The sequence below is a fragment of the Pantoea cypripedii genome, assembly GCF_011395035.1.
Classification (GTDB): domain Bacteria; phylum Pseudomonadota; class Gammaproteobacteria; order Enterobacterales; family Enterobacteriaceae; genus Pantoea; species Pantoea cypripedii_A.
Genome location: NZ_CP024768.1, coordinates 3,323,865 through 3,554,550, shown reverse-complemented (window position 1 = coordinate 3,554,550; position 230,686 = coordinate 3,323,865). Strand labels below are relative to the sequence as shown.

Below are 230,686 nucleotides of genomic sequence, written 5' to 3'. Positions count from 1 at the left end.
GTTTACGACCCCAGCGGTCCACCAGGCCGATAGCGATAAAGGTGGCCAGTACGTTCACCAGGCCAACAATTACCGTGCCCCACATTTGCTGTGTGGTGTTGGCAAAGCCAGCGATTTCAAAGATTTTCGGCGCGTAGTACATGATGACGTTCATGCCGGTGAATTGCTGCATCACCTGCAACAGTACGCCGAGGAACACTGCACGACGGAAGTTGCTATTGCTCTGGAACAGCTGCCAGCCTGACTGTTTGATCTTCAGACTTTCACGGATTTCATCCAGCTCACGTTTCGCCTGCTCACTGGTGTCACGCAGACGATCCAGTACGCGCTGTGCATCGCGGAAGTTACCTTTTGCCGCCAGCCAACGTGGGCTGTTGGGCAGGAACACCACACCGACCAGCAACAGGATCGCCGGAATGGTGATCACACCCAGCATCCAGCGCCATGCGCCAGCATCACTGAACGCGGTATCGGACAGGTAAGCCGCCAGAATACCGATGGTGATCATCAGCTGATACAGTGAAATCATGCTGCCACGGATTTTTTCCGGTGCTATTTCAGAGAGATACAACGGCGCGGTGTAAGATGCGACACCGACCGCCAGGCCGAGAACCACACGGGCGGCAATCAGCATTTCCGGGTTCGGCGCCATAGCCGACCACAGCGAACCAATAACGAACAGGATGGCACCGGCCATCAGGCTCTTTTTACGGCCCAGATGCGAAGACATCCAGCCGCTCCCAATGGCACCCACTGCGGCACCAAACATCATGGAACTGACGATCCACTCCTGTTGGTGAGCAGTCACGTTAAAATCTTTTGCGATAAAGGGCAGGGCACCCGCGATGACACCGATATCGAGACCGAACAGCAGGCCGGCCAGAGCCGCGAGAAAGCAGACAAACAAGGTCATCGCCTTATTTGAGGTTCTGCTTTTGTGAGTATTGCCAGGCATATTGCCTCCAAATTTATCTATCGTTGTTTTTATCAATGTTAAGGAACCTGCTTCCGGGAAAAAGTGAGGGCGATCACATGAATGTAATCGGTTACACACACTGAAACCCTGTAATTCAGCATTTTTCGCCCAAAATGGTTCAGTAACCAGTAAGGTATCGTACCTGTTAAGTTTCTGACATCATTCTAAATATCGGCTATCAGACGACGCTGAAAATAACGCATTTTTACCGGAATGACTACGCTGCAAAATTCCTAAATCACAGATATTTAAAGCGTTTCAAAATGTAATCGTTAACATTTTGTTGTAAGCAAGACTTTGTAAGTGTAGACGGTGAGATAAGCATGGCTGTAGCGGCGCGATTTGTCGCGCGCTTTTGGCTTCAGGTACATTAAAAAGACGCGCGACAAATCGCGCCGCTACGGAAATGAATCAGGGAGGCCAAAGGCCTCCCTGATTTTTCGCTGATGGGCTAAAACTTACAGGCCGGCAGCTTCACGCAGCTGTGCGGCTTTGTCGGTTTTTTCCCACGGGAAGTGTTCGCGACCAAAGTGACCGTAAGCCGCGGTCTCTTTGTAGATCGGTTTCAGCAGATCCATCATCTGAATCAGGCCGTAAGGACGCAGGTCGAAGAACTCGCGTACCAGCAGGGTCAGCTGTTCGGTTGCCACTTTCTCGGTACCGAAGGTTTCCACCATGATGGAAGTCGGCTCGGCCACGCCAATTGCGTAGGAAACCTGGATCTCACAACGGTCTGCCAGACCGGCCGCAACGATGTTTTTCGCCACATAACGCGCAGCGTAAGCCGCAGAACGGTCAACTTTTGATGGATCTTTACCGGAGAATGCACCGCCACCGTGACGAGCCATGCCGCCGTAGGTATCAACGATGATTTTACGACCGGTCAGACCGCAGTCACCCATCGGGCCACCGATAACGAAACGGCCAGTCGGGTTAATATGGTATTTGGTGCTGGCGTTGATCCACTCAGTCGGCAGAACCGGCTTGATGATTTCTTCCATCACCGCTTCACGCAGGTCAGCCTGAGAAATCTCTTCAGCATGCTGCGTTGACAGCACTACCGCATCGATACCGACAATTTTGCCGCCATCGTACTGGAAAGTGATCTGGCTTTTCGCGTCCGGACGCAGCCACGGCAGGGTGCCATTTTTACGCACTTCAGCCTGACGCTGTACCAGACGGTGCGCGTAGGTGACCGGCGCAGGCATCAGCACATCAGTTTCGTTGGTGGCGTAGCCAAACATCAGACCCTGGTCACCGGCTCCCTGCTCCAGCGGATCGGTACGGTCAACGCCCTGGTTGATGTCCGGAGACTGTTTACCGATGGCGCTCAGTACCGCGCAGGAATTGGCATCAAAGCCCATATCGGAATGAACATAGCCGATTTCACGAACGGTATTACGGGTGATCTCTTCGATATCAACCCAGGCGCTGGTGGTGATTTCACCGCCAACCAGTACCATACCGGTTTTCACGTATGTTTCGCAGGCCACGCGTGCTTTCGGATCCTGTTCAAGGATGGCGTCCAGCACGGCGTCAGAAATTTGGTCAGCGATTTTATCAGGATGTCCTTCTGATACGGACTCAGACGTAAAAAGGTGTTTAGCCATTCTGTTCTTTACCTTACAAATGGTTTGAATTCGACTGCATAGCGTAAGCAAGGCCAACCAGGCCAGACTCGACGCCCCTTCAGGCAAAGCCGCGAGCAGTAAGAAGTGAATGCGCAATGCGCCTGCACAGCCTGGATGTTAACCAGTTTAGATGGATGACCATCTGGACGGCTATTCTAGGTTACTCACTGAGCGAATTACCAGCCCTTTTTCTGTTTCCGCATTTTACGCAACAGCGAAACTGGCAAATTTTCCTGACACGGATGCCCGCTATCCTTAGGGTATCGGCCGCTTACATGAAAGCTTTTGCAATTTTACGCGTCAGGCTGTATAAATCGCCGCTGCTGTCGACCACAGCCCAAAAGGATGACGCCGCCGTGCGTCGCGCTCGTCAGATATGCCTATATCTGGTTTTCACCCAGGCCGTTTCCCGCATGTTTTCCCCATGCGTTGGAGGTGATAAAAGTAATGAACCAATCTTTCTCTTTATGCGGTTCACTGCGTTCAGCGTGCGCGCTGGCAATCCTTCCCGTTTCCATTTCTGTTTTACTCTCCAGTCGAAGTTTTGTTCGTTGCGGTAATTATCCCGACACGAGCGCCGGCTAATCTGTCCCCCACAATTCTGTTGATGTTTTTCACGCTCCCGCAGCGCGGGAAATGTCAGGCGATTTCTGGCCCGGTTGTACGCATCCCGGCCCGGTGTTTTACACTTACAAAGAGCACCTGATGAGGGAGTTTGCGCAGGATGGGGCATTTTTTTCCCGACGTAACAACGACAAAAACCGGCAACTATTTCTTATTTCAACGGAAAATTGAGGTTCGCGATGTCTGACGACATGAAGAATATCAAGGGTTCGTCAGCAGGCGAACAGGGTGTACTCCGCTCCATGCAGGAGGTGGCGATGAACGACCAGGAAGCGAGCAGAATGCTACGCACCTACAATATTGCCTGGTGGGGCAATAACTATTACGACGTGAACGAATTGGGTCACATCAGCGTGTGCCCGGATCCGGACATGCCGGAAGTTCGCGTCGATCTCGCTAAGCTGGTGAAAGAGCGTGAAGCGGATGGTCAGCGTCTGCCCGCGCTGTTCTGCTTTCCGCAGATTCTGCAACACCGCCTGCGTTCGATTAACGGTGCCTTTAAACGCGCCCGTGAATCTTATGGCTATAAAGGCGACTACTTCCTCGTTTATCCCATCAAGGTTAATCAGCACAAGCGCGTGATTGAATCGCTGGTTAACTCCGGCGAACCGCTGGGTCTGGAAGCGGGTTCCAAAGCGGAGCTGATGGCGGTGCTGGCACACGCCGGTAAGACGCGCACGGTAATTGTCTGCAACGGCTATAAAGACCGCGAATATATTCGCCTGGCGTTGATTGGTGAGAAGCTCGGTCACAAAGTGTATCTGGTGATCGAAAAGATGACCGAGGTGCGAATGGTACTGGAAGAGGCCGAACGCCTCAACGTGGTGCCGCGTCTGGGTATCCGTGCACGCCTGGCGTCGCAGGGGTCAGGCAAATGGCAGTCAAGCGGTGGTGAGAAATCTAAGTTTGGTCTGGCGGCTTCGCAGGTCTTGCAGCTGGTTGAGATCATGCGGAAGGCTGATCGTATCGAAAGCCTGCAACTGCTGCATTTTCATCTCGGTTCGCAGATGGCCAACATTCGCGATATCGCCACCGGTGTACGCGAATCGGCTCGCTTCTATGTGGAGCTGGCGAAACTTGGCGTCAACATTAAATGCTTCGATGTGGGCGGCGGTCTCGGTGTCGATTATGAAGGTACGCGCTCGCAGTCGGATTGCTCGGTTAACTATGGCCTGAATGAATACGCCAATAATGTTATCTGGGCGATTGGTGATGCCTGTGACGAACACGGGCTGGAACATCCGACAGTCATTACCGAATCCGGACGTGCGGTGACCGCGCACCATACCGTGCTGGTTTCCAACATTATCGGGGTGGAACGTAACGAATTCAGCACGCCAGTCGCGCCGGATGTTGATGCGCCGCGTCCTATCCAGAGTCTGTGGGACACCTGGCAGGAGATGCATGAGCCGAACGTGCGTCGTTCGCTGCGTGAGTGGCTGCACGATAGCCAGATGGACCTGTTCGACATCCATACCGGTTATTCGTCGGGTACTTATGATCTGCGCCAGCGCGCCTGGGCGGAGCAGTTGTATCTCAGCATCTGTCATTACATTCAGCAGCATCTGGATCCGAGCAATCGCGCGCATCGCCCGATTATCGATGAGTTGCAGGAGCGTATGGCGGACAAGATTTACGTCAACTTCTCATTGTTCCAGTCGATGCCGGATGCCTGGGGTATTGATCAGCTCTTCCCGGTATTGCCGCTGGAAGGGCTGAACAAAATGCCGCAGCGTCGCGCGGTGCTGCTCGACATCACCTGTGACTCCGATGGCACCATCGATCACTACGTGGATGGCGATGGGATTGCCACCACCATGCCGATGCCGGAATACGATATCGACAACCCGCCGATGCTGGGCTTCTTTATGGTTGGCGCTTATCAGGAAATCCTTGGCAACATGCATAACCTGTTTGGTGATACCGAAGCCGTGGATGTGTTTGCCTTCCCGGATGGTAGCGTCGAAGTTCAGCTGTCAGATGAAGGCGATACCGTCGCTGATATGCTGCAATATGTTCAGCTGAACCCGGCTGAGCTGATGACACTGTTCCGCGATCAGGTGAAGCAGACCGATATCGATGAAGAACTGCGTGCGCAATTCCTTGAAGAATTCGAGAGTGGCTTATATGGCTACACCTACCTTGAAGACGAATAATTAATCATCTGTTCACCGAGCCACATCCGTGGCTCGGTGCATTTCCCACTTCATTATTATCTCCGCTGCTATCCCTCTAATTAAATTTGCGATCGCGATCACCCTGTTAATTAACGTGATAGTCACCTTGAAAAAATGAATTCGCTGCTGAATATCTATCTTATTCATTTATTTAAAAAAGCGCAGCCGCAGCCTGACTGCTCTGCTTGATTGTCGTTGCGATGATCGTGGCAACCCGCCGTTACTAAGCAGCTTTTCTGTTATGTTTTTTTTGTACGCATAATAAAAATTTGATCATTGGTCACATAATAGTACCTGTTAGTTACTATTTTATTTCTGGAAACTTTAGGAAATGACTGATCTCAGGCCGGTCAACGGATGTTGGGTGTCAAATAAGTACTTTCCTGGTTTGTTTTTAATTTTATCTTTAAATTCAATTGATTATTTTTAGAATTATTTGCCACTACAATTTTTGTGGACATTGATATCTAAGACTTATCTGAATTTTTGGTTAATGTCTAAACAGGGCCGAAAGTTAATCAATTTGAGAATTCTATTAAACGAAGCGGATGATTAGGCCTTGCCTATTTCTCAAACTGTAAGTTATACGTTAACCTTCAGTAAAGGAGTTAAGATTTAGCGATGTTTTCCTTACTTTTTACATGAGGGATTCTGACATTTAGATCCTGTCGGATCGTGGCGAAAGGGAGCGTTAGTGGCATGCAACAGCAATACGTCTTCATATTGGAACCGGTTTACGGTTTATCAGGCAATTTAATTGCCTGGGAATTGCTGACGCGTTTTGCCGACGATACCGATATTAACCACGAGCATCATTCAGCCAGGGAATCAGGCTTTTTCAGTCAGTTATCGACGGAAGAGAAATGGCAGATATTCCTGTTACAGCTTGAACATCTGGAACAACTTTATCGCAAAGGTTTCCAGCAGATCATTAGCGTAAACATTAACAGGGATATCGTTACCAGCATCTTTACGGACGGAGAAGTCCAGCAAAAACTGGAACTGTTGCCTTTTTTCCGTTTCGAGATATCGGCATTCTTCATTGCCCGTTATACCCGGGCAGATTTGTTAATTTTAAAAGGCTTAGCAAAAATCGCGCCTTTATGGCTCGATGATTTTGGTCCGGGATATTCCAATCTGACCATGATGAGTAGCGGAATATTTGAATGCGTCAAGATCGATAAAGCCTTTTTCTGGAAATATGGCGAAAATCACATATTTGACATTCTGTTAGGCCATCTCAACGATTTATGCAATGGCGTCATTGTTGAGGGGGTTGAAACCCAACGCCATGTTGAACTGCTGGCAAATAAAGCCATATACGGCATGCAGGGACACCTCTGGAATGATTCTTATCTTAATGATTTTATTGATAAGTCATGGGGAGGTTCTGGCGCGGTAAACCTTTCTGGAAAACAGATATGCCAAAAAAAGAGTTTAAGGAGTTTCATGTAGTTCGCATTTTGCCAATCAATAAAAAAGACATTTTCCCCGTTGTAATTTTAAGAAATAAAACGTCCCCATTACCAGGATGGCGGCTTAACAAGGCTCAGTACGATTTCATCATCAGCATGATTGAGGTCGTCAATAGAGAGAAGTGAATAACCTAAGCGTATTCACTGTGAAACCGGGATCTGCGGATTTCGGGCGTTTTTATGGATTCTGATAACCTTCGGTGGAATATAGAGAAATGAATAATATCTCAGTCACGCCTAAAGGAGGCACCATCGCGTCGGTGCTGAATGGCAACAATATCACGTTGACCTCTCCGAGTGTGGTTCAGCTCAAACTTGAAAAGTCAGATATTAAATCCTACACACGCAACGGTAATGATCTTATTGTCACCACGAAATCGGGTGATGTTCTTGTTATTCATAATTTTTACGGCCCAAATGGCGCGAGTGATTTGGTGTTGGAAGACCACAATGGCGCATTGTGGTGGGTAGAGCACCCGGGGGAGCCAGGGTTCGAGTATCTCAATATCGACAGTACCGAGGGGCTGCTTGCGGAAAACACTACACATGATGGCGCGATTGCCGCCTTTGGTCTGGGTGGTGCCGCTCTGGCTGGGATTGCCGCGATGTTTGCCGGTTCCAGCAGCGGTGGAGGCGGCGGTGGCAGCAATACTGGCGGCGACACTGGCGGCGGTGGTGATAATGGTGGCGGCAACAACGGTGGTGGTGGCGGTAACAACGGCGGTGGCGGTGGTGATACCACGGCACCGGGTGTTGCCACTAACCTGGTTCTGACAGATACCGCTGGCTCTATTCAGGGGGCGATTAGCAACGGATCGAGCACCGACGACACCACACCAACCTTAACCGGTACTGCGGAAGCGGGCAGCACGGTCAGCATTTACGACGGCAGTACCCTGTTGGGTACCGTGACTGTCGGCTCTGACGGCACCTGGAGCTACACCACGCCCACGCTGGGGGAGGGTTCGCACAGCCTGACCACCACTGTGACCGACCCAGCGGGTAACACCAGCGCCGCGTCGGATCCTATTAACTTCACCGTCGATACCATCCCCCCGGCAGTTGCAAGCGACCTGGTGGTGACTGACAACGTCGGTGGTACGCAAGGGCCGCTGACGTCTGGTAGTTCTACCGATGACAACACGCCAACGTTAAGCGGTAAGGCCGAGGCGGGTTCCACGGTCAGCATTTACGATGGCACCACGCTGTTAGGCACGGTTACCGTCGGAGCCAACGGCGACTGGAGTTTTACCACCCCGGCGCTGAGTAACGGCAGTCACAGCCTGAGTGTGACGGTCACCGATGCTGCGGGTAACGTCAGTGCAGCAACGCCAGCCTTCGACCTGACCGTTGACGCGCTGGCTCCGGCCACCACCAGCTTGCAGGTCACCGATGACAGTGGTAACACGCCAAGGCAACTGGGTGATGGTGCCAGCACGCATGACAATACCCCGATACTGAGTGGCCTGACGACGGCGAACGCGGTGATCACCCTGTATGACGGTAATACGCTGTTGGGCAGCGTAGTGGCAGGCAGTGACGGTCAATGGGTGTTTACGCCGACCACACTGGCTGATGGACAGCATAGCTTCCATGCCACCATTATCGATGCTAACGGCAATCAGACTGTCTCCAACACCATCATTATCAATATCGATACGGTGGCACCGGAAGCAGCCGGTGACTTGAATCTCAGCAACAACGACGGCAGCACGGTGATTCCGGTGCCTGCGGGCAGTTCGACCAACGATACGACCCCGTTGCTGACGGGTACGGCTGAACCGGGCAGTACCGTCACCGTTTCGGATGGCACCACGGTACTCGGTACGGTGGTGGTTGGCAGTGACGGTAACTGGAGTTTCACTACGCCGACATTAGGTGAGGGCCAGCATAGCCTGACCACCACGGTCACCGATCCGGCAGGCAATACCAGCCCGGCGTCCGATCCCCTCAACTTCACCGTCGATACCACACCGCCTGCGGCAGCCAGCGGACTGACGGTAACGGATAACGTCGGGGATAGTCAGGGACCGATCACCTCGGGTGCCTCTACCGATGACAACACGCCAACCCTGAGCGGCCAGGCGGAACCGAACAGCCTGATCAGCATTTATGACGGCACGACGCTGTTGGGCAATACAACCACTGATGTCAACGGTAACTGGAGCTTTACCACTCCAGCCCTGACCAATGGCAGCCATAGTCTGACGGTGACGGTAACGGATACTGCCGGTAATGTCAGCGCAGCAACGCCTGCGTTTGATGCGGTCATCGCGGCAGACCTGCCTCCCGCCACCACCTCGTTGCAGGTGACTGACGATAGCGGCAATACGCTGATCTCGTTGGCCGATGGGGCCAGTACTCAGGACAGCACGCCAGTGCTGAGCGGTCTGGCGGGCGCTAACAATCTGATTACGCTGTATGACGGTACTACGTTGCTCGGCAGCGTGGTGGCCGGCGATAACGGACAGTGGAGCTTTACCCCAACTACATTGGCGGATGGTTCACACGACTTTCATGCCACCATCACCGATAGCAACAGCAACGTCACCGACTCCGTCACCATTAACATCACCATTGATACCCAGGCACCGGCAGCGGCGGGTGACTTGCAGCTCAGCAACAATGACGGTAGCACGGTGGTGCCGATCACTGCGGGGGGCGCAACCAATGACAGCTCACCGTTACTGAGCGGCACGGCGGAACCCGGCACCACCGTGACCATCTCCGATGGCACGACGGTGCTGGGCACAGTCACGGTCAACCCTGATGGTAGCTGGAGCTACACCACCCCTCAGTTGACCGATGGCAACCACAGCCTGACCACTACCGTGACCGATGCAGCGGGCAATACCAGCCCGGCCTCTGCGCCGATCGCCTTTACCGTGGACACCACGCCACCAGCCGCGGTCAGCGGTCTGGTGGTGACGGATAACGTTGGCGACAGCCAGGGACCACTGACCTCCGGTGGTTTCAGTGATGACAACACACCCACCCTGAGTGGTCAGGCTGAGGCGAATAGCGTCGTCAGCGTTTATGACGGCGATACCCTGCTGGGTACCGTGACGGTGGGCAGTGACGGCAACTGGAGCTTCACGCCAGAGGCGCTGACCAATGGCAGCCACAGCCTGACTGCCACCGTGACCGATGCGGCAGGAAATGTCAGCCCGGCAACCACGCCGTTCAACGTGACCATCAATGCCGATCTGCCGCCTGCCACCAGTTCGTTGCAGGTGACGGACGACACGGGCAACACCCTGGTTCAGCTGAGTGATGGTGACTTTACCCACGACAGCACGCCAGTGCTGAGTGGTCTGGCGACGGCCAACAGCCTCATCACCCTGTATGACGGCACTACGGTGCTTGGCAGCGTAACCGCAGACGGTAATGGTCAGTGGGTCTTCACACCCACGGCACTGGCTGATGGTGCGCACGCGTTCCAGGCCAGCATCACCGATATCAACGGCAATGTGACCGAATCCGCCACCATCAATATCACCATTGATACGGTGGCCACGGGGGCCACAGGCGGGTTGCAGCTCAGCAATGACGAAAGCGGTACGCTGGTTCCGATCGAGCCGGGCAGCGCCACCAATGATAACACCCCAGTGTTGAGTGGTAGCGCCGAACCGAATGCCATCGTATCGATCCTCGATGGTGATACTTTGCTGGGCACCACCACTGCCGATACCGATGGCAACTGGAGCTTTACGTTACCTACCCTGACTGAGGGTGATCATAGTCTGACCACGACGGTAACTGACCAGGCGGGTAATACCAGCGATCCATCCAGTCCCTTCGTGTTCACTGTGGATACCACCCCGCCAGCGGCTGCTGACAATGTACAACTGAGCAACGACTCAAGTGGCACCTCCGTACCGATCACCTCTGGCGCCACCAACGACACCACACCGGTGTTGAGTGGTACAGCAGAGCCAGGCACCACGGTCACTGTCTCAGATGGTGGCACGGTGCTGGGTACCACGACGGTGGACAGTGACGGTAACTGGAGCTTTACCACACCAACATTGGATGAAGGCGACCATAGCCTGACCACCACCGTCACCGATCCTGCGGGTAACACCGGACCGGCTTCCAGCCCTGTCATCGTTAACGTGGACACCACCGCACCGGATGCGGCTGGCGGACTGCAACTCAGCAATGATTTGACTGGCACACCGGAGCCGATTGCAGATGGCGGTGTCACCAACGACACCACGCCAGTATTGAATGGCACGGCAGAGCCGGGCAGCACCGTGACGGTTTCTGACGGTAGCACCGTGCTGGGGACGGCAACGGCAGACAACAACGGCAACTGGAGCTTTACCACCACACCATTGGGTGAGGGTGACCACAGCCTGACAGCTACTGTCACCGATCCGGCGGGGAACACCAGTGCTGTTTCGGATCCGGTCACCGTCACCATCGATACTACCGCCCCGGCGGTGGCGGGCGATGTGCTGCTGAGCAATGACGAAACTACGCCTTCAGCGCCGATTGCCGCAGGTGGCGCGACCAATGACACCACGCCGGTGCTCAGTGGCACCGCCGATCCGGGCAGCACGGTAACCGTGTCTGATAATGGTTCGGTGTTGGGTACGGCCGCGGTTGATAACGATGGTAACTGGAGCTTCACCACGCCGGAACTGGGTGAGGGTGCGCATAGCCTGACGGCCACCGTGACCGATCCGGCAGGCAACACCAGTCCGCCAACGACGGCGATTGATTTCACCGTCGATACGACGGCTCCTGCGGCGGCGACAGGCTTGCAGCTCAGTAACGACGAAAGTGGCACATCCGTTCCGATTGCCGCAGGTGGCACCACCAACGACACCACGCCGGTGTTGAGTGGCAGTGCTGAACCGGGCAGTACCGTCACGGTTTCCGATGGCACTAACGTGCTGGGTACGGCAACGGTGGATGGCAACGGCAACTGGAGCTTTACCACCCCCGCGCTGGATGAGGGCGCTCACAGCCTGACCACGACCGTGACCGATGCGGCCGGTAACACCGGTGTAGCCTCGGATCCGGTTGCGGTCATCATTGATACCACTGCTCCGGCAGCAGCAGCGGACCTGTTACTCAGCAACGATTCCAGCGGCACGTCAGTCCCTGTCACTTCAGGTTCCACCAACGACATCACGCCGGTGTTGAGTGGTACCGCTGAGGCGGGCAGCACCGTCACTGTCTCCGACGGCAGCGTGGTGCTGGGTACAGCAACTGTGGATGGCGACGGTAACTGGAGCTTCACTACGCCGGAACTGAGTGAAGGCTCGCATAGCCTGACCACCACCGTGACCGATCCGGCAGGTAACACCAGCACTGCTTCCGATCCGGTGGCGTTTACGGTGGATACTCAGCCACCAGCGGCCGCAGCGGGTCTGCAACTCAGTAATGATTCCAGTGGTACCCCGGTGCCGATTGCCGCAGGTGGCGCGACCAACGACACCACGCCGGTACTCAGCGGCACCGCCGAGCCGGGCAGCACCGTCACAGTTTCTGATGGCACGAATGTGCTGGGTACGGCAGCAGTGGATGGCGATGGTAACTGGAGCTTCACCACCCCAGCATTGGATGAAGGCGCTCACAGCCTGACCGCTACCGTGACCGATGCGGCGGGTAACGCGGGCCCGGCATCGGATCCGATCGCCGTCACCATCGATACCACCGCCCCGGCAGCCGCCGATAATTTACAACTCAGCAACGACAACAGCGGAGCGCTGGTGCCGATCACCACGGGTGCCACCAACGATACCACCCCGGTATTGAGCGGCACCGCCGAAGCCGGTAGTACGGTGACAGTTTCCGATGGCACTACCGTGCTGGGCACCGCCATCGTCGATACTGACGGCAACTGGAGCTTTACCTCACCGACGCTGGATCCAGGCGCTCACAGCCTGACCACCACCGTGACCGATCCGGCGGGGAATACCGGTATCGCGTCCGATCCGATCCTGTTGACCGTGGATACTTCGGCTCCGGATCCGGTAACCAATCTGACGGCGACCAATGACGATGGCGATACGCTGAACGGCCTGACTAATGACAGCACCCCAACGCTGAGCGGGACGGCTGAAGCGGGCAGTATCATCAGTATTTATGACAACATGGCGCTGATCGGTACGGTTCTGGCGGATGCGACCACCGGTAGCTGGAGCGTCACGCTGCAAACGTTGACCGATGGTGATCACAACCTGATGGTCACCGAGACTGATGCGGCTGGCAATATTAGTGCGCCGAGTAACATGGTGGCGTTGACGGTGGATACCACCGCACCGGACGTCGCGGACTTTGCGCTCAACAACAACAACGGCAGCACGGAAATCCCGATTGCCAATGGCGGCATCACCAATGACAACTCACCGGTATTAAGTGGTACCACCGAACCCAATAGCCTGATCACCATTTACGATGGCACCGATGCGATTGGCAGCGTGACCACCGATGGCAGCGGTAACTGGAGCTTTATTACCACGCCATTGCTTGATGGCAGCCATGCGCTAAGCATCACCGTGACCGATGCGGCAGGCAACACCGGCCCATCCTCAGCGGCGCTGAATTTCGACATCGACACCACAGCGCCGGATCCGGTGACTGACCTGGTGGTGAACAACAACGAAGGCAGTACGCTGGTGCCGATCACCGATGGCAACCTCACCAATGATGCCACACCGGAACTGTCCGGGACGGCAGAAGCGGGCAGTATTGTCAGCGTTTATGATGGCACCACCCTGCTCGGCACCACGTCCGCCGGGGCGGATGGCAGCTGGACTTTCACCACCTCTGACCTGGGCCAGGGGCCGCACAGCCTGAGTGTCACCGTCAGCGATGCCGCGGGTAACACCAGCGCCAACTCGACCACGGTGGATTTCACCGTTGACAGTGAAGCGCCAGCCGCAGCGGATAATCTGCTGCTGACCAATGACCAGAACGATACGCCGATTGCAGCAGGAGGCTCGACTAACGACAACACGCCGGTGTTGAGCGGCACTGCGGAAGCGAACAGTATCGTGACCGTGTCGGATGGCAGCAACGTGCTGGGCACCGCCATCACCGATGCTGACGGCAACTGGAGTTTCACCACCCCGATACTGAACGATGGCGCGCACAGCCTGAGTGTCACCGTTGCCGATGTGGCCGGTAACGTCAGCGATCCGAGCGCGCCGATCGCGTTGACCGTGGATACCGTGGCACCGTCTGCGGTGGCGGATCTGGTGCTGACCAATGATGCTGGCACCGATCCGGTGGATATCCCGAATGGTGGGCTGACCAACGATAACACGCCAGTGCTGAGCGGTTCAGCAGAGGCGGGGAGCATTATCGTTATCTCTGATGAGAACGGCGTGCTGGGTTCTGTTACCGTCGGGGACGGCGGTAGCTGGAACTTTACCCCCAGTGCGCTGGCGGATGGCTCCCATACCCTGAGCGTGACGGCAACCGATGCTGCTGGAAACGCCAGTGTCCCGGCCACCATCAGCCTGGAGGTTGATGCCACTGCGCCTGACGCAGCGGCAGGCATCACGCTGAGCAATGACAACGGCACCACGCCAACCACCATCACCAACGGCAGCACCACCGGTGACAGCACGCCATTGCTGGCCGGTACGGCTGAGGTGGGCAGCACCGTGACCATTCTGGATGGTACGACGGTGATTGGTACGGTGCTGGTGGACAGCAACGGGCAGTGGAGTTTCAGCACCCCGACGCTGAGCGACGCCTCCCACAGCCTGAGCGTGACCGTCACCGATGCGGCGGGGAACACCAGCGCGGCCTCGACGCCGATCACCTTCACGGTGGATACCGCCCAACCAGACGCCACCAGTCTGGTGGTGAGCAATGATAACGGCACCACACCGGTTCCGCTGGTTGATGGAGCAACCACCAATGACAACACGCCACTGCTGACCGGCACGGCAGAAGCCAACAGCATCATCACGGTCTACGATGGCACGGTGGTGATTGGTTCCGCCGCGGCCGATGGCTCCGGTAACTGGAGCTTTAGCGCACCGACGTTGACGGATGGTACCCATACCCTGAGCGCTACGGTCACCGATACGCTCGGTAACGTCAGTACCGCGTCCACCACGATCACGGTAGCAGTGGATGCGACAGCACCGGAACCGGTCGGCGATCTTGTGCTGCAAAACAATGACAGCACACCGTCCGTGGTGATCGCGGATGGCGGCACCACCAATGACGATACCCCGGAACTCAGCGGTACGGCCGAAGCGAACAGCATCATCACCGTTTACGATGGTACAACGCTGCTGGGCACCACCACGTCAGACGGTGATGGCAACTGGAGCTACACCACGTCTTCTCTGTCGAATGCGACCCATACGTTAAATGTCACCGTCACTGACGAGGCAGGAAACGTCAGTTCGACCACTTCCATCACCGTCACGGTTGACAACCAGGTGCCTGATCCGGTCAGTAACTTCGCGATCTATGACAACGACGGCACCACGCCGGTGCTGATCGCGAATAATGGCTCAACCAACGATGACACGCCTGTGCTGCGCGGTAACGCGGCGGCCGGGAATACCATCAATATCTTCCAGGATGGCAGCTTAATCGGCATTGCAACGGTGGCGGATAACGGCACCTGGCGCTTTGAAACCACTGCGTTGACTGATGGCCCGTACACTTACACGGTATCGGTAACCGATGCTGCGGGTAACACCAGCGCCGTGTCTGCCGACTACACCGTGACCATCGATACCGTCGCACCGGATGCTGTGAGCGATCTGGTGGTCACGGACGATGCCGGGGCGCAGATCGGGGAGCTGACCAGTGGCGACACCACGGATGACAATACGCCGACGTTAAGTGGCAGTGCAGTGACCGGCGAGGTGATTTCCATCTACGATGGCACCACGTTGCTTGGCACCGTCACGGCGGCGGCAGGGGCATGGAGCTTCACGCCAGCCGCGCTGAGTAATGGCAGCCATAGCTTCACCGTCACCGTGACGGATGCGGCAGGGAACGTCAGTGCGGCATCATCTCCTGCGTTTGATCTCACCATCAGTGCCGGGCAGCCGCCTGCTACCAGTACGCTGGAAATTACCGATGATAGCGGCAGTACCCTGGTTCAGCTGTCTGATGGTGCCGATACCAAAGACAATACGCCAGTTCTGAGCGGCGTGGCCGCAGAGGACGATGTCATCACCATCCATGATGGGGCGACGGTGCTGGGATCGGTGCTGGTTGACGCCAGCGGTCAGTGGACATTCACGCCAGCACCGGCGCTGGCTGATGGTGGCCATGCGCTCTACATCACAACGGTCGATGGCCTGGGCAACCCAGGTGTAACGTCAGATACCATTAATATCACGGTAGATACTGCGGTTCCGGCTACCGTGGCTGATTTGGTGGTCAGCAATGACAGCAGCGGTACGCCAGTGGTCATCGCTGACGGCAGTTCAACCAATGACAGCACGCCACTGCTGACCGGCACCGCAGAAGCCAATGCGGTGATCACCATTTACGATGGCACCAGCGTGGTAGGTTCCACCAGCGCGAATGCCTCGGGTATCTGGAGCTACAACACCCCAACCCTGAGCAACGGTTCGCATACCCTGAGCGTGACGGCAACTGACGCGGCGGGTAATGCCAGCCCCAACTCTGCATCGGTGACCTTCACCGTAGATACCCATGCGCCAGCTGCTGCAACGCTGGTGGTGACTAACGATGTCACCAGCACCGTGGTGCCGAATGGCGGTTCAACTAACGACAGCACGCCAACCCTGAGCGGTACGGCAGAAGCGAACAGCGTGGTCACTATCTACGATGGCACCACGGTGCTGGGTTCCGCTACGGCGAGTGCAGGCGGCATCTGGAGCTTCACCACCGCCGCCCTCGCCGAGGGTAGCCATGCGCTGAGCGTCAGGGCGACCGATGCGGCGGGTAACGTCAGTGTGGCATCCAGCACGGCAACGGTGGTGATTGACACCGTGGCACCGGCTGCGGTAACGCTGGCGGCCAGCAACAATAACGGCACCACGGCGATTCCGATTGCCAACAACGGTACCACCAACGACAACACCCCGGCCCTGAGCGGTACGGCGGAAGCGGGCAGCAAAATCACCATTTCGGATGGTACCACCGTACTGGGCACGGTGACCGCAGGCAGCAACGGCGCGTGGAGCTTTACCACCTCGACGCTGGCCGATGGCACCCATACCCTGAACGTCACCGCCACCGATGCAGCGGGTAACGTCAGCCCGAACGCCGCCGTGACGCTGACGGTGGATACCGGCGTACCGACAGCGTCAACGCTGACGGTCACCGCCGATAACGTCACACCAAACGTGACCATCCCGAGCGGCGGTTCCACCAACGACAACACGCCAACCCTGAGCGGCACGGCGGAAGCAGGCGCAGTGGTCACCATCTCTGATGGCTCTACGGTGCTGGGTTCCGTAACCGCAGGTGCGGGCGGCGCATGGAGCTTCACCACGGCGGCGCTTGCCAACGGTTCCCATCCGCTGAGCGTGACGGTGAAAGATGCGGCGGGTAACGTCAGCCCGGCCACGTCGGCGACGGTGATTGTCGATACCGTGGCACCGACGGCGTCAACGCTGGTGGTGACCAACGATGTCACCAGCACGGTGGTCCCGAACGGCGGCTCGACCAATGACAACACGCCAACCCTGAGCGGTACAGCGGAAGTCGGCAGCAGAGTCACCATCTCTGACGGCACCACGGTGCTGGGTTCCGTGACGGTCGGCGCGGGGGGCACCTGGAGCTTTATCCCCACCGCCTTGCTCGATGGAACTCACCCACTGAGTGTCACGGTAACGGACGCAGCAGGCAACGTCAGCGGCACCACCTCGGCGACGGTAATTATCGATACCGTGGCACCGGTGGCGGTGACCCTGGCAGCCAGCAACAACAACGGCAGTACGCCGGTAGCGATTGCCAACAATGGCACCACCAACGACAGCACGCCGGGGCTGAGCGGTACGGCGGAAGCGGGCAGCAAAATTACCATTTCGGATGGTACCACCGTGCTGGGTACGGTAACCGCAGGCAGCAACGGCGCGTGGAGCTTTACCACCTCGACGCTGGCTGATGGCACCCATACCCTGAACGTCACCGCCACCGATGCGGCAGGCAACGTCAGCCCGAATGCGTCGGTGACGCTGACGGTGGATACCGGCGTACCAACCGCTTCGACGCTGACGGTCACCGCCGATAACGTCACGCCGAACGTGACCATCCCAAGCGGCGGTTATACCAACGACAACACGCCAACCCTGAGCGGCACGGCGGAAGCAGGCGCGGTGGTCACCATCTCTGATGGCTCTACGGTGCTGGGTTCCGTGACGGCAGGTGCGGGCGGTGCATGGACGTTCACCACGGCGGCGCTTGCCAACGGTTCCCATCCGCTGAGCGTGACGGTGAAAGATGCGGCGGGTAACGTCAGCCCGGCCACGTCGGCGACGGTGATTGTCGATACCGTGGCCCCGACGGCTTCAACGCTGGTTATTACCAACGATGCGGCGGGTGTGGTGGTACCGAGTGGGGGTTCCACCAATGACAGCACGCCAGTGCTGAGCGGCACGGCAGAAGTCGGCAGCAAAGTCACCATCTCTGACGGCAGCACGGTGCTGGGTACGGTAACGGTTGGCGCGGGCGGTACCTGGAGCTTCACCACCGCCACCCTCAGCAACGGCACGCACCCGCTGAGCGTCACGGTGACAGATTTGGCGGGTAACGTCAGCGGCACCACATCAGCCAGCGTGATCATCGATACGGTGGCACCGGCGGCAGTAACCGGCCTGGCCGCCAGCAACAACAACGGCAGTACGCCGGTAGCGATCCCCAACAACGGCAGTACCAATGACAACACCCCGGCCCTGAACGGCACGGCGGAAGCGGGCAGCAAAGTCGCCATTTATGATGGATCGACCCTGCTGGGTACGGTGACCGCAGGCAGCAACGGCGCGTGGAGCTTTACCACCTCGACGCTGGCCGATGGCACCCATACCCTGAACGTCACCGCGACGGATGCGGCAGGCAACGTCAGCCCGAATGCGTCGGTGACGCTGACGGTGGATACCGGCGTACCAACCGCTTCGACGCTGACGGTCACCGCCGATAACGTCACGCCGAACGTGACGATACCGAGCGGCGGCTACACCAACGACAACACGCCAACCCTGAGCGGCACGGCGGAAGCAGGCGCAGTGGTCACCATCTCCGATGGCTCTACGGTGCTGGGTTCCGTAACCGCAGGTGCGGGCGGCGCATGGAGCTTCACCACGGCGGCGCTTGCCAACGGCACCCATCCGCTGAGCGTGACGGTGAAAGATGCGGCGGGTAACGTCAGCCCGGCTACTGCGGCGACGGTGATTGTCGATACTGTGGCCCCGACGGCTTCAACGCTGGTTATTACCAACGATGCGGCGGGTGTGGTGGTACCGAGTGGGGGTTCCACCAACGACAGCACGCCAGTGCTGAGCGGTACGGCAGAAGTCGGCAGCAAAGTCACCATCTATGATGGCAGCACGGTGCTGGGTACGCTGACCGTAGGAGGAAGCGGCACCTGGAGCTTTACCACTGCAACACTCAGCAACGGCACGCACCCGCTGAGCGTCACGGTGACGGATTTGGCAGGTAACGTCAGCGGCACCACCTCCGCCAGCGTGATTATCGATACCGTGGCACCAGCAGCGGTGACCGGCCTGGCGGCCAGCAACAACAATGGCGGTTCGGCGGTGACCATACCCAATAACGGCACCACCAACGACAACACGCCGCTGCTCAGTGGTACGGCGGAAGCCGGAGCGAAGATCACCATCTACGATGGTGCGACACTGCTCGGCACCACCACGGCGGCCAGCAGCGGGGCGTGGAGCTTTACCACTTCCACCCTGACTGAAGGCACCCATACCCTGAACGTCACCGCCACCGATGCGGCGGGCAACGTCAGCCCGAATGCGTCGGTTACGCTGACAGTGGATAGCGTTGCACCGGGTAACTCAACCTTGACCGTCACCAATGACTCGGTGACACCAAACGTGACAGTACCAAGTGGTGGTTATACCCGAGACACCACGCCGGTGCTGAGCGGTACGGCAGAGGTGGGCAGTCGCGTCACCATTTATGATGGTGCGACCATCATCGGATCTGTCACGGTTGGAGCCAGTGGGACATGGAGTTTCACCACGGCGGTGCTGGCTGATGGTTCTCATTCGATAAGCGTGACGGCAACGGATGCCGCAGGCAACGTCAGTGGCATCACGTCGTCAACGGTGATTGTGGATACCGTGGCACCGACCGCCGCCACTGCGCTGGCGGTGAACACGGCGGGTACCACCCTGACCGGTACCGGCGAGGCGGGCACCACGGTGACGGTGAAAGATGCCGGGGGGAACACCATCGGTACCGGTACTGTGGGCGTCACCGGCAGCTTCTCGGTCACACTGACGACCGCGCAGACCACCGGGGCAACGCTGTCTGTCTCACTGACTGATGCGGCAGGTAATACCTCACCCACCGCCACGGTGCTGGGGGCCATCAAAATCATCGCCGTTAATGACGCGGCGGAGGTGGATTACTCTACTACCACCACCACGGTCAATAACGGTACGACCAGCGTTTCTCATACTTCGTTGTTAAGTGCCAACCTGGGAAGTTTGCTGGGCGTCAATGTGTTATCGAATGGCAACGCTTATCTGTTTAGCGTGGGGAATGATGACACCCGCACTGTCACCCTGAACGGTGCCACCACCACCCTGGTAGGTCTGATCGGTAACTACACGCTGTATCTGTATCAACAGCAGACAGACGGTACCTGGGCATTGAAGTCCAGTACGGCGAACTACATTACGACGCTTCTGACCATAGGCACTCAGACCGGGGCCAACGTGACCTATTCCAACCTTGGAACAGGGACATATGCAGTGGTATTGGGGGCCAGCACCGGTATTTCGGTATTGCCAACCACCACCATCACCACGGTGACGGATACTACCGTGATGGCGGTGACGGTGGCGGCGACCGTCACCGGCAATCTGCTGACCAACGACACCAGCTCGGTAGCGGGCACGGTGCCAGCGGGTACCGCAGTGACCTCGGTGTCTGGTCATACGGTGGGAACCAGCACCTCGTTCAGCACCACCTACGGCACGCTGACCATCGACTCGCACGGTAACTACACCTATACGCTGAAGGCCGGTGTGGATATCGACACCCTGCCAGCCGCCGACACCTTCAGTTATTCGGTGACGGATGCCCAGGGCGTCGTGACCACCGCCACGCTGTCGGTTTCCCTGGTACACGCGACTGGCACGGCATCGTTGCTGACCGCCAACAGCCTGTTTGTGGAATCGGTCAGCACCACGGATAGCGACCATTCGGTCAGCGGCAGCATCTGGGCCGACAGCAGTACCAGCCACACCGGTACGCTGACGATCACCAATGAACACGGTGATAGCACCACGGTGCTGAGCAGTGGCCACACGGTAGTGGCGGGGGACTACGGTAGCCTGAGCATTGCTGCCGATGGTAGCTACACCTATGCGCTGAGTGCTGAGATTAACGCGCAAAGCATCACGCATAAGGAAGTCTTTAGCTACACCCTGGCGTCAACCGACGGCACCCTTACCAGCAACTCGTTCACCATTGAGCTGCATCCCACCATCACCGGCACGGCGGCGGCAGATACGCTGACCAGTAGCGCCTATGACGACACCATCACCTCGGGTGCCGGAACAGACACGCTGGTTTACCACCTGCTGAACAGCGCCGATGCCACCGGCGGCAACGGGCACGATACCTGGACTGATTTCTCGGTCACAAATGGCGACAAGATCGATGTCAGTAACCTGCTTATCGGCTGGAATGACGACACAAGTAACATTAATGATTTTGTGAAAGTGGATCATACCGCTGATGGCAGCACCGTGCTCTCGATTGACCGTGATGGCACCGGTACGGCGTACAGCAGTACCCAGCTGGTGACGCTGGAAGGCACTAACGCATCACTGGAGGAGTTGCTGCAACAACCGCATCAAACCCATACGGCGTAAGCGCTGTGGGGCAGGCAGGGATGAACCGGGGCACAAGGATGTGCCTGTTTCTCTCAATCACGGGTGGACTATCGATGGACCTGATGCAATCAAGCGCACTATCTCGCCGTTCCTGGAAGCTCAGCGTTTTCTGTGCTGGCATTGCCTTTCTCTCTCATTCACAAGCAAGCGCGGCTGATACTGCCCTGACCAGGGCCGGTCGCATTACCACTCAGGGTCTGTCGCAACCGCAGGATCTGCCCTCATTAGCCGGTGAAGTGGCGGAACCCGCACTCAACCACGTCCCTGACACCCTGACGCTCAATCAGGCGGTACAGCGGGCGGTGCACTGGCATCCGGATATTGCCGAAGCGGTGGGAAAGCTGCTGGAACAGGCCGATCAGGTCGATGTGGCTAAGGCCAAATACTATCCACAAATCAGCGCCGGGATGAATAACGGCTACTCCAATAGCTATACGGAAAAGGGCTACAGCCCCTCTTTTGTGCTTTCGATATCCCAGATGTTGTATGACTTTGGCAAGGTCAGTAGTTCAGTGCGATCCGCCGAAGCGGGTGTGGCGCAGGAGCAGGCCAACGTGCTGGTCAGCATCGACACCGTGGCACATGACACGGCGGCGGCATTGATTGAAGTACAGGGTTATCAGCAACTGGTGGTGATTGCCCGACAGCAGCTGGCAGCGCTGAGTAAAATTGGTGATTTAGCGCGCCAGCGTAACGATGAAGGGGCGGCGTCACTCTCTGATGCCACGCAAACCGATGCGCGTATTGAAGGGGCGCGTACTACTCTGACGCAATATCAGGCCAATCTGGATCGCTGGCGTGCCACGCTGGCTACCTATCTCGGCTGGCCCACGGTGAACAGAGTCAGTGATGATTTTCCCGCGAAGCTGATGCGTTCCTGCCAGTCATCCCAGGCGGAAGATCGGCTGATTCCGGCGGTGCTTGCAGCCTGGGCGGCAGCCAATCAGGCGCAGGCCAAGCTGGATAACGCTAACGCGCAAATGCTGCCGACCATCTCACTCGAACCGGAAGTGACCCATTATCTCAATGACCACTATGCCAGCAGCGAAACGCTGGATCGCACCCAGTATTCAGCGTGGGTCAAAGTGGAGATGCCGATTTATCAGGGCGGTGGGATGACCGCCAGTCGCGATGCGGCCGCCAACGCACTCAGTTCTGCCAACGCGGCGGTCAATTCGGCACGCCTGAAGGCGCGGCAGCAGCTGAGTGAATCGCAGAATGAATCACAAAGCCTTGCCCTCAGTCTCAACATTCTGGGACGACAACAACAGCTGAGCGAGAAAACTCAGCAACTCTACCAGGACCAGTATCTGCAACTGGGTACCCGCCCGCTGCTTGATGTATTGAATGCCGAGCAGGAGGTGTACCAGACACGGTTTACGCTTCAGCAAACCATCAGCCAGTTACGCTCGCTGCAGCTCGATTGCCTCTATAGCACCGGGCATATGCGGTCGGCGTTTGCTTTGAATAATCAGCGGATCCAGTCCGTGGAGATCCAGCCATGACGCAACTGCAAATACCCGACGCCCCTGGCGGAAACCCCGATCAGGCTGAAGGAGGAATCCCCTTACACGGATGGGCTACGGCGATCATCCAGATCGCCACGCATTATCGCTTACCCTGTTCTCCGGGGATGATCCTTGCCTCCAGCGAATGGCAGGGCAAACAGACGCGCGACAAGGCGCTGCGCCATCTGGCGCGTCAGGCCGGTTTATCGTTGCAGCTCTATGAGGACGACAAATGGCAGCTGACCCACTGGCGTCTGCCGTTGGCTGTTGAGCTGGTGGATGGTCAGGTGGGGGTGATCACTGCCTTCGATGGCGAAGACGACGTGCGTGTGCACTTCGCCGGTGATGAACAGCCGACGCCCGTTTCGCTGCTGGCGCTGCTGCCGGATATCTGTTTTGCCGCCGCGCTGCGCCCGCTGGCCCCGGCGAAAGATAGCGGGGTGGATCGCTATCTCGAAGCCATGAAACCAGACTGGCTACGCCGCCTGGTGCTGAAGGATCTGCGTCCTTACGGTTATGTGATGCTGGGGTCGTTTCTCATCAACCTGCTGGCGCTGGTGGGGATCATCTTCTCGATGCAGGTCTACGACCGGGTGATCCCGGCGCAATCCTATCCCACGCTGTATGTGCTGTATATCGGGGTGATTATCTCGGTGGTGTTCACTTATATCCTGCGCGTCGGGCGCGATCATGTCACCGATCTGCTTGGTAAACGGGCGGATATGCGTGTCTCGGACCGGGTATTTGGCCATGCGCTGCGCCTGCGCAACAGCGCGGTGCCGCGTTCCACCGGTACCTTTATCTCGCAGCTGCGCGAACTGGAGGCGATCCGCGAAATGGTCACCTCCACCACGGTGACCGCGATTGTCGATATGCCGTTTTTCCTGCTGTTTCTGCTGGTGATGGCGATCATCGCGCCGCAGCTGGCGTGGGTCGCGCCGGTGGCAGTGATTCTGATGGTGCTGCCGGGTGTGTTTATGCAGAAAAAACTGTCGAAGCTGGCGCAGCAGGCCCTGAAAGAATCGACCTTACGCAATGCGGTGCTGGTGGAGAGCGTGCAGGGGCTGGAGGATATCAAGCTGATGCAGGCGGAAGACCGCTTTCTGCAACAATGGAACAGCTATATCCGCATCACCGCGCAGTCCGGTGTGGAGACGCGTAAAGCGATGCACTCGCTGATGAGCTGGGGCGTCACCATTCAGGGCATGGTTTACGCCACGGTGATCGTGATTGGCGCGCCGATGGTGATCGACGGCGATATCACCACCGGGGCCATTGTGGCGGCGTCGCTATTGTCATCACGCATGATCGCACCAATGGCGACGCTGTGCGGCGTGCTGGCCCGCTGGCAGCAGGTCAAAGCTGCGAAAACCAGCCTCGATGGTCTGATGGCGCTGCCGGTGGAGAACAGCACTGACGAAACCCGCATTCATTGCCCGGTGCTGTTTGGTAACTATCAGTTTAACGACGCGATGTTCCGTTATTACAGCGACACGCTTACCGTGGCGCTGCGCATTAACCGCCTGACGATCAAACAGGGCGAACGCATTGCGGTGCTGGGGCGTAACGGGGCCGGTAAATCGACCATGTTGCAGGCGATGATAGGCGGCGTGGAGCTGATCGGTGGCGAGCTGTTGCTGGATAACCTCAGCCTGCCGCATATCGATCTGGCGGATGTGCGGCGCAACGTGGGGCTGATGACGCAAAACGCGCGCCTGTTCCACGGCACATTGCGGGAAAACCTGACGATGGGCGCGGCACACGCCACCGATGACGCGATCTTTGCCGCGCTGGTGGTGAGCGGCGGCGCTGATTTTATCCACCGTTTGCCACTTGGCCTCGATCATCCGGTGATGGAAGGTGGCGTGGGGCTATCGGGCGGGCAGCGTCAGTCGGTGCTGCTGGCGCGCATGCTGCTGCGCGATCCCAATATCGTGCTGCTGGATGAACCCACGGCATCGCTGGACGATCACACCGAGAAAGAGTTTATTGAGCGGCTCGGGCAGTGGCTGAATGGCCGCACCCTGATCGTCGCCACCCACCGGGCGGCCATTCTGGCGCTGGTGGATCGCATCCTGGTATTAAAAGAAGGACAACTGGTGATGGACAGCCCGAAAGAGAATGCGTTACCACCACCACGCGCATCGAATCCTCGTCCGGAGGGCAACCCATGAAACACTTACCGGCAAAACTGCGGCTGGTGGCGGCGGAAGGTGACAGCGCTGACGACCTGGCGGGCGATCTGCAATCGGAAACGCATTATTCAGGTGCGGTACGTTTGATCATCATCAGCTTCTTTTTATTGTTGGTCAGCTGCATCTGGGCATGGTTTGGCGTGCTGGATGAAGTCTCTACCGGTACCGGTAAAGTGATCCCCAGCTCCCATGATCAGGTGCTGCAATCGCTGGAAGGGGGCATCCTTGATGATATTTATGTGCACGAGGGCAGCCATGTCGAGGCTGGACAAATCGTGGCGAAACTGGACCCGATTCGCTCGGAATCCAGCGTGGGGGAGAGTGCCGCCCGTTACCGTGCTGCGCTGGCGGCCAGTGCGCGCCTGAATGCCGAGGTCAACGACCTGCCGCTGACGTTTCCGGCCGCGCTGAATAAATTTCCCGACCTGATCGCCTCCGAAACCCGGCTGTACAACACCCGTCGCGCACAGTTAAAGGATTCAACCGCGCAAATCCAGCAGTCGCTCAATCTGGCGAACCGCGAGCTGGCGATTACCCAGCGTCTGGCAAAAACCGGGGCTGCCAGTAGCGTCGAGGTACTGCGTCTGCAGCGTGATAAGTCGGATCTTGAACTGAAGATGACGGATGTGCGTTCACAATATTATGTGCAGGCGCGTGAGGATCTGGCGAAAGCCACGGCGGAAGCCGATAGCCTGTTGCAGACGGTCAGAGGGCGCGAAGATACGGTCAGCCGCCTGACGATCCGCGCACCGATGCGCGGCGTGGTGAAAGATATCAAGGTCACCACCGTGGGTGGCGTAATCCCGCCGAATGGCGAGCTGATGAATATCGTGCCGATGGATGATCATCTGCTGATTGAAGCGCGCCTCTCTCCGCGTGATATCGCGTTTATTCACCCGGATCAGAAAGCGCTGGTGAAGATCTCCGCCTATGACTATTCCATTTATGGCGGCCTTGATGGCGTGGTGGAGAGCATCTCGCCGGATACCATTCAGGATGAAGTGAAACCGGAGATTTATTACTACCGCGTCTATATTCGCACCGACCATGATTTTGTGCAGAACAAAGCCGGTAAGCGTTTCTCGATCAGCCCCGGCATGGTGGCGACGGTGGATATCAAAACCGGCGAGAAGACGGTGATGGATTATCTGATTAAACCGTTTAACCGCGCCAAAGAAGCGCTGCGCGAACGTTAATTGCAGGCGGAGCCAATCTTCGCGATAATCAGCCCCATCAAATCCCTTCCTCGTCGGGTTTAACGACGCGGAAGGGATTTTTTTTGGTCATATTTCACCTATAACTTAATACGCTGATTCAGGATCTAAAGAGGACGATGTATGTATAACACCCTGGGTAATCAATACGATAACTCCCTGGTTTCGAACGCCTTTGGTTTCATGCGTTTTCCGGTTAACTTCCAGCCCTACGACAGCGACGCCGAGTGGGTGATCACCGGCGTTCCTTTCGATGCGGCAACATCAGGCCGTCCGGGCAGCCGTTTAGGGCCGGGAGCGATCCGTCAGATCTCCACCAACCTGGCGTGGGAAGGCTGCCGCTGGCCGTGGGAGTTTGATCTGCGCCAGCGTCTCAACGTGGTGGATTGTGGCGACCTGGTTTACGCCTTCGGCGATTCGCAGGATCTGTCTGATAAATTGCAGGCGCACGCCGAGAAATTGCTGGCGAATGGCAAGCGCATGCTGACCTTCGGCGGCGACCATTACGTGACGCTGCCACTGCTGCGCGCCCATGCGAAGCACTTCGGCAAAATGGCGCTGGTACATTTCGATGCGCATACCGATACCTACTCCAACGGCCCGACCTTCGACCACGGCACCATGTTCTTCACTGCGCCGAAAGAGGGTCTGATTGATCCGCACCACTCGGTGCAGATCGGTATCCGCACCGAGTTTGATAAGAGCCTCGGCTTTAACGTGCTGGACGCAGCGCAGGTGAACGATCGCAGCGTTGATGACATCCTGGCGGAAGTGAAACGCACGGTGGGCGATCTGCCGGTGTATCTGACCTTTGATATCGACTGCCTCGATCCGGCCCATGCGCCTGGTACCGGCACGCCGGTGATTGGCGGCCTGACCACCGATAAAGCCACCAAGCTGATTCGTGGTTTGCAGGGCATGAATATTGTCGGGATGGACCTGGTAGAAGTGGCACCGGGCTACGATCACGCCGATCTTACCTCGCTGGCAGCAGCCACGCTGGCGCTGGACATGCTCCACGTGCAGGCGGCCAATAAAGGCTAAACTTACTGACGGTCAATTAATCTTCGGAGGTCATGATGGGCTTACTGGATGATTTAGTCGGATCGTTGGACGGTAGTCCTGGGCAGGGTAATCAGCTGGGGCAGTTGCAGGCCATCTGGCACTGGGTGCAGGAGCAGGGCGGTGTTGAAGTGCTGCTGCATAAGTTCCAGCAGGGCGGATTAGGCGACGTACTGGGTTCGTGGATTGGCACCGGCAATAACCAGCCGGTGGACAGTGGCGATATCCAGTCGGCGTTTGGTCAGTCGGATTTGCAGTCGCTGGCGGATAAGCTGGGCACCGACGTGCCGGGCGCGTCCGGCACGCTGGCGCTGCTGCTGCCGCAACTGATCGATAAGATGTCACCGCAGGGCCAGCTGGATGAGCAGAGTTTGCATGATAACCAGCTGGATTTAGGCTCGATGGTGGATCAGCTGTTTAAGCGTTGATAAACCTTGTAGCGGCGCGATTTATCGCGCGTTGCTGTTCAACGACGCGCGATAAATCGCGCCGCTACAATTCGTATTTGCCTTCACCTTTTATTTACGTCAAAACAACCACCTGTCACATTCCCTCGCTTCGTTTATCTCTCCGGGCTAGCAGACTGCAGCTAAATTGCAACCGCAGGCCACCAGATTTAGCATCTCGTAACATGTACTTTTGCCCCGATTTTCATGTACATTGATGTGCGACTTTTTCCTTGCTTCGCCTGATAGCTGATTAATTACAATAAGTTAGGAGTGGCGAAGTATTAATCCGACCTGGAGTAGAAAATGCCCTCTCGTAAAGAGCTTGCCAACGCCATTCGTGCGTTAAGTATGGATGCAGTACAGAAAGCCAAATCGGGACACCCGGGTGCACCGATGGGTATGGCGGACATCGCCGAAGTGCTGTGGCGTGACTTCCTGAATCACAACCCAACCAATCCACAATGGGCCGCGCGCGACCGCTTTGTGCTGTCTAACGGCCACGGCTCGATGCTGATTTACAGCCTGCTGCACCTCACCGGCTACGATCTGCCGATGAGCGAGCTGCAGAACTTCCGTCAGCTGCATTCCAAAACTCCAGGTCACCCGGAATACGGCTACACCGTCGGCGTTGAAACCACCACCGGCCCGCTGGGCCAGGGCATCGCCAATGCCGTCGGTTTCGCTATCGCTGAACGCACCCTGGCGGCGCAGTTCAACCGTCCGGGCCACGACATCGTCGACCATAACACTTACGTGTTTATGGGCGACGGCTGCATGATGGAAGGTATCTCGCACGAGGTCTGCTCCATCGCCGGTACGCTGAAGCTGGGCAAACTGGTTGCCTTCTACGATGACAACGGCATCTCTATCGACGGTCACGTGGATGGCTGGTTCACCGACGACACCGCAAAACGCTTTGAAGCCTACGGCTGGCATGTGGTGCGCGGCGTGGATGGTCACGACGCTGACGCCATCAAAGAAGCGGTGGAAGAAGCCAAAGCGGTGTCAGACAAGCCTTCTCTGCTGATGTGCAAAACCATCATCGGTTTCGGTTCCCCGAACAAAGCCGGTACCCATGATTCCCACGGCGCACCGCTGGGCGACGCGGAAGTGGCGCTGACCCGCAAACAGCTGGGCTGGGACTACGCACCGTTTGAAATCCCGGCAGACATCTATGCTGAGTGGGACGCGAAAGAAGCCGGTCAGGCGAAAGAAGCGGCATGGGATAAGAAATTTGCGGCTTATGCTGCGGCGCACCCGGAACTGGCGGCTGAATTCAAACGTCGTATGAACAACGAACTGCCGGCCAACTGGGCAGAAGAGTCACAGAAATTCGTTGAGCAGCTGCAGGCGAATCCGGCGAAAATCGCCAGCCGTAAAGCGTCGCAGAATGCCATCGAAGCCTTCGGTAAAATCCTGCCGGAATACCTCGGCGGTTCAGCTGACCTGGCCCCGAGTAACCTGACCATGTGGTCCGGCTCTAAGCCGATCAACGAAGATGCCGCCGGTAACTACATCCATTACGGCGTGCGCGAATTCGGCATGACCGCTATCGCCAACGGTATCGCGCTGCACGGTGGTTTCCTGCCGTACACCGCCACCTTCCTGATGTTCGTGGAATATGCGCGTAATGCGGCACGTATGGCAGCACTGATGAAGATCCGTCAGGTAATGGTTTACACCCACGACTCCATCGGTCTGGGCGAAGACGGCCCGACGCATCAGCCGATTGAACAGATGGCAAGCCTGCGCACCACCCCGAACATGAGCCTGTGGCGTCCGTGTGACCAGGTGGAGTCTGCGGTGGCGTGGAAATACGCGATCGAGCGCAAAGATGGCCCGAGCGCGCTGATCTTCTCCCGTCAGAACCTGGCGCAGCAGGACCGTACCGCTGAGCAGCTGGCGAACGTGGCGCGCGGCGGTTATGTGCTGAAGGACTGTGCCGGACAGCCGGAACTGATCCTGATCGCCACCGGTTCAGAAGTGGAACTGGCGGTGGGTGCTTACGACCAGCTGACCACCGAAGGCCACAAAGTACGCGTGGTTTCCATGCCGTCGACCGATGCGTTCGATAAGCAGGATGCGGCCTACCGCGAATCGGTGCTGCCGAAAGCGGTGGCGGCGCGTGTGGCAATCGAAGCGGGCATCGCGGATTACTGGTTCAAGTACACCGGCCTGAACGGTGCGATCGTCGGCATGACCACCTTCGGTGAGTCGGCTCCGGCAGAACTGCTGTTCAAAGAGTTCGGTTTCACCGTCGAAAATGTGGTTGCGACCGCGAAATCCATTCTGTAAGACCCACGGGCGGCCTGTGTGCCGCCCGATTAGGTTACCGTAGCGGCGCGATTTATCGCGCGGGGTTTTCCGGTAACACCTGTGGAATTGCGCGATAAATCGCGCCGCTACGAATTTGTGCAAAGATCATCCAATTATTCCTCCAGTAATAATCCTGAATTGGCTGATTTTGTGACGTAGATCCAATAATCAGCAGCGCACTTGATCGCAATCATTCCTGTTATTCCTTCCTTGCTTTATTCTGGCTGAACCGTTTCAGTTGTAGCGATGTGATCGTTTTCCTCCGGTACTGGCCAGCAAGAATTCCCTGTACAAAACAGGTTGAAACGCTCAGGCTAACGGCACGTTTTTTCAGGTGTTGTTGAAGGTAGAGATGACCGTTCGCATAGCTATAAATGGTTTTGGTCGTATCGGGCGTAATGTGCTGCGCGCGCTGTATGAAACGGGCCGCAGGGCGGAAATCACCGTGGTGGCGATCAATGAGCTGGCTGAAGCCGTCGGGATGGCGCATCTGCTGAAGTATGACACCAGCCATGGCCGTTTTGCCTTTGATGTACGCCAGGAACGCGACCTGATGTTTGTTGGTGACGATACCATCCGCATCCTGCATCAGGCCGATATCGCCACCCTGCCGTGGCAGGAACTGAATGTTGATATCGTGCTGGACTGCACCGGCGTTTTTGGCAGCCGTGCTGATGGCGAAGCCCATTTGCAGGCAGGCGCGAAAAAAGTGTTGTTCTCGCATCCGGGCGGCAACGATCTGGATGCCACGGTAGTGTTCGGCGTGAACGAACAGGCTCTTAAACAAACTGACCGCATTGTCTCCAACGCATCCTGCACCACCAATTGTATTATTCCGGTGATAAAGTTGCTGGATGACGCTTTTGGCATTGAGTCGGGCACCGTCACCACCATTCATTCGGCGATGCACGATCAGCAGGTGATTGACGCCTATCACAGCGATCTGCGGCGTACCCGTGCTGCCAGCCAATCGATCATTCCGGTGGATACGCGTCTGGCGGCGGGCATTACGCGCATTTTTCCGAAATTTAACGATCGCTTTGAAGCTATCGCGGTGCGTGTGCCAACCATCAACGTGACAGCCATTGATTTAAGCGTTTCGGTACGTCAGGCGGTGAAGGCTTGTGAGGTCAACGCCTTGCTGCAAAACGCATCAGAAGGGGCATTTCGTGGTATAGTTGACTATACGGAATTACCGTTAGTCTCAGTCGATTTTAACCATGATCCGCACAGTGCCATTGTGGACGGCACCCAAACGCGGGTCAGTGGTCACCACCTAATCAAAACCCTGGTTTGGTGTGACAACGAATGGGGCTTTGCTAACCGCATGCTCGACACAACGTTAGCAATGGCCGCAAGCGGTTTCAGGTAAGACGCGGTCTGCGTCTGGCAAAACTTATGAGAATCAACGAGAGGGTTCACCATGTCTGTAATTAAGATGACCGATCTGGATCTTGCTGGAAAACGTGTGCTGATCCGTGCCGATCTCAACGTACCAGTGAAGGATGGGAAAGTGACGTCTGATGCACGTATCCGTGCTTCTCTGCCCACCATCGAAGCGGCGTTGAAACAGGGCGCGAAAGTGATGGTTACCTCTCACCTGGGTCGTCCGACCGAAGGTGAATACAACGAAGAGTTCTCCCTGTTACCGGTTGTTAACTATCTGAAAGACAAGCTGAACGGCACCAATGTTACCCTGGCAAAAGATTACCTCGACGGCGTTGAAGTTGCTGCGGGTGAGCTGGTTGTGCTGGAAAACGTTCGTTTTAACAAAGGCGAGAAGAAAGACGACGAAGCGCTGTCGAAAAAATACGCTGCGCTGTGCGACGTATTTGTGATGGACGCTTTTGGTACTGCGCACCGCGCACAAGCCTCTACCCACGGTGTCGGCAAATTCGCCCCGATCGCCTGTGCAGGCCCGCTGCTGTCTGCCGAGCTGGAAGCGCTGGGTAAAGTGATGAGCAACCCGCAGCGTCCGCTGGTGGCTGTGGTCGGTGGTTCTAAAGTTTCCACCAAATTCGACGTGTTGCAGTCACTGGTCAAAATCGCTGACACCGTGATCGTCGGTGGCGGTATCGCCAACACCTTCGTCGCTATCGACAACAACGTCGGTAAATCCCTGTACGAGCCGGACTTTGTCGAAGCGGCAAAAGGTCTGCGTGATCAGTACGGTATCCCGGTTCCAACCGATTCCCGCGTGGGCACAGAATTCTCTGAAACCGCCCCGGCAACCGTGAAAAAGGTTTCCGAAGTGGCGGATAACGAAGAAATTATGGACTTCGGTGACGAAACCGCACTGGCGATGGCGAAACTGCTAAAAGACGCCAAAACCATTATGTGGAACGGCCCGGTTGGCGTGTTCGAATTCCCGAACTTCCGCAAAGGCACCGAAATCATTGCTAACGCTATCGCTGATAGCGAAGCGTTCTCCGTAGCAGGCGGTGGTGACACCCTGGCAGCGATTGATCTGTTCGGTATCGAAGACAAGATCTCTTATATCTCTACCGGCGGCGGTGCATTCCTCGAATTCGTGGAAGGCAAAAAACTGCCTGCTGTTGCCATGCTGGAAGAACGCGCGAAGCAGTAATCATTTGGGGGCGGCGCTCTGACGTCGCCTGAAGGCTTGCCCTGACGCGTTGGGGCATAAAATCCAGTCCCCCTTGATTCGGGGATGAACGGTAAACGAAACAGGACACAACCATGTCTAAAATTTTTGATTTCGTAAAACCCGGCGTTGTCACTGGTGACGACGTTCAGAAAATCTTCAAAGTGGCGAAAGAGAACAAATTCGCCCTGCCAGCAGTGAACTGCGTCGGCACGGATTCCATCAACGCAGTACTGGAAGCGGCAGCGAAAGTGAAATCGCCGGTCATCGTTCAGTTCTCCAATGGTGGTGCTGCCTTCATCGCCGGTAAAGGTTACAAAACCGACAAACCGCAGGGCGCGGCAATTGCCGGTGCTATCGCCGGTGCGCATCACGTGCATCTGATGGCTGAACTGTATGGCGTGCCGGTTATCCTGCACACTGACCACTGCGCGAAAAAACTGCTGCCGTGGATCGACGGTCTGCTGGACGCGGGTGAAGCACACTTCGCCAAAACCGGTAAACCGCTGTTCTCTTCTCACATGATCGACCTGTCTGAAGAGTCACTGCATGAAAACATCGAGATCTCCAGCAAATACCTGACCCGCATGGCGAAACTGGGTATGACCCTGGAAATCGAACTGGGCTGCACCGGTGGCGAAGAAGATGGTGTGGACAACAGCCACATGGACGCTTCTGCCCTGTACACCCAGCCGGAAGATGTGGATTACGCCTACACCGAGCTGAGCAAAATCAGCCCGCGTTTCACCATCGCAGCGTCCTTCGGTAACGTACACGGCGTGTACAAACCGGGTAACGTGAAACTGACCCCGACCATCCTGCGTGATTCTCAGAAATACGTCAGCGAAAAACACGGCCTGCCGCATAACGCGCTGGATTTCGTGTTCCACGGTGGTTCAGGTTCTTCTGCTGCGGAAATCGAAGAATCTATCAGCTACGGCGTGATCAAGATGAACATCGATACCGACACCCAATGGGCAACCTGGGACGGTATCCTGCAGTACTACAAAAAGAACGAAGACTATCTGCAAGGCCAGCTGGGTAACCCGAACGGCGTAGATAGCCCGAACAAGAAATACTACGATCCGCGTGTATGGCTGCGCTCTGCTCAGGCTTCCATGGTGGTTCGTCTGGAACAGGCTTTCAAAGAGCTGAACGCTATCGACGTGCTGTAATTTTTACTTACAGTACAAAAAAGGCCCGAAAGGGCCTTTTTTTATGCATTATTTTCGGAATATTCAGTAAATTCAGACCATCTTTGGCGCTCATCCCCATTATTGTTTACCCTTGTACACGGGAGTGTCGGATTCATTCTGGCAGTTTTTGTTCTTTCCTGCGGGAAACTCAACAACAGGGCTAACAAATGGAAGATTTAAATGTCGTTGACGGCATTAACAAGGCGGGTGGCTGGCTGGTACGTAATCAGGAGCTGCTCCTGAGCTATGCCGTGAATATTGTGGCGGCGATTGCCATCATCATCATCGGGATGATTGTGGCACGTATCATTTCAAATGCGATTAACCGGGTACTGGTCGCGCGTCATATTGATGCGACCGTGGCGGATTTCCTGTCGGCGCTGGTGCGCTACGGCATTATCGCTTTCACCATTATCGCGGCACTGGGGCGCGTCGGTGTGCAGACGGCTTCGGTTATCGCCGTACTGGGTGCCGCCGGTCTGGCCGTAGGTCTGGCGTTACAGGGTTCGCTGTCTAACCTCGCCGCAGGCGTTTTGCTGGTCACCTTCCGTCCGTTCCGTACCGGTGAGTTTGTTGATCTCGGCGGCGTGACGGGAACGGTACAAAACGTGCAGATCTTCTCCACCACCATGAAAAGCGCCGACGGCAAAATCGTCGTGGTACCCAACGGTAAGATCATCGCCGGTAACATCGTCAACTATTCCCGTGAACCGATTCGCCGTAACGAGTTTATTATCGGCGTGGCTTACGATGCCGATGTGGACCAGGTGATTGCGCTGCTGAAAGAGGTGACGGAAGCAGACGAGCGCGTGCTGAAGGATATGGGGATTCAGATCGGCCTGAATGAGCTGGCGGCTTCCTCGCTCAACTTTGTGGTGCGTTGCTGGAGTAAAAGCAGCGACCTGCAAAACGTCTACTGGGATCTGCTGAAAAACTACAAGCGTACGCTTGATGCGCATGGTATCGGCATCCCTTATCCGCAGATGGATGTGCATTTCCATCAGGTGAAAAGTGAAGCGCAACCCGAAGCGCGCACGGAATAAAACAGCGGCACCTGCGTAGCGGCGCGATAAATCGCGCCGCTATGCCAGGGTCATTATCAACGTTGCTAATGACCTATTAAATCTTTCCATTTCCTCTAATAACCCCCTCTCTCTATACTTCACGTCATCGCCACTGTTGATGGGAAAAATTACGTGTTATCTGTTTATTTACAAGGGCTTGCTCTTGGGGCGTCGCTTATTCTGCCGTTAGGCCCGCAAAACGCATTCGTGATGAATCAGGGCATCAAGCGTCATTATCATCTGATGACGGCGGCCCTCTGTACCCTGAGCGATATCGCGCTGATTTGCGGCGGGATTTTTGGTGGCAGCGCGTTGCTCAACCAGTCGCCTTTATTGCTGATGCTCATCACCTGGACCGGCGTTGCCTTCCTGACGTGGTATGGCTGGGGTGCGCTGCGCAATGCCTGGCAGGGTGATGTGTCGCTGGCATCAACAGAGGTCATGAAACAGGGACGCTGGCGCATTATCGCCACCATGCTGGCGGTCACCTGGCTCAATCCGCATGTTTATATCGATACCTTTGTGGTGCTGGGCAGCCTGGGTGGGCAGCTACCGTCCGAAGCGGCGCGGCGCTGGTTTGCGTTGGGCAGTGTCAGTGCTTCGGTTATCTGGTTTTTTGGCCTGGCGCTGCTGGCGTCGTGGCTTTCCCCACGGCTGCGCACCGTGCGGGTGCAGCGTATCATCAACCTGCTGGTGGGGGCGGTGATGTGGGTGATTGCCTTCCAGCTGGCGCGTCAGGGCATTGCCAGCTGGTGATGCAGATGCAAACCGTAGAGCGCGGGTACCGCACCGGCGCTGGCAAGCAACTCAAGGCGTATCTGCCGGAAACTCACCCCCGGCGGTAGCGCGTGATGGCAGAGGGAATGATGGTTGTCCCTGACCTCTGCCAGCAACATTTCATCCAGCCACAGACGATAATGGGTGGTGCAGTGCGGCGTCACCGCCTGCGCGTGGCCCATCTGTACCGTCTCCATCGCGTGGTCAAAATCGTTATCAAACAGCAGAGTTAACTGGCTGGCCTGCTGGGGTTGGCCCCATTGCCAGCTAACCGCAGGCGCGGCATCGTCCAGCGCGGGAACCCAGCCGTTGGTGTGGCTTTCCGGCCGCAGCTTGCCGTTCAGCAGATAGTCGCGATGCCACAGTTGCAGCGGTGCCTCAAGGCTAAACGCGAAAAGTATCTGCTGCGGCGCGCGGCGCGGCAGCCAGAAATCAAACTCATCGACACCATAATCGCCATCATTAATCTGGCGCGTCCGCTTCGCCACGCGCGGGTTCAGGCTGTTGAACACCATCATCACCCCCGGGAGCTGCACACGCGTCAGTGCGACCTCAATCGCCGGGTTTTCCGCGAAGGCGATCATCAGATAACGATCGCAATCGGCACGGTAAGCAAAATTCAGCTGATACTCGCCCTGATCGTTGACCAACAGGGTCTGACTGGCCAGTTGCCGATCGCCGCAGGTATTGGCCGGGTTTTCACTGGTTAACAACGACACCTGCAATGCCTGTTTCTGTGGCGCACGTAAATGAACCGTCAGCGCGGGTAAGCACTCACCGGCTTTCAGCGGCAGCAGCAGCGCACAGCGTGATTTCAAGGCATGCCACCCGCCGTCAGCGGGCAGGGCAGTGAGCTGGAGGGTGCTGCTGACCGTGATTTTTGCGGCACCTGCCGGGCTGAGCAACTGCTGGCGTGGAATATAAGCCCCCTGACGCAGCAATAGTTGTTGCAACTGCCCGATACGCCCCGGCGCGGCCAGCTGTGCCGGGGTGAGTTGCTGCTGCTGACAAAGTGCGGCGGCGTGGCCTGCCACTTCCCCGAGCACGCCACAGGTACACATCACGCGGGCGCTGCCGAACGCCACGTGAGTAGCCGAGATCAGACGGCCGGTCAGCAGCAGATTGTCCAGTGACTGGCTATAAAGCGCACGAAACGGAATGGTGTAGGTGCCCTTGCTGTGGAACTGACGACAGCCGTCGTGCTCACTGTAGACGCCATCGGCGGGGTGCAAATCAATCGACCAGCCGCCATAAGCCACCGCATCATAATGATCCCGCTGTTCGATAATATCCTGCTGGCATAGCAAGGTATCGCCGAGAAAGCGGCGACTTTCACGTTTGCCGGGGATTAAGCCGACCCACTCGATGGTCAGGGTAGAGGCATCGGGAAATTCACCGGAGTTTTTGATGTAGTCCCACACCCCCCAGACGATTTTCCACAGTTCCCATTTGATGGTTTCGCTTTCGTGTACGGTATCAAGCCGCCCACCCCATTCCAGCCACCACAGATCGCAGCCATTCAGTTCGGAGGTCAGGCGTCTGTAGCGCGGAATCGCCTGGATATCCTGCAAGGCGAAGCTGGGGGCAACAAAGCGCACCGGCTGTGTGGTGCGTTTGGTGTAGAAATAAATCGAGTGGCCGAGTTTATGACCGAAATGTTCGCCGGGAGCCATCTTCTCGCCGAATTCTTCCACCGACTCGGCACCGACGCGATGCGCCGCTCCGGCCAGATAGCCAAGCACACCGTCACCGCTGGCATCGATAAACTGCCGGGCAGTGACCAGGTAGCGCGTCTGATTGATGGCGTTGAAGGCGTGCACTGCCTGGATCTGCCGCCCTGAGGTTGCTATCTCGCTGACCGTGGTGTTGAGCAGCAACGTCAGGCCGGACTGTGCCTGCGCCAAATCCAGCAGCACCATATCGAACAGCACTGGATTGCCTTCTTTATTACGCCACAGGTTCTCCTCCATGATCTCGCCCATGATGCCGCCTTCACGTGCCCAGCGGTTATTATTTCCCATGTGTGAGGTCGCGCCATTGGCCCACAGACGGACTTCACTGGAGGCATTACCGCCCAGTACCGGGCGATCCTGGATCAGCACCACCTGCATACCATCACGCGCAGCCGCCAGCGCCGCACAGACGCCTGCCAGGCCCCCGCCAGCAATCAATACATCGGCCTGCAACTTCTGCTGAGGAAACTCACGGGCAGGCTGGGAGGAGAAAATTTGCATCATTTCATTCCTGTAACTCTGAAGCTAAGATTAAATTTTTGACCGCCACAGGGTGACTTATGTCTTCGCAACCCAATCAAAGCCTGATTGACGGTATTCGCTGTCTGCAATATCTGGTCTCCAGTGGTAAAGCCGTTGGCTGTCGCGAGCTGGCGCGTCAGATGGGGATGAACAGCACCCGGGTGAACCGCCTGCTGATGACCATGGCCTCGATTGGTCTGACGATGCAGGATGAGCATCGCCGCTACCTGCCAGGGCCGGGTGTGCACGCGCTGGCGGCGCAGGCGATTCGCGGGTCGTCGCTCTTTGCCCAGGCGCTGCCACAACTGGAAGCTAATGCACCACGCGATATCGTGGTGGCGCTGGGGGTGCTGTGGGAGGATCAGGTGATCTATATCTGGCACTCGGAGCCGGGTGAACGCACCAGCACCAGCCAGGCACTGGCGGGCTACCATATGTTGCCTGCCTGGCAGTCGGTCATTGGGGTCTCGCTGCTGGCGGCGGAGAGCGATGAAGCGCTGCGACCGCGCTTCAGTGATGAGCAATGGACGCAGCTGGCCCCGTTGCTGGCACGTAAACGGTCGCAGGATTACCTCATCTGGCATCGTGATGATGGCGAAGTCAGCATGGCGCAGCCGATTAACAACAACCGTGCGGCACTGGCGTTCGCCAAAATCTGGCAGACGGATGAAGCGCATCTCAGCCAGCGGCTGGCGCAGTTGCAGGCGCTGGCCCAGCGCATGATCAGCGCGCGCTGACATGGTCAATTTTCCCGACAATAAACAGATAGCTGGCGATACCCATGGCCGCCAGCACGGCGATAAAGGCCAGTGCCGGGGCAAAGTTATCGCCATCAATTAACGCGCCAATGGCAATCGGCACCACAATCGAGGAGAGCGCGCCGGTAAAGTTGAACACCCCTCCGGCGAGACCGATCAAATGGCGGGGTGCCAGCGCGGTGACAAAGACCCAGGTGATGGTTGCCAGCCCATTGCCAAAGAAGGCGACCGACATAAACAGCATGATCAGGGTCGCGTTATCGGTGTAATTGGCCCCAAGGATAAACAGCGTCAGAAACAGCCCGAGGATCACCGGCAGTTTACGCGCCACGCTGGCTGAAACGCCGCGCCGCATCATGCGGTCAGAGGCGAACCCTGCCAGCAACACGCCGCAAAAGGCGGCAAAGTAGGGCACCGCCGTCACGTAGCCGCTCTTAATAAACCCCATATGGCGATACTCCACCAGGTAAGTAGGGAACCAGGTGAGAAAGAACCAGAAGGTGGCGGAGATGGTGAACTGGCCGATATAAATGCCCACCAGTTTGCGGCTGCGGAACATCTGCGCCAGATCCTGCCAGCGGGCGCGTGGCTGGCTGGCGTGTTGACGGTTTTCCAGCAGCGCGCCATTGCTGCGCAGATAATTCAGCTCGGCATCTGAAACGCCTTTATGTTCTGTCGGTTCACGATAGAGCAGGTACCACACCAGCGCCCAAATCATGCCTGCGACGCCGGTTGCCACAAACAAACCGCGCCAGCCAAAGATATCCTGCACATGGAACAGCAGTGGCGTCATACAGGCGAGGCCGACAAACTGCGCCGAAGAATAAATGCCAATGGCGCTGGCGCGCTCCTGCTCCGGGAACCAGCTGGAAATCACCCGGTTATTGGCGGGCATCACCGGTGCTTCAAACGCACCGACGCCCAGACGCAAACCAAACAGCGCGAGGAAACTACCGGCAAAGGCGTGTAGCGTCGTCACCAGTGACCAGACAAATAGCCCGACGCCGTATACCAGCCGTGCGCCGAGACGATCAATCAGAAAACCGCCGGGGATCTGCAACGCGGCGTAAATCCAGCCAAAGGCAGAGAAGATTAGTCCCATTTCCAGCGGGGTGAAACGCAGTTCACCCGCCATCGCCGTGGCGGCGACCGACAAATTGGTGCGATCCATGTAATTGATGATGATGTTGATAAACACCAGGCCCAGCATCAGAAAGCGGGTACGTCCGGCGCGGATGCCAGCGGTAGATTGGGCTATCGGCTGCTCTGTCATCGTGAAACTCTCCCGGAGGTCAGAGTGTTTCTTTAATAGAAACACTTGTGCAGAAATTCAGCGAATAAACATCGGTGATTTTGTGATCGCGGAGACGATAAAACAGCAGAGTGCCCGAACTTTTAGCAGAATCAAAACTCAGACCATCACGCATGGTAATGTGTAGCGGGCTTCGCCATAGTGGCGACCTTAGAATTGACCCTTCAAGGAGGACTTCCGTGAAACTGAAAGCACTGGCGCTGGCCGCCGTAATGAGCGCAGGCGCATTGCCTGGTATGGTTCTGGCAGATGAATTGCCGAACGGGCCGCATGTGGTCACCTCAGGACAGGCTAGCGTGGAGGCCCGTCCGGATATCGCTACCCTTTCGATTGTGGTGAATGTTTCATCGAAAGATGCGGCAGATGCGAAAAAACAAGCCGACAGCCGTGTCGCGCAATATTTTGATTTCCTGCAAAAAAATGGCATCGAAAAGAAAGATATTGATGCGGCCAATCTGAGCACCCAGCCTGAGTACGATTACACCAAAGAAGGTAAATCGGTGCTGAAAGGTTATCGCGCGGTGCGCCAGGTGCAGGTAACGCTACGTCAGCTGGAGAAGCTGAATGAATTGCTGGATGGGGCGCTGAAATCCGGTCTGAACGAAATCCGTGCCGTGGATCTTGGCGTGGCACACCCGGAAACCTATAAAGATCAGGCGCGTAAAGCGGCAATCGCCAATGCGACGCAACAGGCTGCGGCGCTGGCAGAAGGCTTTAACGCCAAACTGGGTCCGGTGTATAGCATCCGTTATCACGTGGCGAACTACCAGCCGATGCCGATGGCACGCATGTTTAAAGCCTCAGCCGCAGAAGCGGATACCTCAGCGCAGCAGACGTATGAGCAGCAGAGCATTCACTTTGACGATCAGGTGGATGTGGTATTCGATATCAAACCGAATACACCGTAATTCCGGTCAGTTTGACACCTGGCGTAACAGCGCGATTTATCGCGCTGTTTTGCATTGCGCGATAAATCGCGCCGCGACAACGTTATGCCGCCAGGTCGTCCTGGCGCAGTACGCGATGTCCATGCGCAATCAGCGCGTCGGTCACACGACGCATCAGACGGCTTTCCGGCGCGAAACGGTGCCAGTACAGCATACGGCGCTGGTACAAACCGGGCGTCAAATCAACCAGATCACCGCTTGCCAGCTCACGCTCAATCTGCAGATGCGGGATCATACAGCAGGTCGAACCCTGGCGTGCCAGCTGTACAAAGGCTTCGGACGAGTTAACGATATGGCAGGGTACGCTGCCCGGCGAGAGGTCGAAATTCTGCTGCAGAAAAGCCTGATGCATATCATCCAGATGGTCAAAGGCGATAGCCGGTGCTTTCAGCAGCGCGGAGCGGGTCACGCCGTTGGGAAAATAGCGGTCAGCAAATTCAGGTGAGGCAACGAACAGGTAATCAAGCGCGCCCAGCTGATCGACCAGGCAGCTCGGCAGCGGCTGCGGCTGAATACTCACTGCGCCTACCACTTCGCCACGACGTAAACGTTCCTGAGTGCGGGTTTCATCCTCAACCTGGATATTCAGGCGCACAGGCGAATCCGCCAGCACGTCCTTCAGCGCGGGCAGCAACCAGGTTGCCAGACTGTCGGCGTTCACCGCCAGCGACAGCAGCAACGGTGTGGTGCCACCATTTTCATCACCCAGCCATTCTTCTTCCAGCAGCTCCACCTGATGCAATAACGCCAGCAGCTTCTGTCCCTGTTCAGTCGGACGCGGCGGCACGGTACGCACCAGCAGCGGCTGGCCGAATAAATTTTCCAGCTGTTTAATACGCTGCGATACCGCAGACTGTGTAATGCAAAGTTTCTGCGCGGCGCGCTCAAAGCCGCGCTCACGAATCACAGCATCCAGCGCCTGAAGCGTTCGATAGTCCGGGCGTTTCATTCTTGTTCTCTCTCGTTCAGGGTGGAGGTTACTATGCCACAAAAACACAAAAGATGGTTTTTGTGGACTGAGTTACAAAGCCTTTAACGGCCGCGCTTTTTTATGCCGCCTTGTTTTATACTACGCGCACCTCGTTGTCGCACAGGTTTTAAACATACCATGACCCAGGATGAACTGAAAAAAGCGGTAGGTTGGGCAGCACTGCAATATGTGCAGCCGGGCACCATTGTTGGCGTTGGCACCGGTTCAACCGCCGCCCACTTTATTGATGCTTTAGGCTCGATTAAGCATCAAATTGAGGGCGCGGTTTCCAGTTCGGAAGCCTCAACGCAGAAGCTGAAATCCCTTGGCATTCACGTATTTGATCTGAATGAAGTGGACTCGCTGTCGGTTTACGTTGATGGCGCTGATGAGATCAATCCACAGATGCAGATGATCAAAGGCGGTGGTGCAGCGCTGACGCGTGAGAAAATTGTCTCGGCGGTGGCTGAGAAATTTATCTGCATTGCTGATGCGTCCAAAGAAGTGGATGTGCTGGGCCACTTCCCGCTGCCCGTAGAAGTCATTCCTATGGCGCGTTCATATGTGGCGCGTGAACTGGTGAAGCTGGGTGGCTTGCCGGAATACCGTCAGAACGTGCTGACCGATAACGGCAACATTATTCTCGACGTGCATAATCTTCGCATTCTTGACCCCATCGCGCTGGAAAAAGCCATCAACGCGTTACCTGGCGTGGTTACCGTCGGGTTATTTGCGGCACGTGGTGCGGATATCGCCCTGATCGGCACGGCCGATGGCGTAAAAACCATCAAGAAATGATCTGTCCGGCGCTGTTACAGCGCCGCTTATTTCCGTACGCAAAACATCTTTTCTTCGTATGCTGAAATTCGGTGACTTATGTCACAAAACAGTCATCGACAGCAGGTTCATTCTTCGCTCCGGGCGCATATCCCGATTTTGTACGGCAATGTGCTGCCCCAGCACTGGCGCGTGCTGAGGCGGAGGCAATCGATTGTCTTGCTGCAATCGAATTTTTTGATATTTTGACAGAAGGCTGGCTTATGGCAGCCCTCGTTGAATTCTGAATAGGGTCGGGAAATGGCAGAGTTATCACTGGAAAAAGACAAGATTAAGTTCCTGCTGGTGGAAGGTGTCCATCAGAGCGCGCTGGACAATCTGCGCGCCGCAGGTTACACCAACATCGAATTCCACAAAGGTGCACTGGATGCGGAGACGCTCAAGTCCTCCATCCGCGATGCGCACTTCATTGGTATCCGTTCCCGTACCCAACTGACCGAAGAGATTTTCGCTGCGGCTGAGAAACTGGTCGCGGTAGGCTGCTTCTGTATCGGCACCAATCAGGTTAACCTGGATTCGGCAGCCAAACGCGGCGTGCCCGTGTTCAACGCTCCGTTCTCTAACACCCGTTCGGTGGCTGAGCTGGTGATTGGCGAAATGCTGCTGATGCTGCGTGGCATCCCGGAAGCGAACGCCAAAGCACACCGCGGTATCTGGAATAAAATTGCGTCGGGTTCGTACGAAGCGCGTGGCAAAAAGCTGGGCATCATTGGCTATGGCCACATCGGCATGCAGCTGGGCGTGCTGGCTGAGAGCCTCGGCATGCACGTGTTCTTCTACGATATCGAGAGCAAGCTGCCATTGGGTAATGCGACTCAGGTACGTCATCTGTCTGACCTGCTCAATATGAGCGATGTGGTCAGCCTGCATGTGCCGGAAACGCCATCCACACAGAACATGATCAGCGCTGCCGAACTGGCAATGATGAAGCCGGGTGCGCTGCTGATTAACGCCGCACGCGGTACGGTGATTGATATTCCGGCGCTGTGTGATGCTTTATCGAACAAACATCTGGCGGGCGCGGCCATTGACGTGTTCCCGACTGAGCCAGCGACGAACAGCGATCCGTTTAACTCACCGCTGTGTGAATTCGATAACGTGATTCTGACGCCGCATATCGGTGGTTCGACTCAGGAAGCACAGGAAAACATCGGCCTGGAAGTGTCTGGCAAGCTGGCGAAGTATTCGGACAACGGTTCTACGCTGTCGGCGGTGAATTTCCCGGAAGTCTCGCTGCCGATGCATGCTGCCAGCGCCAGCCGTCTGCTGCACATCCACGAAAATCGTCCGGGCGTGCTGACCGCCATCAACCAGATTTTTGCTGAGCAGGGCATCAACATTGCCGCCCAGTATCTGCAAACGTCTCCGCTGATGGGTTATGTGGTTATCGATATCGACGCTCAGCAGGATGTGGCGGACAAAGCGCTGCAACTGATGAAGGCGATTCCAGGTACCATCCGCGCACGTCTGCTGTACTGATTTAACACTGCGTCGCTACGGATTTGTAGCGGCGCGATTTATCGCGCAAATCACCACTGCCACAGCTTTGACGGTGTGATCACCGCAGGCAATGGTACATCCCATGCCGCTACCGGCAACGCTTCCACGCGCTGGCAATCATGCGCTATCCCGATGGGCAGAACACCATGCTGCTGCCAGTTTTGCAGGGTGCGATCGTAAAACCCCTTACCCATACCCAGACGCTGGCCGTTATGGTCGAACGCCACTAACGGCACCATGATCACGTCCAGTTGATCGAGCGTTGCCATGCGGGTGATATCCAGTGGCGGCTCGGGGATACGTAATTTATTCGGGCTGAGTGGGGTGTCTGGCGTATAGCGCAGGAAGATCAGGTTACCGGGGGCAAAAGGGTGCAGCACGGGGAGATACACCTGTTTTTTCTGTTGCCAGAGTTTTGCGATGAGCGGACGGGTATTTAGTTCGCCATCCACAGAAAGGAACAGCGCGATGCGTTCGGCATTGGCAATCGGGGCAAAATTGATGGCATGTTCAGCCAGCAAATCGGCTGCCTGTTCCTGCTGTTCTGCCGTGAGATTACGACGCAAATGGCGCACGTGTTGACGAATGTCTTGTCGGTCGCGTAGTGAGGGTTCAGACATGATATCCCCGGCAATGTCGGCTGTTGCCAGCCACTATATCATGCGTACCGGGGGATTACAGATGTGGAACTGAATGGAGATCTCCGAGATGCCGCCGCAGGCTGTAACCCTTGAACCCTTGGTTCAAGGTGAATGTGTCGTCGCAACTATCAGGCTTCTCGGACGGACCGAGCATGCTCACAAGTTACGGAGCGCCACATTCTGTGGTAATGAAATATCGGCTCAGGGGACTGGCCCACATGCAAACATCTCAGAGAAAATTTACTTCACCGTTACTGTATCACGATAACCATGAAGTGTTATTCAAACTTTGTGCCCTGGCGATCAGTTATGCGACCTTGCTCAACTAATGCTTGTTCAATGGTCTGTTGCAGCATGCGAATACGTTGTTCCATATTGGCTGCATAGTCGCGCGTTTTACCTTTCTCTTGTGCCAGCTCGTGGCAAATGTTTAACGCGGCGATGAACACCAGTTGCTCTGTATTTGTGACTCTAGTGCGAACTTTTAAATCTTGCAACCGTTGATTGAGGTCCTCAGCTGCCAGATTCAGCGCATCTTGCTGTTCAGGCGGACAATTCACTCTCAATGAACGACCAAAAATCTGAATATCTACTGGTTGTGCAGACATGCCACCTTCCTGACTGATTACTTCGCCCGCATCTCCCTTAGCAGTCAATGGCTTGGGAGGTGCGCAACTATATAGACCCGCGTGATAAGTTACAACCCCTTTTCTGGAAACCCTGAGGCACCTGGTGGTAGCATAACACGAACTTATTCTGCCAACGACGATGAAAGCTTATGTCTTTACAGAACGCAACGCCCACTTACAACGCGCTGGCTACGGCGCTTTCCCAGCAGGGCGTGGGAATGACCCCGGCCGAAATGCACGGCCTGATTTGCGGCATCCTGTGTGGCGGCAACCAGGATAACAGCTGGAAGACGCTGGTGCACGATCTCACCAACGAAGGCATGGCCTTTTCGCAAAGCCTGTCACAGCCGTTACAGGCGCTGCATGAAAGCCTGGCCAATACGCTGGATGAAGAGGGCTTCCTGTTTCAGCTGATGCTACCTGACGATGATGACATTACGGTGTTTGATCGCGCCGATGCGCTGGCTGGATGGGTTAACCATTTCCTGCTCGGCCTGGGTGTGACGCAACCGAAACTGGATAAAGTCACAGGCGAAACCGGTGAAGCGATTGATGATCTGCGCACCATTGCCCAACTGGGCTACGACGAAGATGAAGATCAGGAAGAGCTTGAGCAATCACTTGAAGAGGTGATTGAGTATGTGCGTGTCGCCGCCTTGCTGTGCCACGACACCTTCAACCAGCCGCAGCCACCTACTGCACCTGAAGTGAAGAAGCCAACGCTACACTAAGCGCGTCATTCCGGGTACTACCGTGCCCGCTTTTCAACAGGGAGTGCAAACATGATTACACTGGAAACTTTCCAGCAACGTCGTCAGGCGCTGATTGCCCGTATGGCGCCCGGTAGTGCCGCATTGATCTTTGCCGCGCCTGAAGTGACGCGCAGCAACGACAGCGAGTATTCCTTCCGTCAGAACAGTGATTTCTGGTATTTCACCGGTTTTAACGAGCCGCAGGCGTTGCTGGTGCTGATCAAAAGTGACGACACCCACAACCACAGCGTGCTGTTCAACCGCGTGCGCGACCTCACCGCAGAAATCTGGTTTGGCCGCCGCCTGGGGCAGGACGCTGCACCAGCGAAGCTTGGCGTTGATCGTGCATTGCCGTGGGATGACATCGGCGAGCAGCTGTACCAACTGTTGAATGGCCTGGATGTGGTGTATCACGCGCAGGGGCTGTATCCCGAGGCGGACTCGCTGGTATTCAGCGCGCTGGAGAAACTGCGTCGCGGCTTCCGTCAGAATCTGAGCGCGCCTGCTACCGTCACTGACTGGCGTCCGTGGGTGCATGACATGCGTCTGTTTAAAGGGCCGGAAGAGATTGCCATCCTGCGCCGCGCCGGTGAAATCAGCGCGCTGGCGCATACCCGGGCGATGCAGACCTGCCGTCCGGGGATGTTTGAATATCATCTGGAAGGCGAAATTCACCACGAATTCAATCGCCATGGCGCGCGTTTCCCTTCCTATAACACCATCGTCGGTTCCGGTGAAAACGGCTGCATCCTGCATTACACCGAAAACGAGTGTGAGATGCGTGAGGGTGATTTGGTGCTGATCGATGCGGGCTGTGAGTTTCACGGTTACGCGGGGGATATCACCCGTACCTTCCCGGTGAACGGCAAATTCAGCGAACCGCAGCGTGCCATTTACGACATCGTGCTGGCCTCGCTGTACAAGGCGCTGGAATTGTTCCGCCCCGGCATCAGCATCCATGACGTGAACGAAGAGGTGGTACGCATCATGGTGACCGGCCTGGTTGAGCTGGGCGTGATGGCAGGTGAAGTGGACGCACTGATTGCTGAGCAGGCGCATCGCCAGTTCTTTATGCATGGTCTGAGCCACTGGCTGGGTTTGGATGTGCATGACGTCGGCCATTATGGCACCCCGAGCCGCGATCGTATCCTGGAACCCGGTATGGTGCTGACTATCGAACCCGGTCTGTATATCGCGCCGGATGCTAACGTTCCGGCACAGTATCGTGGTATCGGCATCCGTATTGAGGATGACATCGTGATTACTGCGGAAGGCAACGAGAATCTCACCGACAGCGTGGTGAAAGATGCTGATGCGATTGAAGCCTTGATGGCGGCGGCGCGTCAGGTATGACTATTCTGATTGCAGGCGGTGGCATGACCGGTGCCACCCTGGCGCTGGCGATATCCCATCTGACGCAGGGAAAGCTGCCGGTGACGCTGATTGAACGCAGCCAACCGGACAGCCGTGCTCACCCCGGATATGACGGGCGCGCTATCGCGCTGGCGGCAGGGACCTGCCAGCAGCTGGCGGAGATTGATCTGTGGCGCTCGTTGCAGGATTGCGCCACGCCGATCACCCACGTTCATGTTTCCGACCGTGGTCATACCGGGTTTGTCTCGATGCAGGCGGCGGATTATCAGCTACCGGCGCTGGGCCAGGTGGTGGAGCTGTTCGATGTCGGGCAACGCCTGTTTCAGCGGCTGAAAAGCGCGCCAGGCGTGACGTTACGTTGCCCGGCGCATGTCACGGCGGTGTCACGCAGCGCTGATAGCGTGCAGGTGACACTGGACAGCGGCGAACAGCTGGATGGTGCGCTATTGGTGGCGGCAGACGGCTCCCGTTCCCCGCTGGCGGCTTCCTGCGGCATCAGCTGGCAGCGAGAGGATTACCAGCAGCTGGCGGTGATTGCCAATGTCACCACGCAGCTGCCGCATCAGGGACGTGCCTTCGAACGCTTCACCGAACACGGTCCGCTGGCGTTGTTACCGATGTCGGGCAACCGTATGTCGCTGGTGTGGTGTCATCCGCTGGACGAGAAAGACCCACTGGCGCAGTGGGATGACGCGACTTTTCTGCGTGAACTGCAACAGGCATTCGGCTGGCGGCTGGGGCGTTTCACGCACACCGGCCAGCGCGAGATTTACCCGCTGGCGTTACAAACCGCCGAGCGGCAGGTGGCGCACCGACTGGCACTGGTGGGCAATGCGGCGCAGACGCTGCATCCCATCGCCGGGCAGGGTTTTAACCTCGGCCTGCGTGATGTGATGTCGCTGGCAGAAACGCTGGCGAGTGCCTGGCGTCACCAGCAGGACCCCGGTAGTTATGCGGTGCTCCATCATTTTGCCGCACGACGTCAGCCGGATCGTGCGGCGACCATTGGCGTGACCGATGGTCTGGTACGATTATTTGCTAACCGTTATGCCACGCTGGTGGCAGGACGAAATCTTGGGCTGGTGGCAATGGACCATCTGCCGTGGCTGCGAAACCCCCTTGCCGCGCGGACGCTCGGCTGGGTAAAACGTTAAGCATGAATTAAGGGGCAGCAATGCAAACTTTTGATGTGGCTATCGCTGGCGGTGGCATGGTCGGACTGGCCGTTGCCTGCGGGCTGCAAGGCAGTGGATTGCGCGTTGCAGTGCTGGAGAAGGCGGCAGAGCCGCGTTTTGATCTGCAAGCTGCGCCATCGATCCGTGTATCGGCGATCAATGCGGCCAGTGAACGCCTGCTGCAAAAGCTCGATGTCTGGTCAACGATTCTGGCATTGCGCGCCAGCGCGTATCACGGCATGGAAGTGTGGGATCAGGACAGTTTTGGCAGCATCAGTTTCGATGATGAGCAGCAGGGTTTAGCTCACCTCGGCCATATCATTGAAAATCCGGTGATTCATAGCGCGTTGTGGCAGCGCGCCAGCCAGTGCAGCGATATTACGTTGCTGGCTCCGGCGCAGTTGCAGCAGGTGGCTTTTGGCGACAACGAAGCCTTTATCACTCTGCAGGATGGCAGCATGATGAGCGCCCGCCTGTTGATTGCTGCCGACGGTGCCAACTCCTGGCTGCGCGACAAAGCCGATATCCCGATCACGTTCTGGGATTACGACCACCACGCGCTGGTGGCGAATATCCGCACTGACCTGCCGCACGACGCAGTGGCGCGTCAGGTGTTTCACGGTGACGGCATTCTGGCATTTTTGCCGATGCAGGACCCACATCTGAGTTCGATTGTCTGGTCGTTGTCTCCCCAGGAAGCCACGCGTTTGCAGGATATGCCGGAAGCGCTGTTCAATCAGCAGCTTTCGGTGGCTTTCGATATGCGCCTTGGTCTGTGCCAGGTGGAGAGCGAACGCAAAACCTTCCCGCTGATGGCACGCTATGCGCGTAATTTTGCTGCCCACCGGCTGGCGCTGGTGGGCGATGCGGCCCATACCATCCATCCGCTGGCCGGGCAGGGGGTTAACCTCGGCTTTATGGATGCCGCCGAACTGATCGGTGAAATCCGCCGCCTGCACAGTCAGGGCAAGGATATCGGGCAGCACCTCTACCTGCGACGTTATGAACGCAGCCGCAAACACAGTGCGGCGCTGATGCTGGCGGGTATGCAGGGTTTCCGTGAGCTTTTTGCCGGGAGCAATCCCGCGAAAAAATTCCTGCGTGACGTCGGCCTGAAACTGGCGGATACCCTGCCAGGGGTCAAACCGATGATGCTGAAGCAGGCCATGGGGCTGAATGATATCCCCGGCTGGCTGCGCTAACCTTCTCTGAATCTGCACCCATTCCGTAGCGGCGCGATTTATCGCGCTGGCTTATCCTGGCGCGGCTGCCAAAGGCGCGCGATAAATCGCGCCGCTACGTTCAACGCTTAACGACATCATTAATCCCCCTTTGCACCATCATGAGGCAAGGTCGCCCTCTTTTTGCGCCTCGTTTGATTTATTCTAATTTTACGCCGAAATTCGCATTATATTTTCTCATGTCAAAGCGGTTTTTTTCTGGGAGTATTTGTCCATGCGTGGCGCTGGATTCCATTATTTTGCTGTATAAAAGTTATGTTGTTGTATTTTGTGCGTGTTTAATCACATAAAACCAGTGGATTATCCTGCATTCTGTGCGGCGCTTCGCAGACGGCAGGCTTTGTTTCGCCCTCGTTTTCCTTATGGTTAATTCAGGCGTTCGGTGGTAACGTCAGCGCAAAGAGAACGTTTGCGTCAGCCATCATGGCTGCGCAGGCGCGTCACCTTCACTTGTTTTCTACAGGATGGTTATGACTCAGCAAACGCCTCTATTCGAACAGCATCAGGCCAGCGGTGCCCGCATGGTAGATTTCCACGGCTGGATGATGCCTCTGCATTACGGCTCACAAATGGATGAGCACCACGCGGTACGCACTGATGCCGGCATGTTTGATGTTTCCCACATGACCATTGTCGACCTGCGCGGGGCGAGCACCCGTGAATTTCTGCGTTATCTGCTGGCAAATGATGTCGCCAAACTGACTCAGCCAGGCAAAGCGCTCTACACCGGCATGTTGAATGCTTCCGGTGGCGTCATTGATGATTTGATTGTTTACTTTATGACCGAGGACTTTTTCCGTCTGGTGGTGAACTCCGCTACGCGTGAAAAAGATCTGCAATGGATTGGTGAACACGCGAAGAAATACGGTGTGACCTTGACCGAGCGTGACGATCTGGCGCTGATTGCGGTGCAGGGACCTCAGGCTCAGCAAAAAGCGCAGTCGCTGTTTAGCGCGGCACAACGCGATGCTGTGGCGGGTATGAAGCCCTTCTTCGGTGTTCAGGCGGAAGAGTTGTTTATTGCCACCACCGGTTATACCGGCGAAGCGGGCTACGAGATTGCCTTGCCTGCGACCGAGGCTGCGGATTTCTGGCAGCGTCTGCTGGCGGCGGGTGTCAAACCTGCGGGTCTGGGCGCACGAGACACGTTGCGTCTGGAAGCGGGGATGAATCTGTATGGCAAGGAGATGGATGAGGGCGTTTCACCGCTGGCGGCCAATATGGGCTGGACCATCGTCTGGGAACCGACCGACCGTGATTTTATTGGCCGTGACGCCCTGGAAGCTCAGCGTGCCGCAGGCACAGAAAAACTGGTGGGTCTGGTAATGACCGAAAAAGGGGTGCTGCGTAACGGCTTGCCGGTACGTTTCACCGATGAACAGGGTCAGCCGCAGCAGGGTATTATTACCAGTGGTTCCTTCTCTCCAACGCTGGGTTACAGCATTGCGCTGGCACGTGTGCCAGCGGGTATTGGCGAGCAGGCGATTGTGGAAATCCGCAACCGTGAAATGCCGGTGAAGGTCACCAAACCGATTTTTGTTCGCGCCGGTAAGCCGGTCGCTCAGTAACTTTTTTCAGGAGATTTGGCGATGAGCAATGTACCAAAAGAATTGAAGTACAAAGATAGCCACGAGTGGGTACGTAAGGAAGCCGACGGTACCTTTACCGTGGGGATCACCGAGCATGCCCAGGAATTGTTAGGTGACATGGTGTTTGTTGACCTGCCAGAAGTGGGACGCGTTGTTGCAGCGGGTGAGGATTGTGCAGTAGCAGAATCCGTGAAAGCCGCTTCTGACATCTACGCACCACTGAGCGGCGAGATCATTGAGATAAACGAAGAACTGGAAGGCTCGCCTGAACTGATCAACAGCGATCCGTACAGCGATGGCTGGTTGTTCAAAATCAAAGCCAGCGATGAGTCTGAATTCGACGCCGACTCAATGCTGAATGCCGATGAGTACAAAGCCTCCATCGACGAATAAGTATGACTAACAGAAGGTGTCGCCTGGCGGCACCTTCGTTTTTTGTCTGTATTAATACCCAGCCCGATTCAGGATTTACTGCTAATGACTCAGACTCTCAACCAGCTTGAACATAACGGTGCGTTCATTGAGCGCCATATCGGTCCTACGCCGCAGCAACAGGCCACCATGCTGGAAGCGATTGGTGCCAGCTCGCTGGAAGCGTTGATCGGTTCCATCGTGCCTGCCGATATCCAGCTGCCGGGCCCTCCCGCAGTGGGTGATGCCGCCACCGAGCAGCAGGCGCTGGCGGAGCTGAAAGCCATTGCCAGTCAGAATCAGCGTTACAAATCCTGGATTGGAATGGGTTACACCGCGGTGATCACCCCGCCGGTGATCCTGCGTAACATGCTGGAAAATCCGGGCTGGTACACCGCTTACACGCCGTACCAGCCTGAAGTATCCCAGGGTCGTCTTGAAGCGTTGCTTAACTTCCAGACCCTGACGCTGGATCTGACCGGTCTCGACATCGCGTCAGCGTCATTGCTGGACGAAGCGACTGCCGCTGCGGAAGCGATGGCCATGGCAAAACGCGTCAGCAAGCTGAAAACGGCCAATAAATTCTTTATCGCCGACGATATCCATCCGCAGACGCTGGATGTGGTACGTACCCGTGCCGAAACCTTTGGTTTTGAACTGATTATCGACAGCGCGGAAAAAGCGCTCGATCATGACGACCTGTTCGGCGTGCTGCTGCAACAGGCAGGCACCACTGGCGAAGTGCATGATTACCGTTCACTGATTACCGAGCTGAAAAGCCGTAAAGTGGTGGTGAGCGTAGCCGCTGATTTTATGGCGCTGGTGCAGCTGGAAGCCCCAGGCAAGCAGGGTGCAGACATTGTGTTTGGCTCTGCGCAGCGCTTTGGCGTGCCGATGGGCTACGGCGGTCCGCATGCGGCCTTCTTTGCCAGCCGCGACGAACACAAACGCTCCATGCCGGGCCGTATCATCGGCGTCTCACGCGATGCGGCGGGCAACACTGCGCTGCGTATGGCGATGCAGACCCGCGAACAACATATCCGTCGCGAGAAAGCCAACTCCAACATCTGTACTTCTCAGGTGCTGCTGGCGAATATCGCCGGTTTCTACGCGGTCTATCACGGACCGGCTGGCCTGAAGCGTATCGCTTCACGTATCCATCGTCTGACCAGCATTCTGGCTGCCGGACTGAAAAACGGTGGCCTGAAACTGCGCCACAATAGCTGGTTCGATACTCTGACCGTAGAAGTGGCTGACAAAGCGGCGGTACTCAACCGTGCGCTGAGCTTTGGTGTCAACCTGCGCAGCGACATTCATAACGCGGTGGGTATCACCCTGGATGAAACCACCCGTCGTGAAGACGTGCAGGCGTTATTCGCTATTCTGCTGGGCGATGCCCACGGCCTGGATATTGATGCGCTGGATAGCGTCGTTGCCGCTGAGAACAGCGCGATTCCGACGGGCCAGCAGCGCCAAAGCGCCATCCTGGAGCATCCGGTGTTCAACCGCCATCACAGTGAAACTGAGATGATGCGTTATATGCACAGCCTGGAGAAAAAGGATCTGGCGCTGAACCAGGCGATGATCCCGCTGGGTTCCTGCACCATGAAACTCAATGCCGCAGCTGAAATGATCCCCATCACCTGGCCGGAATTCGCTGAACTGCATCCGTTCTGTCCGGCAGAGCAGGCTGCGGGTTATCTGCAAATGATCGGCCAGCTGTCGCAGTGGCTGGTACAGCTGACCGGTTATGACGCGCTGTGTATGCAGCCGAACTCGGGCGCGCAGGGAGAATATGCCGGTCTGCTGGCGATTCGTCGTTATCACGAGAGTCGCAATGAAGGCGACCGCCATATCTGCCTGATCCCCAGCTCAGCACACGGCACCAACCCGGCGTCGGCACAGATGGCGGGCATGTCAGTGGTGGTAGTCGCTTGTGACAAACAGGGCAACATCGACCTCGGTGATCTGCGTGAGAAAGCAGCACAGTCGGGCGATAAACTCTCCTGCATCATGGTGACGTATCCGTCCACCCACGGCGTGTACGAAGAAACGATCCGTGAAGTGTGCCAGATTGTGCATCAATACGGCGGCCAGGTTTATCTCGACGGCGCCAACATGAACGCGCAGGTGGGCATCACCACGCCAGGCTACATTGGTGCGGATGTTTCTCACCTTAACCTGCACAAAACCTTCTGCATTCCGCACGGCGGCGGTGGCCCAGGTATGGGGCCGATTGGCGTCAAAGCGCATCTGGCTCCCTTCGTTCCGGGCCACAGCGTGGTGCAAATTGATGGCGTATTGACCCAGCAGGGCGCGGTGTCCGCAGCGCCATTCGGCAGCGCCTCGATTCTGCCGATCAGCTGGATGTATATCCGTATGATGGGTGCTGAAGGTCTGAAACAGGCCAGTTCAGTGGCGATCCTTAATGCGAACTACATCGCCAGCCGTTTACAGTCGGCTTACCCGATTCTGTATACCGGACGCGATGGCCGTGTCGCGCATGAATGTATTCTGGATATTCGTCCGCTGAAAGAGCAAACCGGCATCAGTGAGCTGGACATCGCCAAGCGCCTGATTGACTACGGCTTCCATGCGCCGACCATGTCGTTCCCGGTTGCCGGTACGCTGATGGTGGAGCCGACGGAATCGGAGAGCAAAATCGAACTGGATCGCTTTATCGATGCCATGCTGGCTATTCGTATGGAGATCGATCGTGTGGCTGATGGTGAATGGCCGCTCGAAGATAACCCACTGGTCAATGCACCGCATACCCAGATGGAAATCGTCGGTGAGTGGACGCATCCGTACACCCGTGAGTTGGCTGTGTTCCCGGCAGGCAACGCCAATAAATACTGGCCGACGGTAAAACGTCTGGATGATGTCTTCGGCGATCGAAATCTTTTCTGTAGCTGTGTCCCGATGAGTGAGTACGCGTAAGCTACACTCTTTCCCATCACAGCAAAGGCCGGGTAACCGGCCTTTTTTTATGGAGGCAATATGGAACTGGCATTGGTCACGGGGGCGAGTCGTGGGATTGGTCGTGCGACCGCGTTATTACTGGCAAAAGCAGGCTATGGCGTAGCGGTAAATTATCGTCAGCGTGAGGCTGAGGCACAACAGGTGGTTGCGGAGATCGTGTCACAGGGTGGTCACGCGTTTGCGGTTCAGGCCGATATCGCCGACGAAGCGCAGGTGCTGAAGATGTTTCAGCAACTCGATGATCATGATGCTGAGCTGAAAGTGCTGGTGAACAACGCCGGTATCCTGTTTCAGCAGTGCCGGGTAGAGGATCTGGATGTGGAACGTATCCAGCGCGTGTTTGCCACCAATGTGACCGGCACTTTTCTTTGCTGCCGCGAAGCGGTTAAACGCATGGGGACGCATCACGGCGGCAGTGGGGGATCCATCATCAATGTGTCATCAGCCGCAGCCAGAATCGGTTCCCCTAACGAATATGTGGATTACGCTGCGTCCAAAGGCGCGATGGATACCCTGACCAAAGGTTTGTCGCTGGAAGTCGCCATGCAGGGAATTCGTGTCAATGGCGTGCGTCCGGGGCCGATCTATACCGAAATGCATGCCGACGGCGGCGAGCCTGGCCGGGTAGACCGGGTCGCGAGTGGTATCCCGATGGGGCGCGGTGGTCAGCCACAGGAAATCGCCGCCGCAATCGTCTGGCTGGCAAGCGATGCCGCTTCCTATATCACCGGCACCATCATTGATGCAGCCGGGGGGCGCTAGTTAAAACTTACGTATTCTCCGATCCGTCGCGGCGCGATTTATCGCGCCGCGACGTTATCGTGCATTTTTTCATCATCGCATTCCTGTCATCTTCCTGACATTTTCCTGCTGTCTGATCACTCAGGTTGAAACACCGATACACAGTTTAATTTTAGCGTACAGGTGTACACTGAAATTATTCCTGGTTACTCTGATGCACAGAAAAAGCACAGTCAGTTTCTTCGTTTTTCGGGACGCACGCTCATGGTACAGAACCGTCTTATCGCTCAGGGCTATTCGCTGGCAGAAGAGATCGCTAACAGCATCAGCCACGGTTTAGGCTGCCTGTTTGGCATTGTGGGTCTGGTGTTGTTATTGACTCAAGCCGTTGAAATGCAAGCCGATGTGACAGCAATTACCAGCTACAGTCTGTATGGTGGCAGTATGATTTTGCTGTTTCTGGCTTCCACGCTCTATCACGCAATTCCCCATCAGAAAGCCAAATACTGGCTGAAAAAATTTGACCACTGCGCCATCTATCTGCTGATCGCCGGGACTTATACGCCATTCCTGTTGGTGGGCTTGAAATCGTCGCTTGCTAAGGGGTTGATGATTGTCATCTGGAGCCTGGCGCTGGCGGGCATCATTTTTAAACTCACCATTGCTCACCGCTTTAAAGTGTTGTCGCTGGTAACCTATCTCAGCATGGGATGGTTATCGCTGGTGGTGATTTATCAGCTGGCGACCAAATTGTCAGCGGGCGGCGTCTGGCTGCTGGCGGCGGGAGGAATCGTGTATTCACTCGGCGTGATTTTCTATGTGGCGCGTCGTATTCCCTACAATCACGCGATCTGGCACGCCTTTGTGCTGGGTGGCAGCATTTGCCACTTCTGTGCGATTTACTTCTATGTGATGTGAAAAGAACAACCTGCACAAATTCGTAGCGGCGCAATTTATTGCGCGATTTTTGGCAATTGCGCCGCTACGTTGTCGTTGGCGGTTAATCTTCGAGAGAATAAGGCAGTGGCTGAATAGTCAGTTTGCCGCCTTCGTCACCTTCCACGCGTAGCACGCTATCCGGCTCCAGATCGTTATTCATCACCACCTGCACCCATACTTCACCGTCATCCAACTGAACCGCGGTGAGAACCGTGCCGGTACGACGCCACTTATCACCCATCTGCAATTCCAGCGAGCCGTCGACCTGCGGCAGATGGCTGGCATTACCCGCCAGCCAGTACAGGGCGCGTTTATTGGCACCACGGAATTTGGCGCGTGCCACCATCTCCTGCCCGGTGTAGCAACCTTTTTTAAAGCTGATGGCGTCGAGCGCCTGTAAGTTGGTGGCCTGCGGAATCAGCTGCGCGCTGGTGGCGCTGTCAATCACCGGAATGCCCGCTTCAATATCCAGTGCCAGCCACTGGGTGCTGTCATTGAGCTGCGCATCACCTTTCAGCTTATCCTTCAGGGCTTCGGCCTGGGGAAGCGTGGTCACCAGCAGGAAGCGCTCCGCCGGTTGTTCAAACCACAGCAGGGTGGTGTCGTCCTGCTGGACCACGGGCGTGGTTGCATCCGGCAGGACCGGAAACTGACTTGCCAGCGCGGTGCGCGCCTGGAAACCTGCCACGCCCAGCAGCACGGCATCGTCATCGGCAGCGATGGTCACTTTGGCAAACACCGCATACTTTTTCAGCTCGGTCAGTTGGGTATCGCGCAGATTGCGACGAACCAGATAGCCAAAACCTTCGCCACGATGGAACAGGCGCAGGCTGGTCCACATTTTCCCTTTGGCATCACAATGCGCCGCCGGGCGATGCTGGGTGGCATCCAGCGCGGCCACATCCAGCGTCAGCTGGCCTTGAAGATACGAGGTGCTGTCTTTGCCCTGCACCGCAACCAGCGCCCACTCATCGAGTGACATCAGGGTTAATGGCAGGCGAGACGATGCCGCGGGTTGGCGTGGCGGAAGGGTATAAATAGGCATGGGCTATTCCTGATTATTGGGTTCATCCGTAGATAATGATTCCATGTTAAAAGAGACGCGCGGCATTGCAACCTGTTTGCGGAATCCGACGCACAAATCGCGTGATAACCCTGCATTGTGTGGAAAGGTTTTGCGTATTGATGCACAGCAACCACAGCTGCGCCTGCAGCCACGGAAAAAAGCAGGTACACTGAGCGCCATTGTTTGCCGCAGTGGAAAAAGACACATGGATATTCATGACAAATCCCGCGTCCAATGGGCGTGCCGTCGTGGCATGCTGGAACTGGACATCGCCATCATGCCGTTTTTCAAATATGAGTATGATTCTCTCACCGACACCGACAAACAGGTGTTTATTGCCTTGCTGAAAAGCGACGATCCTGATTTGTTTAACTGGATGATGAACCACGGTGAGCCAGCTGATCCCGAGTTCAAACGCATGGTTAAACTGATTCAGCAGCGCAATCGTGAACGCGGTCCGGTGGCAATGTAACCTGCACCCGTCGCGCAGCGCATGTGCGTTGCAGACGCTGATGCTCGGTTGCTGTTGTCTGCTGATCGTGGGCTTGCCCTGGCCGGAGATGTGGCACTGGGGCAAAGTGCCGCTGCTGTTATTACTGCTGATGGAAGGCTGGCGCAACCAAAGGCTGCTACAGCAACGCCGTGGACGGCTGATATTAGATAAACAAGGTAACTGGCTGTGGGATGACCGCTGCTGGCACAATGCGCGCGCACCCGGCTGGTTGCCGATTGGCGTGTTACTGGTGTTGCGTAATCAGCAGGGGCAGTGCAGGCGGCTATGGCTGATGTATGACAACATGCCGCCTGGTTACTGGCGCGCGTTGCGAGCCAGCTGTTTTATGCATGCCAGCATTGAGCTGTAGCGGCGCGATTTATCGCGCGTCTTTTGGGCCGGGGCACCGGTTGTCAGAAAACCGCGCAATAAATTGCGCCGCTACAACCTGGTGCGGTATTGAGCCGTGATGTAAATCTCCGCACAAACCGTAGCAGCGCGATTTATCGCGCAGGCCTTAGCTACCCTGCTGATGATGCCTTAAAGCAGTGCCGCTGTTTCCGTCAGAATCTGTTCACACCACTGTTCGATACGTTCATCACTCAGTTCGAACTGGTTAACATCGTCAAGGGCCAGGCCGACAAATTGTTTACCGTCGGCGGTGAGGGGTTTCGGGCTGGTAAATTCATAGCCCTCCAGCGGCCAGTAGCCGACAAACTGCACGCCCATCGGTTGCAGCAGCTCATGCAGCATACCCAGCGCATCAAGAAACCATTCGCTGTAGCCAATCATGTCGCCCATGCCATACAGCGCGACAATTTTCCCGCGCAGATTCAGTGCCGGAATTTGTGGCCAAATCGCTTCCCAGTCTTCCTGCAATTCACCAAAATCCCAGGTGGGAATACCGAGGATCAGCAAATCGTACTGCTCCATCAGCGTCGGATCATCATCTTTCAGATTGTGCAGGGTGACCAATTCGCCACCAATAAAATCGCGGATCTTCTCTGCGGTCATTTCGGTGTAGCAGGTGCTTGAACCGTAAAACAGGCCGATATTCATGCAATTAATGCTCTGGCTGAAACTGACTTTGGCGCAATTGTACCAGAAGCAGGCGCTTTTCAGGCATAATGAGCACGATTTCACACGAGCTGGAGGGAGAGAGTGGAAGACCGTGACCTGATCGAACAGTTTCTGGATACGCTCTGGATTGAGCGCAATCTGGCACAAAATACCCTCGCATCGTATCGGCAGGATCTGCAAACCCTCACCGGCTGGCTGCATCATCATGAGCGCACCCTGCTGACGCTGGAGGCGCCCGATTTGCAGCAGTTTCTGGCAGAACGCGTGGAAGGCGGCTATAAAGCCACCAGTTCTGCGCGTACCCTGAGTGCCATCCGGCGGTTGTTTCAATACCTGTATCGTGAAAAGCTGCGCAGCGACGATCCCAGCGCACTGCTTTCCGCCCCGAAACTGCCACAGCGTCTGCCCAAGGATCTCAGCGAAAAGCAGGTGGAGAGCTTGTTACAGGCACCGTCGATTGAGATCCCGCTCGAACTGCGCGATAAAGCGATGCTGGAATTGCTCTACGCCACCGGGCTGCGTGTATCCGAGCTGGTGGGTTTAACCCTCAGTGATATCAGCCTGCGTCAGGGCGTGGTGCGGGTGATCGGTAAAGGCAACAAAGAACGCCTTGTGCCATTGGGTGAAGAAGCGATTTACTGGCTGGAGCATTATATGGAGCATGGCCGTCCGTGGTTGCTGAACGGGCAAACGCTGGATGTGGTGTTTCCCAGCAACCGTGCGCAACAGATGACGCGCCAGACGTTCTGGCATCGCATCAAGCATTACGCCATCCTGGCCGGGATCGACAGTGAAAAATTGTCGCCGCATGTGCTGCGCCACGCGTTTGCCACACATTTACTGAACCATGGGGCCGATTTGCGCGTCGTACAGATGTTGCTGGGGCATAGCGACCTCTCAACCACCCAGATTTATACGCACGTTGCCACTGAGCGCCTGCGACAGTTACATCAACAGCATCATCCGCGTGCCTGACACGCGGCAACAAGGAAATGAGATGAAAAAACAGTTAACGATGCTGGCTCTGCTGGTCAGCACTTTTTCCGGGCTGGTTCATGCCGATGACAGCGCCATCCAGCAGGCGCTGAAAAAACTCGGCCTGCAACAGACGGAAATTCAGCCGTCACCGTTGCCAGGCATCAAAACCGTGCTGACCGAAAGCGGCGTGCTGTACGTTACGGAAGATGGTAAGCACATGATTCAGGGCCCGCTGTACGATGTGAGCGGCGCTCAGCCGGTGAACGTGACTAACCAGTTGCTGGAGAAAAAAGTCACCGCGCTGGAACCGCAAATGATCGTGTACAAAGCGCCGAAAGAACAACACGTTATCACCGTGTTCACCGATATTACCTGTGGTTACTGCCGTAAGCTGCACGAGCAGATGGCGGACTACAACGCGCTGGGCATCACCGTGCGTTATCTGGCGTTCCCGCGTGAAGGTCTGCATGGCCAGGTGGAAAAAGCGATGAAAGCGGTCTGGTGCAGCGCCGATCGTAACAAAGCCTTTGATGAAGCGATGAAAGGCAACGTGCCACAGATGGATGCGCCCGCCACCTGCAAAATCGACCTCGATCAGCACTACAAACTCGGCATTCTGTTCGGTATTCAGGGCACTCCGGCCATCCTTACCGACAGCGGCATGATGATTCCGGGCTATCAGGGACCGCAGGAGCTGAAGCAGGTGCTCGATGGCCAGAAAAGTGGCGGTTAATCCACAGTGATCCATTCTGTTGAACTGCGTCGGCGTGAGTCCCATGTCGACGATGCCTTACCCGCCGATTTGCCGCCGTTGCTGCGTCGGCTCTACCTGCAACGTGGTGTACGTGATGCCGCAGAACTGGAGCGTGGCGCGAAACACCTGCTGCCGTGGCAAACGTTGGGCGGCATTGAGGCCGCTGTTACCTTGCTGCATCAGATGCTGCGCGACGGCCGTCGCATTGTGGTGGTCGGCGATTTTGATGCCGACGGGGCGACCAGCACGGCGCTGACGGTGCTGGCGTTGCGTAGTCTCGGCGGCAATATCGATTATCTGGTGCCAAACCGTTTCGAAGACGGCTACGGCCTCAGCCCGGAAGTGGTGGAGCAGGCGCGCGCACGCGGTGCCGAAATGATCCTCACGGTGGATAACGGTATCTCGTCACATGCAGGCGTCGATACCGCGCATCAGCACGGTATCCCGGTGCTGGTCACTGACCACCATCTGCCTGGCGAAACGCTCCCTGCCGCCGAAGCCATTGTTAACCCCAATCTGAGTGACAGCGATTTTCCCTCACGGTCACTGGCCGGGGTGGGGGTCGCCTTTTATCTGATGCTGGCGCTGCGCGCCTATTTGCGCACGCAAAACTGGTTTAGCGAGGGGCGCAGCGAACCCAATCTGGCGGAATGGCTCGATTTGGTGGCGCTTGGCACCGTGGCTGACGTGGTGCCGCTCGATGCCAATAACCGCATCCTGGTATGGCAGGGCCTGAGTCGCATTCGCGCCGGGAAGTGCCGTGTGGGCATCCGTGCCTTGCTGGAAATCGCCAATCGTGATGCGCGTCAGCTGGTTGCCAGCGACCTCGGTTTCGCCATCGGCCCACGCCTTAACGCTGCCGGGCGGCTGGATGATATGTCGGTGGGCGTAGCGTTGCTGCTTACCGAGGACATTACCGAAGCCCGCATGCTGGCGAACGAGCTGGATGCCCTCAATCAGACGCGTAAAGAGATTGAACAGGGCATGAAAAGTGAAGCGCTGGCGCTGTGTGATGCGCTGGAGCGGCAGAACACCGATTTACCGCTCGGCCTGGCGTTTTTCCATCCCGAATGGCATCAGGGGGTGGTGGGCATTCTGGCTTCCCGCCTGAAAGAACGTTTTCACCGTCCGGTGATCGCTTTTGCCCCGGCAGGTGATGGCACGTTGAAAGGCTCTGGTCGTTCGATTGCCGGTTTGCATCTGCGTGATGCGCTGGAGCGCCTCGATACCTTATTCCCCGGGCTGATGATCAAATTTGGCGGCCATGCCATGGCGGCGGGCTTGTCGCTGGAGGAAACGCGCTTTGAAGAGTTTCGCCAGCGTTTTGCCGCCCTGATCGATGAATGGCTGGCAGGCGAGGCATTGCAAGGAGTGATTTGGTCCGATGGTGAGCTGCGTGCGCAGGAGTTTTCGCTGCAAACCGCCGAGTTGCTGCGCGAAGCCGGTCCCTGGGGCCAGGCGTTCCCCGAGCCGGTATTTGATGGACGCTTTAAAGTGCTGCAACAAAAACTGGTGGGCGAACGTCATCTGAAAGTGATGGTGGAACCGGTAGGCGGGGGCCCGCTGCTGGATGGTATCGCGTTTAACGTCGATACTACCTTGTGGCCGGACAGCAGCGTGCGCCAGGTCGAACTGGCTTATAAGCTGGACATCAACGAATACCGGGGCAATCGCACGGTGCAACTGATTATCGACCATCTGTGGCCGCTGGCATAAGCGGTTACCAATGCTACAAAATAAACGCGCTTTCGGTTAAACTAGCGCGTTAGAATTTTCCCTTCTCACCGAATCGTCAAAAAAGACTGAAAAGCCATGTTTGAAATTAACCCGGTCAAAAACCGTATTCAGGACCTCACCGAGCGCAGCGACGTTCTTAGGGGGTATCTTTGACTACGATGCCAAGAAAGAACGCCTCGAAGAAGTAAACGCCGAGCTGGAACAACCTGACGTCTGGAACGAACCTGAGCGCGCACAAGCGCTGGGTAAAGAGCGTTCGTCGTTAGAAGTGATTGTTAATACCCTGAATCAGATGGCGCAGGGGCTGGAAGATGTGCAGGGTCTGCTGGATTTGGCGGTTGAAGCCGAAGACGAAGAGACCTTTAACGACGCCATTGCCGAGCTGGATGTACTGGAAGTGAAGCTCGGTGAGCTGGAATTCCGTCGTATGTTCTCCGGCGAATATGACAGCGCCGATTGCTATATCGATTTACAGGCCGGTTCCGGCGGCACTGAAGCGCAGGACTGGGCCAGCATGCTGATGCGTATGTATCTGCGCTGGGCAGAAGCCAAGGGCTTCAAAACCGAAATTATTGAAGAGTCAGAAGGTGAAGTGGCCGGTCTGAAATCCGCCACCATTCGCGTTTCTGGTGACTATGCCTTCGGCTGGCTGCGTACTGAAACCGGCGTTCATCGCCTGGTACGTAAGAGTCCATTTGACTCCGGCGGTCGTCGTCATACCTCCTTCAGCTCGGCCTTTATCTACCCGGAAGTGGATGACGATATTGATATCGAAATCAATCCGGCAGATCTGCGTATTGACGTTTACCGTGCTTCGGGCGCGGGTGGTCAGCACGTTAACCGGACGGAATCCGCGGTACGTATTACCCATATTCCAACCGGCACCGTGACGCAATGCCAGAACGATCGTTCGCAGCATAAGAACAAAGATCAGGCGATGAAGCAGATGAAAGCGAAGCTGTACGAGCTTGAGATGCAGAAGAAAAATGCTGAGAAACAGGCGGCAGAAGATAACAAATCTGACATCGGCTGGGGCAGCCAGATTCGTTCTTACGTGCTGGACGATTCACGCATCAAAGATCTGCGTACCGGCGTCGAAACCCGTAACACCCAGGCGGTGCTGGACGGCGACCTCGATCGTTTTATTGAAGCAAGTTTAAAAGCAGGGCTATAAGGAACCGACATGTCTGAACAACAACCGCAGAGCGCTGACGCCGCACTTGAGTTAAACAACGAACTGAAAACGCGTCGCGAAAAACTCAGCGCGCTGCGTGAAACCGGCGTGGCGTTTCCTAACGATTTCCGCCGTGACACCACCTCCGATAAGCTGCACGCCAGCTATGATGAGAAAAGCAACGAAGAGTTGGAAGATCTCGGCATTGAGGTGAGTGTGGCCGGTCGTATGATGACCCGCCGTATTATGGGCAAAGCCTCGTTTGTCACCTTACAGGACGTCGGTGGCCGCATTCAGCTGTATGTGGCGCGTGATGATCTGGCTGAAGGCATCTACAACGAGCAGTTCAAGAAGTGGGATCTCGGTGATATCCTCGGCGCGCGCGGTAAGCTGTTCAAAACCAAAACCGGTGAGCTGTCGATCCACTGTTCTGAACTGCGTCTGCTGACCAAAGCACTGCGTCCGCTGCCGGATAAATTCCACGGCCTGGCCGATCAGGAAACCCGTTATCGTCAGCGTTATCTCGACCTGATCGCCAACGACGAATCACGTCACACCTTCCAGGTTCGCTCCAAAATCATGGCCGGTATCCGCCAGTTCATGGTAGGCCGTGACTTTATGGAAGTGGAAACCCCGATGATGCAGGTGATTCCGGGTGGTGCTTCGGCACGTCCGTTTATCACCCATCACAACGCGCTGGACATTGATATGTACCTGCGTATTGCGCCGGAACTGTATCTGAAGCGTCTGGTGGTTGGTGGTTTTGATCGCGTCTTCGAGATCAACCGTAACTTCCGTAACGAAGGGATCTCGCCGCGTCATAACCCAGAGTTCACCATGATGGAACTCTACATGGCGTATGCGGATTACAAAGATCTGATCGAGCTGACCGAAAGCCTGTTCCGTACCCTGGCGCAGGACGTACTCGGCACCACGGAAGTGCCTTATGGTGAACACAGCTTCGATTTCGGTAAGCCGTTCGAAAAACTCACCATGCGTGAAGCGATCAAAAAATACCGTCCGGAAACCGATCTGGCCGATCTGGATAACTTCGACAAAGCGGTGGCCATTGCCCACTCTCTGCACATCAAAGTGGAGAAAAGCTGGGGTCTGGGCCGTGTTGTGACCGAGATCTTCGAAGAAACCGCCGAAGCCCATCTGATCCAGCCGACCTTCATCACCGAATATCCGGCTGAAGTGTCACCGCTGGCGCGCCGTAACGACGAGAACCCGGAAATCACCGATCGCTTTGAATTTTTCATCGGCGGCCGTGAAATCGGTAACGGCTTCTCTGAGCTGAACGATGCGGAAGACCAGGCGGAGCGTTTCCTGCAACAGGTGAATGCCAAAGATGCAGGCGATGACGAAGCGATGTTCTACGACGAAGATTACGTGACTGCGCTGGAACACGGCCTGCCGCCGACTGCGGGCCTCGGTATCGGTATCGACCGTATGGTGATGTTGTTTACCAACAGCCACACCATCCGCGACGTGATCCTGTTCCCGGCGCTGCGCCCGTCAGGTAAATAAGCGCATACCCTCGTAAGCAAAAATAGGTCGCCCTGCAAGGCGACCTTTTTTTTGCCATAAAAATCCTGATGACAACCCGGCACGCTCTGTGCAGGATGGTTTTTTTATTTGCAGGGAATAACCATGAGTGCAAAAGCGGCATCGTTAGAAGGCCGGATTCGTCAGCACTGGGATCAACTCTCCAGCCATGAACAGCGGCTGGCCGACGTATTGCTGGCTGCACCCGGTCAGCTGGCGATGAACACGGCCACGGAACTGGCGCACAGCGCTGGGGTGTCCAAAGCCACCACCACCCGTTTCTTCCGTCATCTCGGTTATGAAAGCTACGAAGCGGCACGCCGCCAGGCACGTGATATGCAAAGCAGCGGCTCGCCGCTCTATTTGCAGGTTGTCCCCAGCGCTTCACCGCTCGACAGCATTATGCAGCAGCATCTGGAAAAAGAGATCGCCAATCTGGTGAACAGCTATCGCACGCTGGAAAGCGCTCAGTTGCAGGAGGCGGTTACCGCCATCGCCCGTGCGCGACGCGTGGTGGTGATGGGCTGGCGTCACAGCCAGACTATCGCGCAGCTGATCTATCGCGATCTGATTCATGTCCACCCCGATGTGCGTTTGCTGCCCCGTCCCGGTGATTCGCTGGCGGAACATCTCGCCTCGCTGGGGGAGCAGGATGTGGCGATCTGTGTCGGCCTGCGCCGCCGTATGCCGGTGCTGGAGGCAGCAATGAATGCGCTGGCAGAACGCCAGGTGCCGATGTTGTATCTGGCCGATGTGTTGTCCGGCAAACCGGCACGCCACGCCCAATGGGTGGTACGTTGCCACACCGACAGCAGTCTGATTTTCGATAGCACCGCTGCACTTTCCGGTATCTGCAATCTGTTGTGCTCACTGGTCGCTCGCCAGATGGGTAAAGCCAGCAACGATTACCTCGCGCAGGTTGAAGCGCTGCACCAATCCCTCGACGAACTCGAATAACGCCCCATGCTGGCGCATTTTGCGCCAGTTTTTGCCCTGAACTGGTGCAATCATCGTTGCCCGGTTGGCGGTCGTTTCACACGATGTGAAATCATAGAAACTTAAAATAAAAATAAAGAAACAATCGTTTCTCAATGATTGCACAGGAAAAAGTCATTTTTCAGCCCCATGGTGCGATCGGTGTGTGAAAAATCTGGCACAAAATATGCTCAGTAGAAAAAGACATTTCACCAACACCAGGGAAACACCATAATGAAAAAAACAGCAATCCTCATTGCCGCACTTTTGTCTGTTGGCACTCTGGCGCAGGCGCAAGCCGACACGCTGGCCGACATCAAAAGCAGCGGCAAAATCACCGTCGGTATCGACCCGACATTTCCTCCGTATGAATACACCGACGACAGCGGTGCCATCACCGGCTACAGCGTGGCGATCATGCAGTCCTTCGCCAAAGACCTCGGTGTGAAACTGGAGTTTCAGAAAACCGCGTTCAGCGGCATTTTGCCGGGCCTGATTTCCGGCTCGTTTAACGCTGAAGGCTCCTCCCTGAACGTTACCGCCGAACGCGCGAAGAAAGTGCTGTTCACCGTGCCATACAGCAAAACCGTTAACGGGGTGCTGGTGCGCGAAGATGAGGCCAAAACCTTTAGCGGCAAAACTCTCAGCCCGGAAAGCCTGTCTGGCCTGCGTGGTGCGGTGAAAACTGCCAGCGTGCCGGAGCAGTTGCTGAAAGGGTTTAACGAGCAGCTGAAAAAAGCCGGTAAAAAACCGATCACCATCATCAGCGTCGATTCCCTTGATCAGACTGTCAGCACCCTGATGACCAAACGCGCTGATTTCGTTTACGACGATATCTCGGTACTGGCACCGGTGGTGAAGAAGTACCCGAGCAAAGTGGCGCAGGTGGGTGAAGTCGGCCCGTCACAGTGGATGGGCTGGGCAACGCGTAAAGAAGACGGCAGCCTGAACAAAGCCCTGAGTGACCATATCCTGGCGATGCAGAAAGATGGCGAACTGACCAAACTTCAACAGCAGTACCTCGGCACCACCTTTACTGTGCCGGCCAGCGATTTCATTCCCCAGGAGTAAGTATGTGCCAGTCAACCCTGACGGTCCCGGCGGGGCACGGCAAAACCTTCCGTGTGCGCAAAGGGCAATTTATTACCGTCATTGATAGTGAAGGGCAGCAGGCCGCGGATTTTGTCGCGGTCAATGCCGACGACCTGAACGAAAAGCTGTCACCGGTGCATACCCGCCAGCATCTGCGTTCGCTGTTCTTTAAACCTGGCGATGCGCTGTGGTCGAGTGAAAACCGCCCGCTGCTGCGCATTGTCGCGGACACCATCGGTATCCACGACGCCAACGTCCCGGCCTGTGACCGCACGCGTTTCAGCGTTGATTTCGGCGTTGAGGGGCATCGCAACTGCGTGGATAACCTGCTGGAAGGGATGAAAGCCTTCGGCGTGACCTACTTCACCCTGCCGGAACCGTTCAACCTGTTCCAGAACGGCCCGGTCACCGCCGATGGTCGTATGGAAGTCACCGACCCACACAGCAAGGCGGGCGACAGCATCACCTTTGAAGCGCTGTGCGACCTGATTTGCTCAGTATCGTCCTGCCCGCAGGACATCATTCCGGGGAATGGCTTGCAGGTGACACCTATCGATATTCGCGTCAGCGATCACGACCACACCGGGGAGATGCCGCATGCTGCTGATGCGTGAGAGTTATGAAGAGAGCGCGGAACGCACCCTGGCGGCACCGGTTGAGGTGGCTGCGGGTAGCGTGGCATCGATTCGCGTGCTGCGTGGTCAGTTGCTGCGTATCACCGCGTTGGGGGAGGGGGCGGTAGCCTCGCTGTTCGGTTTTAGTTTGCAGGACCCGGCGGTATGGCTGTCGGTGCACCATACGCGCGTCTTCAGCAACAGTTATCTGCTCGGCTCCGGTATGCGTTTGGTCAACAACCGTCGCCGTCCGATGATGGTGCTGGGTAAAGATAGCGTTAAACGTCATGACCTGCTGCTGCCGGGTTCCACCACGGCGTTTCTGGCGCAGCGTGGCTACGGCGGAGAGGGTTGCATTGAAGGGGTAAGCCGTGAGCTGGCGCGTCTCGGCATGACGGTGCCGAAAATGCCGGATCCGATCAATCTGTTTATGCACGTCAAACTGACGCGTGACGGTGACATTCTGCCGGAAACCAACCTCACCAAAGCCGGTGACAGCATTACCTGTCGCGTGGTGATGGATACGCGCTTTATCGTCTCTGCCTGTAACACCGGCATTGAGGGCAACGACAAGCCCGCGCCGTTGCGACTGGCGGTGGCGGAGAACCTGACGGACTTTAACGCGGAGTAAGCGATGGGGCTGGATCAACAGGTAGTGGCCGCGCTGCCGGAACTGGGGCACGGTCTGCTGATGACGCTGGTACTGACGGTGCTGGCATCATTGGTGAGCGTAGTAATGGGGCAGCTCGGCTGTTTCCTGCAACTGCGCCGGGCCTGGATCTGGCGCGCGATGGGTCGTCTCTACGTTAGTCTGATGCGCGGCACCCCGGCCATTGTTCAGCTGTTTGTGGTGTTTTTTACCTTGCCGCGTCTGGGGCTGGGTGGTCAGCCGATGCTTGCAGCTGTGGTGGCGATCGGTCTGAACAGTGGGGCTTACGTGGCGGAAATTCTGCGCGTTAACCGCAGTCTGGTGACGCGAGGGCAACTGGAAGCCGCCCGCACCCTGGGGTTAAGCCGCGCGCTCACCTGGTGGTATGTCATCAATCCCCAGGTGATGCGCGCCAGCCTGCCGATGCTGGTGAATGAGTTCACCATTTTGCTGAAAACCACCCCGCTGGCCTCAGTGGTGGCGCTGACAGAACTGACCTATGCCGGTCAGATTGTTATCGCCCGCACCTATGACGCCACCCAGGTGCTGCTATTGGTGGCCGCCGGTTATCTGCTGATTGCGCTGCCGTTGATCGGTGCCGCGCGGCGACTGGAAGCAAAACGGAGGCTGGCATAGTGGATTGGCAGGCAATTATGACCTCGCTGCCGTCGTTAGGTGATGGCCTGGTGGCAACCCTGCAATTGTGTGCGGTGGCGGCCTTGTGTTCGCTGCTGTGGGGGGCGCTGATGGCTGCCATGCTGATGCGTGCCTCACCGTTCTGGCAGCGATTGCTCAATATTTACAGCGGATTGACCCTGGCCCTGCCGCTGCTGGTGGTGATTTATCTGCTCTATTTTGTGTTGCCGGAGTACGACATCACCCTGTCTTCACCGGTGGTTGGCGTGCTGGCCCTGACGCTCTACTACGCACCTTACATCGCGCAGGTGATCCGCGCGGCGATTGCTGCGCTGCCGAAGGGGCAGTGGGAAGCGTGTCGGGTGCTGGGGCTGAGCCGCAGCGAGCAACTGCGTGATGTGGTGTTGCCGCAGACACTGCCGCAAATGCTGTCACCGCTGGTCGGGTTAACCATTGGTTTGATTAAAGACTCTGCGCTGCTGTCGGTGGTTTCGGTGCAGGAGTTTATGTACGCCGCCAAACAGGCAATTTCTGATACCTACGCGCCGCTGGAGATCTACCTGACAGTAGCGCTCTGCTACTGGCTGCTGAACAGTCTGATCGACTGGCTGGCGCGCTGTCTTGAATCCCGCATGACGCGCTATCGTCGCGGCATGCAGCACTAATCTGGAGAACAACATGTCGGCTGAATATCAGCATCGTGCAACCATAACCATTCCGGCGCGCTACGGCAAAGCGGTGCGTCTTAATAAGGGCGAGGCGGTGCAGGTGATTAACCTGCACGGTACGCAGGTGGTGGATTGCTGGGCTTACAACGCGGATGACGTCAGTGAATATATGTGTATGGAGGCGACACGCGTCTGGAATCAGCGCCTCAATCCAAAGGTGGGCGACAGTTTTATTACCAGCCAGCGCCACCCGATTCTGACGCTGGTAGCGGACACCTCACCTGGCGTGCACGACACCTTTATGGCGGCCTGTGATGCGCGCCGCTACGAGCTGCTGGGCTGCACCGAACCGCACCGCAACTGCCACGACAACCTGCATGAAGGGCTGGCGGAGCTGGGCGTGCAACTGCCGCACGGCAATCTGGCCTCGTTCAATATTTTTATGAACATCCAGGTGCAACCGGATGGCATCACCCTGAAGACATTGCCGGTGGTGACAAAACCGGGCGATTACATCGTGCTGCGCGCTGAGATGGACTGCTTTGTGGCGTTCTCGGCCTGTCCGCAGGACATCGTCAGCATCCAGGGGCAGGGCGATAACACCCCGCGCGATGCTGAGCTGCGTATTCTCACCGCTGGGTTCCCCCAGGTGACATTGCAGGGGCCGTGGGTGCCGGCCTGATTTGCACAACCCGCGCGATAAATCGCGCAAGGTTTTTGGGCGCATTACGATTTCATCACCCCATCCAGCCACTTCTGGAAGCGCGCATAAGGGATATACAGCGCCACATCCTTGTAAAGCGTTTTGCCGCTGTGGTTATCGTTAATCCGGCTGCTGTAGCCGACGATCACTCCGGCGAGGGTGTTATCGTCGGCGTTATACACCGCCCCACCGGACATACCCTTCACCACGCCTGCATTGGCGGCGACGACGACGCAGCTGGCTTTGTTCCAGTCATTCGCCAGCGTGGTATTGATCAGGTTCTGACCGGTGGAAGCCACCGGCATGGCGCTGATAAAGCTGTAGCCATAGAGATTGATGCTGTCACCAATCCGGCCATTGCGAAAATGCGGTGGCAGATCCGCCTCGCTGTTTTTGTGGTACACCACGGCAAGGTCACATTCGGGGTGCCAGGCCTTCACCCGATACATCGAGTATTTCGCCACGTGCGCAGCCGTCAGGCTGTACTCGGGGGTCAGGGGAATCACCGAACCGAGCGAGCCTACACCCAGCACGGTAGGAATGCCGGTGAAGGTCATATCGACGCGCTTTTGCGCTTCTTTACTGTATTCGTAGTGCCCGACCGAGCAGCCACTCAGACAGCCAATCGTTAAGGCCATGAGCCATCGCATACGCTCTCCCCTTTGAAGAATGACGAGACATTACCAGGCAATCCATTGGGGTATCGGCAACGCGGAAATTTCCTTTAAGGAATGATTCACCGGCGAAATGCGACGGTGATCACAACCAGTTTTAAAGGGTAGCGTGAAAAAAACGTTCTGTTTCAGGATTGGGAAAAGGACGAAGGCTCACAGATCCGCTGTCAGCGTGAGCGGTGAACGATTATTGCGGTAGCGGCAAAATAACCTTGCGGCATGCGGGGTGTATGGCGGAAAGTGGCTATGCTTTAATACGCGTTGTGACGCAGATCAAAAATTAATAAGCGTCTGCTATCACCGTTCCGCGTTCGTGGAACGGCCTGCCTGCAAAAATTATCGTTATTGGGAGAGTGAGTTATGCCTGTTGCATTACTGGCGCTGGCGCTGAGTGCGTTCGCCATCGGCACCACGGAATTTGTCATCATGGGATTACTGCCGGAAGTGGCGGGTGATCTGCAGGTGTCGATTCCTTCTGCGGGATGGCTGATCAGTGGCTATGCGTTGGGCGTCGCCATCGGTGCCCCGATTATGGCGCTGCTGACAGCAAAACTGCCGCGTAAACGTACCCTGGTGCTGCTGATGTGTATCTTTATCGTCGGCAACGTATTGTGTGCGCTGGCCTACAGCTACAATCTGCTGATGCTGGCGCGTATTGTCACCGCGCTGTGTCACGGTGCGTTTTTCGGCATCGGTTCCGTGGTGGCGGCCAGCCTGGTGGTACCGAGCCGTCAGGCGTCGGCAGTGGCGTTGATGTTCACCGGTCTGACGCTGGCTAACGTGCTCGGCGTACCGTTGGGCACCTGGTTTGGTCAGATGTTTGGCTGGCGAGCCACCTTCTGGGGTGTGGCGATTATCGGCATCTTCGCCTTTATCGCGTTGATCGTCAGCCTGCCCACCAACAAAGACGAAAAGCCGGTGCATCTGGCGAGCGAAGTCAGCGCGCTGGCGAATGGCAAACTGTGGCTGTCGCTGCTGATGACGGTGTTTTTTGCCGCGGCTATGTTTGCGCTGTTCAGCTATATCGCGCCGCTGCTGTTGCAGGTCACCGGGATCACCGATCGCGGCGTCAGCTGGACGCTGTTCCTGATTGGCGCGGGCCTGACGGTGGGTAACATCCTTGGCGGCAAACTGGCTGACTGGAAAGTCTCTTTCAGCCTGATCCTCAGCTTCTCACTGATTGCGGTGTTATCGCTGCTGTTCAGCTGGACCAGCCATGCGCTGTGGCTGGCAGAGATCACCCTGTTCCTGTGGGCGATGGCGACCTTCGCCACCGTACCGGGGCTGCAAATCAACGTGGTACGTCACGGTAAAGAAGCGCCAAACCTGGTATCGACCCTGAACATTTCTGCGTTTAACGTCGGCAATGCGCTGGGTGCCTGGGTCGGCGGCGCGGTGATCGACAAAGGCTACGGCCTGACCTCGGTGCCGGTGGCGGCGGCGGCGCTGGCGGTGGTTGGCCTGGTGGTCTGCCTGATTACCTTCCGTAAATCAGGCGGGCAGGGCGAGGCGGTGCGCGCTTAAGCCAGCCGCTCGGCAATGCGCTGGGGGAACGCGGCGACCTGCTGTTGCAGATGGTCGCAGAAGTGATCCACCAGCGCAGACGCCGGACGGTGTTGCGGGCGTACCAGGCTGATGGTAAACGGCACCGCAATGCTAAACCGGCGCATCACCACACCGCTGTCGGCGTAATCCAGCGCCGTCAGCGGGTTCACGATCGAAACCCCCACCCCGGCGCGCACCATCGCGCACACCGACGCGGCGCTGTGTGTCTCCAGCACCAGCCGTCGTTCCACCCCTTGCTCATGAAACAACGTATCCAGCAACTGGCGATAGCTGTCACTGCGCGACAGGCTGACGTAGTTTTGCCCGTGGAAATCCTGCGGCGTCAGCACCGCACGCTGGCACAACGGATGCTGCGGTGGCAGCACACAAACTTCATCGCAGGTCAGCAGCGCGACACGTTCGGTGCCTGCCGGGGCATGCTGGGTTTCCGTCAGACCCAGATCGTAACGCTGCGCCGACAGCCACTCCTCCAGCAGCGGTGACTCCTGCGGAATGATGTTCATGCTTACCTGTGGATAACGCTGCAAAAAGGGCTGGCACAACGGCGGCAGCAGCGATTGGGAAAACACCGGCAGGCAGGCGATGGAGAGCTCGCCCTGACGGAACTGACGTAAACCTTCGGCGGCATCCATGATGCGATCCAGCCCGTACCACGAGCGCTGGACTTCTTCGAACAGGCGCAGCCCCTGCACCGTGGGTTGTAAGCGGCCACGTACCCGTTCAAACAGTTGCAACCCGAGCTGCTGCTCCAGCCGCGCCAGTTCACGGCTGACGGTGGGCTGCGAGGTATGCAGCAGCGTGGCCGCCTGGGTCAGATTGCCGCTGGTCATCACCGCGTGGAAAATTTCGATATGTCGCCAGTTAATTTTTGCCATACAGCCTCCGTCGCAATCCATATCATATTTGCATAGCTGCCAGTAAAACAGATATTTTTCTGCATGGCTTTGCTGTGGCTAAATAACGTTAACGTCACAGGAGAATTGCTATGCCACGTCCATTGAATAACACCGCCACGGCGCTGACTGCCGCCAATTTGCTGCCACTGGCGCAGCGCTATGCCGGCCCGTTCTGGGCTTATGATGCCAGCGTCATCCAGCAGCGCATTGCGCAGCTGAGCCAGTTCGACGTGGTGCGCTTCGCCCAGAAAGCCTGCTCGAATATCCATATTCTGCGCCTGATGCGTGCGGCAGGAGTGAAGGTGGATTCCGTGTCGCTGGGAGAGATTGAGCGTGCGCTGGCTGCCGGTTATCAGCCGGGTGGCGAAGATATCGTGTTCACCGCGGACGTGTTCGATCAACCCACGCTGGCACGTATTGCCGAGCTGAAAGTGCCGGTGAACGCCGGTTCGGTGGATATGCTGCATCAACTCGGGGCGGTATCCAGCGGCCATGCGGTGTGGCTGCGCATTAACCCTGGCTTTGGTCATGGCCACAGCCAGAAAACCAACACCGGCGGCGAGAACAGCAAGCACGGTATCTGGCACAGCGATCTGCCGCAGGCGCTGGCGGCGATCCAGCAGCATGGTCTGCGCCTGGTGGGCCTGCATATGCATATCGGTTCTGGCGTCGATTACGGTCACCTGCAACAGGTGTGCGACGCGATGGTCGATCAGGTGGTAGCCTTTGGTCAGGATCTGGAGGCGATCTCTGCCGGTGGCGGTTTGTCGATCCCTTACCGCTTCGGTGAAGAAGCGATCGATACCGATCACTACTACGGCCTGTGGAACGGCGCGCGTGAACGTATCGCGGCGCACCTGGGACATGCGGTGAAACTGGAAATCGAACCGGGTCGTTTCCTGGTGGCGGAATCGGGTGTGCTGGTTTCACAGGTTCGTGCGGTGAAAGAGATGGGTAGCCGTCATTTCGTGCTGGTGGATGCGGGCTTCAGTGACCTGATGCGTCCGGCGATGTACGGCAGTTATCACCATATCTCACTGCTGCCTGCCGATGGCCGCGCGGTGGATGAAAACCAGACGGTAGCAAGCGTGGTGGCCGGTCCGCTGTGTGAATCGGGCGATGTCTTTACCCAGCTGGAAGGTGGCAAGGTGGAAACCCGTGCCTTACCGGTGGCCCAGGTCGGTGATTATCTGGTATTCCACGATACCGGCGCTTATGGCGCATCGATGTCATCCAACTACAACAGCCGCCCGCTGATCCCGGAAGTGTTGTTTGAAAATGGCAGCGCACGCGAAATTCGCCGCGCGCAGACCATCCAGGAGCTGCTGGCGCTGGAGCTGTAATCGTTTGGTCGTAGCGGCGCGATTTATCGCGCGATCCTGTTCGCGATGTGGGAAAAATCCGCGCAATAAATTGCGCCGCTACGATTCGTGTATTTCCTTACGCATTAATACTAATTCCTCCGCCAGATCGCGGCACAACATCGCGGTCATCAGATGATCCTGGGCATGCACCAGAATCAGCGTGACCGGCACTTTGCCGCAACCCTCATCGGCCCCAATCAACGCAGTCTGGATCTTATGTGCGGCTTTCGCCGCGTCGTCGGAAGCCCTTAATGCCGCCTCTGCGCCATCCCAGTCTTTTTTGCGTGACTGCTGGATCGCCATCATCGCCTGCGACCGGGCTTCACCGGCATTAATCAGCAGTTCCATCATCGTTTGTTCAAAATCCATACTCGCCTCGCTTATTGGTATGCCAAATTCACGTTTTTGATGCTATCGGAATACCAAAAAGACATTCCGCGAGCACGATCACAGAAAGAAACTGCAATGATCGTCATTTTGGTATGCCAAAACACACCGAGGGTTGACCCATGTCTCTACAGGACCGTCTTATCGATTCTCTGGGTAGCTTTGCCACGCGTTTCAATAGCTACCGCTACATCATGGCGATAAAAGCCTCCTTCATTACGCTGATGCCGGTGATCATCGTTGGCGCGTTTTCGGTGTTGATCTCCAATATGGTGCTCGATGCGAAAAATGGCCTCGCCAGCTTTCCGATGCTGGCGTTTCTCGCCGATCTGAAACCGATTACCAGCAGCATCAACTATGCCACGCTGAGTTTTCTCAACATTGGCGCGGTGTTTCTGATTGGTATCGAACTCGGGCGGATCAACGGCATCAAAACGCTGTTTCCCGGCCTGCTGGCGATCATCTGCTTTATCTCCGTTACGCCGACCACCTTGCAGATGCTGGTCGATGGTCAGATGCATCTGGTCACCGATGTGCTGGCTAAGCAGTTCTCCGATACCAAAAGCCTGTTTCTCGGCATGTTTATCGCCATCCTTGCGGTGGAGATTTACTGTCGGCTGGAGCAGGTCGAGCGGCTGAAAATCAAAATGCCGGACACCGTGCCGCCTAACGTTTCCGCCTCCTTCTCGGCGCTGATCCCGTCGATCATTACCGTGACGCTGGTTGCCACCTTCGGCTTTATCTTCCACCAGCTGACCGGCATGTACCTGTATGACGCGGTCTACAAAGTGGTGCAGCAGCCACTGGAATCGGTGGTGCAGAGCCTGTGGGGCATTCTGCTGCTGATGTTTGTCGCCCAGCTGTTCTGGGTGATCGGCATTCATGGCAATCAGATGGTGAAACCGATTCGCGAACCGCTGCTGCTGGGGGCGATTCTGGTGAATATGAACGCCTTTGAGCAGGGCAAAGAGGTGCCGAATATCATCACCATGCCGTTCTGGGATGTGTATATGAGCATTGGCGGTTCCGGGCTGACCATCGGCCTGCTGACCGCCGTGATGCTGGCCACCAAACGCAAAGAGATGCGCGAGATTGCCAAGTTATCCCTCGGCCCTGGGCTGTTTAACATCAATGAGCCGGTGATTTTTGGTATGCCGATTATGCTCAACCCGATCCTGGCCATCCCGTTCATCATCACCCCGCTGGTGACCGGTTCGATAGGCTATTTCGCCACGGTGATGGGCTTTGCCGGGAAAGCGGTGGTGATGGTGCCCTGGACCACGCCGCCGATTATCAACGCCTGGCTGTCCACTGCCGGTTCCATGGGCGCAGTGGTAACCCAAATCATCTGCATCGGCGTTTCAGTGCTGATCTACCTGCCGTTCGTCAAAGTGGCGGCTCGTCGTGCCGAAGCGGCAGAAGCAAAAAATCTGCAACCGGAACTGGCGCAAAACTAAGGAGCAAGCATGAGTACCCATCATATCCCGCTGCCGGACGGTTTTATTCTTGGTGCGGCAGCATCCGCCTGGCAAACCGAGGGCTGGAGCGGCAAAAAGCCGGGGCAGGATTCGTATCTGGACGCCTGGTATCACAACGACCGCGATGTGTGGCACAACGGCTACGGCCCGGCGGTGGCGACGGATTTTATTAACCGCTTCCGCGAAGATGTGGCGCTGATGAAAGCCGCGGGCCTGACGCACTATCGCACCTCAATCAATTGGTCGCGTTTTCTCACCGATTACGAAAACGCGGTGGTGGATGAGGAGTACGCGGCCTATTACGACCAGTTGATTGATGAGCTGCACCGCAACGGTATCGAGCTGATGCTGTGCCTCGAACATTATGAGTTGCCAGCGCAGTTGCTGGAACAATACGGCGGCTGGCAATCGAAGCATGTGGTGGAGCTGTTCACCCGCTATGCCGCGCAGGTTTTCGCGCGTTACGCCGCTAAAGTGACGCGCTGGTTTGTCTTCAACGAGCCGATTGTGGTGCAGACGCGCGTCTATCTGGATGCGCTGCGCTGGCCTTATGAGCAGAACACCCATAAGTGGATGCAGTGGAATCATCATAAAAATCTGGCGACGGCAAAGGTGGTGCAGCTGTTTCGTCAGCAGGGCTATGCCGGAACGGTAGGCACCATCCTTAATCCGGAAGTCACTTATCCCCGTTCAACCGCCGCGCATGATGTGAAAGCCGCAAAGATTTATGACCTGTTCTATAACCGGGTGTTTCTTGACCCGGCGATCAAAGGGGAATACCCCGCGGAACTGCTGCAACTGCTGGAAAAGCATCAGATAAGGTGGGAGGTGACGGCGGAAGAACTGGCGATTATCGCGGCCAATACCGTCGATGAAGTGGGGCTGAATCTTTACTACCCGCATCGGGTGAAAGCCCCGTCACGCGCCTGGCACCCGGAGACGCCGTTTCATCCGGCGTACTACTACGAACATTTTGACCTGCCAGGCCGACGTATGAATACCTCGCGGGGCTGGGAAATTCAGCCGCGTATCATCTACGACATGGCGCAACGCATGAAGCAGGAATACGGCAACCTGCCGTGGTTCGTGGCGGAAAGCGGTATGGGCATTGAAAACGAAGCGCGTTTTAAGGATGCGCAGGGGGTTATTCAGGACGATTACCGCATCGATTTTATTGCCGAACATCTGTATCAGGCGCTGCGTGCGCAGGCGGCAGGCTGCCATTGCCAGGGCTACATGCTGTGGGCCTTCACCGATAATGTCTCGCCGATGAATGCCTTCAAAAACCGCTACGGCTTAATTGAGATCGACCTGGATAACCATCGCCAGCGCCGGATGAAAAAGTCGGCGCATTGGTTTCGTCAGCTGCGCGATAGCCAGCAACTGACGCTAGATATTGATGATGAAGTGAAATAAGGACGCCAACATGAAACGAATCGTACTGGCCTGCGCGGCAGGCATGTCTACCTCAATGGTGGTCACCCGGATGGAAAAAGAGGCGGCGGCGCGTGGTCTTGAATACCAGATCTACGCGATCCCGGAGCAAAACCTGCGCGAAGAGTTACAAAATTACGGCCACGAGGTGGCGGTGGTGCTGCTGGGGCCGCAGGTGCGTTTCAAGCTGGAGGAAAACAAAAAGCTCACCGACAGTTATCAGCTGCCGATTGCGGTGATCGATACCCTGGCTTACGGCACGCTGAATGGTGCAAAGGTACTCGATCAGGCGCTGGCTTTGGTACACTAGCACCCAGATAGCAGACAGGTTCCGGCGCGCAATGGAAGCGGCTGGAACCTTGTGCGCCATGATGCATAAGGGTGACAGCGTGGAAAAAGCCGAAGCGCCACAAGAGAAAAAGCAGTATCAGGAAATTGGGCAGCATCTGCGCCAGCAAATCATTGATGGACACTACCCGGTTGGCTCACGCCTGCCGCCGGAGCGTCAACTGGCGGAAACCTGGGGCGTGAGTCGTACCATCGTGCGTGAAGCCTTACTGATGCTGGAGCTGGAAGGGACGGTCGATATTCGTCAAAGCTCTGGCGTTTACGTGATGCGTATCCCTTCGGACAGTGATGATGCGGAAGAGGCCTTTTTCCGCAGCGATGTTGGCCCTTTCGAAATGCTTCAGGCACGCCAGTTGCTGGAGAGCAACATTGCCGCTTTCGCCGCTAAAATGGCGACCAAAGCCGATATTGAAAACCTGCGCCGTACCCTGGAGCAGGAGCAACGCGCCATCGCGCTCAACGACAGCAGCCAGGATAACGATAAACTGTTTCATCTGCTGCTGGCGGGGGCGACGCAAAATCAGATGCTGCTGGATACTGTCACCAGCGTCTGGCGTCATCATGAAGCCAGCCCGCTGTGGCAGCAGCTGCGCCCGCAGTTTGAAACCCGTGCTTATCGTCTGAAGTGGTTGGGCGACCATCAAACCATCCTGGCGGCGCTGCGCCGTCGTGACGTGATGGGAGCCTGGCAGGCGATGTGGCAACATCTGGAAAATGTGAAGAATACCCTGCTCGAACTCTCTGATGCGGATGCGCCGGATTTTGACGGTTATCTGTTTGAATCGGTGCCGATTTTTCAGGGGAAATTAATGTAATGCAGATTTTGCCACTACAGGAAGTGCCTCATTTCGCCTCACAGATTACCGATTGGCTGTGGCGGGAATTTGGTGAGGGAACCCCGCGCGAGTTTTTTGCCAGCATTGTAACAAGCAGCCTGAAAGGGGCTGACTTTCCGGTGACCTTTGTGGCGCTGGATGGGGCCAGGCCGCTGGGAACGGTGGGATTCTGGCGCTGCGATTTGATCAGCCGCCAGGATCTCTATCCGTGGCTGGCGGCGTTGTTTATCGAAGAAGATGCGCGCGGGCAGGGCATTAGCCAGGCGCTGCAACAGCATGTCATCGACTATGCGCGCCAGCGTGGCTATGACCGGCTGTGGTTGTGGTCCACCTTCGCCGGTTATTACGAGCGTTTTGGCTGGCAGTTTACGGAGGAAGCGCTGGAGTACCCGGCGACGAAAGTCCGCGTATATCAGCGCGATCTGTAGCGGCACGATTTATCGTGCAATGCCGGGCACGGTGTCGGAAAAACCCGCGCAATAAATTGCGCCGCTACAGGGGAATTGTCAGGCGCGATGCAAACGAAACGCGCCTACCAGCCTTGAGACATGCTCAGCCTGTTCCTGCAACGACTGAGACGCCGCCGACGCCTGCTCCACCAGCGACGCATTCTGCTGCGTCACATCATCCATCTGATCAATCGCCCGATGCACCTGGTTAATCCCCTGGCTTTGTTCTGCGGCGGCGGTGGCGATTTCACTCACCAGGCTATTGACCTGCACAATCACTTCATTGACCGACTGAATGCTATCGCCCACCTGCGCCGCCTGCTGCGCACCGGACTCAATCAGATTGGTTGAGGCTTCAATCAGCGTTTTAATTTCCCGCGCGGCGGTGGTGGAACGATGGGAAAGATTGCGCACTTCCCCGGCGACCACGGCAAAACCTTTACCATGTTCCCCGGCACGCGCCGCTTCGACGGCGGCATTTAACGCCAGAATATTGGTTTGAAACGCAATGCCTTCAATCAGGCCGGTAATATCTTTAACTTTTAACGCACTTAAATGGATGTCGTTCATGGTGCTGAGCATGGTGTCCAGCGACGCGGTGCTCTGCCGGGAAAGCGTGCTGGCATTATCCGCCAGTCGGGTCGCATCGCGCGTATGATCGGCGGTCTGGCGCACGGTTTCGCTCAGTTCGGTCATGCTGGCGGCGGTTTGCTCCAGCGAGGCGGCCTGTTGTTCGGTACGCGCCGAGAGATCTTCATTACCGGCAGCAATTTGCGTTGAAGCGCTACTCACCGACCCGGCAGCGGTGTTCACTGCCGTCAGTGATTTTGAAATATGCCGCATCAGCTTATTAAAATAACCGGCCATTCTGCTCACCTCATCGTTGCGGCTTTCGTCAGCCGCCACCGTGAGATCAAGGTGCTCAGTCGCCTGCGCCATAATGGCGGCGATGTTGTTCAGGCTGCGGCGGATGTGCTTAATGGTCAGCAACGCGAATACCACAATCATCAGCACTGCGATGGTGATCCCCGCCACGGTTGCCCAACTCACAACATGAAAAATGGTGCGGTTGGTTTCACGCAGTTGGTCGCCAATCGCCATGTTGAGCGCCATTTGCTGGCGATAATCGGCAATCAGCGTCTGAATCGCGCCGCCAATGCCGCCTGCGTTGTCCAGCTGGCTCACCTCATTGGCTTTCACCGCCGCCAGAAAGGCGGGCAGACGGTCACTGATCAGCTTCAGCGTGTCATTGGCCTGCTGCGCCATCTCAGCGTCTTTATCACTGGCGATATGGTCGTTTTGATACGCAAGTTGCTGGTCGCGGATTTGCGCGATTTGTTGCGTTATCTGTGCTTCAGCGGCTGCCGTTTTGCTGGTTTGATATTGATATAACGTCAGATACAGCTGCTGACTGTGATCGGTGAGTTCGCTAAGGAGTTTAATCGAGGGAATGGCACGACTTTGCACGTTTTCGAAGCGGTCCTGAAAGCCGCTGATAAAAGCAATCGCCAGGGTTCCCTGCGCCACGATTACGGCAGTGATAAACGCTAATGCCAGAAGCAGACGTCGGGAAATACTCATAAGTCCTCCTTGATGTTCAATCGATCCTGGCTGGCACGGCCAGAAGAGTGTCCGGCAGGTATCGGCAGAGACGTTAAAGAGGTTTAATGTTTTTTACTTCTGTGTTCCAGATTTGTGACGAATATCCAGGGCGATTTGCATCGCCCTTACGGATAGCGACAAAATTTAACCAGGGCCGCTGACGGAATGGCGACGGACCAGCGTCGGGCTGAACATGTTGGTGACTTCCGGCATCGGCGTATCATTGGCCAGCGCTAAGGCCAGTTGCGCCGCCTGCTGCGCCATCGTCACGATGGGGTAACGTATTGTGGTCAGACGCGGACGGACATAGCGCGATACCAGCACATCATCGAAACCAATCAGCGACATCTCTTCCGGTACGCGGATACCATTGTCGCTCATCACCGCCAGTGCACCTGCGGCCATCGAATCGTTATAACAGGCCACCGCCGTGAACTGTTTGCCGCGCCCCAGCAGCTCGGTCATCGCCTGCTCGCCGCCCACTTCATCCGGTTCGCCCCAGGCAACCAGCCGGTCATTGCTTGGCAGGCCGTGTTCCTTCAGCGCATCGTAATAACCTTGCAGGCGGTCTTCGGCATCCGAAATGGTGTGGGTGGAACAGATAAAAGCGATTTGCGTGTGGCCTTGCTGGATCAGATGGCGTGTCGCCAGCCAGGCGCCATAGCGGTCGTCCAGCGCGATGCAGCGTGATTCAAATCCTCGCAGTAACCGGTTGAGCAGCACCATCCCCGGCACCTGCTTCATCAGCACTTCCAGATCCGCGTCCGGGATTTTTTTGGCATGCACCACCAGCGCATCGCAACGATGGCGCATCAGCTGTTCAATCGCCTGACGCTCTTTTTGCTCATTATGGTAACCGTTACCAATCAGCAAAAAGTTTCCGGTCTGACCCGCCACTTCATCCACTGCTTTGACCATCGCGCCGAAAAACGGGTCGGACACATCACCGACCACCAGCCCGAGGGTTTCGGTGGATTGCTGCGCCAGCGCGCGTGCATTGGCGTTCGGGTGATACTGCAACTGCTCCATTGCCATGGTGACGGCGAGGCGTGAGTTCTCGCTGGCCTTGGGGGAATTATTAATCACGCGGGATACGGTCGCGACCGAGACCCCAGCCATTCTGGCAACATCCTTAATGGTAGCCATTCGTTAACCTGCTTCCGGGAAAACGTTTACACATGCCACCAGTGTTACGGAAATCACCCAGCGTCGCAACCCGGCAGAATGTCAGCGCTGTCGCAAAAGTGCGGAAAATCAGACGCTCGCGGCCAGGCTTTAGCCCGATACGCCTGCATGTTATGCTGCCAGAACACACAACACCTGCCTGCCGGACCATAACCATGAAAACACGCGTGCCACACCTGGCGCACTGGGGCGCTTTCACTGCCGTGACGGAGCATGACCGTCTGACTGGCTGCGAACCCTTCTTCGCCGATGCCGATCCCTCGCCGATGCTGAATACCATTCCCGAGCTGGTTTATTCGGATAAACGTATTCGCCAGCCGATGGTGCGCCGTTCGTGGCTGAAATTACGCGAGAACAGCGATCGCACCCTGCGTGGCCGTGAAGATTTTGTCGCGGTGGACTGGGATACCGCGCTGGACCTGGTAGCGGAAGAAAATCGCCGGGTGCGCGAACGCTACGGTGCCTCCGGCATTTTTAACGGTTCTTATGGCTGGTCATCGGCCGGGCGGGTCAACCATGCACGTACCCTGATTCGTCGCTTCTATTTTCAGGGCGGCGGCGGGGTTGACCAGCAGGGCAACTACAGCTGGGGCGCGGCGCAGTTCTTTTTACCTTATGTGATTGGCACCTATATGCCGCTCACCGGTCGCGTCACCGACTGGCCGGACGTGGTCGAACATGCGGAGATCTTTGTCGCCTTTGGCGGGCTGGCGCTGAAAAATGCTCAGGTCGCCTCCGGTGGTGCCGGGCAGCATAGCCTGAAACCGGCGCTGGAACAGCTGACTGCCAAAGGTACGCCAATCATTAACATCAGCCCGATGCGTGATGACTGTCCGGCGTTCGTCAATGCGGAGTGGATTCCGATTCGGCCCAACACCGACGTGGCGCTGATGCTGGCGCTGGGGTTTGAAATCACCCGGCGTCAGGCGGTGGATGAGGCTTTCCTCGCCAGCCATTGTACCGGCTGGCCGCAGCTGCGTGCCTATCTGCTGGGCGAGGGCGACGGGGTGGCGAAAACCCCGCAGTGGGCCAGCCAGATTACCGGCATTCCGGCGGCGCGTATTGCGCTGCTGGCGCAACAGCTGATCGGCAAACGCAGCTTTATTACCTGTTCTTACTCGGTGCAGCGCGCCCATCGTGGCGAGCAGCCGTACTGGATGATGATTGCGCTGTCGTCGATGCTGGGCCAGCCTGGTTTGCCGGGGGGCGGTTTCTCATTTGGTCATGGATCGATGAACAGCGTCGGCAATCCACGTCAGGAAGGTCCGGCACCGCTGATGAGCACCGGCCCTAATCCGTCTGGCCTGTCGATTCCGGTGGCGCGTATCAGCGATATGCTGCTCAACCCAGGCCAGCCTTATCGCTTCCAGGGCGAGACGCTGCATTATCCGGATATCCATCTGGTGCACTGGGCCGGTGGTAACCCGTTCCATCATCATCAGCAACTGAATCGCCTGGTCGAAGGCTGGCAGCGTCCGGATACCGTGGTGGTGCAGGACATCGTCTGGACACCAGCGGCGCAGATGGCGGATATCGTGTTGCCGGCCACCACCACGCTGGAACGCAACGATATTGGCGGCTCCTCGCGTGACCGTTTTGTGCTGGCGATGCATCAGGCGATTAAACCGCAGCATCAGGCGCGTAATGACTTCGATATCTTTGCCGACCTCGCTGACCGCCTCGGCTACCGTGATGTCTTCACCGAAGGGCGCAACGAGATGCAGTGGATCGAGCATCTGTATCAGCAATGCGCAGTGGCCCATGCGCGCAAAGGGATTCACTTCCCGGAGTTCGGTGAATTCTGGCAGCGTGGTTTTGTGGAAATTCCGCAAGGGGGCGCACCTTACGTCTTTATGGACGAATTCCGCGCCAATCCGGTTACTCATCCGATTCAAACCGCCAGCGGTAAAATCGAACTGTTTTGCCAGACCATCGCCGATTATCAGCTGGATGATTTTGCCGGTCACCCGGAATGGCGCGAACCGCAGGAGTGGCTGGGGTCTGCGCTCAGTGAGCAGTTCCCGCTGCATATGATCTCAATTCAGCCATCCGATCGTCTGCATAGTCAGCTGGATGCCACCGCCACGGTGCAGAGCAACAAAACCGCCGGGCGTGAAACGCTGTATATGCACCCGCAGGATGCGGCGGCGCGTGAGATTGTCGATGGCGATGAGATCGAAGTGAATAACGCGCGTGGCCGGATGCTGGCCGGGGTACGTCTGACCGATGGCCTGACGCCGGGGGTGGTGATCATCTCCACCGGAGCCTGGTTTGACCCAGGTTTTGGCCGTGCCTGGCAGCCGTGGGATCGCGCGGGCAACCCCAATGTATTGACGCTGGATATCGGCACCTCGTCGTTAACTCAGGGTCCGAACGCCATGAGTTGCCTGGTGGAAATCAAAAAACATGAGGTTTGCACAATCCAGTAAGAATCTCATCGCTGGTTACATTTTGCGGGTAACTGTTGCGTTTGAGAGATGGAATCCCGTCTCTGCGCCTTGCTACAGTCAGGGTCCCAGAGGTATTGATGGGTGAACATCAAAAAGTTTTCTTGATTACACCGACCTGCGCAGATGCGCAGGTTTTTTTTGCCTGCGTCCCACGCTAACGAACTGAAACACAGTTTTCCTGTTATCCCGCCTCGCCTTTCTTTATAACTGCTGCGATAGCTCCCGTTTTACTTTTAATTGCAGTGGTAATGCCATGCCCCGAATAAAAAAACTTCTGGGAAAAGACCAGATTCAGGCCCCATTCAATCCGTTTCGTTTTCGCCTGATTTGTTTAGGTGTGTTCGGATGTATGGCTCTGCTCCTGGCACGCGTCGCTGATTTGCAGCTGATTAATCATCCGATGCTGGAACACGAAGCGGATCAGCGTTCGCTGCGTACCGTCACGTTGCCCACTAACCGCGGCACGCTGCTGGACCGTGACGGCGAAGCGCTGGCGCTCAGCGTACCGTCACGCGATATCATTGCTGATCCGATGCGGGTGCTGGAAAGTAACCCAGACTTTACCAGCGCCAAATGGGCCTATCTGGCTAACGCGTTGAATATGCGGCCGGATCAGCTGGCGCAGCAGATTGTCGCCAACCCGAAAAAACGCTTCCTTTACCTCGGGCGTAAAATTGAGTTAAGCATCGCCAAAGATATTGCGGCGCTGCGCCTGAAAGGCATCAGCTCGGTGTATGACGACAGCCGTTTCTACCCGATGAGTGAAGCCGCTGCGCCACTGATTGGTATCGTCGGTGCGGATAACATCGGGCTGAATGGCCTGGAAAAAGGTTTCGATCGCTTGTTGCAGGGCGAAGAGGGCAAAGAGGTTTATCGCCAGGACAAAAACGGCAACATCATCTCGATGATTGATTACCAGCCGCCGCAGCAGCCACCGACCGTGCAGCTCAGCATCGATAAATTTGACCAGTACACCCTGTACAGCAAACTGCGCGATGGCGTGCTGCTGAACAAAGCCGACTCCGGCGCGGCGGTAATGGTGAAAATCGATACCGGCGAAATTCTGGCGATGGCGTCTTACCCGTCATTCAACCCGAATAACTACGATGGTGCGACACCCGCGCAGATGCGCAACACGGCGATCAACGACAGCTACGAACCCGGCTCCACGGTGAAACCGCTGGTGGTGCTGGAAGGGCTGGAGCGCCATCTGGTGCGGCCGGATTCGGTGATCGATACCACGCCTTATTCGGTAAATGGTCACCTGATCCGCGACGTTGGTCACTGGCCACGCCTGACTATGACCGGCATTTTGCAGAAGTCGAGCGACATCGGGGTCTCCCATATCGCGCTGGCTATGCCTGCTGAGGCGCTGGTCAATACCTATCAGGCCTTTGGCCTTGGTAAGCCCACCGGGTTAGGGTTGACCGGCGAGAGCGTCGGTTACTTCCCGCTGCATCGTGAGCGTTGGGCGGATATCGAACGCGCCACCTTTGCTTTCGGGTATGGCCTGCGCGTCACGCCGCTGCAAATCGCCCGTGAATACGCCACGTTAGGGTCGTATGGTATCTATCGTCCGCTGTCGATCACCAAGGTGACGCCGCCGGTGCTGGGTAAACAGGTGGCCGATCCGCAAATCGTGCAAACCGTGGTGCATATGCTGGAGAGTGACGTGTTGCCCGGTGGTACCGGGGTGAAAGCGGCCGTGCCGGGCTACCGGCTGGCGACCAAAACCGGTACGGCAGAGAAGATGGGCAGCAGCGGCAAGTATGATGGTGGTTACGTCAACTACACCGCAGGCATCGCACCAGCCAGCCATCCGGAAGTGGCGCTGGTGGTGATGATCAACCATCCAACCGCCGGTGACCACTTTGGTGGTTCGGTGGCGGCCCCGATCTTCGGCAACATTATGGGACCGGTGCTGAAGCATATGAACATCGCGCCCGATGCCATCTACAGCAAACCAGCACCAGATAAATCTTAACAAAATCATGATGTAAACGAGGTGGTGAAGTTTTCACACCTCGTTGCATTTCCCCGAATTCCGTTGCGTTTTCCCGCTGTTGTCAGCACACCGTTGATGCGAGGATGAAAGTCCCAGAGGTATTGATGGGTGTGAAGAACGGCAGCACACGCTGCTCACCCTGTTCTGTTGCACCGACCCACGCAGATGCGTGGGTTTTTTTTTGCCTGTGATACTGAGGTAAACCGCTTGTTACCGTCCAGCTAACACGTTCATATAACTACATTTAGTAAAACTATAGAGCTTACGTCTCAGAACATAAACAACACGGGCGATTCAGCTATTTTGGTAATGTATCCCCAAAATGACTTCTGATTCCCCATCATAGTTCACACATCTGAATTCAATTTCTTCAGACACCGCAATTGCGTTATTACATATGAGGTGTGAAAAAGTTATCTCCGATATTTTTACTTTTAACTTAAAGTATGTCTTGTTTTTGAGGATATATTATTTAATGAATAAAAATATACCATGCTATACATATAAAATAGTCTAACTGGCTGCATGATTTAACTTGTTTTAGAATTTATTTTTGTGAAATGGATATTGATTTTTATTCTATTTTTTATTTTTCCATATTCTTTAGTGTGTTGTCGATCTGATTGAAATAAAGGGGGTTTTATAGAGCGTGCTTACAGTTCTACTTCTTTTTTGCTTTATCCAGACACCTGTCCTTAAGTGCAGAAAATAATGCAACAAAATGTAAATTATTTTATCAGATATTTCCTGTAATTAGATTTATTATATTGTTTTTTTGAGTAATATGATTGTTTTTATAAGTTTTGTCTCAAGTTTGATATTGATCTCTCCATCATGTTATTAATTTGTCCGCTGATTCACATTGTGAATGTGAATTGAAGCATTTTACTTAAATCATGGAGATAAAAATGAAACAATCAAAGATCAAACCTACCAAAAGCCTTAAAATCAAACGTGTGGATGTAAACAAGCTAAAAGATCAGCAGAAAAAAGTATTGGAGTGTGGAACTGTGTGTGGCGGAAATAACTAATCCGTTCTTTAAAGTGGCGATATTACTATCGCCACTTACCATTGCAATGGGATTGCGCTGATGATAATTGATGCACAAATAAAAAGGCTACTTCACGGCTGTGCGGGAATGAATGCGGTACGAATGATGACCGGTTCATTTCATGTTTTTTATCTCGTCTCTTTAGGTGTATCAGTCTCACAAATAGCTTTGTTACAAATGGTATTTAGTGTGGCAGTTTTTTTATTTGAACTTCCAACGGGAATATTAGGTGATAAATTAGGTGTAAAAAAAAATGTATTAATATCATGTTTTTTTTATGCAACATTTTTTCCACTTTGTACTTATGCGCCAAATATGACTTTACTCTTTCTAGCAGAGATCTGCTATGCGCTCGGTGCATGTTTCATTTCAGGAGCAGATAGTACCTGGATAAAAGGTTTGGTTGATGGTCTTCCGGAAAAAAATGATGGCTCCTATCATCATTATATTTCATATGTTAGAGAAGTTAATGCTTTACTAACTTCAATATCTGGAGTAATTGGTGTTTTAATTGTTATCATTCTTAATGACTTCACTAGTGTTTATTATCTATGTGGGATTTTATTTTTCATGTTAATGCTTGTTTTTAGTACTATAAATGGAGTGGATGATAAAGTTGATGTGGCGGTAATAAAAGAAAAGTTTAGCGCCTATAAACATATGAGTGAATCTATTCACCATCTTTTTTCCACAAGAGTGGGGTATTATTACATCATAGTGTGCGGTTTTATTGTCGGGGCCATACAGCCAGTTTTCCATTTTTGGCAACCATTTATTCTTGGACAAACTGAACTGCTGGATGATAAAAACCAAAAGGGCGAGATAATCATCTTAGGTATATGCTTTTTTTTATACTCTTTTACAAAGTATCTTTTTAACAGGTATCTACGGAAGGTTATATTTAAATACTATCAACCGATGACTATCATCCTCGCCACGACCATTCTAGCTGCATGTTCTATGCTCGCTCTCCTTATAGTCAAAGGTTCATGGACTCCAGTTGTTATATTTGCCTTATTCCACTCTTTTTTTTCTGTGCCTATGAGTCAGTTTGAGTCGGAGTATTTTAAATATCTTGACAAGAAAAACTCAAATACTGTTTTATCGATCATAAGTTTGATGGCAAGAATTTTTGGAATTATATCCTTGGGTATTATAGGCCTACTGTCTGATAATTTCGGGCTTACATCAGTTTTTGCTTTCTCTTTTGTTTGTATTGCTGGAATTGTGCCGATTACTATCATGTGGATGTCATATAATAGTAAGTTATCGCAAAGTGAAGAAATTGCACTTGAGGAAATAAAATGAAAATACAATTAAATAGATCTCTTCCTTTGAGATATGACACGATTAATAAAAAAATCGTTGCAGGACAGACTTTTCATGATCTAATTGAAATTGATGACTCACCAGCATTTCTTTGTGATTTATTAGATGATTTAAATATAGGGGAGGAGTTGGAGACTGTACTAGAAAAGTATAAAGGTGTAGCAGAAGAGGCTTCTTACGATATCAATGAGATTATAGAGAGGTTGTTTGAGGAAAAGATAATTACTAATGTCTGGCAACCAGACCGTTATGATCGACATCGTTTATTTTTTGAAATGTCAAATATCAACCATGAAAATGCGATGTTAGCTTTATCTAACGCAATAGTTGGCATTATGGGGGCTGGCGGGATTGGGTCTAATATAGCCATGTTACTTGCGGCTGCAGGGGTTGGTAACTTGATGATAAGCGATGGTGATCTGATTGAAGAATCTAATCTTACCCGTTCAACTATTTTTAATGAAGAACAAATTGGTTTGTTGAAAGTTGATGCACTTAAAAAAAACATCTCCGAGCGTAATTCATTATCTCATATTGAGACTCTGCCATTGTTATTAAGTGAGGAGAATATAAATGACTTTAATTCATTTTTTTCACGCTGTGACATTATAGTATTATCAGCAGACCCTGGTAATGTTTTTGAACTAATTAGTATGTTCCATGAATGTAATAACATTCCAGTTATAAATGCGGGATATTTAGGGAGGCTTGGCTTGGTGGGTCCGATGATGAATGCGACATCTAAGCCGGGATTTAAAGACTTATACATCAGAGATTGTGAGGAAAATAGAAATGGAAAAGTATGTTTAAATCGTAGATATCAAGCACCATCATATGGCCCTTTAAATTATCTTGTTGCATCAATCTGTTCTCATGAGGTTATTCGTTATCTTTCCACAGGGAGCAATTGCGTATGTAGTAAAAGATTATTAATAAACCCGGATAATTATGATGTGCTGTTTTATGATTATGAGAAAGCTATCGATAATGATAAGTTGTAATAAAATAAATATCACGGAGTAAGTTTAAAGCCTAAAAATACTGAGTTAATAGTTAAATGTAAGGAGTCCTAATTATGTTAGTGGAACAAACTATGAATATTAATATTAATGCAATGAGCTATCCGGACTTTCTGGGGTTTTTGGGTGTTGATAATACACCTCCTGGAGGCATTTTTACCCTGGATTACTGGATAGAAAAATCCAGCATAAATGCAGATTCACATTTGCTTGATTTGGCGTGCTCCACTGGTTTTTCTGCTAGAAATATAGTAAATAAAACAGGTTGCCATGCAACTGGAGTTGATATTTCTGCTAGATCAATCGAGGCTGCCTCTCAGATTTCCATACAAAATAATCTCTCTGAGCGTGTTAATTTTTTTTTAGGAAATGCTGAATCCTTATCATTAGCAGATGATTGTTTTTCTCATATCACAGCAGGATGTTGTTTTGGTTTTTTTTCTAACAAAAAAGCAGCACTTAGAGAAGCGAAGAGAGTATTAAAGAAAGATGGATATCTCTGTATTTCGTCATTCTATTATGATTCGAAGCCTGATGATGAAATTCTATCTCTTGTAGAAAAGTATATTGGCTTTAGGCCAGATGTTATATGGGATTATAATTATTGGGTTAATTTTTTCAGCGAGGAATTTCTTATTGTACATGAAGAATTGTTTGACCTTCCTGTCTACAGTGAGGATGAGATAGAAGAGAATGTTAACAGATCTGTCTGTGAAAGACCGGCATTTAAGTTTCTTAGTCAAGAACAGCAACAGGTAGCATTTGACCGTTACTTCGATACCAGGTTGATATTGAATGAACATGCTAAATATCAGTCAGTAGCTTTGTGGGTGATGAGAGTGAATAAATGACATTACCAGTGAGAAGCTTATATGAAATCAGTCAGGGTGAAGATTATATCTATATTTTAGACCTTGATGCCATGACTGTGTTTGTACGCTACTTCAAAAAGTTATGGGAGGATTTTTTTCCAAAAATAAACTTCGCCTACTCCTACAAAAGTAACAATATTTCCACAGTAACACAATTAATGCTGAGAGAGGGGTTTTCAGCAGAGGTTGTATCTTTTCATGAATTAAAACTTGCAATAAATGATGGTTTTATAGGTGGGGATATTTATTTCGATGGTCCAGTTAAAATGGATGATGAAATTGAGTTTTCTATAAAGAAAGGTGTGAATATTCAGTGTGATAACATACTTGAGCTGGAAAGGGTTTTGAATATTTCTGACGAGATTGGTTTGGTGCCTAATATTTCATTGCGTCTGAGTTGCGATTATAGGGGGCTGGGTCTTTCACGTTTCGGGTTTGATAAATATGAATGTAGAGAGGCAGTCGAATTACTCAATTCGTATAATATTTCATGTAATGGGATTCATATCCACTCAGGTTCTAATCTTGTTTTATGTCAAGGTGTTATTAACACACTTGAGTATTTTAAGGATGAGATAAACCTTATCAAGGACCATCTTAATTTTATTGATATAGGTGGAGGTTACCCTGCCTCAACTTGCGGTCATGATAATGTGGAACTGCTAAAAAATTATCCCATTAAAATAGCATCACTATTGCAGGAATTAGGCATTAATTCTGACGTGATCAGCCTTGTTCTTGAGCCAGGACGCGTATTAACAGAGGATTTTGGCTATCTGATTACGAACATGATATCTGTCAAGGACCGTTATTCCAGCAATTTGATCACTGCTGCCGTACCTGGTACAAACATAAGATCTTCTCAGTGTCATCATAACCGTAAAGTATTTATTATCCCTGAGCGTCTTGGTAATTGTGAGCACAGTTTTGCCGATGTTTACGGTTCGAACTGCTATGAAAATGATATCATTGCGAAAAATGTAGTCGTTCCATTTGATCTTACTCTTGATGATAAAATAGTCATTTCTTCCTGTGGTGCTTATGACATCATGAACTCCAGTAACTGGATTAGAAAACGGCCCTCTATAATGGTGATTTGTAAAGGAGTGGTTTGTTATGAAAATTACAGATTTGCCGAGTGAATATCTTCTTGGGAAAAAAATTAAACTTGTTGCTCCTGATGTTAATCGAAGCCATGAGATGTTTCGATTAATTTTGGATTTTTCAGCTGCACATCGAGAGTTTCTTGACTGGGTTGATAATTTCTGTAGTGATGAAACTGTCTTGGAAAATATGAATATCGCTAGTGAAGATTTCTCTGATGATCGTGGGGAATATAAATTTCTGATTATCAATAATACCTCTGACCAACTTGTGGGATGTGTTAGCTTATTTATTCGTCATTATGAGATACCCTATTTTGAAATAGGGTATTGGTTATCAACTAAAGCTATGGGGCGAGGTTATACTACGGAAGCCTGTATCCTGGTGAGAGATTTAGCTTACAATTTCCTGAATGCTAAACGTTTGGAGATCAGAATGGCGGGAAGAAATATCCGCAGCAGGAGGATAGCAGAACGTTGTGGGTTTCTTCGTGAAGCAGTTTTGAGAAATAATCGTATTGATGGTTTCGGAAATGTAGATGATACCTATATCTACACTTACCTTGGTTAATAATCGCATTGACCAGAAGAGCTGTATGACTTTGTCTTGAGTCTTTTGGGCTGAACGATGCGGGCTTTAATCTGCGATACGACGTCACACCTCTTATCTATCCCTTAACGTTGTGCCGCCAACAAAAAAATATCCCGTCGTGTAACGTATGCCACAACGCACCGCGATGTCGCATTCCATCAAGGTCCGCCAGCCCCTTACTGTGTTGGTAGCGCAGGTAAGGGGCGTATTGATTGCCATCCGTTGAGTGAAACCCTATGCCAAAACTCAAAGACCGAACGCCGAAAGGTGAGGGCCGCTCGGCGGCATTCCAGCTGCGTATCCATCCGGAATTGCATGATCAGTTACGTGCGCTGACCGATGATGACAACGTGACGCTTTCCTGCTGGCTGAAAGATCTGGCACGGCGTGAACTGCGCCGTCGCGGGATTGAGCCGAAGGGATAAGTCGGTAAAAAACGCGCGATAAATCGCGCCGCTACATGTGGGGTGCAAAGTTTAGCAGTGGCGCTAACCAACGCAGTTACCGTAGCGGCGCGATTTATCGCGCAATTGGGCAGTGGTCGCCATGAATGGCGACCCTACGGATGCGTTTGTAGGGTGCGCATTCATGCGCACCGTAGCGGCTTCACCCAGATCAAAACCCGCAAAAAGCTAAAAAACACAGCGATTTATCGCACGAAAGGTTTACCATTTTCGTTTCGAAAATATGTTTTACGCAACCTTAACAGCTGTGTATTTGCACCCTGCCTACAATGACTTTCCTTGAGAGTAATCATTCTCATTACTTTTACCCATCTTGTTGAGAAAAACTATGCGCCTGAAACTTCTTTCTGCCAGCGTCGTGTTTTTACTGGCAGCCTGTGATCAGGGCGGAGCTACACCCGCCGCGTCTGCGACGCCGCAAGTCGGCGTTGTTACCCTGAAAACCGAGCCTGTCACGCTGGTGACGCAACTGCCTGGCCGCACCACGGCGGTAAGAACCGCCCAGGTACGTCCGCAGGTCAGCGGTGTGATCCAAAAAATACTTTTCACCGAAGGGGGAGAAGTCAAAGAGGGTCAGCCGTTGTATCAAATCGACCCGGCCTCGTATAAAGCCGCTTATGACAAAGCCATGGCGACCTGGCAAAACGATGCCATGCTGACGAAACGCTATCAGCCACTGGCAGCGGCACACGCCATCAGCCAGCAAACCTATGATGATGCGGTGGCGGCCGAGCGCGAAGCGAAAGCCGATGTGGAAACCGCCAAAGTGAATCTCGACTACACCCTGGTGAAAGCGCCCATCTCCGGTCATATCAGCCGTTCGATTTACACCGCCGGTGCGCTGGTGACCAGCGGGCAAACTGACTATCTCGCCACCATTACCCAGCTGGATCCCATTTTTGTCGATGTGAATCAGTCATCAACCGATCTGCTGCACCTGCGCCGCGCGCTGGCGGACGGCAAGATCGCGAAGATCGACGATAACACCGCCGCCGTGGGCCTGACGCTGGAAGATGGCAGCCAATATGGCGCGCAGGGCAAGCTGGCCTTCTCGGAAGTGAATGTGGATACCGCCACCGGCACCGTGGTGCTGCGCGCCGTGTTCCCGAACCCGAAAGATGAGTTGCTGCCGGGTATGTATGTGCACGCCAGCTTCCCGCAGGGCGTTCAGCAGCAGGGCATCCTGGTGCCGCAGGAATCCATCATGCATGACACCAAAGGCCAGCCTTATGTCTACGTGGTGAAAAGCGATAACACCATTGAACAGCGCAGCATCAGCACCGGCGAGATGATCAAAGGGGAGTGGCTGGTGACCGGTGGCCTGAAAGAGGGCGAGAACGTGGTGGTGAACAATCTGCAAAGTGTGCGCAGCGGCGTCAAAGTGACCACTACTGCGGCCAATACCAATGACACGCCATCCGCTAATGCCGTCAGCCTCTCCATGACTGATGCCGCGGCACAATAAGGGGGCGTAATGTCTAAGTTTTTTATTGAACGCCCGATATTTGCGTGGGTGATCGCGATCATTGTGATGCTGGTCGGGGCGATTGCGACGCTCAAACTGCCGGTTAACCAATACCCCGATATCTCACCCCCGGCGGTTTCGATTTCCGTCACCTATCCGGGTGCCAGTGCGGAAACCACGCAAAACACCGTGGTCCAGGTGATTGAGCAGCAACTTAACGGCCTGGACGGTCTGCGTTACCTCGAATCCAGCAGTGCTTCCGACGGCAGTGCGCAGATCATCGCCACCTTTAACCAGGGGATCAACCCGGATATTGCTCAGGTACAGGTGCAGGACCGCGTTTCTCTGGCGGAATCGCAACTACCGACCGATGTGACCCAGCAGGGTATCCGCATCCGTAAGTACCAGAAAAACTTCATGATGGTGGTTGGCCTGATTTCGAAAGACGGCAAGCTGACCAACGGTGACCTCGCGGATATGCTGGTCTCCAAACTGGAAGACCCGATTTCCCGTACTCCGGGTGTCGGTGACTTTATGGTGCTGGGTTCCGAATACGCGATGCGTATCTGGCTCGATCCCGCCAAATTGTACAAATACAACCTGATGCCGAGCGATGTCAGCACCGCGATTGATAATCAGAACGTGCAGGTGTCTTCCGGTTCGCTGGGTGGGCTGCCAACCATTCAGGGGGCGAAAACGCAGGCAACGGTCCTCGGCAAAACCCGTTTCACTACGGTGAAACAGTTTGAGAACGTGCTGCTGAAAGTGAACAGCGATGGTTCTCAGGTGCGCCTGAAAGATGTGGCGTCGGTCGCGTTGGGGCCACAAAGCTACGGCATTGACGCCACGCTCAACGGCAAACCGGCGGCAGGTATCGCCTTGCGTCTGGCAACCGGTGCCAACGAGCTGAACACCGCGAAAGCGGTCCGTCAGACCATTGCCGATTTGAAAGAATCGCTGCCGGATAACGTGGAAGTCACTTATCCCTACGACACCTCGCCAGTGGTGAGCGCGTCAATTGAAGAAGTGGTGAAAACGCTGATCGAAGCCGTGGTGCTGGTGTTCTTCGTGATGCTGATCTTCCTGCAAAACCTGCGCGCCACGATGATCACCACGCTGGTGGTGCCGGTGGTCCTGCTGGGCACCTTCGGTATCCTTGCGGCCTTTGGTTATAGCATCAACACCCTGACGATGTTCGGGATGGTGCTGGCGATAGGGCTATTGGTGGATGATGCCATCGTGGTGGTGGAGAACGTCGAGCGTGTGATGCACGAAGAACGGCTCGATCCGAAAACCGCCACCATCAAATCGATGCAGCAAATCCAGGGGGCGTTGTTCGGTATCGCGCTGGTGCTGTCGGCGGTCCTGCTGCCGATGGCGTTCTTCAATGGTTCGACCGGGGTTATCTATCGTCAGTTCTCGATCACCATTGTCTCGGCGATGGCGCTGTCGGTGATTATGGCGTTGATCTTTACCCCGGCACTGTGCGCCACCTTATTGAAAGCCAGTTCGGCCGAGCACAAAACCACCGGGTTTGCCGGTTGGTTTAACCGCAAGTTTGATAGCGGTGCGATGCACTACACCCGCGGTGTGAATAAGGTGCTGTCCCGCCGTGGGCTGTTCATGGTGGTGTATCTGGTGATTGTCGGGGTGACCGGTTTCCTGTTTACCCGCGTACCCACCACCTTCCTGCCCAATGAAGACCAGGGCCTGATGATGGTGCAGATGACCCTGCCGGTAAACGCCTCGTCGCAGCGTACTCAGCAGGTGATCAACGATCTGAATGATTACCTGCAAAAGAACGAAGCCTCAGTGGTCACCACCACCTTTGGCGTGGCGGGCTTTAACTTTGCCGGTCGCGGTCAGAGTAACGCCATGGCGTTTGTGCGTCTGAAGGACTGGGGGGAGCGTACCCATAGCGGCCAGAGCGTGCAGGATTTGGCCAACCGCGTAATGGCGCATTTTGCCAGTTACAAAAACGCCAAAATCTTTGCCATGGTGCCGCCTGCGGTCATGGAACTGGGTAACGCCACCGGCTTTGACCTCTATTTGCAGGATACTGGCGCGCACACCCATCAGCAGATGATGGATGCCACGCATCAGTTGATTGATCTGGCGAACAAGGACCCGCGTCTGGCTCAGGTACGCATGAATGGCCTGGAAGATGAGCCGCAGTATCAACTGGAGATTAATGACGAGAAAGCCAGCGCGCTCGGTCTGAGCATGACCGACATCAACAACACCTTGTCGGTGGCCTGGGGTTCCAGCTATATCGACCAGTTCATGTACAACGGCCGTGTGAAAGAGGTGTACCTGATGGGGAAAGCGGATTCCCGCGTGACACCGTCTGACCTCAACAAATGGTACTTCCGCAACTCCAGCGGCACCATGGTTCCGTTCTCGGCTTTTGCCTCCGGTAAATGGGTGTACGGCTCTCCACACTTCGAACGCTTTAACGGCCTGACGGCGGAAGAGATCCTCGGCTCCCCGGCACCGGGTAAAAGTACCGGTGAAGCGATGAAAGCGGTTGAGGAGCTGGCGAAGCAGCTGCCGAGCGGTTTCCGTGTGCAGTGGTACGGCATCTCTTATGAGGAGCAGGCATCCGGTAACCAGACCACGCAGCTGTACATGATCTCCATCCTGGTGGTGTTCCTGTGCCTGGCGGCGCTGTACGAAAGCTGGTCGATTCCGTTCTCAGTGATTCTGGTGGTGCCGCTTGGCGTGCTGGGCACCATCTGCGCGGTGTTGATGCGCGGCTTGCAGAACGATGTGTTCTTCCAGGTAGGGCTATTAACCACCGTCGGGCTGGCGGCGAAGAACGCCATCCTGATTGTTGAATTTGCGAAGGAACTGCACGAGCGGGAAGGTAAGAGCCTGGTGGAAGCGGCAGTGGAGGCAGCCAGACTGCGTATCCGCCCCATCATCATGACTTCAATGGCCTTTATCCTCGGCGTGCTGCCGCTCACTATCTCTAACGGTGCGGGCGCGGGTAGCCAGCACTCCATCGGTACGGCAGTGGCTGGCGGGATGATTACCGCTACCTTCCTCGCCATCTTCTTTGTGCCGATGTTTTACGTGGTGGTGTCGCAGTTCTTCTCGCGTAAGAAAAAAGCATCCGCAGAGGGGGTGCAGCATGATAACTAAAACCTTCAACTGGGCGCTGCTGCCGCTGGCCGCCGCCCTTGGCTTAACCGGTTGTACCATGGAGCCGCATTATCAGCGGCCAGCGATGCCGGTGGATGCCCGTTACGACCAGCCCACCGCAGTGGGCAATGTGGCGGACCTGCCGTGGCAGAATTTTTTCACCGATGCCACGATGCGTAACCTGATCCAGCTTTCTCTTGATAACAACCGCGACCTGCGCGTCGCGGCCCTGAATGTCGAAGAGGCGCGTAACGATGTGACGGTGCAGCGCGCGGCGCTGATGCCGTCGATTGACGCCACCGCCAGCCAGACCTCAGCCCATGAGCCTGGCAATCTGTACAACACCAAAACCACCGGACCGGTGACTTACCATGAGTTAAACGCCGGTCTCGGCGTCACCTCATGGGAGCTGGATTTCTTTGGTCGGTTGCGCAGCCTGCGCGATCAGGCCCAGGAAACCTATCTGTCGACGGCGGCCACCGAGCGTGCCACCCGGATCTCGCTGATTTCGGAAGTGGCAACCGCCTGGCTGACCCTGTGTTCGGATAATGACCTGCTGCATCTGGCGCAGAACACCGCCCAGAGCCAGCAGGATTCATACCGGCTGACCAAAATGAGCTATGACGGCGGCGTCAGCAGCGACCAGGATCTGGCCGAAGCGGAAAGTACGGTACGCGCCGCCGAGGCGGATGTGGCCAGCTACACCCGTCAGGTACGTCAGGATGTCGACGCGCTGCGGTTGCTGGTGGGCACTGATCTGCCGGTGTCGCTGCTGTCCCATGCGACGCTGGATGCCAACTGGCAGTTCCCGGCCACGCCAGCCGGATTGCCGTCAGATTTGCTGACGCGCCGTCCGGATGTGATGGCCGCCGAACATACGCTGAAAGCGGCTAACGCCAATATCGGTGCGGCGCGCGCGGCCTTCTTCCCGAGCATTACGCTGACGGCATCCGGTGGGTCCACCAGTAGCTCGCTCGGCAGTTTGCTGGGTGGCGGTACCGGTGCCTGGTCGTTTGTTCCCTCGATCAACCTGCCGATTTTTGACGGCGGCAAAAACGAGGCGAACCTGAACATCGCCCATATCGAGAAACGCATTGAGATCGCCAACTATGAGAAAGCGATTCAGACCGCGTTTAAAGAGGTGAACGATGCGCTGGCCGGTCAGGACACCTGGCTGGATCAAATGACGGCCCTGCAAAAAGAGGTAGGTGCGAATCAGCGCGACTACGACTATTCTGAATTGCGTTATAAGCAGGGCGTTGATAATTATCTCAATGTGTTAGTGGCTCAACGTTCTCTTTACAGCGCGCAACAGACGCTGATTAGCGCGCATCTGGGCCAGTTAAGCCAGAAAATCACCTTGTACAAGGCACTTGGCGGCGGCTGGAAATCCTGAGGATCTTAACGAAATCCTTACGGTTTGAGCATGGAATAAAATATGTTTTTCAGCCGATAATACGCTCAGTAATGATTTACCTTTGAAATAATCCCCTGTTTTCCAGGGGATTTTCCATTTATCTGAGACCCAAGAACTCAATGAAGACCAACGCTTCCCGCTCCGCTTTCTCTCGCTGGCTGAAATGGCTGCTCCTGTTAGTTGTGCTGTTAATTGTGGCTGGCGTGATCTGGCGCGTAGTTGGAGGGCGTGGTGCTATGCCACCAGGCGGCGCACCGGGCGGGGCTCAGGGTGGCCGCGGTGGTCACCGTCCTGCCGGGGGGCCTCCGGGCATGGCGATGATGATGGGGGGCGCTACCCTGGTGCACAGTGGCGTTGCCACCACCGCCGATGTGCCGGTGTACCTGAATGCGCTCGGGACGGTGGTGCCCAATGCCAGCGTGACGGTCACCAGCCGCGTGGCGGGCCAGCTGGATAAGGTCTACTTCACCGAAGGTCAGAAAGTGCAGGCGGGCCAGCTGCTGGCGCAGATCGATCCACGCAGCTACCAGGCGACGCTGGCGCAATATCAGGGCGATCTCAATCAGAACCAGGCGCTGCTGAAAAGTGCCGAACTGACGCTGGCACGCTACAAAAAACTCTACGCGCAGGATTCTCTGGCGCGTCAGGATCTCGATACTCAGATGGCGACCGTGGGCCAGTATCGCGGTGCGGTGGCGGCGGATGAAGCGCAGATCGCCAGTGCAAAACTGGATATCGAATACGCGCGCATTACATCGCCGGTCAGCGGCCGTGTTGGCCTGCGTCTGGTGGACCCTGGCAATATGATCCAGACCTCCGACACCACCGGTATTGTGGTGGTGACGCAGATGCAACCGGCAGCGGTGACCTTCAGCGTGCCGCAGAGCAACATTCCTCAGCTGACCAAAGCGCTGCACAACGATCAAAGCCTGCCAGCAACGGCGTTTGATCAGGACAACACCACGGTGCTGGCTCAGGGCGAAGTGAGATACATCGGCAACCAAATCGACACCAGCACTGGCACCATCGAGCTGAAAGCCAGTTTCGCCAATGAGGACGAGTCGCTGTTTGCTAACCAGTTCGTCAACCTGCGCCTGCAAACCGAAATACTGAAAAACGCCACGGTGATCCCGGCCCAGGCGTTGCAACTGAGCAGCGATGGCAGCTTTGTGTTTGTCATCAACAAAGACAACACCGTGACGCGTAAAGCGGTCACCACCGGCCCGACCTTTGGTGAAGATTTCCAGGCGATCCTGAAAGGGGTAGAGCCGGGCGAACGCCTGGTGACGGAAGGCATCGATCGTCTGACCAACGGCAGTAAAGTGACGCTGGCCGATGAGAGCAAACCGACTGCGACCACCGAGGCCAAATGAATCCGTCACGCCTGTTTATCCAGCGGCCGGTCGCGACCATCCTGTTGATGGTCGGCGTACTTATCGCCGGGATCTTCGCTTATAAATTCCTCTCCACCTCGGCGTTACCGCAGGTGGACTATCCGACCATTCAGGTCACCACGCTGTATCCGGGTGCCAGCCCGGACGTGATGGCTTCATCGATCACTTCGCCGCTGGAGCGCCAGCTGGGGCAGATGGCGGGGTTAAGCCAGATGACCTCCACCAGTTCCGGTGGTTCCTCGATCATTACGCTGAAGTTCAGCCTTGATTTGTCGCTGGATGTGGCGGAGCAGGAAGTACAGGCGGCGATCAACGCCGCGAACAACCTGCTGCCGAGCGATCTGCCCAATCCGCCGACCTATAAAAAGGTCAACCCGGCAGATACTGCGGTGATCACCCTGGCGGCCAGTTCCGAAACGCTGCCGTTGACGCAGGTACAGGATCTGGTCAACACCCGCGTGGCGCTGAAACTGTCGCAGATTTCTGGCGTGGGTATGGTGACGCTGGCGGGGGGCCATCAACCGGCGATTCGTGTGCAGATGGACCCGAAAGCGCTGGCGGCGCATAACCTGACGCTGGAAGACGTCAATACCCTGATCGGCAACAGCAACGTTAACGGCTCGAAAGGCGGCTTTGACGGCAAATACCATTCGGTCACTATCGACGCTAACGACCAGCTGCGTACCGCTGAAGAGTACGGCAACCTGATCATTACTTATCAGAACGGCGCTGCACTGCGCCTGAAAGATATTGCCCATATTGAGCAGGGACCGGAAAACACCTTCCAGTCGGCCTGGGCCAATAACAATCCGGCGATTGTGATCAGCGTGCAGCGCCAGCCAGGGGCAAACGTGATTCAGGTGGTGGATGCCATCAAGGCCAAATTGCCTACGTTGCAGGCGGCCTTGCCGGACGGCGTCAAAATGAGCATCCTCTCCGACCGCACGCAAACCATTCGCGCTTCCATCAGTGACGTGCAGTTCGAGCTGATGTTGTCCGTGGCGCTGGTGGTGATGGTCACCTTCCTGTTCCTGCGCAACATCGCGGCAACGCTGATCCCCAGCGTGGCGGTGCCGCTGTCACTGATTGGGACCTTCGGCGTGATGTATCTGGCGGACTTCAGCCTGAACAACCTGTCGCTGATGGCGCTGACCATCGCCACGGGCTTCGTGATCGACGATGCGATTGTGGTGGTGGAGAATATCTCGCGACGGCTGGAAGAGGGCGAAACGCCAATGCAGGCGGCGCTGAAAGGTTCGCAGCAAATTGGTTTCACCATTATCTCGCTGACTTTTTCGCTGATTGCGGTGCTGATCCCGCTGCTGTTTATGGGCGATGTGGTCGGACGTTTGTTCCGCGAATTTGCCATTACCCTGGCGGTGTCGATCCTCGTCTCGATGCTGGTGTCGCTGACGCTGACCCCGATGCTCTGCGCCTACCTGTTGCAGCATATCCCGCCGGAAAAGCAGTCACGCTTCTCCCGCAAGGGCGGCGAATTTATTGACAAGATGATTCGCGGCTATGACCGTCTGCTGACCATCGTGCTTAATCACCAGAAGCTGACGTTGCTGGTGGCGCTGGCGACGTTTGCGCTGACGGCGGTGCTGTATCTGGTGATTCCGAAAGGTTTCTTCCCAACCCAGGATACCGGCCTGATTCAGGGCGTGACCATTGCCTCGCAGGATGTCTCCTTTAGTGAGATGTCGCAACGGCAGCAGGCGCTGGCGAAGGTGATCCTGCAAAACCCCTCGGTGGAGAGTCTGTCCTCCACCATCGGTATCGACGGCACCAATACCAGCCTCAACAGCGGCAGCATGCAAATCAACCTCAAGCCGTTTGGTGAGCGTGATGACAAAGCCGATGTGGTGATTAAACAGCTGCAACAGGCGGCGACCCAGGTGACGGGTATCCAGCTTTACCTGCAACCGGCGCAGGATTTGACGGTCAACGACCAGGTCACGCCGAACCAGTATCAGTTCACCCTCGACGATGCCGACAGCGAAAACCTGGTGAAATGGACGCCGCAGCTGATTGCCGCCTTGCAGAAACGCCCGGAATTTAATGGCGTGGTGAGCAACTTACAGGATCAGGGCCGCGTGGCTTATGTGGAACTGAATCGTGATAAAGCGGCACGTTACGGCATTACCGCCTCGGATGTTGATACCGCGTTGTACAACAGCTTTGGTCAGCGCCTGGTGTCTACCATCTTTACCCAGGCGAACCAGTATCGCGTGGTGCTGGAAGTGGCACCGACGTATCAGCAGTCGCCAGCCTCGTTCGATGATGTCTATCTGCAACCGTCGACCAGCAGCAGCTCCACCACCACCAGCAGCTCGTCCAGTAGCAGTAGCTCGTCCAGTAGCTCCAGCTCCAGTTCATCGGACAGCTCCAGCAGTTCGACCTCATCCAGCACCAGCAGCAGCACCACTGGCATGGTGAAACTGACCTCGATCGCCACCATTCATGAGCGCACCGGTTCGCTGATGCATATGCGCCTCAACCAGTTCCCGGCGGTGATGGTGTCGTTTAACCTCAGCAGCGGTTATTCACTGGAAGATGCGCAGCAGGCGATTACCGAGGTTACGCAACAGCTGAATCTGCCGTCGAGTATCACCCTGCGTTATCAGGGGGAAACCTCGGCGTTCCAGAGCGCCACGGGCAACACGCTCTGGCTGATTCTGGCGGCGCTGATCACCATGTATGTGGTGCTGGGCATTCTGTATGAAAGCTTTATTCATCCGGTCACTATTCTCTCCACGCTGCCGTCGGCGGCGGTGGGGGCGCTGCTGACGCTGCTGCTGGCCGGGAGCGAGTTCAGCCTGATTGCGCTGATCGGGGTGATCCTGCTGATCGGCATCGTGAAGAAGAACGCCATTATGATGATCGACTTCGCGCTGGAAGCGGAAAACAAGCAGGGGATGAGCCCACGCGATGCGATTCATCAGGCGTGTCTGCTGCGTTTCCGCCCGATTATGATGACCACCATGGCGGCGTTGCTGGGCGCATTGCCGCTGATGCTGGCCTCTGGCTCCGGCGCAGAGTTGCGCCAGCCGCTTGGTCTGGTGATCGTCGGCGGCTTGATCGTCAGCCAGGTGCTGACGCTGTTCTCCACCCCGGTAATCTATCTGTGGTTTGATGGCTGGGCGCAGCGTGGCAAGCGTTTTGTGCAGCGTAAACAGCAGCAGGCGCGAGGCGAGCAATGAATCTGACGCGGCTGTTTATCTTCCGCCCGGTTACGACTCTGCTGCTGACGCTGTCGATCATGCTACTTGGCCTGTTGGGCTACCGGCTGCTGCCGGTGGCTCCGCTGCCGCAGGTGGATTTTCCCACCATTATGGTCAGTGCCAGCCTTGCCGGGGCCAGCCCGGAAACCATGGCGGCCACGGTAGCAACACCGCTGGAACGTTCGCTGGGGCAGATCGCGGGCATCACCGAGATGACGTCGAGCAGCTCGCAGGGTTCCAGCACCATCATTTTGCAGTTTGAACTGGATCGCGATATCAACGGCGCGGCGCGTGATGTGCAGGCGGCGATTAACGCGGCACGCAGTCTGCTGCCAAGTTCGATGGAATCGCTGCCGACGTACCGTAAAGCCAACCCATCCGATGCGCCGATTGTGATGCTGGCGCTGGTCTCCGCCACCCGAACGCCGGGTGAGCTCTACGATCTGGCGGAAAGTAAGATTGAACAGGCGATGAGCCAGGTGCAGGGCGTCGGCGAAGTGTCGCTGATGGGCAGCGCACTGCCTGCGGTGCGTATCGATCTGCAACCGCAAAAACTGACGCAGTACGGGATTGCGCTGGATACGGTGCGCAGCGCCATCGCTGACAGCACCACCAACCTGCCGAAAGGCATCCTGCAGGGTAGCAACCAGTCGTGGCTGGTGGACAGCAACGGGCAGCTGGATAAAGCGGCACAGTACCGCAATCTGATCGTCAGCTATAACAACGGTAAAGCGGTGCGTTTGCACGATGTCGCCACCGTTTATGACTCCGTCGAAGATAAATACCAGGCCGGTTTCCTCAATGCGACGCCGTCGGTGATGATCGGTATCACCCGTCAGGCCGGGGCTAACATGCTGGATACCATTGATGCCATCAAAGCACAGCTGCCGAACCTGGAAAAAGATCTGCCCGCCGATACCCAACTGAAACTGGTGGTGGACCGTTCCCCCACGGTGCGTCAGTCGTTGTATGACACCGAAGAAACGCTGCTGATTGCCGTGATGCTGGTGATTGCGGTGGTGTTTGTCTTCCTGCGCAATGTGCAGGCGGTGGTGATCCCGGCGCTGGCGCTGCCGGTGTCGCTGATTGGTACCTGTGCGGTGATGTATCTGCTGGGTTATAGCCTCGATAACCTGTCGCTGATGGCGTTGATCATCTCCACTGGCTTTGTGGTCGATGATGCGATTGTGGTGCTGGAAAACATCACCCGCCATATCGAAGAAGGGTTAAGTCCGCTGCGCGCTGCGCTGCGTGGGGCGCAGGAAGTGAGTTTTACCGTGCTGTCGATGACCATGTCGTTGATTGCGGTCTTTATCCCGATCCTGCTGATGGGCAGTATCGTCGGGCGTTTGTTCCGCGAGTTTGCCGTGACGCTCTCCATCTCGCTGCTGATCTCGATGTTTGTCTCGCTCAGCCTGACGCCGATGCTGTGCGCGCGCCTGCTAAAACCGAAGCCGAAAGTCAGCAAACGTCCGCATCCGCTGTATCAGTTTATTGAAAACCAGTTAAATGCGTTGCTGGCTGCCTACTCGCGCGGCCTGGCCTGGGTGCTGGCGCACCAGAAAATCACCATGTTCAGCCTGCTGCTCACCGTGGTGCTGAACCTGTTTTTGTATTCGGTGGTGCAGAAAGGCTTCTTCCCCAATCAGGACACCGGTCTGCTGATGGGCGCGCTGCGTGCCGATCAGAACATCTCGTTCCAGGCGATGAAGCCGAAGATGTTGCAGTTCACCAAAATCATCGAGTCTGACCCGGCAGTAGAAAGCGTGATGTCGTCAATGGGCAGCGGCATGTTTGGTTCACGTAATAGCGCCAACTTCTTTGTGCGACTGAAGGATTTTGATAAGCGATCTGCGACCGCCACCGAAGTGGCTAACCGCCTGAGTATGAAGACCAGCCATATTGCCGGGGGACAGATGTTCCTGATGGCGGCGCAGGATCTGCATATTGGTGGCCGCAGCGCTAACGCCACTTATCAATACAGTTTGCAGGCCGACGATCTGGATGTGTTGCGTACCTGGACGCCGAAAGTCCAGGCGGCGCTGGCGGCGATCCCGCAGCTGAACAGCGTGGATTCCGACTCGCAAACCGGTGGCCAGGAAGTGGTGATCAATATCGATCGTGACCGGGCGAAGATGCTCGGGGTTAACGTGCAGATGATCGACACCATGCTGAACAACTCTTTCAGCCAGCGGCAGATCGCCACGCTGTACCACACGCTCAATCAGTACCATGTGGTGATGTCGTTGCAGGACAGCTACACCCGCGACCCGAATATCCTGAAAGAATTGTTTGTGGTGAATGACAGTGGCGACCGCGTGCCGCTTTCGGCCTTTGCCACTTTTGTCGGCGGCAATGCGCCGTTGTCGGTGGCGCATCAGGGGCAATCCGCGACCAGCACCATCGCTTTTAACCTGAATGACGGTGTCTCGCTGGAGCAGGCGCAGGCGCTGATCAAGCAGGCGATGGCGAAGCTGGGGTTACCTTCCAATATTCAGGCGGGCTTTGCCGGTACGGCGGCGGCCTTTGCGCAGCTTACTGCCACCATGCCGTGGCTGATTCTGGCGGCGCTGGCGGCGGTGTATATCGTGCTGGGCGTGCTGTACGAAAGTTATATCCACCCGATTACCATTCTTTCCACGCTGCCATCGGCGGGCGTCGGCGCCTTGCTGCTGTTGCTGCTGACCAATACGCAGCTGACGGTGATCGCGCTGATCGGCATTATCCTGTTGATTGGTATCGTGAAAAAGAACGCCATTATGATGATCGACTTTGCCATCGACGCCGAGCGCCGTCAGGGCATGACGCCCCGCCAGGCGATTACCCAGGCCTGTCTGATGCGCTTCCGTCCGATCATGATGACCACGCTGGCGGCCTTCTTTGGTGCACTGCCGCTGGCGCTGGGCAGCGGCGGCGATGCCGACCTGCGTAGCCCGCTCGGTCTGGCGATTGCCGGTGGCCTGGCGCTCAGTCAGCTGCTTACCCTGTTTACCACGCCGGTTGTTTATCTCTGGCTCGATAGTCTGAGCCGCGCCACCAAACGTCAGTGGCGGCGGTTGCGTCATGCGGAATCCTGATCCATGAAAATGTCGTTAAAAATTACCCCGATCTTTATGGCGCTGCTGCTGGCAGGCTGTACTGTTGGTCCTGATTATCAGCGTCCGACGATGGCGATGCCGACCCATTTTAAAGAAGCGCAAGGCTGGACCGAGGCCACGCCGCAGGATGATAAGAGCAAAGGCGACTGGTGGGCGGTGTACCACGATGCCACCCTCGATGGCCTGTTGCGTCAGGTCAGCATCTCTAACCAGAACGTGGCTAACTATGCTGCGCAATATCGCGAGGCCCAGGCGCTGGCGTCGCAGTCACGCGCTGAGCTGTTCCCGTCGGTAACCTATGATGCCACCAGCACGCGCAGCGGCAGTCGCGCCAGCACCACCGGCCAGCGCAGCGTCAGCAACAGCCATCAGGCGGAACTGAGCGCCAGCTGGGAGCTGGATTTGTGGGGCAAACTGCGCCGCACGCTGGAAGAGAACAAAGCCAGCGCCCAGGCCAGCGCTGCCGAACTGGCGAATATCACCCTCAGTGCCCAGTCTGAGCTGGCACAGGACTATTTCCAGCTGCGCATTATGGACGAGAAAATTGCCCTCTATCAGCGCAGCGTTGATGCTTATCAGCGCTACCTGACAGTGATTCAAAACAAATATCAGGCGGGCAGCGAATCGCGCGCCACCCTGGCGCAGGCGCAGATGCAGCTGGAAAGCGCCCGTGCTTCGGCGCAGGATTATCAATGGCAGCGCGCACAGCTGGAGCACGCTATCGCGCTGCTGCTGGGCCGTGCGCCTGCCGATTTCTCCCTGCCGGTGGCGAAGCTGGATGCCACCCTGCCGGATATTCCGCACAGCGTGCCGTCGCAGCTGTTGCAGCGCCGCCCGGATATCGCCTATGCCGAACGTAACGTGGCGGCAGCGAACGCCGCGGTGGGCGTGGCGATTGCCGGTTACTACCCGGACCTGACCTTAAGTGCCAGCGGTGGCGTCAGTTCGTCCACCTTCAGCAACCTGTTCTCGCTGCCGAATCGCGTGTGGTCGCTGGGACCGGAGCTGAGCGGCACCTTACTCGACTTTGGCGCGACGTCGGCGAAAGTGGAGCAGGCGCGCGCCTCCTACGATGCCAGCGTGGCCAGCTATCGCCAGGCGGTGCTGGAAGGGATGCAGGAAGTGGAGGATTACCTGGTGGAGCTGAATACGCTGAAGGGTGAAATTAACTCGCAGCAGCTGGCGACCACGGCAGCGCAGGAGTCAGCGCGGGTGACACGTAACCAATACGAAGCCGGGATGATTGATTATCTTGATGTTGCCACCACCGAAAACAGCAGCCTGAGCGAGCAGCAGAGCCTGCTGTCGTTGCAGAGTACCCAGTGGGTGAGCAGCGTCGAGTTGATTGCCGCGCTGGGCGGCGGATGGCAGGGGGGAGGGACGCCTTAGCGCTAGCGTTGTTTGCTTCAGAGCAGGTTTCGTTCGCCTCGGGTACTGGCAGTTTCAGTTCGCCGGTGCGGCGACCGAGCAAAGGGCGCCCTGGGTCGCGCCCTTTGCATTCCCTGGCCCTGCGCCGCCTGCCTCGCCGCTTCGCGGCTTTATTGCGCGATAAATCGCGCCGCTACACGCCGCCTTTCGCCGCATCCATGCGGCTCATCCTGGAATCGTTCCCGCGCTCAGCGAGTCCGGATGGCGCTCACCCCACCGCTGCACCAGCGATAACGGTCTTTGGTTTTTCTTTTGCTGTTTGTTTTTGATTAGATGGTCCTGCAACTCGACAATGCCTGGCGGGCGGAACCTTCTCAGAGCTAAACCGCTGCTGCCAGCACCGGGGACCGTAATTTATTACGCATTGCCACCGCTGCCACTTGTCGAAAACAGCCAGATCCTGCATCGTAGGGACCATTTTTCACGACTGCTAAGGAGCTGGCATGTTATTCACCTGCCTGCGTTTCCTCTGCCGCCTGTTATGGCGCGTCGAGCTGCGCGGTGATCTGGCCGCACTGCACAAATCTAAGGTGCTGATCACCCCGAACCACATGTCATTTCTTGATGGCGTACTGGTGGCCTTATTCCTGCCCATTAAACCGGTGTTCGCGGTCTATTCCTCGATCAGCGATCAATGGTTTATGCGTATCCTGAAACCAATGATCGACTTCGTACCGCTCGATCCCACCAAACCGATGTCGATAAAGCATCTGGTGCGTCTGATCAACGAAGGTCGCCCAGTGGTGATTTTCCCGGAAGGCCGTATCACCGTTACCGGTTCGCTGATGAAAATCTACAGCGGTGCGGGCTTTGTGGCAGCAAAATCGGGAGCCAGTGTGGTGCCAATGCGCATCGAAGGCGCGGAATATACCCCGTTTGGTCGCCTCAATGGGGTGTTTAAGCGTCGCCTGTTTCCTCGCATCACCCTGACGGTGTTACCGTCCACTGTGATCCCGATGCCAGAAGCGCCACGTGCGCGTGACCGTCGTCTGCTGGCTGGCGAGCACTTACATCATGTGATGATGGAAGCGCGTATGGCGGTGCGTCCGCGTGAAACGTTATTTACTGCGTTTCTTAACGCGCGCACGCGCTACGGCTTGTTTAAGCCCTGCATCGAAGACATCAACTTCAAAAGCGACAGCTACACTGGCCTGCTGAAAAAAGCATTGGGCGTCGGGCGTATCCTCGAACGCTACAGCCAGCAGGGGGAATATGTTGGCCTGCTGCTGCCCAATGCTACCGTGACGGCGGCGGCGATTCTCGGGGCGTCACTGCGTGGACGCGTTCCGGCGATGCTCAACTACACCGCCGGCGTCAACGGTATGCGCGCGGCGCTGACCGCGTCGCAGGTGAAAACCGTGTTCACCTCGCGCCAGTTCCTGGATAAAGGCAACCTGTGGCATTTGCCCGAGGGGCTGAGTGAGGTGAAGTGGATTTACCTCGAAGACCTGCGCGACACCGTCACCACTAAAGACAAATTGTGGATCCTTACCCATCTGCTGATGCCGCGTCGCGCGCAGGTCGCGCAGCAGCCGGAAGATGCCGCGATGGTGCTGTTTACCTCGGGGTCGGAAGGCCATCCCAAAGGTGTGGTGCATTCCCATAAAAGCCTGCTGGCTAACGTCGAGCAGATTCGTACCGTGGCGGATTTTACCCCGCGTGACCGCTTTATGTCGGCGCTGCCGCTGTTTCATGCCTTTGGTCTGACCGTGGGCCTGTTCACGCCGTTGCTGACCGGGGCAGAGGTGTTCCTCTATCCCAGCCCGCTGCATTACCGTGTGGTGCCCGAGCTGGTGTATGACCGCAACTGTACCGTGCTGTTTGGCACCTCAACCTTCCTCGGTAACTATGCGCGGTTCGCCAGCCCTTACGATTTTGCCCGTCTGCGTTATGTGGTGGCCGGAGCGGAAAAATTGCAGGAAGGGACGCGCCAGATTTATATGGAAAAATACGGTATCCGAATTCTGGAAGGCTACGGTGTGACCGAGTGTGCGCCGGTCGTGGCAATTAACGTACCGATGGCGGCGAAATCGCACACCGTGGGACGTATCCTGCCGGGGATGGATTCGCGTCTGATTTCGGTGCCAGGCATCGAGCAGGGCGGTCGCCTGCAATTGCGCGGCCCCAACGTGATGAACGGCTATCTGCGTGTGGAGAACCCTGGCCAGCTGGAACTGCCGGTAGCCGATAACGGCGAAGGTGAGCTGGAAGCGGGCTGGTACGACACCGGCGATATCGTCAGTTTCGATGAGGGCGGATTCTGTCAGATTCAGGGCCGGGCGAAACGCTTCGCCAAAATCGCCGGTGAGATGGTCTCGCTGGAGAGTGTCGAGCAGATCGCCCTGAAAGCCTCGCCGGAGAAACAACATGCGGCGTCCCTGCGGCCGGACGGCAGCCGGGGTGAAGCGCTGGTGCTGTTCACCACCGACAGCGAGCTAAATCGTGACAAGTTGCAGCAGGCGCTGCGTGAGCTGGGTGCACCGGAACTGGCGTTACCCCGTGATATCCGCGTAATGAAACAATTGCCGATGCTGGGCAGCGGTAAACCTGACTATGTCAGCCTGAAAAAACTGGCCGAAGAGGAGCAGGCATGAGCCAGGCGGTAAACCCGGATGCACCCCTGATGTCGCGTAGCATGACGGCAGTGATTGTGGCGCAGTTTCTCTCGGCATTTGGCGACAATGCGCTGCTGTTTGCCACGCTGGCAGTGCTGAAAAATCAGTTCTATCCCGACTGGAGCCAGCCGATTCTGCAAATGTTGTTTGTGGCCACTTACATTCTGCTCGCACCCTTTGTCGGGCAGATGGCGGATAGCTTTGCCAAAGGCCGGGTGATGATGTTCGCCAACAGCCTGAAACTGCTGGGGGCGCTGATTATCTGCTTCGGCTTCAACCCGTTCCTCGGCTATACGCTGGTGGGCGTGGGGGCGGCGGCTTATTCCCCGGCTAAGTATGGCATCCTCGGCGAAATCACCCGTGGTGAGAAGTTAGTGAAAGCTAACGGATTGATGGAAGGATCGACCATCGCCGCGATTCTGCTGGGTTCAGTGGCGGGCGGTATCCTTGCTGACTGGCACCTGCTGGCGGCACTGGCGGTGTGTGCGCTGACTTACGGTCTGGCGGTGGTGGCAAACCTGTTTATCCCACGCCTCGGGGCGGCACGTCCGGGCCAGAGCTGGCACTTTGGCGTGATGCTGCGCAGCTTTATTGATGCCACGGTGCTGTTATGGCGCAACGGCGAAACCCGTTTCTCACTGCTGGGCACCAGCCTGTTCTGGGGGGCCGGGGTGACGTTGCGTTTTCTGCTGGTGCTGTGGGTGCCGGTAGCGCTGGGAATCAGCGATAACAAAACGCCGACCACACTGAATGCGATGGTCGCGATCGGTATCGTGATTGGCGCGGCGGCAGCGGCGAAGCTGGTGACGCTGCAAACGGTACGCCGCTGTATGCCTGCCGGGGTGCTGATTGGCGTGATGGTGGTGGTGTTCTCCATGCAGCACAGTTTGCTGCCTGCATACCTGATTTTAATGCTGATTGGTGCGCTGGGCGGGTTCTTTGTGGTGCCGCTGAATGCCTTGTTGCAGGAACGCGGCAAGGCCAGCGTCGGCGCGGGCAATGCGATCGCCGTGCAAAACCTCGGTGAAAACACCGCGATGTTGCTGATGCTGGGGCTGTATACGCTGGCGATTAAGCTGGGGGCACCGGCGGTGGCGACCGGTATCGGGTTTGGCGCGATTTTCGCCGTGGCGATCGTCATTTTATGGTGGAAAGCGCGGCATCCCACACCTTAAAAACCGCGCAATAAATTGCGCCGCTACGGATGCTGTGCACCCAATTTGTAGCGGCGCGATTTATCGCGCAATGCCGGGATGATGCAATTTAAGGCGCAGGATAGGTAAACTGGCGGTGAATCGCCTCAATGCCTTCCAGCACATCCGCATTCAGCGTCAGATTAAAACTCTCCACGTCCGTCTTCAGCTGTTCCAGCGTGGTCGCACCCAGCAGGGTGCTGGCAACAAACGGCTGTTGACGCACATAGGCCAGCGCCATTTGCGATGGGTCAAGATTGTGCTTCTTCGCCAGCTCTACATACGCAGCTACCGCCTGCTGCGACTGCTCGCTGCTGTAACGGGTAAAACGACTGAACAGGGTATTACGCGCCCCGGCCGGTTTTGCCCCGTTCAGATACTTGCCGCTTAAGGTGCCGAACGCGAGGCTGGAGTAAGCCAGCAGTTCCACACCTTCATGCTGGCTGATCTCCGCCAGACCCACCTCAAAGCTGCGGTTCAGCAGGCTGTACGGGTTCTGAATGGTCACAATGCGCGGCAGTTCATGCTTCTCTGCCAGTTGCAGATAGCGCATCACGCCCCAGGCCGTTTCGTTCGACACGCCGATATAGCGAATCTTGCCCGCGCGCACCTGCTCAGTCAGCGCTTCCAGCGTTTCCAGCAGTGTGACCGGCACGGTGGATTCGGTGTACTGATAACCCAGCTTGCCAAAGAAGTTAGTCTGACGTTGCGGCCAGTGCAGCTGATAAAGGTCGAGATAGTCGGTGTTCAGGCGCTTCAGGCTGGCGTCCAGCGCTTCACGGATATTTTTACGATCCAGCGCCTGGTTAGGACGAATCGACGCATCAGCGCCGCGTACCGGGCCTGCAACTTTACTTGCCAGGATAATCTTGTCACGGCTGCCACGCTGCTTCAGCCAGCTGCCAATATATTGTTCAGTTAAACCCTGAGTTTCCGGGCGCGGCGGCACCGGATACATTTCAGCAGTATCAATCAGGTTGATCCCCTGGCTGACAGCATAATCCAGTTGCGCATGAGCGTCGGCTTCGCTGTTCTGCTCACCAAACGTCATGGTTCCCAACCCCAGCTGACTCACTTCCAGCGTGCTATGGGGGATACGGTGATAGTGCATTGCCGGCTTCCTTTTTTCATTATGGAATGGAATGTTGTGTCCTGTGGGACTATAGCGCGTGAAACGGCGCGGAAGGAAGGGGGGAAAGTTCGGGAAATCGCCTGCACAGCTGGAAAAATACCGCAGGCGATGAAATTTGGCACTTAACGCTCAATGATGGTAGAGACCTCATCACCATTGATTTGCATTTCATGGCCCTGTTCGTCTTTGTACTGCACCAGGCCAGTGTCTTTATCAATTGCTGGTTTGCCTTCCGTCATAATCATGCGGCCATCTTTGGTCGCCATCACGTAATCACTGCTGCAGCCACTTAATACTAATGCCGCCAGCACCAGCCCCATTGCACTTACCAACCCTTTCATCCGCTACTCCCTTACACAACTTCAACAGCAAAAGTGTAGTAATAAATGGTTTTGGCGTTCGGGGTAATCACATCATTCCGAAAAGCAACGGGCGAGCAGGACTCGCCCTTGACTTTCTCAGGCCGCGCCTTTCCTGCTGCGCATCAGGTTGAGGCACTCCACAGCCATCGAGAAGAACATGGCAAAATAAATGTAACCTTTTGGTACATGGACGGCAAAACTCTCCAGAATCAGGGTAAAGCCGACCAGAATCAGAAAAGCCAGCGCCAGCATTTTCACTGACGGGTGACGGTCAACAAACTCGCCGATGGTCCGCGCCGCAAACATCATCATCAGTACGGCAATCACCACCGCCATCATCATAATAATCAGATGGTCCGACAGACCCACGGCGGTAATCACCGAATCGAGGCTGAAAATAATGTCCAGCAGCATGATCTGCACGATGGCACCGAGGAACGAATGCACGTTGGTTTTATGTTCTTCTTCGCCACCCTCAATGGTTTCGTGGATCTCCATACTGGATTTCCACAGCAGGAACAGGCCACCAAACAGCAGAATCAAATCACGCGCCGAGAAGGCGTGGTCCATGATTGAGAACAGTGGATTGGTCAGGCGCACTACCCAGGCAATCGAGGCCAGCAGCCCGAGGCGCATCAACATGGCTCCCATCAGGCCCAGACGGCGCGCGCGATTTTGTTGATGTTTGGGGAGCTTCGCGACCACCAGAGAAAGGAAAATAATGTTATCGATGCCCAGAACCACTTCCAGAATGGTTAATGTCCCCAGCGCCAGCCAGGCGTTGGGATCAGCAATCCAGTCAAACATGTGTACATTCAATCCTAAACGAAAAGTAAACGGCGATTATACACTTCATCATTCAAGTTGCAGCTGCGTTAGCTGCGTGTGCTCACCCCAGTCACTTACTTATGTAAGCTCCTGAGGATTCACCCACTTGCCGCCTTGCTGCACCTCGAATGATTTCGTGTATCTACATGTTCACAGCAAAAAATGGCGCGCCAGCAACGGTCCGGTGAAACTCTTCTTGAGATAAAAGCCGCGAGGTAGCGTCATTATAGGCTCTCCATGCTCGCCGATGGCTTCGGTCAGCGCTTTGCTGTTGGCGGCTTTCGGACGAATTTGCAACCAGGCCCCGTGACGGGCGGTGATACGCTCGACCTGGCCGAGCACAATCATATCCATCAGTTCCTCCCAATCATGGCGCAGCTGCTCCTCTTCCTCGGGACTGGGATGCCACAGCAGCGGCGAGCCAACGCGACGTTCCGCCAGCGGCAGTGCGCGGTCGCCTTCCACCGGAATCCACAATACGCGTGCCAGCTTATGGCGCACATGGCTGGTTGCCCAGGTGACGCCGCTATTGCCAGTGAGTGGGGCGACACAGACAAAGGTGGTTTCCAGTGGTTTTCCCAGCGCATCGACCGGGATGGTTTTCAGCTCGATACCGAGATGAGCAAAATCCTGCTCCGCTTTACTGCCCGCGCTGGCACCGAGGTGCATCTCCAGCAGCATCCCCACCCAGCCTTTATCCCGCTTCAGATTGGCAGGCATCGGCAGACCCAGCTGCGCGGCAAGGGCGGCAAAGGTCTGGCCTGCCAGCTGCCGGGCGCGTTGCAGTAATTCCGCTTCATTTTTTGGTGGCTCAGGCAGTAAAGCAGGGGAACTCATGGTTTTACTCATGTTGATTAAATAGTAAACAGTTGTGGCGGGTGCAGGTTGTCCACAAAATGCAGCCAGATATTTTGCAGATAATAGCATGATTCAGCGTGCTTTTTTATTTGCTGCCATTTCACGGCTGGCAAAGGCATGCGGGGTTATCCCGGTTTGTTATCGACAATAAACAGGATCTTAAACCCAGTTATCCACAGAAAGATGGGATAACCCCGGCTTTAACCCACCACTGTTTCCATTTACAGCCTTGACTTTAGCGATTTGCTGGCTTTTTTTCCCATTTCTGACCAGGTTTAGGACATTCTCTGTGGATAAAAACGACGGAGGTCGATCTTTAACCAATTCACCAACAGGAGGTTATCCGCTCCCGGTTTTTTGGCCTGAAAATATCCGTTATTATCTTTTATCTATAAGAGAATATTGGATTTTATTATTGTCTGGTCCTGTTATGATAAGACTTTTCCGAAGCGGTTATTCAATTAATTCCCGTGTTCTGCACAAAGCTATCCACAGAAAAGGTGAATAAAATCGCCCTGAAATCGGCTCCCCTGTTTATAACCTGGCTAAACTCTGTGAGTTATCCTGTAATTATTCCGTCATCACCCCAGATATCCAGTGGTTTACCGCCTGTAAGGAGTGTGAAACAATCAAGCTATTCAAATTTAGCTTTGAGGTAGTCCAGTGATCGATGATGATGGCTACCGCCCGAATGTTGGTATCGTAATCTGTAACAGGCAAGGACAAGTGTTATGGGCCAGGCGCTTTGGACAGCACTCCTGGCAATTTCCCCAGGGAGGCATCAATCCCGGTGAAACCGCAGAACAGGCGATGTATCGCGAACTGTTTGAAGAAGTGGGTTTGCACCGCAAAGATGTTCGAATACTTGCTTCAACCCGTAACTGGTTACGTTACAAATTGCCAAAACGTTTGGTGCGTTGGGACACAAAGCCGGTGTGTATCGGCCAGAAACAAAAGTGGTTTCTTCTGCAGTTGATGAGTAGTGACGCGGATATCAATGTGCAACACAGCAGCACGCCAGAGTTTGATGGCTGGCGCTGGGTCAGCTTCTGGTATCCGGTGCGTCAGGTTGTCTCCTTCAAACGTGACGTCTATCGCCGCGTAATGAAGGAATTCGCTGGCGTGGTGATGACTATGCAGGAGAGTGCGGGGCCGCGAAATGCCGCAGCCCATCGACGTAAGAGAGGATAGGCCACGCCCTTTATGCTCACTCAGTTGCGCGAAATAGTAGAAAAAGTGGCGAGTGCGCCGCGTCTGAATGAAGCACTCGACCTTCTGGTAAACGAGATTTGCCTTGCGATGGAGACCGAGGTCTGCTCGGTCTACCTCGCCGATCACGATCGTCGCTGCTATTACCTGATGGCAACACGCGGGCTGAAAAAACCGCGTGGCCGCACGGTCACGCTGGCATTTGACGAAGGTATTGTGGGTCTGGTTGGCCGCCTGGCCGAGCCGATTAACCTCGCCGATGCGCAGAGCCACCCCAGCTTCAAATACATTCCTTCTGTGAAAGAGGAGCGCTATCGCTCCTTCCTCGGCGTGCCCATTATCAGCCGCCGCCAGCTTCTTGGCGTGCTGGTGGTGCAGCAGCGCGAGCATCGGCAGTTCGACGAAAGTGAAGAATCTTTCCTGGTTACGCTGGCCACCCAGATGGCGGCACTGCTGTCGCAATCGCAGCTGGGTCAGCTCTTTGGTCAATTCCGTCAGTCGCGAGTAAAAGCCATTGCCGCCTCGCCAGGTGTCGCGGTAGCGCCAGGCTGGGTTGATGAGACCCAGCCGCTGCTTGATCAGGTTTCCGCCGCTTCAACGCTGGATGTGCAGCGCGAACGCGACCGTCTGGCCGTCGCCATGAGCGAGGCCGCCAATGAATTCCGCCGCTTCAGTAAACGTTTTACCGCCAGCGTGCAGAAAGAGAGCGCGGCGATCTTCGATTTGTATTCGCACCTGCTGACTGACGCGCGCCTGAAAAAAGATCTGTTTGCCGAGATCGAACGCGGATCCGTCGCGGAATGGGCGGTCAAAACGGTGATCGAGAAGTTTGCCGCCCAGTTTGCCAGCTTGCAGGATCAATATCTGCGCGAGCGGGCCGGGGATCTCCGCGTGCTGGGCCAGCGTCTGCTGTTCCACCTCGACGATTCCCTGGTGGGCACCAATGCCTGGCCGGAACGTTTTGTGCTGGTTGCCGATGAGCTAACCGCAACCACGCTGGCCGAACTGCCCCACGAGCGGCTGGCCGGGGTGGTGGTGCGCGATGGCGCGGCGAACTCGCATGCGGCGATCCTGACGCGTGCCATGGGGATCCCGACGGTGATGGGGGCAGATATCCTGCCCGCCCAGCTCAACAAACGCCTGCTGATTGTTGACGGTTATCGCGGCGAGTTGCTGATCGATCCAGAGCCCGTGTTGGTGCAGGAATATCAGAGGCTGATCAGCGAAGAGAACGCGCTGAGCAAAATGGCTGAAGATGTGGTTGAGCAACCAGGTGAACTGAAAAGCGGTGAACGCGTGCAGGTGATGCTCAATGCCGGTCTCAGCCCGGAGCATGAACGCGCGCTCGACAGCTGGGTCGATGGCATTGGTCTGTATCGCACCGAAATTCCCTTTATGTTGCAAAACGGCTTCCCGTCGGAAGAGGAGCAGGTGGCGCAGTATCAGGGCATGCTGCAACTGTTCCACAACAAGCCGGTGACGCTGCGTACCCTGGATGTCGGCGCGGATAAGCAACTGCCGTATATGCCAATCAGCGAGGAGAATCCCTGCCTCGGCTGGCGCGGTATCCGTTTAACCCTCGACCAGCCGGAAATCTTTCTGGTGCAGGTGCGCGCTATGCTGCGCGCCAATGCGGCCTCGGGCAATCTCAGCATTTTGCTGCCGATGATCAGCCATATTGATGAGATCGAGGACGCGCGTCGTCTGATTGATCGTGCCGGGCGGGAAGTGGAAGAAATGCTGGGTTACATCATTCCGAAGCCGCGCATTGGGGTGATGATCGAAGTCCCGTCGATGCTGTTTCTGATCCCGCATCTGGCGGATCGTGTCGATTTTGTCTCGGTTGGCACCAACGATTTGACCCAGTATCTGCTGGCGGTGGATCGCAACAATACGCGGGTGGCGAATCTTTACGATCCGCTGCATCCGGCGATGTTGCGCGCGTTGCAAACCATTGCGCAGGAAGCCCACAAGGCCAAGCTGGAACTGGGGCTGTGTGGTGAAATGGCGGGCGATCCAATGTGTGTCGCGCTGCTGGTGGGGCTGGGTTATCACCACCTCAGCATGAACGGTAAAAATATCCCGCGCGTGAAGTATCTGCTGCGTCATCTCGATAAAGAAGAAACGCAGAAGCTGAGCGAGCAGGTCGTGGCGGCCCACACCGCTTCGGAAGTCCGCCATCAGGTCTCCGCTTTTATGGAGCGACGCGGCCTGGGTGGATTGATTCGCGGTGGTCGCTAAGGTTTACATTTCTGCGGCATTTATGAAAACACCGCTGTGCTATTATGCGCAGCCTTTATTGAATTGCCCCTGGCCACACCGTTTTCAGGGCAGAAAATTCCATGGTGAAAGATGACTAACGGCTATATCGCTTTTCCCCAATTTGACCCGGTGATTTTCTCCGTCGGGCCGATTTCGCTCCACTGGTACGGTTTGATGTATCTGGTGGGCTTTATATTCGCTATGTGGCTGGCGGTGCGTCGTGCCAATAAGCCGGGCAGCGGCTGGAAAAAAGAGGAAGTGGAAAACCTGTTATATGCCGGTTTCCTCGGCGTATTCCTCGGTGGCCGCATCGGCTATGTGTTGTTCTACAACCTGCCATTGTTCCTTGAGAATCCGCTGTATCTGTTCAAAGTCTGGGATGGTGGGATGTCGTTCCACGGCGGCCTGATGGGCGTGATCGTGGTTATGCTGATCTTTGCCCGTCGTACCAAACGTACTTTCTTCCAGGTCTCTGATTTTATTGCACCATTGATCCCATTTGGCCTTGGTGCTGGCCGTCTCGGTAACTTTATCAATGGTGAACTGTGGGGCCGTGTGGCACCTGATTTTAAATTCGCCATGCTGTTCCCGGGTTCGCGCAGCGAAGACGTGGCGCTGGCGGCCACTAACCCGCAGTATCAATCCCTGCTGAATACCTACGGCGTACTGCCGCGTCATCCGTCACAGCTGTATGAACTGATGCTGGAAGGGGTGGTGCTGTTCATCATCCTCAACCTGTTTATTCGCAAGCCGCGCCCGATGGGCAGTGTGTCGGGACTGTTCCTGATTGGCTACGGCGCATTCCGTATTATTGTTGAATTCTTCCGTCAGCCGGACGCGCAGCTGGGTCTGTTCGACGGCGGTATCAGTATGGGGCAGATTCTCTCGACTCCAATGATTCTGGCTGGCGTGATTATGATGATTTGGGCGTATCGTCGTCACCCACAGCAACAACCACGAGAGGTAAAATGAAACAGTATCTGGATCTGATGCAACATGTGCTGAATGAAGGCGCAGAAAAGGCCGACCGTACCGGCACTGGCACGCTCTCCATTTTTGGCCACCAGATGCGTTTCAATTTGCAGGACGGTTTTCCGCTGGTCACCACCAAGAAATGCCACCTGCGCTCCATCATTCATGAATTGTTGTGGTTCCTGAAAGGTGAAACCAATATTGGTTACCTGAAAGACAACAACGTCACCATCTGGGATGAATGGGCGGATGAAAACGGTGATCTTGGCCCGGTATACGGCAAACAATGGCGCAGCTGGGGCAGCGCCAGCGGTGAAGAGATTGACCAGATTTCCCGCGTGATTGAGCAACTGAAACGCGACCCGGATTCGCGCCGCATCATCGTTTCGGCGTGGAATGTGGGTGAGCTGGATCAGATGGCACTGGCACCGTGCCACGCGTTCTTCCAGTTCTACGTGGCGAATGGCAAGCTTTCATGCCAGCTGTATCAGCGCTCATGCGACATCTTCCTCGGTCTGCCCTTCAACATCGCCAGCTACGCCTTGCTGGTGCATATGGTGGCGCAGCAGTGTGACCTTGAGGTGGGTGATTTTGTCTGGACCGGTGGCGATACCCATCTGTACAGCAACCACCTGGAACAGGCACGCCTGCAACTGACCCGCGAACCGCGCCCGTTGCCGAAGCTGGTCATCAAGCGTAAGCCAGCCTCGATCTTTGATTATCAGTTCGAAGATTTCGAGATTGAAGGTTACGATCCGCATCCAGCCATCAAAGCGCCGGTCGCGATTTAAACCTTAAAAAGGTTGCCAAAAGCCCTGCCTGCGCAGGGCTTTTTTGTTTCCGGCTAAGCGTTAGCCTTTCCCGGTGAAACGAATAACCCAAAGTTATCTTCTGCTAAACAAGCTAAAAACATAATCTTTATTCCTTTTTCGAAAGTCCCCTCTGACCCCCCTCTTTATCATACGACCAATACGTTATTGACTTAAAAAGTGCAGCTTATGAATTCGTATGAATCCCTTGTGCGTTTCACTTCGTTATCCGACCTGACTGACTCCTTAAACTTTGCTGAAGCCGGTAGTCCCTCGACACCTGTTGATACTGAACCGAATGGTGACATGCGAAGTTTGAATTCATTCGAACTGGCCAGTTTCAGGCTGACAGTTGACCAATTCATTCATGGGAATGAGTGGGTACAGAATGACGATATCTGTCGCCTGCTCAGGGTGATGGTAGAGGACCAGCCGTTTCGGGCATCAATGGACGGTGAAGCATACTGTCTGAAGGACATTGCCGGGATTGGCATCAATTCTGCCAGCGACATGTCAGGTTTGCTGTGTTCTCTGCTGGCGAAGCCCGAGCATCCCACCAAATTTGAGCTGGATGAGTTTAAAACTCTGCTCCGGGGGGAACTGAAGATCAACCATGATAAATGGGCGGTCAAACTCGCCGGTGCACTGCGGGGAGATGTCCGTCTGGAAGAAAGTATCAGGCAAAGACTGAATGTGGTGGAGGAGTACGACAAAAACCACCATAACCCGACTTATCATGACACGCTGCAGCTGAATAAAACGTGGCTGACAATGAAGAACAGAACCCTGGTCTCCCCTCAGGAAGTTCTGGCTACCGGCTGGAAGGAAAAGGATGTTCTGCGCGTACCACCCGAGGTGCGTAGCGAGGTGAAACAAGCGCAGGAGTCAATTAAGGCGTTTGAGGCAGTTATCAAAGAGATCTGGACTCCTGAAAGGGAGAACCGTGCATCAGACGGACTGGCTGACCGAATGAATGAGGTTATTCATCACTCGGGTGCCGCACTGGCTGAAGCGATGACTACCCTGTGCAGTTTCGCGGCGGAAGAGACGACGGGGAAGTTGTACACCTTGCACGAAGAAGCGGTGTTGAGGGTGATGGCGGCTAATGCGATGGAAATCGCGAAGCGCGATGGCGGCATGATGCTGCTGGAAGGAAAAGTGCGCGAGGAGATGCTGGCGTTTCTTGAGAAAAAACCGTCCGATGAGAGCCGCCAGGCAAAAATGATCGATCTGCTGGCCAGGCAGTTCAGAGAGGGGGCAGAAAAGAACGAATACCTGCAAAAAAGGCTCACCACCGCAACCTATAAAGCCGTTGATGCTTACCGGAAAAGCCGCAGAAAAAGTCTGCTTAAGTCAACTGAAGTCCTGCAACACGCCCTTGAGAAGTCAAAACGCCTGAGGGTGATCCTTGAGCGTGAAGCGGGCAAAAAAAGCCCGCTGAAAGCTCTCACGGATGCGATGCAGCGCAACGAAGACAGCCTCAATCGAGCGCTGGATACGTTTTCGTTGTCTCAACCTGACTGGAAGCAGAATCTGAAAACCGCCAGAGATTTGATCAGACAGTCGTACGCTGATGCTAATTTTGAAAATGGTGTTGCCAAGGCAGTCGATGGCTTTATTGCTGGTTTTCATTCAGCGGGTAAGCTCATGAAGAAAGCGGGCGTCAAGCTGGATAAGGTGCTGCATATCCCCGTTCCCGGTAAAGAGCTGCCTAAAGATAAATTATCCGAGCTAAGTACGTTGATGGTGACGCTGGATAGCGTCGCTGATCTCGCGACTTCTTTTTCCGAACCTTTTGTCGCGTCAACCGCCTCACTGAAGCGCATACGACATAAAGTTAATACGTCTGCTACAACAGAACTTCAGCTTAAAAGGGAGGTAAAGTCGACGACAAACAGCGACATGATGCTTGAGGCCATGCTTGATGTTTCGCTGGCAGATGAAGCAGCAGTCAGGCGGCGGGTCGCCAAACAGCATGATCTGGAGGAAAAAGTTGCCACCCAACTGACTGGCCTGCAGAAGGTGTTATCGCATATTCGGGAGCAGCTAGGCGCTGCATTCGAAAACAGAATCGCTGATATGTACCAAAGGTTTGGTGTACATAAGGGTGATTATCTCAGTAAAGTCCAGTCGCTACGTCATCACTATCTGGCGAAGTTTACGCAGTTGGAAAAGCAGATTAGTGAAGCGGCAAGACCTGAGCGCAAAAGTGATGAGAGAGCAGCGAAAGATCTGTTTGCCGCAGCAAACAGTATGACCGCGTTAGGGAAAAATTTATCCCGGGAAATCAGGTCGATCAGTGAATTGGATGTGGGTATTAAATTTGGTTACAACAGTTACGATAAAAATATCGTACAGGATTTAATGAGTTTTGCCGCGCAGCAGTGTGGGGAAGAGTTTGAAGCCTGGATGGAGGCGGAGCCGGATAAGCGATTCAGAACATCAGATGTGACGGCCAAAATGCAAAGGATAGTAAGGCAAATACAATCACAGCTGATGGATCCAGACCGAACTATTATGCGCAGAGCGAAGGACCCTCAGAATGCCCTGCTGAATGCTGCACTGGAGCAGGAATTGCGCAATATGATGAACCGCGTGCAGGATAAAGCTGCCACACTGGACCAATTGCTGGCGCAAACACCTAAAATCAGTGATATCGTGCGGAAGAAACTATATCAAAAGGCGGTCACCGGGACGATATTTGGTGTGCTGAGCGCCGTAACCAGTTTAGACCCGCTGACAGAAATTATCGCATCAGCTTCCCGTGCCACTGAGTTGATAAGAATACTGTGGCCAACCAAATACAAAACTGTAGCCGATCAATTAAACCAATGGACTGAGGCAAGTTCAAAAAGAAAAGCCGTAGAGAAGGTAGGTCAGCGTCATCGGCCTCATGCAATGGCTAAACTTAAACAGCGTGAGTTAGTGAAAGCATTCACAAATATTATCTCTGTTTTCGTCCCGGCTGTCGTCACGGTGCCTTTTACCCTGCCTTTTGCCTTGTACGGTATGGCCACGCGTCCGGAAAAGTTCATTAAGTCGGTGGTATCAGAATTACCCTTATCGCTTGCGATTGCGCTGGGATATGAAGCTTACAGCGAAACAGTCGAGTTACATCAGGATGTACTCAGGGATAAACAAGATCATAACGTTGAGCATATTAAAGATGATTTGCGTCGTTGCAGAAAAAATCCAGAAAAATTAGATGTACGACTCAAAGCATATGACAAATTGGATCCGACATTTCAGCGTGCGGTTTTTGAACTCAATGAGGAAATCAAGAAAGAAGAGAAGTTTGTACGGGAAGATAATAGAGGACTCGTTGCGGAAGCTGAGAAAGCCAGGAAAGAATTTGAAGCTAAGTTTGCACGGAATAACGCTAATCTGCGGGGGGAAGTAGGAAAGAAAATAGAAGGTCGTCAAACTGAAGTTAATCCTCATGGAGTGAATGATCTCCAGGTGACGGATAGTAATAAAGTCATTTCATTAGATGGAGAAGGAGATGGAATGATTAGGCGGCGCGTCAAACGTAATACGACAGCGGTAGCAGAAAACGCAATCCCTGTGAGTGTTGAAAACACTATCACAGAAAACACGGTTACCACACCGCAGAAAAGCCATGATGAGATGATTAATGAGAGTGTCAATGGCGCAATTATAGAATCTGTACCTGATAATGATAAAGGCAATCTGATTCATGATTCACAGGCGTGGATCGATGATTATAATACTAACTGGTTGAAAAAAAGTGGTTTCCAGCCACCTGCGGAGACAGGGAAATTTGACTGGGAGAGGAAAGTCGATATTTATTATTCGGCAGCGCCAAAGTCAGCGGCTCCTCATGATGCGATCAGAGATCGTTACGATGATGATGAAAAAAAAGGGACTATCACGTTTCGTGAATATGCGGTAGGTGAGCATTTACGTAAAGGATGGGGACTGGCTGATGATCTGGTGGCAAGGCCTCCAGTTAACGACCCGACGTTTACTAAAATGCTGGATGCATTGAAGGAGACAAACCTGCAGGAAGATTATCTTGGCGAGATCGATGCATATTATAATAGGCCAGAAGTTAAAGAGTATGCTGAGGTGCTTTATCGAGTAAAATTAAAAGCAATTATCAGGGATCATTTTATCTTCTCAGCAAAGAGTGCTGGCTATAATCTTGAGGATGTTCGGGCAAGAATTGAACGTGGTGAGGTTTATACGTTATCCATCGGAGGTCAGAATATATCTGATATGGTATGCATAAAGAGAAATGACAGTAATGGCTATCTTTTTGTTTCTCTCTATGATGGTAAGGTTTTTGAAGTTAATTGGCATCAAAAAGAAAACGTCATCGAGTTTAATGGCGTAGAACAAGCAACCGAATGGTATGCACGTATGAAAGCAGGGTTGCCGTTGAAACAATTAAAGTCAGTGCCAACATTCAAAATGGCTGACGATGGTGCGATTCTTAATATAAAAGACGTTGATGATCGATTCCGAACTGAAGCACACGAAGAAATATTAGAGATGAATACTGCGAGTGGATTTTCAGACCGTTTGCTGGAATTTAAATCAGGAAATCTGAAGTCAGATGTTGATTATCTGATCAAGTCATCAGGGGAGCAGTACAGAGATAAGGTCATAGACATCATTGGTAAAGTGGGAACACTTATCAGTGTGCTTTTGATTCCGGTCACCGGTGGGTTAGGTGGTTTAGGTATGGGTGTAGGAGCGAAATTGGCGACATTTATTTCCAGTGCAGCATTTAGCTGGCTGGTGACGATAGGGACTGGTGTTTTACCCAAGGTTTACCAGGGAATAAAAGCGGACAGAACTGAAGATGAACAAAGTGCATTATTTGATATCTATATAGCATTGCTTACTGAAGGAGCTGGGCACTTATTAGGAGAGCTTCTGTCTACAATAAAGAATAACGCTCTGAAAAATTTTGCTAAGTATCTTAAATGTGCACCAGAAGATGTGCCTGCACATTTAAAAACAAAGCTTTTTGACCGTATTGCAAAGAAATTTAAAAAATTTTCTAAAGATGGGGAACTCACAATCGATAATCTTGCATCGGGCACGGGAACACCATCCTCCAGATTATCAGTGGATAGCGGTAAATCCTTTGGTGCGGGACCGGAATATGCTGAGTTTAAGTTTATTGACGAAGGTCTTGAGCTGCCTGAAACTCATGTCAAAAAAATCACAGGTGATTTTGATAACGATATCGAACAGTTTAAGAAGCTATATGGCACTCCGGGTAATACGGCCACTCCTGATGAACTAAAGTATCGCACCATGGCATGGATATTAAATAATTCCGGTTATAAGGTACAAGTGGGAACCGTCACTGTGACAACGTCAACGGGTTCAACCAGCAAGAATCTGGTGTTGAAAATTTCTAAACCAGGTAAAGAAGACGGCTACATCTACTTTAAAAATGGTGCCAGGAGTGGAAGTAATGGTTCGACCGGAAACGTATTTAATGAAAGTCATGGTGCGAAAATATTTAAACAAAATGACTTTGTTAAAAGCTACGCTTCGGATATGGGGTTAGATGATAATTTTGTGAAAGTACAATGGGGGGATTCATTTTCAGGATCGGATTCTCTTACTAAAACTACAGAAATAGTAAATTCACCTGCGTGGGTTAAAGATAAAGCGATTGAAAGTCTTGCAGGAAAAAGTTCATTAGCCAGTAAGACCAGTGTTCCTGCTAAACCTGGCTATGATTCTGTGAAAGCGGGTTTCAACAGCATGACTTCTCACGCGACCATTGAGTTCTTCAGCTATTTAGGCAGTCAGGTTAAATCAGGCGTTAGTGGCAAACCCTATTCATTTAGCGATTTAAGAACCGAAGTTTATAAACCTGATGCAACCTTACGCTTTACGAATACGCTGGGAGGAACCATCACGGTAGGAACATCGTTACATTTGCTTGGCCCTGCAGCAAGTGGTAACACCAATAACGTCACAATTTATAATTACTCTGGTGGTAAGGCAGTCACAACGAATATAGCCTACAACTCAAATTCACAGATTAACCTCTCTGTTGGTGATGCTGGCAGAAGCTCAGGGTTAGATTATGAATACAGTAAAGTTCGGATCAAAGGGAAAGTTGCAAGAGTCAATGATCAGGATTTAGTGAATCATGAGAATCGAATAAAAACTAGCTTAGGGACCAATACTGATATTTCAAAGCTGAATGCACCGATAATCATTGTTATTGACAAAAGCAAGATTCCCAATCTGCAACCAGGCAACAAAATGCCAAGTGAAATCCCTAATGAAGCTATTGTTGGAATTATTACTGAAGAAAATAAAATTCAGGAGGTGTCAGTTATTACTGAAAAACTGCTGGGTCGTAAAGTTCCAGTGACCTCTCTTAAGGTTGAAAAAACGCCAGCGGCACTTCGGGCGGAACAGGAAGCAGCACAACAAATTAACACGGTTTCTGTAGCAGAGCCTGAAGGGGCTAATAATGCGTCGACTACAGAAAACTATTCATCCCTCCCGGGTGACAATCTGAGCAGGCTGGGTAGAAAGTTTCAGTCGAGATATCCAAACGGATCTGATGCTGCTGCAATAATTTATGAAGATAATAAGGGTAAACTTCCAGCGGGTCAGCGAAAGTTACATCTTATCCCCGCCGGGACGCAACTTAAAATACGGACGCTCCCAGACCAGACCACGGAGCAAAATAACCAAACAGATTCGAGAAACGCAGCTTCATTTTTACGATTTGGCAGGCCTAACTAAGAAATGCCGCAAGGATATAGCTATGAATGCCAAATTGTGAATATTCCGGAATAGTCAGGATAATTTTCGAAATATTTGATCTTTATAAAATGCAGTATCAGTAAAAAGATGCCCTGCCAGCTATCTGATAGGGCATCTTTTGCTGAGAGACGTGCACACCTGCAGAGATTCTCTGATATGGGCATTTTTTGGGGACAACTCGCAAAAAAATGTACCCACCTGCCTGTCCTGCCTGATTCTCTGCGCAACCTTTTCCAGCATGCATTTTGCTGTCTTGAACCCGTGCCGTTATTGGCACAGTTTAACGGTCATGAACAGAAACGATGAAAACGGCTTTACCCTGCCGGAGTTATTGCTGGTGATGGTGATTGCGGGTGTGCTCAGCCTCGGTACGTTACAAGGCTGGCAGCGCTGGCAACAGCACCAGCAGCTACGGGAAAGCGTACTGCAACTCCAGGGCTTTTTACTGCGATTGCGCGCCTATGCCAGCTGGCATAACACGGATGCCAGCCTGTGGTTGCTGTCCGGCGATTCTGGCTGTGTCGGCAGCGGAACGCGTCCGGTTGACGGATGCCTGTCAGCATCACGCTGGATCTTCAAACCGCCTCATGTGGGTGTGCGCCTCGTCAGTATCACCGGCGAACCGGGGTTTTATGGCCGCCGCGATGTTGCAAGGGCAGGCAGCATTGATATTGAAAGCAGCGCCGGGCGCTGGCGGGTGATTATCTCAGCCCGTGCGCGAATTCGTGCCTGCCCGGCGGGAGAGAAGGGATGCGAATAAGCCAGGCGGGGTTCAGCCTGCTGGAAATGCTGATCGCGATGGCGATTGGGGCCGTGCTGATGCTCAGCGTGGGGCGGTTTTTGCCGTTGCTGCTGGTGGAAAACCTGGCTTTACAACAGCGGGTCCAGTTGCAGCAGGAATTACAGCAAATCTCGCAAACACTGCAAAAGGCGCTGCGTCGCGCGGGATACTGCAATGGCGAGTGCAGCGGTCCGGCGCTGACGCTGAGTGAGAATGGCAGCTGCATCCTGCTGCGCTGGGATGAAAACAGCAATGGCCGCTGGGAAGGTGTCGGCCATAGCGATAGCGATTTTTATGGCTATCGCTTACGCGGCGGACAGGTCGAGATGCAGCGTGGTGTCGATGAATGCAACAGCGCTGGCTGGGAACGCTTAACAGATCCTGAATTTTTGACGATTACGCACTTCAGAGTCGAACGCCAGGCAGAACATTTGAGCGTACAACTGACGGGCAAAGCTGGTGAGCAATGGGTGGCGCTGGAGAGCTGGGTCAGAGGAGAGAATCTGTGAAGCAGGCGGGTAACAGCACCCTGGGTATGGTGCTGCTGGTGCTATTGATGGGCGGCCTAACCTTACATGCCACCCGTACCCGTCTGGCGCAGGGCATGGTTCTGGTGGCTGATGAACAGCAGCATCATCAGGATTTCTGGCTGGCCGCAGGCGCATTGCAATGGGGCAAAGTACAGCATTGGCCGCAGACGCCGGGCTGGCAATGCCAGTGGTGGGTGACGGAACAATGGCGCAGCTGTCTGCTACGCATGGAGGACGACCGTGGGTTATTACAGGGAAGTGGTACCGGGCGCGAGCTGGCGCTCTGGCATTGGGTCTCGTTACAGGGAAATCAAATCAGATTCCGGGCGCATGGCTGGATTGATTACTGCCCGCTGGCGGACGCCGCGTTGTGCCAGGCAGCAGCAAGGATTCAGCCTGGCGGAAACCCTGGTAGCGATGCTGCTGCTGGCGATGAGTATTAGCGCGTTGCTGCACTACCATCGGGCGCTGGCGCTGGGCTTTAGCCAGCAGTGGCAGCAGCGTCAGGCATGGCTGGTTGCAGGCCAGGCCCTGCTCGGGCGCGATGTGGCAGGCTGGCGAGTTCAGCGTCAGCAGCAGTCTCAGCCAGGCAGCTGCATACTGGAGCGGGTAACCGTGAGTAACCCGCAACAGCGCGAGGCGTCACTGGCACGGCTGGATTGTCCTTCCCCCTGATGATCTCCTCACGGTAGGCATCCCAGGCGATACAGGGTAGAGTGACCAGGCTGCGCAGTTTTACTTTTATACGGGAGACTTCATGTTCCGGGTTTACCACTCCAATCAGCTTGACCTGCTTAAAAATCTGGCCGGAATTCTGATTGAAAACCAACCGCTTACCGATCCATTTGCTGCTGAGCAAGTGTTGGTACAAAGCCCCGGTATGGCGCAATGGCTACAGATGGAACTGGCGCGCAGTTTTGGCATAGCGGCGAACATTGATTTCCCGCTGCCTGCCTCCTTTATCTGGAACATGTTTGTGCAGGTGCTGCCGGATATTCCCGAGGAAAGCGCCTTTACCAAAGCCAGCATGAGCTGGAAACTCATGCATCGTCTGCCCGCGTTGCTGGAGCAGGACGCCTTTGCGTCGCTGCGCCACTACCTGCATGACGATGCGGATAAGCGCAAGCTGTATCAGCTCAGTGCCCGTGTCGCAGACTTATTTGACCAGTATCTGGTGTATCGCGCTGACTGGCTTAACAGCTGGGAGTGCGGTGAATTGATTGAGGGCCTGGGGGAGTCGCAGCAGTGGCAGGCGGCGTTATGGCGCGATCTGGTCAGTTTTACCGCAAGCCTTGGTCAGCCGTTGTGGCATCGTGCCAATTTATATGCCCGCTTTATTCAGACGCTGGAACAGGCCAGCAGCCCACCGCCAGGGTTGCCGCAGCGTGTGTTTATCTGCGGGATCTCAGCGCTCCCGCCAGTTTATTTGCAGGCCCTGGAAGCGCTGGGTCGCCATATCGATATTCATCTGCTGTTCACCAATCCCTGCCGTGATTATTGGGGAGACATTCAGGATTATGCGTTTCTGGCTAAACTCCAGAGCCGCAAGCGTCGCCGCATTCATTCCGATGAACAGCAACCCCTGTTTCGTGATCCTGCGGCAGCCCCCGCGCTATTTAATGAATCAGGTGAACAACAGTTAACCAATCCGCTGCTGGCTTCGTGGGGCAAACTGGGGCGCGATAACCTGTTTCTGCTCAGCCAGATGGAATCTGCCGCCAACGATATCGATGCCTTTGTCGATATCCCTCCCGACAATCTGCTGCATGCGTTGCAGGCTGATTTACTCAACCTGGAAGATAATGCGGTAATTGGTGTGAGTGCCGGAGAGCTAGCGGGCAGCCAGAGCAAGCGCCCGCTCGATCCACAGGATCGTTCTCTGACGATTCAGGTTTGCCACAGCGCCCAGCGTGAAGTGGAGGTTTTGCAGGATCATTTGTTAGCCCTGATGGAGGCCGATCCGCAGCTGAAACCGCGCGATATCATCGTGATGGTGGCGGATATCGACAGTTACGCGCCCTTTATTCAGGCTGCTTTCGCCAGCGCCCCCTCATCCCGCTATCTGCCATTTGCCATCTCTGACCGCAGGGCCAGCCAGGCACATCCGGCCATTCTGGCGTTGTTGAGCTTGCTGTCGTTACCGGAAAGCCGTTTTGCTTCGGAAGAGGTGCTGGCGTTGCTGGAAGTCCCGGCGCTGGCACAGCGTTTCTCGGTGGATGAAAGCGGCTTACGCCTGCTGCGTCGCTGGGTGATGGAGTCGGGGATTCGCTGGGGGCTGGATGATGCCAGCGTCGAGGCGCTGGCGCTGCCGGTCACCGGCCAGCATACCTGGCGTTTTGGTTTGCAACGCATGTTGCTGGGTTACGCGCTGGAAAGCCAGAACGGCGACTGGCAGGGCATTCTGCCTTACGACGAATCCACCGGGTTGATTGCGGAACTGGCGGGCCATCTGGCGGAGTTACTGTCAAAGCTGGAGGCCTGGCGCACACGACTGGCGCAGGAACGTCCCCTCAATGACTGGCTGCCATTGTGCCGCGAATTGATAGATAGCTTCTTTAGCGGTGATAGCGAAAGCGAAGCGGCTTTGATGCTGGTGGAAAACCAGTGGAAGCAGATTATTGAGCAAGGTATGCAGGCGGCTTATGCACAACCGATACCGGTCACACTGCTGCGCGATGAGCTGCGTTCACGTCTCGATCAGCAACGTATCAGCCAGCGTTTCCTTGCTGGCCCGGTGAATTTCTGTACGCTGATGCCGATGCGCTCGATACCTTTCAAAGTGGTATGCCTGCTGGGAATGAACGACGGTGTATATCCGCGCACGTTGGCACCATTAGGCTTTGACCTGATGCAGCAGCAAATGCGTAAAGGCGATCGTAGCCGACGTGACGATGACCGTTATCTGTTCCTCGAAGCGCTGATTTCCGCCCAGGAGCAGCTGTATATCAGCTATATCGGACGTGCCATTCAGGATAATACCGAGCGCTATCCGTCGGTGCTGGTCACGGAGCTGGTGGATTATCTTGGTCAGAGTTTCTGTTTGCCCGGAGATGAAGAAGCTGAACCGGATATCAGCGAGCAGCGGGTACGCGAACATTTACAAACGCTGCATAGCCGTATGCCGTTTGCCGCAGAAAATTTCCAGCCGGGCAGCTATGGGCAAAGTTTTGCTGCCGAATGGTTGCCTGCCGCTGCCGGGCGGGGTGAGGCACAACCGGACTTCGTCCAGCCATTGGCCGCGATGCCGTTGACCACGGTGTCGCTGGAACAACTGCTGCGTTTCTGGCGTCATCCGGTCCGTGCCTGGTTTCAACAGCGACTGGGCGTCGCGTTCTGGATGGAAGAGAGTGAGTTGCCGGACAGTGAACCTTTCTCTCCCGACAGCCTTGAACGCTATCAAATCAACGCGCAGTTGCTGAATACCCTGGTGGCAGGTGAGGATCCGACGCAGCTTTACGCCCGCCATCGCGCAGCAGGAAACCTCCCTTATGGCGCATTTGGGGAACTTTTCTGGCAAAGCCAGACCGAAGAGATGCAGGAAGTGGCTGCTGAAGTCAGTGGACAGCGCCAGGCAGCGGAAAGCTGGGAAGTGGATCTCCCCCTGGGCGATGTGCAGTTGACCGGCTGGCTAACTCAGGTGCAAGCTGATGGCCTGCTGCGCTGGCGTCCCGGCGTGCTCAATATGAATGATGGCTTACTGCTGTGGCTGGAGCATCTGGTGTATTGCGCCCTGGGCGGCAGCGGCGAAAGCCGCATGTATGGTCGTAAACAAAGTCGCTGGCGTTTTAGCGCAATTGGCAGTGAACAGGCGCTCAGCCTGTTGCAGGAGTATATGGCCGGGTATCAGGCCGGATTGTCACAGCCACTCATGCTGCTGAACAAATCCGGTGGAGCCTGGCTGGAAGCGAGTTTTGACGCGAAAACCCGTCAGTTATTCGATGACGAGGCCACGCAGAAAAAAGCACGCAGCCGGTTAATACAGGCCTGGCAGGGTGGTTTTCAGCTGGAAGGTGAGGGCAGTGATCCTTACCTGCAGCGCCTGAGTCGTGTGCTTGATGACACGGCACTTCAGGCAATCACTGATGCTGCCCGGCGCTGGTATTTGCCGGTGCGTCTCGCGCATCACGATGATGAATAGCAATTGGGTGACGATGTTACAGGATGTCGTCCTCACCATAATAAAAAGTCATTTTTTTGGCCGCCGGGTGCACAGCCAGCGGTAAAGGGTAACGTAAGGGGTTTAAATGCGGATTTACGCACGCTGGATAGCGGCGCTGCTGCTGAGCGTCACGGCTTTGTCTGCCGTGGCTGATGAGCAGCGCGGCTGGCAGCCAGTCAATGAAACCATTCGTAAAAGCGATCACGATCCACGCGCCTATCAGGCGATAACGCTGACAAACGGCATGACCGTTCTGCTGGTCTCCGATCCCGCCGCTCCTAAGTCACTGGCAGCACTGACATTGCCGATTGGATCACTGGACGATCCTAATCAGCAACTGGGTCTGGCGCACTATCTCGAACACATGGTGCTGATGGGGTCGAAGCTCTATCCCCAGCCGGATAACCTCGCAGAATTCCTGAAAAAACATGGTGGTAGCCATAACGCCAGTACCGCGTCCTATCGCACGGCGTTCTATCTCGAAGTGGAGAATGATGCGTTGCAACCGGCGGTGGATCGTCTGGCGGATGCCATTGCTGAGCCGTTACTTGATCCGGTCAATGCCGATCGTGAGCGCCACGCGGTGAACGCCGAGCTGACTATGGCGCGCTCGCGCGATGGTCTGCGTATGGCTCAGGTGGGAGCAGAAACCCTGAACCCAGAGCACCCCGGTGCGCGTTTTTCCGGCGGCAATCTTGATACGCTGAAGGACAAACCTGGCAGCCAGCTGCATCAGGCGTTGCTTGATTTCTACCATAGCCACTACTCGGCTAACCTGATGAAAGCAGTGATTTACAGCAACAAACCGCTGCCGGAGATGGCAGATATTGCCGCGAAAACCTTCGGTCGCGTGGCAAATCACCAGGCCAGCGTGCCTGATATCAGCGTGCCAGTGGTTACCGATGCGCAAAAAGGCATCATCATTCATTACGTGCCCGCCCAGCCGCGTAAGCAGCTGAAAGTCGAATTCCGTATTGCTAACAACAGCGACCGCTTCCGCAGTAAAACCGACACGTTGATCAGCTATGTGCTGGGCAATCGCAGCAAAAATACCCTGAATGACTGGCTGCAACGGCAGGGGCTGGCGGATGGTGTCAATGCCGGTGCCGACCCGATGACCGAGCGCACCAGCGGCGTGTTTGCCATTACCGTCTCGCTGACCGACAAAGGTCTGGCACAGCGTGATGAGGTGGTTGCAGCAATATTCAGCTATCTCGATATGCTGCGTACCAAAGGCATCGATAAAGACTATTTCGATGAAGTCTCCCATGTGCTGGCGCTGGATTTCCGTTATCCCTCCATCACCCGAGATATGGATTACATCGAATGGCTGGTCGATACCATGTTGCGTGTGCCAATTGACCATGCGCTGGATGCCCCTTATCTGGCCGATGACTATGATCCCGCGGCCATTAAGGCGCGCCTGGCGGAGATGACGCCGCAAAATGCGCGTATCTGGTATATCAGCCCGCAGGAGCCGCACAACAAGGAAGCCTACTTTGTTAATGCGCCTTATCAGGTCGATAAAATCAGCGAGGCACAGTTCAGTGACTGGCAGCAGCGTGCCAGCGCTATTCAGCTGTCATTGCCGACCCTGAACCCCTATATCCCGTCGGATTTCTCCATCATGCCGTCGGATGGCAAAACCTACACCCATCCTGTTGCTCTGACGACTGGCGACAGCATGCGTATCTTCTGGATGCCAAGTCAGTACTACGCCAGCGAACCGAAAGCCGCGATTACCCTGGCGCTGCGTAATAAAGCGGCGATCAGTGATGCACAGCATCAGGTGTTATTTGGCCTGAATGATTATCTCTCCAGCCTGGCGCTGGATCAGCTGAACTCACAGGCGTCAGTCGGGGGGATCAGCTTCTCTACCGGTGAAAATGATGGCCTGGAATTTAACGCCAGCGGTTTCACACAGCGCCTGCCGGAACTGCTGAAAAAACTGGTGGAAGGTTATGCCACCTTCACGCCAACCCAGCAGCAACTGGAACAGGCGAAATCCTGGTATCTCGATCAGCTTGAATCGGCGGATAAAGGCAAAGCGTTTGAGCTGGCTATTCAGCCGATGCAGATGCTGTCGCAGCTCCCTTATACTCAGCGTGAAGAACGCCGTAAGCTGGTGAAAGATATCACCCTGAAGCAGGTGACGGACTATCGTGATGCGCTGATTCACCATGCCACACCAGAAATGATCGTGGTCGGGAATCTCTCTGCTGACCGGGTCAAACAGCTGGGCGAAGATCTGAAGCAGCAGTTGCAGAGTGACGGCCATTCATACTGGCACAGCAATTATGTGGCGATTGATAAGCCGGTGAAAGCCAACCTGCAAAAAGCGGGCAGCAGCACCGATTCGGCCCTGGCTGCGCTCTATGTGCCGCTCGGTTATAGCGAATATCAGAGCATGGCGAGCAGCTCCATGCTCAGCCAGATTGTACAGCCGTGGTTCTATAACCAGCTGCGTACGGTGGAGCAACTGGGTTACGCGGTGTTTGCCTTCCAGATGCCGGTGGGCCGCCAGTGGGGTATCGGTTTCCTGCTGCAAAGCAACAGCAAGCAACCGGCTTACCTGATGCAGCGCTTCCAGGCGTTCTATCCACAGGCGGAACAACGTCTGCGTGATATGAAGCCGGATGAGTTTGCCCAATATCAGCAGGCAATGATTAACGATCTGCAACAGCGTCCGCAAACGCTGGATGAAGAAGCTAATCGCTTCAACCGTGATTTCAATCGCCAGAATTTTGCCTTTGATACCCGTGAAAACGTGATTGCACAGATCAAACAGCTGACCCCTGCCGGCCTGGCCGATTTCTTCCATCAGGCGGTGCTGGCACAGCAGGGCATGGCAATGGTTTCGCAGATTGGCGGCAGTCATGATGGCACGGTGAAAGACGATTATGCGCAGTTGCCTGGCTGGACCACCTGGCAGGAAGTTTCGCAGCTGCAGCAGTCGCTGCCGGTGAAGAGTGACGATAAATGAGTTTGCTGCCTGAATCGCTCAATCCGCTCACGCTGCCGTTGCGTGGCGAGCGGCTGATTGAAGCCTCAGCCGGGACCGGAAAAACCTTTACCATCGGCCTGCTCTATCTGCGCTTGCTGCTGGGGTTGGGGGGCGAGCGGGCTTATACCCGTCCGCTCTCGGTTGAAGAGATTCTGGTGGTGACCTTTACTGAAGCGGCTACCGCTGAATTGCGTGGACGTATCCGGGCGAATATCCACGAGCTGCGGCTGGCCTGCATTCGCGGGCACAGCAACAACGCGATGCTGGCGCAATTGCTACAGGAAATGCCACAACCGGCGGAGGCGGCATCCCTGCTGCTGGCGGCTGAGCGGCAAATGGACGAGGCGGCGATTTTCACCATTCACGGCTTTTGCCAGCGCATGCTCAATCTTAATGCGTTCGAATCCGGCATGTTGTTTGAACAGCAGCTGATCGAGGATGAACAGTTGTTGCTGAAACAGGCAACGGCGGATTTCTGGCGACGCCACTGCTATCCGCTGACGCTGGATGTGGCGCGTGCCATCGTGGCGGAATGGAGCGGCCCGGAGCAACTGCTGGCAACCTTACGTCCCTGGCTACAAGGGGAGACCCCCAGCTTGCAGTCTCCCCCGGCAGCTGACGAAACGCTGGCGGCTCGCCATGCGCAAAACCTGGCACGTATTGCTGACATCAAAGCACGCTGGGCAGCAGTGGGTGAAGACGTCGTTAACCTGATTAGCGACTCCGGTGTCGATAAGCGCAGCTACAGCAGCAAAAACCTGCCGCTTTGGGTCAACAAAGTGTCGCTGTGGGCGCAAAGTGCAACCCATGATTATCAGGTGCCAGCGGAACTGGCGCGTTTTGGTCAGCAGATATTGATTGAGAAGACCAAAAAAGGTGAAGTTCCCCAGCATGCGTTATTTGTCGCGATTGACCAGTTTCTGGCGCAGCCGATTTCTTTGCGCGATCTGGTGATCGCCAGGGCGCTGACTGAGGTACGCAGCGCGGTATGGAAAGAAAAACGGTTGCACGCGCTGCTCGGGTTTGATGACCTGCTGAGCCGTCTGGATGAAGCCCTGCAACAGCCTGGTGGGCCGCAGCTGGCGCAGGCGATACGCCAGCGCTTTCCGGTAGCGCTGATTGATGAGTTTCAGGACACCGACCCACTGCAATATCGTATTTTCAGCACGCTCTACGTTAACCAGCCAGAGCATGCGTTGTTGCTGATCGGCGATCCCAAACAGGCGATTTACGCGTTTCGTGGAGCGGATATTTTTACCTATATTCGCGCCCGAAATGATGTGAGTGCCCACTATACCCTCGACACTAACTGGCGCTCATCGCCGCCAATGGTAGAAAGCGTAAATCGGCTTTTCAGTCGCCTTGATGCGCCCTTTTTATTTGCCGATATTCCGTTTTTGCCGGTTCATTTTGCTGCGCCAAATCAGGCGCTGACGCTGAATCTCGATCAACAACCCCAGGCCGCGTTACGCTTCTGGCTGCAACCCGGTGAGGGATGCAGCGTGGGTGATTATCAGCAACTGATGGCGCAGCAGTGCGCGGTGGATATCAGCCGCTGGTTGCAGGCAGGTCAGGAACAGCGGGCGATGCTGGGGAAAGCACCGGCATTACGTCCGGTACAGGCGTCGGACATCACCGTGCTGGTGCGCAGCCGCAACGAGGCGAACCTGATTCGTGAGGCACTGAATCAGCTGGCGATTCCATCGGTATACCTGTCGAATCGCGACAGTGTCTACACCACCCCGGAGGCGCGCGAGCTATTGTGGTTGCTGCAGGCGGTGCTGGCCCCGGAGCAGGAACGGATGTTGCGTACTGCGCTGGCAACGTCGTTGTTTGCTTTTGATGCGGCGCAACTGGATGCGCTCGATCAGGATGCGCGCGGCTGGGATCAGTTGGTTGATACCTTTGCCCGCTGGCAGCTGGTGTGGCAGCAGCGTGGTGTGCTGCCGATGCTACGCGAGATGATGCAGGAGCGTCAGCTGGCAGAGAATCTGCTGGCTTCGGAAAACGGTGAGCGCCGTCTTACCGATCTGTTGCACCTGGGCGAGTTGTTGCAGGAGGCTGCGTCCCAGCTCGACAGCCCGCATGCATTGGTACGACATCTGGCGCAGCAGATTGCCCGACCTGATAGCCAGGCGGCCAGCCAGCAGCTGCGTCTGGAGAGCGATCGTCATCTGGTACAGATCGTGACTATCCATAAATCGAAAGGTCTGCAGTACCCGCTGGTATGGCTGCCCTTTGCTGCCGGTTTCCGTGAGGCCGATACCGCGTTGTATCACGACCGGGAAAACTTTGGTGCAGTGCTGGATTTACAAAACGATGAGGCCAGTCTGGCGCTGGCCGAGCAGGAGCGTCTGGCGGAAGATTTGCGGCTGCTGTATGTGGCGCTGACGCGTTCGGTTTATCACTGTAGCGTTGGCGTGGCACCGTTGTTTCGCGGCACGCGCAAGAAAGAAGGCGCAAGCGATCTGCATAAAAGCGCGCTCGGTTTTCTGTTGCAACGCGGCGAGGCCGCGACGGCGGAGCAACTGGCGGCGCTGCTGGCAGAAATGAATGATGTAGCCACTGAAGTGGTGCCTGCCGGGGAAGTTGATGCCATACGCTGGCAGTCCCTGGACACCAGTGAAGTGGCGTTAGATGCACGCGCAGTGACACGTACACTGGCCGATCCCTGGCGCGTTACCAGCTACTCCGGTTTACAACAGCACGGCAGCAGTCGCTTGCTGGAGGTGATGCCAGGGTTTGATGTGGACGCGGCGGCAGACGAACCCGGTGAGCCACAGCCTTCCGCGCTGACGCCACACCATTTCCCGCGCGGTGCCGCACCCGGTACTTTCCTGCATGAACTGTTTGAGTCGCTGGACTTCACCCAGCCACCCAGCGAAGAGCTGCTGTTGCAGCATCTGCAACAGAATGGTTATCCGCCACACTGGCAGCCGATGCTCAGTGACTGGATTGACCGCGTGGTGAGTACGCCGCTCAATGCTGAGGGGATTAAGCTGGCGGGCATTCAGCCGCAAAACCGGCTGGTGGAAATGGCGTTTTATCTGCCGATTGATGGTCTGCTGCGGGCCGAAGAAATGGATGCGCTGGTGCGCAGCCATGATGGGTTATCACAAGCTGCCCCCGCCCTCGATTTCCGCCAGGTGCAGGGCATGCTGAAGGGCTTTATCGATTTGGTGTTTCGCTGGCAGGGTAAATATTATCTGCTGGACTACAAGTCCAACTGGCTGGGCGATAGCCATACCGCTTATACGCCGCAGGCTATGGCTCAGGCGATGATCGACCACCGCTACGATTTGCAGTACCAGCTGTATAGCCTGGCGTTGCATCGTTATCTGCGCCATCGCCTGGCTGATTACGATTATGAACAACATTTTGGTGGCGTATTCTACCTGTTTTTACGGGGTATGGATGGCAGCTCGCCTGACAATGGCGTCTTTCACACCCGACCATCCCACGCGTTTATCGCCGGGCTGGATAACCTGTTTCATGGGCAGGGAGTGACATCATGAGTAACATGACGACATTGCTGGCCCAGGCAATGGAACTGCGTTTACTGCGTCCGCTTGATATCCAGTTTGCTTGTCTGGTGGCCGATGACAGCCAGCCTGCGCGTCTGCTGGCTGCGGCGTGCCTCAGTGCCGAAGCGGGAGAAGGGCATGTCTGCCTGCCGCTGACGCAGCTGACGCGTGATGGATTGTTCAATGGTCGCCATCCTGAACTGGCGCAGGCCATCTGGCAGGCTGCCGGTGAACCGCAGGACTGGCTGACGGTATTTCAGGGCTGGTCCGCGCTAAGCGATAGCGCGCAAGCCACTCCCATCGTCCTGGCGCAGCAGCGGCTTTATCTGCATCGGTTGTGGCAGAACGAAGGCCAGGTCGCGCGCTTTTTCCGTGCGGATGCCGCACCGCAGCAATTCGCGCCCGAGGCGATACGTCAGGTGCTGGACCAGCTGTTTGGTGCACAACCGGAAGACTGGCAAAAGATTGCCGCTGCGGTGGCACTGACACAAAAAACCGCCGTGATTTCCGGCGGCCCTGGTACGGGTAAGACGACCACGGTGGCGAAACTACTGGCGGCGCTGATACGCCTGAGCGCCGGTACGCTGCGTATTCAGCTGGCCGCGCCAACCGGAAAAGCGGCAGCCCGCCTGACGGAATCGCTGGGTAAAGCATTGCGGCAATTGCCAGTCAGTGACGCAGAGCGGCTGGCTTTTCCGGCAGAGGCGACCACCCTGCATCGTCTGCTGGGTGCTCAACCGGAGACGCAGCGTCTGCGCTATCACGCGGGAAATCCTCTGCATCTGGATGTGCTGGTGGTGGATGAAGCCTCGATGGTCGATCTCGGCATGATGGCTAATCTGATCGCTGCATTGCCGCCACAGGCGCGGGTGATCTTTCTCGGTGATCGCGATCAACTGGCATCAGTCGAAGCGGGAGCGGTGCTGGGGGATATCTGTCGCTGTGGCGAAGCCGGTTACAGCCTGGAGCGGGCAACCCATCTCAGCCAGCTCACGGGCTGCGAAGTACCGGGCAGGGAAGATGCGGAAGCGCCGCTGGTGCGGGACGCCATCTGTCTGCTGCGCAAAAGCTATCGCTTTGACGCCCAGTCAGGCATTGGCAAACTGGCGGCAGCGGTGAATCAGGGCGATGTGGCGGAAGTCGGGCACGTGTTTGGCGCAGGCTTTAGCGATATTACCCGTCAGCCGTTGAGCGATGCACAGGCATATCAGGCCATGCTGGCTCAGGTAGCCGAGGGCTACCGGCCTTACCTGCATCTGGTTACCGGGCGGGCTGATCCCGCCGATATAATCCATGCTTTTGGCCGTTATCAGCTGCTCTGTGCATTACGTGAAGGGCCGTTTGGCGTGCAGGGACTTAACCAGCGCATTGAGCAAAAACTGATTCAGTTGCAGTTGATCCGTCGCCCGACGGGCGGAAGCCGTTGGTATCAGGGCCGACCGGTGATGGTGACGCGCAACGACAGCGCGCTGGGTTTGTTTAATGGCGACATCGGTATCACGTTACCCGATGAGGAAGGGGTGCTGAAGGTGTTTTTCCCGCTGCCGGATGGCACCATCAAAGCGGTGCAGCCCAGCCGCTTACCGGCACACGATACTGCCTGGGCGATGACGGTGCATAAATCACAGGGTTCGGAATTTGATCACACCGCGCTGGTGATGCCGGCGCAATTTTTGCCGGTGCTGACGCGCGAGTTGATTTATACCGCCATCACCCGCGCCCGCCAGCAACTGACGTTGTACAGCGATGACGGTGTGTTTCGGCGCGCGGTGCAGCTACGTACCCAGCGCCGGAGTGGCTTGCTGGAAAGGTTGGTGGAGGCGTAACGGGTGAGAAATCACGCCGTTACGCCCAGTCACGCACCTGGTCGTAGCGGCGCAATTTATTGCGCGTCTTTTGACCTGGATACCGCTGAACACTGCGCGATAAATCGCGCCGCTACGAGTCAGCGCAGTGATGAGTCCGCTTAGCGCAAATCCGCCATCAGCACCTTAGAACGACGCTGATAGTTGTACATCTTCTTCTTACTTTCCGGCAGCGACTCGATATCCACCGGTGTAAAGCCGCGTTCCTGGAACCAGTGAATACTGCGTGTGGTGAGTACGAACAGCTTTTTCAGGCCCATCTGACGGGCCTGTAAAGCCACACGTTGCAACAGCGCTTCACCGCGTGAGGAACTGCGATAATCCGGGTGCACCGCCACGCAGGCCATCTCCCCAATCTGCTCGTCCGGGAAAGGATATAGCGCCGCACAGGCAATCGTCAGGTTGTCGCGTTCGATGATGGTGAATTTGTCGATCTCCATCTCCAGCTGTTCGCGTGAACGGCGTACCAGAATTCCCTGTTGCTCCAGCGGGCGAATCAGTTCAAGAATGCCACCAATATCATTGATGGTGGCACGACGAATCTGTTCGGCGGATTCCATCACGATCTGCGTACCGATACCGTCGCGCGAGAACAACTCCTGCAACAGCGCACCGTCTTCCTGGTAGCTGATCAAATGGCTGCGACGTACGCCGCTCCGGCAGGCTTTCACCGCACCACGCAGGAAACGCACCGCCGCGGAGAGGAAATCGCCGTCGCTTTCCATTTCATCGATACGCGCCTGGGCATCATTAGGGAACAGCTCAGAAATAATATCGCCATCGCGGTTGGTCACGCCTTGTTCGGCACAGAAACCGATCATTTTTTCCGCTTTGAGTTTGATCGCCAGTTGCGTGGCGACCTCTTCCGAGGTCAGGTTAAAGCTCTCACCCGTTACAGAAACGGCAACCGGACCGAGCAACACAATGGCCCCATTATCCAGCTGGCGATGAATGGCTTCTTCATCGATACGACGAATACGCCCGCTGTGGCAGTAATCCACACCGTCATCCACGCCGAGCGGCTGGGCAATGATGAAGTTGCCGCTGACCACATTAATATGCGCGCCCTGCAACGGCGTGTTGTTAAGGCTCATCGACAGCCGTGCGGTGATATCCAGTTGCAGACGGCCCGCCGCCTGCTTCACCAGCTCCAGCGATTGAGCATCGGTCACACGCGTGTATTTATGATAAATCGGTTCCAGCTGCTGCTGCGCCATGCTGGCGTCAATCTGCGGACGGGCGCCGTACACCACCACCAGACGAATGCCAAGGCTATGCAGCAGGCCGATATCGTTAACGATGCTGGAGAAGTTTTCATGTTCGATGGCCTCGCCACCTAACATGATGACAAAGGTCTTGCCACGATGGGCATTTATATAGGGAACGGTGTGGCGAAAACCCTGAACCAGTTCGGTACTACGTTCCTTCACGGCAAACCCTCTGTGAATGATTATTCGAAATTTTTGTATTTTTATGCTTTATCGCGCCGTAATGCAAGCGTCGGACCTGACGTTACTTTACGATTTTCCTGATGCAACCTACGCTAACAGCCTGCATTATCTGGCTTTTCCGAAGTGAAAAGGCTCCATGGACGGGATAAAGTTTTCATCTTCTTTTACTTAACTGGCGATATTTTAGACATTACACAGTAGCTGGAGCGTCATGTCCGGAGTAAATCCCTTTTTTTCACGACGACGATTATTACAGGGCGCAGGCGCGTTATGGTTGCTCAGCGTCAGCCGCAGTGGTCTGGCGGCCAGCCAGAATATTGTTGCTGTGCGTATCTGGCCTTCATCGACTTACTCACGCGTTACGCTGGAATCGAACGTTCCCCTGCAATACAAGCAGTTCACCCTCAGCAATCCCGATCGTCTGGTTATCGACATCAACAATCTGCATATCAATCCGGTACTGAAAGGGGTCGATAAACTGGTGCGCGTTGATGACCCCTATATCCGGACCGCACGCGTGGGTCAGTTCGACCCGAACACCGTACGCATTGTGCTGGAATTGAAGCGCGATGTCGTGCCGCGAACGTTCACCTTAGCGCCGGTGGCCGGGATAAAGCATCGGCTGGTGGTGGATCTCTATCCCAGCAAGCCACAGCCGGAAGAGGATCCATTACTGGCGTTACTGCAGGATTACAATCAGGGCGATCTGGAACGCGATCAGCCTGCTCAGGCCCCACTGCCGGGGAAAGCCGGACGCGATCGCCCGATTATTATCATGATCGATCCAGGGCACGGTGGAGAAGATCCCGGGGCGCATGGCAAACTCAAAACGCGGGAAAAAGATATCGTGCTGAAGATGGGGCGTTATCTGAAGGCGTTGATCGACAAACAACCCAATATGAAAGCCTATATGACGCGCAACGAGGATGTGTTTATTCCGCTGCGGGTGCGGGTGGCGAAAGCACGTAAGCAGCGTGCCGATTTGTTTGTGTCGATTCATGCCGATGCCTTTACCAGCCGGGCGGCGCGCGGTTCGTCCGTGTTTGCGCTTTCGACCAGTGGCGCAACCTCCGCCGCCGCACGTTTTCTCGCGCAAACCCAGAATGAATCGGATCTGATTGGCGGCGTCAGCATGAGTGGCGATCGCTACCTCGACCACACCATGTTCGATATGGTGCAGCGCCAGACCATCCACGACAGCCTGAAATTCGGTAAAGAAGTGCTATCGCGGATGGGGCATATCAATCACCTGCATAAACGCACGGTAGATCAGGCCGGATTTGCGGTGCTGAAAGCGCCGGATATTCCGTCAATTCTGGTGGAAACTGCGTTTATCAGTAATGTGGAAGAGGAAAGGAAGCTGCGTACCGCGCGTTATCAGCATCAGGTGGCGGAAGCCATCCTGCATGGCATCAAAGCTTATTTTGACAAGGGAGCGGTGCTGGCGCATCGCTAAAGGATTGCGGCAGGGAGGCCGCAATTTACCGGACGCCAGAAACAAAAAAACACCCGTTAAGGTGTCTGGTTGTATTGGTTGCGGGGGCCGGATTTGAACCGACGACCTTCGGGTTATGAGCCCGACGAGCTACCAGGCTGCTCCACCCCGCGTCCGTCTGCCACTGTGCGACTTTTCACATTATCTCTCTTCATAAATCAGAAGAGTTGGTTGCGGGGGCCGGATTTGAACCGACGACCTTCGGGTTATGAGCCCGACGAGCTACCAGGCTGCTCCACCCCGCGTCCGTTTGTCGCTGTGTGACTTTTTACATTGTCCCTCTTCATTACTCAGAAGAGTTGGTTGCGGGGGCCGGATTTGAACCGACGACCTTCGGGTTATGAGCCCGACGAGCTACCAGGCTGCTCCACCCCGCGTCCGTGGATGCGCACTATACTCCGGGTGCGCCGTGATGCAACCCCTTTTTGACAGAAAGCACAAAATTTCCAGTTAGTTGGTGAATAAATTCGCCGTTAGGTTATTAACTATACAGCTGTGGACGCGATACCCGGTGGCCGATTTCATTCTGTCTGCCCCTTTGCTATCGTCGCGGTGCAAACAACCGATAAAAAGAGAAGGTCATGAAAGCAAATCGTGTGAAGCTGGCACTCACTGGCGCATTTCTCGCGCTGCTGGCGGGTTGTAGCTCCAAACCTACGGACCGTGGTCAGCAATATATTGATGGTAAGCTGGATGAGCCGCTGGCGCTGGTGAATCAGCCCAATGCTAAAGGGCGTCCGGTTAATGGCAGAGACTTTGGCGATCAGATTCGTCAGATACAGTCCGCGTCTACCGGGTTGTATGGTCGCAACACTGGCACCTATAGCGCGATTGAGAACTGGTTGATGTCCGGTGGTGACACGCGTCAGTTGCGTCAGTTCGGTCTTAACGCGTATCAGATGGAAGGCACCGATAACTACGGCAACGTGCAGTTCACCGGCTACTACACGCCGGTCGTGGAGGCGCGTTATACCCGTCAGGGCGAATTCCAGTATCCGATTTACCGTATGCCGCCACGCAGAAGCGGGCAAAAATTGCCAAGCCGCGCTTCTATCTACAGTGGCGGTCTTGATGATCGTTACGTGATTGCCTGGAGCAACTCGCTTATCGATAACTTTATGATGGATGTGCAGGGCAGCGGCTATGTCGATTTCGGGGATGGCCGTCCACTGCGTTTCTTCGGCTATGGCGGTAAAAATGGCTGGGCCTACCACAGCATCGGTAAAGAACTGATCGATCGTGGTGAAGTGAAGCGCGAAGATATGTCGATGCAGGCCATTCGTCAGTGGGCGCAGGATCATTCGCCACAAGAAGTGCGGGCATTGCTGGAAACCAACCAATCCTTCGTGTTCTTCAAACCGGAAGAATATGTGCCGGTGCGGGGTGCCAGCGCGGTGCCGCTGATTGCCAAAGCTTCCGTCGCTTCGGACCGTTCACTGATCCCGGCCGGTACGGCGCTGCTGGCGGAAGTACCACAGCTGAATGAGAAGGGTAAGTTTAACGGTAAATATGAAATGCGCCTGATGGTCGCGCTGGATGTCGGCGGTGCGATCAAAGGCCAGCATTTCGACATCTACCAGGGCGTTGGCCCGGATGCTGCCCATCTGGCGGGTTTCTATAACCATTATGGCCGTGTCTGGGTGCTAAAAACGGCACCGGGGGCGGGGCAGCCGCTGTTCAGTAATCCGCAAAACGGTAATAATGGTTCGATGTTGTTAGGTTCGAATTAATTTTCTCTGCGGGCAAGCAGGCCCGCATGAACAAAAGGTTGGTTATGACAGTGGTTAGCGACGCCTGGCGGCAACGTTTTGGCGGCACGGCGCGTTTGTATGGGCAGGACGCGTTGCAGCGTTTTGCCGATGCGCATTTTTGTGTGATTGGTATTGGTGGCGTAGGTTCCTGGGCGGCAGAAGCGCTGGCGCGCACGGGTATCGGCAAAATCACCCTGATCGATATGGATGATGTCTGTATCACCAACACCAATCGTCAGATCCATGCATTGCAGGGCAAAGTCGGTCAGGCAAAAACCGAGGTGATGGCGGATCGTATCCGCGCGATCAACCCGGAATGCGAGGTGATTTGCATCGATGATTTCATCACCCCGGAAAATACCGCCGAGCTTCTGCCCGTTGGCTTCGATTATGTGATTGATGCCATCGATAGCGTGCGTCCAAAAGCGGCGCTGATTGCCTGGTGTCGTCGTAACAAGATCCCGCTAATTACCACCGGTGGGGCTGGTGGGCAGATCGATCCAACGCAGATCCAGGTGAGCGATCTGGCGAAGACCATTCAGGATCCGCTGGCGGCGAAATTGCGTGAGCGTCTGAAGAGCGATTTCGGTGTGAAGAAAAACAGCAAAGGTAAGCTGGGCATTGATTGCGTGTTTTCCACCGAAGCACTGGTTTATCCGCAGCCGGACGGCAGTGTCTGTGCCTCACGCAGCACGGCGGAAGGCCCGAAACGCATGGATTGTGCTGCGGGTTTCGGGGCGGCCACCATGGTGACCGCCACCTTTGGTTTTATTGCGGTTTCACACGCGCTGAAGAAGCTTCTTGCCCGCGCGGCACGCCAGGGGCTTTAAGCGTACTGGCGCGCGGCGCGTTGTACGGCTTCAGCCAGCGCCTGCAAACCGCTACTGCGTGAAGCACTGAGTTGCGCACGCAGCCCGAGGGTATCAAACAACGCCAGTGGGTCCTGTTGTAACAGGGCGGCTGGCGTTTTTCCTTCCACGGCGGTCAGTAACACCGCCAGCAAGCCACGCACGATGCGTCCTTCACTGTCGCCATAGAAATGCAGTGTGCCATTGCTTTGCAGCTGGCTGCTAAGCCAGACGCGATTCTCACAACCGCTCAGTTCAATCTGCGGTGTTTTCAACTCTTCCGCTAACGCAGGGAGCTGACGGCTCAACTGAATCAGCTGGCGATAGCGATCTTCCCATTGGTGAAAATGGGTGAATTTCTCCGTGAGGCTGGCTTCGGTAATAAGATCGCCAAACGGGTGCGGGGCGAGCAGGGATGTACTCATCAGGTTACTCACTCAATAATTCTATGGCGCTATGCATGGCGCGCACCAGTGCGTCCACGTCCTGTAAATTATTATAGGGGGCGAATGAAACGCGCAGTGTACCGCTGACCCCCAGCGCCGCCATCAGTGGCTGAGCACAGTGCTGACCCGCGCGCAGGGCAATGCCGTGCTCTGCCAGCAGCGTAACGATATCGCTGTGATGGATGCCCGCGATATCAAATGCCAGCAGGCTGCTGCTACCACAGCGAAAACTGCGAAAACCGGGCAGGGCGCTCAGTTGCTCTTCCGCCAGGCTTGCCAGCTGCTGACTCCACATTTCCATCTTTTCCGCATTGTGCTGGCTTAACCAGCGCAGCGCAGCGCTTAAACCGATCACTCCGGCAACGTTAGGGGTGCCAGCTTCAAAGCGCCACGGCACCGGCTGCGGCGTGAAGCCACTAAAATCTACCTGCGTCAACATCTTGCCGCCGCCCTGCCACGGCGACATGGCTTCCAGCAATTCTGCCTTGCCATACAGCACACCGATGCCCATCGGGCCGTAGAGTTTATGGCCGGAGAAAGCGTAAAAATCGATATCCAGTGCCTGCACATCAGGTGCGCAATGCACTACCCCCTGGGCACCATCCACCATCACTTTGGCACCCACGCTATGTGCCAGCCGAATCGCCTGGGCCAGGTCCGGGCAGCCGCCGGTAACATTCGACATCTGACCAATCGCCAGCAATCGGGTGCGTGCGTTCAATAATCCGGGCAGTTGCTGGATGTCGGGCAGACGGTCCGAGCCGAGCGGCCATTTCACCACTTTGGCACCTTTTGCCTCTGCCACCATCAGCCACGGCACCAGATTGGCGTGATGTTCCGCTTCGCTGACAACGATTTCATCGCCGGGTTGCAGACGCGGAGCCAGCCAGCTGTTAGCCACCAGATTGATGGCTTCCGTGGTGCCACGCGTCCAGATAATCTGCCGGTCATCTGCGGCATTTAGCCAGCGCGCAACCAGGCCACGGGCTTGTTCGTATTGCTCCGTCAGGGCGCGTGCGGCAGCGAACTGGCTGCGATGCACGGTTCCGGCGCTCAGGGAGTAAAACTGCTGAGTGGCCTCAATGACCGCCTCTGGTTTCAGGGCGGTGGCGGCACTGTCGAGATAGACTCCAGCATCGGCCAGCGCTGGAAACTGCTGGCGAAAAGCGGAAGGTGTAAAAATAGTCATATCCGGCCTGTTGTGATGAATTTAGGACCAGACTGAAAGTCGGTCTGTTACCTGGCAAAGCTGGAAAAGCGCGTTATGCTAATTATTGCAAGGTTTAAACCAAAACCCGCATTTAGAATCGACCTTAACCAGTCGATTTCACTTTTTTCAGCTGCCTCTGTTCAGCATCCCGCGGGTGGTTTGATGCAATCAATCTGCAAGGAGATAGAAAATGAAAAAACTCGCCGCAGTGCTGGCCGTGTGTACCATGGCCTTTACCCTGGCTGCTTGTTCAAGCAATTACGTGATGCATACCAATGATGGTCGCACCATTGTTGCTTCAGGCAAACCTAAAGTTGACGATGATACCGGTATGATCAGCTATAAAGATGCCAATGGCAACCAGCAGCAGATTAACCGCTCAGATGTCAAAGAGATGGTTGAGATGGGCCAGTAAGTGACAGATAAAAAAAAGCACCGCAATTTGCGGTGCTATGTAAAATCACTATGGACAGACAGGGTAAATCTACAGGAATTAAAAGTTTGATCTGCAATCGTCAGATCAAAATGCAAACACAACATCACGACCACAAGCCAAAAGCTCTCCAGAAGTCTGCGAACTAACGCACGTTTCCAGAAATCTTTTCGTTCCGGCTCAGGAAGTGCGGCAACTATAGGTATTTGCTGGAGCTTCCTCAACGGACAATTTATAATGTCTCGGATTAATAAAACTAATACCTGACGACTTCTCATCAGTTGCAGTATTACTCTGTTGACCCGGATACGGAAAACCATGTCAAAACGCCTTCCCCCGCTCAATGCTTTACGCGTCTTCGATGCGGCGGCACGCCATTTGAGCTTCACTAAAGCTGCTGAAGAGTTGTTTGTTACCCAGGCAGCTGTAAGCCATCAGATTAAATCTCTGGAAGATTTCCTCGGTCTTAAGCTGTTTCGCCGGAGGAATCGTTCGCTTTTGCTGACAGAAGAAGGGCAAAGCTACTATCTGGATATTAAGGAAATTTTCTCCGCGCTGAACGATGCAACGCGTAAACTTCAGGCGCGCAGCGCCAAAGGCGCATTGACCGTTAGCCTGCTGCCAAGCTTCGCGATTCAGTGGCTGGTACCTCGTCTTTCCAGCTTTAATACAGCTTATCCGGGCATCGATGTGCGTATCCAGGCTGTTGATCGTGATGAAGAGAAACTGGCGGACGATGTGGATGTGGCTATTTTCTATGGACGCGGAAACTGGCCAGGGTTGCGAGTGGAAAAACTGTACGCCGAATATCTGTTGCCGGTCTGCTCGCCGTTACTGCTGACGGGTGACCATCCACTGAAATCGCCGGCTGATTTAGCGCACTTTACGCTACTGCATGATGCTTCACGGCGTGACTGGCAATCTTATACGCGTCAGCTAGGCTTGCAGCACATTAACGTGCAGCAGGGACCGATTTTCAGCCATAGCGCCATGGTGCTGCAGGCAGCCATTCACGGCCAGGGCGTTGCGCTGGCCAATAATGTGATGGCGCAAAGCGAAATCGAGGCCGGTCGTCTGGTCTGTCCTTTTAATGACGTACTGGTCAGTAAAAATGCTTTTTATTTGGTTTGTCATGACAGCCAGGCAGAACTGGGTAAAATAGCCGCCTTTCGACAGTGGATCCTGGCCAAAGCCGCAACCGAACAAGAGAAGTTTCGTTTTCGTTACGATCACTAACGCATTGATTGTTGCACAGTGACGTGCGTATACACTCTGAGGATTGTTAGATGTCCAGTCGTGCCATGTTTATTTTTGCAGCCATCAGCGGCTTCACGCTGGTGGCCTTTGGTGCTTTTGGTGCCCATGTGCTGAGCAAATCCCTCGGCCCGGCCGAGATGGCGTGGATTCATACCGGCCTTGAATATCAGGCGTATCATACGCTGGCGATTATTGGCCTGGCATCGGCGATGCTGCGCCGTGCCAATATCTGGTTTTACTGGAGCAGCGCCGCGCTGGCGCTCGGTACCGTGCTTTTCAGCGGCAGTCTCTATTGTCTGGCGCTGTCACACCTGAAGTTTTGGGTATTTATCACGCCAGTCGGCGGCCTCGGCTTTCTGATTGGTTGGTTTTTGATGTTGATTGGCGCACTGCGTCTGAAACGAAAGGCAGAACGCCATGAATAAAGTTTTACTCTATTGCCGTCCCGGATTTGAGAAAGAGTGTGCGGCAGAGATCAGTGCTAAGGCAGCGGAGCGCGAAATCTATGGTTTCCCGCGAGTAAAAGACGATGCGGGTTACGTGTTGTTTGAGTGCTATCAGCAGGAAGATGCGGAGAAACTGATAAGCCAGCTGCCTTTTGCGGAACTGATTTTTGCCCGTCAGATGGTGGTGGTTGGTGAACTGCTGCGTGATCTGCCGCCGGACGATCGTATTTCCCCGATTGTCGGGATGCTGACCGGTGTTGTAGAAAAGGGCGGCGAGTTGCGTGTGGAAGTACCGGACACCAACGAAGCTAAAGAGCTGACAAAGTTTTGCCGCAAATTTACCGTACCGCTGCGTGCCAGCCTGCGCGAAAATCGTATTTTGCTTAATTATGAAAGCCCGAAACGACCGGTGGTCCACGTGTTCTTTATTGCACCGGGCACCTGCTATGTTGGCTATTCATTACCGCAAAATAACTCCCCATTTTATATGGGTATTCCGCGGCTAAAATTCCCGTCAGATGCGCCCAGCCGCTCCACCCTGAAGCTGGAAGAGGCGTTCCACGTCTTTATCCCGGCAGATGAATGGGATGAGCGCCTGGCCAGCGGCATGTGGGCGGTAGACCTGGGGGCTTGTCCTGGCGGATGGACCTATCAGCTGGTCCAGCGCAGCATGATGGTCTACGCGGTGGATAATGGCCCAATGGCTCCCAGCCTGATGGATACCGGACAGGTTACGCACTGCCGTGAAGATGGTTTCCGCTTCCGTCCACCTCGTAGCAATATCAGCTGGCTGGTGTGCGACATGGTGGAAAAACCAGTGCGCGTTGCCAGCCTGATGAGCGAGTGGCTGGTTAACGGCTGGTGCCGTGAAGCCATCTTTAACCTCAAGCTGCCGATGAAAAAGCGCTACGAAGAAGTGACGCAAAATCTGGCGATGATCGATGCCACCCTGAAAGAGCAAGGCATCAACGCCCAGATTCAGGCGCGCCAGCTTTATCACGATCGTGAAGAAGTCACGGTTCATGTACGCCGCATTTGGGCAGCCGTGGGCGGTCGCCGCGACGAACGTTAATCCCCGCGAGGCTTAGTGCAATCTGTAGCGGCGTGATTTATCACGCAATTCTGTGCGCGATGCGGCAAAAATCAGCGCGATAAATTGCGCGGCTACGGCTGCCTGCAACTATTCAGGGCCAAAATTCAGGTTACAGGTTCGACATCTGTAACCTGAGTTATTGAGGGCTGTAACGCAGGGTGTTGAGATTGCCTTGCAAAACCAGGTCGCGTTTCAGCGTAGCAACCTGGCGGCAAATCTCTGCCATTTCACGGTGCGCCAGCAATTTCCCCTGCCATTTCGACGGCACCTGATCACATTGCTGATAAATCGCTTCCAGCGAGCCAAACTGCAACAGCAATTCGCGTGCGCTTTTGGGGCCGATTCCGGCCACGCCGGGAATTTTGCTGCTGCTGATACCGCACAACCCCCAGTAATCCACCAATTGCGCAGGAGCTACGCCAAATTCCTGTTCAATAAAAGGCACATCCAGCCAGCGTTTCTGGAAGTAATCACGGATACGGATGTTGGGGGCCAGCAGCTGGCAGTAGCCTTTGTCAGTCGAGACAATGGTAGCCTGATGTCCCGCATCCGCCATCTTCACCGCCAGTGTGGCGGCCAGATCATCGGCTTCATCCTGATCGGCAATCCAGCAACTGACACCCGCTGCCTGAAATGCCTGCTGTATTGCGGGCATTTCCAGCTGCAAATCATCCGGCATCGGTGGGCGACCCGCTTTATAGTCCGGCAGTAACGCATGACGCCAGCCAGGCTGACGTGTAGCACTGTCAAACACCGCCACGACGTGGGTGGGTTGGGTATGGCCCAGTAACTGATGTAGCGCGGCAACGCAGGCATCGCGACATGGCGATCCCTGAACGGCATGCAAACGGCGGATCAGGTTCAGGGCATCAACAATAAGAAGATGAAAAGACATGATGGTAGCGGCAGCCCGCAGGCTGCCTTCCTGAGTTATTTGATGATTTCGTAGCAGGGGATGTAAGCAGTACCCGGCAGCTTCATGCGGTGCTGGGCCACGAAGCCCTGCAGCAGTTCGTCCATACGATGCATGATGTCCGGATCGCCGTGAAGTTTATACGGTCCTTTTTCCCGGATTTCGCGGATGCCCACTTCTTTCACGTTACCGGCGACAATACCCGAGAAGGCCCGGCGTAGATCCGCTGCCAGTTTTTCTGCGGGCTGGTTGGTATACAGATTCAGGTTAGCCATGTTTTCGTGGGTTGGCAGGAACGGCAGTTGCAGATCCGGTACGATACGAATTGACCAGTTAAAGCTGTAGGCATCGCCGGTTTCACGGCGATATTCTTTCACCTGCGGCATAGCTTGCTTCATCAGACGCGCCACTTCGGCGGCATCATCAATGATGATTTTGTAATGTTTACGCGCGGTTTCGCCCAGCGTGCTGACAATAAAATCATCCAGAACGCGGAAATAATCGGCGCTTTCCTCTGGGCCGGTCAGGATCAGCGGCAGCACCTGATCGCTGTTTTGCGGATTCATCAGAATGCCCAGCAGATACAACAACTCTTCTGCGGTACCGACGCCACCCGGGAAAATCACGATGCCGTGTGCGATACGCACAAAGGCTTCGAGGCGTTTTTCGATATCCGGCATGATGATCAGTTCGTTGACCAGCGGATTCGGTGGCTCAGCAGCAATGATGGAGGGTTCGGTCAGGCCAATAAAGCGGCTGTCACGGTAGCGTTGTTGGGCATGGCCGACGGCGGCACCTTTCATCGGCGCTTCCATCACGCCTGGCCCACAGCCGGTACAGATGTTCAGTTCACGTAAACCCAGTTGCGTACCCACGTTACGGCAATACTGGTATTCCACCGCGTTAATGGAGTGACCACCCCAACACACCACGGTATTCGGGTATTCACCTACATGCAGCGCGCGGGCGTTGCGCAGGATCGAAAAGACCAGATTAGAGATATGGGCTGAATCGTCTGCATCCAGGTTCTGGAAACGCTCTGCCGCAGAAAGTTGCCCATTTACAAACAGGATGTCGCGCAATACGGCAAACAGGTTGGCCTGCAATGAGCGGATGATTCGACCATCGACAAACGCGTCTTCGGGCGGGTTGATCAGTTCAAGTTTAACGCCACGCTCGCGGCGCAATACGTTGATATCAAAGCTTTCGAAGCGGGAAAGCAGTTCATGACTACTGTCGGTCTGACTACCTGAATTGAGCACCGCGAGTGAACAGTTGCGAAACAGCTGGTACAGGTCGCTGCTGGCGGTGCGCTTCAGCATATCGACTTCCAACTGGGAAAGCAGATCCATGGAGCCAAGAGGGCTAATATGAGTAATCAAGAGAACTCCTTTACACGCAAGTGCGTGACTGATGACGCTATGCCTGACTCGCTAAGCACAGTGACGATTATCCCTGGTCGCGTTTGCTTTATTGCCCGCGCCTTCGACAGAGTAGCCTTGTCCGCAGTGAATGCTCAAGTGGAACCGCGCATCCGTGCTGCGGCCTGCGAGGCGTCTCGCAATCTGTTACTGGCGTACCAGGCGGGAATAGCCCGGAGAGAAGGGAACGTTGCTGCGCCAGGGGTTGATATCCAGTCCACCACGGCGTGTATAACGGGCGTAAACGGTTAAGGCTTCTGGCTGACAAAAGCGTTGAATATCATTGAAAATTCGCTCTACGCACTGCTCGTGGAACTCGTTGTGCTGGCGGAAAGAGACCAGGTAACGTAGCAAGGCTTCACGATCGATACGCGGGCCTTTGTAACGAATCATCACTGAACCCCAGTCAGGCTGATGGGTGATCAGGCAGTTTGATTTCAGAACATGGCTGACCAGCGTTTCTTCGATGATGTCATGACCTGCGGCCTGGGCGAGGTACTCAGCATTAAACCCGTAATCGCTGATTTCAATATCCTGTTCGTCGATGACCTCACCATTAAAATGGCCGATTGGCTGGCCTTCGATTTCACTGATGCGGAACAGCGCCACATTAACTTCACCTTCAGCACAGGCGCTGAGATCGCGCTCCAGTGTCTGGCGGACTTCACCCCAGTCGGCGAAAACCGTCTGATTAAAACTGTTAAGATAGAGCTTAAAGCTCTTTGACTCGATAAGATTACGGCTCGCAGCGTTGAGAACCACTTCGCCTACCGCCACCTGCGGTACGCCTTTGCTGTTTAGCCAGGAGAGTTCATACAGCGTCCAGATATCTGCACCGTGAAACGGCAGATTCTCGGGAAACAGCCCCAGCGGTTCGCGATTCAGGCTGCGTGGCACCGCCTGCAGCAGGGAATTGTCGTAATGATCGACATACGCTGTGGGTTTACCCAAGGTCAGGCCACTTAAAACCTGATCCTGTTGTTCAGTAGACATAACGGTTACCATTAAAATCCATCAAAGGGGTTAAGTGTAACCTATCAGAAGCGAGAAGATGAATGATGCAGCAAACCGCGGATGCTCTGCGCGATTTTACCGACCGTTATTGTGCGCAATGGCGGCAGAACACCGGACATTTGCCTGCGAGCAGCGAATTGTTGGGCGTTCCTTCCCCCTGCATCCAGAGCACGCTGGATGATCGTGTATTGTGGCAGCCACAGCCGTTTACCTTACCGCCTACGCTTGCCGCCGTTGAACGCGCACTGGATATTGAACTTCAACCCGCGATCACTGCTTTTTATACCACGCAGTTTGCCGGTGATATGGCCGCTCGTTTTCAGCAGCAATCCATTACTTTGTTACAGGTGTGGAGTGAAGAGGATTTCACGCGGCTGCAGGAGAATTTAATTGGTCATCTGGTGATGAAACGTCGACTGAAGCAAAGTCCGACATTGTTTATCGCTACTACTGATTCTGAGCAGGATGTCATCTCGCTGTGTAATCTTACCGGTGAAGTTATTCTGGAGCATCCTGGCAGTAAAAAACGGGAGATATTGTCCCCTCAAATTCAGATGTTTCTTAATGAATTACAACCGGTTAGCGACTGATATGCAGACTTTTGCTTACCTGTTTGTGAGAGATCTCTTACATGGCGTGTGAGAGATCGGCAAATTTTACTAAAGACTTCAGGACGCCTGGCTTGTAAAAATATTGTGAATCATGAGTTTATGGCAACAGTCCTAAAATAAATAGATAACGAGCTGAGGTAACGGTCCTTAGTACCTTGTTAACGCGATAGTTTCTGCCAGAATAGTCACCACTGGCAGGAAGCCAGGGATTAAGTGATGTGCAGGAGAACATCAGCCAGGAAGGCAGGAACGTAACGGAGTTTACGTCACAGGGAAGGCTTCAGGATGAAGCGGGACACTCAGGATTGAGTAAGGGACACCTCCAGGATGGAGAATGAGAGCCACGCGGGATGTGGCGGGCCAGGATGCTAAGGACAAATGTCATGATGACAAGCAAAGGATAGCACGGGAAAAGTTGTCATGGATGAGCAGGGAGCACAGCGGTGGCGGGAATGCTGCAAACGAACCGGGAGCACTGTAGTTACAGTGCTCCCTTTTTTTATGCGCTTTTTGAGCATGGCCCGACAAGTGGTATGCTTGCCGCCCGATTTTTCTCTGGAGGTGGCGCATGTCGTCGCAACAACTTATTTTGCAGCGGCTGCAGCAGGTCGAAGCGGTGATGCGCGAACACGACCACTGGCAGACGCAATCCCCTGATGCGGCAGCCTTTGCCAGCACGCAACCTTTCTGTCTGGATACGCTGGCACCGCTTGAGTGGCTGCAATGGGTGCTGATCCCCCGGATGCAGGCGTTAATTGCCGCTGATGCACCGCTGCCACAAAACTTCGCGGTCGCACATTATTTTGAAATGGCGCTCCCTCCCACCACGCCAGGCCATCCGATGTTGTTGCTGACGTTAAGCCAGCTCGACGCCTTATTTACGGGGCCTTCTGCCTGATGCTGGAAATTATTTATCAGGATGAGTGGCTGGTTGCCGTCAATAAACCTGCCGGGTGGTTGGTGCACCGCAGCTGGCTCGATCGCAAAGAAAAAGTGGTGGTGATGCAGACGGTGCGAGACCAGATTGGTCAGCATGTCTTCACTGCACACCGTCTGGATCGTCCCACCTCCGGCGTATTGCTGATGGGGCTGTCGAGTGAGGTGGGCCGTCTGCTGTCCCAGCAGTTTGAGCAGCACCAAATCAGCAAAACCTACCATGCGGTGTTACGAGGATGGCTAAGCGAAAGCGGTACGCTGGATTATCCGCTGATGGAAGAGCTGGATAAAATTGCCGATAAATTCGCCACAGAACCGCGTGAGCCGCAACCGGCACTGACCGATTATCAGCTGCTGGCGCATGTCGAGATGCCGGTGGCGATTAGCCGTTATGCCACTTCGCGCTACAGCCTGGTGGAAATGCAGCCACGCACCGGACGTAAACACCAGCTGCGTCGCCATATGGCACATCTGCGCCACCCCATCATTGGTGACACCACCCACGGTGATCTGCGCCAGAATCGTGGCGCAGCGACGCATTTTGGACTGGATCGTCTGATGCTGCATGCCAGCGCACTGAGCCTCAATCATCCGGTAACGGGTGAGCCGCTGGTGATTCGCGCCGGGCTGGATGCGGTCTGGCAGCAGATGTTCCACCAGTTTGGCTGGCAGGAGCAGATCCCTGATGTTCCCAGGGTTGAGTTTGCCGACGAGGCAGTCCAGGATAAGCCAACAGAATAAGGAGCAACACAATGGCAAAGATTGGCATTTTTGTAGGTACGGTTTACGGCAATGCGTTGCTGGTGGCGGAAGAAGCAGAGCCGGTGTTGCAGGCACAGGGCCATGAGGTCAAGGTCTTTGAAGATCCCTCGCTGGCGCAATGGCAGGATTACCAACAGGATGTGGTGCTGATCATCACCTCAACCACCGGGCAGGGTGATTTCCCTGACAGCATCGCCGGGCTTTATCACGCGGTAAAAGATCAGCTCGGCTATCAGCCGGAACTGCGTTATGGCGTGATTGCCCTGGGCGACAGTAGCTACGATAACTTCTGCGGTGCGGGTAAGACTTTTGATGCCTTGCTGCAGGAGCAGAGTGCCAAACGCGTTGGCGATGTGTTAACCGTGGATGCGACGGAAGATCCAGAGCCGGAATCCGTGACCACACCGTGGGTAGAAAGCTGGGGTAAGCTGTTGTAATAAAATCCCACTCCGTAGTGGCGCGATTTATCGCGCGCCGTATATTTCAAAGACGCGCAATAAATTGTGCCGCTACGGGATTAAATCACGTCACCGGGGCTGGATTAAACACCGCCAGCTGATTACGGATCCCCCAGCGGTCAGACCAGGTTTGTTTGCGACCGCTGGCAATCGCCAGAATCAGTTCAAACAACCGCCAGCCAACCTGCTCAATACTCTCCTCACCGGTGGCGATAGTGCCCGCATTGATATCCATCAGGTCATGCCAGCGCTCAGCAAGGGCGCTGCGCGTTGCCATCTTGATGACCGGAATCGCCGCCAGGCCATAAGGCGTGCCACGGCCCGTAGTAAACACCTGCAAGGTAATGCCGGAGGCCATCTGCTGGGTACCACAGACAAAGTCGCTGGCCGGGGTCGCGGCATAGATCAAACCGCGTTTGGTGGGACGCTGACCAGGCGACAAAACCTCAACAATTGGGCTGCGGCCGGATTTCGCAATCGAACCCAGCGCTTTTTCCACTACATTTGCCAACCCGCCTTTTTTATTGCCGGGAGAGGGATTGGCGCTACGGTCGGTTTGTCCCATGCTCAGGTAGTTATCATACCAGGCCATCTCTTCCAGCAGTCGCTTACCTACCGCCTCATCGACAACACGTGGCGTCAGCAGATGGATGGCATCGCGCACTTCGGTGACTTCGGAAAACATCACTGTCGCACCACAACGCACCAGTAAGTCAGAGGCAAAACCCACCGCCGGGTTGGCGGTGACGCCAGAAAACGCATCGCTCCCGCCACACTGCGTACCTATCACCAGTTCTGATGCCGGGCAGGTTTCACGCTGGCGCTGATTAAGTCGTTTCAGATGGCGTTCGGCAACCTGTAAAATCTCATCCACCATCGCGCCAAAGCCCACCAGCCGTTCATCCTGCAAACGCACAATATCGTGGTCATCGAGCGAGATGGCCTGAACATCGGGCGTACCGGTCAGCAGGCGTTCAGGCTGTAGTTTTTCGCAGCCGAGACTGACGATCATCACCTCGCCGCCAAAATTGGGGTTCAGCGCCAGGTTATGAATGGTGCGAATCGGCACCACAGCCGCCGGAGCGTTAATCGCCACCCCGCAACCATAAAGGTGGTTGAGCGCCACCACGCCATCGACATTAGGATAACGGGGCAGCAGGTCGCGTTCGATAATCTGCACCACATAATCCACCACCCCGGCAACGCAGTGCACGCTGGTGGTAATGCCCAGTAAGTTACGTGTCCCGACGCTGCCATCGGCATTGCGATAGCCCTCGAAGGTGTAACCTTCCAGCGGAGGCAAATCCGCCGGAACATTGTTTGCCAGCGGCAGGCTGGCGAGCGGCGGTGCTTCAGGCAGCGCCACCAGTGATTCTTCGATCCAGCTGCCCTGGGCAATGGCGCGCAAGGCATAGCCGATGACTTCACCGTAACGCACAATCGCGCCCTGCTCAGGGATATCCACCAGTGCCACTTTATGGCCCTGGGGTACATGCTCAATCAATTGCAGACCGTCTGCAAAGCGGGTGCCAGCCGGCAGCCCCTGGTTATTGACCACAATGGCGACGTTGTCGCTATCGTGTACTTTGATATAAAGCGGTTTCTCGCTTAGAGGTCGGTTCATTACTCACCTTCCATTCAATCGCGCTGTGCATGGCAACGCGGTGTCATTGATTGCTTCCGTCACTTCATCGTTTTTTGCCAGCCTTAGTATATGCAGGGGTATTGCGCGATACATTGTGCAACTGACTGGCTTTCAGCAATTTTATTGCCTCAATTTGGTTCGTTTAACCAAACGCAAGTGAAGGGACTCACAAAGCGTTACTAAGCTGTGCATTAATTAACCGCTAAGGGGTGGAATTTGACAGTTCCGTGAGCCACGCCGCAGCGTTATGTGCAAACGCCATAAAATACGTCTGCATGTAGCTAAATCATCAGGCTTTCTTCCAGTGTTTCGCTTTCCCGCTGTTCCTATACTGACTCTCGTTATCCAACGTTAGGTTATGAGTCACGACGCATCATCGTATTGCCCATAAAAAAATCGCCGTGTTTAACCCAACATCATTCTGATACCCAACGCGATGTGTATGCAGTCAGAGTGAATGTAGCGTCTGCTATATTTCAGGAGTGCATCATGAATAGTTTTAGCCAGACAGCGGAAGCGGTGCAAAAGCGCACCAATGCCCGTTACTGGATTGTGGTGATGTTATTCATTGTCACCTCATTCAACTACGGTGACCGTGCAACGATCTCGATTGCCGGCTCCGCCATGTCCAAAGATATCGGCCTCGACTCGGTTGGTCTGGGGTATATCTTCTCCGCGTTCTCGTGGGCTTATGTTATCGGCCAAATCCCGGGCGGCTGGTTGCTCGACCGTTTCGGTTCGAAACGCGTTTACTTCTGGAGCATCTTTACCTGGTCGCTGTTTACCTTCCTGCAAGGCTTCGTCGATCTGTTCAGCGGCTTCGGCATTATCGCGTCGTTGTTCATGCTGCGTTTCCTGGTGGGTCTGGCGGAAGCGCCTTCCTTCCCTGGCAACAGCCGCATTGTGGCTGCGTGGTTTCCGGCGCAGGAGCGTGGCACCGCAGTAGCTATCTTTAACTCCGCCCAATACTTCGCCACGGTGATTTTCGCACCGATTATGGGCTGGCTGACCTCCGCAGTGGGCTGGGCGCATGTGTTCTGGTTCATGGGTGGGCTGGGCATCATCCTTAGCTTTATCTGGCTGAAGGTGATTCACGATCCTAACGATCATCCAGGCGTGAACAAAGCCGAGCTGGAATATATGGAGCAGGGCGGCGCGCTGATCAATATGGACGCCAAAAAGGCCGAGCATAAAGTCAGCTGGAGCGAGAAGTTCTACCAAATCAAACAACTGCTGACCTCCCGTATGATGCTGGGTATCTACCTCGGCCAGTACTGCGTCAACGCCCTGACCTACTTCTTTATTACCTGGTTCCCGGTTTATCTGGTGCAGGCGCGCGGGATGTCAATTCTCAAGGCGGGGATTGTCGCGTCGATTCCGGCGATATGCGGCTTCCTCGGCGGCGTACTCGGTGGGGTGATCTCGGATTACCTGATGCGCAAAACCGGCTCCCTGAATATTGCCCGTAAGACTCCGATTGTGGTCGGCATGCTGATGTCGATCAGCATGGTGATGTGTAACTACGTCGATACCGAATGGGTTGTGGTGTTCGTGATGGCGCTGGCCTTCTTTGGTAAAGGCATCGGCGCGCTGGGCTGGGCGGTGATGGCGGATACCGCACCGAAAGAGATCAGTGGCCTGAGCGGCGGTCTGTTCAACATGTTCGGTAACTTCTCCGGCATTGTGACGCCGATTGCCATTGGCTACATCATTGCCACCAGCGGTTCGTTCGAATGGGCACTGATTTATGTCGGTATCCACGCCTTCGTCGCCGCGTTCAGTTTCCTGGTGATTGCCGGGGATATCAAACGTATCGAATTGAAACATCGGGCATAAGGACAGAGCATGAATACGCAAAGTACGCCGGTGATTACTGATATGCAGGTGATCCCGGTTGCCGGTTACGACAGCATGTTGCTCAATATCGGCGGCGCGCACAGCGCCTGTTTCACCCGCAACATCGTGGTGCTGACGGACAGCGCCGGGCATACCGGCGTCGGTGAAGCGCCGGGTGGCGAAACCATTTATCAGACGCTGGTCGAGGCCATTCCGCAGGTGAAAGGTCAGCAGGTGGCGCGCATGAATCGGCTGGTGCAGCAGGTGCACAAAGGTAATCAGACCGCTGATTTTGATACCTTTGGCAAAGGCGCGTGGACCTTCGAACTGCGCGTTAATGCGGTGGCCGCGCTGGAGGCCGCGCTGCTTGATTTGCTGGGGCAGTGCCTCGGCGTCCCGGTGGCGGAGCTGCTGGGTCCCGGTCAGCAGCGTGATGAAGTGACGGTGCTGGGATACCTGTTCTATATCGGCGATCGGCGTAAAACCGATTTGCCTTACCTGAGCGGCGCAGGGGCCAGCCATGACTGGTATCACCTGCGGCATCAGGAGGCGCTGACCCCCGAAGCGGTGGTGCGTCTGGCTGAAGCGGCGCAGGACAAATACGGTTTTAAAGATTTCAAACTGAAGGGCGGTGTACTGCCAGGTGAACAGGAAATTGCCTCGGCGGCGGCATTGAAAAAACGCTTCCCGGATGCGCGCATCACGGTCGACCCCAACGGCGCCTGGCTGCTCGACGAAGCGATTGGCCTGTGTAAAGGCATGGGAGACGTGCTGACTTATGCGGAAGACCCATGCGGTGCCGAGCAGGGCTACTCCGGTCGCGAAGTGATGGCGGAGTTCCGTCGTGCCACCGGTTTGCCGGTCGCCACCAATATGATCGCCACCAACTGGCGTGAAATGAACCACGCGGTGATGCTTAACTCTGTCGATATCCCGCTGGCCGATCCGCATTTCTGGACGCTAAGCGGGGCGGTGCGCGTCGCGCAATTATGTGACGACTGGGGCCTGACCTGGGGCTGCCATTCCAATAACCACTTCGACATTTCACTGGCGATGTTCACCCATGTGGGCGCAGCGGCGCCGGGTAAACCGACTGCCATTGATACCCACTGGATCTGGCAGGAGGGCGACCAGCGCCTGACCAAAGAACCGCTGCAAATCCGTAACGGCAAGATCGCCGTCCCGGATAAGCCTGGCCTCGGCATTGAGCTGGACTGGGATCGTCTGCAACAGGCTAATGCGCTGTACAAATCGCTGCCGGCAGGCGCACGTAATGACGCCACGGCAATGCAATATCTGGTTCCCGGTTGGTCGTTCGACCGTAAGCGCCCGGCCTTCGGTCGCGGCAACGCATAAGGAGCAGGAAATGAGTCAGACACCGAAAATCACATCCATGCAGGTCATCCCGGTGGCCGGTTACGACAGCATGCTGCTCAACCTGAGCGGTGCGCATGCGCCTTTCTTCACCCGTAACATCGTCATTATTAAAGACAATGCGGGCCATACCGGGGTTGGGGAGATCCCGGGCGGTGAGAAGATTCGTCAGACGCTGGAAGATGCCGCCGCGCTGGTGGTGCAGCAAACCATTGGTGAGTACAAAAATATTCTGAATCTGGTGCGCAGCACCTTTGCTGACCGTGATTCCAGTGGACGCGGCTCCCAGACCTTTGATCTGCGCACCACCATCCATGTGGTGACCGGCATCGAAGCGGCGTTGCTCGATCTGCTGGGCCAGCATCTGGGCGTCAATGTGGCGTCACTGCTGGGCGAGGGTCAGCAGCGTGACCGCGTAGAAATGCTCGGTTATCTGTTCTACGTCGGCGACCGCAGGAAAACCGCGCTGCCGTACCAGAGCCAGGAGAATGATAAATGCGACTGGTATCGCCTGCGCCATGAAGAGGCGTTAACGCCGGACACAGTGGTCCGTCTGGCTGAGGCCGCCTATGAAAAATACGGCTTCAATGATTTCAAACTGAAAGGCGGCGTGCTGCGTGGCGGCGAAGAGGCCGAGGCTGTCACCGCGCTGGCGAAGCGTTTCCCGCAGGCGCGTATTACGCTCGATCCCAACGGTGCCTGGTCGCTGAATGAAGCGATTTTGCTGGGTAAACAGCTGAACGGGGTGCTGGCCTATGCAGAAGATCCGTGCGGTGCTGAACAGGGGTACTCGGGCCGTGAAGTGATGGCGGAGTTCCGCCGCGCCACCGGCATGCCGACCGCCACCAATATGATTGCCACTGACTGGCGTCAGATGGGGCATACCCTGTCGCTGCAATCCGTGGATATCCCACTGGCCGATCCGCATTTCTGGACCATGCAGGGCTCAGTGCGCGTGGCGCAGATGTGTCATGACTTTGGCCTGACCTGGGGTTCGCACTCCAACAACCACTTTGACATCTCACTGGCGATGTTCACCCATGTGGCGGCCGCTGCACCGGGCGCGATTACCGCCATCGATACCCACTGGATCTGGCAGGAAGGCAATCAGCGGCTGACCAAAGAACCGTTGCAGATCAAAGGTGGCATGGTGCAGGTGCCGCAGAAACCGGGTCTCGGCGTGGAGCTGGATATGGATCAGGTGATGCAGGCCAATGCGCTGTATCAGAAACACGGTCTGGGCGCGCGTGATGACGCTCAGGCGATGCAATTCCTTGTGCCCAACTGGACCTTTGATAACAAACGCCCATGTCTGGTGCGCTAATTTTTCCGTTACAGGAGTCAAGAGAATGAGTAATACAGCCTGGCCGAATGCTTTTCGTCGCCGCTTGCTGGCAGGAGAAACCCTGATTGGCAGCTGGTGCGCACTGGCCAATCCGATCACCACCGAAGTACTGGGCCTGGCAGGATTTGACTGGCTGGTACTGGACGGTGAACACGCTCCGAACGATATCACCACCTTCATTCCGCAATTGATGGCGCTGAAGGGCAGCCACAGTGCGCCGGTGGTACGTCCGCCGTGCAACGAGCCGATCATCATCAAGCGTCTGCTGGATATTGGCTTTTACAACTTCCTGATCCCGTTTGTGGAAACCGCCGAAGAGGCGACGCGTGCCGTGGCCTCAACCCGCTATCCGGCCGCCGGTATTCGCGGTGTATCGGTTTCGCATCGTAGCAACATGTACGGCACGCTGCCGGACTATAACGCCACTATTAACGACAACATCACGGTACTGGTGCAGATCGAATCCCAGCAAGCGGTAGACAACATTGATGCGATCGCCGCCGTTGACGGCGTGGACGGCATTTTTGTTGGTCCGGGTGACCTCTCAGCCGCGCTGGGCTATCTCGGCCAGCCTGCCCACCCGGAAGTGTTGAAAGTCATCAAATATATTTTTGAGCGCGCCAAAGCAGCCGGTAAACCGAGCGGCATTCTGGCCCCGGTTGAAGCTGACGCGCGTCGTTATCTGGAATGGGGAGCCAGCTTTGTTGCCGTCGGCAGCGATCTGGGTGTTTTCCGCAACGCCACTCAGGCGCTGTGCGACAAATTTAAGAAGTAACTGACCAAAAGGCAAACGTCATGAAAATTGGATTTATCGGCCTGGGCATCATGGGCAAACCGATGAGTAAAAACCTGCTGAAAGCGGGTTATTCGCTGGTGGTACGTGACAACAACGCGTCGAGCGAGGCGGAGTTGATCGAGCTGGGGGCAACCAGCGCGAAGACGGCGAAAGAAGTCGCGCAGCAGGTTGATGTGGTTATCACCATGGTGCCGAACTCGCCGCAGGTGAAAGAAGTGTGCCTGGGCGAAAATGGCATCATCGATGGTGCGAAACCGGGCCTGATCGTGATCGACATGAGTTCTATCGCACCGCTGGCCAGCCGTGAAGTGCATGCGGCGCTGGCAGAGAAAGGCATCAAAATGCTGGATGCGCCGGTCAGCGGTGGCGAGCCAAAAGCTATCGAAGGCACGCTGTCAGTGATGGTGGGTGGTGATAAAGCGGTGTTTGACCAATGCTACGACATCATGAAAGCGATGGCGGGTTCAGTGGTACATACCGGTGATATTGGTGCGGGTAACGTCACCAAGCTGGCGAATCAGGTGATTGTGGCGTTGAACATTGCTGCGATGTCCGAAGCGTTGTCGCTGGCAACCAAAGCGGGCGTGGACCCGGAGCTGGTTTATCAGGCGATTCGTGGCGGCCTGGCCGGCAGCACGGTGCTGGATGCCAAAGCGCCGATGGTGCTGGATCGTAACTTCAAGCCTGGTTTCCGTATTGATCTGCATATCAAGGATCTGGCAAACGCGCTGGATACCTCGCATGGCATCGGTGCACATCTGCCGCTCACCGCTGCGGTGATGGAGATGATGCAGGCGCTGAAGGTGGATGGTCTGGGCACTGCCGACCATAGCGCGCTGGCCTGCTATTATGAAAAATTGGCGAAAGTTGAGATTACCCGGTAACTCGCACGTCCGGTATCGACTGATACCGGACGGCCTGGTTGCCTTAGCAGGACGGATTTCCGTCATCAACCGCGCTCGGATTGCCTATGAAAATCGTTATCGCACCGGATTCATATAAAGAGAGTTTATCCGCCCTGGAAGTGGCTTCAGCGATTGAAGCGGGATTCCGCGACATCTTCCCTGAAGCTGACTACGTAAAAATACCGGTTGCCGACGGTGGTGAAGGCACGGTAGAAGCGATGGTGGCGGCAACGCAGGGAAGTATTGTCAGGCTGACGGTCACCGGACCGCTGGGGGAGCCTGTTGATGCGTTTTACGGTTTATCTGGCGACACGCGTACTGCCTTTATTGAAATGGCGGCCGCCAGTGGCCTGGAGCTGGTTCCTGCGTCACGCCGCGACCCGCTGATCACCACCTCATTTGGTACCGGGGAGCTGATCAAAAACGCGCTGGACAGAGGGGTTGGGCACATCATCATTGGTATTGGCGGCAGCGCCACCAACGACGGTGGTTCCGGCATGATGCAAGCGCTTGGCGCACGTTTGCTGGATTCACACGGTAACGAAATCGCTTACGGCGGGGGAGCGTTGCCGCAGCTGGCGCGGATTGAAATCGATCATTTAGATGCGCGCATCCGGCAGTGTCGTTTTGAAGTTGCCTGCGATGTCACCAACCCACTGACCGGGGAAAAAGGCGCTTCGGCGATTTTTGGTCCGCAGAAGGGGGCGACGCCGGAGCTGGTGCAGCAGCTGGATCAGGCGCTGGCGCACTATGCCGACATTATCCATCGTGATCTGGATATTGATGTGCTGCATATCGCAGGGGGGGGGGCGGCTGGCGGCATGGGCGCAGCTTTGCATGCGTTTTGCCAGGCCGAGTTACGGCGCGGCATTGAAATTGTCACCGAAGCGTTGGGCTTAGCTGAACAGGTGAAGGATGCCGACCTGGTGATTACCGGGGAAGGGCGCATCGATAGCCAGACCATCAACGGTAAGGTGCCAATCGGTGTTGCGCAGGTGGCGAAACAGTTTAACAAGCCGGTGATCGGCATTGCCGGTAGCCTGACGGCCGATGTCGGCGTGGTGCATGAACACGGGCTGGATGCGGTGTTTAGCGTGCTGTTTGGTATCTGTACGCTGGAGGAAGCGCTGGAAAACGCCGCGCAAAACGTGCGAATGACGGCGCGTAATGTGGCGGCGACCCTTAAGGCCGGACAACATCTGTAGCGGCGGCATTTATGCCGCCCATGATTAAAAATTACGTAATATCAATATGATAAATAAGGTGCGCATTAATGCGCACCCTACATTTTCGCTTTATGCTTGCAACAGCTTGCGTGCCTCGCGGGCCACATTCTCCATTTCGTCGCTCAGTTCCAGCAGTTCCGGCTCCAGCGCGGCGATATCACTCTCCTGATGCAGGCTTTTTTCCAGTTGCTGGCACAGCGCCTTCAGGCGCGGTACGCCGCTGTAACTGGCACTGCCGTGTAATTTGTGAATAATTTCCCGCAGTCCGGTCACATCATTGTTTTCCATGCAACCTTCCACGCGTTCAGCCACGTCCGGCAGGAAATCCAGCAGCATCTGCAACAAATCGCGCGCCAGGTCTTCTTTATTTGCCGCCTGACGTAATGCCAGCGTCCAGTCCAGCGACGGATCCAGCGTTGGCGGTGGGGTGACGGGGGCACTTTGCGGGGTATAACGCCGCAGCAGCTGGCTGAGTTTGTCTTCATCAATCGGCTTCGCCAGATAATCGTTCATACCGGCATTGATCAACTGCTCACGTTCACCATCCAGCGCATGGGCGGTGACCGCCACAATGGGCGTTGACGCATGCAGCGGCAGGCCGCGGATGATTTCACTGGCGCGGATACCGTCAATTTCCGGCATCTGAATATCCATCAGAATCACATCCAGTGCATGCGATCGCGCCTGGCGGATAGCCTGTTCGGCGTTATCGCACAAAATAATGTGTTCAACCTGCTCCTCAAGCAGCGCGCCGATCAACTTCAGGTTGGCCGGATTGTCATCAACCGCCATGACCGTCAGCGGCTGGCGACTACGACGAGGTGCCGCTTCACGCTGGCGGCTATGAAAATCGAGCAGCATCGGCAACAACCGTGTCAGCGACACCGGTTTGGTCAGGCAACCCGCGATGCCGCGTTTACGCAGCTCGTCAGCATGCAGCATCATTTCGCTGGGCAACGCCAGCAGCACCGAGTCAGCACGGCTCAGCAAATGGTTAATCATCTCATCGGGCATGACGGGCGTCGTTTTAGCCGCCACCGGCAGCCCCATCAGCAGCAGCGGGAAGTGCTCATCACCCAGCGCCTCAAGGCTTGCAACGTGATGGACCTGCAACGGTGTGCCGCTCAGCATCTCCAGCACCGCTTTCGCCACGGCCGGGTGTGGTTCCACATAGGCCAGCTGTGACGGGCGCAAATCCTCCAGCGCACGTGGCAGGGAAGGGGCGTTGGGATTGAGATCGAGCTGAACATGCACCCAAAAGGTCGATCCCTGACCCTGGCGGCTGTGGAAGGCAATTTCACCCCCCATTTCATGCACCAGCTTCTGGGTGATCACCAGACCCAGCCCGGTGCCGCCGTGGCGGCGGGAGATGCTGGCATCGGCCTGACGGAACGCCTGGAACAGTTGTGTCTGCTGCTCCCCGGAGATGCCGATGCCGGTGTCATGTACCTGAATTTCCAGCGCAACACGCGTGGCATTGGCGTTGCGCAGCTCGACACGCAGGTCAATATGGCCTTGCTCGGTAAACTTGATGGCGTTACCAATCAGGTTAATCAGAATCTGTTGCAGACGCAGCGGATCGCCAATCACGTTGTCCGGCACCTGTTTTTCCAGGCAAACGGTGATTTCCAGCCCCTTTTCGTGTGCCGAGGGTGCCAGCAGCACCAGGGTTTCATCCAGCGTTGCGCGCAGTGGGAAGGGAATGGATTCCAGCACCAGTTTTCCCGCTTCCAGTTTGGAGAAGTCGAGCACGTCATTAATGATGCTCAGCAGGTTCGCCGCCGAGCGCTCGATGGTGCTCATATAGTCGCGCTGGTTGGTGCTCAGGCCGGTTTTCAGCATTTGACGGGTAAAGCCAATCACACCGTTGAGCGGCGTGCGCAGCTCGTGCGACATATTGGCGAGGAATTCGGACTTGATGCGCGCCGCCTCCTGGGCGCGTTTCTTCGCCAGATCCAGCTCGACATTCTGGATCTCCAGCTGTTCCAGCGTTTCACGCAGATCGTAGGTTGCCTGATCGATATTCTGCTGCATCTCTTCATGGTAGGCGGTCAGCGACATGGCCATGGCGTTGATACCATTCTTCAGAATACTCAATTCGCCCAGCATGTAGCCTTCGACGCGGCTGTCGAGCTGACCACGGCGGATACGGTCAACGGTGGTGACCATATTCCGGATCGGGCCGGTGACGTCGCGCATCAGGCGATAGGCAAACAGCATCGCGATGCACAGACAAAATAGCAGCAGCAGGGTAGCGACAAATACTTCTTTGTACTGCTCAAGACGTACGGATTGCAGATCCAGCTCAATCGCCACATAACCCAGTGGATTACCGGCTGGTTTGGCGTCCTCCCCCGGCAATTCATCCACCGAATAGCGTTCGGTGACGATGGGGGTACGCAGCACCATCAGATTGCCACGGCGTTCAACCGAGACGCCCTCCTCCAGCGTGGAGATATCGTCCTTCTGCAACAGGCTGAGGTTCTGATTGTTATTCGAGGTGACGTAGATGTGATTGTTGTTGTCGAAAATCGTAATCGCACGGACAATATCGGAATGTCGTCGATGCAGCAGGCTGACCAGTTCGCGAATCGCATCACGGTTGTGCCAGGTCATGCCGTATTCGGCGGAAACCGCCAGCGGCTCGATAATATTCGCCCCCGCGTCGCGCACCTGATGCTGTAACTCGTTATAACGATGAACCACAAAAAAAGTGCTCAGCAACAAGCCGATCATCAGCGTGGGTGCCAGTATCAAAATCATCATTCGCGCCCGCAGGCTGTATTTGGTCATAATTAAGGCCTGACGGCTCCTGGCAAGTTTATCCCTGTGCAAACTGCACAACCCAATCAGAATAGAGAATTTACAACACTATGGCGCAATTTTACTCCGCAAAACAGCGGGTGACGACAAAGCAACGCATTACCGTCACCATTGAAGACCTTGATCCTTTTGGACAAGGTGTGGCGCGCCATAATGGTAAAGCGATGTTTGTCAGCGGCGCATTGCCCGGCGAACAGGCGGAAGTCACGGTAGTGGAGGATAAACGTCAGTTCGCCAGGGCGAAAGCGACGCGTATCAGCCATCCCAGCGCGGAACGCGTGACGCCGCGTTGCCCGCACTTCGGCGTTTGTGGCGGTTGCCAGCAGCAGCACGTCTCCGTCGCGCTCCAGCAGCAGAGTAAAGCCAAAGCGCTGGGGCGGATGCTGAGCCGGGATGCACCCTTGCCGGTGTCGGTCGATGAGATCATCAGCGGTCCCGACTGGGGGTATCGCCGCCGTGCTCGCCTGGGATTGCAGTGGCAGACGAAGCAACAACGTTTGCAGATGGGGTTCCGCAAAGCCGCCAGTAACGATCTGGTGGAGTTAAGCCAGTGCCCCATTCTGGCGCCCGACCTTGAAGCGTTGCTGTCACCGTTGCACCGCTGCCTGAGCAGCTTAAATGCGGTGAAGCGGCTGGGCCATGTTGAGCTGGTGCTGGCGGATAATGGCCCGATGATGGTGCTGCGCCATCTTGATGCATTGTCCGCAGCGGATCGTGCAAAACTGGAACGTTTTTCGCATGAACATGATTTGATGCTGTTTCTCGCCGATGGCAGCGACGATCTGACGGCCCTGAGCGCCAGCGAGCCGTATTATCAGTCGTTCAACCTGAAGCTGACCTTCAGCCCGCAGGATTTCATTCAGGTCAATGATGCGGTGAATCAGCAAATGGTGGCGAAAGCCATCGCCTGGCTCGATTTACAGCCGCATGACCGGGTGCTGGATCTGTTTTGTGGTATGGGTAACTTCACGCTTCCTGTAGGAAAGTTCGTAGAAAATGCCGTGGGTGTGGAGGGCGTTGCAGCATTAGTCAGGCAGGCAGCGTATAATGCAGACCTGAATAATCTGAAAAATGTCCGCTTTTTCCAGCACAACCTGGAGGAAGATGTTGCGCGCCAGGCATGGGCTGCGCAGGGATTTAATAAGGTGTTACTGGATCCGGCACGAGCCGGGGCGGCAGGTGTGATGTCGCACATTGTTAAACTTGCGCCGGAACGCGTGGTCTATGTTTCCTGTAACCCAACGACACTTGCCCGCGACAGTCAGACATTACTGTCAGCAGGCTACCATTTGGAAAGGGTCGCGATGCTGGATATGTTTCCTCATACCAGTCATCTCGAATCCATGGTGCTGTTCAGCAAAACATAAGCGACATTCATGTCGCTGTGGCAGGAGAGGATATGGTTGCGGTTAGAAGTGCGCATTTGAATACGGCAGGGGAATTTGCCCTCGACCAGTGGATCGCCAGTTTAGGCATTGCTAACCCGCAATCCTGTCAGCGTCTGGCTGACACCTGGCGCTACTGTGAAGCCCAAACGCACGACCATCCTGAACAGGCTCTGCTGCTGTGGCGCGGTATTGAGATGGTAGAAATCCTCACCATGCTCAGTATGGATATTGACAGCCTGCGTGCCGCGCTGATCTTCCCGCTTGCCAATGCGGATGTGGTCAGCGAAGAGGAGCTGGAGCAGACCGTCGGTAAAGGTATCGTCTCGCTGGTACATGGCGTGCGCGATATGGATGCGATTCGTCAGCTGAAAGCGATCCACAACGATTCGATGGCTTCTGAGCAGGTCGATAACGTGCGTCGCATGTTGCTGGCGATGGTGGAAGATTTCCGCTGCGTGGTCATCAAACTGGCGGAACGTATCGCCCATCTGCGTGAAATGAAGGATGCCCCTGAAGACGAACGCGTGCTGGCGGCCAAAGAGAGCACCAACATCTACGCGCCGCTCGCCAACCGTCTCGGTATCGGTCAGCTCAAATGGGAGCTGGAAGATTATTGTTTCCGCTATCTCCATCCTGATGAATACAAACGTATCGCTAAGCTGCTGCATGAGCGGCGTATCGATCGTGAACAGTACATCGAAAACTTCGTCGATAACCTGCGTAAAGAGATGCAGAAAGAGGGCGTGCGTGCCGAAGTGTATGGCCGCCCGAAACACATCTACAGCATCTGGCGCAAGATGCAGAAAAAATCGCTGGCCTTCGATGAGTTGTTCGATGTGCGTGCGGTGCGCATCGTGGCGGAACGCTTGCAGGATTGTTATGGCGCGCTGGGTACGGTGCATACCCTGTATCGCCACCTGCCGAGTGAGTTCGACGATTACGTTGCCAACCCGAAACCTAACGGTTATCAGTCCATCCATACCGTGGTGCTGGGACCGCAGGGGAAAACGGTTGAAATCCAGATCCGTACCCGCCAGATGCATGAAGATGCTGAGCTGGGCGTGGCGGCGCACTGGAAATACAAAGAAGGCCCCACCAGTAGCAACGCGCGTGGTGCTGCGGGTCACGAGGAGCGCATTGCCTGGCTGCGTAAGCTGATCACCTGGCAGGAAGAGATGGCGGATTCCGGCGAAATGCTGGAAGAGGTGCGCAGCCAGGTGTTTGACGACCGGGTGTATGTGTTTACCCCGAAGGGCGACGTGGTCGATTTACCTGCGGGTTCAACACCGCTCGATTTTGCCTACCATATCCATAGCGATATTGGTCACCGCTGCATTGGTGCCAAAATTGGCGGCCGTATCGTCCCCTTCACCTATCAGTTGCAGATGGGCGACCAGGTTGAGGTCATCACCCAGAAACAGCCGAACCCGAGCCGTGACTGGCTGAACCCGAACCTCGGCTATATCACCACCAGCCGTGGTCGTTCGAAGATCCATAACTGGTTCCGTAAACAGGATCGCGATAAGAATATTATCGCCGGTCGCCAGATTCTGGATACCGAGCTGACTCAGCTGGATATCAGCCTGCGCGAGGCGGAGAAACTGCTGCTGCCGCGCTATAACGTGACGTCGTTGGATGAACTGCTGGCGGCGATTGGTGGCGGTGATATTCGCCTCAACCAGATGGTCAACTTCCTGCAAGGCAAGCTCAATAAACCGAGTGCCGAAGAGGAAGATCGCGAAGCACTGCGTCAGCTGACACAGAAATCCTATACGCCGTCCCCGCGTAAAGAGAGTGGTCGTGTGGTGGTGGAAGGTGTCGGCAACCTGCTGCACCACATCGCCCGTTGCTGCCAGCCGATTCCGGGTGACGATATCGTCGGTTTTATCACTCAGGGACGCGGTATTTCGATTCACCGTGCCGATTGTGACCAGCTGGCAGAGCTGATTTCCCACGCGCCGGAACGTATTGTTGATGCGGTGTGGGGCGAAAGTTATTCCAGCGGTTATTCGCTGGTGGTGCGTGTCACGGCGAACGACCGTAGCGGCCTGCTACGTGATATCACCACCATCCTGGCGAATGAGAAGGTCAACGTGCTCGGCGTCTCCAGCCGCAGCGATACGCGTAAGCAGCTGGCCACCATCGATATGGATATCGAGATTTACAACCAGCAGGTGCTGGGCCGCGTGCTTGCCCGACTGAACCAGGTGCCCGATATTATCGACGCGCGCCGGTTACATTAATCCCCATCCTTGACCTGGTCGGCATGAATGCCGACCTTACATCTGTAGGGAGCGCATTTATGCGCTCCTTTTTACAAAAGGACTCGTCCATGAATGCCCTTCAACGCCTGCTCACCATCATGCAAACCCTGCGCGATCCTGAGCGCGGCTGCCCGTGGGATCGGCAGCAAACTTTTGCTTCTATCGCCCCCTATACGCTGGAAGAGACGTATGAAGTGATCGATGCCATCCAGCGCGAAGATTTTGACGATCTGCGCGGCGAGCTGGGCGATCTGCTGTTCCAGGTGGTGTTTTACGCGCAAATGGCCAGTGAGCAGCAGCGTTTCAACTTCGAAGACATCTGCAACGCCATCAGCGACAAACTCGAACGTCGCCACCCGCATATCTTCGGTGATGCACAGGTCGATGATGCACAACAGGTGATTAAAAACTGGGAAGCCATCAAACAAAACGAGCGGGCGGAAAAAGCGCAACATTCGGCACTGGATGACATCCCCAAAGCGCTGCCAGCGTTAATGCGTGCACACAAAATCCAGAAGCGTTGCAGCAATGTCGGTTTCGACTGGAATAGCCTCGGTCCGGTACTGGATAAAGTGCATGAAGAAATTGATGAGGTGATGCACGAAGCGCAGCAGGCGGTGATCGATAACGACAAGCTGGAAGAGGAAATCGGTGATTTACTGTTCGCCACGGTGAATCTTTCACGTCATCTCGGTAGCAAAGCTGAAGTCGCGCTGCAAAAGGCTAACGATAAATTTGAACGCCGTTTTCGCCAGGTGGAAGGGCTGATTGCTGCGCAGGGACTGTTGATGAGCGATGCCACCCTTGAGCAGATGGAAGCAGCCTGGCAGCAGGTTAAAGTCAGTGAGAACAAGGAGTAACATCCCGCGGGTGATTTGTTGATTATTCCAACGCTGCGCATAAAATCACCGCTTGAGCTTACTCGATTCAGCTTGGCGGTAACTTTGTGACGTGCGTCAACATTTCACCGTTGGCTATCCGCTATGTTATGCGTTGTACTGCGCAGGAGGAGAGGGTGGTGATTGATCAATTGTGGCAGGTGACGACTTCAGGTATACTGTTTTCCCGTCCTGGTTATTCCATCGTCTTTAAACCTAAACTCTCAGGTTCAGCATGACAACGAACTATATTTTTGTGACCGGCGGGGTCGTATCCTCTCTGGGGAAAGGCATTGCCGCAGCCTCCCTCGCAGCCATCCTTGAAGCACGTGGTCTGAATGTGACCATCATGAAACTCGATCCGTACATCAACGTCGATCCGGGTACCATGAGCCCAACTCAGCACGGTGAAGTTTTCGTCACCGACGACGGGGCCGAAACCGATCTGGATTTAGGTCACTACGAGCGCTTCATTCGTACCAAAATGACGCGCCGCAACAACTTTACTACCGGCCGTATCTACTCAGAAGTGCTGCGCAAAGAGCGTCGTGGCGACTATCTGGGTGCTACCATTCAGGTTATCCCGCACATCACCAACGCCATCAAAGAACGCATCATTGAAGGTGGCGAAGGCCACGATGTGGTTCTGGTGGAAATCGGCGGCACCGTGGGGGATATCGAATCCCTGCCGTTCCTCGAAGCGATTCGCCAGATGGCGGTCGATGTGGGCCGTGAACACACCATGTATATGCACCTGACGCTGGTGCCGTACATGGCTGCCGCAGGCGAAGTGAAAACCAAGCCAACGCAACACTCGGTAAAAGAACTGCTGTCCATCGGGATTCAGCCAGATGTGCTGATCTGCCGTTCTGACCGCGCTGTACCGGCCAACGAACGCGCCAAAATTGCGCTGTTCTGTAACGTGCCGGAAAAAGCGGTTATTTCCCTGAAAGACGTTGATTCCATCTACAAAATCCCGGGCCTGCTGAAATCACAGGGTCTGGATGATTACATCTGTAAACGCTTCAATCTGAATGCCCCGGAAGCCAATCTGGCCGAGTGGGAGCAGGTGATTTATGAAGAAGCGAACCCGGGCGGTGAAGTGACCATCGGTATGGTCGGCAAATATGTCGAGCTGCCGGATGCGTACAAATCAGTGATTGAAGCCCTGAAACACGGTGGTCTGAAAAACCGTGTCACCGTCAACATCAAGCTGATCGATTCGCAGGATGTTGAAACCCGTGGTGTCGAATTACTGAAAGATCTGGATGCTATTCTGATTCCGGGTGGCTTTGGCTACCGTGGCGTAGAAGGCAAACTGATGACCGCGCAATACGCGCGTGAAAACAACGTGCCTTACCTCGGCATCTGCCTGGGAATGCAGGTTGCGCTGATGGAATTTGCCCGTAACGTGGCGGGAATGGCTGGCGCCAACTCAACTGAATTTGTGCCAGACTGTAAGTACCCGGTGGTTGCGCTGATCACCGAATGGCGTGACGAAGAAGGCAACGTCGAAGTGCGTAGCGAGCAGAGCGATCTGGGCGGCACCATGCGTCTGGGTAGCCAGCAGTGCCAGCTTACGCCGGAAAGCAAAGTACGCCAGATGTACGGCTCAGACGTGATCACTGAACGTCACCGCCACCGTTATGAAGTAAACAATATGCTGTTGAAGCAGATTGAAGCGGCGGGTCTGCGCATTGCAGGCCGTTCCGGTGACGATCAACTGGTCGAAATCATTGAGATTCCAAACCATCCGTGGTTTGTGGCCTGTCAGTTCCACCCGGAATTCACGTCGACCCCGCGCGATGGTCATCCGCTGTTCGCTGGCTTTGTCAAAGCGGCGCAGGAGTACCAGAAGCGGTTAGCGAAGTAAGTTTCACGAGCAGCGCGCGAAGTTTCGCGCGTTGTTTGTCTTAGGATTGACTAACTTGTACTGAGGAAAATCGAATGTCCAAAATCGTAAAAGTCATCGGTCGCGAAATTATCGACTCCCGTGGCAACCCGACTGTAGAAGCAGAAGTGCATCTGGAAGGTGGTTTCGTTGGTCTGGCTGCTGCGCCGTCAGGTGCGTCAACCGGTTCTCGCGAAGCGCTGGAGCTGCGTGACGGTGACAAATCTCGTTTCCTGGGCAAAGGCGTAACCAAAGCGGTTGCGGCGGTTAACGGTCCGATCGCTGACGCGGTAAAAGGCAAAGATGCCAAAGACCAGGCGAACATCGATAAGATCATGATCGAGCTGGACGGTACTGAGAACAAATCCAACTTCGGTGCAAACGCCATTCTGGCCGTTTCACTGGCTGCGGCGAAAGCTGCTGCTGCTTCTAAAGGTCAGCCGCTGTATGAGCACATCGCTGAACTGAACGGCACCCCGGGCAAATATTCTATGCCGCTGCCAATGATGAACATCATCAACGGTGGTGAACACGCTGACAACAACGTCGACATCCAGGAATTCATGATTCAGCCGGTTGGCGCGAAGACGGTTAAAGAAGCCATCCGTATGGGTTCTGAAGTTTTCCATCACCTGGCGAAAGTGCTGAAAAGCAAAGGCATGAACACTGCGGTGGGTGACGAAGGTGGCTACGCGCCGAACCTGGGTTCTAACGCCGAAGCACTGGCTGTTATCGCTGAAGCGGTAAAAGCAGCAGGCTACGAACTGGGCAAAGACATCACTCTGGCGATGGACTGCGCAGCGTCTGAATTCTACAAAGACGGCAAATACGTGCTGGCGGGTGAAGGCGGTAAAGCGTTCACTTCTGAAGAGTTCACTCACTTCCTGGAAGATCTGACCAAACAGTACCCGATCGTTTCTATCGAAGACGGTCTGGACGAGTCTGACTGGGCGGGCTTCGCTTACCAGACCAAAGTGCTGGGCGACAAAATCCAGCTGGTGGGTGACGACCTGTTCGTAACCAACACCAAGATCCTGAAAGAAGGTATCGATAAAGGCATCGCTAACTCCATCCTGATCAAATTCAACCAGATCGGTTCACTGACCGAAACGCTGGCTGCTATCAAGATGGCGAAAGACGCAGGCTACACCGCGGTGATCTCTCACCGTTCAGGTGAAACCGAAGATGCGACCATCGCTGACCTGGCGGTAGGTACTGCAGCTGGCCAGATCAAAACCGGTTCTATGAGCCGTTCTGACCGCGTTGCTAAGTACAACCAGCTGATTCGTATCGAAGAAGCACTGGGCGCGAAAGCACCTTTCAACGGTCTGAAAGAAGTGAAAGGCCAGGCTTAATCGCCTGCTGATGCTGCCGTAAGGCGGTATCGCCTGATATGAAGCCCCGCCTTGTGCGGGGCTTTTGCATTTTTGGCGTAAAGCCGCTGTTGTTACCGGTGACAGATCTGCCATAATCTGCGCCTTGAATAAGTGAAGTGAGTAAAAAATGTACTACCCGATTAACGAAATGTTCCAGACGCTACAGGGCGAAGGTTTTTACACGGGCGTTCCGGCACTGTTCATCCGCTTGCAGGGATGTCCGGTGGGTTGTAGCTGGTGTGATACCAAACATACCTGGGAAAAGCTGGCTGATCGGGAGACCTCGCTCGGTGATATTCTGGTGAAAACCGTTGAAAGCGACGCCTGGGGTAACGCCGATGCTGCGATGCTGATTGATAGCATTCAGCGTCAGGGCTGGACCGCCCGCCATGTGGTGATTACCGGCGGTGAACCAGCCATTTACGATTTACGCCCCCTGACCAGCGCGCTGGAAGCGGCGGGTTTTCAGTGCCAGATTGAAACCAGCGGTACCCATGACATTCGCTGCACTGACACTACCTGGGTGACGGTTTCCCCGAAAGTGAATATGCGTGGTGGCTACGATGTGCTGCCGCAGGCGTTAGTGCGGGCGGATGAGATCAAACATCCGGTGGCGCGCGAGCGTGATGTCGAAGCGCTGGATGCGCTGCTGGCAGGATTGCACGACGAGAAAAAACGCATCATTGCGTTGCAGCCCATCAGCCGGGGTGATGCGGCGACCAAACTGTGTATTGAAACCTGCATTGCCCGCAACTGGCGCTTATCGATGCAGACGCACAAATATCTCAATATCGCCTGATTTTCCCTGCACAAACCCGTAGCGGCGCGATTTATCGCGCAGCGAGCACATCCGCAAAAAAACGCGCGATAAATCGCGCCGCTACGGATGTGTGTGCTTATACCTTATGGTTAGCCGCGGTAGACGCAGCCTGCGGTGCAGGTTTCTTTGATCATCACGGCACTGAGTTCTGGCAGGATCGGTTTCATCTCGTCCCAAATCCATTTTGCCAGCACTTCGCTGGTGGGATTCTCAAGACCCGGAATATCATTCAGATAATGATGATCGAGGCGGTCATAAATTGGCGCAAACGCCGCTTTCAGTTCTGCAAAATCCATAACCCAACCGGTATAAGCATCCACTTCACCGGTAATTTCCAGCCGCACCAGAAAGGAATGGCCGTGCAGACGACCGCATTTGTGCCCTTCAGGCACGTGAGGTAAGCGGTGCGCCGCTTCAAACTGGAACTCTTTAAACAACGTGGTAGACATAATGGCCTCAACATAAAAACCGCTGAAGTCTACCTGAAATGCAGATTTTTAGCATCCGTTACCGATGAACAGGGCATTTTACGCACTCAGCCCAATCAACCTGAAAATTAACTAATTGAATATTCATGGCTTTATTTACCACTTTTGCTGGTTAGCATTACCCGAAAAACCACTTAGTCGTTTTGGTTATTTATTATGTCGAAGGTTTATTTAATCGTTAATATACGGGCCGGTAACCTACTCACTCTTCCACCCCTTTACGGTCCGGACTTCTGATACTGGAATTTTTAACGCGATGACGACTCAGGCACCCCCAGGTTCATTGCTGCCGCTAACACCGGAGCAACTCGCGCGCTTACAGGCGGCGACTACCGATTTCTCTACCACCCAAATGGCATGGCTTTCGGGTTATTTCTGGGGCATGGTCAACCAGACGCCGGGGGCAGTGGCTGCTCCTGCGCCGGTACAGGCCGAAGTGCCGACCATCCTGTTGATCTCCGCATCGCAAACCGGCAATGCGCGTCGACTGGCGGAACAACTGCGTGATGACCTGCTGGCCGCCAAACTGAGCGTTAATCTGGTCAACGCCGGTGACTACAAATTCAAACAAATTGGTCAGGAAAAGCTGATTGTGGTGGTGACTTCCACCCAGGGCGAAGGTGAGCCGCCGGAAGAAGCGGTGGCGCTGCATAAATTCCTGATGTCGAAAAAAGCGCCGACGCTGAATAGCACCGCCTTTGCCGTATTTGGTCTTGGCGATACCTCCTACGAATTCTTTAGCAAAGCCGGTAAGGACTTCGACAGCCGCCTGGCTGAGCTGGGTGCAGAGCGTCTGCTGGATCGCGTTGATGCGGATGTGGATTATGCAGCACAGGCCAGTGCCTGGCGTCAGCAAATCACCGATATCCTGAAAGCGCGGGTGCCAACAGAAGCACCGGCCATCGCAGCCATCACCGCAGCGGGTAGCCTGAACGAAGTTCATACCAGCCCCTACACCAAAGAAGCGCCGCTGACAGCCAGCTTTGCCCTGAATCAGAAAATCACCGGGCGTGATTCTGATAAAGACGTGCGTCATATCGAAATTGACCTCGGTGACTCTGGTCTGCGTTACCAGCCGGGCGATGCCCTCGGTGTCTGGTATCAAAACGATCCGGCGCTGGTAACAGAACTGCTGGAACTGCTATGGCTGAAGGGTGACGAGCCGGTCACTCTCCACGGTGAAACGCTGGCGCTGTCTGACGCCCTGCAACGTCATTTCGAGCTGACGGTAAACACGCCGCAGATCGTTGAACAATACGCTGCGCTGGCACGTAACGATGCGCTGCTGGCATTGGTGGGTGATAAGCCAAAATTACAGCATTACGCGCAGAGCCTGCCGATTGTCGATATGGTGCGTCAGGCTCCCACCGAACTGAACGCTGAACAGTTAACCGGGCTGCTGCGTCCGCTGACACCGCGTCTGTATTCCATCGCTTCCTCACAGGCTGAGAACGAAACCGAAGTGCACATCACCGTCGGTGCGGTGCGCTACGACATCGATGGACGGGTACGTGGCGGTGGTGCCTCGACCTGGCTGGCCGATCGTCTGGAAGAAGACAGCGACATTCGCGTGTTTATCGAACATAACGACAACTTCCGTTTGCCTGCCAACCCGGAAACCCCGGTGATCATGATCGGACCCGGCACGGGCATTGCGCCGTTCCGTGCGTTTATGCAGCAGCGTGATAACGACGGTGCCAGTGGCAAAAACTGGCTGTTCTTTGGCAACCCGCACTTTACCGACGATTTCCTGTATCAGGTTGAGTGGCAGAAATATGTCAAAGACGGTCTGCTGACCCATATCGATCTGGCATGGTCACGCGACCAGGCAGAGAAGATTTACGTACAAGATAAAATCCGTGCGAAAGGCGCGGAAGTGTGGCGCTGGATTGAAGAAGGCGCGCACCTTTACGTCTGTGGCGACGCTAATCGCATGGCGAAAGACGTTGAGCAGGCATTACTGGATGTGGTGGCCGAGCACGGTGGAATGGATCGTGAAACGGCTGACGAGTTTTTAAGTGAGCTGCGCATTGAGCGCCGTTATCAGCGAGACGTTTACTAATGAGTGAAAAACACCCTGGACCGCTGGTCGTTGAAGGCAAACTTGTTGACGCCGAGCGTCTGAAAAAGCAAAGCAATTATCTGCGTGGCACCATCCTTGAAGATCTTGATGATGGTCTGACCGGCGGCTTCAACGGCGATAACTTCCTGCTGATCCGTTTCCACGGTATGTACCAGCAGGATGACCGCGACATCCGTGCCGAGCGTGCGGCGCAGAAACTCGAACCGCGTCATGCCATGATGCTGCGCTGCCGTCTGCCAGGCGGTATCATCACGCCGACTCAGTGGCTGGCGATTGATAAATTCGCCACCGACAAAACCATTTACGGCAGTATCCGTCTGACCAACCGCCAGACCTTCCAGTTTCACGGCATTCTGAAGAAGAACGTCAAGCCGACCCACCAGATGCTGCATGAAGTCGGTCTTGATGCGCTGGCAACCGCCAACGACGTCAACCGTAACGTGTTGTGCACCTCGAACCCGGTGGAATCTGAGCTGCATCAGGAAGCCTACGAATGGGCGAAAAAGTTGTCGGAGCACCTGCTGCCGAAAACCCGTGCCTATGCGGAGATCTGGTGGGATCAGGAAAAAGTGGCAACCACCGATGAGGAGCCGATCCTCGGTGAGACCTACCTGCCGCGTAAGTTTAAAACCACGGTAGTGATCCCGCCGCATAACGATGTGGATCTGCACGCCAACGACCTCAACTTCATCGCCATTGCGGAGAAAGGCAAACTGGTGGGCTTTAACCTGCTGGTGGGCGGTGGATTGTCGATCGATCACGGTAACAAAGCGACCTACGCGCGTACCGCCAGCGAGTTCGGCTTCCTGCCAGTAGAGAAGATCCTGGATGTCGCCGCAGCCGTGGTGACCACGCAGCGCGACTGGGGCAACCGTACCGATCGTAAAAACGCCAAAACCAAATACACGCTGGAACGCGTGGGCGTGGAAACCTTTAAAGCGGAAGTGGAAAAACGTGCCGGACTTACCTTCGGTCCGACGCGTCCCTATGAATTCACCACCCGTGGCGATCGTATTGGCTGGATCAAAGGTGTCGATAAGAAATGGCATCTGACGCTGTTTATCGAAAACGGCCGTCTGCTGGATTATCCGGGCCGTCCATTGAAGCGGGGGATCGCTGAAATCGCCAAAGTGCATCAGGGTGATTTCCGTCTTACCGCTAATCAGAACCTGATTGTTGCGGGTGTGCCGGAGAAGCAAAAAGCGCAGATCGAAGCCATCGCCCGTGAACACGGTTTGATGGAGCAGGTGACGCCGCAGCGTGAAAACTCGATGGCCTGTGTGTCTTTCCCGACTTGCCCGCTGGCGATGGCTGAAGCCGAACGCTTCCTGCCGTCGTTCGTGACCAAAGTGGAGGAGATCATGCATGGTCATGGCGTCGGTGAGGAGCACATAGTGCTACGCGTTACCGGTTGTCCTAACGGTTGTGGCCGTGCCATGCTGGCGGAAATCGGTCTAGTGGGCAAAGCGCCAGGTCGTTACAACCTGCATATTGGCGGCAACCGCATCGGTACCCGTATTCCGCGCATGTATCTTGAAAACATCACGGAAGGCGAAATCCTGGCCAGCATTGATGAGCTGGTGGGACGCTGGGCCAAAGAACGCAAGGGTGAAGAAGGTTTTGGCGACTTCGTGATTCGCGCGGGCATCGTGAAGCCAGTAGTTGATCCTGCCCGTGATTTTTGGGACCCGGAGGCAGTATGACGGTACTCGATCTCACCGCACTGAATGATTTAGCGAAAATTGATCGTGTGATGGCGCTGGCGGAAACCAACGCCCGGTTGGAAAAACAATCGGCTGAAGAGCGTCTGAACTGGGCGCTGGAGCAACTACCTGGTGCGTTTGTGCTCTCGTCCAGCTTTGGTATTCAGGCGGCGGTGCTGTTGCATATGGTCACCCGACTGAAACCGGATATTCCGGTGATCCTGACAGATACCGGATATCTGTTCCCGGAAACCTATCGCTTTATCGATGAGCTGACTGAGCAACTCAGCCTGAATTTGCAGGTATTCCGTGCTGAAGCCTCACCCGCCTGGCAGGAAGCGCGTTTCGGCAAACTTTGGGAGCAGGGCGTCGAAGGGATCGAGAAATATAACCAGATCAATAAAGTGGAACCGATGAACCGCGCGCTGGAAACGCTGGGGGCGCAAACCTGGTTTGCCGGCCTGCGCCGCGATCAGTCCGGCAGCCGGGCGCATCTGCCAGTGCTGGCCATTCAGCGCGGTGTTTTTAAAGTTCTGCCGATTATTGACTGGGATAACCGCCAGGTGCATCAGTACCTGAAACAGCATGGCCTGAAATATCATCCGTTGTGGGATGAGGGTTACCTGTCAGTGGGGGATACCCATACCACGAAGAAATGGGAACCGGGGATGGCAGAAGAAGAAACGCGTTTCTTCGGTCTGAAGCGTGAGTGCGGTCTGCACGAAGGTTAATATTTGCATCCGTAGCGGCGCGATTTATCGCGCGGGTTTAAAAAACGCGCGATAAATCGCGCCGCTACGAAATTAAATCCCCGTTAATCCCGCAAACGCTTCACTGGCGCGCGTCACATTCACCTTTGTCACTTCGTAATGCGCCACCGCCACAAAGGGATCTTCCGCCAGAATCGCGTCCAGCTCATCCCGTGGCATCTCTTTCACCATCACCATTCCGCCAGTGCGCGGATCTTTACGTCCCGCCGCAATAAACGCGCCGCTGGCGAAATAGCGATCCAGCCATGCGATATGGGGCGCGAGCAGCACTTCCACTTCTTCCACCGGACGGAAATAGTTCAGATAAACCACGTACATATCAGTTCCTCAAGTTGTCGGGTTCGCCAGCTCGGTAAGCAATGGCAACAGGATTTTCACGCTCTCATGGGTGCGTTGGGTAATGCGGCCAGGCAGCCAGTGGTCGAGATAGTCCAGATTATCGCGCTCGGTCTGATGACGCACACTGCCATCCGGAAAGTGGTGGCTGCGCGCGCGCTGCTGTTGCCCATCTTTATTGCCCAGTGCCCAGTTGCTGGCGGTGACGTCCAGCAGCGGCATACCGGCCTTATCAAAAGGATTCTCGCCAGGAAAATCGCGGGCGGTCAGCGTATGGGTGACAGCAGAAATGCCGAAACGGTGCGCCAGCTGCACGGCGCGGGCGCTGGTTTGCTTACGCACCGCCGATGGCGTATTCATGCCGTTGTTGAAGTAAAGATGATCACCGACGATCAGACTGTTCAGATCGATCACCAGCAGGGTGTCTTTCTTTTCTTTGGCGCTCATGCGTGACAGATAATCATCCATGCCATGCAGACCGGTTTCACCGGCACTCAACGCCACAAAGCGGACGCCATAATGTAACGGTGTTTTACTGAGTTGCTGGGCTAACTCCAGCATGACGCCCAGGCCGGAAGCGTTATCATCCACGCCCTGCAACCGCAGCCCACCGATATTGTTGTCGGTTTCACGGCTGTTGAGCGGTGTCCAGGTGTCGAGATGCGCCACAATCAGAATCTCCTGCGGTGCGCTACCTGCGCGCGCGGCAATCACTGAGGTGGCGGTCACTTTATGCCAGCGCATCTGGCCTTGTTTTTCGCGCCAGTTATAGCCGGTATTGAACTGGCGGGTATTGCTCTGATAACCCAGCTCGGTGAATTGCTGGCGCAGATAATCTGCAGCCATCAGCTCTGCCGGGCTGCCGCTCATGCGGCCCGGATAATAGGTTGCGATATGGCGCAATTGTTGTTCGGCAAATTGCCCGGGTACGTTTCCGGCAGCCTGAGCAAGGAGAGGAAAACCGCCCGCTATCGCTGCTGCCAGCAGGACGCGGCGGAGGGTGGCAAACATAGTGTGTCCTTTTCTGACATCCCGTCGTGCGAAAAAAATTCTGCTTTAGTATGAAACTGTGACCGGTATTACACAATTTGATTTGCTCCGAAACACCAGCAATATCATTTGCTAAGCACAAAATGTTCTCAGCAATCCCGGGTCGTTATTCCATTCGGTAACTACTCATTCCAATTCGTAATTTCATCTGCCAGAAGGCAGGGACGTATAGTCGCGTTAACTTATTGTAAAACTAACAAGGTTAACGTGGATTATCTGCCCCTCTTTGCCGATCTCAAAAACCGTCCGGTGCTGGTTGTCGGCGGTGGCGACATCGCTGCGCGCAAAATTGAACTGCTGCGGCGTGCCGGTGCGCACGTGCGCGTAACAGCGCGCAAGCTGGGCCATGAGCTACAGGCGCTGCATGAGATTGCGGCCATTGAGTGGATAGCACAAACCTTCGATGCGGAACAGCTGGAAGGCGTGTTCCTCGTGATCGCCGCCACGGATAACAACGCGCTTAACAGCCAGGTTTTCGACGCTGCCAACGCGCGCCACAAGCTGGTGAACGTGGTGGATGACCAGCCGAAATGCAGCTTTATCTTCCCATCGATTGTCGATCGCTCCCCGCTGGTGGTGGCGATTTCCTCCAGCGGAACCGCACCGGTGCTGGCGCGCCTGCTACGGGAAAAAATTGAAGCCCTGCTGCCTGCCAACCTCGGACAAATGGCGACCGTTGCCGGGCAGTGGCGCGAGAAGGTGAAACAACGTTATCAACAGATGTCAGAACGTCGTCGTTTCTGGGAACGCGCCTTCAACGGCCTGTTCGCCAGCCAGATGGCGGCTGGCAACGTTAATGAAGCGCGTCGCACCCTGGATCGTGAGCTGGAAAACGACAGCGATAACGCAGGCGAAATCACCCTGGTGGGTGCCGGTCCCGGTGATGCCGGGTTGTTGACGCTGCGTGGCTTGCAGGTGATGCAGCTGGCCGATGTGGTGCTGTATGACCATCTGGTCAGTGATGAGGTGCTGGAACTGGTCCGACGCGATGCCGATCGTATCTGCGTGGGCAAACGTGCCGGTGCCCATTCCGTGTCACAGGAAGAGACCAATCAGCTGCTGGTGAAACTGGCGCTGGAAGGCAAACGAGTGGTGCGGCTGAAAGGCGGCGATCCCTTTATTTTTGGCCGTGGCGGCGAAGAGTTGCAGGCCGCCAAAGCCGCCGGTATCCCGTTTCAGGTGGTGCCTGGCATCACTGCGGCAGCGGGTGCAACCGCCTATGCCGGTATTCCTTTAACCCATCGTGACCATGCGCAAAGCGTGTTGTTTATCACCGGCCACTGCCGGGCAGACAGCAACGGTATTGACTGGCCGTCACTGGCGCGTGCGCGTCAGACGCTGGCGATTTATATGGGCACGGTGAAGGCGGCGGAGATTGCCGCCGGACTGATCGAACACGGGCGCGATCCGGCGACGCCTGTTGCGGTGATTGGCCGCGGCACGCGTCAGGATCAACAGGTGCTGACTGGCACCTTAGCCCAACTGGAGGCGCTGGCCGCCACCGCGCCGACGCCAGCCTTGCTGGTGATTGGCGAAGTTGTGAATTTGCACGGGCAACTGGCCTGGTTTCAACATTCGGCACAGCAGGGGACTCGTGAGTCCGCCGTTGTCAATTTGGCTTGAGGAAAAATTATGGACCAAAACCGACTCACTCATCTGCGCCAGCTGGAGGCAGAGAGTATCCATATCATCCGCGAGGTGGCGGCCGAGTTCAGTAATCCGGTGATGATGTACTCCATCGGCAAGGACTCCTCGGTGATGCTACATCTGGCGCGTAAAGCCTTCTATCCGGGCACGCTGCCATTTCCGCTGCTGCACGTTGATACCGGCTGGAAATTCCGTGAAATGTACGAATTCCGTGACCGCACCGTCAAAGCGATGGGCGCTGAGCTGCTGGTACATCGTAATCCGGAAGGCGTGGCAATGGGCATCAACCCGTTTGTGCACGGTAGCGCCAAACACACCGACATCATGAAAACCGAAGGGCTGAAGCAGGCGCTGAACAAATACGGCTTTGATGCCGCGTTTGGTGGAGCACGCCGTGATGAAGAGAAATCACGCGCCAAAGAACGTATCTATTCATTTCGTGATCGCTTCCATCGCTGGGACCCGAAAAACCAGCGCCCGGAGCTGTGGCATAACTACAACGGCCAGATTAACAAAGGTGAGAGCATTCGCGTGTTCCCGCTTTCTAACTGGACCGAGCTGGATATCTGGCAGTACATCTTCCTGGAAAACATCGAGATTGTGCCGTTGTATCTCGCCGCACCGCGTCCGGTGCTGGAGCGTGATGGCATGCTGATGATGGTGGATGACGATCGTATCGACCTGCAACCGGGCGAAGTGATCAAGCAGCGTATGGTGCGTTTCCGTACCCTCGGCTGCTGGCCGCTGACCGGTGCGGTGGAATCCGAAGCACGCACGCTACCGGAAATTATTGAAGAGATGCTGGTCTCCACTACCAGCGAACGCCAGGGCCGCGTGATTGACCGCGACCAGGCCGGTTCGATGGAACTGAAGAAACGTCAGGGTTATTTCTAAGGAGACGCAGATGAATACCGTTATTGCACAACAGATTGCCGATCAGGGCGGCGTGGAAGCCTGGCTGACCGCGCAACAACACAAAAGCCTGCTGCGTTTCCTCACCTGCGGTAGCGTGGACGACGGCAAAAGTACGCTGATTGGCCGTTTGCTGCACGATACCCGCCAGATTTATGAAGATCAGCTCTCTTCGCTGCACAATGACAGCAAACGTCACGGTACCCAGGGCGAGAAGCTGGATCTGGCGCTGCTGGTTGATGGTTTGCAGGCCGAGCGTGAGCAAGGCATCACCATTGACGTGGCCTACCGTTATTTCTCCACCGAGAAGCGCAAATTCATTATCGCGGACACCCCAGGGCACGAGCAGTACACGCGCAATATGGCGACCGGTGCCTCAACCTGCGATCTGGCGATTCTGCTGATCGATGCACGTAAAGGCGTGCTGGATCAGACCCGTCGTCACAGTTTTATCTCGACGCTGCTGGGCATTAAGCATCTGGTGGTGGCGATCAACAAGATGGACCTGGTGGAATTCAACCAGGACCGTTTTGAGCAGATCAAACAGGATTACCTCGATTTCGCGGCACAGTTGCCGGAAGACCTCGATATCCGCTTTGTGCCGATGTCGGCGCTGGAGGGGGATAATGTTGCCTCACAGAGCGAGAGCATGCCGTGGTACAGCGGTCCGACGCTGCTGGATGTGCTGGAAACGGTGGAGCTGAACCGCGTGGTTGATCATCAGCCGATGCGTTTCCCGGTGCAGTACGTTAACCGCCCGAACCTCGATTTCCGTGGCTATGCCGGCACGCTGGCGTCAGGTGTGGTGAAAGTGGGCCAGCGCGTGAAAGTGCTGCCGTCGGGTGTGGAATCGACTGTCGCGCGTATCGTCACCTTTGACGGTGATTTGCCGGAGGCCGGAGCGGGCGAGGCCATCACCCTGGTGCTGAAGGATGAGATCGACATCAGTCGTGGCGATCTGTTGGTGGACGCTGATGCGGAGCTGAAATCGGTGCAATCCGCCACCGTCAATGTGGTGTGGATGGCCGAGCAGCCGTTGCAGCCAGGTCAGAGTTATGATGTGAAGATTGCCGGTAAGAAAGCCCGTGGCCGCGTGGAAAAAGTGATTCATCAGGTTGAGATCAATACGCTGGAAAAACGCAGCGCAGACAGCCTGCCGTTGAACGGTATCGGCCTGGTGGAAGTGACCTTCGATGAACCGATGGTGCTGGATCAGTATCGCCAGAACCCGGTCACCGGTGGCATGATTTTTATTGATCGTCTGAGCAACGTTACCGTTGGCGCGGGCATGATTGAACAACCGCAAAGTGTCAGCCGTGCTGAGGCTGGTCAGTACAGCGACTTTGAGCTGGAGCTGAATGCGCTGGTTCGTCGTCATTTCCCACACTGGAATGCACGCGACCTGCTGGGTGGTCAGTAATGGCGCAACACGATGAAAACGTGGTGTGGCATGACCATCCGGTGACGCGCGCTGAGCGTGAGCAGCAGCATGGCCATCAGGGCGTGGTGCTGTGGTTTACCGGGCTGTCCGGCTCGGGAAAATCCACGGTGGCAGGCGCAGTGGAGCAGGCGTTGCACCGGCTCGGCGTCAGTACCTATCTGCTGGATGGTGACAATGTGCGTCACGGCTTATGCCGTGACCTCGGCTTTAGCGATGACGATCGTAAAGAAAATATTCGTCGCGTCGGTGAAGTGGCAAAGCTGATGGTGGATGCGGGACTGGTGGTGCTGACCGCCTTTATTTCGCCGCACCGTGCCGAGCGCCAGATGGTGCGTGATCTGCTGGCAGAAGGCCAGTTTGTGGAAGTGTTTGTCGACACGCCGCTGGCGGTATGCGAAGCACGCGATCCGAAAGGATTGTATAAAAAAGCCCGTGCCGGAGAACTGCGCAATTTCACCGGTATCGACAGTGTTTATGAGGCGCCGGAAGCGCCTGAAATCCACCTCGATGGTGAACAATTGGTTACAAAACTGACCGCCCAATTGTTAGACCTGCTGCGCCACCGCGATATCATCAGATCCTGAATAGACAGCGGCAAATCATTACGGTTTGCCGCGCTTCGCGTCAACAGGAACTCTATGCAGAACGTTACCCCTATGCTGGCACGCAAAGATGAACTCCCCCAGGATGAGCCGCGCTCGTCGTTACCGGGTGGTGTGATTGGTTTTCTCTCGTACTGGTGCGCTCTGGCAATTCCGTTTCTGCTCTACGGCTCCAATACGCTGTTTTTCTTCCTCTACACCTGGCCATTCTTCCTCGCCCTGCTGCCGGTTTCGGTGCTGATTGGTATTGTCTTCAGCCTGATGCTGCGGGGTCATTTGTTCTGGAGCGGGGTGGTAACGGCAATCGTGGTGGTATGCCTGTTCTGGCTACTCTTCTCATTTCTCTCCGGCTGGTAAGCTGTGCCTGATGTGCAAACACGTCGGCTGGTTACAAAACTTTACCTGCCGATGTTCTCATCATCTGCGTCATTATTTGTACGGACAAACGCCTGTGAACGGCATTTTCGCTGCTGGAGTGGAGTCCGGCGCGAAGTTATGGGATGATTGAGCCGTTTTTCAGGGGGCGGGGATGGGAAAACTGACGTTACTGCTACTCGTACTGCTCGGCTGGCTTCAATATTCGTTGTGGCTGGGTAAGAACGGGATTCATGATTTTACGCGCGTTAATGATGACGTCGCGTCACAACAGGCGAATAACGCCAAACTCAAAGCGCGTAACGATCAGCTGTTCGCCGAAATTGACGATCTCAACGGCGGTTCTGAGGCTATCGAGGAACGCGCACGCAATGAACTGGGCATGATCAAGCCCGGTGAAACCTTCTATCGTTTGGTGCCGGACCAGAACAAACGTAACGCGCAACAAGCTGCGCAAAATCAACAACGATAAACCATGAACAACCTTTCTTCCTCTGCGGATGTGATCGCCGTAGTGCCCGCTGCCGGTATTGGCAGCCGCATGCAGGCGGCCTGCCCGAAACAGTATCTGACCATCGGTCAACTTACCCTTCTTGAACACAGCGTCGCGCGGTTGCTGGCGCATCCTGCCGTGAAACAGGTGGTGGTCGCTATCGGCCCCGATGATGGCTGGTTTGACACCTTGCCGCTGGCGCAGGATGCCCGCGTGCTGCGCGTCACTGGCGGCGAGACGCGCGCTGAGTCAGTGCTGGCGGGGTTGCAGGCGATCAGGCAGGGGGAGTGGGTGCTGGTGCACGACGCCGCGCGTCCGTGTTTGCACCCCGATGATTTAGCGCGCCTGCTGGCGGTGCGTCAGCACAGTAAAGTGGGGGCGATTCTGGCAGCACCGGTGCGTGACACCATGAAGCGTGCCGAACCGGGCAAAGCGGCCATTGCGCACACCGTCGAGCGTGAAAATTTATGGCATGCGTTGACACCACAATTCTTCCCTCACGCACTGCTGACGGCCTGCCTGACGCGCGCCCTTAATGAAGGGGCGACCATTACCGATGAGGCATCGGCACTGGAATACTGCGGCTACCATCCCGAACTGGTGAGCGGTCGCAGTGATAATATCAAGGTGACGCGGCCAGAAGACCTGGCGCTGGCGGCCTTCTATCTTACCCAGATTCAGTTACAGGAGAGCGCATGATGCGTATCGGCCACGGTTTTGACGTGCACGCCTTCGGAGGCGCGGGTCCTCTGGTGATTGGCGGGGTGCGGGTTCCCTTTGAACAGGGTTTTATTGCGCATTCCGATGGTGATGTCGCGTTGCATGCGTTGACGGATGCCCTGCTGGGTGCGGTGGCGATGGGCGATATCGGCAAACTGTTTCCCGATACCGATCCTGCTTATAAAGGTGCGGATAGCCGTGGCTTATTGCGTGAAGCCTGGCGTCGCATCCAGCAGAAGGGTTACCAGATTGGTAACGTGGATGTCACCATCATTGCTCAGGCACCGAAGATGTTGCCGCATGTTCCGCAAATGCGCGTGAATATCGCCGAAGATCTTGGCTGTCATATGGATCAGGTAAACGTCAAAGCGACGACCACCGAAAAACTGGGTTTCACCGGGCGCGGCGAAGGCATTGCCTGTGAAGCCGTTGCACTGCTGGTTAAGGCAGAAACGGCATGAGTGAATTGCTGTACCTGCATGGTGAACCACGCGCGACCGGGGTGATCAAAGCGAACCCGCAAGATTTTGTCGTTATTGAGGATCTCGGTTATCCCTATGATGGCGAAGGTGAACAGTTGCTGGTGCGTATCCGTAAAATCGGCTGCAACACTCGCTTCGTGGCAGAAGCGCTGGCGAAGTTTCTGGGTGTACATGTGCGTGATCTCAGCTATGCCGGGATGAAGGACCGCCATGCGGTGACGGAACAGACGCTTTGTTTCCGTTTACCGGGTAACGCCATGCCTGATCTGTCTGAATTTCAGCTTGAAGGCGTGGAAATCCTGCAGGTGGTGCGCCACAAGCGTAAACTACGTACCGGTGCGCTGGCGGGAAATGCGTTTCGTCTGGTGATCCGTCAAATTTCGGACCGCACTGAGGTGGAACAGCGTTTACAGAAAATTCAGAAAAGCGGTGTACCGAATTATTTTGGCGAGCAGCGTTTCGGGCGCGAGGGTAATAATCTGACGCAGGCCCGCCAGTGGGCGCAGGATAGCTTTCGCCCCCGTGATCGTGCCAAAAAAGGTCTGCTGCTTTCGGCGACGCGCAGCCATTTGTTTAATCAGGTGACCAGCGCCCGTTTACAACGTGACAACAGCCTCGACGCGGTGATCAATGGCGATGCATTGCAGCTTACCGGTCGCGGTAGCTGGTTTGTCGCGCAGGCAGAAGAACTGGCTGAACTGCAACAGCGCGTGGACCAGGACGAATTACGCATCACTGCCCCATTAGCCGGGCGGGGTGGCTGGGGCACTCAGGCGGAAGCGCTTGAATTTGAACAGCAGAGCCTGGCAGGTGCAGCAGAATTGATTACACTGCTTGAGCGTGAACGTGTTGATGCGGCACGGCGTGCGATGCGCGTGGTGCCAAAAGATTTGCGCTGGAACTGGTGGGATGATGTGACGCTGGAGATGGCATTCTGGCTGCCTGCGGGCAGTTATGCCACCAGCGTGGTGCGTGAGCTTCTCCAACAAGAAGGTAACGATGCGGATATTGCTGAGTAACGATGACGGAATTCATGCTCCTGGCATTCAGACACTGGCGCGCGCGCTGCGTCAGTTTGCTGAAGTGCAGGTGGTGGCACCCGATCGTAATCGGAGCGGTGCCTCAAACTCGCTGACACTCGAAACACCGCTTCGTACCTTTACCCATGAAAACGGCGATATCGCGGTACAGATGGGCACACCAACCGACTGCGTGTTTCTCGGGGTGAATGCCCTGATGCAACCGCGTCCGGATATCGTGGTTTCCGGAATCAATGCCGGGCCGAACCTCGGTGATGACGTGATTTATTCTGGCACGGTGGCCGCTGCGATGGAGGGACGTCATCTCGGGCTACCGGCGCTGGCCGTATCCCTTAACGGCCATCAGCATTACGCCACTGCCGCCGCAGTGACCTGCGCATTGCTGCGGGCCTTGACGCGTGAGCCGCTGCGTACCGGTCGCATCCTGAATATCAACGTACCGGATTTACCCCTGTCCGAAGTGAAAGGCTTCCGCGTGACGCGTTGCGGCAGCCGGCATCCGGCCGATCAGGTGATTTGCCAGCAGGACCCACGCGGCAACACCCTGTACTGGATCGGGCCGCCGGGTGAAAAGCTGGATGCGGGGCCGGATACTGATTTTGCTGCGGTTGATGCCGGGTACGTTTCCATCACCGCGTTGCATGTTGACCTGACTGCGCCAGCGGCGCAGTTGGTGTTGAGCGAATGGCTGACCCAGGCGGAGGTGGATTTGGCATGGTGAGTCGGCGTGTCGAAACCCTGCTGGCGCAACTGCGTGCGCAGGGCATCCATGATGAACATCTGCTGAAAGCCATCGCCGATGTGCCGCGTGAGCGTTTTATCGACGAAGCCTTCGAACACAAAGCCTGGGACAATGTCGCCCTGCCGATTGGCAGCGGGCAGACCATTTCACAGCCTTATATGGTGGCGCGGATGACGGCGCTGCTTGAGTTAAATGCTGATGCGTGCGTGCTGGAAATTGGCACCGGCTCCGGTTATCAGACCGCTATTCTGGCCCATCTGGTTAATCACGTTTATTCCGTTGAACGCATCAAAGGGTTGCAGTGGCAGGCGAAACGCCGCCTGAAGCAGCTCGATCTCCACAATGTTTCCACACGCCACGGTGATGGCTGGCAGGGATGGGCGGCACGCGGTCCGTTCGATGCCATCATTGTCACGGCAGCTCCCCCTGAAATTCCGACTGCGCTGATAGCGCAATTGCGCGACGGCGGCAGAATGGTGCTGCCGGTTGGAGAAGATCAGCAAGTGTTGAAGCGTCTGCGTCGCCAGGGTGATGAGATGATTGAAGAGATCATCGAACCCGTCCGCTTTGTGCCTTTAGTTCAGGGTGACCTGGCCTAAAGCGCTTCGTACTTGTTCACAACTGTTACATAGCATGGCGCAGTTGATCTTGCTACTATCCTTGTTAATCAAAGCGAAAGGCCGTTTCGGACGCATTACGCAGTGTAAAATGCGGCTATCGCAGTCACAGTTATATCCAGGATTGCCATCACGGGGGATCAATGAGCACGGGAAGCACAATATTTCAATTACGCCGTTTGGCGGCACTGACAGTGGTCGGTTTCTGGCTGGCCGGTTGTAGCTCCAGCGATAACACACAGGCACCCATTAGTCAGATTGGTGGAAACGGTGGTATGAGCGACGCTTCTGGCGGCGGAGTACCGACCATGCCTCGTGGCGGAATGTTAAGTGGTGGTGTACCTTCTGCGCCCGCTTCGGGCGGAATGATTAGTGGTAATGATAATGTGATGACGCAAAACGGTCACATTGTATACAACCGAAATTATGGGAATATTCCTAAAGGTAGCTATGGCGGTGAGACCTACACCGTTAAGCGCGGCGATACCCTGTTCTACATTGCCTGGATTACCGGCAACGATTTTCGCGATCTGGCGCAACGCAACAACATCGCCGCCCCGTATAGCCTGAACGCCGGGCAAACGTTGCAGGTTGGTAACGGATCCGGCCAGTCAATTACCGGTGGTAACGCTATCACTGCGGCGGATGCAACTCAGGGTGGTGTACCTGTTACTCCGGGTTCTTCGCAAATTAAATCGACCCCAGTTGCACAGCAACCTGTTATTACGTATTCTGATGATTCGGGTAATTCTTCAGGCAGCAAATTGTTGCCGTCGAAAGGGGCAAATAATGTGGCAACGACCACAGCTCCGGTTACCGTACCGCCCACAGTCAGCAGCACAACGGATAGCACAACCCCAGTGGGAAGCTGGCGTTGGCCGACTGATGGGAAGATCATCGATAACTTCTCCGCTGCGGAAGGCGGAAATAAAGGGATCGATATCGCCGGTTCGCGCGGACAACCTGTTGTCGCCACTGCTTCGGGTAGAGTGGTATACGCAGGCAACGCGCTCCGTGGGTACGGTAATTTAATCATCATCAAACACAATGATGACTACCTGAGTGCGTACGCCCATAACGACACTATGCTGGTCCGGGAACAACAGGAAGTTAAAGCTGGGCAAAAAATCGCTACTATGGGTAGCACCGGAACCAGTTCAGTAAGATTGCATTTTGAAATTCGTTACAAGGGGAAATCCGTAAATCCGTTGCGTTACTTACCGCAACGATAATCCGGCAGAACCCAGGTGTTCTGCCCTTGGATCACGGGTAGGAGCCGCTTATGAGCCAGAATACGCTGAAAGTTAACGAGTTACACGAAGATGCGGAATTCGAGGAGAACGGAGCTGAGGTTTTTGATGAGAAGGCTCTCGTTGAGAACGAACCTGGTGATAACGATGTAGCGGAAGAAGAGTTGTTGTCACAGGGTGCGACGCAACGCGTTTTGGATGCGACGCAGCTCTACCTCGGAGAAATTGGTTATTCTCCATTGTTAACGGCGGAAGAAGAGGTGTTCTTTGCCCGCCGCGCATTACGAGGCGACGTTCCTTCTCGCCGTCGCATGATTGAAAGTAACCTGCGTCTGGTGGTGAAGATTGCCCGTCGTTACAGCAATCGCGGTCTGGCTCTGCTTGATCTGATTGAAGAGGGTAATCTCGGCCTGATTCGCGCCGTAGAGAAGTTTGACCCGGAACGTGGGTTCCGCTTCTCGACTTACGCCACCTGGTGGATTCGTCAGACTATTGAACGGGCGATCATGAACCAAACCCGTACCATTCGTCTGCCTATCCACATTGTTAAAGAGTTAAATGTCTATCTGCGTACTGCGCGTGAACTCTCACACAAGCTCGATCATGAGCCGAGTGCCGAAGAGATCGCCGAGCAGCTGGACAAACCGGTTGATGATGTAAGCCGTATGCTGCGTCTCAACGAGCGCATTACCTCGGTTGATACGCCACTCGGTGGTGATTCCGAAAAAGCGTTGCTGGATATCCTGGCCGATGAAAAAGACAACGGTCCGGAAGACACCACGCAGGACGATGATATGAAACAAAGCATCGTTAAGTGGTTGTTTGAACTGAATGCCAAGCAGCGTGAAGTGCTGGCGCGTCGTTTCGGCCTGTTGGGCTATGAAGCGGCGACGCTGGAAGATGTTGGCCGCGAAATCGGTTTGACCCGTGAGCGTGTCCGCCAGATTCAGGTAGAAGGTCTGCGTCGTTTGCGCGAAATCCTGCAAACTCAGGGCCTGAATATCGAAGCACTGTTTCGTGAATAAACCGTAATCGCTACATAAAAACGGTGACCTTCTGGTCACCGTTTTTTTATGGCTGTCAATCAGGATGGCGGCGGGCTGTCACCGCCATCCTGCTGATGCTAAACCAGCGTTTTCAGACGATAGATCCACTCCAGAGCCTGGCGTGGTGTCAGGGTATCGGGATCGAGCGCTTCCAGTGCCTCAACTGCTGGTGAGGTGTCTGCGACCAGTAGCGGCAACTGCGCGCCTTCCACCGTCGAGGCCGCTGAACTGCCCGAAAGGGCTTCCAGTTCCTTCAGTTTATGGCGGGCACGTTTTATGACTTCCTTCGGCACACCCGCCAGCGCCGCCACGGCAAGACCGTAACTTTTACTGGCTGCGCCGTCCTGCACGCTATGCATAAAGGCGATGGTGTCGCCATGTTCTACGGCATCGAGATGCACGTTAACCACACCTTCCATTTTTTCTGGCAGCGTAGTCAGCTCGAAATAGTGGGTAGCAAACAGCGTCATCGCTTTGATACGGTTTGCCAGACTTTCGGCGCAGGCCCAGGCCAGCGACAGGCCATCATAGGTTGAGGTGCCACGCCCGATTTCATCCATCAGTACCAGGCTGTTTTCGGTTGCATTGTGCAGGATGTTGGCGGTTTCGGTCATTTCCACCATAAAAGTGGAACGTCCTGAGGCCAAATCGTCAGCCGCACCGACACGGGTAAAAATACGGTCGATGGGGCCGATCACCGTCTCTTCGGCCGGGACAAAGCTGCCGATCCACGCCATCAGCGCTATCAAGGCTGCCTGGCGCATATAGGTACTTTTACCGCCCATATTGGGACCGGTGATAATCAGCATACGGCGCTGAGTTGAAAGCGATAACGGATTCGCGATAAAAGGTTCTTTCAGCACCTGCTCGACCACCGGGTGACGACCACCGGTGATGCGAATGCCGGCTTTATCCTGTAGCACCGGACAGCAATAGTTGAGTGTCCAGGCACGTTCCGCCAGGTTAGCCAGCACATCAAGCTCAGCCAGTGCGGCGGCACTTAATTGCAGCGCTTCCAGATGTGGCAGCAGGCGATCAAACAGCTCGTCGTAAAGGCCTTTCTCCAGTGCCAGCGCTTTCCCTTTTGAAGTCAGTACCTTGTCTTCATACTCTTTCAATTCTGGAATGATGTAGCGTTCAGCATTCTTGAGCGTCTGACGGCGCACATAGTGGATGGGTACCAGGTGGCTCTGACCACGACTGACCTGGATGTAATAGCCATGTATGGCGTTAAAGCCAACCTTAAGCGTGTCCAGTCCCAGTTTTTCGCGTTCGCGGATCTCAAGACGATCGAGATAATCGGTGGCTCCATCGGCCAGTGCGCGCCACTCGTCGAGTTCAGCGTTATAACCTGGCGCAATCACCCCACCGTCACGAACTAATACCGGTGGGGACTCAATGATCGCCTGCTCAAGTAATTCACGCAGTTCACTGAAATCACCCATCTGCGTGCGCAACTGAATGAGCTGCGGGGCGTCCACCTGTTGCAGAAGAGCATTCAGTTCTGGCAACTGCTGGAAAGCGTGGCGCATGCGGGCCAGATCGCGTGGGCGGGCAGTACGCAGCGCCAGACGGGCGAGGATACGCTCAAGATCGCCCACCTGGCGTAAAACCGGTTGCAACTCTTCGCTGTGCGCCTGTAACTCCGCAATGGACTGCTGACGGCGGGCGATGGTCGCGACATCACGTAATGGCATATGCAGCCAACGTTTCAACATGCGGCTGCCCATCGGAGTAACGGTTTTATCCAGTACCGCCGCGAGGGTGTTTTCCGTTCCTCCTGCCAGGTTCTGCGTGATTTCCAGGTTGCGGCGCGTGGCGGCATCCATAATCACGCTATCCTGCTGACGCTCCATGCTGAGTGAGCGGATATGGGGCAGGGAGGTGCGTTGGGTATCTTTGACATATTGCAGCAAGCAACCGGCCGCGCGCAGTGCCAGGTGCGCCTGTTCGACGCCAAACCCGTTGAGATCGCGCGTGCCAAATTGCAGATTCAACTGCTGGCGCGCGGTATCGATTTCATATTCCCAGAGCGGACGACGGCGCAGACCACGACGTTGATCGATGAGTGGCATCGCCTGAAAATCTTCGGGGTAGAGCAATTCAGCCGGATTAGTGCGTTGCAATTCGGCGGCCATGGTTTCCTGATCGGCGGGTTCACTTAACCGGAAGCGCCCGGAACTGATATCCAGCGTGGCATAGCCAAACCCGCGCTGGCTCTGGAAAATGGCGGCCAGTAGGTTATCCTGGCGCTCCTGCAGCAGAGCTTCATCGCTGATGGTGCCAGGGGTGACAATGCGCACCACTTTGCGTTCTACCGGGCCTTTACTCAGCGCGGGATCACCAATCTGCTCACAAATCGCCACCGATTCGCCTAACTGGACCAGCTTCGCCAGATAGCCCTCAACCGCGTGATAAGGAACACCTGCCATAGGAATGGGTTCACCTGCGGATGCACCACGTTTGGTGAGTGAGATTTCCAGCAGCTGTGAAGCGCGTTTTGCGTCATCGTAAAACAGCTCATAAAAATCACCCATGCGATAGAACAGCAGGATATCAGGATGATCGGCCTTCAGACGCAGGTACTGCTGCATCATGGGCGTATGGGCGGTGAAGTCCATTTGCTCTGCTCCTTTCATCTCTTTCTCGATTTGCATTTACTTTTTGATTGCCCGTAATAGGTTATCGCTACAGGGAAGGTGCATTATCACGCCGCCGTAATAACGAAAGAGGCGATGTTATCATTTTTACTGCCTCTCCTTCATCCGCCTGCTGGCCTTTCGGTTGCCGACCATAGCAAATTGCGGCGTCAGGAAAAAAGAAAAAAACGCTGTAAATGGTAAAGTGTGGAAGCGGGTCGCAAATTTTGTCGGGCAGCAGCCCGGCAGAGATAACTGACGTAAATTTAAGATATTGCCCTGTAAGTCATCTACCTGAACGATTAACATGTGGACTCCGGTTTCACCTGGCTTATGGAAATCCAATGCGTTTTAAGGTTGCCCTTCTCCCGCTTATTACCCTGCTTGCCGCCTGTAGCAGCAAGCCTCAAACAACCCAGCAGCCCGCCGTCGTTTCTGCACCTCAGGGTGGTTTTCTACTGGATCAATCACACGCTATCCAGCCAATGTTTGGTGATTTCGCGGATAATCCTGCCGCTGAGCAATTTATTGACCAGATGGTGGCGAAGCACGGTTTTGATCGTCAGCAATTGCATGCGGTGATCGGCCAGGCGAAACGGCTGGATTATGTGCTGCGCCTGATGGACCAGCAGGCACCGAGCTATACTCCGCCAACCGGCCCTAACGGTGCCTGGATTCGTTATCGTAATAAATTCATTACCCCTGATAACGTGCAAAACGGCGTTGCCTTCTGGAATCAATATCAGGATGCGCTGCAACGCGCTCAGCAGGTCTATGGTGTGCCACCGGAGATTATTGTCGGCATTATCGGCGTTGAGACGCGCTGGGGCAGGGTGATGGGGAAAACTCGCTTACTGGATGCACTGGCAACGCTTTCGTTCAACTATCCACGCCGTGCAGCTTATTTCAGTAGCGAGCTGGAAACTTTCCTGTTAATGGCACGTACTGAGCAGGATGATCCGCTCGACCTGCGGGGTTCTTTCGCGGGTGCGATGGGCTACGGCCAGTTTATGCCATCGTCGTATAAACAATACGCGGTGGATTTCAACGGGGATGGGCATATCAATTTATGGGACCCGGTTGATGCTATCGGCAGCGTGGCGAATTATTTCAAAGAACATGGCTGGCGTTCGGGTGAAGCCGTTGCTGTCCCGGCCAGCGGACAGGCCCCGGCACTGGAGAATGGTTTCAAAACCCTGTACCCGGTCAGCACCCTGATGGCAAGCGGCCTGACACCGCAGGGATCGCTGGACGGCAACAATCAGGCCAGTTTGTTACGTCTTGATCTGGGCACCAGTTATCAATACTGGTACGGGCTGCCCAATTTCTACGTCATCACCCGCTACAATCACAGTACGCATTACGCCATGGCAGTGTGGCAGTTAGGTGAAGCCGTCAGCAAAGCACGACAGGGCGCAATTTTTTAATGCTGTCCTTACTCTTAGTAAGGAGATAAGATGGCGCCCCTTTTGCGGCGCCATCTTCGCCGCGACCTTTTCTCTGAGGAGCGCTTATGAATACCTTACCCGCCTGTCCTGAATGCCAGGCCGACTATACCTGGCAGGATGGCGAAAAGCTGAACTGCCCGTCATGTGGACATATCTGGTCGCTTGCGGCGGATGATCTGGCTGCTGATGGTCTGGTGGTGCGTGATGCAAATGGCAACCTGCTGGCAGATGGCGACAGCGTCACCGTGGTCAAAGACCTGAAGGTTAAAGGCAGCTCCTCAACGTTGAAAATCGGCACAAAAGTGAAAAGCATTCGTCTGGTTGAAGGCGATCACAACATTGATTGCAAGATCGATGGTTTTGGCCCGATGAAACTCAAATCTGAGTTCGTGAAAAAGAACTGAGCCCCGGACGGCGCTGTGCCGTCCGCGTTGTTCCATTATTCCAGCAACCGATCTATCGCTGCGCACTGTGCGGCACTCAGCTCTCCGCCATAGTTGCGGGAGCGGGTGGACATCGATTCATAACGACGTGCGACGGCGGTTTTGATCGTTGTGACAAAATCGTCTCCCAGGGTATAAATCGCCATCAGCTGACCGATGCGTTGCTGAATCGTGGTTAACTGGCGTAAATCGCCCGCCCGCCACGCCTGCATCGCTCCGGCAAATAGCTCCGGTACGATATTATTCAGCCCGGAAATCACCCCTGCACCGCCTGCCAGCAGGTTGGGTAGCAGATATTCGTCATATCCGGATAGCACCGTAAAATCGCTGCGCACTTTTCTTGTTTCTTCAATCAACGCACGATTGTGCGACAGGCAATCCACCGTGTCTTTTATACCAATAAAATTGGGCAGTTCTGCAGCCAGTTCCGCCACCAGTGCGGGCGTTAAATCACAACCGGTACGTGCCGGAAAATTATAGGCAAACCATTTCCCACCTAATTGCTGGTCCAGGGCTTTGAAATAGCTCAGCAACTGTTTCTGCGTTTGGCCATAGTAATAAGGAGGGAGCACCATCACCGCATCAAACCCATGCTGCCAGGCGGCTTCAGCCAGCTGCAGCATATCAGGTACGCAGGTGCTGGAAACGTTAGCGACCATCGTGAGGGGGGATAACTGGCGAGCTTCCCGAATCAATCGCAGCCGTTCCTGCTGCGTGAGCGAGGCAAATTCCCCAATGCTGCCCATCAACAGCAGGGTATCAATGCCTGATTGATTGAGCCGGGCGAAGTGACGGCCCAGAGCGTCAATATCGACTTCCCCGTCGTTATCAAACGGGGTGACTGACGGACACCAGACGCCAGCCAGTGCGGGTTGTGCAGCCATAGCAAACTCCTTATCAAGAAAAATGAAACACCGTTTTAACTTAATCGTCATTAGACCAACTCACCAGATGTCAGCATGCAAAAAGTGAGCTATCGCACTTTTCTTTCCGGGGAAAGGGCAAAAAAGGGTAGTGTGTGGTTCTTCGGCTAATCAGGAGCGTGCAAATGCAAGACTGGAATCCACAGCTATATCGTCAGTTTGAATCAGAGAGAACCCGACCGGCTTATGAGTTGCTGGCGCGGGTTACCACCCCTGAAGTGCGTTTCGCAACGGATTTGGGTTGCGGACCGGGCAACAGTACCGAGCTATTGGCGCAGGCCTGGCCAGAGGCCGTCGTCTGTGGCATTGATAGCTCGGAAGCGATGCTGGTGCAGGCGCGTGAACGCCTTCCGGATTGCCTCTTTAAGCTGGCCGATATCCGTTCCTGGCAGGCCGAACAACCACAGCAGGTGATTTACGCGAATGCATCTTTGCAATGGCTGGGTGATCATTCTTCGCTGCTGCCGCACCTGGTAAGCCAGCTCGCCATCGGCGGCTCACTGGCAATTCAGATGCCGGATAACCTGGAAGAACCTTCGCATCGCCTGATGCGCGAAGTCGCTGCGGGGGAACGCTGGCGGTCGCATATTTCTCAGCAGGCAGCTGAACGTAAGCGCTTACTGACCAGCCAACAATATTATGATTTGCTGAGCGATGCGGGTTGTGAGGTTGATCTCTGGCGCACGACTTATTACCACGTCATGGCAGATGCGCAGGCGATTATTACCTGGCTGCGCGCCACCGGATTACGTCCTTTCCTTGCCGGGCTGGATGAAAACCAGCAACAGGCGTTTTTAGCGGAGTATCATCAGGCGCTGATTACCGCTTATCCGACTCGCGCTGATGGCAAAGTTTTGCTGGCCTTCCCGCGTCTTTTTATAGTGGCAATGAAAACACGTTAAAGCTTCTGGAACCGCCCGCGCAAAACGGGACATCGGGGTTGAAAAGGATCCTCCGCTGCACCATTTACTGTTAACGTGAGCGCCAGACAAGGAGAAGACGATGGACGATGAACAGTTACAGCAGTTGAGTCGTCGTATTGGCGAACAGCTGAAAGCGCGCAAAGCAACCATTACGGCGGCGGAGTCCTGTACCGGTGGCTGGATTGCAAAAGTGTTTACCGATATCAGTGGCAGCTCCGCCTGGTTTGAACGTAGCTTCGTGACTTACAGCAACGACGCCAAGCAGCAAATGGTGGGGGTGCAGGCCTATACGCTGGCCCGGTTTGGTGCCGTGAGCGAGCAGACCGTGCGCGAGATGGCGGCAGGGGCCTGCAAAGAGGCGGCCGCGCAGTATGCTATCGCGGTCAGTGGTATTGCCGGGCCGGATGGCGGCACCCCGGATAAGCCAGTCGGCACTGTCTGGTTTGGCTTTGCCGGCCCGGATGGGCAACTGATGGCGCAGTGTCAGCACTTTGCTGGCGACCGCGACGCGGTGCGTCGTCAGTCCGTCGCCTGGGCATTGCAAACGCTGCATGATGAATTTCTGACAAATTAAACTTGATACTGTATGACTGTACAGTATAATTACCGGCAACAGAACGCGAGCAGACATGCAGAGATGTCCGCTTACCCGGCATGATTAGGAGTGGAAATGGCGATTGACGAAAACAAACAGAAGGCTTTAGCTGCCGCGCTGGGCCAGATCGAGAAACAGTTTGGTAAAGGCTCCATCATGCGCCTGGGTGAAGACCGCTCGATGGATGTTGAAACCATCTCCACCGGTTCACTTTCGCTGGATATCGCGCTGGGCGCAGGCGGCCTGCCGATGGGGCGTATCGTTGAAATTTATGGTCCGGAATCTTCTGGTAAAACCACGCTGACCTTGCAGGTCATTGCTGCTGCGCAGCGTAAAGGTAAAACCTGTGCCTTTATTGATGCCGAGCATGCGCTTGACCCGGTCTACGCCAAGAAGCTGGGCGTCGATATTGATAACCTGCTGTGTTCGCAGCCGGATACCGGTGAGCAGGCGCTGGAAATCTGTGATGCGCTGGCTCGTTCCGGTGCTGTTGACGTCATCATCGTCGACTCCGTCGCCGCACTGACGCCGAAAGCTGAAATTGAAGGCGAAATCGGTGATTCCCACATGGGTCTGGCCGCTCGTATGATGAGCCAGGCGATGCGTAAGCTGGCGGGTAACCTGAAGCAGTCCAATACGCTGCTGATTTTCATCAACCAGATTCGTATGAAGATTGGTGTGATGTTCGGTAACCCGGAAACCACCACCGGTGGTAACGCGCTGAAATTCTACGCTTCAGTACGTCTCGATATTCGCCGCATCGGTGCCATTAAAGAGGGCGATGAAGTGGTGGGCAGCGAAACCCGCGTGAAAGTGGTGAAGAACAAAATTGCTGCACCGTTCAAACAGGCTGAATTCCAGATTATGTACGGCGAAGGCATCAACACCTTCGGTGAACTGGTTGACCTGGGCGTGAAGCACAAGCTGGTTGAGAAAGCCGGTGCCTGGTACAGCTACAATGGCGAAAAAATCGGCCAGGGTAAAGCAAACTCGACCAATTTCCTGAAAGAGAACCCGGCGATTGCTAATGAAATCGATCAGAAGCTGCGTGACATGCTGCTGACCGGTGCAACGGCCAGTGCCGGTGCTGCGGATGTTTCTGCTGACAACTACGAAGAAGCCAGCGAAACGAACGAAGATTTCTGATACCACAACGGGAGCGCTCTGCTCCCGTTTTGTTTTTCCCCCGCCAGCACTTTCCCTCTTTAATCTCTTGCTTTACCCTGCGCTACTGTCTGAAAAAGGTAAGTCATATGTCATCATCTCCGACACCCGCGCCAACTTTTTCTCGTTTGCTGGATCGCGCTATGCGCATCCTGTCGCAGCGAGACCATAGCCGTGAAGAACTGAAGCGCAAGCTACAACTTTCCAGCCAGCGGGCCGCCTGGATGCAGCAACAGGAAACTGTCGAACCCATTCCTGAAGAGCTGCTGGAGCAGGTTGCCGACTGGTGTCAGCAGAATGGTTGGTTAAACGATCAGCGTTTTACGGAACGATTTATCATCAGTCGCAGCCGCAGAGGGTATGGCCCGCAACGTATTCGCATCGAGCTGCAACAAAAAGGCATTGTGCGTGATGAAATTGACCAGGCGTTGTTTGATACCGAGGTCAACTGGGTCGAGTGTGCTGCCGGGCTGGCGAAACGTAAGTTTGGCGATCCGCTGCCGCAAGACTGGGCCGGGAAAAGCAAAGTCCAGCGCTTTCTGATGACAAAAGGCTTTCTGATGGAAGATATTCAGGCAATTTTCAGAAATTTTGACGACTGAAAGGCAATGGGATTTTACTTCCCACTGAAGAAAATTTATCTTATTCCCACTTTTTGTTCCTCAGTCAGCGGTGAGCCGGGCGCATGCGGCTTGCCAGACGAGAGGTAACGTTCGTTAGCGTGATTCCAGGAAATTTATGAGCAAGAGCACTGCTGAGATCCGTCAAGCGTTTCTCGACTTTTTTCATAGCAAGGGACATCAGGTTGTAGCCAGCAGCTCCCTCGTACCGAACAACGACCCGACGCTGCTGTTTACCAACGCCGGGATGAACCAGTTTAAAGACGTTTTCCTCGGTCAGGATAAGCGCGATTACTCACGTGCGACCACGGCGCAGCGTTGCGTGCGTGCTGGCGGTAAGCACAATGACCTCGAAAACGTGGGTTACACCGCGCGTCATCACACCTTCTTTGAAATGTTGGGCAACTTTAGTTTTGGCGACTATTTCAAAAAAGACGCGATTGCCTATGCCTGGGAACTGCTGACGGGCGAGCAGTGGTTTAAGCTGCCAAAAGAACGCCTTTGGGTGACCGTCTATGAAACTGACGATGAAGCCTATGACATCTGGGCTAAAGATATTGGTATTCCGCACGAACGTATCATTCGTATTGGGGACAATAAAGGCAGCGCTTACGCGTCAGACAACTTCTGGCAGATGGGTGATACCGGCCCGTGTGGTCCGTGCAGCGAGATCTTCTTCGATCATGGCGATCACATCTGGGGTGGCCCGCCGGGCAGCCCGGAAGAAGATGGCGACCGTTATATTGAAATCTGGAATATCGTATTCATGCAGTTCAACCGTCAGGCTGACGGTACCATGCAGCCATTACCGAAACCTTCGGTGGATACTGGTATGGGGCTGGAGCGAATTGCTGCGGTTCTGCAACACGTTAACTCCAACTACGAAATCGATCTTTTCGCCAAACTGATTAAGTCTGTGGCTGAAGTGACGGGTGCCACTGATCTCAGCAACAAATCATTGCGTGTGATTGCCGACCATATCCGTTCCTGTGCTTTCCTGGTTGCTGATGGCGTAATCCCTTCGAACGAAAACCGTGGCTATGTGCTGCGTCGTATCATTCGTCGTGCGGTCCGTCATGGCAACATGCTTGGCGCGAAAGATGCCTTCTTCTATAAGCTGGTTGCGCCTCTGATTGAGGTGATGGGTTCGGCGGGTGAAGACCTGCAACGCCAGCAAGCCCAGGTAGAGAACGTTCTGAAAGCGGAGGAAGAACAGTTTGCGAAAACCCTGGAGCGTGGTCTGGCGCTGCTGGATGAAGAGCTGGCGAAGCTGCAAGGCGATACTCTGGATGGCGAAACCGTCTTCCGTCTCTATGATACTTTTGGCTTCCCGGTAGACCTGACGGCGGATGTGTGCCGTGAGCGCAATCTGAAGATCGACGAAGCTGGATTTGAAGTGGCGATGGAGCAGCAGCGCCAGCGTGCACGTGAAGCCAGTGGATTTGGTGCGGATTACAACAACGTGATTCGCATCGATTCTGCATCAACGTTTAAAGGTTATGACCAGCTGGCACTGACCTCGACCGTACAGGCGCTTTTTGTCGATGGGCAAGCGGTTGAGCAGGTGAGCGCAGGCCAGGAGGCGGTGGTGGTGCTTGATGAGACCCCATTCTATGGCGAGTCTGGTGGCCAGGTAGGTGATACCGGCGTACTGGCTGGGAATAATGCTGAATTTAGCGTGCAGGACACACAGAAGTATAGTCAGGCCATTGGTCATATCGGTAAGCTGACTACCGGCCAGCTGCGCGTCGGCGATCGCCTGAGTGCTCAGGTTGATGAAGAACGCCGCGCCCGTATCCGTCTGAACCATTCAGCGACCCACCTGTTGCATGCAGCGTTGCGCCAGGTTTTAGGTGAGCATGTGGCGCAGAAAGGTTCGCTGGTAAATGATAAATACCTGCGTTTCGATTTCTCTCATTTTGAAGCGATGAAGCCGCAGGAAATCCGCCAGGTTGAGGATATCGTCAACGCGCAAATCCGTCGTAACCTGGCCGTTGAAACCAATATCATGGACCTTGAGGCTGCTAAAGCGAAGGGGGCTATGGCGCTGTTTGGCGAGAAATACGATCAACGTGTTCGCGTGCTGAGCATGGGGGATTTCTCAACCGAGCTGTGTGGTGGTACGCATGCCGCGCGCACGGGTGATATTGGTCTGTTCCGTATTTTATCTGAATCGGGTACTGCTGCTGGCGTGCGTCGTATCGAAGCCGTCACTGGCGAAGGCGCTCTGGCGCAGGTTAATGCACAAAGCCACCAGTTGCAGGATATCGCGCACCTGGTGAAAGCCAACAGCAGCAACCTGAATGAGAAAGTTCGCGGGCTGGTAGATCACGTCCGTGCACTGGAAAAAGAATTGCAGCAACTGCGTGATCAGCAGGCGGCACAGGAAAGTGCTTCACTCAGCAGCAAAGCCGTAGATGTTAAAGGGACTAAACTGCTGGTGAGCGAGCTTAGCAATGTAGAACCTAAGATGCTGCGTACCATGATGGACGACCTGAAAAATCAGCTTGGTTCCGCCATTATCGTGCTGGCGACCGTAGCAGAAGGTAAGGTGTCACTGATCGCGGGTGTCACCAAAGATCTGACCGATCGTGTGAAAGCGGGCGAGCTGGTTGGTGAACTGGCGGCTCAGGTTGGTGGTAAAGGCGGTGGACGCCCGGATATGGCTCAGGCTGGTGGTACGAATCCACAGGCACTGGCTGGCGCGCTGGCGGGTGTGCAGGACTGGGTTAGCAATCGACTGTAACGAAATAAAACTAAGCATCGCGGAGAGCGCCAGGAACGGAATGTTCCGGCGCTTTTTAACGCGATGTGCACCAGGTAATGACAAAGTCAGGTTGAGGCAGTGTATTTCGGCTAAACTAACTATCAGCAGAATGTATTGGCGTGGCAAACCACAATGGTGTATTTGTCATAGACATTGTTCAGCGTTATATGATGGATATGGCCGGGAACCCGAACAGGCCCGACTCTTTTAATCTTTCAAGGAGCAAAGAATGCTTATTCTAACTCGTCGAGTTGGTGAAACCCTCATGATTGGCGATGAGGTGACTGTAACGGTGCTGGGAGTTAAAGGTAACCAGGTCCGTATTGGCGTCAATGCACCTAAAGAAGTTTCGGTGCATCGCGAAGAGATCTATCAGCGCATTCAGGCAGAAAAAGCTCAGCCTACGAGTTACTAACGGATTCAGCGCCTCGCCTCGCTGCGAGGCGCTACCGGTTTATCCTGCCCAAAACGTCTTTCCTTCCCATTTTCTTCTTTCTCATTTTGTTAGCTGCATCCCTCTTTTACTGTTGATTAATCACTCTTTTTGTCGGCAAAATGTGCGGATTGTCTGTCATTTGTGCAAATGAACTTGTAGTGGGAAAAATTGTTTGACTTATAAATGCGGGAAAGTAATATGTGCGCCACGCAGTGCCGATGAGCGGAAACAAAGTTCAGAAGCACAGTTCGAAAGAAAGCGTAAGGTGAGGTGGCCGAGAGGCTGAAGGCGCTCCCCTGCTAAGGGAGTATGCGGTCAAAAGCTGCATCCGGGGTTCGAATCCCCGCCTCACCGCCATTTTTCGATGCATCCATAGCTCAGCTGGATAGAGTACTCGGCTACGAACCGAGCGGTCGGAGGTTCGAATCCTCCTGGATGCACCATCGAAAAAGATGTCGTAAAGAGTGAACGAGCAGTTCCTTTCATGGTGAGTTGTTAGCACCCTGCGTTGTACAAGAATTTTCAGAAATGCATCCATAGCTCAGCTGGATAGAGTACTCGGCTACGAACCGAGCGGTCGGAGGTTCGAATCCTCCTGGATGCACCATTCTTTGTATCACTCCCAGGTTGATTTCAGTTAGTCCATCGTAAGAAAATATCTCAATGCATCCATAGCTCAGCTGGATAGAGTACTCGGCTACGAACCGAGCGGTCGGAGGTTCGAATCCTCCTGGATGCACCATTCTTTGCCCTCATCACCAGATTGTTTTTGTTTACCCATCGCCAGAAAGTTTCCCAATGCATCCATAGCTCAGCTGGATAGAGTACTCGGCTACGAACCGAGCGGTCGGAGGTTCGAATCCTCCTGGATGCACCATATCCCCCGGATTTATCTCTCCACTGTAAAAAGCCCTGTTTTAACCGTCATTTATCTCCGGCACCACTTCCTCACCTTTTTCTTAAAACCAAAATTACTAATGCTTTCAAAGCATTTGCTGTTAAGCGCGCCTGGCGACAACCTGAACGCATTACGTTAAAGTAATGGCTCGATTGCTGGAGGTCCGGAGTGACAATGTACGACCAATATGACGCCCTGATTTTCGATATGGACGGCACCATTCTTGATTCTGAGCCGACACATCGAAAAGCCTGGCATCAGGTTCTGAGCCGCTATGGTTTCACCATGGATGAGGAAAAAATGGTGAGCTTTAACGGTGCGCCCACCTGGCAGCTGGCGCAATTTATCATTGAGCAAAACAAAGCTACGCACGATCCCCATTTGCTGGCGGCGGAAAAGACCGTGGCCTTTAAAGCAATGCTGCTGGATAGCGTGCGTCCTTTGCCGCTGATGGAAGTGGTAAAGGCTTATCACGGACGTCGTCCGATGGCGGTTGGCACAGGCAGTGAACACAGCCTGGCTGAAGCCCTGCTCAAACAATTAGGTGTTTATCATCTTTTTACCGCCGTCGTCGGCGCTGATGACGTACAGCGCCATAAACCGCAACCTGATACCTTTTTACGCTGTGCAGAATTGATGGGCGTTGCGCCCACGCGCTGTGTGGTATTTGAGGATGCTGACTTTGGCGTACAGGCAGCAAAAGCAGCAGGCATGGATGTGGTTGATGTCCGTTTACTGTGAATGAATTCCTGACCTATGGCTCGTTATTCAGCAGTAGCTTTCTGAGTGCCACCCTCCTTCCGGGAAGCTCAGAGGCGGTGCTGGTAGCCCTGTTGATCGCCCAAAAGGGATCGGTCTTTGGGTTACTATTGGCTGCATCAGTGGGAAACACGCTGGGCGGCCTGACTAACATTCTTCTTGGTCGTCTGATGCCGCCAAAAGGGCAGGGGCGATGGCATAACACAGCAATGACGTGGTTACACCGGTTGGGACCTGCAGCGTTGTTGTTTAGCTGGCTGCCAGTGGTGGGCGATCTGCTTTGCGTGTTCGCAGGCTGGTTGCGCGTTGCCTGGCTCCCGGCGTTGCTGTTTCTCGCCATCGGTAAAACGCTGCGTTACATCGTTATCGCGATGGTCACCTTACAAGGTTTGCAATGGTGGCATTGATTCGCACAGATTCGAGGCTACGGTTAACATTATGCTGAACAAAAATAAATTATTCGCACAGCGGGAGGTTAATGTGATCCCGGACGTATCTAAAGCGCTTTCCTGGTTGGAAGCGCATCCCGACGCGTTAAAGGGTATCGGCCGTGGTATTGAACGCGAAACGTTGCGTGTCAACCCGGATGGTCACCTGGCAACGACCGGACACCCCGAGTCTCTGGGGTCAGCGCTGAAGCATGATTGGATTACCACCGATTTTGCCGAAACACTGCTGGAGTTCATCACGCCTGTTGATCAGAACATTGATCACATGCTCAGTTTCCTGCGCGACATTCACCGCCATGTGGCTCGTGAACTGGGGCAGGAGCGCATGTGGCCTTTTAGCATGCCGTGCATTATTGACGATGCTGATAACATCGAGCTGGCGCAATACGGCAGTTCCAACATTGGCAAAATGAAGACGTTGTATCGCCAGGGGCTGAAAAATCGCTATGGCGCGTTGATGCAGACTATCTCAGGCATCCATTATAACTTCTCTCTGCCATTGTCGTTCTGGCAGGAGTGGGCGGATGTCAAAGATGCGGAAAGTGGTAAAGAGACCATTTCCGCCGGTTATTTGCGCCTGATTCGTAACTATTATCGCTTCGGCTGGGTCATCCCCTATCTGTTTGGTGCCTCACCAGCAATTTGTTCGAGCTTCCTGCAAGGCCGAGAAACCAATCTGCCGTTTGAAACGAACGAACAAGGCACCCTGTGGCTGCCGTATGCCACTTCACTGCGCCTGAGCGATCTTGGATATACCAATAAATCGCAAAGTGGGTTGGGTATCACCTTTAACTCGCTGGATGGTTATGTGGCGGCGCTCAAAGCAGCCATCAAAACGCCATCGGAAGAGTATGCTGCCATGGGAACGAAAGATGCCGATGGTAACTGGCTGCAGCTGAATACCAATGTGCTACAAATCGAGAACGAGTTGTATGCGCCGATTCGACCGAAGCGGGTAACGCGCTCCGGCGAAGCCCCTTCCGATGCGCTGCAACGTGGTGGCATTGAATATATTGAAGTCCGCTCGCTGGATATTAACCCGTTCTCGGCAATTGGCGTTGATGCTACCCAGGTACGCTTCCTCGATTTGTTCCTGATTTGGTGTACTCTGGCTGATGCGCCAGAAATGAGCGCTGATGAATTGCTCTGCAGCCGTAAAAACTGGAATCGTGTGGTGCTGGAAGGCCGTAAGCCGGGACAGATGATTGCCGTGGGTTGCAGTGAAGCACAGCATACGCTGGTCGAGGTGGGTAAGGCCCTGTTTGCTGATTTGAGTCGCGTGGCCGAAGTGCTCGACAGCAATCATGGCAGCACGCAATATCAACAGGTTTGCGATCAACTGGTGGCATCGTTTGACGATCCTGAGCTAACCTATTCGGCGCGTATCCTTCATGCAATGAAGGAAAATGGTTTGACCGGGACCGGAGTGGCGTTGGCTGAACAATATCGTCATTTGTTATGCGAAGAGCCGTTACAGGTTCTGAGTGAGGATGACTTTACTCGCCAGGCGCAGGATTCAGTGCTCGCGCAAGAGAAACTGGAACAGAGCGATACGCTGGATTTTGCCAGCTACCTCGCCAGCCGGGAAGGGTAGAAAAAGAAAAGGCCACATCACTGTGGCCGAATTAACATCTCTGTTGTCAGGGATGATGATAACAAATGCGCGTCTTTCATATATTCAGACGTTGGGCGAACAGAAAAGTTTCATCGTTTTAAAAAAAATTCTCAAAACAGGAGGTGACAATATGCCACTGCTGGATAGTTTTACTGTAGACCACACCATCATGGCGGCGCCCGCAGTACGCGTAGCAAAAACCATGAAAACTCCTCATGGCGATACCATCACCGTTTTTGACCTGCGTTTCTGCCGGCCGAACAAAGAAATCCTGACCGAGCGCGGCATCCACACGCTGGAGCACCTCTTCGCAGGATTTATGCGTAACCACCTGAATGGTGAAGGCGTTGAAATCGTCGATATTTCGCCGATGGGCTGCCGTACCGGTTTTTATATGAGCCTGATTGGCACGCCGGATGAGCAGCGTGTGGCAAAAGCGTGGAAAGGGGCGATGGAAGACGTTCTGAAAGTGAAAGAACAGAACCAGATCCCGGAATTGAACGAGTATCAATGTGGTAGCTACAAACTGCACTCGTTGGATGAAGCGCAGCAGATTGCGCGCAACGTGCTGGCAAGCGAGATCGGCGTTAACTACAACGAAGATTTGAAGCTGCCAAAAGAAAAGCTGCAGGAACTGCATATCTAGTTGCTGCTGATGCAAAAAGAAAAATGCCGCGATAATCGCGGCATTTTTTATGCTTCATTTCAGGAGCCGATGGAAGATTTAAGCGGCGTATGCGGTGTGATGCGTACCTGCTTCACCATGTTGTCCTGCACATCGAGAATATCGATATCGTACTTACCGACCTGTACCCGTGTATCCACCTGTGGGATCTCTTCCAGCACTTCCAGCAGCATGCCGTTGATGGTGCGGGCTTCTTCTTCCGGTAGTGACCAGTTAAAAGCCTTGTTGATTTCACGAATGTTCGCACCACCTTCAATCAGCACGGAACCATCGTTCTGTGGCATCACTTCTTCAGCCAGTGTCGGGGACATTGAGGTGGTAAAGTCGCCAACAATTTCTTCAAGAATATCTTCGATAGTGACCAGGCCTTTGAGATCGCCATACTCATCCACCACCAGCCCCACTTTCTTTTTGTTGCGCTGAAATTTAACCAGCTGCACGTTAAGTGGGGTGCCTTCCGGCACATAGTAGATTTCATCGGCGGAACGCAGCAGCGTCTCTTTGTTGAATTCTTTTTTCTCGGTCATCATGCGCCAGGCTTCACGTACCCGTAGCATGGCAACGCAATCATCCAGCGAGTCACGGAATAACACGATACGACCATGTGGCGAATGACTAAGCTGACGAACGATAGATTTCCAGTCGTCATTAATGTTGATGCCGACAATCTCGTTACGCGGCACCATGATGTCTTCGACGCCCACTTTTTCCAGGTCCAGCACTGACAGCAGCATATCCTGATTACGGCGTGACATCAGGTTGCGTGATTCATACACGATGGTACGCAACTCTTCTTTACTTAACGCCGAGCTGATGGAGCCATCGGTTTTGATACCGACCATACGCATCAGAATGCGTGTGATGGTGTTGAGCAGCCACACCAGTGGCAGCATCACATATTGCAACGGAGCAAGCAGAAAACTGCTGGGATAAGCGACCTTCTCCGGATAGAGTGCTGCGATGGTTTTGGGCAGCACTTCCGCGAAAACCAGCACCACAAACGTCAGCACGCCGGTTGCTATCGCGACGCCCGCGTCACCGTATAAACGCATGCCGACGATCGTGCCTAACGCCGAGGCCAGGATGTTGACCAGGTTGTTACCGATCAGCACCAGGCTGATCAGTCGATCCGGCCGACGCAATAATTTTTCGACGCGCCGCGCACTGCGATGCCCGTTTTTAGCCTGATGGCGCAGTTTGTAACGGTTGAGCGTCATCATGCCGGTCTCTGAACCGGAGAAATAGGCCGAGACCAGCACCATGATGACCAAAGTGATGATCAGCGTGGTGGTTGAAACATGTTCCAACGCAAAAATTCCTTTAGTGAGACGATTGAGTAAGCAGGTGCTGCAGCACACGGCTGCCGAAGTAGGCCATGGTCAGCAAAATCGCACCGCTGCAATTGAACCAGACGACGCGACGACCGCGCCAGCCTTCGTGGTAGTGTCCCCAGAGCAGAACGATATAGACGAACCAGGCAATGATTGACAGCACCGCTTTGTCCACATTCTCGGCGCTGAACAGATTGTGCATATAGAACAGGCCGGTACACAGCACCAGCGTCAGCAGCACGACGCCAACCTGAGTGATGTGGAACATCTTGCGCTCAATGGTGAGCAGTGGTGGCATATCCTGGGTGAACGCCAGCTTTTTATTTTTTAACTGATAGTCAATCCACGCCAGCTGCAGCGCATAAAGGGCGGCAATGATCAGGGTGGCATAGGCAAACAGCGACAGGCCGATGTGAATCATCATACCTGGCGTCGTTTCCAGATGGGTAATAAACGCGTTAGGCACAAACGTGGCAAAGGCCAGATTAATCAACGCAAAGCTATAAACGATAGGCAGCAGCAGCCAGCCGCGATTGCGTGACGCCACAATGGTCATAATGGAACAGATCAACAGGCTTACCAGCGAACCGATATTCAACAGGCTGAGATTTTGCCCGTTATCGACGGCGAAAATACGCTGTTGCAACGCTATGGCGTGAGCAATCAGCGCCACGCAGGCGGAGAGCACAGCAAGGCGACGCCAGCCGCCGTTGCGTTTCAACAGGCTGGGTATGATCAGAGCAAGGCTGATAGAGTAGGCGAACAGCGCCACGATCGCAGAAACGAACATAGATCCTTTCAGGTGTCGGTCAGATAAGGAAAAAAGCAGTATAACGTTAGCCGCATCAGGCTCCAAACGATCTGAAGGGCAATTGCAGAGATCGGCCTGGCTTCGTGTTATAATCCGCCGCATTGTGTCGCCCTGGCGGCCTCGCTATGTTTCTAAGTGAGAGAGCATGTTTGATAATTTAACCGATCGTTTGTCGCAAACCCTGCGCAATATTAGCGGCCGCGGAAGGCTGACCGAAGACAACATTAAAGACACGCTGCGTGAAGTCCGCATGGCGCTGCTGGAAGCGGATGTCGCGCTACCGGTCGTTCGTGAATTTATCAACCGCGTGAAAGAACGCGCGGTTGGTCATGACGTGAATAAGAGCCTGACCCCGGGTCAGGAGTTCGTCAAGATTGTTCGCAATGAGCTGGTCGAGGCGATGGGTGCAGAAAATAATGCACTCAACCTGGCAGCTCAGCCGCCGGCCGTCGTATTGATGGCGGGTCTTCAGGGTGCGGGTAAAACCACCAGCGTCGCGAAGCTGGGTAAATTCCTGCGTGAAAAGCACAAGAAAAAAGTGCTGGTCGTCTCTGCTGACGTCTATCGCCCGGCGGCGATCAGACAGCTGGAAACGCTGGCGCAACAGGTTGGCGTGGATTTCTGCCCGTCTGACCTGAGCCAGAAACCCGTTGATATCGTCAACAACGCGCTGAAAGAAGCGCGTCTGCAATTCTACGACGTTCTGTTAGTCGATACCGCGGGCCGTCTGCACGTTGATGAAGCGATGATGGACGAAATCAAGCAGGTGCATGCCGCGATTGATCCGGTAGAAACCCTGTTTGTTGTTGATGCAATGACGGGCCAGGACGCCGCCAATACCGCGAAGGCATTTAATGAAGCGCTGCCGCTGACGGGTGTGATTCTGACCAAAGTCGATGGTGATGCGCGCGGTGGTGCGGCGTTGTCGATTCGTCATATTACTGGCAAGCCGATCAAATTCATGGGCGTCGGTGAGAAAACCGAAGCGCTGGAGCCGTTCTATCCGGATCGTATCGCGTCACGCATCCTCGGTATGGGCGATGTGCTGTCACTGATTGAAGATATCGAAAGCAAAGTTGACCGCGAGCAGGCGGAAAAGCTGGCGAAGAAACTGAAAACCGGCGATGGCTTTGACCTTAACGATTTCCTTGATCAACTCAAGCAGATGCGCAACATGGGTGGGATGGCAAGCCTGATGGGCAAGCTGCCTGGCATGGGCCAACTGCCGGATAACGTGAAATCGCAGATGGACGATAAACTTCTGGTGCGTATGGAAGCCATCATCAACTCGATGACACGCAAAGAGCGTGAGAAGCCGGAAATCATCAAAGGTTCACGCAAACGTCGTATCGCCCTGGGTTCAGGAATGCAGGTGCAGGATGTTAACCGGCTGCTGAAGCAGTTCGATGACATGCAGCGCATGATGAAGAAAATGAAGAAGGGCGGCATGGCGAAAATGATGCGCAGCATGAAAGGTATGATGCCGCCAGGATTCCCCGGCCGCTAAGGCGACCGGCCAAATGCCGGAAAAGTGAGATGCTCAGGTTGCTTTTTGCGCCAAAATGAGTAGAATTTTCGGGCTTTATATATTGCACCCGGGCCCCGTTCCTCGATGGGGCCCGGTTGTTTTATTAACTAATGAGGATGTTATGGTAACTATTCGTTTGGCACGTCACGGCGCTAAAAAGCGTCCGTTCTATCAGGTCGTCGTTACTGACAGCCGCAATGCTCGTAACGGTCGCTTCATCGAGCGCGTAGGTTTCTTCAACCCGATCGCTGCTGGTCAGGCTGAAGGTCTGCGTCTGGATCTGGACCGTATTGAGCACTGGGTTGGCCAGGGCGCAACGCTTTCTGATCGCGTTAACGCGCTGATCAAAGAAGCAAAAAAAGCAGCTTAATCTGTCACGGTGGTGAGCATGAGCAGAAAACCTGCCGCACAGCCTCCCGCTAACCCAATTGTATTGGGGAAGATGGGTGCCGCTTACGGCATTCGGGGCTGGCTCAAAGTGTTTTCTTCCACCGAAGAAGCCGAAAGTATCTTTGACTATCAGCCCTGGTTTATTCAGCACGCCGGTCAATGGCAGCTGGTCGAACTGGAAGGCTGGAAGCACCACAATCAGGATCTGATCATCAAAGTCAAAGGCATTGACGATCGGGATGCGGCGGCACAGTTAACCAATTGCGAAATTACGGTTGACTCCGCGCAACTGCCAGCGCTGGAAGCAGGTGATTACTACTGGAAAGACCTGATGGGTTGCAAAGTAGTAAACCTCGAAGGCTACGAAATGGGCAAAGTCATTGATTTGATGGAAACCGGTTCGAACGACGTTCTCGTCGTAAAGGCAAACCTGAAAGATGCATTCGGTGCACAGGAGCGGTTAATACCGTTTCTTGATGAACAGGTTATCAAGAAAGTCGATCTCTCTACTGGCACTATTGAAGTAGATTGGGATCCTGGTTTTTGATCTCCGGACTAACCGGTAACGTAACGGCGAACGCGATGTGGATTGGTGTTATTAGCCTGTTTCCAGAGATGTTTCGCGCTATTACCGATTTCGGGGTAACTGGCCGGGCAGTAAAAAATGGCCTGCTCAGCATTGAGAGCTGGAGTCCGCGTGACTTCACTCACGACCGGCATCGTACCGTGGATGATCGTCCTTACGGCGGCGGACCGGGAATGCTGATGATGGTGCAACCTTTACGGGACGCCATCTCCGCAGCGAAAGCGGCGGCGGGAGAAGGGGCCAGGGTGATTTATCTTTCACCTCAGGGGCGCAAACTTGACCAACAAGGCGTTTGCGAACTGGCGACACATCAGAAGTTGATTCTGGTTTGTGGTCGCTATGAAGGGATTGATGAGCGCGTTATTCAAACCGAAATTGATGAAGAATGGTCAATCGGTGATTACGTACTCAGTGGCGGTGAGCTGCCAGCTATGACGTTGATTGACTCCGTCGCCCGGTTTATACCCGGCGTTCTGGGGAAACAGGCGTCAGCCGATGAGGATTCGTTCTCGGACGGTTTGCTGGATTGCCCGCACTATACCCGACCTGAAGTGTTAGAAGGGATGGATGTACCGGCAGTGTTACTGTCGGGGAACCATGCCGATATTCGCCGCTGGCGTCTGAAACAGTCGCTAGGCCGTACCTGGCTGAGAAGACCTGAACTTCTGGAAAACCTGGCTCTGACTGTAGAGCAAGCAAGGTTGCTTACTGAGTTCCAGCGGGAACATCAGCAGCAACAAAACGATGAGGTGGAAGAGTAATCTTCCCTGACTATCAGTTTACCCAGGATAAGAGATTTAATTATGAGCAACATTATCAAGCAAATTGAACAAGAGCAGATGAAACAGGACGTACCTTCCTTCCGTCCGGGTGATACCGTGGAAGTGAAAGTATGGGTCGTTGAAGGTTCTAAGAAACGTCTGCAGGCATTCGAGGGCGTGGTTATCGCTATTCGTAACCGCGGTCTGCACTCTGCATTCACTGTTCGCAAGATTTCTAACGGCGAAGGCGTTGAGCGTGTCTTCCAGACTCACTCTCCGGTAATTGACAGCATCGCTGTTAAACGTCGTGGTGCTGTGCGTCAAGCCAAACTGTACTACCTGCGTGAGCGTACTGGTAAGTCAGCTCGTATCAAAGAGCGTCTTAACTAAGAGCTCGCGTAAGCGACATCTCAAAGTTAATAGCAAACAAGGGGTTGGCATCTGCCAGCCCCTTTTTTTATCTGCGTTTTAAATGATAAATGGCGGTATTCACCGGACCGCTTTCCAGCACGATTAAGCCGTAGCGATAATCAACAAAACGAAATCCGCTGCGCTCTGCCACCGCGCGACTGGCCAGGTTATCAGCGGCTGCGAGAATTTCCAGCACCTTCACCTCGGGCGATTGAAAGCCTGATTCAATCAGCTGCGCCACAGCCCGTGTCGCAACTCCCTGGCGCTGAGCGGAGGAGCGTACCCAATAACCCAGTGCGCAGAATTCACCGGGTTGCCGGGCAAAACGGATCCCAGCCCCGCCAAGCAATTGATCATTACCATCGACAATGGCGAACTCTTCGGCTTCACCTCTGGTGCGCTGGAGATGGGTAAATTGATCCAACTGACGGCTTCATCATTACGATAGTCATCATGTGCCCATGCCATCCATGGGGTAAGGCTGGGAAGTGATGAATTCACCGCCTCGGTAAAGGCCCTGGCATCCTGCAAATGATAGGGGCGGAGGTGTACATGAGGAATTACCATAAGATCGATCCCGAAAAAGTCTATTTAACTGAATGTTAGCCCATATGATGTCAGCGACGGAATTAAATTCCCCTCCCTAATGGTGTAATTAATAGTTTACATTATGGTGTGTTGTTTTCTGGTGGGTTTGTGTTTTATGTTTATGAAAGTTAAGTGTTTTACTTAAATTTCTCTTGTTGCTTTTTATGTGTGGTAATAAAAGTGTACATGTGTGGATTGCATAATTTACGACTTGTGATAAAGTGAACGCCATCCTCAGTGAGGATCCCAACACGCATAAACGAGTAAAAAAGGATCGCAACCATGCAAAAAGACGCGCTGAACAATGTGCATATCGCCGATGAACAAATTTTAATCACTCCGGGAGAGCTGAAAGCGAAATTTCCGCTCAGCGCTGCTCAGGAAGCGCAAATCGCCGCTTCCCGTCAGACTATCTCCGATATCATCGCGGGCCGCGATCCGCGCCTGCTGGTGGTGTGTGGTCCCTGTTCAATCCACGATACCGAAGCTGCACTTGAATACGCCCGTCTTCTGAAAACTCTTTCTGAACAGTTGAAGGATCAGCTGTACATCGTTATGCGTGTCTATTTTGAGAAACCCCGTACCACCGTCGGCTGGAAAGGGTTAATCAACGATCCTTATATGGACAACTCGTTTGATATGGAAGCCGGGCTGCACATTGCGCGTCAGCTGCTGGTGAACCTGGTGAAAATGGGACTGCCGCTGGCCACTGAGGCGCTCGATCCTAACAGCCCGCAATATCTTGGTGATTTGTTCAGTTGGTCTGCGATCGGTGCACGTACCACCGAATCACAGACGCACCGTGAAATGGCATCGGGTCTTTCCATGCCGGTTGGATTCAAAAATGGCACCGACGGCAGCCTTGGCACGGCGATCAATGCTATGCGTGCTGCTGCTATGCCGCATCGCTTCGTCGGCATCAACCAGGCTGGGCAGGTTTGTCTGTTACAGACCCAGGGTAACCCGGATGGTCATGTGATTCTGCGCGGTGGCAAAGCACCGAACTACGGTCCGGAAGATGTCGCGCAGTGCGAAAAAGAGATGCTGAAAGCGGGACTGCGTCCAGCCTTAATGATAGATTGCAGCCATGGCAATTCTAACAAAGACTATCGCCGCCAGCCTGGTGTAGCCGAATCGGCTATTGCCCAGATTAAAGATGGCAACCGTTCCATTATCGGCCTGATGCTGGAAAGCCACATCCACGAAGGCAACCAGTCTTCTGAGCAGCCGCGTAGTGAGATGAAATACGGTGTGTCCGTCACGGATGCCTGCATCAACTGGGACACCACCGAAACCTTGCTGCGTGAAATCCATCAGGATGTGCAGGGAGTGCTGTCGGCGCGTCTGTCACACGAGGTGTAATGAGACATGGTGGCTGAACTGACCGCGCTACGCGATCAAATAGATGAAGTAGATAAAGCCCTGCTTGGGCTGCTGGCTAAGCGGCTTGAGCTGGTAGCAGAAGTCGGTGAAGTGAAAAGCCGTTATGGCTTGCCGATTTATGTGCCTGAGCGCGAAGCGAGCATGCTGGCTTCGCGTCGTCAGGAGGCGGAGGCACTCGGTGTACCGCCGGATTTGATTGAAGATGTACTGCGTCGTCTGATGCGTGAATCCTATACCAGTGAAAACGACAAAGGCTTCAAGACCCTGTGTCCGACGCTGCGTCCGGTGGTGATCGTCGGTGGCCGTGGTCAGATGGGGCGACTGTTTGAAAAAATGCTTACCCTGTCGGGCTATCAGGTACGCCTGCTCGACAAAGGTGACTGGGAACAGGCTGACGAGTTATTGAAAGATGCCGGTATGGTCATCATCAGCGTGCCGATCCATCTGACTGAGCAGATTATCGCGCAGCTGCCAACGCTGCCGGAAGATTGCATTCTGGTTGATTTGGCATCGGTGAAGAACCGTCCCTTGCAGGCGATGCTGGCTGCACATAATGGACCGGTACTTGGCCTGCACCCCATGTTCGGCCCGGATAGCGGCAGCCTGGCGAAACAGGTGGTGGTGTGGTGCGATGGGCGTCAGCCGGAAGCTTACCAGTGGTTCCTGGAACAGATTCAGGTCTGGGGCGCGCGGTTGCATCGTATCAGTGCCGTTGAGCATGACCAGAATATGGCGTTTATCCAGGCGTTACGTCACTTTGCAACCTTCGCGTATGGTCTCCACCTGGCGGAGGAGAACGTCAATCTGGACCAGTTGCTGGCGTTGTCATCACCGATATACCGGCTGGAACTGGCGATGGTGGGCAGATTGTTTGCGCAGGACCCACAGCTGTACGCGGATATCATTATGTCCTCGGAAAGCAACATCGCGCTGATTAAACGTTATTACCAGCGTTTTGGCGAGGCGATAACCTTGCTGGAGCATGGAGACAAGCAGGCTTTCATTGAGAGCTTTCAACGTGTAGAACACTGGTTTGGTGACTATGCGAAACGCTTCCTGGTCGAAAGCCGTAGCATGCTACGCTCGGCAAACGATAGCCGGCAGTAAAAGAAAAGGGCATCCATGAGGATGCCCTTTCGCTTAGATGCGCGGTTCCACTGGCACCACATTCTCACCCGGATAACAACCGAGTACCTTGAGGGAGCGGGTTAATCCACGTAGCTCTTCCAGTGCACGCTGCATGCTGTCAGATTGCAGGTTGCCCTGCACATCAATGTAAAACATCTCTTCCCACGGATTGCCGTTAATCGGGCGTGATTCCAGTTTGCTCATGATCAGGTTGTGTTGACGCAATACCAGCAGCGCTTCAACCAGCGCACCTGCCTGCTGCCCGGTGGCCATAATCAGCGTAGTTTTGGCGGGCACCTGGTCGGAGACATCGATGGACTTGCGTGCCAGCACGATAAAACGCGTATGGTTCTGCTGCTGGTTGGCCAGGTCACGCTCCAGTACCTGCAACTGATACAACTCACCACCGGCCTCGCTTCCAAGGGCAGCCACTTTCGGTGAGTTCATCGCAGCCACTTTTTCCATCGCCGCAGCAGTGCTTTCGGTGTATTCGATTTTCCATTGTGGGAAACGGTTGATGAACTGGCTGCACTGCTGGAACGGTTGCGGATGGCTGTAGACGGTTTCAATCTGCTGCAAATCGGTATTGCCGCTCACCAGCACACAATGTTCGATAGGAATGGTCAGCTCGCCGACGATCGACAATGACGTCTGCTGGAGCAAATCATAGACATCATTGATGGAGCCGGAGCTGGTGTTCTCAATTGGCATTACCGCGTAGTCTGCCTGTCTGCTTTCCACTTGCTGGATAATGTCGTGAAATTTGAGACAGCCAATTTCCACCATTGAATCAAAATGACGTGCGGCATACTTGCGTGCAGCAAGATGCGAATAGGAACCTTTCGGACCCAGGAAGGCGATACGCGGTGCCAGCGCATGGGGATGATTAAGATTTTTTTGCAGCAATGCCTGTTGTGTCAGCACCGAATCTTCAATCACCAGCTGGAACAGGCGCGTGATGTAATGTGCATCAAGCTGGTGTTTTTTCCCCAGCGTAATCAGGTTTTCCAGCAGAGCACGTTCGCGCTCGACATCACGGATTGGGCGGTGGGTTGCCAGTTTTGCCTGAGCAACGTCAATCGCCAGCGCGCGGCGCTCGGCCAGCAGTGCCAGCAACTTCTCATCAACGGCGCTGATTTTGTCGCGTAATGCCAGCAGTGGATTATCGGGGGTCATAAGGCTCACCTGTAAGCTGTCCAATAAAAAAGCCTCCCGGTTGGGAGGCTTTGTTGTTCGTCTTCGCATTCATTTTCACATGACGAATCGCCTCCCAATCAGGGGAAGGTAAAAAAGAATGCGAAGAAGAACGGTAGATGTTTCATGGTGGTTTCCGAAAGTAAAGTGACCCGAGATTAACCGCACTGATTTAAGGCTGTCAATAAAAAACGCGCCCGAAGGCGCGTTGCTGAGAAAATGGGGGGTTATCCCGCAGGCGTGAAATCTTTCACACTACTGGTGGCGCGACGAGCCTCGGGTTTGTGCTGAGCTTTATTCAGCTGTCGCTCCAGCTTCGCAATCAGATCGTTGATTGCGGTATACATATCATCATGTTTCGCGCTGGCAACCAGCGTACCGTTTGGGGTGTTAATCGTGGCATCAGCCACAAATTCTTTCGGTTCTTTCGATAACACAATGTGCGGGTTTATCAGGTGAGTTTGCCATTTTTCCAGCTTGGCGAGACGGTCTTCGACATGGTTGCGGATAGCCGCAGTGATTTCCATTTGTTTACTGGTAATGTTCAGAATCATCATTCAAACCTCTCTGTCATTTCCGTCTTGGTAGGTCCAGCATACCGCGGAAACCGGGAAAATGTGTGATCAATATCACGTAAAAATGTCACTTTTTGTCAATTCCGGCAAATTGTGAGAAAGGCCGGGAAAGTGGCGGAAAAAGCTTGAAGCGCAGGGGTGAACGGGGCAAGATTGACGAGTTAACCGGGTGAGAAATTCTATTTTTAGTCTGAATTTTCACCAAAAAAAAGCAGCCAATGAAGGCTGCTTTTTTGTTTTTGCTTGATCAGGCGTTATTGGCGGCGATAATTTTTGCCACTTTATCTGCTTCAGCCGTCAGTTGCAGCTGGCGATAAGCATTTTCCATCAGCGGCAGCGCCTCATGAGTGGCCTCCGCATCCGGGTAATCCTTCATCATGCCTTCTACACGGTTAACAACAGCGACATACGCACCGCGCTTGGTATAGAATTGCGCCACTGAAAGTTCATACTTCGCCAGGCGTTCTTTCAGGAAGACCAGGCGTTTCTGGGCGTCAGCGGCATATTGGCTGTTCGGATAACCCCGCAGCAGCTGAGAGAAGTCGCGGAACGCATCACGGGCATGAGTCGGATCGCGATCGGAACGATCGATACCGAAGAAGCCCTGCAGTGCTGAATCATCCAGTGCCATATCCGTCAGACCTTTCATGTAAATGACATAGTCGATGTTCGGATGAGTCGGATTCAGACGCATAAAGCGAGCGATAGCGGCTTGCGCCAGCGGCAGATCGGCATTTTTGTAATACGCGTAGATCAAATCCAGCTGTACCTGCTGAGAATATGGACCGAACGGGTAACGGTTATCCAGCGCTTCCAGTTGCTTAATCGCCGCTTTAAAGTTACCGTCCTGCAGTTTTTGCTGAGCTGTGGCGTAAATCTCAGACGGCGGGCTGTCCGGTACTGTGTCCTTTGAGCTGGAACAACCCACCAGTGCCAGGCTCAGTGTGGCAGCAGCCACCAGATGTTTCATACGCGTCATGACGAAATGATTATCCTCAAAGTGTTATGGCGGAAGCTGTCCGTGTAGCTCCCGGTAATGACCAGGTACGATAGCACATTATATTAAACGGCATCGCCGTGAAAACCCAACGTTAACGAAGAAGCTGTATATGGCACAACAAGTTCAACTCACCGCAACGGTGTCCGAAGCACAACTTGGACAACGCTTAGATCAGACTTTGGCGGAATTGTTCCCTGATTATTCACGTTCTCGCATAAAAGAATGGATCCTTGATCGTCGCGTCAGCGTCAATGGCACCGTCATCGACAAACCGAAAGAAAAAGTTCTGGGCGGCGAGCAGGTGTCGATCAGCGCTGAAATCGAAGAAGAGCAACGCTGGGAAGCGCAAAACATCCCACTGAATATCGTGTATGAAGACGACGATATTCTCGTTATCAACAAACCGCGTGACTTTGTGGTGCATCCGGGGGCCGGTAATCCGGATGGCACCGTGCTCAACGCGTTGCTTTATCATTACCCGGCGATTGCTGATGTTCCTCGTGCGGGCATTGTCCATCGTCTGGACAAAGACACCACCGGGCTGATGGTGGTGGCTAAAACCGTTCCTGCGCAAACGCATCTGGTGGAAACACTGCAACTGCGTGAGATCACCCGTGAGTACGAAGCGGTCGCAATTGGTACCATGACCGCCGGTGGTACGGTGAATGAGCCAATGGCACGTCACTCCACCAAACGTACCCATATGGCGGTGCACCCGATGGGGAAACCGGCGGTGACCCATTATCGCATCATGGAACATTTCCGTGCGCACACCCGCTTGCGCTTGCGCCTGGAAACCGGTCGTACACACCAGATCCGTGTTCATATGGCGCACATTAACCATCCGCTGGTGGGGGATCCGCTCTATGGCGGCCGTCCACGTCCGCCAAAAGGGGCGTCCGATGAGTTTATCGCTGCCCTGCGTGGATTTGATCGCCAGGCGCTGCACGCCACCATGCTGCGTCTCTACCATCCGATCACAGGGATTGAAATGGAGTGGCACGCTCCGCTGCCGCAGGACATGGTCGATTTGATTGATGCTCTGAAAGCTGACACCGATATGTTCCGCGATCAGCTGGACTGGCTATGAGTGAGTTGATCATCCCGGACTGGCCAGCACCGGCAAGCGTTCGGGCATGTTCAACCACACGTCACGGTGGCGTAAGCCTGGTTCCCTGGAACGCCCTGAATCTCGGCAGCCATGTTGGTGACAATCAGGAACATGTGCTCCTGAATCGTCAGCGTCTGGTCGAGCTGGCACAGTTACCGGCGATGCCTCATTGGCTGAATCAGGTTCACGGTCAGGAGGTGGTGCGCTTGCCTCATCGCGCAGCGCTTCCTGATGCGGATGCCGCCATTACGCGTGAAACTGGCGTGGTCTGTGCCGTGATGACGGCAGATTGTCTGCCTGTGCTGTTTTGCGCCAGTGATGGCAGCGAAGTCGCGGCCGCCCATGCTGGCTGGCGCGGCTTATGCCATGGCGTACTGGAGCAGACGCTGGCGCAGTTTCACTGCCCGCCGCATGAGATTCACGCATGGCTGGGACCTGCCATTGGTCCGCAGGCTTTCGAAGTCGGCGCGGAGGTACGCTCGGCTTTCATGGCGTATGACGAGCGTGCTGATCAGGCATTTCGTCCCGTCGGCGAAAAATATTTTGCTGATATCTGGCTGCTGGCGCGCCAGCGTTTGCAGGCCGCGGGTGTGCGCTCAATCAGAGGTGAACAGCGCTGTACCTGGCATGAACACGACGATTTTTTCTCCTTCCGACGCGATCGTATCACCGGGCGTATGGCAACTTTGATTTGGCTGAGATAACCTTACGCCACAAGACGATCCAGTTAGCGTATTTTTTGCTCACAACTCAGGTCATTAACCTTGAAAATTTGAGGGATGACCTCATTTAATCTCCAGTAGCATTTTGACCTGTAATGGGAGGAAACATGCGTCTGGATCGTCTTACCAACAAATTCCAGTTGGCCCTGGCCGATGCACAGTCCCTTGCTCTGGGACACGATAACCAATTCATTGAACCCCTTCATGTGATGAGCGCGTTGCTTAATCAGGAAGGCGGATCGGTGCGTCCGTTGCTTAGCGCAGCAGGTGCCGACGTAGCTGGGTTACGCACCAGCATTGAACAGGCTATTAATCGATTACCACAAGTTGAAGGCACCGACGGCGACGTACAACCGTCAGCTGATTTAGTCCGTGTGCTCAATCTGTGCGACAAGCTGGCGCAAAAGCGCGGCGACAATTTTATTTCATCTGAATTATTTGTTCTGGCGGCCCTGGATTCACGTGGCTCGCTGGCTGATTTACTGAAATCGGCTGGCGCAACTTCGGAAAAACTCGCTAAGGCCATCGAGCAATTGCGAGGGGGAGAAAACGTGAACGATCAAGGGGCTGAAGATCAGCGCCAGGCATTGAAAAAATACACCATCGATCTGACGGAGCGCGCCGAACTGGGCAAACTTGACCCGGTGATTGGTCGTGACGAGGAAATTCGTCGCACCATTCAGGTTCTGCAACGTCGTACCAAAAACAACCCGGTACTGATTGGTGAACCCGGTGTCGGTAAAACCGCCATCGTTGAAGGTTTGGCTCAGCGCATCATCAACGGCGAAGTGCCTGAAGGCCTGAAAGGCCGTCGGGTATTGGCGCTGGATATGGGGGCGCTGGTGGCTGGCGCGAAATATCGTGGTGAGTTTGAAGAGCGCCTGAAAGGGGTTCTGAACGATCTGGCGAAACAGGAAGGCAATGTCATTCTGTTTATTGATGAGCTGCACACCATGGTCGGGGCCGGTAAAGCTGACGGCGCAATGGATGCCGGTAACATGCTTAAGCCAGCTCTGGCTCGTGGTGAGTTGCACTGTGTCGGTGCCACTACGCTGGATGAGTATCGTCAGTACATCGAAAAAGATGCTGCGCTGGAACGTCGATTCCAGAAAGTGTTTGTGGCTGAACCGAGTGTCGAAGACACCATTGCCATTTTGCGTGGCCTGAAAGAACGCTATGAGCTGCACCATCACGTGCAGATCACTGATCCGGCGATTGTGGCAGCAGCAACGCTTTCACATCGTTATATCGCCGATCGCCAGTTACCGGATAAAGCTATCGACCTGATCGATGAGGCGGCTTCCAGCATTCGTCTGCAAATTGACTCGAAGCCGGAACCTCTGGATCGTCTCGACCGCCGTATTATCCAGCTTAAGCTGGAACAACAGGCGCTGAAGAAAGAGTCGGATGATGCCAGCATCAAACGTCTGGAAATGCTGGAAAGCGAGCTGGATCAGAAAGAACGTGAATACGCCGAGCTCGATGAAGAGTGGAAAGCAGAAAAAGCCTCTCTGACCGGTACGCAGAACATCAAGGCTGAACTGGAGCAGGCGCGCTTGTCTTTGGAGCAGGCTCGTCGTGTTGGCGATTTGGGGCAGATGTCCGAGTTGCAGTACGGCAAAATTCCGGCGCTGGAGAAACAGTTGGCCGCGGCAACTCAGTCTGAAGGCAAGACCATGAAGCTGCTGCGCAACCGCGTGACTGATGTGGAAATTGCCGATGTCCTTGCACGCTGGACCGGTATTCCGGTCGCCCGCATGATGGAAGGGGAGCGCGATAAGTTACTGCGGATGGAGCAGGAACTGCATGCTCGGGTGATTGGCCAGGATGAAGCGGTAGAAGCGGTATCGAATGCGATTCGTCGTAGCCGTGCCGGATTGTCCGATCCAAACCGACCCATAGGTTCTTTCCTGTTCCTGGGACCAACCGGTGTGGGTAAAACGGAGTTGTGTAAGGCGCTGGCAAACTTCCTGTTCGACAGCGACGATGCCATGGTGCGCATCGATATGTCGGAGTTTATGGAGAAACATTCGGTATCGCGGCTGGTGGGGGCACCTCCAGGATACGTGGGTTATGAAGAAGGCGGCTATCTGACCGAGGCGGTTCGTCGTCGTCCTTATTCGGTGATTTTGCTCGATGAAGTAGAGAAAGCGCATCCGGATGTTTTCAACATTCTGTTGCAGGTATTGGATGATGGTCGCTTAACCGATGGGCAGGGTCGTACTGTCGATTTCCGCAACACGGTGGTTATCATGACCTCTAACCTCGGCTCGGATTTGATTCAGGAGCGGTTTGGTGCACTGGATTATCCGGAGATGAAGGACATGGTGATGTCTGTTGTCGGACATCATTTCCGTCCAGAGTTTATTAACCGTATCGATGAAGTCGTGGTGTTCCATCCGCTGGGTGAAAAACACATTGCTTCTATTGCGCAGATTCAGTTGCAGCGGTTGTATAAACGTCTCGAAGAGCGCGGCTACCAGCTGCACATTTCGGATGAGGCCATCCGGTTACTGGGTGAAAATGGTTACGATCCGGTTTATGGGGCACGGCCGCTGAAACGTGCTATCCAACAGCAAATTGAAAACCCGCTGGCTCAACAGATTCTTTCTGGGGCATTAGTTCCGGGTAAAACCATCGAGATGGATGTGAAAGATGATGTGATAGTCGCACATCAGTAAGAAATAACCACTAACGGGCCTGCGGGCCCGTTTTTTTTGCTTGTCGCACAGGTTTTTGCTGGATTTTGCAACGCTTCGCCTGGAAAGTGAGCGGTCGCGCAAAAAGTTTAAATTAGCGCTTGTCAGTCAGAATTATCTCCCTATAATGCGCCTCCACTGACACGGCAAAGCGGCAACGCAGACGGTCAGTGAGGGTTGAAGTGATTCATCCCGCCGGAGAAAGTCGCTGAAAAAAGTGATTGACTCTGAAGGAGGAAAGCGTAATATACGCCACCTCGCGACAGGCGGTTAACCCGCTGCTCGCACTGCTCTTTAACAATTTATCAGACAATCTGTGTGGGCACTCGCAGGATTGATATCAAAAGTCCACGGACTTAAAAAATATCAAGTCTCAAGAGTGAACACGTAATTCATTACGAAGTTTAATTCTTTGAGCATCAAACTTAAATTGAAGAGTTTGATCATGGCTCAGATTGAACGCTGGCGGCAGGCCTAACACATGCAAGTCGAACGGTA

General features: G+C 54.9%; 179 protein-coding genes, 8 tRNA genes, 1 other RNA gene, 1 pseudogene and 1 other annotated feature (1 of these 190 running past the window's edge). Of the genes and pseudogenes, 146 read left to right on the top strand and 43 right to left on the bottom strand.

From position 1 onward, the window contains the following. Together CUN67_RS16470 and metK are read right to left on the bottom strand one after the other, a co-directional pair. Positions 1–955: the 5' portion of a sugar porter family MFS transporter gene (locus CUN67_RS16470; protein WP_208716376.1), read on the bottom strand. Its footprint begins 440 nt before the window's first position; only the first 955 of its 1,395 coding nucleotides appear in the window; its start codon is at positions 953–955; the stop codon falls past the left edge of the window. Between the two features lie 479 nt (positions 956–1,434). Continuing rightward, entirely contained in the window at positions 1,435–2,586 is a 1,152-nt protein-coding gene (metK, locus tag CUN67_RS16465; RefSeq protein ID WP_013510363.1) for a methionine adenosyltransferase, read from the bottom strand. 116 nt (positions 2,587–2,702) lie between these two features. Here metK and CUN67_RS16460 point away from each other — a divergent pair, with 116 nt between their 5' ends. The 15 genes from CUN67_RS16460 (at position 2,703) to argO (ending at position 36,307) form a co-directional block, all read left to right on the top strand. Continuing rightward, positions 2,703–3,167 (top strand): hypothetical protein, encoded by a 465-nt coding sequence (locus CUN67_RS16460; protein ID WP_208716375.1) that lies wholly within the window; start codon positions 2,703–2,705, stop codon positions 3,165–3,167. A gap of 243 nt (positions 3,168–3,410) precedes the next feature. Continuing rightward, positions 3,411–5,387: a biosynthetic arginine decarboxylase gene (gene speA, locus CUN67_RS16455; protein ID WP_208716374.1), complete on the top strand. Its 1,977-nt coding sequence runs from the start codon at positions 3,411–3,413 to the stop codon at positions 5,385–5,387. Between the two features lie 720 nt (positions 5,388–6,107). Next, on the top strand, positions 6,108–6,863 hold the full coding sequence (locus tag CUN67_RS16450) for an EAL domain-containing protein (protein WP_208716373.1): 756 nt from the start codon (positions 6,108–6,110) through the stop codon (positions 6,861–6,863). A 235-nt stretch (positions 6,864–7,098) separates the two neighbouring features. Continuing rightward, positions 7,099–21,921: an Ig-like domain-containing protein gene (locus tag CUN67_RS16445; protein ID WP_208716372.1), complete on the top strand. Its 14,823-nt coding sequence runs from the start codon at positions 7,099–7,101 to the stop codon at positions 21,919–21,921. A 74-nt stretch (positions 21,922–21,995) separates the two neighbouring features. After that, positions 21,996–23,447 carry a TolC family outer membrane protein gene (locus tag CUN67_RS16440; protein ID WP_208716371.1) on the top strand — a complete coding sequence of 484 codons (1,452 nt, stop codon included), beginning with the start codon at positions 21,996–21,998 and terminating at the stop codon, positions 23,445–23,447. Further along, on the top strand, positions 23,444–25,624 hold the full coding sequence (locus tag CUN67_RS16435; protein ID WP_208716370.1) for a type I secretion system permease/ATPase: 2,181 nt from the start codon (positions 23,444–23,446) through the stop codon (positions 25,622–25,624). Before CUN67_RS16440 ends, CUN67_RS16435 begins: the two co-directional genes overlap by 4 nt. Then, complete coding sequence (locus tag CUN67_RS16430) at positions 25,621–26,841, top strand: HlyD family type I secretion periplasmic adaptor subunit (RefSeq protein WP_208716369.1); 1,221 nt, start codon at positions 25,621–25,623, stop codon at positions 26,839–26,841. The genes CUN67_RS16435 and CUN67_RS16430 overlap by 4 nt, the downstream gene beginning before the upstream one ends. Positions 26,842–26,982: 141 nt before the next feature. Further along, the gene (gene speB, locus CUN67_RS16425) at positions 26,983–27,903 is read left to right on the top strand and encodes an agmatinase (RefSeq protein ID WP_208716368.1); all 921 of its coding nucleotides are present in this window, start codon (positions 26,983–26,985) and stop codon (positions 27,901–27,903) included. Between the two features lie 32 nt (positions 27,904–27,935). Next, entirely contained in the window at positions 27,936–28,349 is a 414-nt protein-coding gene (locus CUN67_RS16420; RefSeq protein ID WP_254711357.1) for a YidB family protein, read from the top strand. A gap of 324 nt (positions 28,350–28,673) precedes the next feature. Continuing rightward, entirely contained in the window at positions 28,674–30,665 is a 1,992-nt protein-coding gene (gene tkt, locus CUN67_RS16415; protein ID WP_208716367.1) for a transketolase, read from the top strand. A 373-nt stretch (positions 30,666–31,038) separates the two neighbouring features. Further along, positions 31,039–32,058 carry an erythrose-4-phosphate dehydrogenase gene (epd, locus tag CUN67_RS16410; protein ID WP_208716366.1) on the top strand — a complete coding sequence of 340 codons (1,020 nt, stop codon included), beginning with the start codon at positions 31,039–31,041 and terminating at the stop codon, positions 32,056–32,058. Positions 32,059–32,109: 51 nt separating this feature from the next. Then, positions 32,110–33,273 carry a phosphoglycerate kinase gene (gene pgk / locus CUN67_RS16405; protein ID WP_208716365.1) on the top strand — a complete coding sequence of 388 codons (1,164 nt, stop codon included), beginning with the start codon at positions 32,110–32,112 and terminating at the stop codon, positions 33,271–33,273. A gap of 113 nt (positions 33,274–33,386) precedes the next feature. Next, the gene (gene fbaA / locus CUN67_RS16400) at positions 33,387–34,466 is read left to right on the top strand and encodes a class II fructose-bisphosphate aldolase (protein ID WP_208716364.1); all 1,080 of its coding nucleotides are present in this window, start codon (positions 33,387–33,389) and stop codon (positions 34,464–34,466) included. A gap of 188 nt (positions 34,467–34,654) precedes the next feature. Further along, positions 34,655–35,530, top strand: a complete 876-nt coding sequence (gene mscS, locus CUN67_RS16395) for a small-conductance mechanosensitive channel MscS (protein ID WP_208716363.1) — start codon at positions 34,655–34,657, stop codon at positions 35,528–35,530. Positions 35,531–35,683: 153 nt separating this feature from the next. Beyond that, positions 35,684–36,307, top strand: coding sequence for an arginine exporter ArgO (gene argO, locus CUN67_RS16390; RefSeq protein WP_208716362.1), 624 nt, complete (start codon positions 35,684–35,686; stop codon positions 36,305–36,307). On the opposite strand, the gene CUN67_RS16385 is transcribed toward argO, so the two are convergent. After that, on the bottom strand, positions 36,286–38,562 hold the full coding sequence (locus CUN67_RS16385) for an FAD-dependent oxidoreductase (RefSeq protein ID WP_208717241.1): 2,277 nt from the start codon (positions 38,560–38,562) through the stop codon (positions 36,286–36,288). The genes argO and CUN67_RS16385 overlap by 22 nt on opposite strands. A gap of 59 nt (positions 38,563–38,621) precedes the next feature. Between CUN67_RS16385 and CUN67_RS16380 the strand changes: the two genes are divergently transcribed. Further along, positions 38,622–39,320 carry an IclR family transcriptional regulator domain-containing protein gene (locus tag CUN67_RS16380; RefSeq protein WP_208716361.1) on the top strand — a complete coding sequence of 233 codons (699 nt, stop codon included), beginning with the start codon at positions 38,622–38,624 and terminating at the stop codon, positions 39,318–39,320. On the opposite strand, the gene CUN67_RS16375 is transcribed toward CUN67_RS16380, so the two are convergent. Next, the gene (locus CUN67_RS16375) at positions 39,307–40,614 is read right to left on the bottom strand and encodes an MFS transporter (RefSeq protein WP_208716360.1); all 1,308 of its coding nucleotides are present in this window, start codon (positions 40,612–40,614) and stop codon (positions 39,307–39,309) included. The genes CUN67_RS16380 and CUN67_RS16375 overlap by 14 nt on opposite strands. Before the next feature lie 218 nt (positions 40,615–40,832). Between CUN67_RS16375 and CUN67_RS16370 the strand changes: the two genes are divergently transcribed. Next, positions 40,833–41,561, top strand: coding sequence for an oxidative stress defense protein (locus tag CUN67_RS16370; RefSeq protein WP_208716359.1), 729 nt, complete (start codon positions 40,833–40,835; stop codon positions 41,559–41,561). 82 nt (positions 41,562–41,643) lie between these two features. On the opposite strand, the gene CUN67_RS16365 is transcribed toward CUN67_RS16370, so the two are convergent. Then, positions 41,644–42,549 carry a LysR family transcriptional regulator ArgP gene (locus CUN67_RS16365; RefSeq protein ID WP_084876568.1) on the bottom strand — a complete coding sequence of 302 codons (906 nt, stop codon included), beginning with the start codon at positions 42,547–42,549 and terminating at the stop codon, positions 41,644–41,646. 159 nt (positions 42,550–42,708) lie between these two features. Here CUN67_RS16365 and rpiA point away from each other — a divergent pair, with 159 nt between their 5' ends. Beyond that, on the top strand, positions 42,709–43,368 hold the full coding sequence (gene rpiA, locus CUN67_RS16360; protein WP_084876567.1) for a ribose-5-phosphate isomerase RpiA: 660 nt from the start codon (positions 42,709–42,711) through the stop codon (positions 43,366–43,368). A gap of 279 nt (positions 43,369–43,647) precedes the next feature. Next, positions 43,648–44,886, top strand: a complete 1,239-nt coding sequence (serA, locus tag CUN67_RS16350) for a phosphoglycerate dehydrogenase (protein ID WP_208716357.1) — start codon at positions 43,648–43,650, stop codon at positions 44,884–44,886. Positions 44,887–44,936: 50 nt separating this feature from the next. On the opposite strand, the gene CUN67_RS16345 is transcribed toward serA, so the two are convergent. The 3 genes from CUN67_RS16345 to zapA form a co-directional block, all read right to left on the bottom strand. Next, positions 44,937–45,527 (bottom strand): 5-formyltetrahydrofolate cyclo-ligase, encoded by a 591-nt coding sequence (locus CUN67_RS16345; RefSeq protein ID WP_208716356.1) that lies wholly within the window; start codon positions 45,525–45,527, stop codon positions 44,937–44,939. A gap of 76 nt (positions 45,528–45,603) precedes the next feature. Beyond that, positions 45,604–45,787, bottom strand: a non-coding RNA gene (ssrS, locus tag CUN67_RS16340) — 6S RNA. Positions 45,788–45,826: 39 nt separating this feature from the next. Further along, on the bottom strand, positions 45,827–46,156 hold the full coding sequence (zapA, locus tag CUN67_RS16335) for a cell division protein ZapA (RefSeq protein ID WP_084876564.1): 330 nt from the start codon (positions 46,154–46,156) through the stop codon (positions 45,827–45,829). 170 nt (positions 46,157–46,326) lie between these two features. On the opposite strand from zapA, the gene CUN67_RS16330 reads away from it, so the two are divergent. The 9 genes from CUN67_RS16330 to trhA all read left to right on the top strand — a co-directional run bounded on the left by CUN67_RS16330 (position 46,327) and on the right by trhA (position 57,360). Further along, the gene (locus CUN67_RS16330; protein WP_208716355.1) at positions 46,327–46,908 is read left to right on the top strand and encodes a YecA/YgfB family protein; all 582 of its coding nucleotides are present in this window, start codon (positions 46,327–46,329) and stop codon (positions 46,906–46,908) included. Between the two features lie 51 nt (positions 46,909–46,959). Beyond that, positions 46,960–48,282 carry a Xaa-Pro aminopeptidase gene (gene pepP, locus CUN67_RS16325; protein WP_208716354.1) on the top strand — a complete coding sequence of 441 codons (1,323 nt, stop codon included), beginning with the start codon at positions 46,960–46,962 and terminating at the stop codon, positions 48,280–48,282. Beyond that, the gene (gene ubiH / locus CUN67_RS16320; protein ID WP_208716353.1) at positions 48,279–49,457 is read left to right on the top strand and encodes a 2-octaprenyl-6-methoxyphenyl hydroxylase; all 1,179 of its coding nucleotides are present in this window, start codon (positions 48,279–48,281) and stop codon (positions 49,455–49,457) included. The genes pepP and ubiH overlap by 4 nt, the downstream gene beginning before the upstream one ends. 20 nt (positions 49,458–49,477) lie before the next feature. Continuing rightward, complete coding sequence (ubiI, locus tag CUN67_RS16315) at positions 49,478–50,680, top strand: FAD-dependent 2-octaprenylphenol hydroxylase (protein WP_208716352.1); 1,203 nt, start codon at positions 49,478–49,480, stop codon at positions 50,678–50,680. A gap of 509 nt (positions 50,681–51,189) precedes the next feature. Next, positions 51,190–52,287, top strand: a complete 1,098-nt coding sequence (gene gcvT / locus CUN67_RS16310) for a glycine cleavage system aminomethyltransferase GcvT (RefSeq protein ID WP_208716351.1) — start codon at positions 51,190–51,192, stop codon at positions 52,285–52,287. A 21-nt stretch (positions 52,288–52,308) separates the two neighbouring features. Then, on the top strand, positions 52,309–52,701 hold the full coding sequence (gene gcvH, locus CUN67_RS16305) for a glycine cleavage system protein GcvH (RefSeq protein ID WP_208716350.1): 393 nt from the start codon (positions 52,309–52,311) through the stop codon (positions 52,699–52,701). An 84-nt stretch (positions 52,702–52,785) separates the two neighbouring features. Beyond that, on the top strand, positions 52,786–55,659 hold the full coding sequence (gene gcvP / locus CUN67_RS16300; RefSeq protein ID WP_208716349.1) for an aminomethyl-transferring glycine dehydrogenase: 2,874 nt from the start codon (positions 52,786–52,788) through the stop codon (positions 55,657–55,659). 60 nt (positions 55,660–55,719) lie between these two features. Next, positions 55,720–56,463: an SDR family oxidoreductase gene (locus CUN67_RS16295; RefSeq protein ID WP_208716348.1), complete on the top strand. Its 744-nt coding sequence runs from the start codon at positions 55,720–55,722 to the stop codon at positions 56,461–56,463. A 243-nt stretch (positions 56,464–56,706) separates the two neighbouring features. Beyond that, positions 56,707–57,360 carry a PAQR family membrane homeostasis protein TrhA gene (gene trhA, locus CUN67_RS16290; protein ID WP_208716347.1) on the top strand — a complete coding sequence of 218 codons (654 nt, stop codon included), beginning with the start codon at positions 56,707–56,709 and terminating at the stop codon, positions 57,358–57,360. 82 nt (positions 57,361–57,442) lie between these two features. Here the strand turns inward: trhA and ygfZ are convergent, their stop codons facing one another. Beyond that, positions 57,443–58,426 carry a tRNA-modifying protein YgfZ gene (gene ygfZ / locus CUN67_RS16285; RefSeq protein WP_208716346.1) on the bottom strand — a complete coding sequence of 328 codons (984 nt, stop codon included), beginning with the start codon at positions 58,424–58,426 and terminating at the stop codon, positions 57,443–57,445. Positions 58,427–58,652: 226 nt separating this feature from the next. Between ygfZ and sdhE the strand changes: the two genes are divergently transcribed. Next, entirely contained in the window at positions 58,653–58,919 is a 267-nt protein-coding gene (gene sdhE, locus CUN67_RS16280; RefSeq protein ID WP_208716345.1) for an FAD assembly factor SdhE, read from the top strand. Beyond that, positions 58,894–59,310: a protein YgfX gene (locus CUN67_RS16275; RefSeq protein WP_208716344.1), complete on the top strand. Its 417-nt coding sequence runs from the start codon at positions 58,894–58,896 to the stop codon at positions 59,308–59,310. The genes sdhE and CUN67_RS16275 overlap by 26 nt, the downstream gene beginning before the upstream one ends. A 170-nt stretch (positions 59,311–59,480) precedes the next feature. Here CUN67_RS16275 and fldB read toward each other — a convergent pair whose 3' ends face one another. After that, a complete protein-coding gene (gene fldB, locus CUN67_RS16270) occupies positions 59,481–59,999 on the bottom strand; it encodes a flavodoxin FldB (protein ID WP_208716343.1) in 519 nt (172 codons plus the stop codon). A gap of 102 nt (positions 60,000–60,101) precedes the next feature. On the opposite strand from fldB, the gene xerD reads away from it, so the two are divergent. The 12 genes from xerD (at position 60,102) to CUN67_RS16210 (ending at position 71,527) form a co-directional block, all read left to right on the top strand. Next, on the top strand, positions 60,102–60,995 hold the full coding sequence (gene xerD / locus CUN67_RS16265; protein ID WP_208716342.1) for a site-specific tyrosine recombinase XerD: 894 nt from the start codon (positions 60,102–60,104) through the stop codon (positions 60,993–60,995). A 22-nt stretch (positions 60,996–61,017) separates the two neighbouring features. Beyond that, positions 61,018–61,731, top strand: coding sequence for a bifunctional protein-disulfide isomerase/oxidoreductase DsbC (gene dsbC, locus CUN67_RS16260; RefSeq protein WP_208716341.1), 714 nt, complete (start codon positions 61,018–61,020; stop codon positions 61,729–61,731). Between the two features lie 6 nt (positions 61,732–61,737). Further along, positions 61,738–63,468 carry a single-stranded-DNA-specific exonuclease RecJ gene (gene recJ / locus CUN67_RS16255; protein WP_208716340.1) on the top strand — a complete coding sequence of 577 codons (1,731 nt, stop codon included), beginning with the start codon at positions 61,738–61,740 and terminating at the stop codon, positions 63,466–63,468. Positions 63,469–63,564: 96 nt separating this feature from the next. Beyond that, positions 63,565–64,663 (top strand): peptide chain release factor 2 gene (prfB, locus tag CUN67_RS16250; RefSeq protein ID WP_208716339.1). Its coding sequence is split into 2 segments (ribosomal slippage): positions 63,565–63,639 and positions 63,641–64,663, totalling 1,098 coding nucleotides; the frame shifts between segments, so codons are not numbered across the junction. 9 nt (positions 64,664–64,672) lie between these two features. Continuing rightward, positions 64,673–66,193, top strand: a complete 1,521-nt coding sequence (gene lysS / locus CUN67_RS16245) for a lysine--tRNA ligase (protein WP_084876547.1) — start codon at positions 64,673–64,675, stop codon at positions 66,191–66,193. A 123-nt stretch (positions 66,194–66,316) separates the two neighbouring features. Continuing rightward, positions 66,317–67,168 carry a MurR/RpiR family transcriptional regulator gene (locus CUN67_RS16240; protein ID WP_208716338.1) on the top strand — a complete coding sequence of 284 codons (852 nt, stop codon included), beginning with the start codon at positions 66,317–66,319 and terminating at the stop codon, positions 67,166–67,168. A 252-nt stretch (positions 67,169–67,420) separates the two neighbouring features. Then, entirely contained in the window at positions 67,421–68,257 is an 837-nt protein-coding gene (locus tag CUN67_RS16235; RefSeq protein ID WP_208716337.1) for a transporter substrate-binding domain-containing protein, read from the top strand. Between the two features lie 2 nt (positions 68,258–68,259). After that, entirely contained in the window at positions 68,260–68,892 is a 633-nt protein-coding gene (locus CUN67_RS16230; RefSeq protein WP_208716336.1) for a DUF1989 domain-containing protein, read from the top strand. After that, positions 68,876–69,523 (top strand): urea carboxylase-associated family protein, encoded by a 648-nt coding sequence (locus tag CUN67_RS16225; RefSeq protein ID WP_208716335.1) that lies wholly within the window; start codon positions 68,876–68,878, stop codon positions 69,521–69,523. The genes CUN67_RS16230 and CUN67_RS16225 overlap by 17 nt, the downstream gene beginning before the upstream one ends. A gap of 3 nt (positions 69,524–69,526) precedes the next feature. After that, the gene (locus tag CUN67_RS16220; RefSeq protein WP_208716334.1) at positions 69,527–70,177 is read left to right on the top strand and encodes an amino acid ABC transporter permease; all 651 of its coding nucleotides are present in this window, start codon (positions 69,527–69,529) and stop codon (positions 70,175–70,177) included. Then, entirely contained in the window at positions 70,177–70,842 is a 666-nt protein-coding gene (locus tag CUN67_RS16215) for an amino acid ABC transporter permease (protein ID WP_084876541.1), read from the top strand. Before CUN67_RS16220 ends, CUN67_RS16215 begins: the two co-directional genes overlap by 1 nt. Positions 70,843–70,855: 13 nt before the next feature. Further along, positions 70,856–71,527: a DUF1989 domain-containing protein gene (locus CUN67_RS16210; protein WP_208716333.1), complete on the top strand. Its 672-nt coding sequence runs from the start codon at positions 70,856–70,858 to the stop codon at positions 71,525–71,527. A gap of 44 nt (positions 71,528–71,571) precedes the next feature. Here CUN67_RS16210 and CUN67_RS16205 read toward each other — a convergent pair whose 3' ends face one another. Beyond that, on the bottom strand, positions 71,572–72,198 hold the full coding sequence (locus tag CUN67_RS16205) for a serine protease (RefSeq protein WP_208716332.1): 627 nt from the start codon (positions 72,196–72,198) through the stop codon (positions 71,572–71,574). 384 nt (positions 72,199–72,582) lie between these two features. On the opposite strand from CUN67_RS16205, the gene CUN67_RS16200 reads away from it, so the two are divergent. Further along, positions 72,583–73,746: an MFS transporter gene (locus CUN67_RS16200; RefSeq protein ID WP_208716331.1), complete on the top strand. Its 1,164-nt coding sequence runs from the start codon at positions 72,583–72,585 to the stop codon at positions 73,744–73,746. Here CUN67_RS16200 and CUN67_RS16195 read toward each other — a convergent pair. Then, entirely contained in the window at positions 73,743–74,663 is a 921-nt protein-coding gene (locus CUN67_RS16195; RefSeq protein WP_084876537.1) for a LysR family transcriptional regulator, read from the bottom strand. The two genes, CUN67_RS16200 and CUN67_RS16195, sit on opposite strands and share 4 nt — an antisense overlap. Positions 74,664–74,773: 110 nt before the next feature. Here CUN67_RS16195 and lysA point away from each other — a divergent pair, with 110 nt between their 5' ends. After that, positions 74,774–76,027 (top strand): diaminopimelate decarboxylase, encoded by a 1,254-nt coding sequence (lysA, locus tag CUN67_RS16190; protein WP_208716330.1) that lies wholly within the window; start codon positions 74,774–74,776, stop codon positions 76,025–76,027. Between the two features lie 78 nt (positions 76,028–76,105). Here lysA and CUN67_RS16185 read toward each other — a convergent pair whose 3' ends face one another. Beyond that, positions 76,106–76,417 carry a PTS lactose/cellobiose transporter subunit IIA gene (locus tag CUN67_RS16185; protein ID WP_208716329.1) on the bottom strand — a complete coding sequence of 104 codons (312 nt, stop codon included), beginning with the start codon at positions 76,415–76,417 and terminating at the stop codon, positions 76,106–76,108. Between the two features lie 140 nt (positions 76,418–76,557). Here CUN67_RS16185 and CUN67_RS16180 point away from each other — a divergent pair, with 140 nt between their 5' ends. From CUN67_RS16180 to CUN67_RS16160, 5 genes are all read left to right on the top strand, one after another. Then, positions 76,558–77,892 (top strand): PTS sugar transporter subunit IIC, encoded by a 1,335-nt coding sequence (locus CUN67_RS16180; RefSeq protein ID WP_208716328.1) that lies wholly within the window; start codon positions 76,558–76,560, stop codon positions 77,890–77,892. Between the two features lie 9 nt (positions 77,893–77,901). Further along, complete coding sequence (locus tag CUN67_RS16175) at positions 77,902–79,329, top strand: glycoside hydrolase family 1 protein (protein WP_208716327.1); 1,428 nt, start codon at positions 77,902–77,904, stop codon at positions 79,327–79,329. Between the two features lie 10 nt (positions 79,330–79,339). Beyond that, positions 79,340–79,657, top strand: a complete 318-nt coding sequence (locus tag CUN67_RS16170) for a PTS sugar transporter subunit IIB (RefSeq protein WP_084876532.1) — start codon at positions 79,340–79,342, stop codon at positions 79,655–79,657. 79 nt (positions 79,658–79,736) lie between these two features. Next, positions 79,737–80,510: an FCD domain-containing protein gene (locus tag CUN67_RS16165; RefSeq protein ID WP_208717240.1), complete on the top strand. Its 774-nt coding sequence runs from the start codon at positions 79,737–79,739 to the stop codon at positions 80,508–80,510. Continuing rightward, positions 80,510–80,959, top strand: a complete 450-nt coding sequence (locus CUN67_RS16160; RefSeq protein ID WP_208716326.1) for a GNAT family N-acetyltransferase — start codon at positions 80,510–80,512, stop codon at positions 80,957–80,959. Before CUN67_RS16165 ends, CUN67_RS16160 begins: the two co-directional genes overlap by 1 nt. 78 nt (positions 80,960–81,037) lie before the next feature. Here CUN67_RS16160 and CUN67_RS16155 read toward each other — a convergent pair whose 3' ends face one another. Further along, on the bottom strand, positions 81,038–82,561 hold the full coding sequence (locus CUN67_RS16155) for a methyl-accepting chemotaxis protein (protein WP_208716325.1): 1,524 nt from the start codon (positions 82,559–82,561) through the stop codon (positions 81,038–81,040). 165 nt (positions 82,562–82,726) lie between these two features. Continuing rightward, the gene (gene galR, locus CUN67_RS16150) at positions 82,727–83,728 is read right to left on the bottom strand and encodes an HTH-type transcriptional regulator GalR (RefSeq protein ID WP_208716324.1); all 1,002 of its coding nucleotides are present in this window, start codon (positions 83,726–83,728) and stop codon (positions 82,727–82,729) included. A 194-nt stretch (positions 83,729–83,922) separates the two neighbouring features. On the opposite strand from galR, the gene CUN67_RS16145 reads away from it, so the two are divergent. The 18 genes from CUN67_RS16145 (at position 83,923) to lplT (ending at position 113,613) form a co-directional block, all read left to right on the top strand. After that, positions 83,923–86,196, top strand: coding sequence for a molybdopterin-dependent oxidoreductase (locus CUN67_RS16145; protein WP_208716323.1), 2,274 nt, complete (start codon positions 83,923–83,925; stop codon positions 86,194–86,196). Between the two features lie 274 nt (positions 86,197–86,470). Then, the gene (locus CUN67_RS16140) at positions 86,471–88,201 is read left to right on the top strand and encodes a penicillin-binding transpeptidase domain-containing protein (protein ID WP_208716322.1); all 1,731 of its coding nucleotides are present in this window, start codon (positions 86,471–86,473) and stop codon (positions 88,199–88,201) included. Between the two features lie 929 nt (positions 88,202–89,130). Then, positions 89,131–89,253 (top strand): hypothetical protein, encoded by a 123-nt coding sequence (locus CUN67_RS30600; protein ID WP_302882277.1) that lies wholly within the window; start codon positions 89,131–89,133, stop codon positions 89,251–89,253. Between the two features lie 60 nt (positions 89,254–89,313). Further along, positions 89,314–90,582: an MFS transporter gene (locus CUN67_RS16135; RefSeq protein ID WP_208716321.1), complete on the top strand. Its 1,269-nt coding sequence runs from the start codon at positions 89,314–89,316 to the stop codon at positions 90,580–90,582. Then, positions 90,579–91,604, top strand: a complete 1,026-nt coding sequence (locus tag CUN67_RS16130) for a HesA/MoeB/ThiF family protein (RefSeq protein ID WP_208716320.1) — start codon at positions 90,579–90,581, stop codon at positions 91,602–91,604. The genes CUN67_RS16135 and CUN67_RS16130 overlap by 4 nt, the downstream gene beginning before the upstream one ends. Positions 91,605–91,678: 74 nt before the next feature. Continuing rightward, positions 91,679–92,473, top strand: coding sequence for a class I SAM-dependent methyltransferase (locus CUN67_RS16125; RefSeq protein WP_208716319.1), 795 nt, complete (start codon positions 91,679–91,681; stop codon positions 92,471–92,473). Then, a complete protein-coding gene (locus CUN67_RS16120) occupies positions 92,470–93,636 on the top strand; it encodes a diaminopimelate decarboxylase (protein WP_208716318.1) in 1,167 nt (388 codons plus the stop codon). The genes CUN67_RS16125 and CUN67_RS16120 overlap by 4 nt, the downstream gene beginning before the upstream one ends. Then, positions 93,611–94,168 carry a GNAT family N-acetyltransferase gene (locus CUN67_RS16115; protein ID WP_208716317.1) on the top strand — a complete coding sequence of 186 codons (558 nt, stop codon included), beginning with the start codon at positions 93,611–93,613 and terminating at the stop codon, positions 94,166–94,168. The genes CUN67_RS16120 and CUN67_RS16115 overlap by 26 nt, the downstream gene beginning before the upstream one ends. A 257-nt stretch (positions 94,169–94,425) precedes the next feature. Next, entirely contained in the window at positions 94,426–94,614 is a 189-nt protein-coding gene (locus CUN67_RS16110) for a hypothetical protein (protein ID WP_084876526.1), read from the top strand. Positions 94,615–94,981: 367 nt separating this feature from the next. Further along, entirely contained in the window at positions 94,982–96,118 is a 1,137-nt protein-coding gene (locus CUN67_RS16105; protein WP_208716316.1) for an efflux RND transporter periplasmic adaptor subunit, read from the top strand. A 9-nt stretch (positions 96,119–96,127) separates the two neighbouring features. Further along, entirely contained in the window at positions 96,128–99,262 is a 3,135-nt protein-coding gene (locus tag CUN67_RS16100; RefSeq protein ID WP_208716315.1) for an efflux RND transporter permease subunit, read from the top strand. After that, positions 99,252–100,658, top strand: a complete 1,407-nt coding sequence (locus tag CUN67_RS16095) for an efflux transporter outer membrane subunit (RefSeq protein WP_208716314.1) — start codon at positions 99,252–99,254, stop codon at positions 100,656–100,658. The genes CUN67_RS16100 and CUN67_RS16095 overlap by 11 nt, the downstream gene beginning before the upstream one ends. Positions 100,659–100,798: 140 nt before the next feature. After that, entirely contained in the window at positions 100,799–102,052 is a 1,254-nt protein-coding gene (locus CUN67_RS16090) for an MdtA/MuxA family multidrug efflux RND transporter periplasmic adaptor subunit (protein WP_208716313.1), read from the top strand. Beyond that, entirely contained in the window at positions 102,049–105,276 is a 3,228-nt protein-coding gene (locus tag CUN67_RS16085) for an efflux RND transporter permease subunit (RefSeq protein WP_208716312.1), read from the top strand. Before CUN67_RS16090 ends, CUN67_RS16085 begins: the two co-directional genes overlap by 4 nt. Continuing rightward, positions 105,273–108,374: an efflux RND transporter permease subunit gene (locus tag CUN67_RS16080; protein WP_208716311.1), complete on the top strand. Its 3,102-nt coding sequence runs from the start codon at positions 105,273–105,275 to the stop codon at positions 108,372–108,374. The genes CUN67_RS16085 and CUN67_RS16080 overlap by 4 nt, the downstream gene beginning before the upstream one ends. A gap of 3 nt (positions 108,375–108,377) precedes the next feature. Next, positions 108,378–109,784 carry an efflux transporter outer membrane subunit gene (locus CUN67_RS16075; protein WP_208716310.1) on the top strand — a complete coding sequence of 469 codons (1,407 nt, stop codon included), beginning with the start codon at positions 108,378–108,380 and terminating at the stop codon, positions 109,782–109,784. 482 nt (positions 109,785–110,266) lie between these two features. Further along, positions 110,267–112,417, top strand: a complete 2,151-nt coding sequence (aas, locus tag CUN67_RS16070; protein WP_208716309.1) for a bifunctional acyl-ACP--phospholipid O-acyltransferase/long-chain-fatty-acid--ACP ligase — start codon at positions 110,267–110,269, stop codon at positions 112,415–112,417. Continuing rightward, the gene (lplT, locus tag CUN67_RS16065) at positions 112,414–113,613 is read left to right on the top strand and encodes a lysophospholipid transporter LplT (protein WP_208716308.1); all 1,200 of its coding nucleotides are present in this window, start codon (positions 112,414–112,416) and stop codon (positions 113,611–113,613) included. The genes aas and lplT overlap by 4 nt, the downstream gene beginning before the upstream one ends. Before the next feature lie 88 nt (positions 113,614–113,701). On the opposite strand, the gene CUN67_RS16060 is transcribed toward lplT, so the two are convergent. From CUN67_RS16060 to mutH, 4 genes are all read right to left on the bottom strand, one after another. Beyond that, on the bottom strand, positions 113,702–114,742 hold the full coding sequence (locus CUN67_RS16060) for an NADP(H)-dependent aldo-keto reductase (RefSeq protein WP_208716307.1): 1,041 nt from the start codon (positions 114,740–114,742) through the stop codon (positions 113,702–113,704). Positions 114,743–114,885: 143 nt separating this feature from the next. After that, positions 114,886–115,104 carry a YgdI/YgdR family lipoprotein gene (locus CUN67_RS16055; RefSeq protein ID WP_208716306.1) on the bottom strand — a complete coding sequence of 73 codons (219 nt, stop codon included), beginning with the start codon at positions 115,102–115,104 and terminating at the stop codon, positions 114,886–114,888. Between the two features lie 117 nt (positions 115,105–115,221). Next, positions 115,222–115,932, bottom strand: coding sequence for a TerC family protein (locus tag CUN67_RS16050; RefSeq protein WP_208716305.1), 711 nt, complete (start codon positions 115,930–115,932; stop codon positions 115,222–115,224). Positions 115,933–116,103: 171 nt separating this feature from the next. Then, a complete protein-coding gene (mutH, locus tag CUN67_RS16045) occupies positions 116,104–116,790 on the bottom strand; it encodes a DNA mismatch repair endonuclease MutH (protein WP_208716304.1) in 687 nt (228 codons plus the stop codon). Between the two features lie 684 nt (positions 116,791–117,474). Between mutH and rppH the strand changes: the two genes are divergently transcribed. The 13 genes from rppH to recD all read left to right on the top strand — a co-directional run bounded on the left by rppH (position 117,475) and on the right by recD (position 142,658). Further along, on the top strand, positions 117,475–118,002 hold the full coding sequence (rppH, locus tag CUN67_RS16040) for an RNA pyrophosphohydrolase (protein WP_208716303.1): 528 nt from the start codon (positions 117,475–117,477) through the stop codon (positions 118,000–118,002). 12 nt (positions 118,003–118,014) lie between these two features. Then, positions 118,015–120,261, top strand: coding sequence for a phosphoenolpyruvate--protein phosphotransferase (gene ptsP / locus CUN67_RS16035; protein ID WP_084876512.1), 2,247 nt, complete (start codon positions 118,015–118,017; stop codon positions 120,259–120,261). A gap of 111 nt (positions 120,262–120,372) precedes the next feature. Beyond that, positions 120,373–121,254 (top strand): prolipoprotein diacylglyceryl transferase, encoded by an 882-nt coding sequence (gene lgt / locus CUN67_RS16030; RefSeq protein ID WP_084876511.1) that lies wholly within the window; start codon positions 120,373–120,375, stop codon positions 121,252–121,254. Then, a complete protein-coding gene (thyA, locus tag CUN67_RS16025; RefSeq protein ID WP_084876510.1) occupies positions 121,251–122,045 on the top strand; it encodes a thymidylate synthase in 795 nt (264 codons plus the stop codon). Before lgt ends, thyA begins: the two co-directional genes overlap by 4 nt. 207 nt (positions 122,046–122,252) lie before the next feature. Continuing rightward, on the top strand, positions 122,253–128,813 hold the full coding sequence (locus tag CUN67_RS16020) for a hypothetical protein (RefSeq protein ID WP_208716302.1): 6,561 nt from the start codon (positions 122,253–122,255) through the stop codon (positions 128,811–128,813). A 310-nt stretch (positions 128,814–129,123) separates the two neighbouring features. Further along, the gene (locus tag CUN67_RS16015; RefSeq protein ID WP_208716301.1) at positions 129,124–129,594 is read left to right on the top strand and encodes a prepilin-type N-terminal cleavage/methylation domain-containing protein; all 471 of its coding nucleotides are present in this window, start codon (positions 129,124–129,126) and stop codon (positions 129,592–129,594) included. After that, positions 129,585–130,124: a prepilin peptidase-dependent protein gene (locus CUN67_RS16010; RefSeq protein WP_208716300.1), complete on the top strand. Its 540-nt coding sequence runs from the start codon at positions 129,585–129,587 to the stop codon at positions 130,122–130,124. Before CUN67_RS16015 ends, CUN67_RS16010 begins: the two co-directional genes overlap by 10 nt. Next, positions 130,121–130,588: a DUF2509 family protein gene (locus tag CUN67_RS16005; protein ID WP_208716299.1), complete on the top strand. Its 468-nt coding sequence runs from the start codon at positions 130,121–130,123 to the stop codon at positions 130,586–130,588. The genes CUN67_RS16010 and CUN67_RS16005 overlap by 4 nt, the downstream gene beginning before the upstream one ends. Beyond that, positions 130,542–130,820 carry a prepilin-type N-terminal cleavage/methylation domain-containing protein gene (locus CUN67_RS16000; RefSeq protein ID WP_368389660.1) on the top strand — a complete coding sequence of 93 codons (279 nt, stop codon included), beginning with the start codon at positions 130,542–130,544 and terminating at the stop codon, positions 130,818–130,820. Before CUN67_RS16005 ends, CUN67_RS16000 begins: the two co-directional genes overlap by 47 nt. 82 nt (positions 130,821–130,902) lie before the next feature. Continuing rightward, complete coding sequence (gene recC, locus CUN67_RS15995) at positions 130,903–134,283, top strand: exodeoxyribonuclease V subunit gamma (RefSeq protein ID WP_208716297.1); 3,381 nt, start codon at positions 130,903–130,905, stop codon at positions 134,281–134,283. 106 nt (positions 134,284–134,389) lie between these two features. Continuing rightward, positions 134,390–137,287 (top strand): pitrilysin, encoded by a 2,898-nt coding sequence (gene ptrA, locus CUN67_RS15990; protein WP_208716296.1) that lies wholly within the window; start codon positions 134,390–134,392, stop codon positions 137,285–137,287. Then, positions 137,284–140,823, top strand: a complete 3,540-nt coding sequence (recB, locus tag CUN67_RS15985; protein WP_208716295.1) for an exodeoxyribonuclease V subunit beta — start codon at positions 137,284–137,286, stop codon at positions 140,821–140,823. The genes ptrA and recB overlap by 4 nt, the downstream gene beginning before the upstream one ends. Further along, entirely contained in the window at positions 140,820–142,658 is a 1,839-nt protein-coding gene (gene recD / locus CUN67_RS15980) for an exodeoxyribonuclease V subunit alpha (protein WP_208716294.1), read from the top strand. Before recB ends, recD begins: the two co-directional genes overlap by 4 nt. A gap of 140 nt (positions 142,659–142,798) precedes the next feature. Here recD and argA read toward each other — a convergent pair whose 3' ends face one another. Next, complete coding sequence (gene argA, locus CUN67_RS15975; RefSeq protein ID WP_208716293.1) at positions 142,799–144,127, bottom strand: amino-acid N-acetyltransferase; 1,329 nt, start codon at positions 144,125–144,127, stop codon at positions 142,799–142,801. Between the two features lie 232 nt (positions 144,128–144,359). Here argA and amiC point away from each other — a divergent pair, with 232 nt between their 5' ends. Then, a complete protein-coding gene (gene amiC / locus CUN67_RS15970) occupies positions 144,360–145,604 on the top strand; it encodes an N-acetylmuramoyl-L-alanine amidase AmiC (RefSeq protein WP_208716292.1) in 1,245 nt (414 codons plus the stop codon). Positions 145,605–145,679: 75 nt separating this feature from the next. Here amiC and CUN67_RS15965 read toward each other — a convergent pair. The 3 genes from CUN67_RS15965 to CUN67_RS15955 all read right to left on the bottom strand — a co-directional run bounded on the left by CUN67_RS15965 (position 145,680) and on the right by CUN67_RS15955 (position 146,020). Next, a tRNA-Met gene (locus CUN67_RS15965) sits at positions 145,680–145,756 on the bottom strand. Positions 145,757–145,811: 55 nt separating this feature from the next. After that, a tRNA-Met gene (locus tag CUN67_RS15960) sits at positions 145,812–145,888 on the bottom strand. 55 nt (positions 145,889–145,943) lie between these two features. Further along, positions 145,944–146,020, bottom strand: a tRNA-Met gene (locus CUN67_RS15955). 204 nt (positions 146,021–146,224) lie between these two features. Here CUN67_RS15955 and mltA point away from each other — a divergent pair. Together mltA and tcdA are read left to right on the top strand one after the other, a co-directional pair. Beyond that, entirely contained in the window at positions 146,225–147,373 is a 1,149-nt protein-coding gene (mltA, locus tag CUN67_RS15950; RefSeq protein ID WP_208716291.1) for a murein transglycosylase A, read from the top strand. Positions 147,374–147,417: 44 nt separating this feature from the next. After that, positions 147,418–148,224 (top strand): tRNA cyclic N6-threonylcarbamoyladenosine(37) synthase TcdA, encoded by an 807-nt coding sequence (tcdA, locus tag CUN67_RS15945; RefSeq protein WP_208716290.1) that lies wholly within the window; start codon positions 147,418–147,420, stop codon positions 148,222–148,224. On the opposite strand, the gene csdE is transcribed toward tcdA, so the two are convergent. Continuing rightward, the gene (gene csdE / locus CUN67_RS15940) at positions 148,221–148,667 is read right to left on the bottom strand and encodes a cysteine desulfurase sulfur acceptor subunit CsdE (RefSeq protein ID WP_208716289.1); all 447 of its coding nucleotides are present in this window, start codon (positions 148,665–148,667) and stop codon (positions 148,221–148,223) included. The two genes, tcdA and csdE, sit on opposite strands and share 4 nt — an antisense overlap. A 4-nt stretch (positions 148,668–148,671) precedes the next feature. After that, positions 148,672–149,877, bottom strand: a complete 1,206-nt coding sequence (gene csdA, locus CUN67_RS15935) for a cysteine desulfurase CsdA (protein ID WP_208716288.1) — start codon at positions 149,875–149,877, stop codon at positions 148,672–148,674. A 211-nt stretch (positions 149,878–150,088) separates the two neighbouring features. Between csdA and CUN67_RS15930 the strand changes: the two genes are divergently transcribed. The 4 genes from CUN67_RS15930 to rlmM all read left to right on the top strand — a co-directional run bounded on the left by CUN67_RS15930 (position 150,089) and on the right by rlmM (position 153,106). Beyond that, on the top strand, positions 150,089–150,313 hold the full coding sequence (locus CUN67_RS15930; RefSeq protein WP_013510266.1) for a YgdI/YgdR family lipoprotein: 225 nt from the start codon (positions 150,089–150,091) through the stop codon (positions 150,311–150,313). A 336-nt stretch (positions 150,314–150,649) separates the two neighbouring features. After that, entirely contained in the window at positions 150,650–151,567 is a 918-nt protein-coding gene (locus CUN67_RS15925) for a transcriptional regulator GcvA (RefSeq protein ID WP_084876498.1), read from the top strand. A gap of 50 nt (positions 151,568–151,617) precedes the next feature. Beyond that, positions 151,618–152,013 carry a DUF423 domain-containing protein gene (locus tag CUN67_RS15920; protein ID WP_208716287.1) on the top strand — a complete coding sequence of 132 codons (396 nt, stop codon included), beginning with the start codon at positions 151,618–151,620 and terminating at the stop codon, positions 152,011–152,013. Continuing rightward, on the top strand, positions 152,006–153,106 hold the full coding sequence (gene rlmM, locus CUN67_RS15915) for a 23S rRNA (cytidine(2498)-2'-O)-methyltransferase RlmM (protein ID WP_208716286.1): 1,101 nt from the start codon (positions 152,006–152,008) through the stop codon (positions 153,104–153,106). Before CUN67_RS15920 ends, rlmM begins: the two co-directional genes overlap by 8 nt. Before the next feature lie 157 nt (positions 153,107–153,263). On the opposite strand, the gene xni is transcribed toward rlmM, so the two are convergent. From xni to queF, 3 genes are all read right to left on the bottom strand, one after another. Then, positions 153,264–154,022 (bottom strand): flap endonuclease Xni, encoded by a 759-nt coding sequence (gene xni / locus CUN67_RS15910; RefSeq protein WP_208716285.1) that lies wholly within the window; start codon positions 154,020–154,022, stop codon positions 153,264–153,266. Between the two features lie 35 nt (positions 154,023–154,057). Beyond that, the gene (ppnN, locus tag CUN67_RS15905) at positions 154,058–155,422 is read right to left on the bottom strand and encodes a nucleotide 5'-monophosphate nucleosidase PpnN (protein WP_208716284.1); all 1,365 of its coding nucleotides are present in this window, start codon (positions 155,420–155,422) and stop codon (positions 154,058–154,060) included. A gap of 186 nt (positions 155,423–155,608) precedes the next feature. Beyond that, complete coding sequence (gene queF, locus CUN67_RS15900; RefSeq protein WP_208716283.1) at positions 155,609–156,454, bottom strand: NADPH-dependent 7-cyano-7-deazaguanine reductase QueF; 846 nt, start codon at positions 156,452–156,454, stop codon at positions 155,609–155,611. Between the two features lie 62 nt (positions 156,455–156,516). Between queF and syd the strand changes: the two genes are divergently transcribed. The 4 genes from syd (at position 156,517) to CUN67_RS15880 (ending at position 159,221) form a co-directional block, all read left to right on the top strand. Next, complete coding sequence (gene syd / locus CUN67_RS15895) at positions 156,517–157,065, top strand: SecY-interacting protein (protein ID WP_208716282.1); 549 nt, start codon at positions 156,517–156,519, stop codon at positions 157,063–157,065. Between the two features lie 589 nt (positions 157,066–157,654). Next, positions 157,655–157,984, top strand: a complete 330-nt coding sequence (locus CUN67_RS15890) for a YqcC family protein (RefSeq protein ID WP_208716281.1) — start codon at positions 157,655–157,657, stop codon at positions 157,982–157,984. Then, the gene (truC, locus tag CUN67_RS15885) at positions 157,984–158,763 is read left to right on the top strand and encodes a tRNA pseudouridine(65) synthase TruC (protein ID WP_208716280.1); all 780 of its coding nucleotides are present in this window, start codon (positions 157,984–157,986) and stop codon (positions 158,761–158,763) included. Before CUN67_RS15890 ends, truC begins: the two co-directional genes overlap by 1 nt. A gap of 11 nt (positions 158,764–158,774) precedes the next feature. Continuing rightward, positions 158,775–159,221, top strand: coding sequence for a flavodoxin (locus CUN67_RS15880; protein ID WP_208716279.1), 447 nt, complete (start codon positions 158,775–158,777; stop codon positions 159,219–159,221). A gap of 85 nt (positions 159,222–159,306) precedes the next feature. Here CUN67_RS15880 and garD read toward each other — a convergent pair whose 3' ends face one another. Continuing rightward, on the bottom strand, positions 159,307–160,866 hold the full coding sequence (garD, locus tag CUN67_RS15875) for a galactarate dehydratase (RefSeq protein WP_208716278.1): 1,560 nt from the start codon (positions 160,864–160,866) through the stop codon (positions 159,307–159,309). A 510-nt stretch (positions 160,867–161,376) separates the two neighbouring features. Between garD and CUN67_RS15870 the strand changes: the two genes are divergently transcribed. From CUN67_RS15870 to CUN67_RS15845, 6 genes are all read left to right on the top strand, one after another. Continuing rightward, complete coding sequence (locus tag CUN67_RS15870) at positions 161,377–162,723, top strand: MFS transporter (protein ID WP_208716277.1); 1,347 nt, start codon at positions 161,377–161,379, stop codon at positions 162,721–162,723. Positions 162,724–162,732: 9 nt separating this feature from the next. Further along, the gene (locus CUN67_RS15865; protein ID WP_208716276.1) at positions 162,733–164,079 is read left to right on the top strand and encodes an enolase C-terminal domain-like protein; all 1,347 of its coding nucleotides are present in this window, start codon (positions 162,733–162,735) and stop codon (positions 164,077–164,079) included. A 10-nt stretch (positions 164,080–164,089) separates the two neighbouring features. Continuing rightward, positions 164,090–165,421 (top strand): glucarate dehydratase, encoded by a 1,332-nt coding sequence (gene gudD / locus CUN67_RS15860; protein ID WP_208717239.1) that lies wholly within the window; start codon positions 164,090–164,092, stop codon positions 165,419–165,421. A 25-nt stretch (positions 165,422–165,446) separates the two neighbouring features. After that, entirely contained in the window at positions 165,447–166,217 is a 771-nt protein-coding gene (garL, locus tag CUN67_RS15855) for a 2-dehydro-3-deoxyglucarate aldolase (RefSeq protein WP_084876483.1), read from the top strand. Between the two features lie 20 nt (positions 166,218–166,237). After that, positions 166,238–167,122, top strand: coding sequence for a 2-hydroxy-3-oxopropionate reductase (gene garR / locus CUN67_RS15850; protein ID WP_208716275.1), 885 nt, complete (start codon positions 166,238–166,240; stop codon positions 167,120–167,122). An 86-nt stretch (positions 167,123–167,208) separates the two neighbouring features. Beyond that, complete coding sequence (locus tag CUN67_RS15845) at positions 167,209–168,348, top strand: glycerate kinase (protein ID WP_208716274.1); 1,140 nt, start codon at positions 167,209–167,211, stop codon at positions 168,346–168,348. Between the two features lie 90 nt (positions 168,349–168,438). Here CUN67_RS15845 and barA read toward each other — a convergent pair whose 3' ends face one another. Further along, positions 168,439–171,162, bottom strand: coding sequence for a two-component sensor histidine kinase BarA (barA, locus tag CUN67_RS15840; protein WP_208716273.1), 2,724 nt, complete (start codon positions 171,160–171,162; stop codon positions 168,439–168,441). 80 nt (positions 171,163–171,242) lie between these two features. Between barA and rlmD the strand changes: the two genes are divergently transcribed. The 6 genes from rlmD to queE all read left to right on the top strand — a co-directional run bounded on the left by rlmD (position 171,243) and on the right by queE (position 179,788). Further along, the gene (gene rlmD, locus CUN67_RS15835) at positions 171,243–172,559 is read left to right on the top strand and encodes a 23S rRNA (uracil(1939)-C(5))-methyltransferase RlmD (RefSeq protein ID WP_208716272.1); all 1,317 of its coding nucleotides are present in this window, start codon (positions 171,243–171,245) and stop codon (positions 172,557–172,559) included. A gap of 32 nt (positions 172,560–172,591) precedes the next feature. Beyond that, positions 172,592–174,823 (top strand): GTP diphosphokinase, encoded by a 2,232-nt coding sequence (gene relA / locus CUN67_RS15830; RefSeq protein WP_208716271.1) that lies wholly within the window; start codon positions 172,592–172,594, stop codon positions 174,821–174,823. Positions 174,824–174,912: 89 nt separating this feature from the next. Further along, positions 174,913–175,704: a nucleoside triphosphate pyrophosphohydrolase gene (mazG, locus tag CUN67_RS15825; protein WP_208716270.1), complete on the top strand. Its 792-nt coding sequence runs from the start codon at positions 174,913–174,915 to the stop codon at positions 175,702–175,704. Between the two features lie 253 nt (positions 175,705–175,957). Next, on the top strand, positions 175,958–177,595 hold the full coding sequence (pyrG, locus tag CUN67_RS15820) for a glutamine hydrolyzing CTP synthase (protein WP_208716269.1): 1,638 nt from the start codon (positions 175,958–175,960) through the stop codon (positions 177,593–177,595). Between the two features lie 74 nt (positions 177,596–177,669). Beyond that, positions 177,670–178,968 carry a phosphopyruvate hydratase gene (eno, locus tag CUN67_RS15815; RefSeq protein WP_208716268.1) on the top strand — a complete coding sequence of 433 codons (1,299 nt, stop codon included), beginning with the start codon at positions 177,670–177,672 and terminating at the stop codon, positions 178,966–178,968. Positions 178,969–179,116: 148 nt separating this feature from the next. After that, complete coding sequence (gene queE, locus CUN67_RS15810) at positions 179,117–179,788, top strand: 7-carboxy-7-deazaguanine synthase QueE (protein WP_208716267.1); 672 nt, start codon at positions 179,117–179,119, stop codon at positions 179,786–179,788. Positions 179,789–179,898: 110 nt separating this feature from the next. Here queE and queD read toward each other — a convergent pair whose 3' ends face one another. Then, on the bottom strand, positions 179,899–180,261 hold the full coding sequence (queD, locus tag CUN67_RS15805; RefSeq protein WP_208717238.1) for a 6-carboxytetrahydropterin synthase QueD: 363 nt from the start codon (positions 180,259–180,261) through the stop codon (positions 179,899–179,901). Between the two features lie 292 nt (positions 180,262–180,553). Between queD and cysJ the strand changes: the two genes are divergently transcribed. The 3 genes from cysJ to CUN67_RS15790 are packed head-to-tail and all read left to right on the top strand — an operon-like array spanning position 180,554 to position 184,814. Further along, the gene (cysJ, locus tag CUN67_RS15800) at positions 180,554–182,359 is read left to right on the top strand and encodes an NADPH-dependent assimilatory sulfite reductase flavoprotein subunit (protein ID WP_208716266.1); all 1,806 of its coding nucleotides are present in this window, start codon (positions 180,554–180,556) and stop codon (positions 182,357–182,359) included. Next, positions 182,359–184,083, top strand: a complete 1,725-nt coding sequence (gene cysI / locus CUN67_RS15795; protein ID WP_208716265.1) for an assimilatory sulfite reductase (NADPH) hemoprotein subunit — start codon at positions 182,359–182,361, stop codon at positions 184,081–184,083. Before cysJ ends, cysI begins: the two co-directional genes overlap by 1 nt. After that, positions 184,080–184,814, top strand: a complete 735-nt coding sequence (locus tag CUN67_RS15790) for a phosphoadenylyl-sulfate reductase (RefSeq protein ID WP_208716264.1) — start codon at positions 184,080–184,082, stop codon at positions 184,812–184,814. The genes cysI and CUN67_RS15790 overlap by 4 nt, the downstream gene beginning before the upstream one ends. Positions 184,815–184,886: 72 nt before the next feature. Here CUN67_RS15790 and CUN67_RS15785 read toward each other — a convergent pair whose 3' ends face one another. Both CUN67_RS15785 and CUN67_RS15780 read right to left on the bottom strand, forming a co-directional pair. Beyond that, on the bottom strand, positions 184,887–185,171 hold the full coding sequence (locus CUN67_RS15785) for a YciI family protein (protein WP_208716263.1): 285 nt from the start codon (positions 185,169–185,171) through the stop codon (positions 184,887–184,889). A gap of 9 nt (positions 185,172–185,180) precedes the next feature. Further along, positions 185,181–186,200: an aminopeptidase gene (locus CUN67_RS15780; protein WP_208716262.1), complete on the bottom strand. Its 1,020-nt coding sequence runs from the start codon at positions 186,198–186,200 to the stop codon at positions 185,181–185,183. 246 nt (positions 186,201–186,446) lie between these two features. Here CUN67_RS15780 and cysG point away from each other — a divergent pair, with 246 nt between their 5' ends. The 13 genes from cysG (at position 186,447) to rpoS (ending at position 197,585) form a co-directional block, all read left to right on the top strand. Continuing rightward, positions 186,447–187,862: a siroheme synthase CysG gene (gene cysG, locus CUN67_RS15775; protein ID WP_208716261.1), complete on the top strand. Its 1,416-nt coding sequence runs from the start codon at positions 186,447–186,449 to the stop codon at positions 187,860–187,862. A gap of 9 nt (positions 187,863–187,871) precedes the next feature. Continuing rightward, the gene (gene cysD, locus CUN67_RS15770; RefSeq protein WP_084876467.1) at positions 187,872–188,780 is read left to right on the top strand and encodes a sulfate adenylyltransferase subunit CysD; all 909 of its coding nucleotides are present in this window, start codon (positions 187,872–187,874) and stop codon (positions 188,778–188,780) included. Positions 188,781–188,790: 10 nt separating this feature from the next. After that, entirely contained in the window at positions 188,791–190,218 is a 1,428-nt protein-coding gene (gene cysN / locus CUN67_RS15765) for a sulfate adenylyltransferase subunit CysN (RefSeq protein ID WP_208716260.1), read from the top strand. Beyond that, positions 190,218–190,823, top strand: coding sequence for an adenylyl-sulfate kinase (gene cysC / locus CUN67_RS15760; protein WP_208716259.1), 606 nt, complete (start codon positions 190,218–190,220; stop codon positions 190,821–190,823). Before cysN ends, cysC begins: the two co-directional genes overlap by 1 nt. A 54-nt stretch (positions 190,824–190,877) precedes the next feature. Further along, the gene (locus tag CUN67_RS15755; protein ID WP_084876464.1) at positions 190,878–191,198 is read left to right on the top strand and encodes a DUF3561 family protein; all 321 of its coding nucleotides are present in this window, start codon (positions 190,878–190,880) and stop codon (positions 191,196–191,198) included. Between the two features lie 172 nt (positions 191,199–191,370). Continuing rightward, complete coding sequence (gene ftsB / locus CUN67_RS15750; protein ID WP_208716258.1) at positions 191,371–191,688, top strand: cell division protein FtsB; 318 nt, start codon at positions 191,371–191,373, stop codon at positions 191,686–191,688. Positions 191,689–191,691: 3 nt separating this feature from the next. After that, positions 191,692–192,408, top strand: coding sequence for a 2-C-methyl-D-erythritol 4-phosphate cytidylyltransferase (ispD, locus tag CUN67_RS15745; RefSeq protein WP_208716257.1), 717 nt, complete (start codon positions 191,692–191,694; stop codon positions 192,406–192,408). Further along, complete coding sequence (gene ispF / locus CUN67_RS15740; RefSeq protein ID WP_302882473.1) at positions 192,408–192,890, top strand: 2-C-methyl-D-erythritol 2,4-cyclodiphosphate synthase; 483 nt, start codon at positions 192,408–192,410, stop codon at positions 192,888–192,890. Before ispD ends, ispF begins: the two co-directional genes overlap by 1 nt. Further along, the gene (gene truD / locus CUN67_RS15735; RefSeq protein WP_208716255.1) at positions 192,887–193,930 is read left to right on the top strand and encodes a tRNA pseudouridine(13) synthase TruD; all 1,044 of its coding nucleotides are present in this window, start codon (positions 192,887–192,889) and stop codon (positions 193,928–193,930) included. The genes ispF and truD overlap by 4 nt, the downstream gene beginning before the upstream one ends. After that, complete coding sequence (gene surE, locus CUN67_RS15730) at positions 193,911–194,672, top strand: 5'/3'-nucleotidase SurE (protein ID WP_208716254.1); 762 nt, start codon at positions 193,911–193,913, stop codon at positions 194,670–194,672. The genes truD and surE overlap by 20 nt, the downstream gene beginning before the upstream one ends. Then, positions 194,666–195,292, top strand: a complete 627-nt coding sequence (locus tag CUN67_RS15725; protein WP_084876460.1) for a protein-L-isoaspartate(D-aspartate) O-methyltransferase — start codon at positions 194,666–194,668, stop codon at positions 195,290–195,292. The genes surE and CUN67_RS15725 overlap by 7 nt, the downstream gene beginning before the upstream one ends. A 161-nt stretch (positions 195,293–195,453) precedes the next feature. Continuing rightward, complete coding sequence (gene nlpD / locus CUN67_RS15720; RefSeq protein WP_208716253.1) at positions 195,454–196,542, top strand: murein hydrolase activator NlpD; 1,089 nt, start codon at positions 195,454–195,456, stop codon at positions 196,540–196,542. 50 nt (positions 196,543–196,592) lie between these two features. Continuing rightward, complete coding sequence (rpoS, locus tag CUN67_RS15715) at positions 196,593–197,585, top strand: RNA polymerase sigma factor RpoS (RefSeq protein WP_208716252.1); 993 nt, start codon at positions 196,593–196,595, stop codon at positions 197,583–197,585. 98 nt (positions 197,586–197,683) lie between these two features. On the opposite strand, the gene mutS is transcribed toward rpoS, so the two are convergent. Further along, positions 197,684–200,227 (bottom strand): DNA mismatch repair protein MutS, encoded by a 2,544-nt coding sequence (gene mutS / locus CUN67_RS15710; protein WP_208716251.1) that lies wholly within the window; start codon positions 200,225–200,227, stop codon positions 197,684–197,686. A 126-nt stretch (positions 200,228–200,353) separates the two neighbouring features. Next, complete coding sequence (locus tag CUN67_RS15705; protein WP_208716250.1) at positions 200,354–200,554, bottom strand: hypothetical protein; 201 nt, start codon at positions 200,552–200,554, stop codon at positions 200,354–200,356. A 35-nt stretch (positions 200,555–200,589) separates the two neighbouring features. Here CUN67_RS15705 and mltB point away from each other — a divergent pair, with 35 nt between their 5' ends. Both mltB and CUN67_RS15695 read left to right on the top strand, forming a co-directional pair. Continuing rightward, a complete protein-coding gene (gene mltB, locus CUN67_RS15700; protein ID WP_208716249.1) occupies positions 200,590–201,672 on the top strand; it encodes a lytic murein transglycosylase B in 1,083 nt (360 codons plus the stop codon). Positions 201,673–201,758: 86 nt separating this feature from the next. After that, the gene (locus tag CUN67_RS15695; RefSeq protein ID WP_208716248.1) at positions 201,759–202,097 is read left to right on the top strand and encodes a zinc ribbon domain-containing protein YjdM; all 339 of its coding nucleotides are present in this window, start codon (positions 201,759–201,761) and stop codon (positions 202,095–202,097) included. A 35-nt stretch (positions 202,098–202,132) separates the two neighbouring features. On the opposite strand, the gene CUN67_RS15690 is transcribed toward CUN67_RS15695, so the two are convergent. Further along, entirely contained in the window at positions 202,133–203,020 is an 888-nt protein-coding gene (locus tag CUN67_RS15690; RefSeq protein WP_208716247.1) for a dihydrodipicolinate synthase family protein, read from the bottom strand. A gap of 164 nt (positions 203,021–203,184) precedes the next feature. Between CUN67_RS15690 and tam the strand changes: the two genes are divergently transcribed. The 15 genes from tam to luxS all read left to right on the top strand — a co-directional run bounded on the left by tam (position 203,185) and on the right by luxS (position 213,931). Further along, complete coding sequence (gene tam / locus CUN67_RS15685; RefSeq protein WP_208716246.1) at positions 203,185–203,961, top strand: trans-aconitate 2-methyltransferase; 777 nt, start codon at positions 203,185–203,187, stop codon at positions 203,959–203,961. Positions 203,962–204,061: 100 nt separating this feature from the next. Then, positions 204,062–204,556: a nicotinamide-nucleotide amidase gene (gene pncC / locus CUN67_RS15680; RefSeq protein ID WP_208716245.1), complete on the top strand. Its 495-nt coding sequence runs from the start codon at positions 204,062–204,064 to the stop codon at positions 204,554–204,556. A gap of 96 nt (positions 204,557–204,652) precedes the next feature. After that, positions 204,653–205,723 (top strand): recombinase RecA, encoded by a 1,071-nt coding sequence (gene recA, locus CUN67_RS15675; RefSeq protein ID WP_208716244.1) that lies wholly within the window; start codon positions 204,653–204,655, stop codon positions 205,721–205,723. Positions 205,724–205,830: 107 nt separating this feature from the next. Beyond that, positions 205,831–206,343 carry a regulatory protein RecX gene (locus CUN67_RS15670; protein WP_208716243.1) on the top strand — a complete coding sequence of 171 codons (513 nt, stop codon included), beginning with the start codon at positions 205,831–205,833 and terminating at the stop codon, positions 206,341–206,343. A 136-nt stretch (positions 206,344–206,479) separates the two neighbouring features. After that, entirely contained in the window at positions 206,480–209,107 is a 2,628-nt protein-coding gene (alaS, locus tag CUN67_RS15665) for an alanine--tRNA ligase (protein WP_208716242.1), read from the top strand. Between the two features lie 250 nt (positions 209,108–209,357). Continuing rightward, on the top strand, positions 209,358–209,543 hold the full coding sequence (gene csrA, locus CUN67_RS15660; protein WP_013510212.1) for a carbon storage regulator CsrA: 186 nt from the start codon (positions 209,358–209,360) through the stop codon (positions 209,541–209,543). Positions 209,544–209,828: 285 nt separating this feature from the next. Continuing rightward, positions 209,829–209,921 (top strand) — tRNA-Ser (locus CUN67_RS15655). Between the two features lie 9 nt (positions 209,922–209,930). Further along, positions 209,931–210,007: transfer RNA gene (locus CUN67_RS15650), tRNA-Arg, on the top strand. Between the two features lie 87 nt (positions 210,008–210,094). Further along, positions 210,095–210,171 (top strand) — tRNA-Arg (locus tag CUN67_RS15645). Between the two features lie 58 nt (positions 210,172–210,229). Continuing rightward, positions 210,230–210,306 (top strand) — tRNA-Arg (locus CUN67_RS15640). A 58-nt stretch (positions 210,307–210,364) separates the two neighbouring features. Next, positions 210,365–210,441, top strand: a tRNA-Arg gene (locus CUN67_RS15635). A 195-nt stretch (positions 210,442–210,636) separates the two neighbouring features. Then, entirely contained in the window at positions 210,637–211,203 is a 567-nt protein-coding gene (gene yqaB, locus CUN67_RS15630) for a fructose-1-phosphate/6-phosphogluconate phosphatase (protein ID WP_208716241.1), read from the top strand. After that, positions 211,200–211,628 (top strand): YqaA family protein, encoded by a 429-nt coding sequence (locus CUN67_RS15625; RefSeq protein ID WP_208716240.1) that lies wholly within the window; start codon positions 211,200–211,202, stop codon positions 211,626–211,628. The genes yqaB and CUN67_RS15625 overlap by 4 nt, the downstream gene beginning before the upstream one ends. A gap of 31 nt (positions 211,629–211,659) precedes the next feature. Then, on the top strand, positions 211,660–213,264 hold the full coding sequence (gene gshA, locus CUN67_RS15620) for a glutamate--cysteine ligase (protein ID WP_208716239.1): 1,605 nt from the start codon (positions 211,660–211,662) through the stop codon (positions 213,262–213,264). A 151-nt stretch (positions 213,265–213,415) separates the two neighbouring features. Continuing rightward, positions 213,416–213,931: an S-ribosylhomocysteine lyase gene (gene luxS / locus CUN67_RS15615; protein WP_084876445.1), complete on the top strand. Its 516-nt coding sequence runs from the start codon at positions 213,416–213,418 to the stop codon at positions 213,929–213,931. 59 nt (positions 213,932–213,990) lie between these two features. On the opposite strand, the gene CUN67_RS15610 is transcribed toward luxS, so the two are convergent. Then, positions 213,991–215,277 carry an HlyC/CorC family transporter gene (locus CUN67_RS15610; protein ID WP_208716238.1) on the bottom strand — a complete coding sequence of 429 codons (1,287 nt, stop codon included), beginning with the start codon at positions 215,275–215,277 and terminating at the stop codon, positions 213,991–213,993. Between the two features lie 13 nt (positions 215,278–215,290). Next, positions 215,291–216,091 (bottom strand): cytochrome C assembly family protein, encoded by an 801-nt coding sequence (locus CUN67_RS15605; RefSeq protein ID WP_208716237.1) that lies wholly within the window; start codon positions 216,089–216,091, stop codon positions 215,291–215,293. A gap of 166 nt (positions 216,092–216,257) precedes the next feature. Between CUN67_RS15605 and ffh the strand changes: the two genes are divergently transcribed. The 5 genes from ffh to rplS all read left to right on the top strand — a co-directional run bounded on the left by ffh (position 216,258) and on the right by rplS (position 219,767). After that, positions 216,258–217,619, top strand: coding sequence for a signal recognition particle protein (ffh, locus tag CUN67_RS15600; protein ID WP_208716236.1), 1,362 nt, complete (start codon positions 216,258–216,260; stop codon positions 217,617–217,619). 142 nt (positions 217,620–217,761) lie between these two features. After that, on the top strand, positions 217,762–218,010 hold the full coding sequence (gene rpsP, locus CUN67_RS15595) for a 30S ribosomal protein S16 (protein WP_013510204.1): 249 nt from the start codon (positions 217,762–217,764) through the stop codon (positions 218,008–218,010). A gap of 18 nt (positions 218,011–218,028) precedes the next feature. After that, entirely contained in the window at positions 218,029–218,577 is a 549-nt protein-coding gene (gene rimM, locus CUN67_RS15590; RefSeq protein WP_084876442.1) for a ribosome maturation factor RimM, read from the top strand. A 35-nt stretch (positions 218,578–218,612) separates the two neighbouring features. Beyond that, a complete protein-coding gene (gene trmD, locus CUN67_RS15585; RefSeq protein WP_208716235.1) occupies positions 218,613–219,377 on the top strand; it encodes a tRNA (guanosine(37)-N1)-methyltransferase TrmD in 765 nt (254 codons plus the stop codon). A 42-nt stretch (positions 219,378–219,419) separates the two neighbouring features. After that, positions 219,420–219,767, top strand: coding sequence for a 50S ribosomal protein L19 (rplS, locus tag CUN67_RS15580; protein ID WP_084876440.1), 348 nt, complete (start codon positions 219,420–219,422; stop codon positions 219,765–219,767). 67 nt (positions 219,768–219,834) lie between these two features. Here the strand turns inward: rplS and CUN67_RS15575 are convergent. Further along, a pseudogene (locus tag CUN67_RS15575) lies at positions 219,835–220,355 on the bottom strand (GNAT family N-acetyltransferase). A gap of 303 nt (positions 220,356–220,658) precedes the next feature. Between CUN67_RS15575 and CUN67_RS15570 the strand changes: the two are divergent. Together CUN67_RS15570 and tyrA are read left to right on the top strand one after the other, a co-directional pair. Further along, complete coding sequence (locus CUN67_RS15570; protein WP_208716234.1) at positions 220,659–221,738, top strand: 3-deoxy-7-phosphoheptulonate synthase; 1,080 nt, start codon at positions 220,659–220,661, stop codon at positions 221,736–221,738. 6 nt (positions 221,739–221,744) lie between these two features. Continuing rightward, positions 221,745–222,866: a bifunctional chorismate mutase/prephenate dehydrogenase gene (tyrA, locus tag CUN67_RS15565; RefSeq protein ID WP_208716232.1), complete on the top strand. Its 1,122-nt coding sequence runs from the start codon at positions 221,745–221,747 to the stop codon at positions 222,864–222,866. Positions 222,867–222,899: 33 nt separating this feature from the next. Here tyrA and pheA read toward each other — a convergent pair whose 3' ends face one another. From pheA to bamD, 4 genes are all read right to left on the bottom strand, one after another. Further along, the gene (gene pheA, locus CUN67_RS15560; protein ID WP_208716230.1) at positions 222,900–224,063 is read right to left on the bottom strand and encodes a bifunctional chorismate mutase/prephenate dehydratase; all 1,164 of its coding nucleotides are present in this window, start codon (positions 224,061–224,063) and stop codon (positions 222,900–222,902) included. Between the two features lie 22 nt (positions 224,064–224,085). Beyond that, positions 224,086–224,210 (bottom strand) — a sequence feature (Phe leader region). After that, positions 224,162–224,209, bottom strand: a complete 48-nt coding sequence (gene pheL, locus CUN67_RS15555) for a pheA operon leader peptide PheL (protein ID WP_100703679.1) — start codon at positions 224,207–224,209, stop codon at positions 224,162–224,164. (Overlaps the previous feature by 48 nt.) A 98-nt stretch (positions 224,211–224,308) precedes the next feature. Continuing rightward, the gene (raiA, locus tag CUN67_RS15550; RefSeq protein ID WP_021507319.1) at positions 224,309–224,635 is read right to left on the bottom strand and encodes a ribosome-associated translation inhibitor RaiA; all 327 of its coding nucleotides are present in this window, start codon (positions 224,633–224,635) and stop codon (positions 224,309–224,311) included. A gap of 268 nt (positions 224,636–224,903) precedes the next feature. After that, positions 224,904–225,635, bottom strand: coding sequence for an outer membrane protein assembly factor BamD (bamD, locus tag CUN67_RS15545; protein ID WP_208716228.1), 732 nt, complete (start codon positions 225,633–225,635; stop codon positions 224,904–224,906). Positions 225,636–225,765: 130 nt separating this feature from the next. On the opposite strand from bamD, the gene rluD reads away from it, so the two are divergent. The 3 genes from rluD to clpB all read left to right on the top strand — a co-directional run bounded on the left by rluD (position 225,766) and on the right by clpB (position 230,170). After that, positions 225,766–226,746 carry a 23S rRNA pseudouridine(1911/1915/1917) synthase RluD gene (gene rluD / locus CUN67_RS15540; RefSeq protein WP_208716226.1) on the top strand — a complete coding sequence of 327 codons (981 nt, stop codon included), beginning with the start codon at positions 225,766–225,768 and terminating at the stop codon, positions 226,744–226,746. Continuing rightward, complete coding sequence (gene yfiH / locus CUN67_RS15535) at positions 226,743–227,471, top strand: purine nucleoside phosphorylase YfiH (RefSeq protein WP_208716224.1); 729 nt, start codon at positions 226,743–226,745, stop codon at positions 227,469–227,471. Before rluD ends, yfiH begins: the two co-directional genes overlap by 4 nt. A gap of 125 nt (positions 227,472–227,596) precedes the next feature. Then, positions 227,597–230,170: an ATP-dependent chaperone ClpB gene (gene clpB / locus CUN67_RS15530; RefSeq protein WP_208716222.1), complete on the top strand. Its 2,574-nt coding sequence runs from the start codon at positions 227,597–227,599 to the stop codon at positions 230,168–230,170. Positions 230,171–230,686 lie beyond the last annotated feature (516 nt).

Coding starts and splice junctions, on each gene's coding strand:
- metK (WP_013510363.1), bottom strand. CDS start 2,586: ATGGCTAAACACCTTTTTACGTCTGAGTCCGTATCAGAAGGACATCCT.
- CUN67_RS16460 (WP_208716375.1), top strand. CDS start 2,703: ATGCGCCTGCACAGCCTGGATGTTAACCAGTTTAGATGGATGACCATC.
- speA (WP_208716374.1), top strand. CDS start 3,411: ATGTCTGACGACATGAAGAATATCAAGGGTTCGTCAGCAGGCGAACAG.
- CUN67_RS16450 (WP_208716373.1), top strand. CDS start 6,108: ATGCAACAGCAATACGTCTTCATATTGGAACCGGTTTACGGTTTATCA.
- CUN67_RS16445 (WP_208716372.1), top strand. CDS start 7,099: ATGAATAATATCTCAGTCACGCCTAAAGGAGGCACCATCGCGTCGGTG.
- CUN67_RS16440 (WP_208716371.1), top strand. CDS start 21,996: ATGGACCTGATGCAATCAAGCGCACTATCTCGCCGTTCCTGGAAGCTC.
- CUN67_RS16435 (WP_208716370.1), top strand. CDS start 23,444: ATGACGCAACTGCAAATACCCGACGCCCCTGGCGGAAACCCCGATCAG.
- CUN67_RS16430 (WP_208716369.1), top strand. CDS start 25,621: ATGAAACACTTACCGGCAAAACTGCGGCTGGTGGCGGCGGAAGGTGAC.
- speB (WP_208716368.1), top strand. CDS start 26,983: ATGTATAACACCCTGGGTAATCAATACGATAACTCCCTGGTTTCGAAC.
- CUN67_RS16420 (WP_254711357.1), top strand. CDS start 27,936: ATGATGGGCTTACTGGATGATTTAGTCGGATCGTTGGACGGTAGTCCT.
- tkt (WP_208716367.1), top strand. CDS start 28,674: ATGCCCTCTCGTAAAGAGCTTGCCAACGCCATTCGTGCGTTAAGTATG.
- epd (WP_208716366.1), top strand. CDS start 31,039: ATGACCGTTCGCATAGCTATAAATGGTTTTGGTCGTATCGGGCGTAAT.
- pgk (WP_208716365.1), top strand. CDS start 32,110: ATGTCTGTAATTAAGATGACCGATCTGGATCTTGCTGGAAAACGTGTG.
- fbaA (WP_208716364.1), top strand. CDS start 33,387: ATGTCTAAAATTTTTGATTTCGTAAAACCCGGCGTTGTCACTGGTGAC.
- mscS (WP_208716363.1), top strand. CDS start 34,655: ATGGAAGATTTAAATGTCGTTGACGGCATTAACAAGGCGGGTGGCTGG.
- CUN67_RS16385 (WP_208717241.1), bottom strand. CDS start 38,562: ATGCAAATTTTCTCCTCCCAGCCTGCCCGTGAGTTTCCTCAGCAGAAG.
- CUN67_RS16380 (WP_208716361.1), top strand. CDS start 38,622: ATGTCTTCGCAACCCAATCAAAGCCTGATTGACGGTATTCGCTGTCTG.
- CUN67_RS16375 (WP_208716360.1), bottom strand. CDS start 40,614: ATGACAGAGCAGCCGATAGCCCAATCTACCGCTGGCATCCGCGCCGGA.
- CUN67_RS16365 (WP_084876568.1), bottom strand. CDS start 42,549: ATGAAACGCCCGGACTATCGAACGCTTCAGGCGCTGGATGCTGTGATT.
- rpiA (WP_084876567.1), top strand. CDS start 42,709: ATGACCCAGGATGAACTGAAAAAAGCGGTAGGTTGGGCAGCACTGCAA.
- serA (WP_208716357.1), top strand. CDS start 43,648: ATGGCAGAGTTATCACTGGAAAAAGACAAGATTAAGTTCCTGCTGGTG.
- CUN67_RS16345 (WP_208716356.1), bottom strand. CDS start 45,527: ATGTCTGAACCCTCACTACGCGACCGACAAGACATTCGTCAACACGTG.
- zapA (WP_084876564.1), bottom strand. CDS start 46,156: ATGTCTGCACAACCAGTAGATATTCAGATTTTTGGTCGTTCATTGAGA.
- CUN67_RS16330 (WP_208716355.1), top strand. CDS start 46,327: ATGTCTTTACAGAACGCAACGCCCACTTACAACGCGCTGGCTACGGCG.
- pepP (WP_208716354.1), top strand. CDS start 46,960: ATGATTACACTGGAAACTTTCCAGCAACGTCGTCAGGCGCTGATTGCC.
- ubiH (WP_208716353.1), top strand. CDS start 48,279: ATGACTATTCTGATTGCAGGCGGTGGCATGACCGGTGCCACCCTGGCG.
- ubiI (WP_208716352.1), top strand. CDS start 49,478: ATGCAAACTTTTGATGTGGCTATCGCTGGCGGTGGCATGGTCGGACTG.
- gcvT (WP_208716351.1), top strand. CDS start 51,190: ATGACTCAGCAAACGCCTCTATTCGAACAGCATCAGGCCAGCGGTGCC.
- gcvH (WP_208716350.1), top strand. CDS start 52,309: ATGAGCAATGTACCAAAAGAATTGAAGTACAAAGATAGCCACGAGTGG.
- gcvP (WP_208716349.1), top strand. CDS start 52,786: ATGACTCAGACTCTCAACCAGCTTGAACATAACGGTGCGTTCATTGAG.
- CUN67_RS16295 (WP_208716348.1), top strand. CDS start 55,720: ATGGAACTGGCATTGGTCACGGGGGCGAGTCGTGGGATTGGTCGTGCG.
- trhA (WP_208716347.1), top strand. CDS start 56,707: ATGGTACAGAACCGTCTTATCGCTCAGGGCTATTCGCTGGCAGAAGAG.
- ygfZ (WP_208716346.1), bottom strand. CDS start 58,426: ATGCCTATTTATACCCTTCCGCCACGCCAACCCGCGGCATCGTCTCGC.
- sdhE (WP_208716345.1), top strand. CDS start 58,653: ATGGATATTCATGACAAATCCCGCGTCCAATGGGCGTGCCGTCGTGGC.
- fldB (WP_208716343.1), bottom strand. CDS start 59,999: ATGAATATCGGCCTGTTTTACGGTTCAAGCACCTGCTACACCGAAATG.
- dsbC (WP_208716341.1), top strand. CDS start 61,018: ATGAAAAAACAGTTAACGATGCTGGCTCTGCTGGTCAGCACTTTTTCC.
- lysS (WP_084876547.1), top strand. CDS start 64,673: ATGTCTGAACAACAACCGCAGAGCGCTGACGCCGCACTTGAGTTAAAC.
- CUN67_RS16240 (WP_208716338.1), top strand. CDS start 66,317: ATGAGTGCAAAAGCGGCATCGTTAGAAGGCCGGATTCGTCAGCACTGG.
- CUN67_RS16235 (WP_208716337.1), top strand. CDS start 67,421: ATGAAAAAAACAGCAATCCTCATTGCCGCACTTTTGTCTGTTGGCACT.
- CUN67_RS16230 (WP_208716336.1), top strand. CDS start 68,260: ATGTGCCAGTCAACCCTGACGGTCCCGGCGGGGCACGGCAAAACCTTC.
- CUN67_RS16225 (WP_208716335.1), top strand. CDS start 68,876: ATGCTGCTGATGCGTGAGAGTTATGAAGAGAGCGCGGAACGCACCCTG.
- CUN67_RS16220 (WP_208716334.1), top strand. CDS start 69,527: ATGGGGCTGGATCAACAGGTAGTGGCCGCGCTGCCGGAACTGGGGCAC.
- CUN67_RS16210 (WP_208716333.1), top strand. CDS start 70,856: ATGTCGGCTGAATATCAGCATCGTGCAACCATAACCATTCCGGCGCGC.
- CUN67_RS16205 (WP_208716332.1), bottom strand. CDS start 72,198: ATGCGATGGCTCATGGCCTTAACGATTGGCTGTCTGAGTGGCTGCTCG.
- CUN67_RS16200 (WP_208716331.1), top strand. CDS start 72,583: ATGCCTGTTGCATTACTGGCGCTGGCGCTGAGTGCGTTCGCCATCGGC.
- CUN67_RS16195 (WP_084876537.1), bottom strand. CDS start 74,663: ATGGCAAAAATTAACTGGCGACATATCGAAATTTTCCACGCGGTGATG.
- lysA (WP_208716330.1), top strand. CDS start 74,774: ATGCCACGTCCATTGAATAACACCGCCACGGCGCTGACTGCCGCCAAT.
- CUN67_RS16185 (WP_208716329.1), bottom strand. CDS start 76,417: ATGGATTTTGAACAAACGATGATGGAACTGCTGATTAATGCCGGTGAA.
- CUN67_RS16180 (WP_208716328.1), top strand. CDS start 76,558: ATGTCTCTACAGGACCGTCTTATCGATTCTCTGGGTAGCTTTGCCACG.
- CUN67_RS16175 (WP_208716327.1), top strand. CDS start 77,902: ATGAGTACCCATCATATCCCGCTGCCGGACGGTTTTATTCTTGGTGCG.
- CUN67_RS16170 (WP_084876532.1), top strand. CDS start 79,340: ATGAAACGAATCGTACTGGCCTGCGCGGCAGGCATGTCTACCTCAATG.
- CUN67_RS16160 (WP_208716326.1), top strand. CDS start 80,510: ATGCAGATTTTGCCACTACAGGAAGTGCCTCATTTCGCCTCACAGATT.
- CUN67_RS16155 (WP_208716325.1), bottom strand. CDS start 82,561: ATGAGTATTTCCCGACGTCTGCTTCTGGCATTAGCGTTTATCACTGCC.
- galR (WP_208716324.1), bottom strand. CDS start 83,728: ATGGCTACCATTAAGGATGTTGCCAGAATGGCTGGGGTCTCGGTCGCG.
- CUN67_RS16145 (WP_208716323.1), top strand. CDS start 83,923: ATGAAAACACGCGTGCCACACCTGGCGCACTGGGGCGCTTTCACTGCC.
- CUN67_RS16140 (WP_208716322.1), top strand. CDS start 86,471: ATGCCCCGAATAAAAAAACTTCTGGGAAAAGACCAGATTCAGGCCCCA.
- CUN67_RS30600 (WP_302882277.1), top strand. CDS start 89,131: ATGAAACAATCAAAGATCAAACCTACCAAAAGCCTTAAAATCAAACGT.
- CUN67_RS16135 (WP_208716321.1), top strand. CDS start 89,314: ATGATAATTGATGCACAAATAAAAAGGCTACTTCACGGCTGTGCGGGA.
- CUN67_RS16130 (WP_208716320.1), top strand. CDS start 90,579: ATGAAAATACAATTAAATAGATCTCTTCCTTTGAGATATGACACGATT.
- CUN67_RS16125 (WP_208716319.1), top strand. CDS start 91,679: ATGTTAGTGGAACAAACTATGAATATTAATATTAATGCAATGAGCTAT.
- CUN67_RS16120 (WP_208716318.1), top strand. CDS start 92,470: ATGACATTACCAGTGAGAAGCTTATATGAAATCAGTCAGGGTGAAGAT.
- CUN67_RS16115 (WP_208716317.1), top strand. CDS start 93,611: ATGAAAATTACAGATTTGCCGAGTGAATATCTTCTTGGGAAAAAAATT.
- CUN67_RS16110 (WP_084876526.1), top strand. CDS start 94,426: ATGCCAAAACTCAAAGACCGAACGCCGAAAGGTGAGGGCCGCTCGGCG.
- CUN67_RS16105 (WP_208716316.1), top strand. CDS start 94,982: ATGCGCCTGAAACTTCTTTCTGCCAGCGTCGTGTTTTTACTGGCAGCC.
- CUN67_RS16100 (WP_208716315.1), top strand. CDS start 96,128: ATGTCTAAGTTTTTTATTGAACGCCCGATATTTGCGTGGGTGATCGCG.
- CUN67_RS16095 (WP_208716314.1), top strand. CDS start 99,252: ATGATAACTAAAACCTTCAACTGGGCGCTGCTGCCGCTGGCCGCCGCC.
- CUN67_RS16090 (WP_208716313.1), top strand. CDS start 100,799: ATGAAGACCAACGCTTCCCGCTCCGCTTTCTCTCGCTGGCTGAAATGG.
- CUN67_RS16085 (WP_208716312.1), top strand. CDS start 102,049: ATGAATCCGTCACGCCTGTTTATCCAGCGGCCGGTCGCGACCATCCTG.
- CUN67_RS16080 (WP_208716311.1), top strand. CDS start 105,273: ATGAATCTGACGCGGCTGTTTATCTTCCGCCCGGTTACGACTCTGCTG.
- CUN67_RS16075 (WP_208716310.1), top strand. CDS start 108,378: ATGAAAATGTCGTTAAAAATTACCCCGATCTTTATGGCGCTGCTGCTG.
- aas (WP_208716309.1), top strand. CDS start 110,267: ATGTTATTCACCTGCCTGCGTTTCCTCTGCCGCCTGTTATGGCGCGTC.
- lplT (WP_208716308.1), top strand. CDS start 112,414: ATGAGCCAGGCGGTAAACCCGGATGCACCCCTGATGTCGCGTAGCATG.
- CUN67_RS16060 (WP_208716307.1), bottom strand. CDS start 114,742: ATGCACTATCACCGTATCCCCCATAGCACGCTGGAAGTGAGTCAGCTG.
- CUN67_RS16055 (WP_208716306.1), bottom strand. CDS start 115,104: ATGAAAGGGTTGGTAAGTGCAATGGGGCTGGTGCTGGCGGCATTAGTA.
- CUN67_RS16050 (WP_208716305.1), bottom strand. CDS start 115,932: ATGTTTGACTGGATTGCTGATCCCAACGCCTGGCTGGCGCTGGGGACA.
- mutH (WP_208716304.1), bottom strand. CDS start 116,790: ATGAGTTCCCCTGCTTTACTGCCTGAGCCACCAAAAAATGAAGCGGAA.
- ptsP (WP_084876512.1), top strand. CDS start 118,015: ATGCTCACTCAGTTGCGCGAAATAGTAGAAAAAGTGGCGAGTGCGCCG.
- lgt (WP_084876511.1), top strand. CDS start 120,373: ATGACTAACGGCTATATCGCTTTTCCCCAATTTGACCCGGTGATTTTC.
- thyA (WP_084876510.1), top strand. CDS start 121,251: ATGAAACAGTATCTGGATCTGATGCAACATGTGCTGAATGAAGGCGCA.
- CUN67_RS16020 (WP_208716302.1), top strand. CDS start 122,253: ATGAATTCGTATGAATCCCTTGTGCGTTTCACTTCGTTATCCGACCTG.
- CUN67_RS16015 (WP_208716301.1), top strand. CDS start 129,124: ATGAACAGAAACGATGAAAACGGCTTTACCCTGCCGGAGTTATTGCTG.
- CUN67_RS16010 (WP_208716300.1), top strand. CDS start 129,585: ATGCGAATAAGCCAGGCGGGGTTCAGCCTGCTGGAAATGCTGATCGCG.
- recC (WP_208716297.1), top strand. CDS start 130,903: ATGTTCCGGGTTTACCACTCCAATCAGCTTGACCTGCTTAAAAATCTG.
- ptrA (WP_208716296.1), top strand. CDS start 134,390: ATGCGGATTTACGCACGCTGGATAGCGGCGCTGCTGCTGAGCGTCACG.
- recB (WP_208716295.1), top strand. CDS start 137,284: ATGAGTTTGCTGCCTGAATCGCTCAATCCGCTCACGCTGCCGTTGCGT.
- recD (WP_208716294.1), top strand. CDS start 140,820: ATGAGTAACATGACGACATTGCTGGCCCAGGCAATGGAACTGCGTTTA.
- amiC (WP_208716292.1), top strand. CDS start 144,360: ATGTCCGGAGTAAATCCCTTTTTTTCACGACGACGATTATTACAGGGC.
- mltA (WP_208716291.1), top strand. CDS start 146,225: ATGAAAGCAAATCGTGTGAAGCTGGCACTCACTGGCGCATTTCTCGCG.
- tcdA (WP_208716290.1), top strand. CDS start 147,418: ATGACAGTGGTTAGCGACGCCTGGCGGCAACGTTTTGGCGGCACGGCG.
- csdE (WP_208716289.1), bottom strand. CDS start 148,667: ATGAGTACATCCCTGCTCGCCCCGCACCCGTTTGGCGATCTTATTACC.
- csdA (WP_208716288.1), bottom strand. CDS start 149,877: ATGACTATTTTTACACCTTCCGCTTTTCGCCAGCAGTTTCCAGCGCTG.
- CUN67_RS15930 (WP_013510266.1), top strand. CDS start 150,089: ATGAAAAAACTCGCCGCAGTGCTGGCCGTGTGTACCATGGCCTTTACC.
- CUN67_RS15925 (WP_084876498.1), top strand. CDS start 150,650: ATGTCAAAACGCCTTCCCCCGCTCAATGCTTTACGCGTCTTCGATGCG.
- CUN67_RS15920 (WP_208716287.1), top strand. CDS start 151,618: ATGTCCAGTCGTGCCATGTTTATTTTTGCAGCCATCAGCGGCTTCACG.
- rlmM (WP_208716286.1), top strand. CDS start 152,006: ATGAATAAAGTTTTACTCTATTGCCGTCCCGGATTTGAGAAAGAGTGT.
- xni (WP_208716285.1), bottom strand. CDS start 154,022: ATGTCTTTTCATCTTCTTATTGTTGATGCCCTGAACCTGATCCGCCGT.
- queF (WP_208716283.1), bottom strand. CDS start 156,454: ATGTCTACTGAACAACAGGATCAGGTTTTAAGTGGCCTGACCTTGGGT.
- syd (WP_208716282.1), top strand. CDS start 156,517: ATGATGCAGCAAACCGCGGATGCTCTGCGCGATTTTACCGACCGTTAT.
- CUN67_RS15890 (WP_208716281.1), top strand. CDS start 157,655: ATGTCGTCGCAACAACTTATTTTGCAGCGGCTGCAGCAGGTCGAAGCG.
- truC (WP_208716280.1), top strand. CDS start 157,984: ATGCTGGAAATTATTTATCAGGATGAGTGGCTGGTTGCCGTCAATAAA.
- CUN67_RS15880 (WP_208716279.1), top strand. CDS start 158,775: ATGGCAAAGATTGGCATTTTTGTAGGTACGGTTTACGGCAATGCGTTG.
- garD (WP_208716278.1), bottom strand. CDS start 160,866: ATGAACCGACCTCTAAGCGAGAAACCGCTTTATATCAAAGTACACGAT.
- CUN67_RS15870 (WP_208716277.1), top strand. CDS start 161,377: ATGAATAGTTTTAGCCAGACAGCGGAAGCGGTGCAAAAGCGCACCAAT.
- CUN67_RS15865 (WP_208716276.1), top strand. CDS start 162,733: ATGAATACGCAAAGTACGCCGGTGATTACTGATATGCAGGTGATCCCG.
- gudD (WP_208717239.1), top strand. CDS start 164,090: ATGAGTCAGACACCGAAAATCACATCCATGCAGGTCATCCCGGTGGCC.
- garL (WP_084876483.1), top strand. CDS start 165,447: ATGAGTAATACAGCCTGGCCGAATGCTTTTCGTCGCCGCTTGCTGGCA.
- garR (WP_208716275.1), top strand. CDS start 166,238: ATGAAAATTGGATTTATCGGCCTGGGCATCATGGGCAAACCGATGAGT.
- CUN67_RS15845 (WP_208716274.1), top strand. CDS start 167,209: ATGAAAATCGTTATCGCACCGGATTCATATAAAGAGAGTTTATCCGCC.
- barA (WP_208716273.1), bottom strand. CDS start 171,162: ATGACCAAATACAGCCTGCGGGCGCGAATGATGATTTTGATACTGGCA.
- rlmD (WP_208716272.1), top strand. CDS start 171,243: ATGGCGCAATTTTACTCCGCAAAACAGCGGGTGACGACAAAGCAACGC.
- relA (WP_208716271.1), top strand. CDS start 172,592: ATGGTTGCGGTTAGAAGTGCGCATTTGAATACGGCAGGGGAATTTGCC.
- mazG (WP_208716270.1), top strand. CDS start 174,913: ATGAATGCCCTTCAACGCCTGCTCACCATCATGCAAACCCTGCGCGAT.
- pyrG (WP_208716269.1), top strand. CDS start 175,958: ATGACAACGAACTATATTTTTGTGACCGGCGGGGTCGTATCCTCTCTG.
- eno (WP_208716268.1), top strand. CDS start 177,670: ATGTCCAAAATCGTAAAAGTCATCGGTCGCGAAATTATCGACTCCCGT.
- queE (WP_208716267.1), top strand. CDS start 179,117: ATGTACTACCCGATTAACGAAATGTTCCAGACGCTACAGGGCGAAGGT.
- cysJ (WP_208716266.1), top strand. CDS start 180,554: ATGACGACTCAGGCACCCCCAGGTTCATTGCTGCCGCTAACACCGGAG.
- cysI (WP_208716265.1), top strand. CDS start 182,359: ATGAGTGAAAAACACCCTGGACCGCTGGTCGTTGAAGGCAAACTTGTT.
- CUN67_RS15790 (WP_208716264.1), top strand. CDS start 184,080: ATGACGGTACTCGATCTCACCGCACTGAATGATTTAGCGAAAATTGAT.
- CUN67_RS15785 (WP_208716263.1), bottom strand. CDS start 185,171: ATGTACGTGGTTTATCTGAACTATTTCCGTCCGGTGGAAGAAGTGGAA.
- CUN67_RS15780 (WP_208716262.1), bottom strand. CDS start 186,200: ATGTTTGCCACCCTCCGCCGCGTCCTGCTGGCAGCAGCGATAGCGGGC.
- cysD (WP_084876467.1), top strand. CDS start 187,872: ATGGACCAAAACCGACTCACTCATCTGCGCCAGCTGGAGGCAGAGAGT.
- cysN (WP_208716260.1), top strand. CDS start 188,791: ATGAATACCGTTATTGCACAACAGATTGCCGATCAGGGCGGCGTGGAA.
- cysC (WP_208716259.1), top strand. CDS start 190,218: ATGGCGCAACACGATGAAAACGTGGTGTGGCATGACCATCCGGTGACG.
- CUN67_RS15755 (WP_084876464.1), top strand. CDS start 190,878: ATGCAGAACGTTACCCCTATGCTGGCACGCAAAGATGAACTCCCCCAG.
- ftsB (WP_208716258.1), top strand. CDS start 191,371: ATGGGAAAACTGACGTTACTGCTACTCGTACTGCTCGGCTGGCTTCAA.
- ispD (WP_208716257.1), top strand. CDS start 191,692: ATGAACAACCTTTCTTCCTCTGCGGATGTGATCGCCGTAGTGCCCGCT.
- ispF (WP_302882473.1), top strand. CDS start 192,408: ATGCGTATCGGCCACGGTTTTGACGTGCACGCCTTCGGAGGCGCGGGT.
- truD (WP_208716255.1), top strand. CDS start 192,887: ATGAGTGAATTGCTGTACCTGCATGGTGAACCACGCGCGACCGGGGTG.
- surE (WP_208716254.1), top strand. CDS start 193,911: ATGCGGATATTGCTGAGTAACGATGACGGAATTCATGCTCCTGGCATT.
- CUN67_RS15725 (WP_084876460.1), top strand. CDS start 194,666: ATGGTGAGTCGGCGTGTCGAAACCCTGCTGGCGCAACTGCGTGCGCAG.
- nlpD (WP_208716253.1), top strand. CDS start 195,454: ATGAGCACGGGAAGCACAATATTTCAATTACGCCGTTTGGCGGCACTG.
- rpoS (WP_208716252.1), top strand. CDS start 196,593: ATGAGCCAGAATACGCTGAAAGTTAACGAGTTACACGAAGATGCGGAA.
- mutS (WP_208716251.1), bottom strand. CDS start 200,227: ATGGACTTCACCGCCCATACGCCCATGATGCAGCAGTACCTGCGTCTG.
- CUN67_RS15705 (WP_208716250.1), bottom strand. CDS start 200,554: ATGTTAATCGTTCAGGTAGATGACTTACAGGGCAATATCTTAAATTTA.
- mltB (WP_208716249.1), top strand. CDS start 200,590: ATGCGTTTTAAGGTTGCCCTTCTCCCGCTTATTACCCTGCTTGCCGCC.
- CUN67_RS15695 (WP_208716248.1), top strand. CDS start 201,759: ATGAATACCTTACCCGCCTGTCCTGAATGCCAGGCCGACTATACCTGG.
- CUN67_RS15690 (WP_208716247.1), bottom strand. CDS start 203,020: ATGGCTGCACAACCCGCACTGGCTGGCGTCTGGTGTCCGTCAGTCACC.
- tam (WP_208716246.1), top strand. CDS start 203,185: ATGCAAGACTGGAATCCACAGCTATATCGTCAGTTTGAATCAGAGAGA.
- pncC (WP_208716245.1), top strand. CDS start 204,062: ATGGACGATGAACAGTTACAGCAGTTGAGTCGTCGTATTGGCGAACAG.
- recA (WP_208716244.1), top strand. CDS start 204,653: ATGGCGATTGACGAAAACAAACAGAAGGCTTTAGCTGCCGCGCTGGGC.
- CUN67_RS15670 (WP_208716243.1), top strand. CDS start 205,831: ATGTCATCATCTCCGACACCCGCGCCAACTTTTTCTCGTTTGCTGGAT.
- alaS (WP_208716242.1), top strand. CDS start 206,480: ATGAGCAAGAGCACTGCTGAGATCCGTCAAGCGTTTCTCGACTTTTTT.
- csrA (WP_013510212.1), top strand. CDS start 209,358: ATGCTTATTCTAACTCGTCGAGTTGGTGAAACCCTCATGATTGGCGAT.
- yqaB (WP_208716241.1), top strand. CDS start 210,637: ATGTACGACCAATATGACGCCCTGATTTTCGATATGGACGGCACCATT.
- gshA (WP_208716239.1), top strand. CDS start 211,660: ATGCTGAACAAAAATAAATTATTCGCACAGCGGGAGGTTAATGTGATC.
- luxS (WP_084876445.1), top strand. CDS start 213,416: ATGCCACTGCTGGATAGTTTTACTGTAGACCACACCATCATGGCGGCG.
- CUN67_RS15605 (WP_208716237.1), bottom strand. CDS start 216,091: ATGTTCGTTTCTGCGATCGTGGCGCTGTTCGCCTACTCTATCAGCCTT.
- ffh (WP_208716236.1), top strand. CDS start 216,258: ATGTTTGATAATTTAACCGATCGTTTGTCGCAAACCCTGCGCAATATT.
- rpsP (WP_013510204.1), top strand. CDS start 217,762: ATGGTAACTATTCGTTTGGCACGTCACGGCGCTAAAAAGCGTCCGTTC.
- rimM (WP_084876442.1), top strand. CDS start 218,029: ATGAGCAGAAAACCTGCCGCACAGCCTCCCGCTAACCCAATTGTATTG.
- trmD (WP_208716235.1), top strand. CDS start 218,613: ATGTGGATTGGTGTTATTAGCCTGTTTCCAGAGATGTTTCGCGCTATT.
- rplS (WP_084876440.1), top strand. CDS start 219,420: ATGAGCAACATTATCAAGCAAATTGAACAAGAGCAGATGAAACAGGAC.
- CUN67_RS15570 (WP_208716234.1), top strand. CDS start 220,659: ATGCAAAAAGACGCGCTGAACAATGTGCATATCGCCGATGAACAAATT.
- tyrA (WP_208716232.1), top strand. CDS start 221,745: ATGGTGGCTGAACTGACCGCGCTACGCGATCAAATAGATGAAGTAGAT.
- pheA (WP_208716230.1), bottom strand. CDS start 224,063: ATGACCCCCGATAATCCACTGCTGGCATTACGCGACAAAATCAGCGCC.
- raiA (WP_021507319.1), bottom strand. CDS start 224,635: ATGATTCTGAACATTACCAGTAAACAAATGGAAATCACTGCGGCTATC.
- bamD (WP_208716228.1), bottom strand. CDS start 225,635: ATGACGCGTATGAAACATCTGGTGGCTGCTGCCACACTGAGCCTGGCA.
- rluD (WP_208716226.1), top strand. CDS start 225,766: ATGGCACAACAAGTTCAACTCACCGCAACGGTGTCCGAAGCACAACTT.
- yfiH (WP_208716224.1), top strand. CDS start 226,743: ATGAGTGAGTTGATCATCCCGGACTGGCCAGCACCGGCAAGCGTTCGG.
- clpB (WP_208716222.1), top strand. CDS start 227,597: ATGCGTCTGGATCGTCTTACCAACAAATTCCAGTTGGCCCTGGCCGAT.